The organism is Microbacterium sp. B35-30 (assembly GCF_010634855.1).
GTDB lineage: Bacteria > Actinomycetota > Actinomycetes > Actinomycetales > Microbacteriaceae > Microbacterium.
Genome location: NZ_MWLQ01000018.1, coordinates 57,089 through 282,797, shown reverse-complemented (window position 1 = coordinate 282,797; position 225,709 = coordinate 57,089). Strand labels below are relative to the sequence as shown.

Genomic DNA, 225,709 nt, shown 5'->3' with positions numbered 1-225,709 from the left:
CGTCACAACGTCGGAAGCCGGCGTCACGTACGACGACGCCTGGGCCTGCGGGGCGGGCGGGGCCGCGGCATCCGTCCGCTTCGCATCGACCGAGCGACCCCAGACCACCGCGGGACGCTCGGGAGTCGCACTCGCCGCCTGCCGCCGCACAGTGGCACGGCCGGTCCCCGGGGTCTCTGGCATCGCCTGCACAGGCGTCGGAGAGGTGCGGCTGGATCTGCGCGTGGGCGCAGGCTCAGCCATGGGGGAGTCGAAAGGCAAAGCGGAGTCGGGCTCTCGGGTCGTGCCGCGAGGGGGGGTGCACGCAGCAAGGCGGTCGTTCGGGCTAGGACCACCTCCGCCGTTCGGGCGGCGAAGGTAACGATCGGGTAAACACTACCCCGGGCGTGCTGGGAATGCCATGTGCGACTTGGATTTCATGACGCGCGTTTCGTGAAAGTTCGATGAGAGGCGCCCGCCTCAGACCAGTCCGGCCGCCTCGGCGAGGCGGTCGAAGATGGCCGGAGTCGCGGCGACGACCAGCGGCCCGCGCGGGCCGCCGTCAGGCTGGGCGCGACCGAATCGCCCGCCCGCCTCGGTCACGATCAACGAGCCCGCGGCGAGATCCCACGGTGCCAGTCCGCGCTCGAAGTATCCGTCCAGACGACCGGCGGCGACGTACGACAGGTCCAGCGACGCGGCTCCACCGCGGCGCAGGTCGCGGGCCAGCGACGGCATCACTCGCGCGATCAGCTCGAGGTCGCCCGGTCGGGTCGCCGGATCGTATCCGAACCCCGTCGCGAGGAGCGCGCCCGCGGGTCCGACCTCGGGGTTGACGGCGATCCGACTCACCCCCAGCCACGCACCCTCGCCGCGCGCCGCGTGGAAGATCTCGCCGCTGACCGGTGCGTAGACGACACCCGCCAGCGCGGTCCATTCCCGAGGGTCCGGTTCCCCCTGGACGGCCGCGATGCTGACGGCGTAGGCCGGGATGCCGTACGCGTAGTTGACGGTTCCGTCGATGGGATCGACGACCCACGTCACGTCGCCGGCGCCGCGCTCGGCCCCGGTCTCCTCGCCGAGGAAGCCGTCGTCGGGTCGTGCGGCCTTCAGCCGTGCGCGGATGAGCGCCTCGACCTCGCGATCGGCCTCCGTGACGATGTCGGCGAGCGCCGACTTGGTCGCGGCGATGGCGACGCCGGCCTCGCGCCGCACCCGGGCGAGCTCACCGGCTTCGCGGGCGATCTCCATGGCAAGGGATTCGAGGTCGTGCTCGAGGCTCATGCCTCCACGGTAACCGGGTGCAGCTCCGCCCACGCTCGCCTCCGGGTGAAGCGCTGCCCCACAGGTCAACCGCGGCTCCACAGGAGGTTGGAACGACTCAACCTCCTGGAGAAGCGCGGTTGACCTGTTGAGGCGAGGAGGAGAGACCCGCGTTCGGCAGCGCCTCGGTCCGCTGACGAACGGCGGGCGACACTCGCGCGAGAGCGGGCGGCCTCGGTAGCGTGACCCCATGGCCGCTGCCGTCCGCTCCCCCGTGTACGACGCCGCCATCGTCGGAGGCGGCCACAACGCCCTCGTCGCCGCGGCGTACCTGGCGCGCGCGGGACGAACGGTCGTCGTGCTCGAGCGGCTCGACCATCTCGGCGGCGCCGCGGTGTCGGAGCAGCCGTGGCCGGGCGTCGCCGCACGCCTGTCGCGCTACTCCTACCTCGTGAGCCTGCTCCCCCGCAGCATCATCGACGACCTCGGGCTCGACATCCGGCTGCGACGCCGTCGCTACTCCTCCTACACGCCCGATCCGCACGACCCCTCGCGGGGCATCCTGATCGACACGGCGGATGCCGCGGCCACCGCCGACGCGTTCGCCCGGGTGACCGGCGGCACCGGTGAGGCAGTGCGGTTCGCGCAGTTCTCCGAGCGGCTCGAACCCGTCGCCCGGCTGCTCTTCCCGTCGATGACCGAGCCGCTGCGCCGGGCCGGGGAGGTGCGTGCGGCACTAGAGGACGACGGGCTCTGGGAGGCGCTGTTCGAGCGCCCGCTGGGCGAGCTGCTGCGATCGTCGCTCGACACCGACATCGCCCGCGGCATCGCGCTCACCGACGGCCTGATCGGCACCTTCGCATCGGCCGACGACGAGAGCCTTCGACAGAACCGCTGCTTTCTCTACCACGTGATCGGCGGTGGCACCGGCGACTGGGATGTGCCGGTCGGCGGCATGGGCAGCGTGTCAGCGGAGCTCTCGCGCGCCGCGAGAGATGCAGGCGCCGAACTGCGCACCGGTGTCGAGGTGGTGGCGGTCTCGCCCGACGGCGCGATCACGCTCGACGACGATTCGACGGTGCACGCGCGGCTGGTGCTGAGCGGCGTCGGCCCGGCCGTGCTGGCGCGGCTGCTCGCCTCCGGCAGCGCCGGCGGTGCCCCCGTGCCCGCGCCCGAGGGCGCGCAGCTGAAGGTCAACATGCTGCTGCAGCGCCTCCCCCGCCTCCGCGACGACCGGGTGGCGCCCGAGGCCGCGTTCGCCGGCACGTTCCACGTCAACGAGACGATGTCGCAGCTCGACACGGCGCACGCGACGGCGCAGGGCGGCGGCATCCCGGATCCACTGCCGGCCGAGATCTACTGTCACTCGCTGACCGATTCGTCGATCCTCGGCCCCGGGCTGCGAGCGTCGGGGGCGCACACCTTGACGCTCTTCGGCCTGCAGGTTCCGCATCGACTGCTCGAGGGACGGGATCCGGATGCCGCGCGCGCGACGCTCCTCGACGCGGCTCAGCGCTCACTCGACACGGTGCTGGCCGAGCCCATCGCCGACTGCCTGTACGAGGCGTCCGACGGGTCGCTCTGCGTCGAGGCGCGGACCACGGCCGACCTCGAAAGCGCGCTCGGGATGCTGGGGGGCGACATCTTCCACGGTGAGCTGTCGTGGCCGTGGGCCGGCGACGGCGATCCACTGGTCACGCCCGCCGAGCGCTGGGGCGTCGCCACCGAGCACCCGACCGTGCTGGTGTGCGGCTCGGGTGCGCGCCGCGGCGGCGCGGTGAGCGGGCTGGGCGGCCACAACGCGGCGATGGCCGCGCTCGAGCTTCTGGCGCGCTGACCCCGCCCGGCACCCTGCTACGCGCGCGGCGGCAGCGGCGGCAGTGGCGGAGGCGGCGGGTACCCCTCGTACCCGGCAGCCCGGGTGGGCTGGACCGGAGCGACGTCCTGCGCCGGGGCCGGCGCCGACTGCGGCTCGACATGCGCCGCGGGCTCGATCGCCGTGAACACGTGCGCGCCCGGCGACGGGTAGCCGGTGTAGTACGCGTTCCAGTCGGGCGAGCCGTCGGGAAGCATCGGCAGTGGAGTGACCGCGTCGACGTATGTCGGCCACGGCAGAAGCTCCTGAGCCGCCGGTGCGGCGGACGCGCCCAGGGCCGGACCGGCGGGCGCGGCGAGCGGCGCGTACGCGAACGGCGCGCGCGGCTTCTTCGGCGCGAACAGGACGTTGACGAGCGGCACGAGCGCCGTGCCGAGCGCCGCGAGGATCGCGATGGCCACCACGATGCGCCAGTAGACGCCGGCGAGCGCGAGCCACTCCCCGAACGCCAGCGGGATGATCAGCAGCACCGCCAAGGCGATGACGAGCGTGATGGTGATGATCGTGACCGTGCGGGTGAAGGGCGTGTCGTAGCGCTGGAACGCCTTGAGGTAGAAACGCACGTGCAAGAGGACGAGCTGCAGGATGAGCACGATCAGCAGGAATTGGATGAACCGCGAGAATCCGAGCCAGGGATAGCGCTCCGGCATCCAGATCATGATCGCGCCGAGCAGGAGGGCGATGATCCACGACGCCATGCTCGCCAGTGCGAACCACGCGGGGCGACTCGGCGCGAGGTGCGCATCGAGGATCGCGACGCCGGCGAAGCCCGCCAGCAGCAGGATCGTCAGAAAGGCGCGGCCGACGATGTCGTTCGCGTCCCGCGTGCCCAGCAGCACCCACAGCACGCAGACGATCGCGGCCGCGATGAGTGCGCCGATCGCCACCCAGATGGCAGCGCGCAGCAGCGACGAGCGGGAGCTGTCCGCATGTGCGGCCTGGTCCGTCGTCGGGACGGGCGTCGCATACGGGTCGGGCGCGGTCATGGCGTTCCTCTCGTGATGCGGGCAGAGTGCCTGCACGCCCATCCTGACATGCCGGACCGCACCGTGTGGATGCCGAACCGGGTGGGGACGCGTAGCGCTGGGCCAGTCGTGGAAGCGGCAGCGGATGCCTCTGCCCACGGCGCCTCCGAGCCGTTCATGACACTTCGATGAGAAGCCTCAGCAAGCGCTTCCCTTGCGCAGCGTGATGCGCTGGCATGTGAGGACAACGCGATACAGAACTGGAGATACCGTGCAGAGAAGCAGAAGACTCACCCTCGCCGCGCTCACGAGCGCCGTCCTGGTGGGCACGGCGGGCATCGTCGCCGCGCCCGCCGCGCAGGCAATCCCCGTCAACTCCCACTGCGGAACGGAGTCGGCCGGCAACCGGTCCGCGTTCGTGACCCACGACCAGCTGACGAGGGAGCTGGAGCGGATCGAGGCCACGAGCGGAGGCGTCGTCGACGTCTCGGTCGCCGGCTACAGCAACGAAGGCCGCGAGATCTATCAGGCGCGAGTCGGCACCGGAGACACGGTCGTCCTGGTGCAGTCGCAGATCCACGGGAACGAGAACCACGGCACCGAAGCCCTGCTCTCGCTGCTCAAGGAGTTCGGCGGCAACACGGCGGCTGCGGAGGAGATCCGGGAGAACGTGACGATCGTCGCGATCCCCCGCCTCAACGTCGACGGCGGCGAGCGCGACACCCGGCAGAACCAGATGAGCTGGGACGAGGTCGTCGAGGACTTCCCGCAGCTCGCCGGGGTGGACCCGGCGTGGAACTACCAGCCGGCCGTTCCCGGCTTCGACGTCAACCGGGACTTCAACCCCGACCTGGACTACGTCCCGCTGCCCGAGGACTTCCCCGGCAACAGCGCCGACACCGGCTGGTACATCACGCCCGAGGCCCAGACCGTGCGAGATGTGTACGCGGGCCTCGAGGCCGAGTTCGGCATCGTCGACTACTTCGTCGACCTCCACAACCAGTGGCCGTGCTACGCGCAGGAGGGCACCGGTGACATGTCGCCGCTGTCGATCTCGGCGCGGTTCATCGCCGACCCGGCAGAGTTCGGCGACTGGCCGAACTTCGACTACGACGCATCCCGGCGCGCGAATGTCGCGGTCTACGACGCCTTGCAGGCCCACGGCGAGTCGGCGTTCGGTGACCTCACGCTCTACCCGCAGGACACCAACCTGCCCGGCACTGCGCTGGGCTCGTTCGCTCTGCGGGGCAGCGCCACCATCCTGTTCGAGACCTCGAGCAACACCCAGTCCGACGGGCAGAAGCGCAACGGATTCCTCGCGAAGCAGGTGGAGATCGGAGTCAGGGGCCTGATCACGGCGGTGGCCGACGGCTCGATCGAGTCACTCGACCCCGAAGCGTACGAGCAGATCCCGGAGCGGATCTTCCTCCCCGCCGACTGAGATACAGAAACGTCGAGGGCCGTCCGGCTCGCCCCGGGCGGCCCTCGCCGCAACCGGCCGGAAACGCCGAACGCGCCCCGCTTGCGGGGCGCGTTCCGGTGTTGTGGCGAGTGAGGGATTCGAACCCCCGAATGCTGAGCAGTCTGATTTACAGTCAGATCCCTTTGGCCGCTTGGGTAACTCGCCAGGCGCACCCGTCCGACTTTTCCAGACGACCGGAGGCGCGATCCACAATGTTACTCGTAGATGCGCGAGGTCAGAAATCCGCCCGATCGATAGGCCCGCGGCGTCCCGGGATCGCGGTCCTCTAGGTGCCGATGTGTTCCAGATCGATGCCGCCGAGTGCGCTCGGAGTGCGCAGCAGCGCTCCCTCGAAGCGGCACGTGGCGGCCGCGGCATCCATTGCGGAGTGCAGCACCGCCTCCCACTCGCCGGCGTCCACCGGCGTGCCGTGGACGAGCGCTGCGACGGTCGCGGCGAAAGCGGCGTCGCCGGCGCCCATCGTGTCGACGATGCGTCCCGGAAGGTTCGAGATCGGCCGTGTGACGACCGCCTCGCCCGCCTCGATCGTGGCGCCGGCCGCCCCTTCCGTCGCGAGCACAGCCCCGGCGCCGAGGTCGATGAGGCGGGCGCGCAGCACGTCGAGGCGGTCGCCATACAGCAGGGCAGCGTCGTCCTCGCCGACCTTGACGAGCGCGGCCTCGGCCGCCAGCCGTTCGAAGCCGCGCACGAACTCGGCTTTGTCGTGCAGCATCCCGGTCCGCGGATTCGGGTCGACGGCGACCGGCACTCCGCCCTGTCCCTCGCTCCGCGCGAGCGCCCGGGCCTGCGCGATCGCGTCGGCCAGCTCGGCCGCCTGCTCGGCGTCGTCGAACGCGAAGCAGCTCACGACCACGAGATCGGCATCCGCGAACGCCCGCCGCTCGTCATCGCCGAACCGGATGCGTCGCCGCTGCGCCGCCTCGTTGAACTCATACACGGGCTCGCCGCCGCCGGAACGCGTGCTCACCGCACGCGCCGTGCCGAGGAGCGACGGCGTCGCGATGAGCTCGACGCCGAAGTCGGCGAGGTAGCGCCGCACGCGGGACGCGGGCTCGTCGTCACCGAGCATGGCGACGAGGATGGCGGGCACGCCCAGCCGCGCGAGCCCGACGGCGACGTTGAGCGCCGCTCCGCCGACGAACTCCCGCACGCCGTGATCATCGCGCAGCTCGTCGATGAGCGCGTCGCCCACCACGACGACGGTCATCGCGCCACGCCCGCCGTCTCGAGCACGCGGCCGACGAAGGCCTCGGTGCGCCGGCGGGTGCCGTCGATCTTGCGGTCGACGCTCGCCCGCACCTCGTTCGGCGCGAGCGGGGCGGCGAGCCGCACGTTCTCGTGACACGACAGGTCAGCGCAGATGTACGTGCCGACGCTGTCACCGTGCGCGCCTGCCTCTCCCGCCTTGCGCGCCGTGTACATCACGACCTGGTCGGCCGGCTGCATGGTGTGGCACAGGTTGCAGAGCGCGGCGCGTGCGTGCGACGCCCCTTCGGCGCCGCGCAGCACGATGGCGACGGCCTCGCCGTCCACCTCGGCGACCAGATAGCCGCGGCCCCGGGTCCGTGGATCACGCCACGCCAGGAAATCGAGGTGATCCCAGTCGGTGAGCAGGAAATCGGCCGGCAGCGTGACGAGCCGCAGTTCGTCGGACGTGGCGTTCACGAACGACGAACGCACTTCTTCTTCGGTCAGTGGGCGCATGGCACCTCCTCGCCCGCCCAGTCTACGAATGACGGTCCCCATGCCCACCCCCCTCGCCGCCGGAGCGGTGAGCGACGCCGCCCGGCGCGAGGCCCGGCCTCCGCCACCCCGTGTGTGCGCGCAGGGGTGGCGGAGGCATCCGTCCGTCTTGCGGTCAGGCGGATGCGGCCGGGGCTGCGGTGTCGTCGACCGGGTCGGACGCGGTGTCGTCGGCTGCCCCGGAGCGGCCGCGGATGAGGAACCCGAACCCGAACGCGATGAAGAACATCAGCACGCCGTACACCGCTGCCGGCAGCGACAGCTCGACCGAGCCGAGCACCGTCTGCGCGATGACGATCGCGAGGGTGGCATTGTGGATGCCGATCTCGAACGACGATGCGATCGACTGCCGCTTGCCCACCCTCACCAGCCGCGGGGCGAAGTAGCCGACCGTGAGGCTGATGAGGCAGAAGACGATGGTGATCAGCGACAGCCGCCCGAAGTTCTCGAGCAGCAGCGCCCAGTTCTGCGCGACGGCACCGACGATCACGACGACGAGGATGATGACCGAGGCGATCCGCACCGGCTTGTCCATGGCCTTGGCGAAGCGCGGCCAGAAGCGGCGCACGATCATGCCGAGTGCGACCGGCAGCAGCACGATCGCGAAGACCTCGACGGTCTTCGCCCATTGCAGCCCCAGCTGATCGTCGAACGGGTTGAAGTAGAGGATCGCGAGGTTGGTGATGAGCGGGAGCGTGAACACGGCGATCACCGAGTTCACCGCGGTGAGCGAGATGTTCAGGGCCACGTCGCCGCGGAACAGGTGGCTGTAGAGGTTGGCGGTGGTGCCGCCGGGCGACGCCGCGAGCATCATCATGCCTACCGCGAGGATCGGCGGCAGCTGGAACGCCAGCACGAGCCCGAAGCAGATCAGGGGCAGCAGGATCAGCTGGCACAGCAGCGCGACGATCACCGCCTTCGGCTGCTTGAGGACGCGGGCGAAATCGCCGGGGGTGAGGCTCAGGCCGAGGCCGAGCATGATGATGCCGAGGGCTACGGGCAGCCCGATGGTGGTCAACGCTGACATGGGACTCAGTGTGCAGGATCCTGCGACTCCGTGTCACCGGCTGTCCACAGCCCGGGCGCGGCGGGCCTCGTGCACGCAGGCGCTTCAGAACGGCAGAGCGGATGCCGCGGCATCCGCTCTGCCGGATCGTGGCCGACTCAGCCCTTCGTGGCGCCGGCGGTCAGTCCGCCCACGATGTACTTCTGCAGGAGCAGGAACACCACGACCACCGGGATGGCAGCCATGACGGCACCCGCCGAGAACGCCGACCAGTCGGCGTAGCGGGGGTTGGAGACGAGCTTCGTCAGCCCGACGACCAGGGTCTGCTTCTCAGGGTCGATCAGCATGACGCTCGCGATGACGTACTCGTTGACGATGCCGATGAACGACAGCAGACCCACCACCGCGAGGATCGGCGCCACCAGTCGGAGGATGATCGTGAAGAAGATGCGCGCATGGCCGGCGCCGTCGATCTTCGCCGCCTCGTCGAGCTCCTTGGGGATCGTGTTGAAGAACCCGTACATGAGGTATGTGTTGACGCCCAGCGCCCCGCCGAGATAGATGAGGATCAGGCCGCTGATCGTGTTCAGGCCGATCGCCGGGAACCAGTCGCCGATGGCGCTCATCATGAGGAAGATCGCCACCACGGCGAGCAGCTGCGGGAACATCTGCACCACCACGATCGTGATGAGACCCACGCGGCGGCCCGCGAAGCGCATGCGCGAGAACGCGTACGCGGCGAGCGCCCCGATGAACACCATCACGAAGCCGGTGACCGTGGCCACGACGATCGTGTTGAGGAACCACATCGGGTACGGGATCTGCGGATCGGTGAGGATGCGCACGTAGCTGTCGATGCCGATGGCGGAGAACAGCTGGTTCGAGCCCGTCAGGGTGCCCTGCGGGTTCAGCGACGCCGACAGCACGTACAGCAGCGGGAAGATGGCGAAGATCGAGACCACGATCGCGACCACATGGCGCCACCCCGTATCGGCGAACCATCTGCCGAACGAACGGCGGCGCTTGGGCGGCTCGTACTCCGTCGCCGCCGCAGTCGTGCTCTGCGCGACGGTCTGGTCATTGTGTGACAGTCGGACCTCGGTCATGTCAGTTCAACTCCTCGAGGGCCTTGGTCTTGCGGAAGCTGACGATCGAGATCAGGGCGACCACGATGAAGATGAGGATCGTGAAGGCGGATGCGAGGCCGTAGTCGCGGTTCTCGCCGGTGAACGCCACCTTGTAGACCATCGAGATCAGGATGTCGGTGTGCCCGACGCGGATCGCGGTGTCCTCCATGCGCGGACCGCCCCCGGTCAGCATGTAGATCAGGTTGAAGTTGTTGAAGTTGAACGCGAACGACGCGATCAGGAGCGGCGTCACCGTCACGAGCAGCAGCGGAAGCTTGATGCGGCGGAAGATCTGCCACGGGTTCGCGCCGTCCATCACGCCGGCCTCGTTGACCTCCTCCGGAATGCCCTGCAGCGCGCCCATGCACACCAGGAACATGTAGGGGAAGCCGAGCCACAGATTCACCAGGAGCACCGAGACCTTGGCGAGCCACGGGTCGGTGAGCCACGGGATCTCGGCCCCGCCCAGGAGCACCTGGTTGATGAACCCGAAGCTCTCGTTCATCATGCCCGCCCAGACGAGCGCCCCCAGGAACGCGGGGAACGCATACGGCAGGATCAGCATGATCCGGTAGGTGTTCTTGAAGCGCATGCCCTTGTGGTTGAACACCAGCGCGAGCAGAAGTCCGAGGAAGAAGGTGGAGGCCACCGACACCGCGGCGAAGACGAAGGTCCACGCGGTCACGGAAAGGAGCGGGCCGCGGATCGAGGCATCCGTCACCGCTTTGACGAAGTTCTCGAAGCCGACGAAGACCTGCCAGCCCGGAAGCAGCTCCTCCCCCTCGTCCGAGACGAACGCGCCCTCACCGTCGTCGGTGTAGACGGTGCCCGTGGTGGTGTCGGTCATCGTGCCGGCCGCGGCGTCGTACTCGAGGGTCGAGACGTACAGGTAGCCCTTCTGGCCGTCCTGCGTGCGGATCGCGCCGTCGTTCGGGTCGTCGCTGTACGGCACGGCGAGCGCCTCGATGTCGTTGCTGCGCGAGAGCACGTCGGCGAACATGAGCGTCGTCCAGCCGTCGACGGCGACGGCCTTGCCGCCCTCCATCGTGGCGTCGTCGACCGGTTCCAGCGGCTGCAGGTTGGTGCCCAGCGAGACGTCGCCGTCGGTCGGGTCTGTCACGAGCAGCCCCAGTTCGCCGACACGCTCGACCACGGTGACGTCGAACGTCGGCGAGTCCTCGACGCGCACGAGCGAGGACCGCATGAGCGAGGCGACGGCCTGGTCCTTGCTGCCGTTGTGGCCCGTGCCGTAGTTGGTGAAGCCGATGTAGCCCGTGTAGACGAGCGTGAAGATCTGGAAGACGATGAGCAGGAGGATGCCCGGCGTCAGGTACTTGGCGGGGATCTGCTTGCGCGAGAAGTAGATCCAGTTCATGAGGATCGTCACGGCGGCGACGAGGGCGAGAACGAGCCACTCGTTGTGCAGGAACAGCACGAACACCGCGAACACGGCCACGGCGTCGACGATCGCGAGCAGCGCGATCTTGAAGATCAGCCAGCGCAGGCGACCGCCGGCGGCATCGGCCATGCGGGCGGCGCTGCGCTGCCGTGGGCTCGGAGGCGCCGTCTCTTCGGACGCCGTCGTGAGGGTGTCGGTCATGCTTCGTCCTCGTCGTGGGTGGAGCCATGACCAGGGCGGGTGCGCGAGCACCCACCCCGGTCACCGTTGCGGTCCGTGGGACCGCGAGGGAGTGCTTACTGGATGGCGGTGGTCACGTCATCGACGAGCTTCTGCCACGTCGCGGTGGGGTCCGAGCCGTTGATGATCGCAGCCTCGGCCACGCCCCAGAACTCCCAGACCGCGCCCATCTGCGGGATGGCCGGCATCGGGACGGCCTCGGCGCCGACGGCCTGGAAGCCGGCGATGATCGGGTCGGAGGCGGCCGCGTCGGCAGCCGCGGTGAGGGCGGGCAGCACGTTGCCGGCCTCGAACAGCGACAGCTGGACGTCCTCGGTGCCGATGTAGTTGACGAGGAAGTCGTTCGCGGCGACCTTGTTGTCGGACTCCGAGCTCACGAAGAAGCCCTTGACACCGGCGAACGGCTGCGCCGGGGCGTCGGTCGGGCTGGGGATGACGTCGATCGCGACGTTGATGCCGCCGTCGACCGCCGCGCCGACGTTCCACGGGCCGGTCAGCCAGAAGGCCGCCTCACCGGCGAGGAACTTGTCCTTCGCGATCTGTCCGTCGATGTCGGTGTTGAACGCACCGGCGGCACCCTGTGCGCCGAGCCACGTGGCGAACTCGAAGCCGCCCTCGTTGCCCATCTGCAGGTCGGTCGGGTCGTAGTTGCCCTCGGCGTCGGTGCCGAACACCGGAGCGCCGAACGCCGTCTGGTACGGGTACAGGTGGTACGGGTTGCCCTCGACGCCCTGCTCCACGACGAACGGCGTGGCCAGGCCCGCCGCGGTGCCCTTGGCGATCATGTCGTCGAAGCTCGCCGCTGCCTCGGGGATGAGGTCGGCGTTGCGGAGCACCGCGATGTTCTCGACCGCGTACGGGAGCATGTACGTCGTGCCCTCGTAGGTCGACGCCTGCAGTGCGACGGGAGCGTAGTCGGCAGCGGTGTCGCCGAGCTCGATCGGGGCGACGACGCCGTTCGACGAGAGCTCGCCGAGCCAGTCGTGTGCGCCCATGACGACGTCGGGTCCACGGCCGGTGGGTGCCTGCTGGATGAAGTCGTTCTTGATGTTGTCGACGTCCTTGCCGACGAGGTCGACCTCGACACCGGTCTTCTCGGTGTAGGCCTCTGCGGCGTCCTTCAGCGCGTCGACGCGCTCGGTGTCGACCCAGACCGTCAGTTCGGTCGACGCGTCGCCGCCCTCATCGCTGTCGGCGGGGGTTCCGCTGCCGGCGCAGCCGGCGAGGACGATGGATGCGACGGCCAGGCCGCCGAGAGCGAGCCAGCTCTTCTTGTTCACCTTCATCGGTGCAGTGCCTCTCTGGAGTACTGAGTGAGTTCGGCCGCATTGCCGATCGCGACAGTGCGGCTGTGACTCGTGCTGCGAAATGCAAGCGCTTACATTCTTACCTGGCGTTGCGAAATCTGGCAACACGGGCTCCGTATCGATATCCCGCCGTGATAAAGCGCGCGGATTTGGAATCGCTTGCAGGCGCTTTCCCATGTCACGCCGGCTCTGGCTCGCCGGGGGCACCGCCACGACACCGGGGGCGCGACATCCGCTCGGCCACTAAACTTCCCGCATGGCAGATTCCTCGTTCGACATCGTCAGCAAGGTCGACCACCAGGAGGCGGAGAACGCCCTCAACCAGGCGCGCAAAGAGATCGAGCAGCGCTACGACTTCAAGGGCACCGGCGCCTCGGTCGAGTGGAGCGGCGAGTCCGTGCTCATCAAGGCGAGCACGGAGGAGCGCGCGAAGGCCGTGCTCGACGTGTTCCAGTCGAAGCTCATCAAGCGCGGCATCTCGCTGAAGAGCCTTGAGTCCGGCGAGCCCTTCGCCAGCGGCAAGGAGTACCGGATCGTCTCGACGATCAAGGACGGCATCTCGTCGGAGAACGCGAAGAAGATCTCGAAGATCATCCGCGATGAGGGCCCCAAGGGCGTCAAGTCGCAGATCCAGGGCGACGAGCTGCGCGTGCAGTCCAAGTCCCGCGACGACCTGCAGGAGGTGCAGCGCCTGCTGAAGGCCGCCGATCTCGAGGTCGACCTGCAGTTCATCAACTACCGGTAGCGCGTGCCGAAACGGGCGGTGGAAACTCCGTGAGGGTGAGCCGTCCTCGCGCCGTATCGGAGTCTGGGCGTATCGAGCGTGCACTCGCGACCACACCTCCCACGCGGCTGCAGCTTGCCTGGCGGGTCGTGCCGGACGGCGCTGCACGACGCGACGTGGCATGGGATCTTCTGCGCGAGATGCTCGCGCCCGGCGCCGAGTTGTCGAATCCCTGCGCGCGCTGCGGCGGACCCCATGGTCCGGTTCGGACGACGGATGCCTCGGCTCGACCCGCCGTCGCCTACGCGAGCGGCGTGGCCGTCGCGGTGGTCGCCTTTCGGGGTACTGGCACGTTCGCGATCGACGTCGAAGCCGAGACCGACCCGGTGCGCGACGCCGCAGGTCTGAACGGAGTCCTCGGCGCTCGATCAGGCGTGCGATTGCGGGATTGGGTGCGGGTGGAGGCGGCGCTCAAGGCCGACGGGCGGGGCCTTCGTGTCGACCCGGGCACGGTCGCAATCGCACCAGTGGGCGGCCGCGCCTGGCAGGCGGTCGTACCGGATGGCCCCGTGATCACGGGATGGGACATCGACGGCCCGCCGGGCCTCGTCATCAGTGTCGCGCTCAGCGAGGCATCGGAGGCAGCTCGGGTCGATCCAGCCAGGCCGTGAGCAGCGCGTCGATGTCCGCCCCTGCGAGCCGGACGGCCAGAGTACGGAAGTCCGCGGTCGTCACCGACCTGCCGGCGCCCGCGCTCGCCCACTCGCGCACAAGTGCGGCGAACCCGCTCTCCCCCATGCGACGTCGCAGCGCATAGAGGGTCAGCGCGCCGCGCTTGTACACGCGATCGTCGAACATCAGCCCGGGACCGGGATCCGAGAGCACCAGATCCTGATCGAGCGCGGCAAGCCGGGCGTGATGCCTTGCCGCCTTCTCGTGGACGGTCTGGCGGCCCGATGCCTCGGACCACATCCACTCGGCGTAACAGGCGAACCCCTCGTTGAGCCAGATGTCCTGCCAGCGCGCGACACCCACGCTGTTGCCGAACCACTGGTGCGCCAATTCGTGCGCGACAAGGCGCTCCGATGCCGCGTCGAGATGGTTGGCGCCGAAGACCGCCATCCCCTGTGCCTCGAGCGGTATCTCGAGCTCGTCGGGAGTGACCACAATGGTGCAGGCGTCTTGCGGGTAGTGACCGAACGCGGACTCGAACAGCTCGATCATGCGAGTGACCGGAGCGAACGCCGTCGCCACCTCGCTGCCCAGGGCGGGCGGGTGGACGACCGTCACCGGGAACCCGGCAGAACCGGCAGAACCGGGCAGAGTGGTGGAGACGTAGCGTCCGATGTGCAGCGCTACGAGATACGTGGCCGTCGGCACGTCGGAACGGAAGGTGCGGGCTTCGAACTGACCGCGTCGCGCCGACCCGATGAGGGCCCCGGTGGCGACCGCGGTGTAGCCGGCATCCGTCGCAACAGTGACCGAGTAGCGGGCGCGATCGTCGGGGCGGTCGTTGCAAGGGAACCACGTCGGTGCGCCGGTGGGCTGAGCGGCCACGAGGGCACCGTCCTCGAGCTCCTCGAAGCCGATGGTGCCCCAGCGTGTCCGCCGTGGAGCAGGGGCGCCGGCGTAGGTCACCTCGATGGAGAACCGCTCCCCCGGCTCCATCCGCCGGGGAAGCACCACCCGCACCTTCCGCGGCCCTTGAGCGTAGGCCGTGCGCCGGTCGCCATCCACGCGCACCCGCGACGCGCGGAGTCCGATGAGATCCAACGCGACCGACGACGTCGGAACGGCAGCGACCGCGTTGACGACAACGCGACCCTCGAGGCGGTTGGTGCGCACACGATAGGAGAGGTCGAGGTCGTAGGACTCGACGTCGAAGGTGGGATCGCCGCTCTGCGGTGCGTACGAGTCGTGAGCCCTCACGATGTCGACTGGTAGGCGCGGACCTTGACCGCGCGCCACGGGCCGATCGGGTTGCCGCTCCAGCGCGAGCCGACGGGCACGGTCTCGCCGCGCATCACCAGCGACGCGGGGCCGACCGTCGCGTGGGCGCCGAGCGTAGCCCCCGGCAGGATGACACTGTGCGGACCGAGCGTCGCACCAGCCTCCAGTTCCACCGTGTCCATGCTCATGATTCGATCATGGAACAGGTGGGTCTGCACAACGCAGCCGCGATTGACGGCCGCGCCGTCCCCCAGAGTGACAAGGTCGGGCTCGGGAAGCCAATAGCTCTCGCACCACACGCCACGGCCTATCCGCGATCCGAGTGACCGCAGCCACACGGCCAGCGCCGGCGTTCCCGCAGCCGCGCGCGCGAACCAGGGGGCGGCGACCATCTCGGTGAAGGTGTCCGATACCTCGGTGCGCCAGACGAAGCTCGACCACAGCGGCTGCTCGCCCGCGCGGATCGTGCCCACGATGAGCCACTTCGCCGCAGTCGACAGTCCTGCGGCCACCGCACCGGCGGCCAGCATCACGATGCCGGAGACGAGGAGCGTCCACACCGGGCCCACGGTCTCCCACAGAGCGGCGAGGCCGAACAGGACACCGAGGCCGATGGCGCACGTGACGACGACAGGCACGAAGCGGCCGAGTTCCCAGAGCGTGCGCGCGATCCGGAGACCGACGGTCGGTCGGTACGTGCGGCTCTCGTCGCCCTCGGCCGACAGCCGACGCAGCCGCACGGCCGGCGATCCGAGCCAGGACGAACCCGGTTTCGCCTTCAGCGGCGCGGACGACAGGACGGCGACGAGCCCGTCGCGGGGCACGCGGTGGCCAGGCGCCGCCATCCCGGAGTTTCCGAGGAACGCGCGCTTGCCGATGCGGACCGGTCCGAGCCGCATCCAGCCCCCGCGCAGCTCGTACGAGCCGACCATCGTGTCATCGGCGAGGAACGCGCCGTCGTCGATGCGCGTCATCGACGGGATGAGCAGGACGGTGGATGCCTCGACCTCGCGACCGACCCGCGCACCGAGAAGCCGCAGCCAAACCGGGGTGAAGAGGCTCGAGTACAGCGGGAAGAGCACCGTGCGCGACGAGTCGAGCAGTCGTTCGATGCTCCACGCCTGCCATCCGATCCGGCTGCGCACGGGGTGGGTGCCCTCCTGCAGCCCGATCGACAGCACGCGCACCGCGAGCACGACGGATACCGCGAAGACGATGCCCACTGCAAGGACGGCGGGCACGAGCCACGCCAGGGCCCCGAGAAATGCGGCGCCGAGGGTGTCGGCATCCCGGATCCCCTGCGCGATGACCAGCCCGCCGACGGCGAACGACGCGATCGGCAGCAGGGCCAAAGCGACGGACGAGACCGCGTACGCCCAGAGCCAGCGGGTCGGCGCCGGAGCCCGCTCCGCGGGCCACCCGGACTCGACGCCGCCGACGCGCTCTGCGGGAGATCCGGCCCATGACTGGTCTGCACGCACCCGGCCGAACACGGCCGAACCGGGCGCGATGTCGGCGCGCTGGCCAACCCTGGTGCCCGGAGCCAGCGTGCTGCGGGCCCCGATCGTCGCGTCGGCGCCGATGCGCACTTCTCCTACGCGGAGGACGTCCCCGTCGATCCACGTGCCGGTGAGATCGACCTCAGGCTCGACCGCGGCGCCGTCGCCCAGTTCGAGCATTCCCGTGATGGGAGGCAGCGTGTGCATGTCCACGCCGCGCCCGATCTTCGCCCCGAGTGCCCGCGCGTAGTAGGTGACCCACGGTGCGCCGGCGAGGCCGACCGCATCGATCTGGTCCGCGATCTGCTCGGCCAGCCAGAGGCGCATGTGCACACTGCCGCCACGGGGGTAGTCGCCGGGGCGCAGCCCTGCCAGGAGCAGTCGAGCCGCAACGACAGCGATGCCCATGCGACCGAAGGGTGTCGCGAACACGGCCAGCCCGATCAGCAGCACCCACCAGGGAGTGCTCGGCAGCGCTTCGAAGCCTGGTGCGAGCTGCAGCAGCGCACTGGCCGTGAGCAGGTAGAGCAACCAGCGGATGCCGGTGATGATGAACAGCGGCACGCCGAGGAGCGTCTGCACCCACTGTGTGGTGCGCGGCGTCGGCACGGGTCGGTGGAACGTCGCCGGTCCGTCATCCTCCAGCGGCCCGAGCGCCTTGGCCATCGAGCTCAGGCGCGGCACGTCGTAGATGTCGGCGACGGAGAATTCAGGCACGCGCACGCGGATCCGTGAGACGAGCTGGGCGGCTGCCAGTGAGCCGCCACCGAGGTCGAAGAAGTCGGCCGACCGGCCGGGCACCGGCACGCCGAGCACGGTCTGCCATTGCTCCGCCAGCCAGGCCTCGGCGGGAGACAGTCCCGCCGGCGGCGCCTCGACGCCGGGCAGCGGCCATGGGAGCGCCGCCCGGTCGACCTTGCCGGATGTCCGAACCGGCAGCTCGTCGACGACCGCCAGCAGCGGCACGATCGCCGCCGGCAGGCGCTCGGCCAGCAGAGCACGTGCGTGCGCCCGATCGAAGTCCTCTGTCTCGTCCGCGACGAGATAGCCGACGAGCACGGGAACTCCGGCATCGGTCGATCGCACGGCAGCGGCTGCCGCCGTGACCCCGGGGAGGTCCTGCAGCGCGGATTCGACCTCGCCCAGCTCGATGCGGCGCCCGCCGACCTTCACCTGATCGTCGGCCCGACCCATGAAGACGAGCCCCGCGGGCTCGTAACGGACCAAGTCGCCTGAGCGGTAGGCGCGCTCCCAGCCGAGGGTCGGCATCGGCGCGTACTTCTCGGCATCCTTCGCGGGATCGAGGTAGCGGGCCAAACCGACGCCGCCGATGATCAGCTCGCCGATGTCGCCCTCGGCGACACGCCGTCCCTCCGCGTCGACGACCGCGAGCGCCCAGCCGTCCAGCGGAAGCCCGATGCGGACGGGTCCGGAGTCGAGCGGCGCCGCGCAGGCGACCACGGTCGCCTCGGTGGGACCATACGTGTTCCACACCTCGCGGCCGTCGGCGGCCAGACGGGCGGCGAGTTCCGGAGGGCAGGCCTCACCGCCGAAGATCAGCAGCCTCACGTTCTCGATGGAGTCCTCCGGCCACATCGCCGCCAGAGTCGGAACCGTCGAGACCACCGTGATGCCCTGCCGGATGAGCCAGGGCGCGAGGTCCTCGCCGGAGCGGACGAGTGCGCGAGGTGCCGGCACCAGGCACGCGCCGTGTCGCCAGGCGAGCCACATCTCTTCACACGACGCGTCGAACGCGACCGAAAGTCCGGCAAGCACGCGGTCGCGGGGCCCGAGTGGTGCGCCTTGCAGGAACAGTCGCGCCTCGGCGTCGACGAAGGCGGCCGCCGAGCGGTGGGTGACGGCCACTCCCTTCGGCACACCAGTGGAGCCGGACGTGAAGATGATCCACGCGTCGTCCGTCACATCCGGCGGTGGAACCGTGACGACCCCATGGGTGCTGGGATGCGGTGCATCACCCGTGAAAAGCCGAGCGGATGCCGCCAGCTCGGCTTCGTCCTCGGCCTGCGCGTCGGCAGAGGTGTAGCCGTCGTCGGTGATGACTCCGCGGACCCCGGCCTCGCCGAAGACGAGGCGCGCGCGCTCGTCCGGATCGTCCACGTCCACCGGAACGTACGCCGCACCCGCGGCGAGCACGGCGAGGATGGCGATGTACAGCTCCTTCGAGCCGGACGGGACGCGGACGCCGACTCGGTCGCCCCGCCGTAGGCCGGCTTCGTGGAGTTGCGCGGCGGTGCGCCCGACACGGGCCATCAGATCCCGGTAGCTCAGCGACCCTGACCCGTCGTCGAGGGCGGATGCTTCGGGATACCGGGCCGTCGTCTCGCGCAGGATGTCGAGAAGTGTCCGGCTCGGGGTCGCCACCCCTGACCTGTCGAGTTCGAGCTGCTCCGGCCGCTCCCCCACCGACTGCACCTCAGGACAGGAGCGCGACGAGCTGCGCCTTGCTCAGGCGTGAGTATCCCGTCTTGCCGGCCGACCGGGCGCGGTCCCGCAGCGCGGCGACCGTGAGAGATGAGAGGTCAGATGCGCTGTTTTCACCCGCGGTGGAAGCGGCGCGCGACGACTTCGCACGCGGTGCGGCGGGAGCGCTGTCGGGGGTTGATGACGCGGTGGGGGCCTTCCGGCGGGACGCGGATCGTGCGGGTGCATTGGTCGCGGGCGTCTTGCCCACGGGCGTCTTGCGGGCAGGCGCCTTGCGCGCGGGCGTCTTGGTCGTCGTCTCAGCCGTGGGCGGTGCCGGTTCGGTCGCGGCGGGCGCCGCCGCGCCGGATGCCGGACTCGACTCCGCCGCGTCCGTCTCGGCTGGACCTGCGAGCTCGCTCTCGAGAGCCAGCTCCGCCGCCGCGGCTTCACGGTCCGCGCGGTCAGCCGCCTTCGCAGCCTTCGCGGCCTCCTTCTTGGCTGCCTTCGCTTGCGCCGTGCGCTGCTGCGCCTCGGCGGTCACCCGCTCGGCTTCGGCCGCGGCGCGCTCGGCTTCGGCCCGCAGACGGGCCTTCTTCTCGGCCTTGGTGACAGCCTGGGCCGTCGCCTTGACGAGCTTGTCGGCCGCTCGCGTGGCGCGCTTGGCAACCTTGCCGGGCGACTTCCGAAGCGCCTTCTTCGAGACATCAGCGGCGTCCCTGGCGTCCTCGGATAGCTCGCGGAGCTTCTTGGCGGTCTTGCTCGGCAGAGCCTTGGCCGCCTTCTTCGCCTGCTTCGCCGCCGCGGCGGCGTCTTCCATCGCGTCCAGCGCCTGGCGTTGTGCCTTCGTCGTCTTGGCCATAGCCGCACCTTAGCGCGGGCGGGTTACGGATGCCTCGGCCACCGCCGCGTTCCGGTCTACCCGATCCCGAGCAGCCGCTGCACGAACCACACCAGCCCCATCAGCGTCACACCGGCGGCGATGACGACTCCGACGACCAGACCCGTTCTCGGGGCCGCCTTGCGGATCGCCAGCAGGATCGGGAAGGTCACCACGATGATCGCCACCTGCACAGCCTCGATCCCCAGATTGAAGACGAGCAGCGCGCCGAGCAGCGACCACGACGACGGCTCGTGGATGCCGAGGGCGCCGGCGAAGCCGACCCCGTGGAGCAGCCCGAACCCGAAGACCACGGCGAATCGTGCCAGCTGAGTGCGGTCGAACGCGGCGTCGGTCGCAGGTGCGTGGAGCTGAGCCGGCTCCCGGCGCTGACGCCACACCCGCCACAGGTACCAGCAGCCGACCACCGCGATCGACAGCGCGATGAGCGGCTCCACGAGCGCGGCAGGCAACGACACGACTCCCAGCGCGGCGAGGATGAATGTCACCGAGTGCGCGACGGTGAAGGCGGTCGCCGCCAGGACGATGTCACGCAGCCGGCGGGAGCCGACGATGAGGGCGAGGAGGAAGAGGATGTGGTCGATGCCGAACAGCAGGTGCTCGGATCCGAGCACGAAGAACCGCCCGAGTCGTTCGAGCAGTGTCTGCTCCGTGCTGAACGCCGGCTCCTGGCGCGTCAGTGTCGCGCTGCCCGAAGTGTGATCCACCACGTAGTCGACGATCGTGACCGTCCCCCGGACGAACCCCTCCTCGTCGGGGAAGAGCGCGCTGCGAAGTTCATGCGCGGCAGCCGGCTCGCACCTGTAGTCGAGCGTGAGCACGGCGTACGGCACGTCGTGCCGCTCGGTGACACTGAGCGCGCCGGCGCGCTCGGGCACGCACGGCACGTCGTCTGCCGTGAGCTCGAGACGTTCGGTCACGTAGTCGACGATCGCCCCGGCATGCGCGTTGAGCGCGTCAGCCTCCTCGCCGGTGCCGAAGACGTCCATGCCGTCCTCGAAGAACTCGGGCGCGTCCTCGGTGTCGGCCACCGACAGCACCAGGAGGTCGTATTCCAGCCCGATCTCCGCGCGGACAACCCCCGGCTCCGGTGCTGTCGCGTCCACGTACACGGTCGTGGTGAAGCCGTGGCCATGCGCAGCGGCAGGGGCGAGGAGGACGGATGCCGCGGCGACGGCGACCGCGATCGCAATGGGGACCGAGGCGAGCCGATGGCGGTGTAGCAGCGCGGTCAAGCGGACTCCTTCACAGACAGGGCGATGCTCGTTCATGCAGATGAACGGCGTGGGATCGCCGGAAGAACAGCCTCGGAACCCCCCACGGGTGGCGCGGAGGAGGGCCCGTCCCCCGCGGTGCAGCGGGGAACGGGCCCTCTCGAGGTCCTCCGACTAGTCGGACGAGGGAGGCGTCTGCTCCACCGTCGGCGAGGGCTCCGCGGCGGGAGTCGTCGCCGGGCTGGGCGTCGGCGGCGTCGGCGTCGGAACCGGTGTCGGCGTCGCGTACGGGGCCAGCTCAGGCGTGACCTGCCTCTCAGCCGTCGCCTTGTCCCCGGTCACGAACACGCTCGGCAGCGACGGCGTCTCGCCGCCGCCGGCCGACCTGGCCACGACGAACCACGCGTAGGCGGTGTTCTTCTTCAGGCCCGTCCACTTCACCGAAGCCACCTCACCCGAGGCGGCGGTCGTCTCGCCGATGACCGCGATCGGGTTGTACAGCGCGAGCGAGTCCGTGCGGAAGCTCGTCGTACGCGAGGTGAGATCGACCGGCAGCACCATGTTGTCGGCCTCCGGCAGGTACCGCAGCGCCGGGTCGTACTCGTCGGCGCCGAACTCCCCGAGGAACGGCGAGTACGTGTCGACGAGCATCTCGGACCGGTCCACGTCGAACTGCAGCAGACGCAGGAAGCTGGCGCCGAACCGCAGCTTGTCGGTGGGCGCGTACCCGCCGATTCCGGTCAGGCCCAGCTGCTCGGCCGAGACGGTGAACGCCTGGTAGTCCGCGAGCAGCTCGACGACCCCGTGGCCGACCTGGCCGACCTCGGGCTTGACGTTCGTGCCCAGGCCGTGGATGTGCCCCGCGAGGATGAGGAACACGTTGGGGTTGGGCTCGACGATCTTCTTGTACAGCAGGGCGCCGTCGGGAGCCGCGTAGCCGGAGTTGCGTCCGTCGGTCTGAGCGCTCGCAGCGAGGTAGTCGTGCGACAGCAGGATGCCGTTGCGATCCGGGTAGCGGGCGAAGATCTCCGACGCCCACGCGGTCTCCTCGTTGGTGACGCCGTAGGAGAGGCCGACCGCGACGAAGTCGAGGCCGCCGGCCGAGAACAGGGTGTAGTTGTTCTGGTTGTCGCCCTCGCGCCACGGCTCGCCGTACTCGGCGTCCATCCATGCGTCGTCCGCCGCCTCGTAACGGTCGGGGCCGAAGTACTGGTTGTACATGGCCTCAGGCCCGTTCTCGGTGCCGGAACGGTTGTCGTGGTTCCCCGCGATCACCTGATTGGTGACCCCGGCGTCGTCGAGGATCGCCTGCTGGCGCGATGACACCTCGAACTCGCCGATCACCTGCTGCATCATCGCCTCGTCCGCGGGTGTGCGGATGTTGTTCTCGATGATGTCGCCGGTGTGTGCGACGTACTCGATCTTGCGGGTCTCGGCGTTGTCGGCGATCCAGCGGGTGGTGTCGCCGTACGCCTTCTCCCAGATCGCGCGCTCGGCCGCAGTCTCCTGCTCGACGGCCCCCTCCGACAGATACTGCGTGTCGGTGAAGTGGGCGATCGAGAAGTCGTACGACGCCGGGTCGGCGAAGCCCTCGTCGCCGGGGTCGATCTCATCGGCGAAGGGATCCTCGCCGGTGATCATGACGTGCACCTGCTGGCCGTCGAGGTAGCGGTCGTCGACGAGCGAGGTGAGCACCGTGTTGCCCTCGAGGGCGCCCCGCGAGCTCGCGAGGACGTCCCACGCCGCCGCCTGGAGGTTCCAGGCGCGCAGCGCCACGACGCGGGTCGGGTCGATGACCCCCTCCCAGCGCAGCACCGGATCGGCGACCTGTCCCTTGAGCTGCACGTCGAACCGCTGGTAGGTCACGTCGCGGCCTACGGGCGAGTCCAGTGTGAGGCCGTCACCGGGAGCAAGCGACTTCGTCGAGCCGATGTTCGACTCGCCGGCAACCGCGAGGGTGGTCGGCACGTCCGTCGACGTGCCCTGCCATCCCTGGTTGGGCGTGAGGATCTCGGCCTGCGAGAACGTCGCCGTGACGTCGCCGCCGTCGGGCTCGCCGACGGTCGCACCGAGTGTCACCGACCCCGAGACTCCGCCCGTGCCGGTCGTCGGCGTGAGGTCCGTCGGCACGTCGGGGATGCCCGCCGACGAGAACGCGACCTCGCGCTGCGCCGAGTTGCCGAGCGAGTCGGTCGCCCTCACGGCGATCGTGTGCTCACCGGCCGAAAGGCCCGGTCCGACGAGGTCGCCGAGGGCGACGGGGGCGCCGTCGAGTGTGAGCTCAGGCGTTCCCATGAGACCGGACGCGTCCTCGAGCTCCACGTCGAGCGCCACCGACGAGGTGATCGTCGTTCCGACGGCGGGAGTGCTCGACGAGATCACCGGAGCGGTGTTGTCGGTCAGCAGCTGGCGCGTCGCGCTCTCACCCGTCGTCGATGTGGCGGCGATCGTATGGGCACCGTCCGTGAGGGCGGCGGTGTCGATCTCTGCGCGCAGGCCTTGAGGCGAGGCATCCGTCACCAGGAAGTGGACGTCGATCTCGGCGAACGAGTTGACGTTCGAACCGCAGGTGCCGTCTCCCATCGCGTACGACGGCTTCAGGCGCTGACCCGTCGCGGTGCCGGCGGCGGGGGTGAGCGCGAGGTTGGAGATCGTGAAGTCATCGCGGTTGCAGCCGGTCCCGATGGTGCCGGTCACGACGTCGATCGTGTTCCAACCGGGCAGCAGCCAGTCGTTCGGGATGACGATGTCGACCCGTTCGCCCACGTAGACGCCGCCGAGCAGCTGAGGGATGCCGTTGACGTAGAGCATGTTGGCGAACACGTCGTCGATCGAGTTGGTCCCGACGTCGAAGCTGAACGTCGCCTCGCCGGAACCGAGGGTCGGCAGGGTCGAGACGGCGGGAGCGTCGACCGTCCAGGTCGTGTCTGCCCGGGCGAGGGCGGTCGTCGAGGAGCCGCAGCTGCCGTCGCCCATCGAATACGACGCAGCGACATCCTGACCGGTCGCCGTGCCCCCGCTGACCTGCAGTGCGAGCTCGGTGATGGTGAAGTCGTCGAGGTTCGCGCCGCAGCTCGAGCTCACGTCGCCGGCGACGATGGCGACCGCGTTCTCACCGGGAACGAGGTAGCGGTTGGGAACCGGCACCTCGACCCGCTGACTGACCCAGTCGCCGAGGATGTCGACCTTGTGCCCGTTGACGAGCAGGTGGTTCTGGTAGCGGTGCTCGATCGAGTTCGAGCCCACCGTGAACGCGAAGATCGACGAACCCGCCCCGAGCGAGACCGTCGCAGGAGCCGGGGCGCCGTCGACCGTGAGGGCGCTCACGCCGCCGTCGCCGCTGGCTGGGAGCGATGCCGACACCGTCTGGACGCCGCGGGTCAGGGTGCCGTCTTCCGGCGAGACCTGCGGCGCGCCGACCGGCGCGTTGTTGACCGAGACGGCGTGCGCGACGGTGCCGCCGGCGGCGCTCGTCGCGACGATCTCGTGCTGTCCATTGGCCAGCGCGGTCGTGTCGACCTCGGCCGTCAGGCCGGTCGAGGCGAGTGGGTCACCGAGCACGAAGAAGGACAGCTCCGCGTGGGTGATGTCGCCTGTCTGCGTGCCGCAGTCCCCGTCGCCGAAGTTGAGAGTGAACGGGTTGTCCTCACCGTCGGCGACCTCGCCGAGCAGTTCGAGGCTGACGTCCGTGACGACGAAGTCGTCGTAGTTCACGCCGCACGCCGCATCGGCGGTGCCGGCGAAGATCTCGATGGTGTTCTCGCCTGTGACGAGCCAGTCGTTCGGGACCGGGATGTCGACCCTCTCGGACACCCACGTGCGGTCCTGGTCGATGCGGTGCCCGTTCACGACGAGATAGTTGGCGTACGACAGAGCGGCCGAGTTGCTGCCGACGTCGAACAGCAGGTGCGACTGGCCAGGCGTCGACGTCGCAGTCAGCTCCTGGCCGTCGATCGTGAGGGACGTCACGGGATCGCCTGCGGTGGTGGGGTCGGAGGCGACGGTCACCGTTCCCTCGAGCCAGGCGCCGTCCGCCGGCGTCAGCGTCGGTGCGACGGGCGGCGCCTCAGGGGCCGGCTTCGCCGGGGCGAGCGGCGCGGCGGATGCCGCGGGTGCCGCCAGTGCGGTGACGAGCAGCGCGGCCGCGATGCCCGCAGCCGTCACCCCCGCCTTGGTCCAGTGCGTGCGTTGCGCCCCGCTGGGGTCGGGGCGTCTCGAACTCGGCCGCATGCGCGCGCCGTCCTTTCCTCTGGAGTGGAGGGCGCGCGACTGCCGGTGGGGATTCGGGGTGCACGCCCGCTGGACACGCTGGCCCTGCCGGGTGAACACCGGGCAAGCGGGAAGCGACGAAGAGGCGGCGGAAATGAGGCTTGTCAACGGCTGCCGGGCCCGCGCACGCACGCCGTAGCATGACCGGATGGCGTCGGCTGAGCACGAGTGGCACGCGGTCCCCGCGGAGCGAGACGCCCATGCCTGACCGGGTGCAACCGGCCGAGCGCCGGGTAGATGTCGGTGACCTCGTGTTCCGGGTGCTGTCGTCCGTTGCACCGGAGAGCGGTGAGCCCGCGATCGTGCTCGTGCACGGCATCGGCGTGTCTCACCGCTACCTCTCACGGCTGCACGACGAGCTGGCAGCGCGTCGCACCGTGTTCTCGATCGATCTCCCGGGTTTCGGCGGACTGCCGAAGCCCCGCCGCGACCTGGACGTGCCTGAAATGGCACACGCGCTCGGGCGCGTCGTGGCAGGACTCGACGTCGGACCGGTCGTGCTCCTCGGCCACTCGATGGGAAGCCAATGGGTCGTCGAGGCGGCCCTCCAGCGTCCCGACCTCGTCAGGACGGTGGTGGCGATGGGTCCGGTCGCCGACGAGCGCTATCGGACCATGATCGGCCAGACGCGCGCGCTCGCGGTCGACACCCTGGGCGAGCCTCCGTCGGTGAACGTGATCGTGTTCACCGACTACCTGCGCTGCGGGATCCCCTGGTATCTGGCGCAGCTGCGGCAGATGCTCGCCTACCGGCTGGAAGATCGCGTCCCCGACCTCGCCGTGCCCCTCCTCATCATCCGGGGCGGCGCAGACCCGATCGCCGGGCTCGAATGGTGCCGGCGACTGCGCCGGAGTGCCTCGGCGGCCAAGCTCGTACTCATCCCGCGACACCACCATGTCGCACAGCACTCCTCACCGAAGGCCGTCGCCTCGGCGATCCTCACGCTCGCCTCGTGATGGCGGGAGAACGTCTCGGCCCCGCCGCCCTACACTCGGGCCATGCGCTTTCTCCGGGCCGTGCTGTCAGCCGTCGTCGCGACGGTTCCCGTGCTGGTCATCCTGCTCGTCCCGACGTTCGTGCGCGGCGACATCGACGACACCGCATTCACCGGGGTCGGCGGCACCCTTCTCAACGGCCTCTTCATCGCGGCGATCATCCTGATCCCCACGGTGAACGGGTGGCTCGACCCGGAGGTGCCTGCGTGGACGGCCGCGACGGCGATGGCCGCGACCGCCCGCGTGTGGCGCAGCCGGATCTGGTTCGCGCTCCTCGCGGTGCTCGCCCTGCTGGCGATCTTCGCCGCGGGCCAGACCGCGGCCTACCTCCTCAGCCAGAGCTCGCCGGCGGTCGTCGACGGCGAGCTCGACTACAGCCGGTTCCTGGCGCAGGAGCTCGTCGTCTACCTCGCCGGCTACGTGCTCTCGCTCACGACGTACGTGCTGCTCATCCGCGTGCTCGCGCGCGGCACCGAGATGCCGAAGACCTCGAAGCGGCGGTAGTCGAAGAGACGGTAAAAGGCCCCGGATGCTGGGGACACCCGGGGCCTGACGTCGCCTGCTCTCGCTACCAACCCCCCGGTCAGCGGCGCTGGACGACGGTTCGGGAAGGATTCTTGGGGAGGGCCTTCCCTGAGATGCTGGGGACATCTCCCTTAAAGGGTAACCCGGCCGGCAAGTATGTGCTGTCCCCTCTTCGGGGGACATTTCGCGTCCGTCAGTCCGGTACGGCGTAGCCCGTCACCCAGCGGTCGAGAGCATCGTACGCCCGCTCGCGCGCTTCGTCACGCGACAGGAAGACGTCGTGGATCGCCCCGGGGATGCGCGAGATCGTCACGAGCTCGCCGAGCTTCGTCGCCGCGCGGGCGATGTCGTCGACGACCAGCACGGAGTCCGTCGACGTCATCGACTCGCGCCACGAGAGCGGCGCCGTCGAGGCCTTCGAGAGCAGCACCATGGTGGGACAGCCGACGTCGACGCCCGCCGCGACGCGGCGGTGCCCTGCCATCACGGCGGACAGCCAGCCGGGTGCCGTCGGAAAACCCCGGTCAGGCCGCCACAGCGCGCGATGATCGCCATGCGGGAGCGTGCCGATCTCATCCTGCGCACGCGTGTAGAAGCCGAAGTCGACGGCCGGCTGCGTTCCCCGCGGATCGATCCGGGCCCGCATGTCGACCAGCGGTGCGAGCGCCTGGCGGCCCAGCGGACCGAGCTGCAGCTCGAGCCACGGGCTGTTGAGCACGAGGGCGTCGGCGAGACCTGGATGACGGTCGGCCCAGAGGGTGAGCGTGAGGCCGCCGGTCGAATGTCCCATGAGCACGAGCCGGCGGCCGCGGCGCCGCTCGGGCCTGTCCGGTTCGCGCGACTGCACGTGCGTGCGCTGCGCCACCGCGGTCTCCGCGGCGGGCACATGGTGTCCCATCGCCCGCAGTGCGGCGCCGATGTCGGCGTCGTAGTCGTCGAGCGAGTCGATGTAGCCGGGAGACTGGCCGTCGCGGAGGCTCCGACCGTAGCGGCGCAGGTCGAGCGCATAGAACCGTGCGCCGCGTCGCGTCCAGAAATCTGCCAGTTCGCGCTGGAAGAAGTAGTCCGACCAGCCGTGCACATACAGCACGTCGACGTCCCGCAGCGGCGCGAACGCGGTCGCCAGCGGATTCGGGATGCTGCGCACCAGCGTGGCCACGAGCGCCCCGTGCTCCCCGGTCACGCCGAGCGGCAGCGTCAGCTGCTCGAACGGCTTCCCGAGGATGTCGGGGACCCACGCCGCAGTCGTCCCGGCCATGGCCTCAGCCTAGGGGGCGACGCGCTTCGAGGGTCTCCCGCAGCTCCGTCCGGCTGGCAGCGTGCGGAAATCTACCCTTGCGCGATTCCAGACTCGGGCGGGCTCGCTCACTCGCCGCGCGAGATCGTCACCATCTCGTGGCGCGGGACGACCTTGACGCGCGCACGCTCGTGCGGCGCGCCGAGCGCGACCTCGTGCTCGTCGAGGCGGTGCCAGCCCTCCAGGTCGGTCCACGCCACACCGCGCGAGGCGAGCAACTCAGGGATGGACGCCTCCGAGGGGTCGGCCGGCTGCCACCACGTGCCCTGATCGTTGATCAGATGGCGGATGGTCTCCATCGCGTCGGACTTGGTGTGGCCGATGAGGCCCACGGGTCCGCGCTTGATCCAGCCGGTGGCGTACACGCCATTGACGCGCTGGTTCGAGTCCTTGCTCAGCACCTGGCCCTCGCGGTTCGGGATGACCCCGTGCCGCTTGTCGAACGGCACGCCGGGCAGCGGCGAGCCGAAGTAGCCGACGGCCCGGTACAGCGCCTGGATCTGCACCTCGCGCATCTCACCGGTGCCGACGACGCCGCCCTCGCCGTCGGGGCGCGTGCGCTCGTAGACGAGGGCGCACACGCGGCCCTCAGCATCCTTCTTCACCTCCACGGGCTTGGCGTAGAAGTGCAGGTGCAGGCGGCGAGACGCCGTGCCGCCGGCGTTGTTGACCGAGTCGCGCTTGCGCCACGACTGCAGCACACGATCGATCACCATGACCTGCTTGTTGCTCGCGATGGCGGCGTGCGCCGCGTCGTCGTAGTCGAAGTCCTCGTCGTAGACGACCATGTCGACGTCGCGCAGCTCGCCGAGTTCGCGGAGCTCCAGCGGCGTGAACTTCACGTTCGCGGGCCCGCGGCGACCGAAGACGTGCACGTCCGTGACGTTCGACGCTGCGAGCCCCTCGTAGACGTTGTCGGGGATCTCGGTGGGCAGCAGGTCCTCGGCGTGCTTGGCCAGCATGCGCGACACGTCGAGGGCGACGTTGCCGTTGCCCAGGACCGCGACGGATGCCGCATCCAGCGGCCAGTCGCGCGGCACATCGGGGTGCCCGTCGAACCAGCTCACGAAGTCGGCGGCGCCGTACGAGCCGGCGGCATCGATGCCGGGGATGTCGAGGTCGGTGTCGCGGATGGCGCCGGTGGCGAAGATCACCGCGTGGTAGTGGTGCTTGAGGTCGTCGAGGGTGATGTCCTCACCGAAGCGCACGTTGCCGAAGATGCGGATGTCCCCGCGGTCGAGCACCTCGCGCAGGGCCGTGATGATGCCCTTGATGCGCGGGTGGTCGGGGGCGACGCCGTAGCGGACGAGGCCGTATGGGGCGGGCAGCTGCTCGAACAGGTCGATCGACACGTCGAACCTGCGCTCGGCCTTCAGCAGGATGTCGGCGGCGTAGATGCCTGCCGGTCCTGCACCGACGATCGCCAGCCGAAGCTTGGTCATGATGGTCCTTTCGGGAACTCGGCTCGTCGCACTCCCCGGTCGTTGAGCGAGCGAAGCGAGACGAAACGCGGGAACGTCTAACTGGAGCGGTCGGCGACGGCCTGAGCGAATCGGGTCAGGGCTTCGCGCACGGCGCCGTTCGGGAGGGGTGCGAGCGCCTCGATCGCCTGGCTCGACCACGCGTGGGCGAGGTCGAGGGTGGCCTCGGTCGCCTCGTGATCGCGCAGCCGCGCGAGCGGCTCGTCGAGGATCGAGGGATCGGCGCCGTCGGCGATGCGGGCGACGCCGTCGTCGATCCGGGCGCGCAGCTCGACGGATGCCGCATCCTTCCGCTCTCCGAGCACGAGGTAGGGCATGGTCGGCACGCCGGCACGCAGATCGGTGCCGGGCACCTTGCCGGTCTCGTCGGGGTCGGCGGACAGGTCGATCACGTCGTCGAGCAGCTGGAATGCCACCCCGGCCTTCTCGCCGAAGGTCACCATCGGCGCCTCGAACTCTTCCGGCCCGTTCGAGAAGATCACGCCCGACTGCGCCGCGGCGGCGATCAGCGAGCCGGTCTTGTCGGAGAGCACCTGCAGGTAGAACTCGACGCGGTCGTCGGTCTCGGACGGACCGACCGTCTCGTGCATCTGCCCGAGCACCAGACGCTCGAACGTGTCGGCCTGCAGCCGGATGGCACGGTCGCCGTGTCGGGCCATGATCTGGCTCGCGCGGGAGAACAGCAGATCGCCGGTGAGGATGGCGACGTTGTTGCCCCACACCGCATGGGCACTGGGCACTCCGCGACGCTTGTCGGCGGCATCCATCACGTCGTCGTGGTACAGGGAGCCGAGGTGGGTCATCTCGAGAGCCGTGGCGGCCTGGATGACCTCGTCGGTCGCACCGTCGCCGAGCTGGGCGGTCAGCAGCGCCAGCATCGGACGAACGCGCTTGCCGCCTGCGTCGTACAGGTAGCGGCTGGTGGCGTCGGCGAGGGTGTCTGCCACCCGCAGCTCGCGCTCGAGCGCGCTGTCGACGCGCTTCAGGCCTGCCTCGACGGTCTTGAGCAGAGTGCGCGATCGCGCTCCGGCGAAGATGCGGTCGGTCAGGCCCAGCTTGCCCGCGATATGGGAGCCCGGCGCTGTCGGTGTCACACGCCCAGCCTACCTGGGGGCGCGTTTCGTCCCGGTCCTCGCATGTTCCCCGGTCGCCGAGCGAGCGAGGAACGCGGTCGTTGAGCGAGCTTGCGAGTCGAACGCAGAGACGAAACGCTCTCAGCCGACCGAAGACGTTTCGTCGCGCTTCGCTCGCTCAACGACCGGTGGGCTTCTTGGCCCCGTCCGCGGGCTTCGTGCCCCGGTGCAGGGCGACGATGCCCATCGAGAGATTGCGGTGCGCGACGTCAGTCCAGCCCGCTTCGCGGATCCACGCCGCCAGCGTTCGCTGGTCGGGCCAGTCGCGGATCGACTCATTGAGGTAGTCGTACGCCTCGGCGTTGGAGCTCACCGTCTTCGCGACGACCGGCAGCACGCGGTCGTTGTAGAAGCGGTAGAGACCGTTGAACGTCTTGGACGGCGGCTGCGAGAACTCGCAGATCACGAGCCGCCCACCGGGCTTGGTCACGCGCAGCAGCTCCCGCAGCGCCTTCTTCGGCTCGTTGACGTTGCGGAGGCCGAACGACATCGTGACGGTGTCGAACTCGTCGTCGCCGAACGGCAGCGCGGTCGCGTCGGCCTGCACGAACGAGAGATTGCGGATGCCGCCGCCTGACGCCTTCGGACCATGGCGGCGCTCGCCCTCCGCGATCATGCCGGGCGAGAAGTCGGCGGCGACCACCTCTGCCCCGCTGCCGGCGAGGGCGACGCTCGACGCTCCGGTGCCGGCCGCGAGGTCCAGGATGCGCTGCCCGCGCTGCGGGTGGATGGCGCGGGTCGTCGCGGCGCGCCAGAACCGGTCGTTGCCCATGCTCAGCACCGTGTTCGTGCGGTCGTAGCCGGCGGCGACCTGGTCGAACATGCCGCTCACGCGCGACGGATCCTTATGCAGGTCGGCGCGGTTCGGCTCATGGTCGGAGGGGTGGGATGCCACGTGTTCGAGTCTAGGCCGCGCTGCCGGGCGGGGCAGGGTCGTGGCCGGCGGCTGCGGCTTGGGCGGGTTCGTCGGCGTCGGCGAAGTCCGCGGGCGCGGGCTGCGCCACCGGCGGCAGCGCGGCCAGGCGGGCGAGCCAGCGCAGGGCGGTCGTGTCGTCGAAAGGAGGAGCGCCCTCGCGCACGCGCCCCTCGAGCTCGACCGCGACGGACTCGAGCCGCTCGACCAGCTCGAGCGGGTAGCCGTAGGCGGCGCGGTGCTCATCCCACTCGTCGCGGTCCTCGATATAGACGTCGCCGGGGCTGCGCAGCACGCCGTCGCGGTCGAGGTACGGTTCGGCCGGCTCACGCCGGACGACGTCGAGGTCCATGTCGATCCCGGTCGGAAGGCCGGCATCCCATCGCACATCCCATGCGATGTCGATGTACACGCGGGTCGGGTGCGGGGCGGCGTTGTGCGTGTAGGCGAAGTCGCCGCTCGGCGGCACCAGCGTGACGCTGTCGTGCTCGGCGGCGAATGCGCGGCCTGGTCGCGTGTTGCGCCACCCGGCGGGCTGGCCGAGCCAATCGCCCCAGCGATCGCTGCCGAGGTAGATCTCGTCGTTGACCCAGTGGGCGCCGCCGTCCCATTTGCGCCAGCGGAACTGCAGCGCGGTCCCGACCGCGGGTCGGTCCAGATGGTTCTGATGAGGCTGCTCGTCGGCGTCCGCGGTCACCTCGCGAGTCTAGGCTGGAGGGGTGACATCTGCGCTCCGCCCGCCCCAGCTGGTGGTCGAGACTCGCGAGATCGAGCACGTCGACGACCTGCTCACGTACGCGTCTGCCGACGAACCCCTCGCGTGGCTGCGCAGAGGTGACGGGATCGTCGGCATCGGCGTCGTCGGCGGCTATGAGCGGGGTCCGCACAGCGCGTCCGCCCCCGACGCGGCGGCGCTGCCCACCCCGGCCGACGCCTGGCGGCAGATCGCCGCATCGGCCGAGATCGACGATCCGCTCGGCCTCCCCGGTACGGGCCTCGTCGCGTTCGGCACGCTCGTCTTCGATGAGCGCTCCACGGGCACGAGTCGCCTCATCGTTCCGCAGGCCGTGGTCGGCCGTCATCACGGCCGGTCGTGGGTGACGCGGATCCGTTTCACGTCCGCCGAGCTGCAGGAGCGTCCCGTCGAGCCGACGCCGTACGGGCCCTACTGGTCGGCGACGCTCGGCCCCGGCACCCTGAACCCCGCCGGCTACCAGGCCGCCGTGCGGCAGGCCGTCGACGCGATCGTGCGCGGCGAGCTCGAGAAGGTCGTGCTCGCGCGCGACCTCGTCGGCACGATCCCCGCGGGCGCAGACCTGCGGCGCCTCGTCCGCGCCCTCGCCGACGACTACCCCGACACGTGGACCTTCGCCGTCGACGGACTCATCGGAGCGAGCCCCGAGACCCTGGTGACGGCCTCGCGCGGCGTGGTGACGGCGCGGGTGCTCGCCGGCACGATCCCGCGTGGCACCGACGCGCACGACGACACCGCGGCATCCACCTCCCTCGCGCACAGCGGGAAGGACCTCGACGAGCACCGCTACGCCGTGCAGAGCGTGCTCGAGACGCTCCGCCCGCACGTCCGCCACCTGCGCGCCGACCCCGAGCCGTTCACGCTGAAGCTGCCGAACCTGTGGCATCTCGCAACGGACGTCGCGGGAGACCTCGCCGACCACGCATCGGCGCTCGACCTCGTGGCTGCCCTGCACCCGACCGCGGCGGTGGCGGGCACCCCGAGGAACACCGCGCTCGATCTGATCCGTACGCTCGAGCCGTTCGACCGCCGGCGGTACGCCGGCCCGGTCGGCTGGGTGGACGGCGACGGCAACGGCGAGTGGGCGATCGCACTGCGGTGCGCGCAGATCGGCGCGGAGCCGGCGCGGAGGCACGCGACCTACAGCGACACCATTCCCGTCGTCGCCCACGCCGGCGCCGGGATCGTCGCGCAGAGCAATCCCGAGACGGAGCTGCTCGAGACCCGGGTGAAGTTCCGGCCGATCGTCGACGCGCTCGCCTGAGCGCGCCCCCTCACGGGTGGGTGGTCGGGCGCCCCGCTCCGGGAGTCACGCGGGGATGGTGCCGCTGCGAGCCAGCTGCCCGTACCAGAGCCCGCTGTCCTTGACGGTGCGCTCGAGTGTGTCGAAGTCGACGCGCACGATGCCGAAGCGCTTGGCGTACCCGTAGCCCCACTCGAAGTTGTCGAGCAGCGACCACACGAAGTACCCCCGCAGATCGACCCCGCGCTGCATCGCCCGGTGCGCAGCCGTGAAGTGGCGCCGCAGGTAGTCCAGCCGCTGCGGGTCCGGCACCGAGCCGTCGTCGTCCACCTCGTCGTCGAACGCGGCGCCGTTCTCGGTCACCATCAGCGGCTGATTCGGGAACTGCTCCGACAGCGACACCAGCAGCTCCTCGAGCCCCTCGGGTGCGATGTTCCAGCCCATGGCGGTGTACGGCCCCGGCTGCTCGACGAACTCCACGGCCTGGTCGCTGCCCGGCCACGCGGTACCGCCCGCGGCGCCCTTGTGCCCGTCGTTCATCTGCTTCGCCGACACGCCGTCCCACAGCCGCACGGTCGCCGTCGAGTAGTAGTTGACGCCGAGCACGTCAATCGGCTGGTGGATGGCGGCGAGGTCGCCGTCCTGCACGAACGACCAGTCGGTGACGGATGCCGTGTCCTCGAGCAGATCCGCCGGGTACTCGCCCCGCAGCATCGGGTGCGTGAACGCCCGGTTGGCCAGCGCGTCGATCCGCCGCATGGCCTCGGTCGCCCCGTCGCCCTGGCCGCGCAGCACGTGGAAGTTGAGGGTGACCGAGTACTGCGGGTCACCGGCCGAGGTGGCCCGGAGCGCCTGCACGGCACGGCCGTGGGCGAGGTTCAGGTGGTGCACCGCGGCGAGCGCCGCAGCGGGCTCATGGCGCCCCGGGGCGTGCCCGCCCTGGCCGTAGCCGAGGTACGCCGAGCACCAGGGCTCGTTGAGCGTCGTCCAGGTGTGCACGCGATCGCCGAGCGCCGTCCCCATGATCTCGGCGTAGCGCTCGAAGGCGTCGGCCGTCGCACGCGACGCCCAGCCGCCGGTATCCTCGAGCGTCTGCGGCAGGTCCCAGTGGTACAGCGTCGCGACGGGACGGATGCCGCGCTCGAGCAGCCCGTCGACGAGCCGCGAGTAGAAGTCGATGCCGGCCTGGTTCACGGCGCCGGTGCCGGTCGGCTGGATGCGCGGCCACGCGATCGAGAAGCGATAGGCGCCGAGGCCGAGCTCGGCCATGAGGTCGAGATCGCTCTCCCAGCGGTGGTAGTGGTCGCAGGCGACATCGCCCGTGTCGCCGTTCCACACCTTGCCGGGCGTCTTCGAGAACGTGTCCCAGATCGACGGGCCGCGGCCGTCCTCGGCGAACGCGCCCTCCACCTGATACGAGGCCGTCGCCGAGCCGAACGTGAACCCGGGAGGGAACACGAGGCCGGTGTCGCGATAGTCGGGGGTTGCCTGCGTCTGGATCGAAGTCACGCCGTTCACTCTGTCATCTCGGGCCGGCCCGTCGCGAACGCTTGCGCGGGAGAGGCGCGCTCAGCTCGCGGCGAGCCGCTTCTTCTCGGCCGCGACGTCGAAGGTCGCCGCCGGCCAGTGCGGGTCGATCTCTTCGAGCGCCTCCAGCAGCAGGTGCTGCACCGCGAGGCGCGCGTACCACTTGCGGTCGGCGGGCACCACGTGCCACGGCGCGTGATCGGTCGACGTGCGCTCGAAGACGGTCTGGTACGCCGCCATGTACGACGGCCACAGCTCACGCTCGTCGACGTCGCCCGGGTTGTACTTCCAGTGCTTGTCGGGGCGGTCGAGCCGCTGCATGAGCCGCGACTTCTGCTCTTCGGGAGAGATGTGCAGCATCACCTTCACGATCCGCGTGCCGGTGTCGGTCAGGCGCTTCTCGAAGTCGTTGATCGCACCGTAGCGGCGCTCGATCTCGTCGGCCGGCGCAAGCTCGCGCACCCGGCCGATGAGCACGTCTTCGTAGTGCGAGCGGTCGAAGACGCCGATGAGGCCCGACACCGGCACTCGCTGCTCCACCCGCCAGAGGAAGTCGTGCTCGAGCTCCTCTGGAGTCGGCTTCTTGAACGCCGAGAGCACGACGCCCTGCGGATCGACCGAGCCGACCACATGCCGGATGATGCCGCCCTTGCCCGCGGAGTCCATGGCCTGCAGCACGAGCAGCACGGCGGCATCCGTCGCATCGACGCGGCTGCGCGCGAACAGCCGCTCCTGGTATTCGTCCAGCTCGTCAGCCCCGGTCTTGAGGTCTTCGGCGGCGTGCAGTTTGTCTTTCGCATATCCCGGCGTCGAACGGGTGTCGACGTCGGCGAGGACGAAGCCCTCGCCGACCCTGAGGAGATCGGCGACGTCGCCGATCCAGTGCTTCTGACTCGAGGCGATCATGGAGCCATCATGGCGTGCGGCAGCGCGCGGAGACCAGGATTGACGGCGAGGCCGCGCCGAATACGCCGTGGACGCGTCGGCTGACCGGCCGGCTCAGCGCTCGAGCGGAACCTCGATGAGCTGGCGTCCCTCGACCGGTGAGGTGAGCGCCTGGTCGAGGGCGGACCGCGTCGTGACGCGGCGATACTCCCAGCCGTAGGCGAGCGCGAGCTGCTCGAGGTGCACCTCGTGCGGCGTGTAGAGCACACGGTCCATGACGTGGGAGCCTGCGACGGCGGCCACCTCTAGTCCGTCGAAGATCGTGCCGCCGCCGTCGTTGCCGACCACCAGCTGCAGGCGCGGCTCCTCCTCGTCCGGGGGCAGGAGCAGCGCTCCGACGTCGTGCAGCACAGCGAGATCGCCGAGCAGCACGCGAGTGACGCCCGGACTACCGGCGGACTGGCTGGCCAGCGCTATGCCGGTCGCCGTGGCGATGGTGCCGTCGATGCCGGCGAGCCCGCGATTGGCGTGCACCGGGACCTTCTTGCCGGGCAGCACCTGATCGGCCACCCGCACCAGACGGGACGAGCCGAAGACCAGCCGATCGTGGGGCCAGGTGGCCCGCCACACAGCGTCGGCCAGCGCCGCGCGATCGAGCGGCGCGCGGATGACCTCGAGCTCGGCGGCGATGGCGCCCAGCCGCTCCTCCGGTACCGCGGACGACAGGCCGTCGGCGTCGGGAGCGGGCGGCGTGAGATCGACGGATGCCGCGCGCGACGCCTGCAGCCACTCCCCGAGCCAGGCGCCGTCGGGGTCGCCGGTCGCGACGGCGATGCGGTCGGCGGCGAACGTCGCGCCGTTGAGGTTGAGCGGCTCGCCGGGCCCGCGCACGGCCACGATCTCGACAGCCGGATCCGACAGCAGTGCCGCGGACTCGCGACTGAGGGTCGGATGCCCCAGCACGACCACGCGCTCGATGCGCCCGCCGAGCTCGGAGTCTCTCAGCAGCTCGCGGTATCCGTGCACGAGGTGGCGCCCGAAGCGCGCACCGCTCACGATCTCGGCGATGAGCGGCCATCCGCCCACGTGCGCGAGCTGCTCCGCGTCGGGGCCGGCGTCGGCCCCGGCCAGGACGATCGTGCGTGGTCCTCGTTCGAGGACGAGCGGCGCATCCTCGGGCTCGGTCGGCACGTCGGCCTCGCCGATGCCCCCACCGCCCTGGTAGAGCGCTCCGGATGCCTCGTCCTCGGCCTCCGGCTCCACCGGCGGCCCGTCGGGGTCGTCGTCGGCCGTCGTCTCGAGCTCGGTCGCGGGCACGCCCATCCACGCGGGCAGCACCCCCGCCAAGGGCTCGCGGTACGGGAGGTTCAGGTGCACCGGTCCCGGCGCGCGCGTGCCCGCGCCGAGCGCGGCGGCGACGGCCTCCTCGGCGAGCGCCCGCAGCATCGCGCTCTGCTCGTGCGCGCCGTCCGGGTCGATGGTCTCGGGCACGGGGACGTCGGCCTCGAGCCGCACCGTGGGCGCGAACATGCCGGGCTGGCGCGTGGTCTGGTTGGCGCCCACGCCGCGCAGCTCGGGCGGCCGGTCGGCGGTGAGCAGCAGCAGCGGCACGCCGGCGTGATGCGCCTCGAGCGCGGCCGGCAGCAGGTTCGCGACCGCTGTGCCCGACGTGCAGACCACGGCCGCCGGCATCCGTGTCTCCCGTCCGATGCCGAGAGCCGTGAAGCCGGCGACGCGCTCGTCGACGCGCACGTGCAGGCGGACCGCGCCGCGCTGCTCCAGTTCGGCGGCGACGAGCGCGAGCGCCTGCGACCTCGAGCCGGGGCTCAGCACGATGTGGCGCACGCCCAGTTCGACGAGCCGGCACAGCAGAGCCGCGGCGGCGTCGGTCGCGGGCGCGGAGTCGAGCGCGCCCTCGGCGCGGGGCGTGCCGGTCACGTCAGCCGATGGCCCCGCGCTGACCGCGGGCGTCGTCATCGCCCTCGGCGGGCCGGGTCGGCGGCTTCGACGGCGGGGTTCCCGGCGCGGGAGCACCGCCGGCGGCGGCCGTTCCCGGCGGGGTGCCGCCCGGGGCGGTGGTGTCATCGGATGCCGCGGGTCCGCCCGGCGGGTTCCACCGCGGGTCGGCGCTCTCGGAGTCGAGCTGCGCCAACTCCTCCTCGAGACGGCGGATGCGCTCGTCCTGATCGCTGATGCTGCCGATGCGACCGAGGAACTCGGGGTCGTCGTCCGGCGCGCGGCGAGCGGCGACGGTCGAAGCGCGCATGCGCCCCACGATGAGCCAGAGGATGCCGCCGAGGACCGGAAGCAGAACCACGATGAGAAGCCACACGGGCTTACTCACCCCGCGGTGGCGGTTCGGGGGCTGGACCGCGCAATCGACGATGGTGAAGACCCAGAACGCGGTCGCCACCAGGGCCAGAATCAACAGCACCCGAGGCATCTTCCCATCCTAGGCGGGCGGGGCCCGCCGTGGGCGCTTCGCTGTGGGTCCGTGACGCAACCGTCGCCGAACCCGCCGGCGGGGCGAACGTAGGATGGACGGGTGAAAGCGCGCTCGGCCATCGTCTACTCGGTGCTGCGGCTGCTGGCGTTCCTCGTGCCGTTCGGCATCCTGATGCTGTTCCCGATCATGCAGGAGTACTACTGGCTCGCCGCCATCTTCGCCGCACTCATCGGCCTGAGCCTCTCGGTGCTCTTCCTGCGCAAGCCGCTGGAGGACGCGACCGCAGGCCTCGCCGAGCGCCGCGACCGTTCGCGCACCACGGCGACGGACGAGCAGGCGGAGGATGCCGCGGCCGACGCGGCCGCCGACCCCCCCGCTCCCGACGCACCCGAGACCCCCAAGTCCTGACCCCGGTCGCCCGCCGCGGTGCCGACGTCGACCGGGTGAGCAGGCGCCTTCGCTCTCCCGATGCGTCGCGCTCGCGATCTCAACAGGTCAACCGCGCTTCCACAGGAGGTTGGAACGGTTCAACGTCCTGTTGAAGCGCGTTTCTCCTGTGGAGCGACCGCGGCCTTGATCGGACCCTCAGCCGTGGCTCGACCCGACACCCCGGCCGGAGGCGAAAGGGATGCCGGAGGCCGTGGCATCCGCCTCAGCCGATGAAGGCCCACATCAGGAAGGCGCCGTAGGCGACCGACGTGAGCGAGGTGAGGCCGAGGGCGACCACGAGCTCGCGCGGATCGCGGTAGGTCCACACGATGAGGATCGCGGGGAGCCCCGCGAGCAGGGCGAGCAGCGTGAGCCAGGCGATCGGGTAGCCGATGAACGCGAGGAACGCCGCGATGAGGAACGCCGCCAGCACGAACACGGTGAACAGCCAGCGTGTGGCGGTACGGCCGATGAGCACGGTGAGAGTCTTCTTGCCCGCGACGCGGTCCTGGTCGATGTCGCGGAGGTTGTTCGCCAGGAGCACCGCGCACGCGAGGAGTCCGACTCCGACGGCGCCGAACCAGGCCTCCTGCGGCAGCGCGAGCGCCTGCACCCACGTGGTGCCGAGCGTCGCCACGAGGCCGAAGAAGACGAAGACGAAGAGCTCACCGAGGCCGTAGTAGCCGTACGGGCGCTTGCCGCCGGTGTAGAACCACGCGGCGATGATGCAGACGGCGCCGACCGCGAGCAGCCACCACTGCTGCGTGCGGATCGTGATCGCGAGGCCTGCCACCGCCGCGATCGCGAAGAAGGCCAGCGCCACCAGCAGCACGCTGCGCGGCCTGACCTTGCGCGACGCGGTGAGGCGCGCGGGCCCCACGCGGAAGTCATCGGTGCCGCGGATGCCGTCGCTGTAGTCGTTGGCGTAGTTGACGCCGATCTGCAGCGACACCGAGACGATGAGGCAGAAGAGCGCGATCACCCAGTGGAAGACGTCGGTGACGAGGATCGCGGCACCGGTGCCGACGAGGATCGGCGTGACCGCCAGCGGCAGGGTGCGGAGGCGCGCGGCTCCGATCCAGTCGCCGACCGTGGGTTTCGCGATGTGCGCGGGGTCACGCGATACGCGCGCCTTCTGCGGGTTTCCCCGCGGCTGCTGCTTCTTCGCGCCCGCGGCGCCACGCTTCTTACTGGAGGTTGCTGCCACGAATGCACATCATAGGGCTCGCACCCATGCCAGCGTGACTCGGTCGACCCCCTGTGGATGTCGGACGCTGCCACCATCATGGGGCCATGTTGAGCATCGGATCCGTGGTCCTGACGGTGGAAGACATCGGCCGTGCCGGAGAATTCTGGCGCGCCGCCCTCGGATATGCGAACCGCAGCGAGCCCAGCGACGACTGGGTCATCCTCGACCCGCCCGGAAAGGCCCACTGGGCCGCACCGGGTGCGAGCCTCGCGCTGTCGGTCACCGGATACCCGCAGCACTACCCGCCGCGCATCCACCTGGACCTGTACGCCGAGGATCAGGCCGCCGAGATCCAACGATTGCTGGGGCTCGGCGCGCGCGAGGTGGACTGGGAGGGCTACCCCGAAGACGCCGACTGGGTCGTGCTCGAAGACACCGAGGGGAACCGCTTCTGCGTCGTGCAGACCGGACCGTACCCCGACTCCGAGGATTGAGCGCGCCGCGCCAGCGACCGAGACCTCGAGCTCCGGTCGTAGAGCGAGGCAGCGCCAGCGACCGAGACCTCGAGCTCCGGTCGTAGAGCGAGGCAGCGCCAGCGACCGAGACCTCGAGCTCCGGTCGTAGAGCGCGGCAGCGCCAGCGACCGAGACCTCGAGCTCCGGTCGTTGAGCGAGGGAGCGCCAGCGACCGAGACGAAACGCCTCGAACCTCGCGCGTGCGCCGGGTTGCGAGCGTTTCGTCTCGCTCGTACCCCGCTCGCTCGACGACCGGGGAGGATGACGGCAGGTCGGGAGCGGTGTCTGCGCCGCCGACGCAGCGACGGCCGGTCAGTGCAGGGCGATCACGGCGCGACGGATCGCCTCGCGGTCGGGCTTGCCCGAGGGCAGCGTGGCCAGTTCGTCGACGAGCACGAGCCGCGACGGGCGCGCGTGCGCGCCGATCTCGGCCTGCACGGCGGCACGCGCCTCCTGCAGCTGGACGGCTTCGCTGCGGCGCAGCGCCTCGCCGCGGGAGGCGACGACGACGGATGCCTCGCCCCAGCGTTCGTCCGGAATCCCGACGACGACGGCGGTGTCGAGTCCGGGTATCCCCCGCACGATCCGCTCGACGCGGTCGAGCGAGACGTTGACGCCGCCCGACACGATGACGTTGTCGATACGGCCCCGCACCCGCAGGACGCCGTCGTCGAAGATACCTGCGTCGCCGGTGCGGTACCACCGCGTGCCGTCGCGCCCGCGGAGGAAGGCGGCATCCGTCCGCTCCTGGTCGCCCAGGTACCCCTCAGCCAGAGTGGGTCCCGACACCTGAACCTCGCCGTGCTCGATCCGCAGCCGCACGTTCGCGAGCGGCACGCCGTCGTAGACGCAGCCGCCGCTGGTCTCGGTCGAGCCGTAGGTGCGGACGATGCGCGCCCCCGCCATCTCGGCACGTTCGAGCGTCGCTGCGGGCAGCGCCTGGCCGCCGACGAGGATCGTCTCGAACGACCGCAGCGCCGAGAGCACCGCACCGTCGTGCTCGGCCGCGTCGAGCAGCTTGGACAGCTGCGCCGGCACGAGCGACGTGAAGGTCGGAACGCGCTCGCCTCGGTCGGTCGACACCATCAGCAGCGCCGCGGCCGCGAACGCCTGCGGCGTGAACGCCCCCGCGAGGATCGCCGGCTCGCGGTCGGCGACGAGAGAGCGCACGAGCACCTGCAGTCCCGCGACGTAGCTCGCCGGGAGGGCCAGCAGCCACGCGCCGTCGCCGATGCGGTCGGCGGTCGCCAGTGCGCTCGCGGTGAGGGCGTCGCGACTGAGCACGACGCTCTTCGGGATGCCGGTGGACCCTGAGGTCGTCACGACCACCGCAGTGCCGGGTCGAACCTCGGCGGGCAGTCCTTCCACGAGCCCGAGGCTGAGCGCCGGACCCGCGCCGTGCAGCGCCCCGCGCAGAGCTCGGAGGATCTCGCGCGGATCGTCGCCGACGACGGGCTCGAGTTTCATCGGTCTGCACAACTCCACGGATCAGGGTTCGCCTGGGCCCACGTGGGGCCGAGCGGGGCGCGGTGCAATGAGATGCGTGGAGTTCTGCAGATCGCGATCAGCATCAGAAGTGCCAGGGGTAGGGCGACCAATCGGGGGCGCGCTTCTCGAGGAAGGCGTCGCGGCCCTCGACGGCCTCGTCGGTGCCGTAGGCCAGGCGGGTGGCCTCGCCGGCGAACACCTGCTGGCCGACCATCCCGTCGTCGACCGCGTTGAACGCGAACTTCAGCATGCGGACGGCAGTCGGCGACTTGGTGAGGATGGTCCGCGCCATGGCGAGAGCCTCGCGCTCGAGCTCGGCGTGCGGCACGACGCGGTTGACGGCGCCCATCTCGTACGCGCGCTGCGCCGAGTACTCCTCGGCGAGGAAGAACACCTCGCGCGCGAACTTCTGCCCGATCTGACGCGCGAAGTACGCCGAGCCGTAGCCGGCGTCGAACGAGCCGACATCGGCGTCGGTCTGCTTGAACCGGCCGTGCTCGGCCGACGCGATCGACAGGTCGCACACGACGTGCAGCGAGTGGCCGCCGCCCGCCGCCCAGCCCGGAATGACCGCGATGACGACCTTCGGCATGAAGCGGATCAGCCGCTGGACCTCGAGGATGTGCAGGCGACCTGCTCGAGCGGATGCCTCGGCGGGAACGGATGCCTCGTCATCGGAGTACTTGTAGCCGTCGCGCCCGCGGATGCGCTGGTCGCCGCCCGAGCAGAACGCCCAGCCGCCGTCCTTCGCGCTCGGCCCGTTGCCGGTCAGCAGCACCACACCGATGCGCGGGTCCTGCCGCGCGATGTCGAGCGCGCGGTACAGCTCGTCGACGGTGTGCGGGCGGAAGGCGTTGCGCACCTCGGGACGGTGGAAGGCGATGCGGGCGATGCGCCCGTCCTTCGAGACATGGGAGGTGATGTCGGTGTAGCCGCCCGCCTGCCCGTCGCTTTCGCCCTGGCCCGGTGCCGGCGACCACTCGTCCTCGTCGAACAGTTCCGAAACGCTCACCCGGCCAGCCTAGAGCCGCCCGTCCGCGAGCGTCATCGGGCAACCGGACGACTCCGCCCGCAACTACCCTGGATCGGTGACCCCGACTCTCCGCACCGTCGCCGCTGCCGCGGCATCCGCTGCCCTGCTGTTCGCCCTCGTCGCCTGCACCGGCAGCCCGGACGCGACCCCCACGCCCACGCAGACGAAGACCGTCGCGATCCTCGACAGCGCGTGCGCCGACGACGCGGGGATCACCGTCGCGGTCGACGCGTCGGCTCTCGAAGACGGCGACAGCGAGGAATGGTGCATCGGCACCGACGAGGCCCTGGCCGCCGCCGACGCCCTCACGCTCGTGAACGTGTCGACCGAGGGCACCGACGAGTACGGCGACGAGGTCGTGTGCCGCGTGAACGGCGTGCCCGCCGAAGACGTCGCGATCCCCGCCCCAGACGGCTCGGAGCACTTCGAGACCTGCGAGTCGATGGCGCCCGCCTTCGCCTACTGGGGGCTCTGGCTGAAGCCCGCGGGTGGCGAGTGGGACTACGCCCAGGAGGGCATCCTGACCCTCGAACTCCAGCCGGGCGAGTCGCTCGCGCTGGTCTACACGCTGAACGGCGAGCCGGCCGCGCCGACATCCTGACATGACCTTCCGACCCGGTCCTCTGCGTGCCGCGGCGATCCTCGCCGCAGGGTTCGTGGTGGCCCGGGTCGTATACCGCGTCCTCTTCCACGGCGCCGACGGCGACGGCGTGGTCCTGCTGGACCTGCCGGCCGTGCGGCTGCCGGCGCCGTTCGCGCACGTCGTGCTGCTCGGTCCGGTCACGGTCGACGGATTATCGGATGCCGCAGCCAGTGCACTCCCCATCGCCCTGTGCATCCTCGCGTTCGGGGCGCTGAACGCCGTCGTCGACCTCAACCGCGTGTTCGCGCGGGCGTCGCGCCGTGGTCCGCTCCGGGGCATCGCCCGCGCCCTCGCCATCGCCGGGGCGACGCTCCCTTCCCTCGCCGACGGCGCCCGCGCGGTGCGGTTCGCGCAGCGGCTGCGCGGCGAGCGCGGCGGACCACGGATGCTGCTCCCCCTGCTCGAGCGCACGCTCGAGCGCGCCGGGGGCGTCGCTGCGGCGCTCGAGCTGCGCGGGTTCGCGGGACGCGTGCTCGACGGCGACTGCCTCGCACCCGTCGAGGCGCACGACGTCGCGATCGGAATCGGGCCGATGGCCCGCGGCATCCGTCTCCCCTCGGAGCTCGTGCTCGATGCCGGCACGCTGACCCTGGTGTCGGGCGCGACCGGGTCGGGGAAGTCCACGCTGCTGCGCGCGATCGCGGGCCTGCACACCCACACCGACGGCGGCCGGATCGCCGGCTCGCTGCGGGTCGTCGGACACGAGCGCGACCGGGTGCCCCCTCGCGACCTCGCGCAGCGCCTGGGCGTCGTGCTGCAGCATCCGCGTGAGGCGTTCGCGACCGAGCGCGTGCGCGACGAGATCGGGCTCGCGCTCGAACTCCGCGGCGTCGCGCCGGTGATCGTGGGTGCCCGAGTGGCCGAGGTGGCGGCGCGAGTCGGCGTGACAGGGCTCCTCGACCGGCCCACGCGCGGGCTGTCGGCCGGTGAGGCGACACTCGTCGCGATCGCCGCCGCGATCGTCGAGCACCCGATCCTGCTGCTGGTCGACGAGCCGCTCGCCGACCTCGACACCGACGCGCGGGCGCGGATCGCGGATCTGCTCGACGCCCTGGCGCACGAGGCGGGCATGTGCGTCATCGTCGCCGAGCACCGGGTGGCGACGCTGTCGGGGATCGCCGACACGGTGCTGCGCATCGACGACGGTGTGGTGCAGACGGTGGGAGCGGCCGGCGGAAGGTCGAGGACGCTCACGGAGCGGAATGCTTCCGGTTCGGAGCGCAGCGCCGGCGTTCGCGACTCGTCGTTCGCGCCGCGGACGCCCGCCCGGCCCTTCGAATCCCGAGATGCCGCGTGGACGGCGCAGTCCATGTCGACGGCGCAGTCCCGGCGCTCCGCAGAGCCGGTGCTCAGCGCCCGCGGCATCACGGTCAGCCACCGCGGGACGGTGGCCGTGTCGTCGGCCGACCTCGATCTGCGTGCGGGCGAGATCGTCGCGCTCGTCGGACCCAACGGCGCGGGCAAGTCGAGCCTGCTCGCGGCGCTGGCCCTGCCCGATCGCGGGATGCGGGTCACGTCGTCCGGGCGCGTGGCGCTGGTGCCGGATGCCTCCGACGACCTGTTCGTCTTCGACAGCGTCGCGGCCGAGTGCCGCCGCGCCGACACGCGAGCGGCTCGCCGTGCCCGGCGCACCGACCGCGGCGTCGGCCCCGACTCCGAGGGCTCCCCCGCCGGCCGAACCGCGCGCGCGGCGAGACGACGCCTTCCGGCCGGCGAGCATGCCACCGCCGCCCGGTTCGCCGGCTTTCTCGGCCTCGACCCGGATAGCGGTGAGTTCGCGGCGCGGCTGGCGGGGCATCCGCGTGATCTCTCCGTCGGCGAGCGGCGCTGCCTCGCCATCGCCATCCAGCTCGCGGACGCACCCGCCGTGCTGCTGGTCGACGAGCCGACGCGGGGCCTCGACCCTGCGGCGCGCGAGATGGTGTGGGCGGCGCTGGTGACCCGCGCCGACGCGGGCACTGCCGTGCTCGTGGCCTCGCATGAGCCCGACATCGCCGGCAGCGCCGACCGGGTGCTTCTGATGCGCGCGGGTGCGCTGAACACACCGGCGGCCTCCGCGCCGGCCGGTATGCCGCGCGCAGCCTACGGCGCGGCGACCCACGGCCCGGACTCCGTGCCGCCTCGAACGTCGGCCGACCGCGGCATGGCGGAGCCACCCCTCAGCGCTGCACCCCGCACACCCGACGGCCGGCCGGCGGGTGTGCTCGCGACCACCGCTCGACGCGAACACCTCTCGCCCCCGCGGACCTCTCGGCGTGCGCTGCTCCCCCTGCTCGTCGCCAATCTCGTCGCGCTCGCGGCGTTCTGCTGGCCGCTCGTCGCGACGGCCGTGCCCGAGCAGGCCTACGCCGCGGTGCCGATCGCGGCCTTGGCGCTGGCGCCGCTCGCCGCGCTCGTCGTGATCGCGACGCTCGACGGCAGGGTGCGGTCGGCGCACATGCTCGCCCTCCTCGGCACGCTCGCCGCGATCGGCGCCGCGGTGCGCATCGCCGGCACCGGCGTCGGCGGCGTCGAGGCGGTCTTCATCCTGCTGATCCTCGCCGGGCGCGCGTACGGCGCCCGCTTCGGCATGCTGCTCGGCATGGCGACCATCGCGCTGTCCACCCTCATCACCGGCACATTCGGACCGTGGACGCCGTTCCAGATGTTCGCCTGCGCCTGGGTGGGCGCGGTGGCAGGACTGCTCCCGGGACGATCGACACGCCCCCTTCAGGTGCCGCTGAAGCGTCGCCCGGAGCCCGCGGGCGCGTGGGCTCGGTCGCGCATCACCGAGATCGCCATGCTCTGCCTCTACGGTGTCATCGCGTCGTACAGCTTCGGCCTGCTCATGAACCTGTGGTTCTGGCCCTTCGCCGTGGGGTCCGGCACCGGCATCTCGTACGACGGCGGCGCGCCGCTGGATGTCAACCTCTCGAGCTTCCTGCTGTACTCGCTCGTCACGTCGACGCTCAGCTGGGACACCCTCCGCGCCATCACGACCGTCGTCGGCCTGATCGTGGTGGGCCGGCCGATCCTCGCCGCCCTGCGACGTGCGAAGCCGCTGAGCTCTGCGGGTCCTGCCGCGCCGGTGGCGCACCGGCGGGTCGAGGCTCTACGGTGACGGAAGAGTTGAAGTGGAAGGGCCCCATGACATCGACGACCGCTGTGAGCCGTCCTCCCGCCGCCATGCCGCTGGTCGGGCACTACGTTCCCGAGATCCTGTCCCTGGCGCGGCGGGGCCTGGTGTGGGCCGTGCTGTACGGGACGTTCGCCCGGGCCTCGCGCGGCGGCTGCGTGCCGCTGAATGACTCGGTCGAGCCCGTCTGCTACAACGCGACCCTCGACCCGTCGCCGTTCACCTGGTTCGTGATGGCTCTGCTCTTCGTCATCGCCCTCGGGTCCGCCGCGAAGGCCACCCGCACCGCGGTGATCAACCGCACCCTTCGCATCGCGGCGACGGCCCTGTGGGCCGTGCCGCTCCTGGCCGCAGTGCTCGCGCTGACGTCGTTCCTCACGGCTTCCCCGGAGGCCCTGTGGAACGGACTCCCACCCGCGAACGTGACGGTCCAGCTCACCTCGGACTGACGACCGAGCGATGACGGATGCCGCAGGCCGCGGCATCCCTCAGACCGAGAAGTACTTCGCCTCGGGGTGGTGGAAGACGAAGGCATCGGTCGACTGCTCAGGGTGCAGCTGCAGCTCTTCGCTGAGCTCGACGCCCATGCGCTCGGGCCGGAGGAGCTCGACGACCTTGCGGCGATCCTCCATGTCGGGGCATGCCGGGTAGCCGAGTGAGAAGCGGGCGCCGCGGTACTCCAGCTTGAACAGCCCCGCGGTCTCGGCGGGGTCCTCCCCCGAGAAGCCCAGCTCGGAGCGGATGCGGGCGTGCCAGAACTCGGCGAGCGCCTCGGTCAGCTGCATCACGAGCCCATTGAGCTCGTAGTAGTCGCGGTACTTGTCTTCGGCGAACAGCTTCGCGGTGACGGAGTCGATGTGCGCGCCGGCCGTGACGAGCTGCACCGGGAGCACGTCGACGGTGCCCGATTCGCGCGCCCGGACGAAGTCGGCGAGGCACAGGTGGCGGTCGCGGCGCTGGCGCGGGAAGTGGAACCGCAGGCGCTCGGTGCCGAGCTCCCCGCCACGCCCGGAGCCTGCGGAGGGCCCATCGATGCTGCCGCCGTCCGGTGCGAGCAGGCCGGCGGTGCCGAGCACGCCGGCGGGGTCGTCGCCGTGGTGCAGCACGATGACGTCGTTGCCCTCCGACACGACCGGGAAGTAGCCGTACGCGACCGACGCGTCGAGCATGCCCTCGCCGAGGATGCGGTCGAGCCAGTAGCGCAGCCGCGGACGCCCCTCGGTGTCGACGAGCTGCTCGTACGACGCGCCGTCCTCGCCGCGGCCGGGCTTCAGACCCCACTGGCCCATGAAGGTCGCGCGCTCATCGAGGAACGCGGCGTAATCGTGCAGCGCGATGCCGCGGACGATGCGCGTGCCCCAGAACGGCGGCGCGGGCACGGGGTTGTCGGATGCCACGTCCGATCGCCCAGGCATCGCCTCGGGTTCGGTGAGTGTGAGCTTCGACCCGGCCGCATGGCGCCGCTTCTTCAGCGCGGGGAGCCCGACCGACGCCGGGTCGGCGCCGCGCGCGATCTTCACGAGCGGCTCCATGAGGGCCAAGCCCTCGAAGGCGTCGCGGGCGTAGCGCACCTCGCCGTCGAAGAGGCTCGCCAGGTCGTCCTCGACGTACGCGCGCGTGAGCGCCGCACCGCCGAGGATCACCGGCCACTTGGTGCCGAGGCCACGGGAGCGGAGCTCCTCGAGGTTCTCCTTCATGACGACCGTCGACTTCACGAGCAGACCCGACATGCCGATGACGTCGGCGTTGTGCTCCTCGGCTGCGGCGATGATGTCGCCGATCGGCTGCTTGATGCCGAGGTTGACGACGTCGTACCCGTTGTTGGTGAGGATGATGTCGACGAGGTTCTTGCCGATGTCGTGCACGTCGCCGCGGACCGTCGCGAGCACGATGCGGCCCTTGCCCGAGGCATCCGACTTCTCCATGTGCGGTTCGAGGAGAGCCACCGCGGTCTTCATCACCTCGGCGGACTGCAGCACGAACGGCAGCTGCATCTCGCCCGCGCCGAACCGCTCGCCGACGATCTTCATGCCCTCGAGCAGATGGTCGTTGATGATCTGCAGCGGGGCGAGGCCGCCCTCGCGTGCGAGGTCGAGATCGGCTTCGAGGCCCTTGCCCTCGCCGTCGATGATGCGGCGCTCGAGCCGCTCGCCCACCGGCAGCGCGGCCAGCTCGGCGGCGCGCTGGTTGCGCAGCGCCGCGGTGTCGACGCCGGCGAAGAGGTCGAGCATCCGTGCCAGCGGGTCGTACGTGACGTTGCCGTCGGCGTCGTACTCCCGGCGATCCCACACGAGGTCGAGGGCCACTTTGCGCTGCTCGTCGGAGATCGAGGCGAGCGGAACGATCTTCGCCGCGTCGATGATGCCCGAAGTGAGCCCGGCCTCGGCCGCCTCGTGCAGGAACGCCGAGTTCAGCACGCTCCGCGCGGCGGGGTTCAGGCCGAACGACACGTTCGAGACGCCCAGGGTCGTGTTGATGCCCGGGTACTTCGCGGTGATCTGCCGGATCGCCTCGATCGTCTCGATGGCGTCACGGCGGGTCTCCTCCTGGCCGGTCGCGATCGGGAACGTCAGACAGTCGACGATGATGTCGCTGACGCGCAGCCCCCACTCGCCGACGAGCTCATCGATGAGCCGCGTGGCGATCTGCACCTTGCCCTCGGTGGTGCGGGCCTGGCCGTGCTCATCGATCGTCAGCGCCACGACGGCGGTGCCGTGCTCCTTCACGAGCGGCATGATGCGGCCGAAGCGCGAGGTCGGGCCGTCGCCGTCCTCGTAGTTCACGGAGTTGACGACCGGGCGTCCGCCGATCAGCTCGAGCCCCGCTGCGATGACCGCCGGCTCGGTCGAGTCGATGACGAGCGGCAGCGTCGAGGCGCTCGCGAGGCGCGATACGACCTCGCGCATGTCGGCGGCACCGTCGCGCCCGACGTAGTCGGTGCAGACGTCCAGCAGGTGGGCGCCGACGCGGATCTGGTCGCGGGCGATCTCGACGCAGTCGTCCCACCGCTCCTCGAGCATTGCCTCGCGGAACGCCTTCGAGCCGTTCGCGTTGGTCCGCTCGCCGATCGCGAGGTACGAGGCATCCTGCTGGAACGACACATGCTGATACAGCGACGCGACGCCGGGGTCGTCGGTCGTTGAGCGAGCGAGGAACGAGCGAGACGAAACGCCCCGGGCGTCCGCGAGAGCTTCGGCGCGTTTCGCCTCTGCGTTTCGACTCGCAAGCTCGCTCAACGACCGCGTGCCTCGCTCGGTCAACGACCGGGAGGCGTCGCGGAAGGGGCTGAGCCGCTCGACGACCGCGGCGAGGTGCTCGGGCGTCGTGCCGCAGCATCCGCCGACGAGGCCCAGGCCGAACTCGCGCACGAACTGCTCGTGCGCCGTCGCGAGCTCGGCGGGCGACAGCGGGTAGTGCGCGCCGTTCGCCCCGAGCACGGGAAGCCCGGCGTTCGGCATGCACGCGACGGGCACGGTGGCGTACTTCGACAGGTGCCGCAGGTGCTCGCTCATCTCGGTCGGGCCCGTGGCGCAGTTGAGGCCGATGGCGTCGACGCCGAGCGGCTCGATCGCGGTCAGCGCCGCGCCGATCTCGGACCCCATGAGCATGGTGCCGGTCGTCTCGACGGTCACCTCGACGAAGATCGGCAGACGGATGCCGCGGCTCACGATCGCCTGTCGGCAGCCGTTGATGGCGGCCTTCGTCTGCAGCAGATCCTGCGAGGTCTCGACGAGGAACGCGTCGGCGCCGCCGTCGATGAGTCCCTCGGCCTGCAGCGCGAACGTCTGCTTCAGGTTGTCGTACGTCGTGTGGCCGAGGCTCGGGAGCTTCGTGCCGGGGCCCATGGAGCCGAGCACCCAGCGCACGCGCCCGTCGACGGACTCGGCCGCCTCGACCCGCTCACGCGCGATGCGCGCCCCTGCGGCGGCCAGCTCGGCGATGCGGTCGTCGATGCCGTAGTCGCCGAGGTTCGACCAGTTCGCACCGAACGTGTTGGTCTCGACCGCGTCGACGCCGACCTCGAGGTACGCGTCGTGGATCGCCGCGACGACATCCGGGCGCGAGACGTTGAGGATCTCGTTGCAGCCCTCGAGGCCCTGGAAATCGCCCTCGATCGAGAGGTCGTAGCGCTGCAGCATCGTGCCCATCGCCCCGTCGGCGATCACGACCCGCTCGCGTACGCCCTCGAGCAGCTGCTGCGAGCGCTCCGGACGCGGCACGCCGTCGATGTCGAGGGCGAAGCGGGGAGCGGTCGAGGCAGCGGTCACCCGCGCGAGTTTAGTCGCGGCATCCGTCCCCGCCGCCGTCCGTGACGGCTATCGACGACCTGCCGGGCCCATGCGCGGCCCCTGCCCCCGTCGGCATGTCCCGATCGATGGCCCTCATGTCCCGAAACCGGTCACAAGGAGCGGCAGGATCAGCAGAAATCGGGACATGCTCCGCGGAGACGGAGACGGAGACGGAGACGGAGTCCGCCGAAGCGCGAAAGGGTGGATTGCCGCACAGGCCCCAGCCGGAGGCGTGCGGGAATCTACCCTTTCGCGGATCCGGGCAGGTCAGGCGTTCTTCGAGTCGCGCCAGCGCAGCCACGACCGGATGAGGTCGTAGTCCCAGTCGGGGCCCTGGAAGCCGAGCGTGAAGAGGCGCACACCGGCGTCGTACAGCTCGTCGGCGAACCCCTCGCCGCGCTGGTGCAGCTCGTTGGAGATGACGAGGCCCGAGGTGTCGCGCTGCTCGCGCTCGGCCCAGCGCTCGATGACGTCGAGCTTGCGGGGCAGCTCGTCGGGGCGCACGAAGCTGTGCCAGATGTCGGCGTGCCGGGCGACGAGGCGCAGCGTCTTCTGCTCGCCCTTGCCGCCGATCATGACGGGGATCTCGCGGGTGGGCGCCGGGTTGAGCTTCTGCCAGCGGGCCTCGATCCGCTCGAGCCCGGCGGCGAGGTCGTCGAGCCGGGAACCGGCGGTGCCGAACTCGTACCCGTACTCCTCGTAGTCGCGGGCGAACCAGCCGGAGCCTGTCGCGAAGATGAAGCGGCCCACGCCGTCCTTCGCCGAGATGTGGTCGACGGTGCGGGCCATGTCGGCCTGCAGATCGGGGTTGCGGTAGCTGTTGCAGTTCACCAGCGCCCCGAACTCGACCCGCTCGGTCTGCTCCGCCCAGGCGGCGAGCATGGTCCACGACTCGAAGTGCAGGCCGTCGGGGTCGCCCGACAGCGGGAAGAAGTGGTCCCAGTTGAAGAGGACGTCGACGCCCATCTCCTCGAGACGCAGGACGGCGTCGCGGAACGCGGAGTACGGAGCGTGCTGGGGCTGCAGCTGCACGCCGAGCCGTACGGGTGTGTCGAGAAGAGGCATGGGCATCAGCCTAGAAGGAGGGGAGGGGTGCGAGGCGCACTCCTCCCCTCCTTCCTCTGTCGGTCACCGACGGGCGACGCCACCCCGCCGTGCCTTGATCGCGACGTCGATGATGTCCCACGCCGCGATGCCCGCGATCACGAAGCCGGTGACGACGGTCATGATCGCACCGACCTCGCCGCCCGGGATGATCGTGGCGAACCACTCGGGATTCAGCAGCTGGCCCCGTGCGAGAAGCACCAGAGCGGGCACCGCGACCGCCAGCGCCAGCACCGCGTTGACCACCGCGAGCGGAACCGTCCACCGTCCTCGGAAGTACACCGCGACGCTCAGCGCGGCCTCGAGCGCCATGAGCACGAACAGCGCCGCGTAGACCCACGGCCAGAGGTCCGGGTTGAAGAAGGACAGCCCGGGCTCGGTGGGGACGAAACCGATGAACCGGTCCCACAGGAGTGCCCCCGCCGCGACGACGAGGAAGACCAGGCTGGCCACCATGTCGCCGAATCCCGCACCGCTCTGTCGCGGCTCGGGCAGCATCTCGGGCTTCCAGAATCCGCCGTAGGGCTTGCGCATGCGGGCGCCGCTGCGCTCGAGGATCACGACGATCAGGATCGTCCAGAAGAAGACGTGCATCGCGACGTTGAGCATGGTGACGACGGTCGTGCCGATCACCTCGCCGATGTCGGCCCCCGACAGCGTCTGGGCGATCGCGATGCCGAGCCCTGCGAAGGGGATCACGATCCACAGCAGCAGCTTCGTCAGCCGCCACCAGTCGAGGTAGTACCGCGGCCCGATCAGGTACAGCTGCCGGTCGGTGTACTTCGCGGCGAGGATGTCAGGATCGCCGAGTTCGACGAGGACGGCGCGCTCGGCCTGCTCGCGCTGCTCGCCCTCGGCCACGCGCGCATCGACCTGGTCGTCGATCGAGGCGCGCAGCTCTGCGGCGAGGTCGTCGCGCTGGTCCTCGGGAACGGTGCGCATCGCCGCGTCGACGTAGCGGTCGGTGAGGGTGATGGTGCTGGTCATGTCAGTCCTCCTGGGGAAGGGCGTCGATCGCGGCGGCGATCGCGCGGAAATCGTCGGTGAGTGCGGTCGCGAGGCGCTTGCCCGCGGCGCTGGTGCGGTAGAACTTGCGAGGCCTCGCCTCATCGGTGTTCCACTCGCTCGTGAGGTGGCCCTGCTTCTCGAGACGCCGGAGGAGCGGATAAAGCGTGTTCGCGTCGGTGGGAAAGCCGTGCGCCCCCAGCTGTTCGAGCAGGCCGTACCCGTACCCCGGCGATTCGAGCAGCCGCAGACAGGCCAGCACGATGGTGCCGCGACGCAGCTCCTGCAGGTGCGTCTCGAGGATGTCGGATTCGCTCATGCGTCACACTGTACTGTGTGTCACACACTATCGTCAAGCGCACATTGTTATTGCGTATCGTCAGCCAAAAGCATGGCCCGGCGCGTGACACGCCGCGCCGCAGCATCCGTCACCGGCGCGTCGCCGTCGCCGACCCGACTTTTCGCAGGAGTCGTAGGCCAGGCGGCTGGTGCGGGCGTGAGCACCGACCCGCTTTCGCAGGAGTCGATGCCGGGGCGGCATGATGGGGACGTGAGCAACGACGCGAACCGGCCTACCCTGCACGAGCTCCTCGACACGGCGCGCGTGGTGTCGCTGCCGCTCGCGACCAGGTTCCGCGGCATCGACGTGCGCGAAGCGCTCCTCTTCGAAGGCCCCGAGGGCTGGGCGGAGTTCTCGCCGTTCCCCGAGTACGACGACGCGGAGGCATCGACGTGGCTCGCCGCGGCCATCGAAGACTCACGGATGCCGCGGCCCGCCGCCCGCCGTGAGCTCATCGCCGTCAACGCCACGGTGCCGGCGGTCGCCGCCGCAGACGTCCCCGCGGTGCTCGCACGCTTCGACGGCTGCCGTACGGCGAAGGTCAAGGTCGCCGAGGCCGGTCAGCTGCTCGCGGACGACGTCGCCCGCGTCCGCGCGGTGCGCGAGGCGATGGGTCCGGAGGGCCGCGTGCGCATCGACGCGAACGGCGCCTGGAACGTCGACGAGGCGGAGCGCGCGCTCCACGCGCTCGCCGAGTTCGACCTCGAGTACGCCGAGCAGCCGTGCGCGACCGTCGACGAGCTCGCCGAGCTGCGACGGCGCGTCAAGTACATGGACATCCCGATCGCCGCCGACGAGAGCGTGCGCAAGGCCGCCGACCCGCTGGCGGTGGCGCGCGCGGGCGCGGCCGACCTGCTGGTGATCAAGGCGCAGCCGCTCGGGGGCGTGCGGCGCGCACTCGAGATCGTGGCGGAGGCGGGGCTTCCCGCCGTCGTCTCCAGCGCCCTGGACACCTCGGTGGGGCTGTCGATGGGCGTGGCGCTTGCCGCAGCGCTCCCCCAGCTCGACTACGACTGCGGCCTGGGGACCGCGTCACTCTTCACCGCCGACGTCGCAGACCCGCCGCTGATCCCGCGCCACGGCTCACTGACGGTGGGCCGGGTCACGCCGGACGCCGCGCTGCTCGACGCGCATGCGGCATCCGCCGACCGCCGCCAGTGGTGGCTCGACCGCCTCGCGCGCTGCTACGAGGTGCTCGGCTCCGGGCGCTGACCAGGCGGTGGAGTGTCCGGTCGCGGCTCGCGGCGTTTCGTCTCGCTTCGCTCGCTCAACGACCGGGAGAAGTGTTCCGGTCGTTGCGCGAGGGAGCGCCAGCGACCGGGAGAAGTGTTCCGGTCGTTGAGCGAGGGAGCGCCAGCGACCGAGACGAAACGCGCTGAGCCGACGGGCCGCGCCTCGCTCGCCAGCGACCGGGAGAAGTGTTCCGGTCATTGAGCGCGGGAGCGCCAGCGACCGAGACGAAACGCGCTGAGCCGACGGGCCGCGCCTCGCTCGCTCAACGACCGCGCGGGCCCGCGTCAGAGCGGGTCGACCAGGGCCGTGGCGAGCCGCGCGGTGCGCTCGTTGACGAGCTGCTGCAGGTCGGCTGCACCGAGGCCGGTCATGATCCCGAACGCCGACGTGTCTTCCCAGGTCTGCAGGATGATGCCGGCGAACTCCGAGGCGGGCAGCCGCAGCCGGAACCCGTAAGTGCCGGCGAGCTCGTCGATGAACGAGCCGATACGATCCACCATCCCCCCCTGCCACGCGATGTACGTCTCGGCCAGGCGCTGGTCGCGCATAGCGCGGGTGCGGATCTCGCTCGTCAGCAGGATGCCCTGCTTCTTGTCGAACGCGACATCGAGCAGCTGACGCACCAGCGCGCCGGGCTCGAGGTCCTCACCGCGCTCCTGCAGCAACGCGACGCGCTCGGCGACCTCGTCGATCTTCTCGCCGGCGACGCGCTCCGTCAGCGCGAGCATCAGCTCGTCCTTGGTCTCGAAGTTCGAGTAGAACGCGCCGCGCGTGAACCCCGCGCGTTCGCAGATCGCCTCGACGGATGCCGCGTCCAGGCCGACCTCGGCGAACACGAGGGCGGCGGCATCCAGCAGCTTCTGCCGGGTCGCCTCACGGCGCCGTGACGTTCCGGCCACCTCCACCAGGGGGGTGTCGCTCATTGGGGCCTCCTACTAGGCCAGTCTCACACGCACTACACAGGTTCGGGCGGGCAACCCGCCTTACGATACACTCATGTATCCGATACAGCGCTGTATCGACACTTCCCGAACCCCTCATCCGTGAACCGGAGGCGCTGTGTCGACCCTTCTCTATGCGCTCGGCCGCTGGACGTACCGCCACCCGTGGCGCGTGCTCGTCTCGTGGGTGCTGCTGCTCGCGCTGGCCGGCGGCGGCGCGCTGGTGTTCATGAAGGGCACCGACAACTCGTTCTCGATCCCGGGCACCGAGGCTCAGGAGGGCATCGCGCTCCTGGACCGCAGCTTTCCCCAGGCGAGCGGCACGAGCGCGCAGCTCGTCATCGTCGCTGCGGACGGCGAGCAGGTCGATGAGGAGCCGTATGCCACGGCGATCGACGACACCGTCGCCCACCTCGAGGACCTCGACGGCGTGATCGCCGTCACCGACCCCTTCAACGAGATGGTCACGGGGATGGTGTCGGAGGACGAGTCGGCCGCGATCATCCGGCTGCAGTTCGACGGTCAGGCCACCGACGTGTCGGACGAGACGAAGGAGGGCCTGGAGGACGTCGCGGACGATCTGCGGGAGACCCTTCCCGAGGGTTCGCAGGTCGCCATGGGCGGCGACCTGTTCTCGACCTCGGTGCCCGCTCTCTCGCTCATCGAGGCCGTGGGCGTGCTCATCGCGCTGTTCGTGCTGATCGTGACGTTCCGCTCGTTCGCGGTGGCGTGGTTCCCGCTCGTGTCGGCGCTCATCGGCGTCGGCCTGGCGATCGCGCTCATCTACGTCTCGACCGCGTTCGCCTCGATCTCGTCGACCACGCCGATGCTCGCGATCATGCTGGGGCTCGCCGTGGGCATCGACTACGCCCTCTTCATCGTCGCCCGGCATCAGGACCAGGTGCGCGCGGGTGTGGAACCCGAGGAGTCCGCCGCGCGGGCCACCGGCACCGCCGGCTCGGCCGTCGTCTTCGCCGGCGTCACGGTGCTCATCGCGCTCATCGGGCTCGGCTTCGCCGGCATCCCGTTCCTCACGACCATGGGCATCGCGGCCGCCGTCGCCGTCGCGATCGCCGTGATCGTCGCCATCACCCTGACGCCCGCCCTGCTCGGCTTCGCGAAGGACCGCGTCGCCGGCTGGGGTCACGGCAGGAAGCGCCGTGGGATGCCGCTCCCCCGCCGTCGCGCGCATCACGACGCAACCGGGTCCGAGGGCGTTTCGACTCGCAAGCTCGCTCAACGACCGGAGGGCGATGACGCGGAGACCTCGGACGCGCTGAGCGGACCTTCTTCGGAGCAGGCTCAGGGGCGCGCGCGAGCGGACGCCGAGGTTGCGGAGACGCGCGAACAGCACACGAGCGCACCAGCCCCCGCAATGGTGGTGACCGACGCGACCCACGCGCCCGTGAAGAAGACGAACCGATGGGTGCTGCTGATCACCAACCACCCCATCATCACCACCATCGCGGTGGTGCTGACGCTCGGGGTCATGGCGATCCCCGCCGCGAGCCTCGGCCTCGCCCTGCCCAACGCCGGGCAGCAGCCCGAGTCGAGCCAGGCGCGTCAGGCCTACGACCTCACGGCCGAGCACTTCGGTCCGGGTGCGAACGGCCCGCTCATCATGACGGGCACGATCGTCACCTCGACCGACCCGCTCGGCCTCATGGCTGACTTGGCCGACGAGGTCGAGAAGGTTCCCGGGGTCAAGGAGGTCGCGCTCGCGACCCCGAACGAGACCGCCGACACCGGCCTCATCCAGATCGTGCCCGAAACCGCCCCCGACGACCCGGCGACCGCCGAGCTCGTGCGCGCGCTCCGCGATCTGGCCCCGGAGCTCGAGGACGAATACGGCGTCGACCTGAAGGTGACCGGCTTCACCGCGGTCGGCATCGACATCTCCGACCGCCTGGGCGCCGCCCTCCTGCCGTTCGGCGTCTTCGTCGTGGGGCTGTCGCTGGTGCTGCTCATGATCGTGTTCCGCTCGATCTGGGTGCCGATCAAGGCCGCCGCCGGCTACCTGCTCTCGGTGCTCGCCGCCTTCGGCGTCGTCGCGGCCGTGTTCGAGTGGGGCTGGGGCGCCGAGCTGCTCCACGTCGATCGCACCGGGCCGGTCATCAGCTTCATGCCGATCATCCTGATGGGCGTGCTGTTCGGGCTCGCGATGGACTACCAGGTGTTCCTGGTCAGCCGCATGCGCGAGGACTACGTGCACGCCCGCCGCGCCGCCGCCGGTCACTCGACGCGCGGCCGCAGGGACATCGCGCTCGGTGCCGTGCGATCGGGCTTCACCGCCTCGGCGCGCGTCGTCACCGCGGCGGCCGTCATCATGTTCGCCGTGTTCGCGGCGTTCGTGCCCGAGGGTGATGCGTCGATCAAGCCGATCGCGCTGGGCCTCGCCGTCGGCATCGCCGTGGACGCGTTCCTCGTGCGCATGACGCTCGTGCCCGCCGTCATGGCGCTGCTCGGCGACAAGGCGTGGTGGATCCCCCGGTGGCTGGACCGGATCCTCCCCCACTTCGACATCGAAGGCGAAGCGGTCGAGCGCGAGCTCTCGCTCGAGGCCTGGCCCGAGCCGAACACGACCGCCGCGGCCGTCGGCGAGGGCGTCGGCGTCCGTGCAGACGCGGGCGGCTCGGCCGGCGAGGTCGTGCTGTTCGAGGATGCCGCCTTCCGCGTCGAGCCCGGCGGCACCCTGATCGCCACCGGCGACCCGCGCGCGGCACGGGCCTTCGCGCTCACCCTGGCCGGACGGCTCGCGCCGAGCGACGGCCGGCTGCGCGTGGCAGGTCACCTGCTCCCCGAGCGGGCGGCCTGGGTGCGTGCCCACGTCGGCCTCGCATTGCTCGGTGACGCCGAGGACCGGCTGCCGGCGCTCCGGCGCGCTCTCGCCGGAAAGGCGACGGTCGTCGTCGTCGAGGGCGTCGACGCCCTCGACGCGGCCGAGCGCGACCAGGCGGGTGCGCTGCTGCGGGATGCCGCCGACGCGCTGCGCCGCGGAGCCGATGGCGCGCTCACGCTCATCGTGACCTCGCGCACCGAGAGCGCCGCGCTCGCGCTCCTCGCCGACGCGCACCGCCCCGAGGTGGCGTCGCTGACGCTGCACCCGGGCACCCCCCTGACCACCCCCACCGCAGAGGTGAACGCATGACCCCGAACTGGATCACCACGGCCGTCGAGCGCGCGCGCTCGCGCCGGCCCGTCACGTGGCTGACGCTCGTCGGCGTGCTGCTGCTGCCCGTCGTCATCGGCGGCATCCTGGTCGCGGCGCTGTACAACCCGGTCGAGCGACTGGACAGCCTCACCGCCGCGATCGTGAACGAAGACGAGCCCGTCACGATCGACGGGCAGACCGTGCCGCTCGGCCGGCAGCTCACCGCGGGCCTGGTCGAAGGATCGGACGAGCTCGACAGCAACCTCACCTGGACGATCTCGAACGAAGAGGATGCCGCGGCCGGCCTCGCCGACGGCACCTACGCCGCGGTCATCACGATCCCCGAGAACTTCTCGGCCGCCGCGACGTCGACGGCTCCGGGCTCGACGCCCGAGCAGGCCACCATCGAGGTCACGACACCGCCCGACAGCCTCATCGTCGACGACGCCATCACCGCGCAGGTCGCCACGGCCGCCGCATCGACCATGGGCACGCAGCTGTCGAGCGTGTACCTCGAGAACGTGTTCCTCGGCTTCACGACGCTGGGCGACCAGCTCGGCACGGCAGCCGACGGCGCCACGCAGCTCGCCGACGGCGCGACCCAGGCCGCCGACGGCGCCGCGCAGCTGCCCGACGGCATCTCGCAGCTCGCCGACGGCAACACCCAGCTGGCGGACGGCGCGTCACAGCTCGCGGATGGCGCCGGGCAGGTCGCCGGTGGAGCGACGTCGCTGCAGTCCGGTCTGACGACGATCGCGGGCAAGACCCGCGAGGCCGCGGCCGGCGCTCAGCAGCTCGCCGACAGCGTGAACGGCGGGGCGGCGCAGCTCGAATCCACCGGACTTGTGCCCCAGGAAGTCTCAGGCGTCGCCGGCCTGTCGGCGACGGCAGCCGCCGGTGTGCTGACGGTAGCGGAGAACTGCGTCGCCAGCGGCGCGCCGGAGGCGTACTGCGACACGTTGCTCGAAGCGGCGACGGGCGCGGATGCGGCCGCTTCGGGGACCGTTCTTGCACTCGACACCTTCGATGCGCAGGGCACCGCCACGTTCGCCGCCCAGTTCCGGCAGATCGGCACCGGTGTCTCGACTCTCGGCGGTGGCCTCACTCAGCTCGCCGGCGGCATCGACCAGTCCGCCGCGGGGGCGGGCCAGCTGGCGACCGGCGTCAGCGGCATCCAGGACGGCGCATCCGGCCTGGCCGACGGCGCCTCGCAGCTCGCCGACGGTGCGACGCAGGCGGCCGACGGTGCGACGAGCCTCGCCGACGGCGTCTCGCAGCTCGCGACCGGCACCTCGGAGCTCGCGAGCGGCCTGACGACGGCCTCCGAATCCCTCCCCTCGTACACCGACCAGGAGGCGACCGACCTCGCGTCCGTCGTCGCCGACCCGGTCGAGGCCGACGGCGTGGGGACCTCGCTGTTCGGCGCGTCGGCGGTCCCGCTGCTCGCGACGCTCGCGCTGTGGTTCGGCGGGCTCGGCACGTTCATCGCCCTGCAGGCCGTGTCGCGCCGCGCCCTCACGTCGCGCCAGCCGTCGGCGTTGCTCACGCTGCGGTCGTTCGCTCCGGCGGCGGGCCTCGGTGCGCTGCAGGGCGCGCTCGTCGCGGGCGTCGTCCAGCTCGCCGCGTCGTATGGCTGGGCCGAATGGTGGGCGCTCTTCGGTGTGTCGGTCGTCGCGGGCATCGCGTTCGCCGCCGTGAACCAGGCGCTCGTCGCAGTGTTCGGCGGCGCCGGGCGCTGGATCTCGGCGCTCATCGGCGTGCTCACCGTCGCGACCGGCGTGGTCTCGACCGTGCCGGGTGTGCTCTCGAGCGTCGCCGGCCTGATGCCGACCGCGCCCGCCTACAACGGCATGCTCGCCGCGCTCACCTCGACCGCGGGCCTCGGCGCCGCGCTCGCCGGCCTGGTGATCTGGACGCTGCTGGCGCTCGTCGCGACCATGATCGTCGTCGCTCGCCGGCGCAGCACCTCGGCGCGCGCGCTGCTGAACGCGACGCCCGCCACCGCCTAGGTCTTCGGCAGGAGAGTTCGCGCTCCACAGGACGGATCCCCCCGGACGGCCTGCGGAAGCGGAGTTCTCCTGCGGTAGGGCGCGCCCGGCGCACCGAGACGGCCAGAGCCTCGAGCGGAGAAGATCGGCCGATCGGCCGATCTGTCTTCACGCAGACGCCGTCATGATCGACGTGTGAGCACCGAATCGCCTCAGACCCCGGCATCCTCGTCCGCGGGGTCCGCGCGCCTTCCCCCGCGCTGGTTCATCCGCACCGCGTGGGTCGTGCACCGCGCCATCTACAACGTCACGGGTGGACGGCTCGGTCTGCGGCCGCCGACCTCGAAGGTCTGGGGCATGATGCGCCTGCACACCATCGGCCGCCGTTCCGGAGCGCCGCGCGTCGCGATCGTCGCCTACATCGAGGACGGCCCCAACGTCGTCACGATGGCCATGAACGGGTGGGGCGATCCGCCGCCGGCGTGGTGGCTGAACCTGCAGGCCCGGCCCGCGGCATCCATCGATCTTCCCGGGGAGCGACGCGATGTGATCGCGCGCGAGGCGCAGGGCGCGGAGCGCGAGCGCCTGTGGGACGTGTTCCGCTCGCTCGAGGGCGGCGACGACCTCGACGCGCACGCGGCGACGCGCAGCCGCGAGACACCCCTCGTGGTGCTGGAGACGGCGCGCGGCGCCGGCTGAGACTGCAGACATTCCGTCGCCGGAAGGTCGCCCCCGATGGGTTCGGGCGTGGTGCCCGGGCGATCAGCTCAGGCCGGAGTAGGCGTGCAGGCCCTTGAAGAACATGTTGACGATGGTGAAGTTGAAGATCACGGCGGTGAAGCCGATGATCGACAGCCACGCCGACCGTGACCCGCGCCACCCGCGTGTCGCGCGCGCGTGGATGTAGCCGGCGTACAGCACCCAGATCACGAAGGTCCAGACTTCCTTCGTGTCGAAGCCCCAGTAGCGACCCCACGCGTCGTTGGCCCAGATCGAGCCCGCGATGAGCGTGAACGTCCAGAAGATGAAGCCCAGGATCGCGAACCGGTATGCCAGCGACTCGAGGGCCTCGGCGCTCGGAAGCGTCTGCAGGAATCGGGGGCCGGTCTTCGCGGTGGACCCGGCAGAGGTGTCGGCGGCGTCCTGAGCGCGCGCTGCCACGGCGATCCTCGCCTCTCGCCGCGCCTGCATGAGCTGCAGCACCGACAGGCCGAACGCGAGGGCGAACAGGGCGGTCGCGAGGGACGCGACGAAGACGTGGATGACGAGCCACACCGACTTCAGCGGATCCATGAGCGGCACGATGTCGGTGTAGAACCAGATGGCCGTGCCGCCGAGCAGCACGACGACGAGCCCGGTGATGAACGTGCCGAGGAACCGCAGGTCATAGCGGAAGAGCACCCCGAGGTACACCGCCACGATCAGCAGCGTCCCGGTGAGTGCGAACTCGTACATGTTCGACCACGGCACCCGGCCGGCGGCGATGCCGCGGGTCACGTCGCCACCGAGGTGGAAGAGGAAGCCGAGCACCGTCAGCGACGTGCCGATGCGCGCCCAGACCAGCCGCGAGCGACGGCCGACGGGGGCGTTCAGCGCGTCCTCCGACGCGGCCTCCTGCGCGCGCATCTGCTCGATGATCCCGGTGCGCGCCGACCCGCCGCCGGCGGCGACGAGCTCCCGGTCGCGCGCCGTCCGGGCCGCGGCATCCTTCGCCTCCACAGCGACGGCACCCCGCCGCGCCAGGTCGACCGCGTACGCGATGAACGCCAGGGCGTAGATCGCGATGGCCGTCCAGACCAGCAGCACCGAGACGGAGTCGAGGGTGAGGGGGGAGGCGTCGGGCATGGTCCTCAGTCTACGTCGGGGGTGGTTTCGGGCCGGGCGGGACGGGCGCCGGCCGGCTCACGGTCTGCCAGCGAGGCGAGATGCCGCTGGGCGAACTGATCGACGGCGCCGTCGAGCGCCGGATCCTCCCCGCGAGCGAGACCTGCGTACTCGAGCTGCACGGTGTGGCCCTGCGGCGTCGCGCGCACCCACATGCGCCGACGCGGGATGAACAGCGCGGCGAGCAGGCCGGCAGTGGCGAGCACCGCGAACACCAGCACCCACGTGGCCGCTGCGTCACGGTGGATCGACAGCGACACGTAGCGCTTGACCGAGTCCTGGAACCCGGCCGCGCCCTCGGGCGCCTCGTTGTCGAAGGTGACGGTCCCGAGCCCGTCGGGCAGGTCGACGGTCTCACCGGGCTTCAGCTCGAGCGACTCGGCGCCCGAGTCGCCGCCGGCGAGCTGCGTCATCTCGGCGGGATCGAGGGTGTACACCGACTTCGGCACGCCGCCGTCTATGCCGAGGTCGCCGGCGTAGACCCAGAACGTGAGCATCGGATACTCGAGGTCGCCGTACACCGATGTGAGGGCGCCGTTGGTGAGCTCCTGCGCCGTCGGATAGAAGAAGCCGACCATGCCGACCTGCTCACGCAGCCCGTCGGGGACCTTCACGACGCCCTGCGAGGTCATGTTGTTGTCCTGCGGCAGGAAGGGCACCGGCTCGGAGAAGACCACGTCGCCGTCGCCGTTGCGGACCGTGATGGTCGGGGCGTAGCCGTTGCCCATGAGGTAGACCTTGTCGCCTGCGATCTGCAGCGGGTGATTCACGCGCACCTCGCCGGTGCCGGCGTCGGCGTCCGGGAACTGGGTGGACAGGTGCGCGACGAAGTCGCCCGCCTGTCCGGCACCCTGCTGGCCCGGTGCCACGTACGACAGCGAGAAGTCGTCGAGGGTGAGGGCGTACGGCGTGAGCGCGTCCTCGTCGACGAACCGGCCCGGATTGAACGACGTGTAGTCGAGCATCGTGTTGACCCAGGTGCGGCCCTCGATGATGACTGTCTGCCCGGTGTAGGTGAAGCCGCCGCCGATGCCGACGGCCAGCAGCACGCCCACCAGCGAGGCATGGAAGACGAGGTTGCCGGTCTCGCGGAGGTAGCCGCGCTCGGCCGAGACCGAGAACGCCCTGCCGCCGTCGTACCTCGCGACGCGGTAGCCGGCCTTGCGCAGCTGCTGCTGCGCCGCGTCGACCGCGGCCGCCGCGGCGGCTGCGGCATCCTGGTCGTCCTGACACTCGAGGATCTCGGAGTGGTGGACGTCGAGCCGCGACAGGCGGGCGGGCGTGCGCGGCGGCTGCGCGCGCATCGCCTTGTAGTGGTGCTTGGTGCGCGGGATGACGCAGCCGACGAGCGAGACGAACAGCAGGATGTAGATCGCCGAGAACCACGGCGACGTGTACACGTCGAACAGGCTCAGATTGTCGAGCACCGGCGCGAGGTCGGGGTTGTCGACGAAGTACTGGCGCACGCCGTTGGGGTCGGCGCTGCGCTGCGGCACGAGCGACCCGGGCACCGCCGCGATGGCGAGCAGCAGCAGGAGCACGAGCGCGGTGCGCATGGAGGTGAGCTGGCGCCACCCCCACCGCAGCCACCCGACGACGCCGAGCGCCGGCTGGGTGATGCCGTCGGAGCCGGATACCGGATCGACCGCGTCCGCGTGATCGGCCGGACGCAGCGGGTCGGCCGCCGCCGACCCGGCCGCTGAGCCCGTCGAAGCGGCTGAGCCGGTCGAGGCGTCAGAGCCGGTCGAAGCGTCAGAGCGGGGCCGGGACACTGGCGAACACCCCCTGGAGCTGGGCCATCACGGCGGTCCACACGCCGGTCACCATCAGGAGGCCCAGCACGATCAGCAGCACCCCGCCGATGACGTTGACGGCGCGGATGTGTCGGCGCACGAACGAGACCGAGCGCGTCGCCCAGCCGAAGCCGAGGGTGAGCAGGAGGAACGGGATGCCGAGCCCCAGCGAGTAGGCCACGCCGAGGAGCGCCGCGCGCGCCGCCGACCCGGAGTCGAACGCCATCGTGAGGATGACGGCAAGGGTAGGTCCGATGCACGGCGCCCAGCCGATGCCGAGCGCGATCCCCAGCAGCGGCGCGCCGATCAGCCCGAGATTGCCGCGCACCTGCGGCCGCGTGATGCGCTGCGCCATGCCGAACCAGCCGATGAAGACGAGGCCCATCGCGATGATGACGACACCGAGGATCCGGGTGATGAGGTCGGCGTACTCGAACAGGAAGCGTCCGAGGGTGCCGCCGAGCATCGCCATGCTGACGAAGACCACGGTGAACCCGGCGATGAACAGCAGCACACCGAGCACGAGGCGCCCGCGCCCGGGTTCGGCATCCCTCGCCGGCTCGGGGCGTCTCGTCCCGGTCGCCGGCGCTCCCTCGCTCAACGATCGAGGGCTCTCGGCCGCCGGAGCGACGTCGGTCGCGGTCGTTGAGCGAGCTCGCGAGTCGAAACGCAGAGACGAAACGCCTCGGACCTTCGAGGAGCCTTCCGCCGCGGCATCCGTCCCCACCCGCGCCGGTCGGGGGCTCACCGCGCCGCCGATGAAGCCGAGGTACCCCGGAACCAGCGGAAGCACGCAGGGAGAGAGGAATGAGAGCGCGCCGGCGAGGACCGCGATCGGGATCGCGATGAGCAGCGACCCGTCGGCGACCAGCGCGCCGAGGTTCACGACTCCTCCAGTGTCTCGCGCACGATGGTCTCGAGGATCGACGCGTCTTCGATCTGCCCCACCAGGCGCGCGGCGACCCGGCCGTCCTTGTCGAGCACGAGCGTCACCGGGACCGCGTTCAGCGGCGTCTCACCCGCGAACGCGAGTTTGATCGACCCGTCCTCGGTCGCGAGGGCGCTCGGGTAGGCGACGCCGTACGTCTCGGCGAAGGCGCGGGAGGCCTCGGCACCGTCGTAGAGGTTCACGCCGAGGAACGCGACGTCCTGCCCCTCGAAGGCCGCGTCGGCGGCGGCGAGCTCGGGCGCCTCGACCCGGCACGGCGCGCAGCCGGCGTACCAGAAGTTCACGACGAGCACGTCGCCCGCGTAGTCGGCGCTCGAGGCCGTGCCGCCGGTGTCGAGGACAGCCTCGAACTCGACCGGCTCGGTGCGCTCGTCCGTCGAGATCTCGTCGACCGCGAAGCCGTCGGCCGCGACGAAGCCCTTGTTGTCGCCGGAGCGGTACTGCTCGGCGAGGGGATCGCTCGTGCACGCGGCAAGACCCGCGATCAGACCGACGACGAGAACACCGGATGCCGCGGCCATCCCCCTGCGCCTCGTCCCGCTTCGCCCACTCAGCGACCGCCGCCCGGTCATACCGCCCCCACATCCACGGCGCCGGCCGTCGACGCCGGCTCGGCGTAGGCGATCTCGGTCCACTTCTTGTCGACCATCTCGAAGCTCGTCACGCTCGACAGCGCGCAGCGGCGCTCGCGCGGGTCGTGCCGCAGCGGCAGTGCCGCGACCGCGAGATGCGTGATCCAGATCGGCAGCTGATGCGACACGATGACGACGTCGCCGGCGTCCGCGGCATCCCATGCGTGCGTCATGGCCGAGTTCATACGGCCCACGACGTCCGCGTACGGCTCACCCCAGCTCGGCAGCGCCGGCTTGCGCAGGTGGCGCCAGTTCCACGGATTGACGAGGGCGATCGCCATGCGCTTGCCCTCGAAGACGTTGGTCGGCTCGATGACGCGCTCGTCGATGACGGGCTCCAGGCCGAACATCTCGGCGAACGGCTCTGCGGATTCCTGGGCGCGCTGCAGCGGCGAGCAGATCAGCGTCGAGACCGGGCGCTCGAGCGAGGCGACGTACTCGGCAGCCTGGCGGGCCATGCGGCGGCCGTCCGCGCTGAGGCCGTAGCCCGGCAGTCGCCCGTAGAGCACGCGGGCGGGGTTGTGAACCTCCCCGTGGCGCACGAGATGAAGGCGAGCTGCGGGCACCGCCCCAGTCTACGTGGGGCTCGTCTATGGGCCGGCTGAGCGTGCTCCCAGGTTCCGGCACCGCGCACGGCGCCCATGGAACCGCGAAAGGGTAGATCTCCGCACGCGGAGCGCTGCGGAAACATACCCTTTCGCGGTTCCCGGCTGGGGCTCGAGCGCACTCGGACTCAGTCCAGCTCGGGCTCGCCGCGTCGATCGCGGGAGTCTCGCGTGGCGAGCGTCTCGCGCACGCGCGCCCACACGAACCAGACGACGGCCGCCACCGCGACCGCGATCACGACGTACTGCAGGATGTCGGCGTAGCGCTCGACGATGTGCCAGGACTCGCCGAGGAAGTACCCCGACAGCACGAAGATCGAGTTCCAGAGCAGGCTTCCCGCCGCCGTCAGCAGAGCGAACCGCCACACCGGCATGCGGGTGATGCCGGCGGGGATGGAGATCAGGCTCCGGAAGATCGGGATCATGCGGCCGAAGAACACGGCCTTGCCGCCGTGCCGTTCGAACCACGCGACTGTGCGGTCGATGTCTTCCGGCTTCAGCAGCGGCACCTTCGCCGCGATCGCCCGCAGCCGCCCCACGCCGAGCCAGGCGCCCAGGCCGTACAGCAGCAGCGCCCCGATGACGGAACCCGCGGTGGTCCACACGAGAGCCTCGACGACGGTGAACGAGCCGCGGCTCGCGGCCAGTCCCGCCATCGGCAGGATCACCTCGCTCGGCAGGGGTGGGAACAGGTTCTCCATCGCGATCGCGATGCCCGCGCCGGCGGGCCCGATCACATCCATGAGCGAGACCGCCCAGTCCGCGAGGGTGCTCAGCCAGGATCCATCGGTCGTCTTCACGGTCGTCATTCCGGGTTCCAGATCTGTGGGCGGGCTCGAGGATGGCGGCGGCCGTGCCCTGAGGGCGACGACTCCTCCACGCTAGGCGGGGCGGGTGAATCGTTCCTGGGTGCCAGCCCCCCAATCCCCCCGGGGGTCGCCCGGGGCCCCTGGGCTTCCGGGCCCAGGCCGCGACGTAGACTTGTCGCTCGTGACCGAACGCGTTCTCGTCAACCAGCTCAAGGGCCTCTCCGACGGCCCCGTCTCCGTCTCCGGATGGGTCGAGACCGTCCGCGATCAGAAGAAGGTGCAGTTCGTCATCCTTCGCGACGAGACCGGGGCGGTGCAGCTGGTCAACCCGGCGACGCGGCCGGCCGAGGACGGGTCGGAACAGGATGCCGCGGCCCTGGCCCTCACCGACCTCATCTCGAATCTCGCCACCGGCACGTTCCTGACGGTCGCGGGTGAGCTGAAGCACGACGAGCGCGTGAAGCTCGGCGGCGTCGAGATCAAGATCCGCGCACTCGACATCGCGGCCGCCGCTCTGCCCGAGACGCCCATCGCCGCCGACAGCGGCATGGACAAGCGCATGGACTGGCGCTTCCTCGACCTCCGCCAGCGCCGCAACAACCTCATCTTCCGCGTGCAGACGACCCTCGAGCACGCCTTCCGCTCGTACTGGATCGACCGCGACTACATCGAGGTGCACTCGCCGAAGCTCATGGCCTCGGCATCCGAGTCCAACGCCGAACTGTTCTCGCTCGAGTACTTCGGCGACCAGACGGCGTACCTCGCACAGTCGCCGCAGTTCTTCAAGCAGATGGCGCAGGTCGCCGGCTTCGGCAAGATCTTCGAGATCGCCCCGGCCTTCCGCGCGGACCCCTCGTTCACCTCGCGCCACGCCACCGAGTTCACCTCCGTCGACGCGGAGATCAGCTGGATCGACTCGCACGAGGACGTCGCCGCGATGCAGGAGGAGCTGCTGCAGACCGCGTTCCAGGCGGTGAAAGACAAGCACGGCGCCGAGATCGAGGAGCTGTTCGGCCTCGAGGTGCAGGTGCCCGCGATTCCGTTCCCGCGCATCCCGCTCGCCGAGGCGCGCGAGATCGTGAAGAGCCGCGGCTACGAAATCCCCCGCACCGACGGCGACCTCGACCCCGAGGGTGAGCGTCAGATCTCGGCCCACGTCGAGGAGACGTACGGACACCAGTTCGTGTTCATCACCGACTACCACCCGGAGATCCGCGCGTTTTACCACATGCGCGACGAGGAGACCGGGCTGACGAAGTCGTACGACCTGCTGTTCAGGGGTGTGGAGATCACCACGGGCGCGCAGCGCGAGCACCGCGTCGACGTGCTCATCGAGCAGGCGAAGGAGAAGGGTCTCGGTGCCGAGCACCTCGACTTCTACTTCGACTTCTTCCGCTACGGCGCCCCGCCCCACGGCGGCTTCGGCATGGGCCTCGCGCGCGTGCTCATGCTGCTGCTCGGCGAGTCGTCGATCCGCGAGGTCACCTACCTCTTCCGCGGCCCGACGCGCCTCGCCCCCTGATCAGGCGAGCGCCGACCCGGACGGCATTCACGAGACCAGCGCGTACACGCGGGTGTGGTAATCCTCGAGAGTGACGATCACTCTCGACGGACTCCAGAACTTCCGTGACCTCGGCGGTCTCCCCCTCGCAACGGGCGGCAGCGTCCGCTCCGGCGTGCTCTACCGCTCCGAGGGGCTCATCGGCCTGACCGACGCCGGCGTCGCGGGTCTTTCGGCCAGCCCGATCGGCGTCATCGTGGACTTCCGCACGCCGATGGAGCAGGCGGCCGCGCCTGACCGTCTGCCGGCCGACCGCGCCCTCAAGGTGGTCGAGCTCTCCGTCCTCGAAGGCGCGCTCACCGGCGCTGCCGGCGCCGCAGCGCGGGCCGACGGCCCCATCGACACCGGCGTGGCGAAGCAGATCCTCGCGACACTCCCCCGCCTCGGCGAGCTGTACGTCCAGATGCTCGAGCACGGCGCGACCTCGTTCGCCGAGGCGGCCCGCCGCATCGCGGCACCCGGACTGGGCGAGGCGCAGCAAGACACGGGAGGGTCCCCGCCCCCCGAGGCTCCGCGCAGCGAGCCGGCGATGGGTGGAGAGGGAGCGGGGACTGTCGACGGCAACGGGTCTGCGGTCCTCATTCACTGCACCGCCGGCAAGGACCGCACCGGCGTGGCTGTGGCTCTCGTCCTCGACGCCGTCGGCGTCGACCGGGACGCGGTGATCGCCGACTACGCCGTCTCGGAGCGGAACCTCGCCGGCCCGTGGGCGGACCGCATGCTCGCCGGCATCGAGCAGATGGGCGCGCCGCTCACTCCGGAGATCCGCGAGTTGGTCACCGGCACCCCTCCCGCGGCCATCGCACAGGCGCTGTCGTGGCTCGACGAGCGCGGCGGCTCGGCGGCGTACCTGCAGTCGGGCGGCCTGACCGACGCCGAGCTCGACGCCCTCCGCACCCGCGTGGCCGGCTGAGCCGCGGCATCCGTCCCGAACCGTCTTCGCCCGCTGTTCCTCATCAGAGGAACGCGATCGGATCGGCCCCGCGGTGCCACGATCCTCATTCGAGGAACGGAGCCGGAATGCGGGCGACTTCCGGCGCGTCGTCCCTCAAATCGGCTCAGGTCCTCAGATGAGGAACACGGACGCCGCGGCTCACGCGCCACGCACGCTGAACGGCACCGAATCGGTCAGGGCGAAGAGCGCGGCGGGCGGTGCGGTCGCCGAGATCGAGGAGCGGGTCAGCGGGCGGCGGTGAGCGCCGCGCGCAGACGGTCGGGCGACACACGCCAGTGACCGTGCAGCTCGCCGTCGATGAGCACGACGGGGATCTTCTCCCACCACTGCGCGTAGAGCGCGGGATCGTCGGCGATCGAGAGCTCGTCGATGTCGACGGCGTCCTCCGGGAGTTCGGCCACAACCGTCTCGACGACCTCGCGGGCGACGTCGCACAGGTGGCAGTCCGGCTTGCCGATGAGGGTGATGGTCGTCACCGCGGCACCGCCGTCGCGCGCACCGCCGTCACGCCGGCCGCCGTCACGCCTCGACCGGGTAGCCGGCGGCGATCCACTCGTTCGTGCCGCCGTCGACGTTGGTCGCGTCGTAGCCGCGCGCCTCGAGAGCCGCGACCACGCGGCCCGAACGGCCCCCGATCGCGCAGATGACGTCGAACGCGCCGTCGGGCAGTTCGTCGAGCCGGCTGCCGATCGCGGACATCGGGATGTTGACCGCCCTGGGCACGTGCCCTGCAGCGAACTCGTCGACCTCGCGCACGTCGATGAGCGGAGTGTCGACGCGCTCACGCAGCTGCTGAACGGTGATGGACTTCATGTCGGCCTCTCGGGTCGCGGCTCCGCCCGGCGGAGCAGGGGCATACACGAAGCGCCCGTCCGGAGACAGGCGCTTGGTGCGGATGCCGCTTACTTCTTGTTGCGGCGCTGGTGGCGAGTCTTGCGAAGCAGCTTGCGGTGCTTCTTCTTCGCCATGCGCTTGCGGCGCTTCTTGATGACAGAACCCACGGAAAACCTCACTATGTCGGGGTCTGGGCGCGGCGTGTGCGGCGCCCGGGAACGAGCAATTACGAAAAATGCCTCGGATCAGTCTAGCCGACGTCGGCGATCGGCCGTTGCAGGGCTTCTGTGACGGCCGACTCGGGCACCCGGTAGCTGCGGCCGAAGCGGACGGCGGGCAGTTCTCCGGAGTGCACCAGGCGGTAGACCGTCATCTTCGACACGCGCATGAGCTCCGCGACCTCGGCGACCGTGAGGAAGCGCACATCAGACAGCTCGGCCATGTCGATTCCTTCCCCAGGAGTGCTGCAGACACTCTAGAACGCGCGGGACCCCTGTGTAAACAAGGTGCTGCTGTGAACTGTGTGGCAGCTGGTGCCGATGGGATCCGCGTCACGCCTCCGGCCGCTGGCGGGCCTTGCGGTCGTGGGCCTCGCGCGCAGCCAGGCGCTCGAGCTTGCGCGCGTCGCGCAGCGCCTTCTCGGCCTGCCGCACCGCCTTCTGCGCCTCGCGGAACTTCTTGTCGTCGGCGATGTCGCCATCGTCGAGCGTGACCCACTGCTTGCGCTCACCCCGGCGACCCTCGGCTGCGGCGGCGATGTAGGCGGCGACGCCGTCGAGGCCTCGTTCCAGCGCGAAGGCGAACGGGTCCGACTCGTCCAGGAAGGCGCCCGCCTCGATCGCGGCGCGCAGCGACGGATACGCCTCGGCCGTGATGAGCGCCCGGAACATCGCGTCCTCGTTGCGGGCGATCGTGTCGCTGCCGACGCCCTGCTCGCGTTCCACGCGCGCGTAGCCGGCGAGCACCGTTCCCGCCCAGTGCGCCGTGCCCGTGACCAGCAGCATGACGGCCAGTCGCTCCTCGTAGGTCAGCGGGGTGTCGTCGAGCGCGCTGATGCCGGCATCCATCCACGCGGCGCTGTTCGGAGTGGCCGGAACGCCCGAGATCGGGATGTCGAGCACCCAGGGGTGTCGCAGGTAATGCTGCAGCTGCTCGCCGAACAGCGCCTCGAGGCGCTCACGCCAGCCGCCGGCCTGCCGGGCGGCCTCCGACGGTGATCCCGTGGCCTCCTCCTGCATCAGCAGCACGAGGTCTTCCTTCGCGGTGACGTACCGGTACAGCGACATGGGCGTGAAGCCGAGTTTCGCCGCGACCGCCGCCATGGAGACGGCGCCCAGGCCCTCGGCATCCGCGATCTCCATCGCCGCCTCGACGATGCGCTCGACGCTCATCTCGCGCTTGGGACCACGCTGCGGACTGGCGGCGACGCCCCACGCCAGGGCGATGCCCCGCGGGAGCTCGGGCTCGACGGCGTCGGTCATCTCGTCAGTCTAGGACTGTTTATCTCGTAAACAGTGTGTTACCGTCATAAACAGTTACTGGCATACACAGTTTCGTCCATACACAGATCCATGAGAGGAAGTCTCATGCCCGACCGCACCGCTCCGCCGGTCATCGTCGTCGAGGGCCTGCGAAAGACGTTCGGCCGCCAACTCGTGCTCGACGGTCTCGACCTCCACGTGGCCCGTGGCGAGGTCTTCGCGCTCCTAGGCCCGAACGGCGCCGGCAAGACCACGACCATCAACATCCTCACGACGCTCGTCCACCCCGACGCCGGCACCGCCACTGTCGCGGGCATCGACGTGGCGCGCGATCCAGAACAGGTCAAGCGCCGCATCAGCCTGACCGGCCAGGCCGCCGCCGTGGACGACGTCCTCACCGGCACCGAGAACGTCGTCATGATGGGCCGCCTGTCGGGGCTCTCCCGCCGCTCCGCCCGCAGACGCGCCGCGGAGATGCTCGAGCGCTTCGGGCTGACGGATGCCGCATCCCGCCGCGTCGGCACCTACTCGGGGGGCATGCGCCGCCGCCTCGACCTGGCGCTCAGCTTCGTCGTCGCGCCCGAGGTGCTGTTCCTCGACGAGCCGACGACGGGACTCGACACCCGCAGCCGCCGTGGGCTGTGGGACGTCATCCGGTCACTCGCCGACGCGGGCACCACGGTCTTCCTCACCACGCAGTACCTCGAAGAGGCCGACCAGCTCGCCGATCGCATCGCCGTGCTCGACGGCGGCCGCGTGGTCGCCACGGGAACAGCCGCCCAGCTCAAGTCCCGCATCGGCGGCGACACGGTCGAGTTACACGACGCCCACGGCGACCTCGTGCGCGAGGTCGCCACCGACGGCTCGGTGACCGGGCTGCGCCGGGCGCTCGACGTGCTCGACGAGTCGGGCGCCGAGGGCGTCGTGACGCTGCGGCGACCGAGCCTCGACGACGTGTTCCTCGCGCTCACCACCCCCGACGGCCGCGGCGAGCGCGCCGACGCCCGCCGGGCCGACACCCTCAAGGAGATCGTATGACCACCGTGACCGCCTCGCCGACCGTCCCCGCGCTGCGGCCGCGGGTGGCCGGCCTCACCGCCGAGGGCGTGTTCGTCGGGCGGAGCCTGCTGCACTCGCTGCGCGACGGCGAATCGCTGCTGATGGCGATCCTGCTGCCGGTGATGCTCATGCTGATGTTCACGTGGGTGTTCGGCGGGGCGATCGACCCCACCGGCGACTACGTCAACTACGTCGTGCCGGGCGTGATCATCACGTGCGCCGGCTTCGGCGCCGCCTCGACCGCCGTGTACGTCGCCGGCGACATGAAGGCCGGCATCATCGACCGGTTCCGCACGATGCCCGTGCGCGCGAGCGCCGTGCTGACCGGGCACGTCGTCGCGAGCCTGCTGCGCAACCTGTTCGCGACCGCGATCGTGATCGGTGTCGCACTGCTCGTGGGGTTCCGCCCGACGGCGGGCTTCTGGGGCTGGGTCGGCGCCGTCGGGGTGATCGCACTCTGGATCCTCGCGATCACGTACCTGTTCGCGGCGATCGGGCTCGCCTCCGGCAGCCCCGAGGGAGCCAACGGCTACGGCTTCATTATCCTGTTCCTGCCGTATCTCTCGAGCGCGTACGTGCCGGTCGAGACGATGCCCGAGTGGCTCCAGGGCGTTGCGCAGTACCAGCCGGTCACGCCGATCATCGAGACGATCCGCGGGCTCCTCATGGGAACGCCCGTCGACGACACGGTCGGCTGGGCGATCGCCTGGTGCCTCGGGATCCTCGTCGTGTCGTTCGTGTGGGGGGCCTGGCTCTTCCGCCGCAAGGCGGGGCGCCGATAGGTCTGGGTACCGCTGCGCGGGGTCATCCTCCGGCGCGCGTACCCGGCGGCGTCGACTACGTCGGCGGCGCCCCGCCAGTCCCGAGCCCGCGCGCTCTCCGGATGACCCCGCTCCGCTACGTCGAACGGCGCGGCGCGGGTTGCTCTGCGGACAGAGGAACGCGGTGACGGATGCCTCGAGTCGAGGCATCCGTCACCGCCGTCGTCGTCCTAGCGGCCGGGCAGGCGCTTGAAGGCGTTCTCGAAAGCGTGCTTGGCGGATGCCGCGGCCCGGCCGACCACCTCGGCCGCGTGGGCGGCGGAGTCGGGCAGCCCCGCAGCGGCCTCTTCGCCGGCGCTGCCATCGCCGTCGAGGAACGGCACGAGCCAGTCGTCGACCTCGTCCAGGGGCTCGGCGGAGAGGCTGTAGTAGCGGTGCTGCCCCTCTTCGCGCACCGAGACCAGGTGCGCGTCACGCAGCACCTTGAGATGCTTCGACACCGTCGGCTGGCTGGCGCCGAGCTCCGTGACGATGTGCGACACGCTGGTGCCGCGCTCTCCGGCGGATGATCGATCGAGCAGCAGTCGCAGGATGTCGCGACGCGTTCCGTCTGCGATCACGTCGAAGATGTCCGCCATGTGCTCAGATTAGTCGGGAGCCCTGCGGAGTACCATGATCACGACCGCCGGCGGTTCACACGAATGCCGTTTCGCATCAGGAGGATTCCCGTATGACGGATGGCAGGCGAGCCGCCCCCGTCTCGGGCATGGGCCGCCTGCGCGTGCTGGGCCACGCGTTCATGGAATTCTTCCGCGACCTGACGCAGCGCTCCCCCGCACGATTCGCGATCCTCATCTTCCTGTCGCTGATCCTGCTCTTCACGGGACTGTTCTCGCTGCCGGTCGCCGCGGCGAGCGGGCAGGTCACCCCGTTCGCCGATGCCTTCTTCACGGCCGTGTCGACCATCTGCGTCACGGGACTCGCGACCGTCGACATGGCCACGCACTGGTCCGCGTTCGGGCATGTGCTGGTGTTCGTCGGCGTCCAGATCGGTGCACTCGGCGTGCTGACGCTCGCCTCCATCCTGGGTCTCGTGATCTCGCGCCGCCTGGGACTGCGAGCCAAACTCATCGCCGCGAGCGACTCGAACCCCCTCCGCACCCACGGCGGACCCGTCAACGAGGGTCAGACCGTGCAGCTCGGCCAGATCGGCAGCCTGCTCGCGACGGTGGCGCTTTCGACCCTCGTCATCGAAGTGATCATCGCGATCCTCCTCTATCCGGGGCTGCTGCTCGCGGGCGTCCCGTGGGACGTCGCGCTGTGGGAGGCCCCGTTCTACGCCGCGATGTCGTTCACGAACACGGGGTTCACACCGAACGCCGAGGGCCTCGAACCCTTCCGTCACGACTACTTCTTCCTGACGGTGCTCATGGCCGGCGTGTTCCTCGGTTCCATCGGCTTCCCCGTCATCTACACCCTCCTGCGGCAGCGCTGGAGGGTGCGGCGGTGGTCGCTGCACGCGAAGCTCACCATCATCACCACGGTGGCGCTGTTCTTCCTCGGCGGCGCGGTGTTCCTCCTGCTCGAGTACGACAACCTGCTCACCCTGGGCACGAACGACGCGTGGGACACCACCTTCCAGGCGTTCTTCCTTTCGGCGATGACGAGATCGGGCGGCTTCGCGATCCTCGACATCGGCGAGCTGAATCAATCCAGCCTGCTGGTGGCGTGCATGCTCATGTTCGTCGGCGGTGGCTCCGCGTCGACCGCCGGCGGCATCAAGGTCACCACGCTCGCGGTGATCGCACTGGCCGTCGTGTCGGAGGCGAAGGGGCGCGCGTCGAATCAGGTGTTCGGCCGGCGCATCCCCAGCGATGTGCTTCGCGTGGCCCTCTCGGTGGTCGCCTGGGGGGCGACCATCGTCGCGATCTCGACGATCATCATCACGCAGATCACGAAGGCGGATCTCGGCGACGTGCTGTTCGACGTCATCTCGGGGTTCGCCACGGTCGGCCTGTCGACCGGGCTCACCGCCCAGCTGCCCGATCCGGCCGTCTACGTGCTGGCGATCACGATCGTCATGGGTCGCGTTGGTACAGTGACTCTCGCCGCGGCCGTGGCCGCGTCATCCCGTTCGCAGCTCTACTCGCTGCCCGTGGAAAGGCCGATCGTTGGTTGAGCGAATCAGGGGCGATGCGCCCGTTCTCGTGATCGGACTCGGGCGCTTCGGTGCCGCCTGCGCGGGCGAGCTCGATCGGCTCGATCGCGAGGTGCTCGCGATCGACGACAGCCTCGACCTCGTGCAGAAGTGGTCGGAGCGCGTCACCCACACGGTGCAGGCCGACGCCCGCAACATCGACGCGCTCAAGCAGATCGGCGCGCAGGACTTCTCGGTCGCCGTCGTCGCGGTCGGCTCGTCGATCGAGGCATCCGTCCTCATCACGGCCAACCTCGTCGACTTGAAGGTGCCGCAGATCTGGGCGAAGGCGGTGTCGCAGTCGCACGGCAAGATCCTCGCCCGCGTCGGCGCCAACCACGTCATCTATCCCGAGCGCGAGGCCGGCGAGCGCGTCGCCCACCTGGTCAGCGGGCGGATGCTCGACTTCATCCGCTTCGACGACGACTTCGCCCTCGCGAAGCTGTATCCGCCGAAGTTCATCCGCGGCGTCGGCCTCAACGAGTCCGGAGTGCGCACCAAGTACAACGTCACCGTCGTCGGCGTGAAGAGCCCGGGCAAGCCGTTCCGGTACGCCGAGGCGAACACCGTGGTGACCAACCACGACCTCATCATCGTGTCGGGCACGAACTCCGACATCGAGCGGTTCGCGTCGCTCGAGCGCTGAGGCCCCCCTGTCGGATGTCCCCGCTGCGCGGCATACTCGCGGCATGACAGAGCGCAACACGACGGATGCCGCTGCCAGGCGCTGGGTCGAAGCGTACGAGAAGGCATGGAAGACAAACGAGCCCGACGACATCCGGGCCCTCTTCACCGACGATGCCGTGTACTTCACCCAGCCCTGGGGTGAGCCGTGGGCCGGGGCCGACGCCATCGTCGCCGGCTGGCTCGAGGCGCGCGACGAACCCGGCACATACGAGTTCGAGTGGGAGATCGCCGGCGTCGACGGTGACCGCGTCTTCGTGGATGCGCGAACGGACTACGCCCCGAACGACGAGCTGCCTGACGGGCGCATCTACCGCAACCTGTGGGTGGTCGACCTCGACGAGGACGGACGGGCGCGCTCGTTCACCGAGTGGTACATGACGCAGCCCCGCGACTGATCCGCCGCCGAGGGCTCACCCGCCCTGCGCGAGTTCCCTCGCACGGGCGAGCGCCGCGTCGGTCGCCGCCACGAAGACGTCGTCGAGACGCGCCTCCTGGAACACGGCGATCGCCCGCTCCGTGGTGCCCTTCGGACTCGTCACCCGTCGACGCAGCTCCGCAGGGTCTTCACCGGATGCCTCGAGCAGCGCCGCGGCACCGATGAAGGTCTGCTCGGCCATGAGCCGCGACTCCGCCTCGGAGAACCCCTTGCCGAGCGCGGCCTTCGTGAACTCCTCCACGAGGAGGAAGAAGTAGGCCGGACCGGAGCCCGAGATCGTCGAGAGCGCGTCGATCTGCGCCTCCGGCACCTCGATGACGGTCCCCACGGTCTCGAACAGCCGGCGGGCGGTGGCGACGGCCGCCTGGTCGGCGAGGGATCCGGCTGCGAGCCCTGTGACCGCGCGCCCGACGAGCGCGGGCGTGTTGGGCATCGAGCGCAGCACCGCGACGCCCTCGCCGAGGATCCGCTCGAACGTCGCGATCGTGACGCCGGCGGCCAGGCTCACGACGATGGCGCCGGGGCTCAGTGCCGGGGCGATCTCCGTGAGGAGGTCGGGGACCATCGCCGGCTTGACCCCCACCAGCACGACGTCCGCGGCGGCCGCGGCATCCGTGTTCCCGGTCGGGTGCTCTTCGAGGGCGATGCTCGACACGCCGACGAGACCATCGAGTTCGGCGGCCTTCGCGCGCGAGCGGTTGGTGGTCGTCACTCCCCCGGCAGCGAGTCCGGAGCGCGACAGGCCGCGAGCGATCGCCCCGCCCATCGAGCCGGCGCCGAGGATCGCGATGGGCGGGAGCGCGGGGGTGTCCGTCATCCCGCCATCCTAGGAGGCCCCTCGTCGTGTCAGGCGCTGCGCGCGGGGGCGTCCAGGATGATCGACAACGACGGCTCCCGGCCCTTCTCGATGTGGGAGAACGCCAGGCTCTCGGCCAGCCGATCGTTGCCGGCGGCGATGGCGGCCAGCAGCTCGTCGTGCTCGTGGGACTGCACCGCCGGATCGCGCCCCGCGCCGGTGAGGTAGAACAGCCACGTCATGCGCCCGAGCACCGCGCGCATGAGCGCCGACAGCAGGCTGCTGTCGGCGACGTCGACGATGCTGTCGTGAAACCGCGCGTGCGCCTCGGCGATCGCGAGGCGGTCCCCGTCGGCCACGGCGCCGTGGGCGAAATCGAGCGAGGCGTCGAGCCGCGTCGCATCGGCCCCATGCAGGACGTTCTGCGCCGCCCGGCGCGCAGCCAGCGTCTCGAGGCTCAGGCGCACATCGAACAGCTCGTTGATCGAGCGATCGGTCCAGCCCTCCACGCGCGCACTGCGCCGTGGGGCCGTGCGGACGAAACCGTCGTTGTCGAGCCGTGCGATCGCCGCACGGATCGGGATGCGCGAGACCTGGAGCTCGACGGCGAGCCGGTGCTCCTTGAGGGCCGAGCCCTCCTCGAACCGCCCTACGATGATGCCGCGGCGCAGCGTCTGGTACGCCTGCGCCGCCAGCGATTCATCGGTCGCCACGAGCGTGTCGGTCATCGCGCCCTCGATTCGGTCATTCGCGGATCGTGACCATCGTGCCAGCACCCGCGGCGGCGGCGCGCCGCAGGATGTGATCGGCGGCGGCCAGATCCTGCAGACCGATCCCCACCGAGTTGAAGATCGTGGTGTCCTCCGGGGAGGTGCGTCCGGGCACGAGTCCCTCCAGCACCTCGCCGATCTCGACGATGTCCGCCTCGGCGACGGCACCCGAAGTCACGGCGTTGCGCACGTTGCCGGAGTCCGCCCAGGCGACCTGCCGGCTGTCGACGGCGACGACAGCCGCCCGCGCGAAGACGCTCGACTCGAGCTCGCTGTAGGCACGTCGCGGCGGAGAGCCGACGGCATTCACATGCACCCCCGGCGCGAGCATGCCCGCGCTGAGGATCGGCGCGAGCGAAGGGGTCAGCGTGCAGACGATGTCGGCCTCCCGCACAGCGTCCGCTGCGGACGCGGCGGCGACGGCGGGGATCCCGAGGGCGCGTAATCCGTCACTCGCGCTTCCGGCCCGGTCGGCCGATCGGGACCACACCCGGATCTCGTCGAGCTCGAATGCCCGGCCGAGCGCCGCGGCGTGCTCCATCGCGAGCGCGCCCGAGCCGAGCAGCGCGAGCGTCCGAGAGTCGGGGCGCGCGAGTGCCCGCGTGGCCATGGTCGTCGCCGCCGCGGTGCGGATCCTCGTGAGCGCCCGGCCGTCGACGATGGCGAGGCATTCGCCGGTGTCGGCGGCATACAGGCTGACCGTTGAACGCTGCGCCGGGCGCCCCAGTTCGCGGTTGCGCGGTGCGTCGGCGAGCACCTTCACGGCGAACAGCCCCAGGTCGGGAGCGAACGACAGCATCGGGACCACGGCCGGCGAATCTGCGGCCTCCGCCGACGGGTCCCGCAGCGGCACGGGGGCCGGCTGAACGGCTCGACCGGTCGCGAGCTCACGATGGACACGCTCGAGGGCGGCGAGCAGCCCCTCCCACTCGACGAGGCGTTCGACGTCGGTGGACGTCAGCGTGCGTGTGCCCATCGAATTCCTTTCTGTATCCCAAATGGAGTCTGTGCGAACAGGTTAGGGGATGACGCGCGATGACATGAAGTGGGCCATCCTCACCGGCTGAGTGGGTGCAGGCAATCGCCACTCCAGTTATTTCAAGGCCAAGCGTGGCCCGGGCGGTCGATTGCGAGCTCGCAGAGTTTCACCTGCCAGTAACTCCACGTCACGCCGATGAAACATCCATCCTCGATTCTGTATACCAAATCATCCAATTGATGGAAGGCAGCGGAATGGGAAAGGTGCTCGGGCGTCGCGCGGTGCAGTCGCTGGTCACGATCTTCATCGTCGTGACCATCGCGTTCCTGCTGGGGCGCTTGAGCGGCAGTCCAGCGGCGCTGCTGCTGGGCGACACCGCGACGACGGAGCAGATCGACGCGCTGGACAGCCAGCTGGGCTTCGATCTGCCGCTGTGGCAGCAGTACGTCGACTACCTCGCGGGGGTCCTGACCGGCGACTTCGGCGACTCCTACAGGCAGCCCGGGGTGTCCTCCATGGAGCTGGTGCTCGAGCGTCTTCCCGCATCGCTCCAGCTGGGCGCCGTGGGCCTCGTGCTCGGGGTGATCCTCGCCGGGTCCGCGGCGGTGCTGATCCAGCTCACCGCGAGCCGGACGCTGCGCACCACGCTGCTGGGGCTCGGCTCCGCTCGGCAGGCGATCCCGGATTTCTTCTTCGGGCTGCTGCTGGTGCTTGTCTTCTCGGTCGCCCTCGGCTGGCTTCCCTCGCTGGGCAACCGCGACCCGCTGGCGATCGTGATGCCGGCCGTCACGATCGCGACCGCGCAGTTCGTCGTCTACCTGCGTCTGCTCGACAACTCCCTCGGCGAGCAGTTTCAGCTCGACTACGCACGAACCGCTCTCGCCCGCGGCGAGCGTCGCTCGCATGTCGTCCTCGCCGAGCTGCTCCCCAACGCGGCGCTGCCGGTGCTCACGATCGCCGGCATCAGCCTCGGCGCCTTCCTCGGCGGGCTCGTGATCGTCGAGAACGTCTTCGCGTGGCCGGGCATGGGCCAGCTCATGCTGAGCGCGGTGTACTCGCGCGACTTCCCCGTCGTGCAGTCGGGTCTCATCGTCGTCGCCCTTCTGTTCATCCTCTGCAACGCGCTGGTCGACGTGGTCGGCGCGCTGCTCGACCCGAGAGTGAGGCGGGCCGCATGAGCACCACGGAGTCCGATCGCATCGCCGCCGCGCCGGCACCTGATACCGCCGCACGCTTCCGCTTCCCCAGGTTCACCGGACTCGAGCGTCTGGGGTTCGGACTGCTCGGGCTGGTCGCCGTCTATCTCTTCGTCGTCCCGTTGCTGCCCGGCTACGACCCGTACACCCAGGACCTCACCGCGACGCTCGTGCCGCCGTTCACGGATGCCCAGCACGTGCTCGGCACCGACATGCTCGGCCGCGACCTCGCGAGCCGCCTCGCGCTCGGCGGGCAGGTGTCGCTCGGGATCGTGATCGTCGTCGTGGTCTTCAACGCGCTGATCGGCATGGCGACCGGCATGATCGCCGGCTACGCGGGCGGCCGGGTGGACAACGCCCTCATGGCGTGGGCCGATGTGCAGCTCGCGATGCCCGTCATCCTGGTGCTCATCGCGATGTCGGCTGCGCTCGGGCCGAGCGTGTGGCTCATGGTCGTGACGCTGGCCGCGACCTTCTGGGTGGGCTACGCGCGTGTCGCCCGCAGCACCGCGATGTCGCTGCGGGAGCGGGACTTCGTCGTGGCTCCTCGCATCCAGGGCGCGACACCCGTCTGGACCGTCACCACCCACATCGCACCCCACGTCAGCGTGCAGATGCTGATCCTGGCCTCCGCAGACATCGGCGGGGTGCTGCTGCTCACATCCTCCTTCGACTATCTGGGCCTCGGCGTCCAGCCGCCCACCCCCTCGTGGGGTCTGCTCATCAGCGAGGGCCAGAAGTACGTGCGTGATGCGCCGTACCTCGCGATCATCCCGGGCATCGCGATCTTCCTCGTCGTGATCGGGACGAACCTCGTGAGCCAGCGCTTCACGGCCGAACGAGAATTGCACACCCTCCGCCGCCGCAAGAGAAGGGCCGCTCGATGACCACTCGAGAACTGCTGCGCGTCGACGATCTCGTCGTCGGGACCCGCGGCCGCGACGGCGAAGTCCGCATCGTCGACGGCGTGTCCTTCAGCGTCGGCGAGGGTGAGGTGCTGTGCCTGGTCGGAGAGTCCGGCTCGGGCAAGAGCCTGACCATGGCCGCCGTACTCGGCCTGCTGCCGGCTGGGGTGGAGGTGCTGGGAGGTTCGGTCTCGTACCGCGGCCGGGACCTGCTCGGAATGCCCGAGCGCGAACTGCGCGCGCTGCGGGGCGATGAGCTCGCGATGGTCTTCCAAGACCCGATGACCGCACTGAACCCGGTGAAGCGCGTCGGAGCGCAGATCGCACGCGCCGTGCGGCTGCACGGAGAGCGGCGGTCGGCGGACCAGCTCGACGAGCGCGTCGAGGAACTTCTGCGCTCGGTGGGCGTCTCCGATCCGGCCGAGCGTGCGCGGGCATACCCGCACCAGTGGTCCGGCGGGATGCGCCAGCGTGCGGTGATCGCCATGGCGATCGCCCATGATCCGCGGCTGCTGGTTGCCGATGAGCCGACGACCGCACTGGACGTCACGATCCAGGCGCAGATCATGGAGCTCCTCGCCGATGCACGTCGGCGCAGCGGCGCAGCGATGGTCCTCATCACGCACGACCTCGGTCTGGTCGCGCAGACCGCGGACGAGATCTGCATCATGTACTCCGGCCGGATCGTCGAACGCGGTTCCGTGTGGGACATCTTCGACAGGCCGCGGCATCCTTACACCGCAGGACTGCTCGCGAGCCTCCTCGCGGTGGATCGCCGATCGGGCCGGGCGTACGCGATCCCCGGCTCGCCCCCAGCACCCGCCGGTCGCCCGCAGGGCTGCGCGTTCGCACCGCGGTGCGAGCTGGCGGCGAAGTCCGAGGAGTGCATCCGCACGCAGCCGGGTCTGGTCCCCCTCGCCGGTGGACACGCCGCCGCCTGTCACCACGTCGACAGCGTGGGCGAGTTCGCGCGGGCGGTCGCCTCGTGAACGTGCTGCGCTCGGTGGATGCCCCGGTCCTCGAGATCGACGACCTGCACGTGCATTTCACGCGCCGAACGGGCCTGTCCCGCCGGCACGTCGTGAAGGCGGTCGACGGAGTCTCGCTCACCCTCGCCCGTGGCGAGACCCTCGGGCTCGTCGGCGAGTCCGGCTGCGGCAAGTCCACCCTCGTGCGGACGGTCTTCGGCTTGAACACCCCGGTGTCGGGAACCATCCGCGTGCTGGGCGAGAAGCTCGACGAGCTGCCGCCGACGCGACGCCGCGCCGTGCAGAACCGTGTTCAGCTCGTCTTCCAGGACCCGTACTCGTCGCTCGACCCGCGTCTGAGCGTCCACGACATCGTGGCCGAGCCGCTGCAGATCGTCGGTGCCTACTCCAAGGACCGCGTCGTCGAGCTGCTGGCCGACGTCGGAATCGGGGCCGACACACTGCGGCGCACGCCGGCGCAGTTCTCGGGCGGCCAGCGTCAGCGCATCGGGATCGCCCGCGCGCTCGCACTGCGGCCCGAGGTCCTCGTGCTCGATGAGCCCGTGTCGGCGCTCGACGTCTCGGTGCAGGCGCAGGTGATCAACCTCTTGACCGATCTCCAGGAGAAGCACGGTCTGTCGTACCTGTTCATCGCCCACGATCTCTCCGTGGTCCGCTATCTGTCCGACCGCGTCGCCGTGATGCGCGAGGGACGGATCGTCGAGCAGGGCGACACCGACCGCGTCTTCGAGACGCCGCGGCACGAGTACACGCGGACGCTGCTGTCCGCCATCCCGATCCCCGACCCGCACCTCAGGTCGGACGCTCCACCCGCACCGCACCGCATCGCCGAGAACAGCTGAAAGAGGATCACATGTCACGCACACCTACGACCCGGCTGCACCGCGCAGCGCCAGGCGCCGCGATCGTCGTGGCCGGCGCCCTGGCCTTGGCGGGATGCGCCGCGACCGGGAGTACCGGCGCCGCACCGGGCAACGAACTCACGATCGGCGTCGTGACGGAGCCCGAGAATTCGCCCGACCCCATCGTGGACGGCTCCCTCGCGGGCTACAACATCTACTACAACCTGTTCGACCAGCTCACGAAGCTGGACGAGGACGGCGCCATCCAGCCCTCGCTCGCCACCGAGTGGTCGTCGAACGACGACTTCACACAGTGGTCCTTCACGATCCGCGACGACGTCGAGTTCCACGACGGCACGCCGCTGACCGCGGAGGACGTGGTCTTCACGTACGAGACGGTGCTCGCCACTCCCGACTCGGACAACCTCGGCTACATGGGGATGCTCGAGTCCGTCGCTGCGACGGATGCCACGACCGTCGTGTTCACGCTCAACTCGCCGTTCTCACCGTGGCCGTCGATCACGACGGCCCAGTCAATTGTGCCGCAGGAGGTGTACACGGAGCTGGGCTCTGAGGAGTTCGCCAAGGCACCCGTCGGAAGCGGTCCCTTCTCGTTCGTCAGCTGGACGCGGGGGGTCGACTACGTCCTCGAGGCGAACGAGGAGTACTGGGGCGGCGCGCCCGAGGTCGAGACGCTCACCTTCCAGACCGTCGCCGACGAGGAGGCCCGCCTCAACGGCGTCATCTCCGGCAGCCTCGACATCGCCCTCATCTCGCCCAACCAGGTGTCGGCGATCGAGGGCAGCGGCGTCGACGTCGCCTCCCGCCCGTCCAACGGCGCGACGTTCCTCGGCATCAACTCCACCACCGGGCCGCTCGCCGACGCCCGCATCCGGCAGGCCGTCTGGCACGCGATCGACGGCGAGGAACTCGTGAGCGCCGTGCTCGCCGACCGCGCGGTGGCGAACGACCAGATCGTGGCTCCCAACGTCACCGGCTACGTCGAAGACGCCGAGGGTCCCGCGTTCGATCCGCAGCTCGCCCAGTCGCTCCTCGCGGAGGCAGGGTACGACGGCACCCCGATCGCCCTGGAGTACGCGACGGACGGACGGATTCCGATGAGCGCCGAGATCGCCCAGGCGGTGGGCGGCTACCTCGAGGCGGTCGGCATCACCGTGGAGCTCGTCGGCATGGATCAGGCGAGCCTGTCCAACCGCATCTACGGCACCGTCGACATGGCGGGGCTCTACCTCAACACGTGGGCGCCTTCGACGATGGACGGCGACATGCCGATCACCAACATGTTCGCCGGCGGGCAGAACGACTATGCCAAGAGCCCCGAGACTGCGGCGCTGGTGGCGGAGCAGCGCACCGTCGCCGGTGCGGATCGGATCGCCGTGTTCGACCGCCTTGCGCAGGCGAACTTCGCGTCGGCCTATCTCATCCCGCTGTTCACCCCCGTCGCCGACTACGCGGTGGCCCCCGGCATCGACTGGACGCCGCGCGTGGACGGGGAGTACTCCCTCTCGGACGTGACCTTCGCCGACTGACCCGCCCACAGAGCCGGCCGGCCGCACCCGGCCGGCCGGCTCTGCCGTACCACCACCCCGACCCCTGATCCGAGAGCGAGCACCCATGCCGATCACCGTCCTCCGCAATGTCCGGCCCTGGGGCGGCGTGCCTGCCGACGTCGTCCTCGACGACAGCGGGATCATCGACATCGCGCCGGTCTCGTCCGAGACCCCGCCGGAGTCCGTCGAGACCGTCGACGGCCGCGGCGGCATCCTGCTTCCGTCTTTCAGCGACGTGCACGTGCACTTGGACTCGACCCGGCTGGGACTGCCCTTCCGCCCGAACACCGCGGGCGAAACGCGATGGTCCCACATCATGAACGACCGTGCGAACTGGCGCACCGCCGAACTGCCGGTCGCGGAGCGCGCCACGTACACGCTCGGGCGCATGGTCGCCCAGGGCGTCACCCGCGTCCGCAGCCACGCGCAGGTCGACGCCGACTCGGGGCTCGAGAAGTTCGAGGGTGTGCTGGCGGCGCGAGAGGCCCACCAGGACCGCGCGGACGTCGAGATCGTGGCGTTCCCCCAGGTCGGCATCCATCTCGAAGAAGGCGTGCCCGATCTCCTCGACGAGGCGCTCCGCAACGGCGCCGATCTGATCGGCGGCATCGACCCGTGCGAGATCGACCGCGACCCCGTTCGTCATCTCGACACCGTCTTCGACCTCGCGGAGCGGCACGGCGTCGGCATCGACATCCATCTGCATGAGGGCGGCTCGATGGGCCTGTTCTCGCTCGATCTCATCGTGGAGCGCACCCGCGCCCTCGACCTGCGCGGGCGCGTGACGGTCTCCCACGCCTTCTCGCTCGCCTCCGGCACGCCCGCGGTCTCTGCCGCGATCGACGCCCTCGCCGAGCTCGACATCGCGCTGACCACGATCGCACCGAAGGGCTCGCTGGCCGTGCCGCTGGACCTGCCGCTGCAGCAGCTCATCTCCGCGGACGTGCGCGTGGGCCTCGGCATGGACGGGCAGCGGGACTACTGGTCGCCCTGGGGCAACGGCGACATGCTCGAGCGCACGTGGCTGCTGGCGTACACGCAGGGGTACTCGCGCGACGACCTCATCGAGTCCGCGCTCGCGGTCGGCACGTGGGGCGGCGCCGGAGTGATCGACACCTCCCTGCGGCGCATCGGTGCCGACGCCCGGCCCGGAGTGGACATCGGCGACCCGGCCGAGCTGGTGGTGCTGCGCGGTGAGACACCCGCCGCCGCGGTGATGGACCGGTTCGCGGAGCGCACGGTGATCCACCGCGGGCGTGTGGTGGCAGCTGACGGCGAACTGCGATGAGCACAGCCGCCACCATCCTCGTGGTGAACTGCAACACCGACGAGGCGATGACCTCCGCGATCGCCGCGATCGCCCGCGATGCGGCCCGCGACGGCACCCGCATCGTCGGGATCGGGCCGTCCTGGGGCCCGCGGTCGGCCGAGGGATACCTCGAGAGCTTCGCCACGGCGGTGGCCACGATCGACGCGGTGCTGGCGTACGCGCACCCGTTCGATGCGGTGGTGATGGCCGGCTACGGAGAGCACGGGCGCGAGGGCATGCGCCAGGCGGTGCGCCAGCCCGTCGTGGACATCACCGAGGCCTCGGCGTATGTCGCGTGCCTCGTCGGACACAGGTTCGGGGTCGTCACGACGGTGTCGAGCGCCATCGCCGGCATCGAGGACAGTCTGAGGAATGCGGGCGTGCACGACCGATGCGCCGGGATCGTCGCCAGCGACGTCGCGGTCTCCCACATCACCGACGAGCCCGAGAGCACGAGGTCCGCGCTGCTGCAGGCCGCGCGCGCCGTCGTCGCGCGTGGCGCGGACGTGGTGGTGCTGGGCTGTGCGGGATTCGCCGGGCTCGACGACGAGCTCGAGAAGGCGCTGGGGCTCCCCGTCATCGATGGGGTGGCCAGCGCCGTCGCGCTGGCCGAGTCGCTCGTGGCGCTCGGCAAGCGCACGAGCAAGGCGGGGCCCTACGCGCCGTCCGACGGGACGAAGCCGTGGCTCGGTGCGCGCCCGGGCAGGTTGGGCGAGCTCCTCCCCCGCACGGCCCCGTGACCCGATCTTCGAACTGATTCTCCATAGCCCTTGACTTATATAAGTCATGGAGCAAGTATGGATGCCATGCACGCACTCGACATCCTCGGTGATCCGGTTCGCCGGCGCATCCTCGAACTCCTGGCGGAGGGCGAGCGCAGCGCGGGCGAGATCGGCGAGGACGTGCAGCGCGAGTTCGGCATCTCCCAGCCCGCCGTCTCGCAGCACCTGCGCGTGCTGCGGGAGTCGGGCTTCGCGACCGTGCGCCCCGAAGGCGTCCGCCGGCTCTACACGATCGCGCCCGAACCTCTCGAGAACGCGGCGGCGTGGTTCGACCCGTTCCGGCGCTTCTGGCAGCCCCACCTCGACGCACTCGGCACCGAGCTCGCACGGGGGCGCCGCCAACGGCGGCTCGCGGCCGAGGAGGAGCAGCAGACGGATGCCGAGCCCGATGAATCCGACACGACCGACCCTCAGGAGGAATGACATGGTCGACGTACAGCACCAGCTCGACGCGGTGACCCGCGAGATCGCGAGCGAAGAGATCAACGGCTACCCGGCGCGCGTGCAGACGCTCGCACAGACGTATCCGTCCCCCATCGACGACGTGTGGGACGCCGTCACCACCACGGAGCGCATCGCGCGCTGGTTCCAGCCGATCACGGGCGATCTCGTCCTCGGCGGCCGGTACCAGATCGAGGGCAACGCGGGCGGGGAGATCCAGGAATGCGCACCCCCGGCGAACGGCTCGGCGCACTTCAAGGCCACGTGGGAGTACGGCGGCGGCGTGACCTGGCTCACGGTGCGGCTGACGGCCGAGGGCGAGGACGCGACACGGTTCGAACTCGAGCACATCGCGCGCACCGACGACGTCCCCGCCGAGTTCTGGGACCTGTACGGCCCCGGGGCCACCGGTGTCGGGTGGGACGGCGGCCTCCTGGGCCTCGCCCTCCACCTCACCGGCGGCGACGGCCCGTCTCCGAAAGAGGCTGAGGCGTGGGCGTTCACCGACGAGGGCAGGTCCTTCTACCGGGGTGCCGCCGACGCCTGGGGCACCGCCCACGCCGCGGACGGCACCGACCGCGCGGCAGCTGCCCGCGCGGCCGACAACACCTACGCGTTCTACACCGGAGAGCCCGCGCCCGCCACAGCCGAGGAGTGAGGCGAGCGTAGGCCCAGACGGGTCGGGCGGCGCCTCCGGCCGCGTGGGCCCAGCCGCGGCCCGCGGCATCCGTCATCGATCAGCCCGTTCGCCACAACGGCGACCGGTCTATCCTCGGAGTGCGGGGACGCAGGTGCTCCCGCAGGACGTGGGAGGCTTCCGACATGACCCTCTTCGACGGCATCGAGGCGCGCAGCGTGGAGACGCCGGGACTGGCCGTCAATGTGCTCGAGCGCGCGGGCGACGACCCCGCGACCCCGCCGGAGCGGACCGTGGTGCTGATCCACGGCAACCTGTCGTCGGCGCTCTTCTGGCAGGAGCTGATGCTCGATCTGCCCACCGACTTGCGGGTCATCGCAATCGACCTGCGCGGGTACGGCGGCACCGAGCACGCACCCATCGACGCCACGCGCGGCGTGCGCGACTTCAGCGACGACGTCGCCGCCACGCTGCAGGCGCTCGACATCCCGACCGCGCATCTCGTCGGCTGGTCGATGGGCGCGGGCGTCGCGATGCAGTATGCGCTCGAGCACCCCGTGCTGAGCCTCACCCTCGAATCCCCTGTCTCGCCGTACGGCCTCGGCGGAACCCGTCGCGATGGGACGCGCCTCACCGACGACGACGCGGGCTGCGGCGGCGGGACGGTGAACCCCGATTTCGTGCAGCGCCTGATCGACCACGACACGACGGCCGACGCGCCGACCTCGCCGCGGAGCGTCTTCCGGTCGGGGTATGTGGCTCAGGGGTATCAGAGCGAGCATGAGGACGTGTGGGTCGAGTCGATGCTGACGACGTCGACCGCCACCGGCAACTATCCGGGCGATGCGGTGGCCAGCGAGAACTGGCCCGGCTTCGCCGCGGGGCGCATCGGAGTGGTGAACACCATGACCCCGGGGCACTTCGACGTGTCGGCGATCGTCGACCTCCGGGAGAAGCCGCCGATCCTCTGGATGCACGGCACCCTCGACCCGATCATCTCGGACGCGTCGCTCTCCGACTACAACAACCTCGGCAAGCTCGGCATCGTGCCGGACTGGCCCGGTGACGAGGTAGCTCCACCGCAGCCGATGGTGTCGCAGACGCGGGACGTGCTCGCACGCTATGCGGATGCCGGCGGCGAGGTGACTGAGCGGAGCCTCGAGGGCGTCGGCCACACCCCGCACCTCGAGCGGCCCGCCGAGTTCCGCCACGCACTGCTGGAGGTCATCGGCTACGTGGGTCGCCGCCACGACCCCGCGCCCCCGACCGAGGCGATCATCCTCCGCTCGTCCGACTGATACGCGCGGGGGTGAGACGCGGGGTCAGCGGACGCGGCGCACGAGCGACGCCCCGGCATCCGTAGACTCGTCGGCATGAGTGCTTCCGGTGGCAGCAAGGCGATCCTTGCGGCGTTTCTGGCGAACATGGGCATCGCCGTGGCGAAGTTCATCGCCTGGTTCCTCTCGGGCTCGGCCTCGATGCTCGCGGAGGCAATCCACTCGGTCGCCGACTCGGGCAACCAGCTGCTCCTGATGCTCGGAGGCCGCAAGGCCAAGAAGATGGCCGACAGCGAGCACCCCTTCGGCTACGGCCGCGAGCGATACGTCTACGCGTTCGTCGTCTCGATCATCCTGTTCTCGGTCGGCGGCCTGTTCGCCATCTACGAGGGCGTCGAGAAGCTCACCCACCCGCACGCGCTCGATGAGAGATGGTGGTGGCTGCCGATCGTCGTGCTCGTCGTCGCCATCGGCCTCGAGTCGTTCTCGCTGCGCACCGCCGTGCGCGAGAGCAATCATGTGCGCGCCCGCGGCCAGTCGTGGGTGTCGTTCGTCCGTCACGCGAAGGCGCCCGAGCTTCCCGTCGTCCTTCTGGAGGACATCGGCGCGCTCATCGGCTTGGTGTTCGCGCTCTTCGGCGTCGGCCTCACCGTGATCACCGGCAACCCGCTCTTCGACGCGCTCGGCACGCTGATGATCGGCACGCTGCTGATCCTCATCGCCATCGTCCTCGGCATCGAGACGAAGAGCCTCCTCGTGGGCGAGGGCGCGACGGATGCCGATCACCAGCGCATCGTGGCCGCCATCACCAGCGGGCCTGAGGTCCAGAACCTCATCCACATCAAGACGCTCTACCTCGGCCCGGACGAGCTCCTCGTCGCGGCGAAGCTCGGCTTCGCCGCCGACGCCACCCTCGAGCGCATCGCCGCCGACATCAACAAGGTCGAGGCGCGGGTGCGAGAGGCGGTGCCCGCGGCCCGGGTGATCTACCTCGAGCCCGACATCTACCGGCCGGGCTCCGACCCCGAGCCGCCGACGTCGCAGTTCGTCATCAGTTCGGCCGACTGACCCTTCCGCCCCTCGAGGGGTTCCGCCGCCGCGAGGATCGCGAACCGACCTGGCGACCGCGACCCTTCGCACCGCCCGCGAGACAGCACAGGGATCGATCATCGAGTACTGCATCTTCACCGAGCCTCAGCTGGGGTCCACCTACGCCGACGAACTCGCCTACGCCCAGACCGCGGAGCGGCTCGGCTTCACCGGGTACTTCCGCTCGGACCACTACCTGAGCGGGATGGGCGACGGCCTACCCGGACCGACGGACGCCTGGACGACGCTTGCGGGCCTCGCCCGCGAGACCTCGCGGATCCGGATCGGCACGCTCGTCTCGCCCGTCACCTTCCGGCACCCCGGCTCGCTCGCGATCCAGGTCGCCCAGGTCGACGCGATGTCGGGCGGACGCGTCGAGCTCGGGCTCGGAGCCGGCTGGTTCGAGCGCGAGCACCAGGCCTACGGCATCCCGTTCCCCGCCAAGAGATTCGACCTGCTAGAGGAGCAGCTCGAGATCGTGACCGGCCTCTGGGCGACGCCCGTCGGCGGTGCGTACAGCTTCAGCGGCGCGAACTACCGCTTGACCGAGGCACCGGCCCTGCCGAAGCCGGTGCAGCAGCCGGTGCCCGTGATCATCGGCGGCGGCGGCCCCCGGCGCACCCCCGACCTCGTCGCGCGCTTCGCCCGCGAGTACAACATCGGCTTCCCCGAAGACCACCAGATCGCCGAGCGCATCGACAATCTGCGCGCCGCTTGCGAGCGCATCGGCCGCGACCCGGCCACGGTGCGGCTGTCGGTCGCGATGTCGACCTTCGCCGGGCGCGACGACGCCGAGATCACCGGGCGCGCCGGAAGGATCGGCAAGACGATCGCCGACGTACGGGACGGCACGAACATCGTGGGCGACGCCGCGGAGATCGGCGAGCGCATCGCGCTCTACCGGTCGTTCGGCATCGAGCGGGTCTACTTCCAGCTGCTCGACCTGCAGGACGTCGCGCACGTCGAGTACCTCGGCACCGAGGTGCTCCCGCACCTCCCCCGCTGATCCGTCCTGCGGGGTTCGGAATCGCGAAAGGGTATGTTTCCGCAGGGTCGCGCGTGCGGAAACATACCCTTTCGCGAGTCCAGATCGGTGAACGTCGCCGCGCCGCGCGGCCTCAGACGGGCAGGCGGTACGACGGCAGCCCGCGGCGGCGGATGAGCCACTCCGCGAACACCAGGTTCGGCAGCCAGCACAGGAACGGCACCGCGGCGTAGGCGTTCGCGAAGGAGCCGTCGTGCAGCGGCTGCCCCAGAGCCACCGGAGCGAAGAGCAGGAACGGCAGCCAGATGCGCAGCATCACGCCGGAGTAGGTCAGTGCGTAGTTACGGATCATCCACGCCCGGTGACTCGGTACGTCGCCCCGGCGGATCGCGCGATACGCCCGCCAGCCGGTGACGAGCCACAGCACTGCGAGCGTCCCGAACCCGAAGAACCCGACGTAGCCCGCCGGGCTCGAGGGAGCGATGACGAGGCCGCCGGCCGCGCCGATCGCGACTGCCACGAGGTAGACGCGCCCGGTCCAGCGGTGAACACGCGGGGCTCGCGTGCGCAGGCCACGCCAGAACTGCAGCGGTCCGGTCACGAGCGCGACCGCCCCGCCCACGATGTGGACGTACAGGGCGCCCTGCACGAACGGGTGCACCGTCGCGTACGTCGGCGCGAGCCCGACCTCCTGCCCGGCGAGGTCGGCCAGCGAGGCGGTGAAGTACGGCAGGGCGGAGTACGCGACGATCGCGAGCGCCGTCAGCAGGACGAACGTCCAGCCGATGCGGGAGCGGATGCCGCCGGGCCGCGCGACGGCGGGGGCGGTGCGGACGGGTTCGATGAGGCGGGTCACGTGCGTCACGCTAGGCCCGCGCGGCACAGCCGCAGCAGGGTGCAGGCCCCCTGATCACCCCGGCGGTTCGCCCCCGCCCCGCGTCCCCGCGTCCCCGCGTTGACTTGGCGTATATGTACGCGACACGCCGGCGTGTCGCGTACATATACGCCAAGTCAAGGGAGACGGGGCGCGGGTCAGCGGCGGGCGTCGAAGAACGCGCGCAGGAGAGCGGATGCCTCGGCCTCGCGCACGCCCGCGACGACCTCGGCGCGATAGGGCAGGCGCCGGTCGCGCACGACGTCGTACACCGACCCCGCCGCGCCCGCCTTCTCGTCCCAGGCGCCGAAGACGAGCCGCGAGACGCGCGACTGCAGCACGGCGCCCGCGCACATGACGCACGGCTCCAGCGTGACCACGAGCGTGCACCCCTCGAGGTTCCAGGCACCGCGCGCCGCGGCCGCGGCCCGCAGCGCCACCACCTCGGCGTGCGCCGTCGGGTCGTGCTCGAGCTCGCGGAGGTTGCGCCCCTCGGCGATCACCGCTCCCGCGGCATCCGTCACCACCGCACCGACCGGTACATCCCCTGTCTCGCCCGCCGCTGCGGCGAGCGCCAGCGCGCGGTCCATGGCGGCGAGATCGGCGGGATCCAGGTTCACAGCACGAGGCTATCTCGACCGATCCCCGCCTAGGTTTACGTGCGAAAACACGGGCCGGTGACGTGACGCGCCGGGCTGCCGGCATCCATCACCCGCGTGTCGCCGTGACCCGCCAGTCTTTTCGCGCGGGCGGGAGTACGAGGCGGCACTACCCTGTCTCTATGCGCCTGCACGTCGCGGACCACCCGCTCATCACCCACAAGCTCACGGTGCTGCGCGACCAGCGCACGTCATCACCCGTGTTCCGTCAGCTCACCGAGGAGCTCGTCACGCTCCTCGCGTACGAGGCGACACGCAATGTCCGCGTGGCGCCGATCGAGATCCAGACGCCGGTCACCACCACGACCGGCGTGAAGATCAGCGAGCCCCGCCCGCTCGTCGTGCCCATCCTGCGCGCCGGCCTCGGCATGCTCGAAGGCATGGTCAAGCTCATCCCTACCGCCGAGGTGGGCTTTCTCGGCATGGTCCGCGATCACGAGACGCTCGAGCCGTCGACCTACGCCGAGCGCCTGCCCGACGACCTGAGCGACCGCCAGTGCTTCGTGCTCGATCCCATGCTCGCGACCGGCGGCTCGCTCGGCGCCGCGATCGAGTTCCTGTTCCAGCGCGGCGCCCAGGACGTGACGGCGATCTGCATCCTCGGTGCGCCCGAGGGCGTCGCCGCGATCGAGAAGCAGGTCGCGGGCCGCGACGTCACCCTCGTGCTCGGCGCGATGGACGAGCGACTCAACGAGCACGGCTACATCGTGCCCGGCCTCGGCGACGCCGGCGACCGGCTGTACGGGACAGTCTGAGCCGAGGCTCGGCCCGCGTGCGTGGGTCCTGCGCCCGCGCCTTCGTCCACCGGGTCAGACGATCGGCACGCGGCGGACGTCCGAACCCGCGACGGCGTCAACGGTCGTCCGAGCGGCAGCCGCACCCCGCCCGACCACGGCCACCGGAGTGAAGGGGCGACCGTTGAACCGTGTCGCCGTGACCGTGGTGTAGGCGCCCATCGTGGGGCTCACGAGTAGGTCGCCGACGTGCAGCTCGGGCAGCAGGACCTCCCGCGCGATCACGTCCGACGAGTCGCAGGTCGGTCCGGCGAGCGTCGCCCAGCGGTGGTCGCCGGCGTGTGCGCCGGCGGAGAGCCGGCCCGTCCAGGGATCGGTGCTGGTCAGGTCGCGCGCCGCGAACACCAGCGGATGCACGTCTTCGGTGAGCACGTTCGAGTACGAGCCGTAGAGGCCGTCATCCAGGTAGTACCACCGTCCGTCGCCCCGCTCGGCGATGCCCACCACGCTCGTCACGAGCGTCATCGCGTCGGCCACCATCACCCGGCCGGGCTCGGCGATGATGTCGAGCCGGCGCGCGTGCGGGGCGAGCACCGGCCGCAGCACCGCGGCGATGTCGTCGACGGCGGCTGACTCTGCGTCGTACGAAGCGGGGAATCCTCCGCCGATGTCGAGCGTGTCGAACTGCACGTTGCAGCGCCGCTCCAGGATTCCCATGAGCTCCAGCGTGTCGGCAGCAGCGGATGCGAACCGGCCCGGATCGTCGAGCTGGCTGCCGACGTGATAGCTGAATCCGGCCACGGCCACGCCGGCGGCGAGCGCGTTCTCGACCAGGCGGGCGGCCTCGAAGGGTCCGACGCCGAACTTCGTCGAGAGGTCGCTCTTCGCGTGCGGACTGCGGTACGCCAGCCGCACCAGCAGCCGCGTGTCAGCCGGCGCGCCACGGAACTTGTCGATCTCGACGGCGTTGTCGACCACGAACGTGCGCACTCCGGCGGCGAGCGCCTCAGCGATCTCAGCGGGCTTCTTGATCGGATGCGTGTGGATGATCCGCGACGTGTCGACGCCGCGGCGGGTCAGCATCGCGAGCTCCTCGCCGGTGGCGACGTCGAACCCGCATCCGGCGTCGTCGAGCACGTCGAGCACGGCGTCGTGCGCGAGCGCCTTCACCGCGTAGTGGAACCCGACGAACGGAAGAGCCTCGCGCAGCCGCCGATACTGGCGGCGGACCCGATCCGGCTCGAGCAGCAGAAGAGGCGTGCCGTGCCGGGCGACCGCGGCGCGGGCGGCCACCGACGACAGGAGAGCGGATGCCTCGGCCCGCCGTCGATCGCCGAAGGCGGGCGTCGTACGCGGCTCACGCCGCACCGCGGAAAGGTTCATGTCAGCACCCCTGCGGCCCGGCCAGTGCGACGTCCGTCGCGCAGCCCGGTGCGTGCGGTGACCGTGAACGCCCCGGCCGCCACGGCATAGAACACGATGTCGGCGGCGACCTTGCCGAGCAGCATCCCCCAGACCGGATCGGGAACGAGCCAGATGCCGAGCATGAGCGCCGCCGGTCGAACCAGGACCGTGTCCAGGAGCTCGGCTGCGCCGAACTCGGCGACCAGCAGCACGCCGGTTCGCCCGAGAGCGCGGCGACGGGTGGCGGTGACCGGCACCTGCTCGAGGTAGATGGTGACGGCCAGGACGGCGTAGAAGCCGACGATCTCGCCGACGAGCGCCGCGAGGGCGATGAGCGGGGTCGCGGTGGTCCACACCGACGCGAGCAGGCCGCCGAACACCATCGCAGCGGTGCCCGCCACCTCGGCCGGAAGGTACCGGGCGATCCAGAACACCAGCGTCCGGCGCCGCGGCCGGCCGTCCGCTTCCGGAGGCGTCGCGGTGCGTTCGGAGTCGGTCGCAGTCGTCGTGTGCGACTGATCGATCGTTGCCATGGCTTCCCCCTCCGTCTGACAGAGGAGGAAGGGTCTGCGATGATACGGCGCGCGGTGCACCGCCGGCGCGCAATACGGCGCGACATCCGCCCCTCGCCGAACGGATGCCGCGCCTCTGCGCCCTCTGGCGCGTGGCAAGGTTACGTGGGCCGGATCCGCACCCCAAAGGGGTTGACATGCCGGGGGCAGCGGACTACCCCGCGAGGGAACGAAGCTGCGGAGGGCTCAGTCGCCCAGCGGCGGCTCCTGCGGATTGCGGCGGCCCGTCTCGCGTTCCCAGAACTCGAGCTGCTGGGTGAGCGCCTTGGCGAGCTCGAATACCTGGTCGGGCGGGATCCGGATGCGGCTGACCACACGGGCCGGCACCACGGTGTGACGCTGGCCGGTCTCGGCGTCGACCTGCTCCCGCGGCGGCTGCGCGAGGGTCAGGAAGTCCATCACGAACACCGTCGGCGTGTGCCAGACGTTCGCGAAGTCGGCATAGGCGCCGCCGATGAGCTCGGGCGGGAGGTCGATCTCGAACTGCTGCGCTGAGTCGTCGGCCATGCGGGCTCCTGTTCGGGCGGCGTCTCTCGCGGTGGCCCGCGGGAGAGGCTCGGGCTGTCGTGTGCGACGTGTGCGCGAGTCTACGCGGCGCTCAGCCGCGACCGACGAGCCGCGCGAACCCGCTGAGCCGGGCCACCCCCTCCGGGGTGTACGGCAGGTCGTCGAGGAGCCCCGGCGAGTAGACCAGGAACGCGGTGTGCATGGCGCGCGAGATCGCGACGTTCAGGCGGTTGCGCAGCAGCAGGAACTCGAGCCCCCGCGGTGCGTCGCGGCCGCTCGATGCTGCCAGCGACACGATCGCGACAGCCGCCTCCTTGCCCTGGAACTTGTCGACGGTGCCGACGGGGACGTCGGGGAACCCTGCGGCGGCGAGAGCCGCCTCGACCGCCACCTGCTGGGCGTTGTAGGGAGTGACGACGATGAGGTCGCACTGCTCCAGCGGCCGCGGCGGCAGCGCGACGGAGGCGCCGTCGCTGTCGTTCGTTGCGGCATCCGTCCATTCGCGGCCGATCAGATCGGTCACCAGCCGCGCGACCTCGGCCGCTTCTTCGAGCGACTGGGTCGCGTTGCCGTGATGGCGCAGCGCGATCGGGACGAGCCCGGGACGGATGCCGTCGAGCCGGCGCAGCGCCGTCGACGGGTGTGCGGCGAGCTCGCCGCGGTACGAGAGCGTCGACACCGGCGCGGCGACCTCGGGTCGCATCCGCCGGGTCTCTGCGAGGAAGTATCCGTACTCGGGCGGGATGACGTCGGCGCCGTCCATGACCCAGCCGAGCGCCGAGGTGTCGACGGGGGCGGGGTGGGTGCCCTGGCTCACCTGCGGCAGCTGCTGGGGGTCGCCGAGCAGCAGCAGACGCGGTGCGGCGAGCGACACGGCGATGGTCGAGGCGAGCGAGAACTGCCCGGCCTCGTCGACGACGAGCAGGTCGAGGCTGCCACGCGGGACGCGGCCCTCATGGCTGAAGTCCCACGCGGTGCCGCCGATGACGAATCCGGATGCCTCGTGCTCGGCCGTGAACGCCGCGACGCCGTTCTTGGGCAGCACCGTGAACGCGTGGGCGGCCGACGGGTCCTTCGGGGCCTTGCCCACCTGCGACGCGGGAACCCCCGCGGCGATCACGCGCTCGAGGAGGTGCTCGATCGTCGCGTGGCCCTGCGCGACGACGCCGACCTTGTAACCGTGATCCCGCACGAGCCGGGCGATCACGTGGGAGCCGACATAGGTCTTGCCCGTGCCCGGAGGGCCCTGCACGGCCAGGTAGCTGCGGTCGAGCGCCCGCACCGCGCGGGCGATGGCCTCGACGGCGTCGTCCCCGGCCACGGGCAGCGTGCTGCCCGCCGATCCCGCTGCTCCCGCCGCCGGAAGGGCGGGATGGAGCAGGCGGGGAGGGCGGCGGCACAGGATGTCGGTGGCCGGGTCGGCCGGAAGCTCCGGCGCCGCGTCGATGACGGCATCCGCCCACGCGTCGATGGCCGCCTGCTGGTTGCCCGCCGCGGGCGGCGCCTGCGGCGTGAGCGCCAGAGGCAGCCGCTCCCAGGTTTCACCGTTGACCGCTGTCTCTTCGATCACGGCGCCGTCGTCGAGCACCTCGAGCACGGTGACCGAACGGTAGGAGTGAATCCATCGGGGCGACGCATCGAATTCGTAGGGCGCCGGCAGCTCGTACAGCGCGAACGGGTTCGTCCCTTCGCTGAGGCGGGTGCCGGGTGCGAGGTCACCGCGCAGTTCGACGACGCGGCGCTCACCGCCTCTGCCGCTCTCGAGGAAGTGCCAGTCCTCGCGGACGCGGCTGCGCGCCGGATCGATCGTCACCACGTCGCGTGTCTCGTCCCAGAGCGAGACCGGCTCGCGCAGACGCAGGAAGTGGGTCGCCCAGAACGACTTCGCCTCTCGCGGGTAGTAGTCGATCGCGGCCGCACCCAGCCGCAACGTTCGCGCGGGCACCGAGTCTTCCGGGTGCTGCAGTGCCAGGGCGTCGAGGACGGTCGCGCGGGCCGACGGTTCGTAGGCGCGCTCGTCGGGCTCGGGGTTCGGCGAGGGCACGAGGGCGGCTTCGCGGGCACGATCGACGAGCCAGTCGCGCAGGCGCCGCGTCGACACGCAGTCATAGCGGTTGTAGTCGGCGAGGTCGTCGAGCACGAGCGCCGCCTCGGCCGTGGCACCGTCGGCCTCGAGGGCCCGGGCCTCGACGTAGCGCACGATCGAGTCGTCGCCCTTCTGCACGTCGCTCGTGCGCACCTCGTCGCCCATGTAGAGCGGCTCGAGCTTCTTGATCGAGTACGAGCGCGATCCGACGCGCAGCGCGCGGCGCACGATCGGGTACAGGTCGACGAACACGCCGTCGCGCAGCAGCCGGTCGACGTCGGCCTCGCGCACCCCGTGCCGTGCCGCCATCGCGAGCAGATGCGAGGGCTCGTATGGCGCGTAGTGGTAGATGTGCATCCCCGGAAACTGCTGCCGTCGCAGGTTCACGATGTCCAGGAACGTCTCGAGCGCGCGCTTCTCGTCGCCGAAGGAGTGCGCCCACAGCGCCGTGTACTGCTCGCGCGTGTCGACCCAGCCGAAGAGGTAGTCGATGCCCCACTGCGTCGGCTCGCCCGGCACCGGCGGCTCGGTGTGCAGCGGGTCGCCCTCGAAGTCGAAGAACATATCGCCGTGATCGGGTCGGGGCAGTGCACCCAGCGCCTGCGGCGCCACGACCTCGAACACGGGAATCGGCGGCGCCTCGATCGGCGGCGACGCCTCGGCGAGGAGCACCGCGAGACTGCCGTCGGCGACGGCAGTGTGCGCACCGACGCCCTCGACCACCGCGGTGCCGTCGGGCGCGATCGCCGCGTCGACGGTCACCGCGTGCCGGGCGGCGGGGGGCTTCGCGGCCACGAGCGGCGGTGTGCCCGCCGGGCTCTCGAGCTGCAGGCGGGCCTGCGTGCGCAGCGAGGTGAAGACATCGGGGTTCATCCCCACGGGTCCCGCAGGCGCCTGTGCGAGCTGCTCGATCGTGTCGATGCCGGCGGCTCGCAGCCGCTCGCGCTGCACCGGTCGCATGCCGGCCACGAGGAGCAGATCACGGGATGCCACGACCTCCGCATCGCACGTCGCACAGCGCCCGCACGCGACGACGCCGAGCTCGCCGCGCGGGTCGCCCCATGCGATCGGCTCGCCCGCGGCGCCCGACTCGAGGCGCCGGTCGGCGATCAGCGCGGCCAGCCGCTCGCGCCGCAGCCGGAAGACCGGAAGGAGATCGTCGACCTCGTGCTCGCTGACGCTGCCGTCACCGAGGAGCAGCTGCACACGGTGAGAGCGGGGCACACCCAGCCGGTCGAGCTGGTCGACGTAGGCCGCGAGCTGCATGAGTGCGGTGACGCGGGCGTGGCGTGCGAGCTTCGTGTCCTGCACGATCCACGGTCTGCCGGCATCCGCAGACCCCGCGGACCCCGGCGCTGCGGTCCCTGAGCCTGTCGAAGGGTCGCGGACGAGGAAGTCCGCGAAGCCCACGAACGAGTCGGTCGAGAACGCCGCCTGGTAGACGACCTCTGCGTCCGAGGCGAGTGCCGCGTTCGTTCGCGCGACCGCATCGGCCAGGGCGGCGGCATCCGACGATCTCACCTCGGGGATCTGTGCCACCCGGTCGCCGTACCGCGCGACGTAGTCGGCGAGCACGTTGCGCTCATGCACGGTGCCGAGGCGCCCCGCGCGCTCGAGGGTGAGGTCTTCGGGCTCTTCGACCGCCGCGACGCGCCCCAGTCGCGCGTCGATCGCACGCAGCCAGGCGAATTCGCATTCTGCGGCCGCCTTGAGATCGCTGGCGCTCCAGACGATCCGGCCTTCGTCCTCGATGTATCGCATGCACTCCCCTTCCTTGACGACCCTAGCCGCGGCATCCGACAGCCCTCGAACCGGTGTGGAATCGGTCACCCCGCGGGGATTCACGGCCCGGAGCAGCACAGTGCGAGAGGCGGAACCCCGGCGGTCTCAGCGCGCCACCTGCCAGACTGGAGCGCATGAGCCTGCCCTTCGAGAGCGCATATCGGCACGGGTTCGCCCGCGTCGCGGCCTGCACGATCCCGGTCTCGATCGCCGACCCCGCGGCCAACGCCGAGGCGGTGCTCGCCGCGGCGCGGGAGTGCGATGCGGATGCCGTGGCCGTGGCGGTCTTCCCGGAGCTGTGCCTCACCGGCTACGCCATCGACGACCTGGTGATGCAGGACCCCGTGCTCGACGCGGTGGTCTCCGCGGTCGAGCGGCTGGTCGAGGCATCCGCGGATCTTCTGCCGGTGCTCGTCGTCGGCGCGCCGCTGCGCCACCGCAACCGCCTCTACAACTGCGCGCTCGTGATCCACCGCGGCGAGCTGCTGGGCGTCGCGCCGAAGTCGTACCTGCCCACGTACCGCGAGTTCTATGAGCGGCGCTGGTACGCGGCGGGCGACGACCAGGGCGACCAGGACATCCGCGTCGGCGCTCTGGAGGCTCCCTTCGGCCCCGACCTGCTGTTCGAGGCGCTCGACATCCCCGGCCTCGTCGTGCACGCGGAGGTGTGCGAAGACGTCTGGGTGCCCATCCCGCCGTCGTCGAGCGCCGCCCTGGCCGGGGCGACCGTGCTGCTCAACCTCAGCGGCAGCCCGATCACGATCGCCCGCGCCGAGGACCGCAAAGACCTGTGCAAGTCGCAGTCTCTGCGGTGCCTCGCCGCGTACGCCTACGCGGCCGCGGGCGGCGGGGAGTCCACGAACGACGTCTCGTGGGACGGCCAGACCATGATCTACGAGGGCGGCAACCTGCTCGTCGAGACCGAGCGCTTCCCCGATGGGCCGCGCCGCTCGGTCGCCGACGTCGACCTCGACCGCCTGCGCCAGGACCGCCTGCGCCAGGGCACGTTCGACGACAACCGACGGACGACGAACGCGGATGCCGCCTTCCGCACCGTGCACTTCCGCCTCGACCCGCCGGCGACCGACGTGGGCCTCCGCCGCAGCCTCGACCGCTTCCCGTTCGTGCCCGACGACCCCGAGCGCCTGGCGCTGGACTGCTACGAGGCGTTCAACATCCAGGTGTCGGGTCTCGTGCAGCGCATGCGCGCCATCGGCGGTCCGAAGCCGGTGATCGGCGTGAGCGGCGGGCTCGACTCGACCCATGCGCTGCTCGTGGTGGCACGCGCCATGGACCTCATGGGTCGCCCGCGCAGCGACATCCTCGCCTACACGATGCCCGGGTTCGCGACGAGCGAGCACACCAAATCCAATGCCATCGCCCTCGCCGAAGCGGTCGGGGCGTCGATCGAGACGATCGACATCCGCCCGCTCGCCATCGAGATGCTCGAGCGCCTCGACCACCCGTTCGCCGACGGCGAGCCGGTGCACGACATCACCTTCGAGAACGTGCAGGCGGGCCTGCGCACCGACTACCTCTTCCGCCTCGCGAACCACCACGGCGGCATGGTGATCGGCACCTCGGACCTCTCGGAGCTGGCGCTCGGCTGGGCCACCTACGGCGTCGGCGATCACATGAGCCACTACGCCGTCAACACCGGCGTACCCAAGACGCTGATCCAGCACGTCATCCGCTGGGTGATCTCGCACCGTGCGGACGAGGGCGGTTCCACCGAACTCAGCGACCGCGCCCGCGAGGTCCTGCAGTCCGTGCTCGACACCGAGATCTCGCCCGAGCTCGTTCCCGCCGGCCAGGACGGCAAGATCCAGTCGACCGAGGACCGCATCGGCCCCTACGCCCTGCACGACTTCACGCTGTACCACGTGCTGCGGTTCGGGTTCCGCCCGTCGAAGATCGCGTACCTCGCCGCGCACGCCTGGGGCGATGCCGAGGTCGGCGCGTGGCCCCCCGGGTTCCCCGACGAGGACCGGTACGCCTACGACCTGCCCACGGTCGCCAAGTGGCTGCAGGTGTTCCTCCAGCGCTACTTCGCGTTCGCGCAGTTCAAGCGCTCGGCGATCCCGAACGGCCCGAAGGTGTCGCCGGCGGGCTCGCTGTCGCCACGGGGCGACTGGCGTGCGCCGTCCGACGGGAACGCCCGCGTGTGGCTCGCCGAGCTCGAGGGCGCCCTCCCCGAGCTCGTCGAGGGCTGACCGCGAGAGCGGCGTCGCCCTTGCCGAGATCAGGTGATCTGGCGCAGACAGGAGAATCCAGCCGGAATCGTCCTGCGTACGCCAGATCACCTGTTCTGGGCACGACGCACGAGCCCCACGAACCTCGGGAACGACAGCAGGCCGAGGGTCAGGCGGGCGCGTGGGTGTACGCGAGCGTGATCACCCAGCTGTCGCGCGAGAGATCGGCCAGCTGGTAGAACACCTTCCGGTCGGGGATCCAGCCCTTGGTGAGCGGGGTGTCGAGCCGCACATGGTCGGCGGCGACCCGCGCTCCGCGACCGTCGGCGTCGCGCACCGCCTGCACCCGCGTCCAGTGGGCGATGAGCTTGCCGAGGTCGCTCTCGTCGAACAGGTGCGAGTGGCGCTTCATCAGGTGCAGCTCGGCGTCGTCGGGATGCACGTCGCGCAGGTCGAGCCCGAGCATCACGTCGGGGTCGGTGACGGCGACGACGGTGGCGGCGCGGAAGTTGACGTTGCGGATCTTCAGCGGCAGCTCGGTGCCGCCCACCTCGGCGATGAGCTGGGTGTGGAAGCCGAACGTCCGGGGCGCCTCGCGCTCGACGCGGACGGCCTTCGGTTCGATCCCCAGCTTCGCGGAGACGATCTCCTTGGCGAGGAGGCGCTTTCGGTCGTGGTCCGGGAGCTTCGGGTCCCAGCCCAGCCGCGCCGTGATCCCCGCCGGAGTGTCGAGAAGCACCGATTGCATGATCCACCTCATTCTCCGCGGCCCGTCCGCAGCTCCATCCTGTCGCGCAGCCGCTCGGGCAGGAAGATCGCCACGCACGTGAGGCCGACCCTCGCCTACGAAAAGCCTGCTCCGTCACGGCAACACGCCCTGAACGGATGCCGTCGCCCGGAGTGTTCCGTCACCGACCCTGCTTTTCGCTCTCGATTCGGGCACGGGCGACCGCACGCGAAGGCCGCAGGTGCGGCCTTCGGGGATGGCGCTCGGGGCCGGCGGCGGCCGGTCAAGCCCCTGTCGGACGTCCGCGGGCGGTGGGAAGGATGGGACCGTGAACGGTTTCGCCGCCGTCGATTTCGAGTTCGCGCGCCAGGTGCTCCAGCGGGGCATCGCGGCCCTCTTCGTCGTCGCGTTCATCTCGACGCTGAACCAGTTCCGGCCCCTCCTCGGCGAGCACGGGCTGCTTCCCGCGACCGAGCTGCTCGCCTGGGCGCACTCCTCGAAACGCGGGCGGCGGCTGCTTCATCCCACGCTGTTCCGTCACGTGCGGTACACCGACCGGCGGCTCGTCGCGCTGTGCGCGGCCGGCATCGTGGTCGCGACGGCGCTGGTGATCGGCATCCCTCAGCTCGGTCCGCCTTGGGTGCCCATGCTGTGCTTCCTCGCACTGTGGCTCGGCTACATGTCGATCACGAGCCTCGGCCAGACCTTCTACGGCTTCGGGTGGGAGATGCTGCTGCTCGAGGCCGGATTCCTCGCCGCGTTCCTCGGCTCGCACGCGCAGCCGCCGCCCACCGTCGTGATCGTGCTCTTCTGGTGGCTCGTGTTCCGCCTCGAGTTCGGCGCGGGCATGATCAAGATCCGCGGCGGCCGCGAGTGGCGCGACCTCACGGCCCTGATGTACCACCACGAGACCCAGCCGATGCCGGGCCCGCTCAGCCGCCAGGCTCACCTGCTTCCGGCCTGGTTCCACCGCGGCGAGGTCGTGGGCAACCACTTCGCGCAGCTCGTCGTGCCGTGGTTCCTGTTCGCTCCGCTGCTCGGCCTGTGGGTGCCCGGCCCCGTGCCCGCGATCGTCGGCGCGGTCGCGGCGGCCATCGTGATCGCGACGCAGCTGTGGCTCATTATCACCGGCAACTTCGCCTGGCTCAACTGGATCACGGTCGTCCTGGCGTCCTCGGCGATCGGCGTGCCCGGGATCGGTGCAGCGCCCGGGCCTCCGGCATCCGATCCCCCATGGATCATCGACGGGATGCCGCTTTACTGGGTCGTCGTGACCGGCGCCGTGGGCGTGCTCTACCTGGTGCTGAGCTGGCAGCCGCTGCACAACCTGTTCGCGCGCCGCCAGCTCATGAACGCGTCGTTCAACCGCTGGCAGCTCGCGAACGCGTACGGCGCGTTCGGCACGGTGACCAAGCAGCGGATCGAGATCGTCGTCGAGGGCACGATGGACGAGGATCCGACGGGGGCGACCTGGCACGAGTACGGCTTCAAGGGGAAACCGGGTGATCTGCGCCGGATCCCCCGGCAGTACGCGCCGTACCACCTGCGGCTCGACTGGCTCATGTGGTTCCTGCCCCTCGGGCGCTCGCTCGACGACTGGTTCACGACGTTCCTGGTGAGGCTGCTGGAGGCGGATGCCCCGACCCTGCGCCTGCTCGCCCACGATCCGTTCGACGGCCGGCGCCCGCGATGGGTGCGAGCGGTGTCGTACCGCTACCGGTTCACCACGCATGCAGAGTTCCGCGAAACGCGCACCCGGTGGGCGCGCGACCGGCGACGCCCGGTCATGGGACCGGTGTCCCTGCGCCGCTGAGCGCGCCCATCCCGCGAGTTCGTGCTCGGGGTCACCGCACGCGGCATCGAGCGCGACGTCACCGCCCGTCGTGACATCTGAAGCGACCCAACGACCGCGGGCTCAGCGCTCGGGGTCACGACACGCGGCATCGGGCGCGACGTCACCGTGCGTCGTGACAGCTGAAGCGACGGTCAGGGCACCGGGGAGTCGGTGGCCGACGCGCGCTCCCCGACCTTGCGGCGCGCCGTCAGGTCGACGATCGACACGACGAACGCGAGGGCGAGGAAGAGCGCGACCGACAGCATCCCGAACGCGTACGCGTCGTGGTACACGACCAGCTCGTCGTGCGTGCCGGACTCGCGATAGATGGCCGAGTAGAACAGCGACAGTGCGACCGCGGTGCCCACGGCCGCGCCGATGCGCTGGCCGAGCTGGCCGACGGAGCCTGCGACGCCGCCCCGCTTGACCGGGATCTCGGCGAGTGTGAGGGTCTGGTTCGGGGCGATCACCAGGCCGCCGCCGGCGCCGCCGACGGTCATGATCGCCGCCATGAGGTAGGGGGTCCACGCGGGCGGGGCATACAGCGCCGCGAGCATGAGGCCGCCGACGCAGGCGAGCATGCCGACGAGCCCCCACACCACCACGACACGGCCGTGGCTGCTCACCAGGTTGCCGCCGACCCACGACGTCACGGCGCTCGCGAGGGCGAAGCCGATGGAGACCATCCCCGCGTACACGGGTTCGAGGCCCAGGCCGATCTGCAGGAACAGGGTCGTCACGAGGAACAGCGCGGGCGCCGCGGTGAAGTACGCCGTCTGCAGGAGCGTGCCGTTGCGATACGACGCGATGCGGAACAGCTTGAGCGGGATGAGCGGACTGCGCCCGCGCGCCGCATAGTGACGTTCCCAAGCGACGAACGCGGAGACGAACAGGGCGAACGCGACGAGCAGCCACCACCGCGCGGGGTTGTCGGTCGGTGCGCCCGTCGTGAACAGGAACGGCCACATCAGCGAGACGACGCTGGCGCCGAACAGCAGCACCCCGACGGGGTCGAGCTGCACGCGGCGCTGCGACCTCGTGCGTGTATCGGGCAGCAACCAGAGCGCGAGGCCGATGGCGGCGAGACAGAGGGGCACGTTCATCCAGAAGATGAGCCGCCACCCGTCCGTCGGGCCGCCGAGGGCGATGAGGAGGCCGCCCAGGGTCGGGCCGAAGGCGGTCGCGACGCCGATCGTCGCGCCGAACAGACCGAAGGCGCGGGCGCGCTCCCTGCCCTGGAACAGCTCCTGCGCCATGCCGAGCACCTGCGGCATCTGGATGCCGGCGGCCACGCCCTGCAGCAGCCTGCCGACGAGCAGCACGGTCGCCGTGGGCGCGAGGGCGCAGATCACGCTGGTGATCGTGTACAGCGACAGTCCGACGATGAACAGGGTGCGGCGCGAGCGCTGGTCGCCGAGGCGTCCCATGGGCACGAGCACGAGTCCGAAGGTGAGCACGAACCCCGACACGATCAGCTGGAGCTGCGTCGAGCTCGCCCCGAGCACCTCGCCGATCGACGGCAGGGCGACGTTCACCTTCGTCATGTCGAGGATCGTGATCGCCGCCACCGAGACGCAGACCCAGAACGCCCGCCAGCGCGCGGCCGGCGAGATGGGGATGACGGCGGTGGTGGCCGGCACGGCGCGGGCCGTGCTCGTGGTCTTCGATGATCGCGACGGGGACTCAGGCATCTCGTTCAGGCTAGCCCTGATCCCCCGCGCGGCGCGGGGGCGGCGGGCGGCGGCCGTGTCCGGGTATGTCGGCCGCGGCATCCGCGTCCCGGTGGCTCGGCCGCGGCATCCGTGTCCCCGTGGCTCGGCCGCGGCATCCGTGTCCCCGTGGCTCGGCCGCGGCATCCGTGTCCCGATTTCGCTCGCCGGCGGCGCCCTCAGCACTCCTTTCCGGGACATGCTCCCAAGAAAGCGGGACATGATGGGACGGTGAGACTCCTCGTCGCCGCCCTCGCCTCCGAACTCGTGGCCTTTCCCGATGACCTGCCCGGTTTCGACCGGCTCGTCACCGGCCCCGGCAAGCTGCAGGCCACCTACGCATTGACGCGGGCGCTCGATGCCACCGCGTACGACGAGATCGTGGTGGTCGGCACCGCCGGCGCGATCGACGCCCGGCTCGACGCCGACGTGTACGAGATCGCTGCGGCGCTGCAGCACGACGTCACCGACATCGACGGCATCGTCGGCCAGCATGTCTCACTGCCGCCCCTCGTCGAGCTCGGCGCGGAGGGCGTGACGATCGCGACCGGCGATCACTTCGTCGACGATGCCGAGGCCGTCGCGGTGATCCGGCCCCTCGGCGCGGGCCTGGTCGACATGGAGACGTACGCCTACATCTGGGTCGCACAGCGGTTCGAGGTGCCGATCCGTGTGCTGAAGGCGGTGTCGGATCGCGCGCAGGACGGTGCGATCACCGACTGGCACGCCACGGTGACGGCGTGCAGCCACCAGCTGCGCGACCGCGTCCGCGCGGATTACGGCGTCTGATCCGACTGGTCCGGCCCGCCGCGGCGGAGCGGAGCGAGGTCACACGCGGGCGACGTCGTCCTGGGTGATGACGCTCGGGCCCTGGGGTGTGGCTTCGACGGCGAGCTGCGCGGGCAGCTGCTCCTTCATCGCGGCGACATGGCTGATGACGCCGACCATGCGTCCTCCCTGGCGAAGCTCATCGAGCGTGCGCATGGCCAGGTCGAGCGTCTCCTCGTCGAGGGAGCCGAATCCTTCGTCGACGAACAGCGTGTCGAGACGGATGCCGCCGGCCCGGGCCGTGACCACCTCGGCGAGTCCGAGCGCCAGGGCGAGCGAGGCCAGGAAGGTCTCGCCGCCCGACAGCGACTGGGCGGGACGCGCCTGGCCGGTGAAGGCGTCCATGATCTCGAGGCCGAGTCCCGACGCCGCCCCGCGCGCGGCGCGCGCATCGGTGTGCTGCAGCAGGTAGCGTCCCGACGACATCTCGCTCAGGCGAAGGTTGGCCGCCGCGACGATCTCTTCGAGCTCGGCGGCGAGCACGAAGGTCTCGAGGTCCATCTTCATCGTGTTGGGCGCTCGGCCCGCGACGGTGTCTGCGAGCCGCGTGATGGCTGCGGCGTCGGCGGCCCGTGCCGCCACACCGGCGTAGGCCTCGTCGATCTGCAGGCCCAGGTCGCGCAGGCGCTCGACGACGCTGTGCGCGTCGCGCTCGGCGCGGAGCGCCGCTGTGCGCGCAGCGTCGGCGGCGTCGAGCGCACCCCGCGATGCGACGGTGTCGACCGGTTCGTCCGGCGCACCCGCCAGTTCGAGCTCGAGCTCGAGCACCCGCGCCCGCGTCGCCGCGAGCCGGGTGTCGTGGGCCGCGATCTTCTCCGCCAGCGCCTCCGTCTCAGCGGGTCCCAAGAGGGCGACCATCGCCGCTGCGGCGTCATCGAAGACGGATGCCACGATCCGCTCGTCCGCGTCGGCCCGCGCTTGTGCGGCTCGTGTCGCAGCCCGCTCGGCGTCGGCGCGCGCGTCGGCTGCGACTCGGGCGGCGTCGCGAACGGCCGTCGCCTGCGCCACCCGCTCGGCCACGCTCGCGTGGTCGCCGCGAGCGGCGTCCACCGCCCGGCGCGCGCCGTCGACGCTCGCGGTCAGCGCGGCGATCCGCGTACGCGCGGCGGCGAGGAGGTCCACGAGGTCCGCGCGCGACGCCTCCGCCTCGGCGTCGAGCGCGGCGAGCTCGGCGTGACGGGCCGCGAGCGCGTCGCGGCGACCCACCGCGCGCTCTGCGGCGGCGAGCTCGTCGGCCGCGGTGGCCAGCTGCGCGCGCAGCGCCTCGACCGGCTGTCCGCCGGCGCGAGCGGCCGCGTCGGCATGCCGCTCCCGCGCCGCCTTCGCCACGTCGGCGGCGGTGCGCTCGCGGGCGGCCGTCGTGTCGCGCTCCGCCTCGGCGGCGGCGAGCATGTCGTCGGTCACCGGATCGTCGGCAGGCTCCGCAGGCGCGGGGTGTTCGGTCGCGCCGCAGACGGCGCAGGGCTCGCCGTCGACGAGCGTCGTCGCGAGCTCGCCCGCATACCCGTCCAGACGGCGCTGCAGCAACCGGGCGACGGCCACCGCCGCCGCAGCGGCGGTTGCGGATGCATCGCGATGGGCGATCTCGGCGTCGCGCTGCGCGGCTTTCAGCCGCTCGGCCTCGACGGCGGCCGCCAGCCGGTTCGACGTCTCGTCGTGCCGCACGCGCGCCGGGTCACGACGGGCGGCGGCTTCCCGCTCGGCCTCGAGCTCCGCGTCGAGGCGCGCGAGCTCTGCCGGCACCTCGGCACGGTGGGCGTCGAGCGCGACGATGTCGGTCTCGAGCCGCACGGCCTCGGCGCAGGCATCCCTGACCCGCTCCTCGCCTTCCACGAGCGCCGTCTCGTGCGCGAGCGCAGCGGTCCACACGGCGAGCTCCCCGGTGAGACGTTCGACCACCTGGGACAGGTCGGCGGTGAGCTCGTCGTCGCTGCCGGCCGCCAGCCGCTTCCACGCGGCATCCGCATCAGCGGCCGCGGATGCGCTGGACGCCGCCAGGTGGTCCGCGTTCAGCGCCGCCTCCAAAGGAGCCCGCAGCACCTCCGCCGACCGTGCATGCTGCAGCCGCCGCCGATCGTCAGCGATCTCGGCGGTGGCCGCCTCGAGGGTCGTGAGGCGCTCGCGTGCCCGGCCGAGCTCGGCCTGCGCCTTCGCCAGGGCCACCCGGTCGGCGTGTGCGGCTTCGGCCGCTGCCCGCGCGTCGTCTGCGGCGGCCCGCTCACGCGCGAGCGTGTCGAGGCGGTACGCGGCGCGCTGCGCGCCCAGGTCCACCGCGGCACGGCGTGCCGCCAGGTCCAAAGTCGGCGCCGCGTCATCCCCATCGTCGACCGGCGGCTCATGGGTCGCGATGAGGCGCTCCGCCTGCTCCAGCAGCGTGCGCGCCCGCTCGCCCAGCGCGTCGAGTTCGTGCTGCGCGGCCTTGCTGCGCTCGCCCAGCTCCCGCGCGTACTCCTCGTAGCGCCGCGTTCCGAAGAGCGCCCGCAGCAGCGACTGGCGTTCGGTGCCCGAGGCGAGCAGGAAGCGCGAGAACCGGTTCTGGGCGAGCAGGATCACCTGCTGGAACTGCTGGGCGTTGAGGCCGAGCACGTCGTCCAGCAACAGGCCGACGTCGCGAGGCTTGCCCGCGCGCCCGACCCAGGCGCCGTCGACGAGCTCCTCGAGCTCGGCCCGGGTCGGCTCGGTGGTGAGTCCCGCGCCCCGGAGGGACGGCCGCAGGTACTCCGGTGCACGGGTGACCCGCCAGCGCCGGTCGCCGACCGTGAACTCCAGGCGCACCTCGGTCGGGTCTCCGGGCTCGCAATGGTCGCTGCGGAGCCTCTTGTCGCCCGACTCGTAGCGGGGCACGCTGCCGTACAGCGCGAAACAGACGCCGTCGAGGATGCTCGACTTGCCGGCACCGGTGCGTCCGGAGATGAGGAAGATGCCGTCGCCCTCGAACGCCTCGAAGTCGACGCTCTGGCGCTCGCGGAAGGGCCCGAACCCGGTGAGCTCGAGGCGGTGCAGCCTCACGCCTTCGCCTCCACCCGGATGCGCTCGTCCAGCAGTTCGCCGACGATCTCGGCCTCCCGGGCCGATGCCCCCTCGCCCTCACGGACATGCGTGAGGAACGCGTCGACCAGCTCGGCCTCGTTGCGAGCAGTGCGCACGCGCTGCGCATAGGTGCGTGCGTCGTCCGCACGCGGCGTCGTCGGCGCGTGGCGGACTTCGGCGCAGTGAGGGAACCGCGCGAGCAGCCGGCGCATCGGATCCCGCTGCGGCAGCGGGTCGGTGTATTCGGCGCGCACCCAGTCGCCGGCGTGGCCGGCGAAGCGCTCGTCGGCGAGCAGCTCGTCGAGCGTCGCCGTGAGCGTCACGAGCCTCCGGGGCACCGGCAACGGCAGCCACTCCGCGGTGCCCTCCACAGCGCCTTCCGCAGGGTTCCCCGGCGTGCCGAGGACGGCGCCCTCGCTCCCCTGGCCCTCCTGCACGAGCCCGTCTGCACCGAGTTCGACGAGCCACGACCCGCGCGGCTTGTGCCCCTCGTCGAAGCTGTAGTGCAGCGGTGCTCCGGCGTATCGCACGCGCGGTGAGAGCCGCTGGCGCCCATGGATGTGACCGAGCGCGACGTAGTCGACGCCGTCGAATGTCGACAGCGGCACGACGTCGAGCCCGCCCTGCTGGATGTCGCGCTCGAGGTGGGGCGTCGGCTCGACCCCCGCCGCGAAGCAGTGCGCGACAGCGATGGACCGGCCCCCGCGGGCAACGGCATCCGTGCGGATCAACTGCATCGCGCGGGCCAGCACATCGGCCTGCGTGCGCACTCCGGGCCAGGTGCTGCGCAGCAGCACCGGCTCGAGATACGGGATGCCGTACACGTGGACCGGACCGTGCTCGTCGTGGACCGTGATCGGCGTGCCGATGGTGGCCGGATCGGTGACCACGTGCACGCCGTCGCGCAGGAGCGCCGACTGGAAGCCGAGTCGTGCGGCCGAGTCATGGTTGCCGCTCGTGACGACGACCGTCGCGCCGGCGTCGGCGAGACCGCGCAGCGTCTCGGAGAGGAGCGTGTAGGCCCCGGCGGCAGGCGTCGCCGAGTCGAACACGTCGCCCGCGACGATCACGAGCTCGACGCGATGCTCTCGCACCTGCGCGACGAGGGCTTCGAGCACGCCGCGCAGCGCATCGAGCGTGGCGTGGCCGTGGAACGACCGCCCGATGTGCCAGTCCGAGGTGTGCAGGATCCGCATGCTCACACGGTACGTTCCGCCCCGGACATCCCCGCCGAGGCAGGCCGCAGACGGCCCACCCCGAAGCGACCCCGGCGAGGCGCCCACCCGCGGCGGCGGCTCCGGACGTATCGTGGAACATGGCGCACAACGCAGACACCGCTCCCCGATCGACCGTGGTGGCCCTCGTGGGAGCAGGCAGCGAAGAACTGCTGACCGGCCTCGCCGACGTTCCGGCACTCGTCGCACTGTCGCTGCGCGAGGCCCAGCCCGCCGTCGCCGCGCACCTGGTGTCTTCCGTGTCGACGCCTTACGTGGTGCACGACGCCGATCCGCTCGAGCACGTCGCCGCAGCGTGGGTGGAGCTGTACGAGGAGCGCTGCACCCTCGGCTCGCTCGAGACCGAGGTCGACGCTCTGCTGTCGCTGTTCGAGACCGGCGAGGCGGTCATGCCGGACTACTACGTCGTGGCGGGGCCCGAGGCGATCGAGGGCACCTGGCGGCACTGGTGGCTGGGCGCCCTGGCGCACCACGCCCCGTCTCGCGTGCTGCCGGTGGAGGCGTCCGGCTCGGCGCTGCGGGCGCGGCTGCGCGCCCTTCCCGCGTCGCGGCCGTGGCCGGAGCCTTCGGCGTGGCTCCCCCGCGTGCATTTCGACATCCCCGATCGGGTGGGTCTGCGCGATCAGCCGGGCGCCGCCTGACCGATGCCGGAGGTGGAGGAGTTCGCGCACGCCGGCGCGACGATGATCGCCGAGCGCCGAGGGTCCGGGCGCTGCGTGTACGTGCTCGTGCACGGCATCGGAATGGGCCGCACCGTCTTCGCCGATCTCACCCGCCACCTGGGCGACGGCGAGGTCATCGCCCTCGACCTTCCCGGCTACGGCGAGGCGCCCGAGCCCGCCCGGGTGCTCACGATCGAGCGGATGGCCGATCTCGTGGCCGCCTATCTACGGGAGCGGGTCGGCGTTCCCGCCGTCGTGGTCGGGCATTCGATGGGAGCGCAGATCGCGCTCGAGATCGGGGTGCGGCATCCGTCCGTCGTCGACCGCATCGTCCTCGTCGGGCCGACCGTCGATCCCGCCGCCCGCACGGCCCCGCGGCAGCTGTGGCGGCTGCTCCGCGACATCGCCGTCGAGAGTCCCCGTGTGATCGCTGCGGGTGCGCGGGAGTACGTCCATGCGGGTCCCCGGATCCGCGCGAAGTTCCGCGCCATGCTCGCACACCGCCCCGAGGACGTCCTCGCCCAGGCCCGCGTGCCGGCGCTGGTGCTGCGGGGCGAGGACGACCTGGTGGCTCCGCGGGAATGGTGCCTCCGCATCGCCGAGACCATGCCCGACGGACGGCTGGCGGAGGTGCCGGGGCACGGCCACGAGACGATGATCCGGGATGCCGCGCCCGCCGCCCGCCTCATCCGCACGTTCGCCGGAGCGGGCTGACACCCGGCGCGAGACCGCCGCTCTGCGACGGATTCCTGCCATCCGGACGTGACCCGGCAATGTCGGACCCCCCGCGTAGGTTCTCTCTGTCGGAACCAACGGAGGAAACCATGTTCGCTGTATACGCCGCCGAACAGCAGTACCGCCACGACACCTGGACGCGGGAGCGCGAGCACGCACTCCTCACGGCCATTCGGGAGCGGAAGATCGCCGCTTCGGAGCGGATGCCGACAGTCCGTGCCCCGCGCCCCGCACAGGTCGCCTGGCCGCGGCCGATCGGCCTGCACACGGCCGACGAGCGCACCACGGTGTGCGCGGTCGCTTAGGGTCCTAGCCGACGCGCGGGTCCGGGTCCACGGATCCGCGCGCGGCGGGCGCCTGCCGCCCGGCCTCGCGATCGCGAGCCACGGCGTCGCCGATCATCTGACCGCCGCTGCGCAGCAGCGCGCGACGCCACGGGAGCGTGCCCTCGATCTCGATCTGGATCGAGATCGACAGGACGGTGCGGATCAGGACGATCAGTCCGAGGATCGCGGCGTCTTCGAGCGAGGGCTTGGAGGTGATGGTGCGAATCAGGTCGGCGGCGACCAGCACCTCGAGCCCGAGCAGGATCGCCGCGCCGAGCGTCGTGCGCAGGACGGTGAAGGCCGCCTGCCCGCCCTCATGACGTGCGAGCGAGCGGGCACCGAGAACGAGCGCGATCAGGAATCCCGCGATCATCGCCGCGGCGCCGACCGCCTCGAATCCGACGGCGACGGCGGTGAACAGCTCCTCCATGCGCACGCGCCCAGCCTAGGGCCGGGCGCGTGCGCGACAGTGCGGGAATCGCGGTGTCAGGCCGACGGCCCGCGTCCGGAGTCGGCAGGTCCGTCCGCGTCACCGGTCGAGACCTGGCGCGCCAGCTCTTCGATGTCGTGCTCGGGAAGCTCGACGCCCGCCTGGGTGAGGCGCTGGCGCAGCACCTCGGCGATGCGTTCCAGTGGCTCGCCGCCGACGTCGGAGCGCGTCTGCACGACGATGCCCGCGACCTTGTCGACCTCGGACGCGTTGTTCTGTGCCATCGCCGGCAGCCGCTGCTCCTGCTCGGTTCCGAGCGCGCCCGGCGTACGCTGAGCCTCGCTCACGGTGAGGGTGTCGCGGCCGGCGTCACTGCCGTGGTGATCTGCGTCGTCGACGACCCCGATCCCGACGGCCTCGTGGCTCGGCTCGCCGCTCAGCGCTCCTTCGGAGGGTCCGGCGGCCGCTGCTCCTCCAGCCTGCCCGGCCGCCGACTGCTCCTGGCCCGCCGCGTTCGAAGCGGCGCCCGTGCCCGATGCGGTCGGCGTCTGTCCGGCGGTCTCCTGCCCTGACGACTCGGTCCACGCCCGAGCCGGCTGGGCGTCGGGCCCCGGCTCGCCCATCGCCGGAGCGGTGTCGGTCTGCTGGTCGCGAACGGCGTCGTCGTCGCCCGGCGTCTCGGTCGCGCCGCCGGCGTCCTCCCGATCCGGGTAGTTCACTCCCGGCTGCTCGTACTCGTTACCTGTCGTGCTCATCTCAGGGTTCCTCTCCTCGTCCGCCGTCGGTCGCAAGGTCGGGGTCGGCGCCCTGCCGGGCCGCCTCCCCCTCCACCGGGTCGTCCGGCTGCAGCGCGGCATCCGTCAGCAGCTCGGCATCCGTCATCGCGGCGCTGCGCTCGCGGGACTCCTGATCGTCGACGCCCTCCCAGCCACCGGCTGGAGCGGCATTGATGACGCCTTCGGGAAGTTCCTGGTCGTTCGACCGATCGCGATCCATCGCGGACTCCTCTCGTCTTCCCCCAGCTTCGCCGGGCGGGGTGCCCGGCGGCATGGGCTTGACAAGGGATGGACGATGCCCGAAGGGCGATCGGCCGGGAGCGGCCGATCGCGTCAGGAGCGGGCGCGCAGGATGCCGCGGTGGCGGGGGTTCTCCTCGAACCAGTCCGCGACGTACCAGCACACCGGCACGACCTCGCGATCGCCGGTCTGCTCGATCTCTTGGACGGCACGGCCGACGAGCTCGCCGGCATAGCCGTGCCCGCGGAACGTGGGCACGGTGTAGGCGCGTGTCATGGCCACGGTGCGTCCGTCGTCGCGGTAGTCGAGCACACTCACGAGGTCATCGCCCCGGTGCAGCGTGTAGCGCGACGCGTCCGTCTCTTTGGTGAAGCGCAGCTCGGTCACCCGCACAGGCTACGCCCGCCCTCCGCCATCGGGATCAGCCGCTCGCCATGTCGCGGAAAACGCTCAGGCGGCGCCCTGCTGGCCCTCAGGCGGAGGCCTGTCGACCCCCACGTGCCACGCGTCGACCGCGCGATCGGCCCGGGGGCTGAGACCTCCGCGCCGCGGAGTGAGCAATCTGTCACATTCCGAAACGATCGGGGCTCTGCATCCGTGCGATTTGACGTTTTCCGACAAAGTCCGTCATAATCGGCCACATGACTGACAACGCGCTGTATCTGTCCGCCCGGGAGGCGAACAGGACTGCCGGCATGATGATGGCCGGTCGCGTTGCCATGTGTTGTCGAATGTGCCACTAGCACGGTGACCCCCGTCGGACTCCTCCTCCGCTTCTGAAAACGGATCGCACGGAGTCCCCCGAAGCACCGGTTTCGTGCGTCGATCACGCGCACCCGGATCCGCTTCGCACATCGCCCACCGTCGGGCACAGGCCTTCATCGGCCGACGGCCTCATCGCCTCCGACGATCCGGGCCGCAGCACATCCAACCCGGCTCAGCTCTCCGGGTTCCTCCCGCAAGGACCATCATCATGTCGACCACCGCTCTCCTCGACCGTCCCACCACCGCCGTCCGCCACCTCCGCGCCGTGAACCACCCGGCCGTCGCCGAGGCATCCGACGCCCCGGCCGCCGCGCCGGCCGCCGAGGCCCCGCAGGCCGCCTCTCGTGCTCTCCCCGCCGGCACCGCGCCGCGCGGCTTCGCCCTCTACGTCGGCCTCGACGAGGCGAAGGCGGCCGCGTCCGGTGTGAGCCTCGGTGTGCTCGTCGACGCGCTGCGCCGCACGATCGCCGAGCTCGCACCCTCCGCCGAGACGTACGCCACCGTCGCCCTCGCGCCGGTCGGCGCCGGCGGACGCGATGTCGACGTCGTGCGCCTCGCCCTCCACGAGCCTTCTGCGGTCGCCCGCACCAAGCAGGAGGAGCCGGAGGACGAAGACCCGTCGGCCGGCGGCGTGGTCGTCGACATCTCGCGCAAGCGCGTGCTCATCGACGGCGAGTCGGCGGCGTTCACCTTCAAGGAGTTCGAGCTGCTGCAGTACCTCGTGCTCCGCGAGGGCCGCACGATCGAGCGCACCGAGCTCGTCACCTCCCTCTGGCAGGGCACCACCGACGACGACGCCCCGGGCGAGCGCACCATCGACGTGCACGTGCGGCGTCTGCGCGCCAAGCTCGGCCGCTACGAAGACATCGTGCGCACGGTGCGCGGCGTCGGCTACCGCTTCGACCGCCACGCCGACGTCGTGATCCGCTACGGCCACGGCACCCCGTCGCCCGACCGCTTCTGAGCGCCGCCGGTCCGGCAGGGATGTCGGAGGCCGAGGCGTAGGGTGGGCCGCATGACCACGTCGCTCTCGCGCATTCCCCGCACCGGGGATGCCGAGGCGCCTGCGTCGCACCGACAGCACCGCCCCCGCGACCCCCGCCCCGATCCGGGTCGGCCCCTCGAGACGGAGTACCGGCCGCGGCACCCGCTCGACCTGCGCCGCACGGTGCTGTACCAGCGCCGCGGCGCTGGCGACCCCACGATGGCCGTCTCGGGCGCCGTGATCTGGCGGGTGAGCCGGACGCCGGCGGGCGTCGCCACGCTAGCGATCCGCGAGACGCACCCGGGCGTCATCCGCGCCGCAGCCTGGGGACCGGGACGCGAGTGGGCGCTCGCGCAGCTGCCCGCACTGTGCGGCGCGGAGGACGACGCCGAAGGGTTCGATGCGACACGGCATCCCCTCATCGCCGACGCCCACCACCGCAATCCCGGACTGCGCCTGTCGCGCACCGGACTCGTCTTCGACGCGCTGGTGAGCGCGATCTTCGAGCAGAAGGTCACCGGCGTGCAGGCGTTCGCCGCGTGGCGGCGCGTCGTCACCTGGTGCGGCGAGCGTGCCCCCGGGCCGACGCCGGCGCCCATGTTCGCGCCGCCGACCATCGACGGATGGCAGCACGTGCCGTCCTGGGTCTGGCACCGCGCCGGGCTGGAGCCGCCGCAGTCGAAGACCATCGTGCGCGCGGCCCGCCGCGGCGACGCGATCGTACGCACCGTCCTCGCCGCCGAAGATGGCGAGGCCGTCGATCGCGTGCTCGTGAGCCAGCACGGCATCGGCCCCTGGACCTCTGCCGAGACCCGCATCCGGGCGCTGGGCGACCCCGACGCCGTGAGCGTCGGCGACTATCACGTCGCCCATGAGGTCGGCTACGCGCTCACCGGCCACCGCGTCGACGACGATGGGATGCTGCGGCTCCTGGCAGATTGGCCGGGCCAGCGGCAGCGGGTGATCAGGCTGATCGGAGCGAGCGGCGTGCGAGAGCCCCGCCGTGGACCGCGCCTGCACCCCGAGGATCACCGCGACCGCTGAGTCGCCGGATCCGGAGGCCGCAGAGGCGCCTCCGGATGTTCGACGCCGCGTCATCCGGCGTCCCTTGCGGATGTCGGAGGCCCGGACGACACTGGGACCCGCCACGCGGCCGGGCGCGGCATCCATCGACCAGATCCAGGAGTTCGACATGCCCAGCCTCAACCCGTACCTGTCTTTCAAGAACGAAGCCCGCGAGGCGATGACGTTCTACCAGTCCGTGTTCGGCGGCGATCTCACGATCGACACCTTCGGCCAGTACGAGGGCATGGTGCAGGATCCAGCCGAGAACGACCTCGTGATGCACGCCCAGCTGGAGACCCCGGACGGGTTCACGCTCATGGGGGCCGACACCCCGACGGGCATGCCGTACGAGAAGCCGGCGGGCATCTCGGTGTCGGTGAGCGGCGACGACGAGGCGGCACTGCAGGGGTTCTGGGACAAGCTGGCCGACGGCGGCACCGTCACGATGCCGTTCGACACTCCCCCGTGGGGCGGCCGGTTCGGCATGCTCACCGACCGTTACGGCATCGACTGGATGGTCGCGGTCAACGCGACGCAGCCCTGAGATCCCGTCGGTCAGGCGTATTCGCTGTCATCGATGGTCGTCGGCGCCGGGCCGAGGGCTTCGAGCTCCGTCCAGAGGTCGTCAGGAATCGGCGTCGCGGCGAGCTGTTCGAGCTGCGCGAGGCGCGGCGCCGACGACAGTCCTACCACCGTCGAGTCGACGAGCGGCGATCGCAGCGAGAACTTCAGTGCGACGGCCGGCAGCGTCACGCCGAACGACGCGCAGACGCGTTCCAGCCGCGAGACCCACTCCTGCAGCTCAGGCGTCGCGGGGCGATAGCCGTACATCGCACCCTCGCGTGGACCGGTGGCGAGGATGCCGGCGCCGAACGGTGCCGCGTTGAACACCGTCATCCCGCGCTCACGGGCGTCGGCGAACACCGGCGCGGCGGAGCTGTCGACGACCGTGAAGCGGTTGTGCACCAGCACGGCGTCGAAGAGGCCCGTTCCGACGTAGCGGGCCATGAGCCCGACCGGTCCCGCCGCGACGCCGATGGCATCGACCCTGCCCGACTCGCGCAGCTCGATGAGCCCCTCGACGGCGCCGCCACGGCCGATCGCCTCGTCGAAGGTCACCGTGTAGGGATCGTGGAGGTGCAGCAGCGGCAGGCGATCGACGCCGAGGCGCGTCACGGTCTCGTCGAACGAGCGCAGCACGCGGTCGCGGTCGAACGCGCCCGTGTCGGGATCGGCGTCGACCTTCGAGATGACGCGGGTCGCGGCATCCGTCCCGATGCGTGCGATCGCGAGTCCCAGCACCGCCTCCGAGCGACCGCCCGCATAGTTGTTCGAGGTGTCGAGGAAGGCGTGCGTGGTGGCGAAGAGCTGCTCCGCGAAGGCGACGGCGGCGTCCTCTTCGGGGGAGCCCGGGACCGTGTTACGGCCGAGGCCGGAGGTGCCGAGGGTGATCGGGCTGACGTTCAGGGTCATGGCTTCCGTTCCGTGTGCGGGATCGTCGACCTCCAACCTATCCAGAGCCGGGAGCGCAGATGCGCCCCCGGCCACGATCGCGCCCCTAGGCTTTCGGCATGACCACCACGCGGAAGGGCTGGACCCGCGGCCACTCGGGCTGGGCGCTCGGAACGGCCCTGATGTTCACACTGGGGATCGTGTTCGGGCTGATCTGGGGCAATGTGCTGCTGGGCGTCGTGCTCGCCGCCGCGGTATCGATCGGCTGGCTCATGGCCTACGAGTCGTGGCGAGGGCGCAGCGTGGGCCTGGAGAACCGCGACGACGACGGCGCCCAGCTCTAGCCCCGCCGAAGCAGCGCTAGCCACCGAAGGCGCGCACCCAGCACCGCCGAAGGCGCGCTGCTCTCGCCGGAGGCACGATACGCCGCGCCTCCGCGACCGGTCCGATCCGCTTCACGGACTCCCTACCCATCGCGGCCCGAGCGTCGTATCGTGTGCGCCAGGAGGTGGTCCGCATGCAGGCGAATGTCGGCGACCGCGTGGTCATCCACGGCCGCATCGTAGGAGCGGCAGAGCGTTCGGGCGAGGTGATCGAGGTGCGCGGCAGCGGGGAGAATCCGCTGCTCGTGGTGCGCTACGACGACGGGCACGAGGCGATCCTGTCCCCCGGAAGCGACTGCGAAGTCCGGCACGCGTCCTGACGGACGGCCGAGGACGACGCGTGTCCCGAGTTTCCGGGTGCCGGCGTCGCGGATGCGGACTCTATCAAAATCAGACGATCTCCTGCTTAGGATAGCCTTACCTACATGCACAAGAGATCGCGCCTGCTTCTGCCCGCCGCCGCTCTGAGCGTCACCGCTCTCGCCCTCACCGCCTGTTCGTCGCCTTCCGCGACCGAAGAACCCGCCGCGGCTGCGGAGTCGGCGACCGTCGTCGTCGAGAACGCCAAGCCCACCCTGGTGCTGGTCGAGCGGGACGGCGAGTCGTCGTACCAGGAGGACACCGAGGTCGACCGCGAGGCCGTCGAGGTCGAGGCGAACCCCGCCTCGGTCGTCACCTTCGACATCGCCACGCTCGACACGCTCGACGCGATCGGCGCCGGCGAGGCCGTAGTCGGCATCCCCGACGCGGTGCTCCCCGACTACCTCTCGGAGTACGCCGATCTGCCGAAGGTCGGCACGCTCTTCGAGCCCGACTTCGAGGCCGTCGCCGAGCTCGAGCCCGAACTCATCGTGACCGCCGCGCGCAGCACGGGCCAGTACGACGAGCTGTCCGAGATCGCCACGACGATCGACCTGACGGGCGCGTACGCCGGTACCTTCGACCCGAGCGCCGGCCTCGAGCGGGCCGCGCAGCTGGGCGAGATCTTCGGCAAGGAGGACGAGGTCGCCGAGCTCACCGCCGGCATCGAGGAGCTCGTCTCCACCATCGAGTCCGACGCCGAGGGCACCGCCCTCGTCCTGTCCGTCTCGGGCGGCGAGGTCGGCGCGTTCGGCGAGGGCTCGCGCTTCGGCTACTTCTTCGACGAGCTCGGCTGGACCCCGGCGGTCGTCGCCGCGGAGCTTCCGGGCGCCGAGGGCTCGCCCCACGGCGACACCGTGACGAACGAGTTCATCCTCACCGCGAACCCCGACTGGATCTTCGCGTTCGACCGTGGCGCCGCCACCGGCGAGGGCTCCAGCGCCGAAGAGACCCTCGACAACGAGCTCGTGGCACAGACGACCGCCGCGCAGGACGATCACCTCGTCTACCTGCCCGCCAGCGAGCTCTACATCGTCATCAACGGCCTGACCGCCATCGAGAACGTGCTCACCTCGGTGCACGAGGCCATCGCCGGCTGAGCCGTCGTGCCGCACGAAGTCCGAGTGGGGAGCGCGGAGTCTTGACCCGCATCTCCCCCACGCTCTGGATCGTCGCGGGGGTGGCCACGGTGGCCGCCCTCGCGACGATCTCGCTGTTCATCGGCGTCGCCGAACTCGACGGATTCATCCTCTTCGCCAGCCGCATCCCGCGCACCGTCGCTCTCGTGCTCGCCGGCGCCGCCTTCGCCATCACCGGCCTCATCATGCAGCTGCTGGTGCGCAACCGGTTCGTCGAGCCCGGGACGACAGGGGCGACGGATGCCGCGAGCCTGGCGCTGTTGGCCGTGCTCATGTCGGTTCCCGGTCTCCCGATCTGGGGCAAGGCGATCTTCGCCACCATCGGCGCGCTGGTCGGCGTGTTCGGCTTCCTGGCTCTGGCCCGCCGCATCCCGTCGCGCTCGAGCGTGCTCGTGCCCATCGTCGGCATCCTCTACGGCGGCGTGATCGGAGCCGTCACCACGTTCGTGGCCTATCGCTCGAACATGCTGCAGGAGCTGCTCAGCTGGGGCATCGGCGACTTCTCGAGCATCCTCCGGGGCCGGTACGAGATCCTCTACCTCGCGGCGGCCGCAGCGCTGGTGGCTTGGATCGCCGCGGACCGCTTCACGGTGGCCGGACTCGGCGACGACGCCGCGCGCGGCCTCGGCCTGGACACCCGTGCGGTGATGGGCGTCGGGGTCACGATCATCGCGCTGGTCACCGGCATCCTGATGGTCGTCACCGGCGCCCTGCCGTTCCTGGGGTTGATCGCGCCGAACATCGTCAGCCGCCTCATCGGCGACAACATGCGGCGCGCGGTCCCGCTGGTCGCGCTGCTGGGCGCGGCGATCGTCCTGCTCTGCGACATCATCGGGCGCGTCGTGCGCTTTCCGTTCGAGCTCCCGATCTCGATCGTGATGGGAGTGCTGGGCGGCGTCGTCTTCCTCTGGCTGCTGCTGGGGACGGCGAAGCCGGTGGATGCCGCGGCTCAACGCCGCCCGCGCACCCCGGCGCGTCAGGAGGCGACGCGATGACCGCCACCTTCCTCGACGGCGCCCGCCGCGCGACCCGGAGCATGCGGCATCCGACCGGCGCGCTGTGGGCGCTCACGGCGCTCGCGGCCGCGATCGTGCTCGTGTTCCTCTTCACCGACCTGCCGGGCAAGTGGGAGTACGCGCTGGGCCTGCGCACCCGCACCATCGCGGGCATGGTGATCGCCGCGGCGGCGGTGGGGGCATCCACCGTCCTCTTCCAGACGATCACGGCCAACCGGATCCTGACGCCCGGCATCATGGGCTTCGACGCCGTGTTCCTCGCGATCCAGACCCTCGTCGCGTTCGCGATCGGGCCGGCGCTGCTGGTGTCGGCGCCACCGCTCGCGTCGTGGCTGGTCGAGCTCGTGCTGATGGGGGGCTCGATCGTGCTGCTGTACTGGTGGCTGTTCCTGCGACGCCGCCTCGACCTGCACGTGATCGTGCTCGCCGGGCTGGTGCTCGGCGTGCTGTTCCGCTCGGTCACCGGGTTCCTGCAGCGCCTGCTCGACCCAGACACGTTCGCGATCCTGCAGGATCTGACGTTCGCGAGCTTCACGTCGGTGGATCGGGAGCTGCTGCTGCCCACCGGCGTCCTCGTGATCGTGGCGCTGGCCTCGCTCTGGCCGATCCGTCGCGAGCTGGACGTGCTGTCGCTCGGCGAGAGCACCGCGATCTCGCTCGGCGTCCCGCACCGCCGCGTGGTGATGCACGTGATCGTGGCGATCGCGGCGATGGTGGCGGCATCCACCGCACTGGTCGGCCCGGTGACCTTCTTCGGTCTGATCGTCGCGAACCTGGCGTACGGCGCGGTCGGCCACCGTCACCTGCGCAGCGTGCCCGCCGCCATCGCCATCGGCGTGATCGCAGTGGTCGGCGGCCAGCTGATCCTGTCCCGTCTGCTCGGCTTCGGCACCGAACTCCCGGTTGTGATCGAGTTCGTCGGCGGGCTGTTCTTCATCGTCCTCGTTCTCACCGGAAGGGCCCGCTGATGATCCGCACCGACTCGGTGGTCAAACGCCACGGCGCGCTGGTCGCCGTCGACGACGTGTCGATCGACATCCGACCCGGCGTCACCGCCATCATCGGCCCGAACGGCGCCGGCAAGTCGACGCTGCTCGCCGCCGTCGGGCGCCTCGTCGGCACCGACGGCGGCGTCATCACGGTGGACGGCCTGGACGTGACCGCCACGAAGTCGCGCGACCTCGCGCGGCGCCTGGCGATCCTGCGTCAGGACAATCACCTCGCGATCCGGCTCAGCGTCGAGGACCTCGTCGCGTACGGACGCTTTCCGCACGGCGGCTCGGGGCGCACCCCCGACGACCGTGCCCACGTCGACGACGCGATCGAGCTGCTCGACCTCGACGAGGTGCGGGGGCGCTTCCTCGACGAGCTGTCGGGCGGTCAGCGCCAGCGCGCGTTCGTCGCCATGGCGCTCGCGCAGGACACCGACCATCTGCTCCTCGACGAGCCGCTCAACAACCTCGACCCACGCCACGGCGTGGCGCTCATGAAGCTCGTGCGCCGCCTCGCCGATGAGCGCGGGATGACCGTGGTCGTCGTACTGCACGACATCAACGTCGCCGCGCAGTACTCCGACGACATCGTCGCGATGCGGGCCGGCCGCGTCGTGCACCACGGAACCGTGGCCGAGGTCGTCACCGAGGAGCGCCTCGCCGCGCTGTACGACACTCCGGCACGCGTGGTCGACATCGCCGGCCGCCCCATCGTGCTCTGGGAATGACCCGAGCGCCCATACCCACTGCCACCGAAAGAGAGAACCCATGACCTCCGCCTTCTCGCTCGAGCCCACCGGCCTCGAGCTGCGCTTCCGCCGTGTGACCCTCGCCGCGCGGGAGTGGCTCACCCCCTCGTACGTGCGCGTGCGCCTGCAGGGCGATGAGCTCGCCGGATTCGCCTCGCTCGGCGCCGACGACCACCTCCGGATCTTCTTCCCCGACGGCGACCCGCAGTCCGTCGAAGAGCTGCGCGCAGCTCCGAGCCGCGAATACACACCGCTGGCATGGGGCGAGGGCTGGCTCGAGCTCGAGTTCGCCATCCACGGCGATCCTGCGGCGGGCACGGCGGGGGTCGCGGCGGCCTGGGCGGCGACCGCGCCGCTCGGCGCGCTCGCCGGGGTGGGCGGTCCGCGGGGTTCGAAGGTGCTCACGGGCCGCCCCGACGCGTGGTTCCTCGCCGGCGACGAGACGGCCGTGCCGGCGATGCGCCGCTTCGCCGGCGCGATGGATGCCGACGCCGTCGGGCGCATCCTGGTGGAGGTGACGGATGCCGCGCACGAGCTCGCGATCGACGCTCCGGCGGGCGTCGTGGTCGAGCAGGTGCACCGCGACGATGCTCCGGCCGGTGCAGCGCTCGCGGCGCGGCTGGACGCCCTCGGCTCCGACGACCGCCCGGCCGGCGCGGTGTTCGGGTTCGTCGCGGCCGAGCAGTCGATCGTGAAGCCCGGTCGTGCGCTGCTGCTGGACCGGTGGGGCCTCAGCGCCGAGCACGTGATCGTGAAGGGCTATTGGAAGCGCGGCGAGACCGAGTATCACGCCCCGCACTGAGCCGGCGCGCCTCTTCCCCTGCAGACCCGGCCCACTCCCCGTTGCGAAAAGACGGGTCGGTCACCCGACACGCCGCGCGGCGGCATCCGTCACCGGCCCGTCTTTTCGCACCGGAAACTCCGGCTCGGGCGGGGACGAAGCACGTCAGCCCAGGAGCTCGGGCCGCTCGAACTCCTCGCCGCGCACATGCTCGGCGAGGAACGCGAACACCGTCTCGTACCAGATGACGGCGTGCTGAGGCTTGAGCACCCAATGGTTCTCGTCGGGGAAGTACAGGAAGCGGTGCGGCATGCGCCCCCCTTCGTCGGCGTGGTGTTCGGCGAGCTCCGACCACAGTCGCAGCCCCTCCCCGATCGGCACGCGGTAGTCCTTGTCGCCGTGCACGACGAGGAGCGGGGTGCGGATGTCGCGCACGAACCGGTGCGGCGAGTGCTCGATCATCGCCTCGGGCGTGAAGATCCGCTGCCAGTACTCGGAGCTGTCGGTGGTGCCGGCGAACTGGTCGAGGGCCCACAGGCTCGCGTGCGTCACGATCGCCCGGAAGCGGTCGGTGTGCCCCGCGACCCAGTTGGCCATGTAGCCGCCGAACGAGCCGCCCATCGCCGCCGTGCGGGTCTGGTCGATGTCGTCGCGGGCCTCGACGGCGTCGGTGATCGCGAGCAGGTCCGTGTAGGGCTTGTCGCCCCAGCTGTTCCAGCCGCGCGCGATGAAGTCCAGGCCGTAGCCGGTGGAGAGCCCCGGATCCGGCAGCAGGACGGCGTAGCCTCGGGCGACGGCGAGCAGCGGCGCCCAGCGCCAGCTCCAGGCGTTCCAGCTGTTGAGCGGACCGCCGTGGATCCAGAGCAGCAGCGGTGCCGGCGCATCGGCCGACGCTCCGTCGGGCAGCAGCAGCCAGCCGCGCACGCGGGCGCCGTCCTCGGCGGTCGCCTCGACCTCGGTGATCGAGCCGGGTGCGGTGGGGCTCGCCGCGGGCGTCGCGAGCGGAGTCGTGGTGCCGTCCAGGGAGATGCGGACAGGATGCGGCGGCACGACCCACGACGAGCGCAGCGCGACGAGGTCGCCCGTCGTGCGGTCGACTGCGACGCCGGAGTACGCGAAATCGTCGTCCGTGAGCCGCACGGCTGTGCCGCCGTCCAGCGGGAGCCGGAACACGGGTCCGCGGCCGTCGTCGTCGGCGGTGGCGATGAGTGCCGAGTCGTCGGCGGCGAACGCCAGCGACGACGCCCAGCGATCCCAATCGGCGACGATGCGCCGGGCGCCGCCACCGTCGATGTCGGCCACCCACACCTCGTAATCGGTGGGGGCGGCGGGAGTGCTCTTGACCGTGCGCAGGTACGCGAGGCGCGTACCGTCGTGGCTCACAGCCGGCATCTCGTAGTCGACGTCGACCTCGTCGAACAGGATCGTGCGCTCGCCGGTGGCGGTGTCGATCGCCACGATGACGCGGCGGCCCGCGCGCTGCTCGCGCTGCTCGATGGATGCGATCAGCGTCGCGCCGTCGGGGGTGAGCGCCGCTTCGGCGTGGTCGGCTGAGCGACCCGGCCTCGGAGTGAGGTCGCGCGGACGGGGCAGCGTGGCCGGGTACGGCTTGTCTTCGGTGGCGGATGCCGCAGCGTCGACGTCCGCGCCGGGTGCGGCATCCTGCGCGGCCTCTTCCTGCGCAGCCGCGACTTCGGCGGCTGCTTCGTCGACCAGGGCGGCGATGGTGTCCTCGAGGGCGTCGACGTCGATCGACAGCAGGTGCGGCTCGGCCGGTCCGAGGTCGTGGTCCCAGAAGCGCACCGGGTAGGTGTCGTGCAGGATGGCCGACACCTTCTTCTCCTTGCGCTTCGCGCGCAGCGCCGCCTCGCTCTCGAGCGTGTCGCCACAGGGAAGGAGGGAGGCCGAGATCACGACGCGGTCCGAGGCCTCGGCGGTCGCCGCGATGGCGTCGACGCCGCCTGCCAGTCGCGTCACCGGGCGGGCTTCGCCGCCGGCCGCCGGAAGCAGCCACAGCTGGCCGGACTCGTCGTCGGCTTCACCCTCGGAGTCGGGCCGCGCCGACACGAACAGGATGTCGCCACTCGCGGTGAACGCGGCACCCGCCTCGCCCTTGGCCGACCGCGTCAGCCGGCGCGGCGTCCCCCCGCCGGTCGCGGGCACCGCCCACAGTGCCCGCTCGTAGCCGGTGCCGTCCTTCTTGAGCGCCGCCACCGTGAGCACGGCGGTGCGCCCGTCGGGAGAGAGGGCGAGCGCCTCCACACGGGGAAGCGCGATGTAGTCGGTCAGCGAGTCGAAGGGCGTGGAGTCGGTGGGCGTCGCCATGGATCCACGCTAATCGACCCGCGGGGTCGGTACGGCGGGACCTCAGGTCCACTGGGTGAGCTTGTCCGGGTTGCGCATGATGTAGACGGCGGTGATGCGGTCGCCGCCCACGTCGAGCGAGAACACCGCGCTGGGCAGGTCGTGGAGCGTCGCGAGGAAGCCGAGGCCGTCGGGCATCTCGACGCCGTCCATCACCGCGTCGGGCTCGAGGCGCGGCAGCCCGAGGAGGAAACGCGACACGCGGTCGGCGCCGCGCACCGGACGCAGCGCCGCCGACGCCCGCCCGCCGCCGTCGGAGCGCAGCACCACGTCAGGATCGAGCACCGCCACGAGCGCCTCCAGATCGCCCGTCATCGTCGCGGCGGCGAAGGCGCGGGCGACGGCGTCGTGCTGCTCGCGCGAGGCCGTGCCCGCGCGCTGCTCCCTCACCTGGCGCCGGGCCTGCGATGCCAGCTGCCGCACCGCGTCGGGACTGCGGCCCACCGTGTCGGAGATCTCGCCGAACGGCACGCCGAAGACGTCGTGCATCACGAAGGCGACGCGCTGCGCGGGGCTGAGCGACTCGAGCAGCACCAGCAGCGCCATCGAAACGGACTCGTCGCGCGTGACGTGCTCGATCGGATCCACGGACACGGATGCCGCGAGCGGAGAGCCGTCGGGCACCGGTTCGGGCAGCCACTCGCCGACGTACCGTTCGCGGCGGGCGCGTGCCGATCCGAGCATGTCGAGGCACACGCGCCCGGCGACCCGCGTGAGCCAGGCCCCGGGAGCGCGGATCGCGGTCCGCTCCTCGTCGGAGAGGCGCAACCAGCGGACGTAGGTCTCCTGCACGGCATCCTCGGCGTCGGCGACCGTACCGAGCAGGCGGTAGCACAGGCCGAGCAGCGACCGCCGCTCGCTCTCGATCTCGTCGGTGAGGGGCATCCGCTCGCTTTCGGGTGTGGGAAAAGGCTTCGCGCAGCCGGCGGTCCGGCGTGCTCACATTCTGGCGCCTCGCGTCGTCGGAATGTCGGGAGCTTCCGCACGTCGCGGGGCGAGAGGAGTGAGGTCATGAGGGTCGTTGTCGCCGGAGGCACGGGTGTCGTCGGAAGCCGGGTCGTGGAGGCACTGCGCGCGGACGGGCATGACGCCGTCCCGCTGAGCCGCCGCACCGGGGTCGACCTCACCACCGGAGAGGGACTCGATGCCGCGCTCGGCGGGGTCGACGCCGTGGTGGACGTCGCCAACGTCACCACGCTGTCGGCGGAAGCGGCGATCCGATTCTTCGAGACGGCGACGGGCAACCTCGTGGCGGCGGCCGCACGTGCGGGTGTGTCCCACCTCGTGCTGCTGTCGATCGTCGGGATCGACCGGATGCCGCACGACTACTACGCCGGCAAGCTCGCGCAAGAGCGCGTGGTCGAGGCCGCGGACGTTCCGTGGACGATCCTGCGGGCGACGCAGTTCCATGAGTTCGCCGGGCAGCTCTTCGACCGCGCGAAGCTGGGCCCCCTGCACGTCGCCCCGCGGGGTCGCGTGCAGCCGATCGCCGCGCGCGATGTCGGCGCGCACCTCGCGACGCTCGCTGCCGGTGCGCCGCAGGGCCGGGCGGCCGATCTCGCCGGGCCGCGGGAGGAGGCGCTCGACGAGATGGTGAAGGCGTACGCGCGCCGCACCGGCCGCGGCGGGTGGATCCCCTCGGTGAGCCTGCCGGGTGCGCAGATGAAGGCGATGCGCGCGGGCCTCGCCCTGCCGGGCAGCGCCGCGGTGCTCGCGACGCAGACGTTCGCCGACTGGCTGCGCGAGCTCGGCTGACGCACGCGTATCCAGTTGAGGGGCGGCGCCCTCTCCCGGTCGGGGACGGTGCGCTCGTCGCACCGACCGCGTGGGCGGCTCGTGCCCGTACTCTCCCCCGAGCGGGCACGAGCCGCTCGTACCTCGCGGGCCTGATCAGCCTTCTCCGGTGCGGATACGCTGGGCGTGACTCGCCCCCCGGAGTCAGGGCCGAGACCCCGAGCCCGTCGATACGCGCAGGAGGATCCGTGAGACTCGCCATCGCCGGCGGCACAGGGATGACCGGCGCGCAGGTCGCCGCGGTCGGGCGCGAGCGCGGCCACGAGGTCACGGTGCTGTCGCGGCGGACCGGCGTGGAGCTCTTGAGCGGCGCCGGCCTTGCGGGCGCGCTCGATGGGGTCGACGCGGTGATCGACGTCACGAACGTCGTGACGGCGAAGCCCGACGTCTCGGTGATGTTCTTCGCCGGAGCGACCAAGAACCTCCTCGCGGCCGAGCGCGCAGCGGGCGTGCCGCACCATCTCGCGCTGACGATCGTCGGGGCCGAGACCGCCCCCGACGGCTACTACGCGGGCAAGCTCGTGCAGGAGCGGCTGGTGGCCGGCGGCGACATCCCTTGGACGATCCTGCGGACGACGCAGTTCCACGAGTACGCGGCGATGATGTTCCACCGCAGCCACGCGGGCGCGCACGTCGCACCGTCGGGACGCGTGCAGCCCGTCGCGGTGCGCGAGGTGGCCGCGCACCTCGTCGACCTCGCGGAGCGTGGCCCGGGCGGCCGGACCACCGACCTCGGCGGTCCGCGGGAGGAGAGCCTCGCCGACATGGTGCGCAGGTACGCCCACGCGATCGGCTACCGCGCGCCGCTGCCGGTCGTGAACACGCCGGGCACCCTCGGTCGCGCGTTCCGCTCCGGCGCCCTGCTGCCCGGCGCCGGCGCACTGCGGGGCACGCAGACCTTCACGGAGTGGCTCGGCGCCCTTCCCGACGCGTGACGCCCGCGCGGCTCACAGCTGGAATCGCGAAAGGGTGTGTTTCCGCGGCGTCCGCGTGCGGAAACATACCCTTTCGCGATTCCCGAGGGGCGAGCGGATGCCGCGCTCACATCTCTTCGTGGGTGAGGGGATCGCCGTCCCAGAGCCGCCCGCGCTCGAGCGCGGACACCGCGGCCACCTCGTCGTCGGTGAGCGTGAAGCCGAACACGTCGGCGTTCTCACGCTGGCGGTCGGGATCGGCGGACTTCGGGATCGGGGTGCTGCCGAGCTGCGTGTGCCAGCGCAGCACGACCTGCGTCGGAGTGACGTCGTGGATGGTGGCGAGCTCGTGGATGACCTGCTCGGTCAGCAGCTCACTGCGGCGGGCGAGCGGGCTCCAGCTCTCGGTGCGGATGCCGTGCGTCTTGTGGAAGGTGCGCAGCGCTTCCTGCGGGAAGTACGGGTGCAGTTCCACCTGGTTCACGGCGGGCACGACGCCGGTCTCTTCGATGAGCTCGGTGAGGTGGTCCTCGGTGAAGTTCGAGACGCCGATCGACCGGACGAGACCCTGGTCGCGTGCCTCGATCATGCCGCGCCACGTGTCGACGTACCGGCCGACGCTGGGGTTGGGCCAATGGATCAGCTGGAGATCGATGCGCTCCAGGCCCATCACGTCGAGCGATCCCTTGATGCTGTCGACGGCCTGCTGCCGGCCGTGGTGCCGACCCGGGATCTTGGAGGTGACGAGAAGCTTGTCACGGTCGACTCCGCTGCGGCGGACGGCCTCTCCGACCTCGCGCTCGTTCTCGTAGTTGACGGCGGTGTCGATCAGGCGGTAGCCGTCCTCGATGGCGGCGACGATGGCATCGATCCCCTCCTCGCCACGCAGGTTGTACGTGCCGAGCCCGAGTTCCGGAAACCAGGCGCCGTCGTTGAGGATCACGGTGGGGATGGCGTTCATGACTCCATCCTGGCCCTGTGTTCCACCCTCGGGCTATCGCGGCGTGCCGGCACGCGACCGGCGCGCGGCGTCACGGGCGATCGTCGACGTCGAGGGTGCCCTCGGTCGCCGCCCGCTCATCGGCAGCGGCGCTGTCGAGCTGGTCGTCGTCGAGGTCGGGATCGAGCGGTCGATCGTCGTCGTCGAGGACCGGGTCGAGGATGCCGTCACCGTCGTCGCGGGCGCTGTCATCGCGCACCGTGTCGTCGTCGTCGCCGATCGGGCCGAGGTACGGGGTGGGGTTGCTCATGGTCTGCTCCCTTCGCTGCCCCGAAAGTACGGCGGTTCGAGGTCGGGCGGAGGGGGCTTGCGGCGGGAAGCGGGAGGCGGTATCGCTACACGGCCGTGCCGCCGCGCGTGCCGGCATCGATGAAGCGGATGCGCTCACGAGAGCCCGGGATGCCGCGCGCCACGCGCGTCCACGAACCGTCGTCGGCCCGCACATCGTAGGCGGCGAACGCACACGGGACGCCCCTCGCATTCATGAGGTCGGCCGAGTCCATGAGCTGGAAGTGCAGGTGCGGTGAGGTCGAGTTGCCGGTGTGACCCACGTTGCCGAGCAGGTCGCCCGCCGCGACCCTTTCGCCCACTCGCACCCGCACGCTCCCCGGCCTGAGATGCGCGAAGCCCGCGTACACGTCGCCGGCACGCAGGATCACGTGGTTGCCGAGGATGGCCGGAATCCTGCCGGGACGGAAGGTCATGCCGTTCCACACCATGCGCGCGACCTCGCGGAACGGGTTGATCCAACGCCGCTCGTGGACGCCGTCGGAGGCCGCGACCACCTCGGCGTCGAACGGCGCGTGAATCCGCGCGTTCCACGCGTAGCACTCGTCGGTGCGCCCACCCACAGTGGAGGCGGTGAAGGTCGAGGCGGGGTGCACGTGCACGCCCGGGCGGTCGTCGACCTTGACGAAGTCGAACGCGTACCGCTGCCCGAGGATGTCGACCCCGTGGCTCGGAATGCGGGCGGCCGGCGTCGTGACGGCCATCCACCCGTCCCCGCGCAGTGGGAACTCCACCACCATCGGATCATCGAGCTCGCCCACGGGTCTCAACCCTCCCAGCGTTCGCGCACCCAGTCCAGCGTCACGACCGCCTGATCGCGCTGGAACCCCCGCAGCGTCGGCATGCTGGGCGGATCGGGCCGCAGCGACGAGCCGAGGAACAGCCCGGCAAACCCGGCGAGCACCCGCGTCGCGGCATCCGCGGCCATACCGTGGAAGACCGGATGCCGCGAGACGATGCCCTCGATGTCGGCGTGCGGGTCGTAGAACCGGACGTTGATGAGCAGCGACAGCGCGTCGAACCACGGCACGCCCCGCGCACCCCACGGCCAGTCCACGAACACCACGGAGCCGTCCTCGCGCAGCAGGATGTTGTCGGCGCGCGTGTCGAAGTGCACGAGCCGGTCGCCCCGGACGTCCGCGACGGCGCGGGCCGCGGCATCCGTCAGCTCCTCATGGCGTGACCGGACGAAGTCGTCGAGGCCGCGCGGCAGCGGCGGCAGCGTCGAGGTGTCGATGCCTCGCCAAAGCTCGGCGTCGCCCGCGATCGCGTCGGGCAGCTCGGACACGGCGGTCTCGGGAGGCAGCGGCGTGGATCCCATGACGTGAAGGGCGTCCAGGACGGCCTCCAGTTCCCGGGGCTGCCAGGGGGTGGACGGATGCCGCGCCTCGACGTCTTCGAGCACCAGCGCGACCCAGTCCTCGTGCTCGACGAAGCCGAGGAGCGCGGGGGCGGGGATCGCCGCCGGAAGCGATGCGGTGACGGCGGCCTCGGCGCGGTGGATGCCGGGCGTATCGGGGTTGACCGAGAGTCCGGCGCTCTTGACGAAGGCGCGACGGCCGGACGCGGTGACGACGCGGTCGGCCGACCCCGGCGAGTATCCGCCGGACTGCGAGTGCGCCGCCACGATCGGCTCACCGAGCACGCCTTCGATCGCCGCGCGGAGCGGAGGAGGGATCTCGTGCCACTGGACGCGGCTCATGCGCCGACCGGCACCGATCCGGGGCGCGCCCCCACGAGCGCCTCGGCGGCACGAGCGGTGCGCACAGCGAAGCGCGTCGTGTCGGCGCCGCGCGCCAGCGACTGGGCGTTGAGCCCGTCGATCATGCCGATGAGCTCCCACGCCACCTCGCCGGGCTCGGTCGTCGAGAAAGCGCCGGTGCGGCATCCGTCCGTCACGATGCCCTCGACCAGCGACTGCCAGCGCTGCATCTGCGCGCGCACGGCGAGAGCCAGGGGCTCGTTGCGGCGGGCCATCGCCCAACCCTCGACCCAGACGACGGTCAGCTCGTCGCGCGTGCCGTCCATCAGTGTGTCGATGACGGCGCCGAGCCGCTCGGCCGGGTCGGCGAGAGCGTCGACGACCTGCTCGACCTCGCGCACCTCCTCCTCGACGAGGTCGGCGTACACGCGGGCGATGAGGTCGTCCATGGACGGCTGGTAGTGCGCGACCAGGCCCGAAGCGACCCCCGCCCGCTCCGCGACGGCGCGGAGGGTGAGCGCGCTGAGGCCGTGTTCGCGCGCGATCGCGGTCGCGGCGCCGACGATCTCGGCGGCGCGCTCGGCGGGGGCCTTGCGGGTGCGCGGCCGCGACGATGTGCTTGACATGGTCTCGCCAGCATAGATATCTTCTCTATTGATCGATAGATCAATTACGAACATCGCGACGCCGGACTCCGCGTGAGCCGTGCAGAGATGAGGGCGACGATGGCCTGGAGGATGCCGCACGAGGGCGATCCGCACGAGCGCACGTGGATGGCGTTCCCGAACGACGGGACGACGCTCGGCGACGACCCGGCCGAGCAGGAGCGCTTCTACGCCGCGTGGAGCGCCGTCGCGACCGCCGTCGCGGACTTCGAGCCGGTCACGATGCTCGTCGATCCGTCGAAGTCGGAACGCGCGCGGCGCATGCTCGCCGAGGGCATCGAGATCGTCGAGACGCCGGTGGACGAGTTCTGGTTCCGCGACCACGGCCCGACGTTCGTGGTCGACGACGACCGTCCCGGCATGCTCGGCGCCGTCGACTGGGTCTTCAACGGCTGGGGCGCCCCGGAGTGGGCGTCGTGGACCGAGGCCGCCGAGCACGCGCGCTTCACGGCCGGACTCGTCGGCGCGGAGCTCGTGAGCTCGCTGCTCGTCAACGAGGGCGGCGGCATCCACGTCGACGGCGAGGGCACCGTGCTCGTCACCGAGACCGTGCAGCTCGACCCGCGCCGCAACCGCTACGCCGACAAAGCCCGCGTAGAGGCGGAGCTTCACCGCACGATCGGCGCGACGAAGGTCATCTGGCTGCCGCGGGGCCTCACCCGCGACTACGACGAGCTCGGCACCAACGGCCACGTCGATATCGTCGCCACCATCCCGACCCCGGGACGCCTCCTGCTGCACGCCCAGCAGAACCCCGAGCACCCCGACTTCGAGGTGTCGCGCACGCTGCGCGCGTTCCTCTCGGAGCAGACGGATGCCGCCGGCCGCACGTTCGAGATCATCGACCTGCCCGCCCCCGAGACGCTCCGCGACCACGAGGGCTTCGTCGACTACAGCTACGTCAACCACCTCGTCGTGAACGGCGGCGTCATCGCGTGCGGCTTCGGCGAAGAGCGCGCGGATGCGCGGGCGCGCGAGAGCCTCGAGGCCGCGTACCCCGGCCGCCGGGCGGTGACGATCGACGCCCGCCAGATCTTCGCGGGCGGCGGCGGCATCCACTGCATCACCCAGCAGCAGCCGGCGGTCGCGCGATGACCCGCCGCTGCCCCGTCGTCGAGGCGACGATCGCCGAGCTCCGCGCAGCCCTCGAGTCCGGCGCGGTCACCGCCGTCGAGCTGCTCGATGCCTACCTCGCGCGCATCGAGGCGCACGACGCGCCCGGCACGGACACCGCCCTCAACGCGGTGGTCGTGCGCAATCCGGACGCGCGGGCCGAGGCTGCGGCATCCGATCTCCGTCGCGCCGAAGGCCGCCCGCTCGGGCCGCTCGACGGCATCCCGTACACGGCCAAGGACTCGTTCCTGGCCAAGGGCCTCACCGTCGCGGCGGGCTCCCCCGCCTTCGCCGACCTCGTCGCCCAGCGCGACGCGTTCTCGATCGAGCGGCTGCGCCAGGCGGGGTGCGTGCTGATCGGGCTGACCAACATGCCGCCGATGGCCAACGGCGGCATGCAGCGCGGCGTGTACGGCCGCGCCGAGAGCCCGTACAACGCCGACTACCTGACCTCGGCGTTCGGGTCGGGCTCGTCCAACGGCTCGGGCACCGCGACCGCGGCCTCGTTCGCCGCCTTCGGGCTCGGCGAAGAGACGTGGTCGAGCGGCCGCGCGCCGGCGTCGAACAACGCGCTGTGCGCGTACACGCCCTCGCGCGGCGTGATCTCCGTGCGCGGCAACTGGCCGCTCGTGCCCACCATGGACGTCGTCGTGCCCCACACCCGCACGATGGCCGACATGCTCGAGATCCTCGACGTGCTCGTCGCCCGCGACCCCGAGACGCGCGGCGACTTCTGGCGCGCACAGCCGTGGATCCGGATCCCGGATGCCGCGGCCACTCGTCCCCGCTCGTACCCGACGCTCGGCTCGGCGGACGCCGCCGGCGCCCGCGCGACGCTCGCCGGCCGGCGGTTCGGCGTGCCGCGGATGTACATCAACGCCGACCCGGATGCCGGCACCAACCCCGACGGCGGCATCGGCGGACCCACGGGCACCCGTGTCGAGACCCGCGCCTCGGTCATCGCCCTCTGGGAGACGGCGCGCCGCGACCTCGAGTCCGCGGGCGCCGAGGTCGTGGAGGTCGAATTCCCCGTCGTCACGAACTACGAGGGCGACCGTCCCGGCGCGCCCACCATCCTGACGCGCGGGCTCGTGACCCCAGAGTTCCTGCACCGCGAGATCGTCGACCTGTCGGCGTGGGCGTGGGACGACTTCCTGCGGGCCAACGGCGATCCGGCGCTCGATCGGCTCGACGACGTCGATCCCGCCATGATCTTCCCCCACCCGCCCGGCGCCCTCCCCGACCGCTACACCGGGTTCGACGACGACATCGCGACCTATCCGGCGCAGGTGCGGGAGCATCCGTACGCCTCGTTCACCGACATCCCGGAGATCGAAGGCGGGGCGCGCGGCCTCGAGGAGACCCGTCGCCGGGATCTCGAGGAGTGGATGTCGGACCTCGGCCTGGACGCCGTGCTCTTTCCCGCGGTCGCCGACGTCGGCCCCGCCGACATGGACGTGAACGCGGCCTCGGCCGATCTCGGCTGGCGCAACGGCGTCTGGGTCGCCAACGGCAACCTCGCGATCCGCCACCTCGGCGTGCCCACGGTCACGGTCCCGATGGGGACGATGGCCGACATCGGGATGCCGGTGGGCATGACGATCGCCGGGCGCGCGTACAGCGATCCCGACCTCCTCGCCTGGGCCGCCGCGTTCGAGGCGCTGCGCCAGCGGCGGACCGCTCCCCCGCGCACCCCCGAGCTGTGAGCACAGCTTTCAGCTTGCTGCCGCTGCGCCAGCGAACCACGACGAATCCCCCGGAAGCACGCGCGCAACGTTTCGCCTCGATCGTTCCTCGTGCGCTCGACGACCGGAAGAATCGCTAGGAACCCATGGAACTTCGCACCTTCACCTCCACCACCACCGATCCGGCTGCCCGTGGCCGCGAGCTGGGAACGGCGTTCGCGCCGCAGTTCGAGCGGACGGCGGCGCTCTACCTGGACCACTTCGAGGAACTGGGCGTCGGCGCCGACGAGGTGCGCGGCATCGCCGAGCGCAGCCGCGCCGCCCTCGCCGCATGGGCGCCCGGCCTCGCGGCCGAGGCCGACGCGATCGCCGACGCCGCGCAGGTCGAGCGATGGCGCGTGGCGGCCGTAGGGGCTCGCACCGAGATCCTGGCCGCGGCGCCGCCCCGGGCGATCAGCGAGTGCTCGACGGCCGTCCATGTCGGGCCCGGCGAGGCGGCCGAGTCCATCCAGACCTGGGATTGGCACGACTTCCTGGTGCCGGAGGGTCTGCTGTGGGCGTTCCCGTCAGAGGCGGGCCTCGACGTGAAGCTGTTCACGGAGTTCGGCACGGCCGCGAAGATCGGCGTCAACAGCGCCGGGCTGGGCCTGCACTTCAACATCCTCTCCCACGCGTCGGACTCGGATGCCGGCGGCGTACCGGTGCATGCGATCGCGCGGCGGGTTCTCGAAGAGGCGAGATCGATCGCCGACGCGCGTCGGATCGCGGCGAGCGCGACGGTGAGTGCCTCGACAGTGCTGACAGTCTTCGAGACCGGCCCCGCCGGCTCTCGCGCCGCGTCGCTCGAGCTCTCCCCTGCCGGCCTCGGCGTCGTCGATCCCGCGGCGGACGACTGGCTGCTCCACACGAACCACTTCCTCGATCCGGAGCTGTTCCGCGGCGACACCATGCCCGCCGACTCCACCACGCGCGAGCGCTTCGCGCACCTGGACGCGGTGCGCAGCGGGCTCGCCGGCCTGGGCCCCGCCGCACGCGCCCTCGCCGCCTGCGGCGGGCAGGGCGCCGACGCCGACATCTGCATGGCCCCTGACCCCGCGCTGCCGCGCATCGATCAGTGGGCGACCCTGCTCACGGTCGCCGTCGACACCGAGGCGTTCGCCCTCGACGTCTTCCCCGGCCGCCCCGACGAGGCCGCCGCCGCAGGGTTCACGCGTTTCTGACCTACGCCGCGCAGGCGGGGCGTCAGCGCAGGCCGGAGCGCAAGTCGTCTCCGGCGCGGCCCACCGCGGGAACCGCGTCGGGCTCGTCGGAGGCGGCGGGTGCGGCATCCGTGCCCTCGTCATCATCGGTGTGCAGTGACGGGGGCGCCGCGGCGTACGCGTCGGAGAGCTCGCGGTAGGGCTTCGACACGAACGCGAGCAGCACGACGAGCAGCAGCACCAGGCTCGCGCCGACGAAGGCGAGCGCCATGCCGCGAGCCTCGCCGTCGCCGAGCAGCCAGCCGAACGTCTCCTGACCCTCTGGCGACTCCATGTACGGGATGAGCCAGAACTGGGCGATCGGCCCGATCAGGAATGCCGAGACCGGCGCGGCGGCGGACTCCACGCTCGCGGCGAAGCCGAAGACGCGTCCCTGCTTCTCATACGGCACGACGCGCTGCACGATCGTCTGCTCCGACGCCTCGGCGATCGGCATGAGCGCCATGAAGATCAGGATGCCGAGGGCGTACAGCCACCACCACTCCCGGATGGCGAAGGTCATGCCGAGCAGCGCGATGCCGATGTTGACCAGCAGCAAGGTGCGCACCGGGTTCTTGCCGAGTCCGAACTTGGCCACGAGCGCCCCGCCGATGATGAAGCCGAAGCTGGTCACACCGAGGACGATGCCCCACACCTCGACCGAGAACAGCGTCAGCCCGTACGGGTCCATGAGGGCCATGAAGACGCCGCCGACGAGGTTGTTGAACGTCGCGAAAAGGATGAGCGCGAGCAGCCCCGGCACCGCCATCACCGCGGGGATCACGCCGCGGAAGCTGAAGCCCGCAGGCGCCACACCCTCCACGTGGACGACGCCCCGCTCGGGGATGGGCACGAACAGCAGGTGCACCAGCGCGACACCGGTGGCGGCGATGGCGATGGCGACCGTCCAGCCCATGCCGAGGAGACCGATCGAAAGCCCGGAGAAGACGCTCGTCACCATGAACGCGATGCCCTGCACCGCGCCCACCAGGCCATTCGCGCGATCGCGGCGCTCTGCGGGAACGAGCAGGGTGACCGTCGTCGACAGCGCGATGTTGCGGAGGTTCTCGACGACTCCGCCCACGAGGATGACGCCGGCGAACGCCCAGAACCAGGGTCCGGTCCAGTCGAGCAGCGCGCTCTCGGGGATCGTCAGGAAGATCGCGCCCGCGAGCAGGTAGGCGACCGCCGTCACGATGCTCGAGAGCAGCATGACCGCCTTCTTCTTCATGCGGTCGACGATCACGCCGAACACCACGCCGAACACCGCCACGAGCAGCATGTACGAGCCGCCGATGATGGCCGTGGCGAGCACCGACTGCGTTTCGAGGTACACCCAGAACGTCAGGGCGAACCACAGGAAACTGCTGGTGACATTCGCGAGGGCCGTGTTGACGAGCACCTGGTAGAACGCGCGCAACGTCCGCGTGTCAGGCTGCGGCTGGAGCGGATCTGCGGATGCCGCGGGCCCGGTGGGGCTCGAATCACTCATGTCGATTCCTTGGCGTGTTCTCGGTCGGGGAGGGCGAAGCGAGCGGCTAAGCTCAATGTGTACACCGTTCACATTGAATGTTCACACGGTACACACCCGAGCGGGAGGGCGCAATGACTTCACCACTGCGCACATATCATCACGGCGACCTCCGACATGCGCTGATCGCCGAAGGGCTGCAGCTCGCGCGCACCGGCGGGCCGGCCGCGGTGACGCTGCGCGAAGCCACCCGCGCCGCCGGCGTCTCGCCCAACGCCGCGTACCGGCACTTCACCGACCGCGACGCCCTGGTGCGGGCGGTCGCCCGCGAAGCTCAGCTCGCCCTGGCCGGCGCGATCACCGCGCGGGTCGAGGCGACCCCGGCCACGCTCGCGCCGGCAGCCGCTGCGATCGAGCGCCTCCGCCGCGTCGGCACCGCGTACATCGACTTCGCGCGTGCCGAGCGGGGGTTGTTCGAGACCGCTTTCTTCACGCAGGACACGCACGCAAACGACGCCATCGTCACCCTCGACGACCAGATCGTCGCGCCCTTCCGCCTCCTCATGGACACGCTCGACGCGATGGTGGATGCCGGAGCCCTCGCGCCCGAGCGCCGGCCCTACGCCGAATGGGCCTGCTGGTCGGCGGTCCACGGCTTCGCCGACATCGCCGCGCACGGCCCGCTGCGATGGCAGCCGGCATCCGTCGTCGATGCCCTCGCAGCCACCGTCGTGGAGGCCGCGATCACCGGTGTACGAGGCACGCCCGTCGCACCCTCGTAGACTGCCCGCATGGCCGACCATGCGGCGCCCCGCGCAGCCCCGCGCTCCTCACTGGTGCGGCAGGCACTGTGGTGGGCGGCCGACTATCTCTACGCCGGACGACGGCAGCTCGCCGTCCTCTCGCTGCCGTGGTCGGTCGGCCGTCCCCGCCCGACCCCCGCTGCCTGGCGGCAGGGCGATCCGGAGCTTCCCGAGGTGTACCTCGTTCCCGGGGTGTACGAGCACTGGACGTTCCTGCGCCCCCTCGGAGACGCGCTGGCAGCGGCCGGCCACGGGGTGCGCGTGGTGCACGGCCTGGGCGTGAACCGCCGCAGCATTCCCGACACCGCCGACCGCCTCGAACGCATGCTCGCCGGCGCACCGGTGCCGAGCGCCGGGATCGTGCTCGTCGCGCACAGCAAGGGCGGCCTCATCGGCAAGCACGTGCTGGTCACCTCCGGTGCGGCGATCGAGGCGGCGAAGGCCGCGGATGCGGGAGAGGACCCGACGGATGCCGCAGCCGCCGCGACGCCGCGCACCAGCACCCGCCCACTCGGGCTGCTGGGGATGGTGGCGGTGGCCACGCCGTTCGCCGGCGCACGGCGGGCGCGGATCTTCGTCGATCCGAGCATCCGTGCGTTCCTGCCCGAGGACGAGACGATCGTCATGCTCGGTCGCGAGACCTCGATCAACGGGCGCATCGTCTCGATCTACGGCCCGTTCGATCCGCACATCCCCGAGGGCAGCGCTCTGGACGGGGCGACCAACATCGCCGTGCCCGCCGCCGGGCACTTCCGGGTGCTCGCCGCTCCGTCGACCCACCGCGCGGTGCTCGAAGGCATCGCGCTGCTCGCGCAGCGCGACGGGGCCTGAGCAGTGACAGGGCCTGAGCAGCGACAGGGCCTGAGCAGCGACAGGGCCTGAGCAGCGACAGGGCCTGAGCAGCGACAGGGCCTGAGACCGGCCTCCGACGTCAGCCCACCGGGCGGTGCGGCCACCATTCCGGCAGCAGCGCCAGATAGACACGCAGGAAGTCCTCGACGCGGGGGCGCGGATGCCGCAGCCATCCGTCGATGACCCCCACCGTGCCGTCGGCGAGGAAGCGGGCGGCAGCGTCCGCGACGGCCGAGTCCGCGACGCCGGCGGCGGTCAGCGGGAGTCGGATGCGCCCGCGTTCCAGCAGGATCTCGGTGGTGCCGCGGAAGTGCCGGCTCAGCATCGCGTGCAGCGTTCCTCCCCCGTCCGCCAGCTCGCGGCGGTAGATGTCGACGTGGCGCAGGATGTGGCGGAGCACACCCTCGGTCACCGTGGCGACGGCGGTGGCGGCATCCGATCGGTCCTTCATCAGATCGTCACGCAGGACGTCGAGCTCTGCGGTCAGCGCGGCTTCGACGAGACCTGCAGGAGACTCGGCGTGCTCGTAGAACGTCGACCGGTGCACATCCGCCGCTTCGGCGAGCTGTGTCACGGTCAGGCTCGAGATCGGTCGGTCGGTGGCGAGCGCGAGCGCGGCGGCGTGCAGGCGGTCGCGACTGCGCTGCTTGCGGGGATCCATTCCACCTCCGGGAATCTTTTCGACAGGTGTAGGTTAACTCATGAGTAACCGACATCTGTCGGAGAAACAATTCGGCGCCACGCGCTGACGCCGCCAACGGAGGTACATCATGGCTACGTACGATGTCGCGGAGCGTTCCGCCATCGTCACGGGCGCCGGATCCGGCATCGGCCGGGCGGTAGCCCTCACTCTCGCCGCGAACGGTGCGGCGGTGGTCGTCGCGGACGTGCGGCAGGACCCCGCGGATGCGGTCGTCGCCGAGATCACGGCGGCCGGCGGCACCGCGGTCGCGTTCGTCGGCGACGTCTCCGACCCCGCGGTCGGACAGGCGGCCGTCGACGCCGCCGAGGCGCTCGCTCCCCTGCGCATCGCGGTGAACAACGCCGGCATCGGCGGCGCAGCCGCGCCGATGGGCGAGTACCCGATCGATTCGTGGCAGAAGGTCATCGAGATCAACCTGAACGCGGTGTTCTACGGCACGCGCGCGCAGGCGCCTGCGATCGCCCGCAACGGCGGCGGCTCCATCGTCAACATCTCGTCGGTGCTGGGCTCGGTCGGCATCCCGATGTCGTCGGCGTACGTCACGGCGAAGCACGGCGTCGTCGGCCTCACCAAGAACGCCGCGCTCGAGTACGGCGCGCAGGGCGTCCGCGTCAACGCCGTCGGCCCCGGCTTCATCCGGACCCCGCTGGTCGACGCCAACCTCGACGCCGACGCGCAGGCCGCCCTGGCCGCCAAGCACGCCCTCGGCCGCCTGGGCGACTCGCAGGAGGTCGCGAATCTCGTCGCGTTCCTCGCATCGGATGCCGCGACCTTCGTCAGCGGCAGCTACCACCTCGTCGACGGCGGCTACGCGGCCCAGTAGCATCCGGTCCCCGAACCAGCGGCCCGCGCGAACCCGAATCGCGCGGGCCGCTTCCCATTCCTGCAGGCGATTACGGCGGCGCCGGGGTCCACACCAGCGTGTGGCCGGTGGCGGCGAAGGCCTCGTTGCCTGCGAGCTTGCCGCTGGTGGTCGCGGTGCGCACGAAGCCGAGCGACTCGTAGAACTCACGGGCGGCGTTGCCGTCGAGCACCTCGAGCTCGACCGGCCCACCCGCGCGCGCGAGGAAGTGCTCGACGAGCGCGCGGCCGATCCCCTGGCGATAGAACGCGGGGTCGACGTAGATCCAGGTGATCTCGCCGCCCTCGTCGCCCACACTGCCGGCGATGAACCCGACGACGCGGCCCCCGGACTCGGCGACCCACACCTTGTCGTCGAACAGGCCTTCGTTCTCGTACGTGTCGGCCAGGCTGAGGTACGCCTCGAGAAGGCCCGCTCCGCGCAGCTCGTCGAGGCGGGCGGCGTCGTGGATGCGGGAGATGTCGTCCCAGTCCTGCGACTCGTACGGACGGATGCCGACGCTCACAGCGCCTGCGCCTGCTGCTCGTCGCCCGCGCGCGCCTCCGCCACCCCGCGCCAGGCGCGGAGCACCTCGACGTGCCGCAGCAGGAAGGCGCGCTCGTCGAGACGCTTGCGGCGCAGCCACCCGGTGACCTCGTCGTTGCTCTTGCTCGCGTTGCACGAACGGCATGCAGGGACGACGTTCTCGAACGTGTATCTGCCGCCGCGCGAGATGGGCAGCACGCAGTCCTTCTGGAACGGGCCGGCCTCGGTGCCGCAGTAGGCGCACGATGCCCACGCCTCGAGCAGCGCCTCCCACTCGTCGAGGGTGAGGTCGTTGTCGGCGGCAGCCACGCGACGCGCCCGGCGCCGGGCTGCGCGCGCTCGCCTGGTCTGACTCACCGCCATGCAGGCCACGCTACCGAGCGCCACGGTCGACGCGGGCCGACGCGGCCGGACGCGTGCCGGATGAATGCGGCGCCCGCGCCGACGGCTCTCGCCGAGACCACATGTCATCGGCGCATGCGTCGTGTGATCTCGGCGAGAGCCCGGACGTGTCTGGACAGACGACTTGTCCCGGAGGACGCGCCGCCTCAGGCGACGGCGTCCGGCACGCCGTCGAGGAGCTTCTGGATCGTGGTGATGACGCCGTGGTCGAGGTTCGAGGGGGCGCAGAAGCGCGCCCGGGCCGCGATATCCGGGTGCGCGTTGGCCATCGCGAACGACAGGGCGGCAGCATCCATCATCTCGAGGTCGTTGAGGTAGTCGCCGAACGCGGCGGTCTGCTCGTGCGTGATCCCGGTCGCCGCCTGCAGCCGGCGCAGGGCCACGCCCTTGTTGACGCCGATGTTCATCACGTCGATCCAGTGGTGTCCCGAGACGACCACCTGGTGCGTCGCGCGCAGGTCGTCGAGCGCGGGGGCCGTGGTCGCAGCCTCCACGAAATCGAAGATCGCCACCTTGAGGATCTGGTCGTCGACCTCGAGCAGGTCGTCGACGACCTGCAGGCGCGCGTAGTACTTCTGCGCCTCCGCGAGGAACGGCGCATCCGCGCGCTCGATGTAGGCGGACCGCTTGCCGCACACGACGACGCCGAGGTCACTGCCCGCCGCGGTGAGCGCGCGCAGGCGGGCCACGAGGGATGCCGTGAAGGCGGCGTCCATCGCGTCCGAGCTGATCTCGGCATCGCCTTCGACGACGTACGCGCCGTTCTCGGCGATGAACACCATGTGGTCGAGGTGCTGTGCGAACGCGCGCTGAAGGGTGGCGAGCTGGCGCCCACTCGCCGGGGCGAAGCGGATGCCGCGGGCGTGCAGGCGGTCGAGCAGCGGCCACAGGGCGTCGGGGATGCGGCCGTCGCCGTCGAGCAGCGTGCCGTCCATATCGACGGCGATCAGGCGCAGGTCAGGCGAGGGATAGGGCATGGCACCTCCCTCTCAAGGGTAGGCGCGCTCACAACGAACACCGACCGCCGGTGAGTAACGCGTAACCAACGCGCGCATCGGCGCGGGTACTTTAGGGGGCGTGACCGCTCCCGTCGATGCCACCACCACGTCCGCGTGGACCGAGCTCAGCTCGATCCGCGACTCGTTCACCCCCGATCTGCGCGATTGGTTCGCGATCGACCCGCGTCGTGCCGAGCGGCTGAGCTTCGAGCTCGCCGACCTGCACGTCGACCTGTCGAAGAACCTCGTGACCGACGCGATCCTCGCCGCCCTCGTGCGTCTCGCCGAACAGACCGGCGTCGCCGAACGCTACGCCGCCATGATCGCGGGCGAGCACATCAACACCACCGAGGATCGTGCCGTGCTCCACACCGCGCTGCGCCGCCCGCCGGGCGCGGAACCCGCCCTCGTCGTCGACGGGCAGGACATCGACACCGACGTGCAGTCGGTGCTGACCGCGATGACGGAGTTCGCGACCCGCGTGCGCAACGGCGAGTGGACGGGCGTGACAGGCAAGAAGGTCACGCACATCGTCAACATCGGCATCGGCGGCTCCGACCTCGGCCCCGTCATGATCTCGGCGGCCCTCGAGCCCTACGCGACCGCCGGCATCGAGGCTCGGTTCGTCTCGAACATCGACCCGACCGACCTCGCGCAGAAGACGAAGGGCCTCGACCCCGAGACGACGCTGTTCATCGTCGCGTCGAAGACGTTCACGACCCTCGAGACCCTCACCAACGCGCGACTCGCCCGCGACTGGCTGTGGTCCGGTCTCGAGGCATCGGGTGCGATCGACGGCGCTGCGACGGGGCTCAGTGACGAGCAGAAGACGGATGCCGTCGCCCACCACTTCGTCGCCGTCTCGACCGCGCTCGACAAGGTCGCCGCCTTCGGCATCGACCCCGTGAACGCCTTCGGGTTCTGGGACTGGGTCGGCGGCCGCTACTCCGTCGATTCTGCCATCGGGCTGTCGCTCATGATCGAGCTCGGCCCCGATGTCTTCCGAGAGCTGCTCGCCGGCTTCCACGCCGTCGACGAGCACGTCCGCACGACCCCGCTCGAACGGAACGTGCCGGTGCTGATGGGCCTGCTGAACGTCTGGTACTCGAACTTCCTCGGAGCGCAGTCGCACGCGGTGCTGCCGTACGCGCAGCAGCTGAGCCGCTTCGCCGCCTACCTGCAGCAGCTCACGATGGAGTCCAACGGCAAGTCGGTGCGCTGGGACGGCTCCCCGGTCACCACCGACACCGGCGAGGTGTTCTGGGGCGAGCCGGGCACCAACGGCCAGCACGCGTTCTACCAGCTGATCCACCAGGGCACGCGCCTCATCCCCGCCGACTTCATCGCGTTCGCGAACCCGGCTTATCCGCTGGCCGACGACGGCCGCGACGTGCACGGGCTGTTCCTGTCGAACTTCCTCGCGCAGACCAAGGCGCTGGCGTTCGGCAAGACCGCCGAAGAGGTCGAGAGCGAGGGCACCACGGGCGCGCTCGTCGCCGCCCGCACCTTCGCCGGCAACAAGCCGACGACGTCGATCTTCGCGCCCGCGCTGACCCCGTCGGTGCTCGGCCAGCTGGTGGCTCTCTACGAGCACATCACCTTCACACAGGGCGTGATCTGGGGCGTGAACTCGTTCGATCAGTGGGGTGTCGAGCTCGGCAAGCAGCTCGCGCTGCAGATCGCTCCGGCCATCGAGGGCGACGAGTCGGCGATCGCCGCGCAGGACGCCTCGACCCGCGCGCTCCTCGCCTATTACGCCGCGCACCGCACGGTGTAGCGCCTCGGCCTGGAAGGGGGAGGATGCCGGATTCCCGGCATCCTCCCCCTTCGTCGTGACGGCGGCAGCGGCCTTCCCGTGCCTCGGATCAGGCCTTTCGGGGAAAACCGCTCCCACGATTCGTCCAGGAAAACACCGGGAGTCGCTCAGACGGCATGAGGCAGACTCGGGGGCTTGTGCGTCCGACCCGACGGCGCACGGCGCCGATTCCCGCGGCGCGCAACCCGAAGGATCGTACGTTCGTCATGCATTCAGATACGTCACACACGACTGCCCGCCGCCGCCGCTTCCTCATTCCCACGGTCGCCGCCGGCGCCGCCCTCGGCGTCGTCGTCACCGCAGGCCTCACCCTGGCCTCCCCGACTCTGGCGGCCGCCGCACCGCTGGCCGCGTCGGCCATCGCCTCGGCCGCGGCTCCCGAAGCCACCGCCGAGACCCTCCGCGACATCCGTGTCGACGCGCAGGGCACGCTGCTCACCGCCCGTGTCACACTCACCGAGGCGGCCGCGCTGACCTCCGACATCGCCACGTCCGGTCTCGATCTCGGCGTGGCCGACACGTCGGTCGACACCGCCCCGCTCGAGGAGGCGACCGAGCGACTGTCGAAGCTCGACGTCGTGCCCATGCTCCTGGTGCCCGGCCTCGCGGCCGACGCGGCCGGCGTGACCGACAAGATCTCGGTGCGCGTCGCCGAACTGCGCGAGCACCTCGCCGCTGCCAAGGCGCAGAAGGCCGCCGAAGAAGCGGCAGCCGCCGCTGCCGCGGCCGCCGCAGCCGAGGCGCAGCGCCAGGCCGAGGCCGCCGCAGCGGCCGCCGCCGCGCTCGCTGCCGCGAACACCGTCGACGGCGCCAAGGCGACCGCGCGCCAGATGGCCGCCTCGCAGTACGGCTGGGGCGACGGCCAGTTCTCGTGCCTCGACTCACTGTGGGACAAGGAGTCGGACTGGAACTACCAGGCCTACAACTCCGGCAGCGGCGCGACCGGCATTCCCCAGTCGCTGCCCGGCAACAAGATGGCCACCTTCGGCGCCGACTGGCAGAGCAACGCGACCACGCAGATCGCGTGGGGCCTCGACTACATCGAGCGCGTCTACGGCGCCCCGTGCGCGGCGTGGGGTCACTCGCAGGCCACCGACTGGTACTGATCCGCGCCGCTCGGTCATCGAGCGAGCGTGTGAATCGAGACGCGGATGCCGCACCCGGCCGGGTGCGGCATCCGCGTTTTGTCATTCCGAGGGGAACGGGTTCGGGTCGAGCGCCCACGCGGTGATCGCGACCGTCGAGCCCTCCACGATGTCGAGCTCGATCGGCCACGAGCCGCGGGTCATGCCGGCGGTGGGCGCGGCGTGGACCGTCTTCGTCACCAGCGCGCCATGCGGCGAGGCGGCGTCCCACCCGAGGAGGGTCACGGCGTACCCGCCTGCGGGCACCTCGATGCGCTGCGGGCCGGGGTCCTGCGTCATGAAGGACCCGCCCTGCTCGAGGGTGACCGCGAGCAGGTGGCGGTTCTGGTCCTCGAACGCGACGTCGGGGTAGCCCTCGATCACGCACGGCTCCTCGGAGAAGTTCACGAGCCGGATCGGCATGCCCCGATGCCCGGTGGCCGCATCGGGCTCGCCCTTGAGCAGGGTCGCCTTGTCGGGCGTGCACCACTGCGGGTCGAGATCGCCGGATGCCGGAGCCGCCGTGGGCACCGGGGCCCCCGGTGCGTTCGGGTCGGGCAGCGCGCCGAAGGTGTTCTGCGCTTCGATCTCGCGTTGGGCGTCGACCTCGGCCTGGATCGCGGCCGTGCGCGCCTGGTCGGCCAAGACCCCGCCCGCGACCACCGCCACGACTGCGACGGCCGCCGCCGGCAGGAGCCAGACGGGACGCCGGGCCTGCGGCGCCGCACCGGATTCTGCGGGTGCCGGGGCGGGCACGCGGGCGACGAGGCCCGGCATCCATCCCACGACCAGACCCCAGAGGGCGCCCGCCGCTGCCGACGCGCCGAACTCGCCCACCAGGAGTCCGCGGGGTCCGGACATCGCGACGGAGCTCCACGCGGAGGCGACGTCGACGGCGAGTCCGACGAGCGCGCCTGCGGCGACGGCCGCGAACCACGCGCCGACGAGGAGCGCTCCGTGGCGTGCCGCGAGCGCGGTGAACAGCGCATGGCAGAGCGCGACGGCGAGCGCGCCGCCCAGTACGATCACGATCAGCCATCCGCCGACCGGACCCCACAGGAGCGACGGCGAAACGAGGTCGGGCACGAGGTTGCCGACCTGGGCGGCCCCGCCGGGGAGCTGCGAGAACACCCATCGGGCGCCGACGACGAGGATCCAGAGTGCCGCGGCGAGCGCGCTCGATGCGAGCAGGCGGCCAGTGGTGAGAGTGCGCATCGCCTCTCATACTGGCGAGCCCCGCCCCCATCCGCGAAACGCCGGCGCGTCGCTCGGACGTCCCGGCACCGCGCCCGGACGTCCCTGCCCGTGCGGGAGGCGCTTCACCCGGCCGCGCTCGCCGGGCGCGGCATCCGTCGCTCTCAGTCCTGAGCCGGACCGGGCCCGTACAGCTCGCCGATCTTCTGCGACGTGAACCAGCCGTCGTAGGCCGCGGACTTCGGCCATCCCTCGGGCGAGTCCTGCCAGTCCTCCTGACGGCCGTACGGCAGCAGGTCGATCAGGGGGAACGTGTGGCTCAGCTGTTCGGTGCCACGGCCGTTCGTGTGCCACGTGCGGTACACGGTGTCGCCGTCGCGGAGGAAGACGTTCACTGCGAAGCCGCCGCCCGCTGGCGCGTCCATGTCGGCGCCGAACGGGCTGTCGGCCGTCGAGTACCACTCCATGCGGTTGCCGGTCTTCTCCTTGTACGCCAGCGCCTCGTCGATCGGCCCCTGCGTCACGATCACGAAGCGGGCGTCGTACGCCTCGAGGAAGTCGAGACGCGTGTACTGCGAAGTGAACCCGGTGCAGCCGGGGCAGTGCCATTCCTTGCCCTCGAACCACATGTGGTTGTAGACGATGAGCTGCGACTTGCCCTCGAAGACGTCGGCCAGGCGCACAGGCCCGTCCTTGCCCACGAGCGTGTACGCCGGCAGCTCCACCATCGGCAGCCGCCGCCGCTGCGCGGCGATCGCATCGAGCTCGCGCGTGGCGGCCTTCTCGCGGACGCGCAATTCGGCGAGTTCGCGGCGCCACGTCTCGGCGTCGACGACGGGCGGAAGGGCTAGCTGGGTCGTGCTCTGCATCGGAACCTCCGAGTGTGCGAGTGCGTATGTTCACACTGTACACATCTGGATGCCGGCGTCAAGGGGTCACGCGTCGACAGGCGGTGCCCGTCGCGCCTCACGAGCCGGAAGCGAAGAACTTGCTCGGGATCCTCGACTGTTCGAAGCGCTTCGATATCGTCGCGAACGGTCGAAGAAGACCATCACCGAACACGACAGGAGTGTTTCATCGTGAGATTCAGACGTTCAGCCGTCGGACTCGTCGTCGCGACCGGCGTCGTCGTCCCGCTGGCGATCGCCGCCCCCGCCACCGCGACGCAGGAGCCGACGCCGCCTGCGAGCGCGCCCGCGACCGATTACGAATGGTCGAACGCGGCCATCTCGGGCGGCGGATACGTGCCGGGCATCGTCTACAACCAGACGGAGCCGGGCCTGGTCTACGCGCGCACCGACATCGGCGGCGCTTACCGGCTCGACCGCGACACCGACGAGTGGGTGCCCCTGCTCGACCACGTCGGCTGGGACGACTGGAACCGGCTGGGCGTGCTCAGCCTCGCCACCGACCCGGTCGACACCAGCCGCGTCTACGTGGCGACGGGCATGTACACGAACGAGTGGGACCCGAACAACGGCGCCATCCTCCGCTCGTACGACTACGGTGCCACCTGGGACGCCGCGCCCCTCCCCTTCAAGGTCGGCGGCAACATGCCCGGACGCGGCATCGGCGAGCGGCTGCAGGTCGACCCCAGCGACAACGATGTGCTCTACTACGGCGCCGAACAGGGCCAGGGTCTCTGGCGGTCGACGGACGCGGGCGTGACGTTCTCCCGCGTCGACTCCTTCCCCAACGCGGGCGACTTCGTGCCCGACGCCGGCTCGGGCAACTCGTACCTGATGCAGAATCTCGGCGTGCTGTGGACGGCGTTCGACACGTCATCGACGGATGCCGGATCCCCGACGCAGACGGTCTTCACGGCGGTGGCCGATACCGACGACATCCTCTACCGCTCCGACGACGCGGGCGCCACGTGGGCTCCAGTGGCGGGTGCTCCGACGGGGTTCCTGCCGCATCACGGCGTGATCGATGAGGCCGGCCGCTTCCTCTATCTCACGACGAGCAACACGTCGGGACCCTACGACGGCTCCGACGGCGAGGTGTGGCGCTACGGCCTCGACGACGGCTCGTGGACGAACATCACACCGACCTACCGGCCGGTGGGCGTCGACTTCGGGTTCGGCGGACTCACGGTCGACAAGAGCGACCCCGACACGATCATGGTCGCGTCGCAGATCCAGTGGTGGCCCGACATCCTGATCTTCCGTTCGACCGACCGCGGCCAGACCTGGAGCCCGATCTGGGAGTACGCCTACGGCGCGGACGGCAGCACCACCCTCAACCCGCGCTATTCGCAGTCCGTCGATGAGGTGCCCTGGCTGACGTTCGGCAAGGAGCCCGGCAGCCCGGTGCCCTGGTCCGAGCCCGCACCGAAGCTCGGCTGGATGGTGTCGGCGCTCGAGATCGACCCGTTCGACTCCGACGAGCTGATGTACGGCACAGGCGCGACCATCTACCGCAGCGATGACCTGACCGCCTGGGACGAGCCCGGTAGCGTCATCCACCTGGCTCCCGAGGCGTTCGGCATTGAGGAGACGGCCATCCAGGATCTCGTGGCACCGGCCGGCGACGTCGACCTCGTGTCGGCGATGCTCGATCTCGGCGGCTTCGTCCACGACGACCTCGGCACCGTTCCGCAGAGCTTCCGTGCGCCGTACTTCGGCGGAGGCACGAGCGTGGATGCCGCAGGCCTCGCGCCCAACGTCATCGTGCGCGCCGGCACCGACGGCGGCGGCGCGCGCGTGGTCGCGGCATCCGTCGACTCGGGCGTCTCGTGGGTCACCTCGCCCGTGGCGGAGGGAGCGAGCGGATCGGGCACCGTCACCGTGACCGCCGACGGATCGGGCATCGTGTGGGCGCCCGATGGCGCGGCCGTACGGCACTCGGCCGATGGCGGCGTGACCTTCGCAGACGTCGCGGGGCTGCCCGCGGGCGCACGCGTCGAGAGCGACCGCGTCGACGCGTCGCGGGTGTACGCCTTCGCGGGCGGCGTGTTCTACCGGTCCGGCGACGGCGGAGCGAGCTTCGCCGCCGTGAGCAGCGGTGCGCTGCCGACCGAGGGTCCGGTGCGCTTCGGCGCGACGCCGGGCGCCATCGGCGACGTGTGGCTCGCCGGCGGGTCCGACGAGGGCGGCGCCTACGGCCTCTGGCACTCGAGGGACGGCGGCTCGACCTGGGCCGCGATCGCCGGATTCGACGAGGCCGACACCGTCGGCTTCGGCAAGGCGGCACCCGGTGCGACGAGCCCCGCGATCTACACCGCCGCCTCTCGCGACGGAGTGCGCGGCGTTTACCGGTCCACCGACGACGGTGCGACGTGGGCGCGCATCAACGACGACGAGCACGAGTGGGGCTGGATCGGCGCCGACATCGAGGGCGACCCCGATGTCTTCGGGCGCGTCTACATCGCGACGAACGGCCGCGGCATCGTGGTCGGCGACGACACCGCTGCGACCGCGCCCCCGACGTGGTCGTCGACCGCGGTATACGACGAGGGCGACGTCGTGACGTTCGACGGCGCCGTGTGGGCGGCGTCCTGGTGGACGAAGGGCGAGGCGCCGGGGTCGAAGAAGAACGGGGCGTGGCAGGAGGTCACCGCGACTCCGACCGGGGTCGCCGTCTGGACGGCGTCGCGCATCTTCGACAACGGAGACGTCGTCTGGAGGGATGACGGCATTTGGCGCGCGAAGTGGTCGACGCGCGGCGACGAACCGGGAGCCAAGAAGAACGGCCCCTGGGAGCGGATCGGCTGAGAGAAGCGGGGCGGTCGCCGGCGGGAGTGCCGGCGACCGCACTCGACGGCCCGAGGGAACTCGGCGAGCGCCGCCACGTGCTCCGTCCGAACCCGCTGCAGCTCCACGCGAAAAGCAACCACGCACGTCGGATGGCGCGCATTCGCGAGCAGCAGGACCGTCCGGGGTGTGCCCGGTTCCAGCAGTGCATGTTTATGCGGGGTAGCGAGAATAGTCACTTCGTTCATAGGCTGGACAGGAAAGCAATCCACCTCGAAAAGTCATCTGGAGGATGATCGATGGAGATCACACGACGAACGGTCCTGACGGGCGCCGCGATCCTGGGAGCCGCCGCAGCGATCGGCGGCGCCGGTCCCGCAACGGCGGCGACCATGCCGGTGACGCAGGGCGACACGTCGGCGAACCCCAAGACGGTTGAGCGCTGGGGAATGCACGAGATCGTGCTGCGCGGTCCCGACAAGGGGAACCCATACGTCGACGTCACGCTGGCCGCCGTGTACCAAGGCGCGGGGCAGACGATCACTGTGCCCGGGTTCTACGACGGCGACGGGACGTTCCGCGTGCGCTTCTCGCCTCCGCAGACGGGCGAATGGACGTGGACGGTCGACAGCAACCTGCCGGCGCTGCGGAACTCCGGACGCCTCACCGTCGTGGAACCGTCCGCGGGCAACCACGGTCCGGTGCAGGTCGTGCCAGGCGGGTACCACTTCGTCTACGCCGACGGGTCGCCCTTCCGCCAGATCGGCACGACGTCCTACTCGTGGGCGCTCCAATCGGATGAGAAGTGCGAGCTGACCCTGAACACCCTCAGCACGTCGCCGTTCAACAAGATCCGCATGCTCGTGTTCCCCAACGTGCCCGCGGTCGCGACCGATCCCTTCGTGCGCACGGGCACCGGGCCCAGGGACTGGGACCCGACGCGCATCGATCCCGCCTACTTCCGTCGGTATGAGACCCGCATCCAGCGGCTGCTCGAACTCGGGATCCAGGCCGACGTGGTCCTGTTCCAGCCATACGACCCCGCTCGCGGCTACTCCGACATGAAGCGCGCCGACGACGAACGGTACGTGCGCTACGTCGCCGCCCGTTTCGGCGCGTACCGCAACGTGTGGTGGTCGATGGCGAATGAGTACGACGACAACGAGACCAAGACGCTCGAGGACTGGGACCACCTGCTCCAGGTCCTCCAGGCAGCGGATCCGCACAGCAGACTGCGCTCGATCCACAACAAGAACATCTACTACGACGCACGCAAGGCGTGGATCACGCACGCGAGCATCCAGAGCTCGGGCGCCGCACTGGACGGCCTGCGCGCGCATTTCCACCGCCAGTTCGCCCTGAAGCCCGTGATCTTCGACGAGGTCGCCTACGAGGGCAACATCAGCGAGCGCTGGGGTCAGCTCTCCGGCGAGCAGATGACGCACCGGTTCTGGAACACCTTCGTCGGCGGCACCTACTGCGGGCATGGCGAGACCCTCAACCCCGAGCAGAAGCCCAGCATCTCCTGGCTCGGACAGGGCGGCACGCTGAACGGCACGAGCGCCCCGCGACTGGCCTTCCTCAAGCAGATCATGGAGGACGGCCCGGCTCCCGGCATCGACGCGCTGCAGCCCGACTGGGACTACGACATCGCCGGAGTCGACAGCCAGTACTACATGCGCTATTTCGGCGAGAGCGCGCCGACCGAGTGGGATGCCGTGCTGCCGAGCGGTGCCGGGCGGTCGTACAACGTCGACATCATCGACACCTGGAATATGACGATCACGCCCGCCGGCGTGTTCAACATGGCGAAGGTCCCCCGGGGCGCTCAGGATCCGGCTCGTCCCGCGATCTCTCTGCCGGGCAAGCAGTGGATCGCGGTCAGATTCACCCGGGTGTGAGGAGACATCCCGGACACTGCGGGAACGCGCGAACAGACGTCGCCTATCCGTAGCTGGGCGGGGGGTCGGTCGGCGGCGGGTGCCGTCGATCGCCCCTCACCCCGGTCAGACGTTCGGGCGCACTCAGGGTCCGGACGTGCCGTCGGCCGCGGCGAGCTCCTCAGCGCGTCGATCGAGGACCTGCGCGACGCCCTCCTCGCGCGACGGGGTGCCCGGCGCTCATCGCTCGACCGACGGAGGGGCGACGTGGGCCCACAGCAACGACGACGAGTACGAGTGGGCCTGGATCGGAGCCGAGAGGGCGGCTTCGCGGCATCCATCTCGGCCGGTTCGGTGACGCGCGCGGACTAGCATTTCGCCATGGCCAGTCACGCCGAGAAGCCGGAGCTGCACGTCGACACGGTGGCGGAGTGGGAGCGCTGGCTGGAATCCGCCCCTGACCCCGCCGGGGTTCGGCTGCGGCTGCGCAAGACGGCGACCGCCAAGCCAGGGATCACGTACGCCGAAGCGCTCGACGTCGCACTGTGCTTCGGATGGATCGACGGGCAGAAGCAATCGCTCGACGCCCACTACTTCCTGCAGTCGTTCACTCCGCGACGCCCGCGCAGCATCTGGTCGAAGGTCAACATCGGGCACGTGACGCGACTGATCGAGGAAGGCCGGATGCGGCCCGCGGGCCAGCACGAGATCGATCGGGCGAAAGCGGACGGACGCTGGGATGCCGCCTACCGCCAGCGCGACGGCGACCTCCCCGCCGAGTTGCAGGAGGCCTTCGATGCCGACCCCCAGGTCGCCGCTGCGTTCGCCGCGCAGTCCGCGCAGAACCGGTTCGCGATGGCCTTCCGCGTGGGGAACCTCAAGCGCTCCGAGTCACGTGCTGCCCGCGTCACCCAATACGTCGAGATGCTCAAGCGGGGCGAGTCGATCCACTGACGCGACCTTCGGTGGTCTCACCAATCACCGCCGCACAGGCTTCCGGCGGGGGTAGGCAGACTCACAGGAAATGAATCACAAAAAGATAACGACAGACCCTTCCCTTCGTTACCTCGCCGTTATAGAGTTCATGCACGGTAGTTGTTTTGCTGTGGCAGCTACCGGCATGTGATTGCAGGACACTCTTGGTGCAAGGGACAAGGGCCGGTCGGTAGCCTCTCCGACCGGCCCTTACTCTTGCCCTCGATCAACGCCTCTCCTCCACAGCCAGGGCGAACCACACGCTCCCCGGCAGTTATCCACAGAAACCCGGCTTGACCAGCCTTTTGACCCGCACGGCCGCACGAGCAAGGGCCGGTCGGGGAACCCGACCGGCCCTCGCATCCGCGGGGACTTCTAGTGGTTGACCGCCTTCTCTGCACCGATGCCGGTGAGCGAGCGCACCTCCATCTCGGACTGCTTCGCCGCGTCCTCGGGGGTCTTGTCGAGCACGCTCACGATCCAGCCCAGCAGGAAGGCGAGCGGGATCGAGATGATGCCCGGGTTCGACAGCGGGAACCAGGCGAAGTTGATCGCCTCGGTCTTCAGCATCGACGTCTCAGAGCCCGACACGACCGGCGAGAACACGATGAGCAGGATCGCCGAGGTGAGACCGCCGTACATGCTCCACAGGGCGCCCTTCGTCGTGAAGCGCTTCCAGAAGAGCGAGTACACGATGGTGGGCAGGTTGGCCGACGCCGCGACGGCGAAGGCGAGTGCGACGAGGAACGCGACGTTCTGGCCGTTCGCACCGATGCCGCCGACGATCGCGACGATGCCGATGATGACCACGGTGCGGCGCGCGACCTTGACCTCGGCTCCCGGCTCGGGCTTGCCCTTCTTCACGACCGACGCATAGATGTCGTGCGCGAACGAAGCGGCCGCCGTGATGGTGAGACCGGCGACCACCGCGAGGATCGTCGCGAACGCGATCGCCGAGATGAGGCCGAGCAGCAGCGGTCCGCCGAGCGAGAACGCGAGCAGCGGTGCCGCCGAGTTCGGGCCGCCGGGAGCGGCGGCGATGACCGCCGGGCCGACGAGGGCGGCCGCGCCATAGCCGAGCACCAGCGTGAACACGTAGAAGATGCCGATCAGCCAGATGGCCCAGACCACCGACTTGCGCGCCTCCTTGGCCGTGGGCACGGTGTAGAACCGCATGAGCACGTGGGGCAGTGCGGCCGTGCCCAGCACGAGGGCGAGGCCGAGCGAGAGGAAGTCGATCTTCGCGACCTCCGACACGCCGTACTTCAGACCCGGGTCGAGGATCGCGGGGTTCTCGGCGACCGCGACGGCCTTGTCGAGAAGCGCGGAGAAGTCGAACCCGTTGAGCGCCAGCACCCACACGGTCATCACACCGGCGCCCGCGATGAGCAGCACCGCCTTGATGATCTGCACCCACGTGGTGCCCTTCATGCCGCCGATGAGCACGTAGAGGATCATGAGTGCGCCCACCACCGTGATGACGAGAGCCTGACCGAGCTGGTCGCCGATGCCGAGCAGCAGCGACACCAGGCCACCGGCACCCGCCATCTGCGCGAGCAGATAGAAGAAGCAGACGACGAGCGTCGTGGTCGCCGCGGCGATGCGAACCGGACGCTGCTTGAGGCGGAACGACAGCACATCGGCCATCGTGAACTTGCCCGTGTTGCGCAGGAGCTCCGCGACGAGGAGGAGCGCCACCAGCCAGGCGACCAGGAACCCGATCGAGTAGAGGAAGCCGTCGTACCCCGTCATGGCGATCGCGCCGACGATGCCCAGGAACGACGCCGCAGACAGGTAGTCGCCGGCGATGGCCGCGCCGTTCTGGCCGCCCGTGAACGACCGTCCTGCGGCGTAGTAATCGGCGGCTGTCTTGTTGTTCCGGCTGGCGCGGAACACGATGACCATCGTCACGGCGACGAACGCGCCGAAGATGGCGATGTTGAGCCAGGGCTCACCGGGCGAGGTGCTCGCCGCTTCGAAGCGCAGCATCAGCGGGCCTCCTCGTTCTTGAGAGCGTCTGACTCGAAGGTGCCGGTCTCGATCTCGTCGCGGATCTCCTCCGCGAGCGGGTCGAGGTTGCGGTTGGCGTAGTGCACGTACCAGGTCGTCACGGCGAAGGTGGTGACCACCTGGGCCATGCCGAGCACCATCGCGATGTTGACACTCCCGAACACTCGGGTGGACATGAAGTCGTGCGCATAGGTGGCGAGCAGCACGTAGGCGAAGTACCAGGCGAGACAAGCGCCCAGAACGGGGAAGACGAAGCTCCGGTGGGTGCGCCGAAGCCGTTGGAACTCAGATGATGATTGGACCGCGCCGTAGTCGACCTCTGCGAGGTCTATGGCGGCGCGTGGGGCTTCGTTGCCCATGACGTCTCTCCTTCGAGGGGGGGGTCGGCGGGCCGTGGCCGCGCCGCTGCGTTGACAGTGCGACCATGGTCGCGCGCGGCCGGGCGGGCCGGGGGTGGCCGCCGTTCGTCGTCGGTGAACGGGGTTCATGGTGCGACGAACGGCGGATCGACGACGACGAACGACGGCGAGGAACGACGGCGGCTACGCTGGCGTGCATGCCCGAGTCGATGCTGCTCGCCGCTGCCGCCGGCGCCGTCGCCGGGGCGCTCGCGGTCGGCGTGGTCATCCTGCTCCGGCGGATCGTGGTCACCTCGAAGGATCTCGGCACCGACGTCGAGCAGGCGACCTACCAGACGCTTCACCTCGCGAGCCGGGCGGCCAAGCACCTCCGGGGCGGCATCGCCGAAGGCGACGCCACACGTGCCGGGCGGCACCTGCGAGCGCTTCTCGGGTGCGAGACCCTCGCTCTCGTCGACCCGGCGGGCCATGTCACGATCGAGGGCGACGACGCCGTCCGTGAGGTCGCGGGACGCCTCGCCGCCGAGGCACGCGCCTCGAACCGTCCGCAGCTGCAGCGGCGCATCCGGATCGGCGACCGGGAGACGGATGTCGTCGCCGCGCCGATCCTCGCGGGCGGCGCGCCCGCCGGCGCCATCGTCGCCTTCGCCCCGCGCGTGCGGGCCGGTCTCGTGCGCGCGACCGGCGAGGTGGCGGACTGGGTCGCGGCGCAGGTCGAGCTCGGCGAGCTCGACGCTTCGAGAGCGGCGCTCGCCGAGGCCGAGGTGCGCGCGCTGCGCGCGCAGATCAGCCCGCACTTCATCTACAACTCGCTGAACGCGATCGCCTCGTTCATCAACACCGACCCGGCCAAGGCGCGGGACCTCGTGCTCGAGTTCGCCGACTTCACGCGCTACTCGTTCCGCCGGCACGGCGACTTCACCACGGTCGCCGAGGAGCTCCGTTCGATCGACAGCTATCTGAAGCTCGAGCGCGCACGGTTCGGCGATCGGCTGAAGGTGACGCTGCAGATCGCCCCGGAGGTCCTCTCGACGGTCGTGCCGTTCCTGTCGATCCAGCCACTCGTCGAGAACGCCGTGAGGCACGGGCTCGAGGGCAAGGAGGGTGGCGGGCGCATCACGATCGAGGCATCCGATCTGGGCGCCTTCGCCGAGATCAGCGTCGAGGACGACGGTGTCGGCATCGATCCCGACGCACTCGAACGCGCTCTCGCCGGCGCCGCGACCGGCCAGCACGTGGGACTGCGCAACGTGGACGCCCGCCTGCGACAGGTGTACGGCAACGAGCACGGGCTGGTCGTCGAGACGAATGTGGGCGCCGGCACCCTGGTGCGGATGCGCGTGCCGAAGTCTCAGCCGGGCCGCGTCGCGGCAGCCTCCACCGCTCCCGGCCGCACACCGGCATCCCCCGCTCCTGCCGGCACCGAAGGGAGGCGGGAACGGTGATCTCCGTGCTCATCGCCGACGACGAACAGCCCGCGATCGACGAGCTCGCATTCCTGCTCGGGCAGGACGCGCGCATCGGGGTCATCCACCAGGCGGCGTCGGGCGCCGAGGCGATCCGGCTCCTCACGCGCGAGCCCGTCGACGCCGCGTTCCTCGACATCCACATGCCCGGCCTCAACGGCTTCGATCTCGCCCGCGCACTGCAGCGCTTCGAACGCCGGCCGGCGCTCGTCTTCGTGACCGCCGACGAAGAGAGCGCCCTCGAGGCCTTCGACCTCGCCGCGGTCGACTATCTGCTGAAGCCGGTCCGCACCGAGCGGCTGCACCGCTCGGTCACTCGCATCGTCGAGGCCATCAAGGCGCAGGCTGCGCCGACGACGGATGCCGCGGCATCCGCGCAGCCGGAGATGATCGCCGTCACGCTGGGCGGCACGACGCGCATGATCCGACGCGACGAGGTGCGGTACGTGCAGGCGCAGGGCGACTATGCCCGGCTGCACACCGAGGAGGCGAGCTACCTCGTGCGGGTGCCGATGTCGGACCTCGAACGGCAGTGGGCCGACACGTTCGTGCGCATCCACCGCTCGTACCTCGTCGCGATCCCTCACCTCGCGCGTCTGCGGCTCGGCGGCGACCACCCGAGCGTCGTGGTCGGCGGCGCCGAACTGCCGGTGAGCCGGCGCCTCCTGCCGGCTCTGCGTGATCGACTCGAGTCGACGACGATCCGGCCGCGGACATGACCTCCCGCGCATCGCACGGCAGCGCCGGCGAAGAGTCCGACTCCCGCGCCGGCGGCCCGCTGTCTCGAGACGCACCCGGCTCGCACGCCGACGCCGCCGCGGACGACGCTCCCACCGACCGCGCGGTGCCATCCGCTGCGGCAGCACCGCCCGAGCGCGTGCGCGTGACCGCGCCGCGCGCCGGCTCGCCCGCCGCCTCGACCCGGCCGGTGTCGCGCAACGCCGCCGATGCGCCGACGAGCGACATCGCCGGAGTGTACGTGCGCTCGCTGATCCGCTCGCAGCTGCGACTCGGAGTCGTGTTCGCGGTCGGATTCGCGGCGGCGACGGCACTGTTCGTGCTGGCGATCGCCTTCGTGCCCGCGTTCGACACCACGTTCGTTCTCGGCGTGCCGGTGTCGTGGCTGCTGCTCGGCGTGGGCGTCTACCCGCTGGCCATCACGGTCGCCGCACTCTATCTGCGTGCGGCTTCGCGCAACGAGGCACGCTACCGGTCGCTGACGGAGGACGAGTGAACCCCGCCATCGGCTACACCGCGATCGCCGCCGTCGCGATCGTGTCGGCGCTCATCGGGTTCTACGGCCTGCGGGTCTCCCGCACGACGAGTGACTTCTACGTGGCGAGCCGCACGGTGCGGCCGTGGTGGAACGCCTCGGCCATCGGCGGTGAGTACCTGTCGGCGGCGTCGTTCCTCGGCATCGCGGGCCTCATCCTGCTCACGGGATCGGCGGCGCTCTGGTTCCCGATCGGCTACACGGCCGGGTATCTCATGCTGCTGCTGTTCGTCGCCGCCCCGCTGCGCCGCTCGGGCGCCTACACGATCCCCGACTTCACCGAGGCGCGGCTCGACTCGGTCTGGGCGCGCCGCGTGACGAGCACGCTCGTCATCGTCATCGGCTGGTTCTACATCGTGCCGCAGCTGCAGGGCGCGGCGCTGACCGTGCGGATCACCACCGGCCTCCCCGCCTGGGTCGGCTCGCTCGCCGTCGCGGTGATCGTCGCCGTCGTCGTCGCGGCCGGCGGCATGCGGTCGATCACGTTCGTGCAGGCGTTCCAGTTCTGGCTGAAGCTCACGGCGCTCGCGATCCCGGTGGTGGCGATCCTGCTCCTCGTCGGCGACGTGCCGCCCGCCCTGCCGCCCGTCGAGGCGTTCCCGGCGAGTGCCGGTCCAGGCGATCTCGAGGTGTACCGGACGATCTCGCTCATGGTCGCGCTGCTGCTCGGCACATTGGGGCTCCCCCACGTGCTGGTGCGCTTCTACACCAACCCCGACGGGGTGGCAGCGCGACGCACGACCGTGATCGTGCTCGTGATGCTCTCGGTCTTCTACCTGTTCCCCACGGCGTTCGGACTGCTGGGCCGGGCGTTCGCCCCCGACCTCGCCGCCTCGGGCGACGCCGACGCGCTCGTCCTGCTCCTGCCGAGCCGACTGGTCGCCGGGCCGCTGGGCGACCTGCTCACGGCCCTCGTCATCGCCGGCGCGTTCGCGGCGTTCCTCTCCACGTCGTCGGGTCTCGTCGTCTCCCTCGCCGGCGTGATCAGTCAGGACCTTCTCGGCGGCAGCGTCCGGGGGTTCCGCATCGCGGCCGTGCTCTCGTCGTTCGTCCCGCTCGTCGTGGCCCTGGCCACGGAGTCGGCCGGGCTGGCCGGCAGCGTGGGACTCGTGTTCGCCTTCACCGCGTCGACGCTGTGTCCCGTCCTCCTGCTGGGCATATGGTGGCGCGGCCTCACGGCGCGAGGCGCCATCGCCGGCATGCTCACCGGCGCGGTGCTGTCGGGCGTCGCGATCCTCGGGGGTGGGATCGTGTCGGCGTGGCTCCCCGCGCTGCGCCCGTTCCTCGAGCAGCCGGCGGCGTGGACCGTGCCGATCGCGGTGCTCGCGATCGTGATCGTCTCGCGCGGCGACCGCCGCGGGATCCCGCGCGGCACCGACCTGTTCCTCGCCCGACTGCACGCACCGGAGGGTTCACGGCGCCTCGGACTCGACGGCTGAGCGCGCCCCTCGACGACCTCAGGAACCGGCAGGCGTCACACGCCGCCGCCGCCTCCGCCGCCACCACCACCGCCGGCGGAGCCGCCGCCCGACGAACCGCCCGACGACGAGGACGCCGAGGCCGACGACGACAGCGTCGAGATGCCGGCCGAGAACGCCGCGGCGTTGAACCCCGTCGAGCCCGCGTACCAGCCGGGTGAGTTGCCTTCGCCGTAGAGCACGGCGAGCTCGTCGGCCCACTTCTTCTCCTGGCCGAACACGACCGCGTACGGCAGGAGCTTCTCGTACAGCTTCAGCTTCACCCGCGGGTCGGAGATGTCGACCGGCACCCGCTCGGCGCCCTGCGGCGACTGCAGCATGCGGATGCGGTCAGCCTCCGCCCATTCGATGAACTGCTTCAGGCCGTGCAGGTGGTCGCGCACTTCGGCGCCGGCGGCGGTAAGCGGCTTGCGCGACACCATTCCGCCCACGACCACGACCACGACGAAGGCACCCACGATCAGCAGGATGGGCACGAGCGGCGTCACCCAGGCCACCATCGCCGCGATGCCGAACAGCAGCACCAGCACCGCCGAGACGATCGCGATCGCCACCGGCCACGCTCTCGCACTCGCCGGGACGGTCCGGCGGAGTCCGCGCGTCGACAGTTCCGATGTCGCCGCCTTGAGCACCGTCTGCGCCGTCGACGAGAACCGGGTGTCGGTGCGCCCGAACTCGAACTCCTCGCCCGCTACGCCGTTCGGGAAGAGGCCGGGAAGCAGCATCCGTCCATCTCCGTCTGCCAGCGACGGGTCGACGAGCACGGCCTTCAGACGGGTGCCGCCGAACATCTTCGCCGGGCCCTCTTCGATGCGGATGCTGCCCACCACGGCCTGCTCGAGCACCTCGGCGGGGATCGCCTTCGTCGTGTGACCGAGGAGCACCGCGCTCTCGAGCGCGTCGATGCCGCGCGGCGGGGTGAACTCGGCGATGATCACGGGCCGGCCGGGTTCGTCCGGGAGGTGCCGCGCGCGCGTGCGGGCCGCGAGGATCACCGCGGTGCCGAGGCCCAGCAACGCCACCAGTCCCTGCAGCCAGCCCCACGGCGAGGCGAGGTACGACGTGTCGAATTCGGTGAAGGTCTCGGGCTCGAACCCGATCGCAATGGTCATCGTCTGGTACGGCTGCACGTCCGAGACGGATGCCGCGACCGCACCGTCGACCTCCGAGACGTCGCACCTGCGGGTGTCGTCCTGGTAGCCCGCGTAGCAGGCCAGACCACCGGTGCGCGCGGCATCCAGCTCGTCGGACATCGTGACGCGGGCGGTGACGCGCCCGAACGGCTGCGGCCACGCCGTGCCGTTCACATCCCAGTAGAACTCGTCCGACCCGGTGTCGGCGAAGTACCGCGTGACGTTCTCGAGCGTGTAGGTGAACACGTAGGTCTGGCGGCCGTGGACGAAGTCGCCGGCACGCGAGGTCATCAGGAAGAGTCCGTCCTCCGTCTCGGTCTCGGCCTCGCGCGGTGCACCGTTCTCGTCGGTGAGAGAGACCAGCTGCGGGTCGAGCGGCGCACCCTGGTAGCTGTCGGGGATGGCGCGGCGCATGCCGCGGTTCTGGTCGAACTCGGGGAAGATCGCGACGAATGTCTCCACGACGGTGAGCGTGCTCGTGCCGTCCTCCGCGCGGCCCAGCTGGTACTCGACATCGAGGCTCTCGAACGAGAAGTCCTCGACATCCGCACGGGCGGGAGGAGCGACGACGACCGTGAGCAGCAGGCCCGCGAAAAGAGCGAGCAGCAGGCCCACGACGCCGAGACGACGCGAGCGCCACGACGCGATGGAGGATGACGACATGCCGCCAGCCTAGGGTCCGCAGCCTGCCCTACTCTTGACGGTATGACCGACCGCCGTCTCGCCATCGACGCCTGGGAGAGCCTCTTCCGTGCCCAGCACGAGGTGTTCGGCGACATCAACGGCGACTTCGACGACGAGATGCTGAGCCAGGCCGAGTACGACGTCCTCCTCACCGTCACGCGCTCCGACGATCTCACCGCGCGCCTCCGCGACGTGACCGCCAACATGCTCATCAGCCAGCCCAGTGTGTCGCGTCTCGTCGACCGCATGGTGGCGCGTGGGCTGCTCACCAAATGCGCGGACCCCGACGACGGTCGCGGGGCGCTCGTGCACGCGACGGATGCCGGGGCGTCGCTGTTCCGCCGCATCGCCAGTGCGCACGGCCGGGCCATCGCCGAGCGGATGTCGCTGCTGTCCGACGAGGAGCTCGCTCAGCTGCGCGAGCTCACTGCCAAGCTCCGCAAGCCGCAGCCCGACTGCTGACTCCCAGCTCGGTCGTTGAGCGAGCGCGGCGAGACGAAACGCCCCAGCCGGCGTCGCACGTCGGCTCGCTGCGTTTCGTCTCGCTCGTCCTCGCCCGCTCAACGACCGGTGGCTCCGGCCTCCTCACGGAGTGCGCCGCCGGAGCGTGAGCGACGCGAGGATCAGCGCTCCCGCGGCGAAGGCGACCACCACGAGGAGCGGTCCGAAGACATCCCACCCCTCGTCGCCCGCGGTCACCGCGTTGATCGTGTCGATGGCATAGCTCAGGGGCAGCACCTTCGAGATCTGGTACAGCGCCTCGGGCATGTCTTCGCGCGGCATGAACAGGCCGCCGAGGATGATCTGCGGGAACACGATCAGCGGCATGAACTGCACGGCCTGGAACTCGGTCCGCGCGAAGGCGCTGGCGAGGAGTCCCAGCGCGCTGCCGAGGATCGCATCGACGACGGCCACCAGGCCCAGCTGCCACAGCGGTCCGTCGACATCGAGCCCGCACACCCACACCGCGAAGGTGACGGTGATGACGGCCTGCAGCGTCGCCATCAGGGCGAACGCGAGACCGTAGCCGAGGATGAAGTCGGCCTTGGCGATCGGGGTCGTCATGAGCCGCTCGAGGGTGCCCGACCGGCGCTCGCGGAGCGTCGTGATGGAGGTGATGAGGAACATCACGATGAAGGGGAAGAGCGCGAGGATCGGACCGCCGAACTGGTCGAACACGCCCTCCTGTTCGCTGAACAGCCACGCGAACAGCCCGACGAGGATGCTCGGCGCGACAAGCATCAGGGCGATCGAACGCGGGTCGTGGCTGAGCTGGCGGAGCACCCGCCCGGCGGTCGCGAAGGTGAGCATGCCGTTCACGAGCCGCTCCCCTGATCCGTGGGGGGCTCCTGCGCAGGCACGTGAGGATGCTGCGCCTGCTCCCGCGCCTCGCGGCGGGTGAGCGGGTGCGGTTCCTGAGCCCCGTCCGGTCCCTGAGCCCCGTCCGGTCCCTGAGCTTGTCGAAGGGCGTCGCGTTCGATGAGCGCGAGGAACGCGGCATCCGGATCCGTCGTCCCGGTGTCTGCGAGCAGGCCCGCCGGCGTCGTGTCGGCGACGACACGACCCACCCGCATGAGCACGAGGCGGTCGCAGCGCAGCGCCTCGTCCATGACGTGGCTCGAGACGACGAGCGTCGCGCCCGCGTCCGCGAGAGCGCGGAAGACCTCCCACAGCTCGGCGCGCAGCACCGGGTCGAGCCCCACCGTCGGCTCGTCGAGGACGAGCAGTTCGGGGGCACCGAGCATCGCGACCGCGAGCGAGACGCGGCTCTCCTGCCCGCCGCTCAGGGAGTCGATGGTCTGATCGCGCTGGTCGGCGAGCCCCACCTGCTCGATGACCCGGTCGACGTCGCTGCGCGGCGCGCCGACGAGGCGCGCGAAGTACCGCAGGTTCTGCTCGATCGTGAGGTCGCCGTACACCGACGCCGCCTGCGTGTCGTACGCCACCCGCCGCCGCAGCACGCTCGACCCGCCCGGCTCGCCGAGCACTGTCACGGTGCCGCCCGCGATCTTCTGCACGCCCACGATCGCGCGCATCAGCGTCGTCTTGCCGCACCCGGACGGCCCCATCAGCCCGGTGATCTGCCCGCGCGGGATGTCGAGGTCGAGCGCCGTGAAGACCTCGGTCTTCCCGCGCCGCACATGGAGATCACGCACGCTGACGGCATCCATGCGCTCAGGTTAGACCCGCGTCACCAGCGGTTGTGGACCTCCTCTGCCCAGCCCAGGATGCCGTCGAACCTCACGACGTCGCCGCCGGGCACGGCGAAGGTGCCCGCCCAATGACCGAAGCACTGGTCGGTGCGCGAGGCGACCACGCCGAGATTCGTGCGGGTCACCTTGTCGTAGAAGGGCGTGAAGGATGCTGCGAGCCCGCCGCCGGTGAGGCGCCACGGTCTGCGCCACTCGGCGATGTCGTAGTCCCACTCCAGCTCGTCGTGGATCTTGTGCAGCCGCCCGTCGACCAGCACGGCGTTCTCGGTGGAGCCCGTGCCCTCTGTCCAGCGGCCGCCCACCTGGATGCCGATGGCGCGCCCGCCCGAGGTCCCGGAGCCCGCGCCCCAGTTCCAGCGGATGTCGTAGGGCCAGCGCCCCCGACCGTGGTCCAGCACCGCCCACGAATCCCCTGCCGGCACGTCGTGCGTGATGCCGTCCACGGTCACTGATCCCGAGGCAGGACGCGCGACGTCCTTGACGGTGTACTGGAAGCGCGTTGCGCTCCACGGCACCACGACGGCCAGGCGCTCGTGGTCGGCAGGCAGCGAGGCGAAGACGTCGAACGAGGCATCCGGAATCCGGGCGCGCAGCCGTGTGCCGCCCTCCTCGGCAAGGACCTCGATCTCGAGGTCCTTCGCGCGTGCGCGGGCGGGACCGCTCTCGACGCCGGTGGGCAGCTCGAAGTCCCGCGCCGGGATGACGGTCGCCCCCTTGCCCCACGTGCGCTCGGTCGCCCGGTCGAACACCCACACCTCGTGCACGGCGGCGTAGTCGATCGACGACACCGTGAGCGCGAGGATGTGCGTCGGCGTGGTGACGTTCCAGTACTCCCACCGCTTGTTGCGCCCGCGGCCGCGCCCGATGCCCGACGTGTCGACGAGGGGCTGGCGCGCCCAGCCGATCGCGTCCGGGTTGACGCGACCGTTCGGCCGGGTCAGCGCCACGGGGGCGGTCAGCTCGCGCTCGGTCATCGCGGCTCCTTCCAGGGTCGTTCGATCCTAGGCGGACGTAGTCTGGGCGCCATGCACACGCGCACCCAGGCGAGGCTGCAGGTCGTCGCCGGTCCCATGTTCGCGGGCAAGTCCGAAGAGCTGCTGCGTCGCGTCCGTCGCGCGCGCATCGCCGGCCTGTCGGTCGACGTCGTCAGTCATGCGCTGGACCATCGCCGCGGCGAGGGACAGGTGAGCTCCCACTCCGGACTCAGCGTGCCGTCGCGGTCGGTGCCCGACGTCGAGACGCTGGTCGCTGCGGTTCAGGGCCGCGAACTCGACCTCGTCGCGATCGACGAGGCGCAGTTCTTCGGGCCGGGCCTCGTCGCCGCCGTGGGTGCTCTGGTCGCCGAGGGGGTGGATGTCGTGGTCTCGGGCCTCTGCGTCACGTTCGACGGTCGACCCTTCGAGCCGCTGCCGGCGCTCATGGCGATCGCCGAGGACGTGCTCAAGCTCACGGCCGTGTGCGCGGTGTGCGGAGAGGATGCCGCGTTCCATCAGCGGCTCACGTCCAGCGGTGCCGGCGACCCGCTCACGCCGACGACCGAGCAGATCGGTGGGATCGAGTCGTATCAGGCGCGCTGCCGCCGCCACTTCACGGGCGCCACGAAGTCCTGACCTCGCAGAACGACGGATGCCTCGTCCCGGCCGGGACGAGGCATCCGTCGTTCTCTGCGGAACTGCTCTCTGCGGAGCTGTTCTCGGCGGAGCTGCTCTCTTCGGAACCGCGCGCGACTACTGCTCGATCGGCTGCGGAGCGTCGTCGGACTCGTGCGCCTGGATCGTCGGCGCACCGCCCTCGGACATCACCTCGATCTTGCGCGGCTTGGCCTTCTCGCTCACCGGGATCGTCACACTCAGCACGCCGTTGTTGTAGTTGGCCGAGATGCGCTCGGTGTCGATGCCCTGGCCGAGGTTGAGCTGGCGCAGGAAGCTGGCAGCCTCGCGCTCGCGGGTGATCCACTTGACGTCATCGCCGCTGTGCAGCGTGCGCTCGGCGCGGATCGTCAGCAGCTGGCCGTCGACGTCGATGTCGACCGAGCCCGGGTCGATGCCGGGCAGGTCGGCGGTCAGCACGTAGTGGTCGCCGTCGCGGTACAGGTCCATCGGCATCCGCCGTGGGCCGCGCCGCTGCTCGAAGAGACTCGACGCCAGGCGGTCGAGGTCGCGGAACGGGTCATAGGTGGCCATGGGAATCTCCTCTCTGTCTTGGAGTTGAGCCCACCCGGCTCAACTACATACAGATTAGCACTCGGCATAGGAGAGTGCTAGGAGTCGGAGCGTTCGCTCAGAACGAACACGGCCCGGTTTCGTCTCTGCGTAAGCTCGCTCAACGACCACGTTCCTCGCTCGCTCAACGACCGGTCGTCGAGCGAGCGAAGCGAGACGAAACGCCCAAACGGTTGTCAGCACTCGATGACGTTGACCGCGAGACCGCCCTCGCTCGTCTCCTTGTACTTGTGCGACATGTCGATGCCGGTCTGCCGCATGGTCTCGACCACCGCGTCCAGCGAGACGTAGTGCGACCCGTCGCCGCGCAGCGCCAGCCGGGCGGCCGTCACCGCTGTCGATGCCGCGATCGCGTTTCGCTCGATGCACGGGATCTGCACGAGGCCGCCGACCGGGTCGCATGTCAGCCCGAGGTGGTGCTCCATCGCGATCTCGGCCGCGTTCTCGATCTGCCGGTTCGTTCCGCCCATGACCGCGGTCAGTCCCCCGGCCGCCATCGCGCAGGCCGAGCCGACCTCGGCCTGGCATCCGCCCTCGGCTCCCGAGATCGACGCGTTGGCCTTGAACAGCGAACCCAGCGCGGTCGCCGTGAGGAGGAAGCGACGGATGCCGCGGCGACGGTTCGCCTCAGCCCTCTGCTCGTCGTTCCACTGGGCCGGCTCGGCAGCATCCGAGCCGCGGCCGGGGTACCCGAGCAGCGCACTGCCCACGAGCTCGCCGTACGGGGTGACCGCGTTGCCCGCACCGAGCCCGGAGTCGGCGAGGAAACGCCACCAGTACATGGCCACCGCGGGCACGATGCCGGCAGCGCCGTTGGTGGGTGCGGTGACGACCCGGCCGCCCGCGGCGTTCTCTTCGTTGACGGCGAGCGCGAAAGCACCCAGCCACTCCCCCGGCAGCTCACGACGGCCGTCGGCCTCCGCAGCCTCGAGCTGCGCGCGGATCGAGGCCGCACGGCGCTTGACGCCGAGCATCCCGGGAAGCACGCCACCCGAGTCGAGGCCCGCCTCGACGCACGCCGCCATCGCATCCCAGATGGCGTCCAGGCCTGCGGCGATCTGCTCGTCGGGTCGTCGGGCCTCCTCGTTGAGGCGTGCCGCCTCGGCGATGGTGATGCCGCGCTCATCGCACAGCGCCAGCAGCTCCTCGGCGCTCGAGAAATCGAGGGGAAACGCGCCCGCGCCCGCGCCGGCGCCCGTCGACGGGTCGCCCTCACGGCGGATGAATCCGCCGCCGACGGAGTAGTAGGTCTCGCGGGCGAGGAGTCCGGCATCCGTAGCAGGGGCGACAGCCGTCACCGACGACGATCCGGTCACGCGCACGCCTGCCGCCGTCACCGCGCGATCCGGCCCATCGGCGGGCGAGGCCCACGCTTCGAGCGTCATGGCGTTCGGGTGGCCGGGGAGCCGCGTGCGCGGTGCGAAGACGACGTCGCCGCGTTCGAAGCGCACGGCCTGGACGCCGGCGAGCTCGAGCGACTGCCCGTCGGGCCAGGCGCTCCACGCCGAGCGCACGGCATCCGGGTCCACCGTCTCGGGCTCGAGCCCTCGCAGTCCGGCGACGACCGCATCCGGCGTGCCGTGGCCGATGCCGGTGGCGCCGAGCGAGCCGTAAAGGGTGCAGGTCACCCGTCCGACGTGGGGCAGCACGCCGGTCTCGCGCAGGCGGACGACGAAGTCGTGGGCGGCCCGCATGGGTCCGACCGTGTGGGAGCTCGAGGGTCCTACGCCGATGGAGAACAGCTCGAACGCCGAGACGTAGGCGTTCATCGCCACCAGGCTAACGCCGTGGCCGGTGCGATCTGCATCCCGTTACCGAGTCGTGAGCGGCAGGATGCCTCGACCCGCGCGAATCTGCGGTGCAATGTGACGCGCGCGCTGCGCCGGCGGATCGATCGCTGCCCCTGGCGCGTCCGGCGATGGTGCGATAGGCAGTTAACAGCCCCGCGCGGACGCGACGGAGGCGGCACGAGAGAGGGTGCGCGATGCTCTTCGTTCTTTACCTCATCCTGCTCCTGGGCGGCATGTACCTGGTGGGCTCGGCCTTCGCGGCCCCCTTCCTGCCCGCCCTGGTGTTCGTCGCCGGAGTGCTGTGCATCTCACTGGCGGTGGCCCTTCCCATCGCGGCGCAGCGGATCGACAGCGACCGCCGGGAGTAGCCCACCGCGGTGCGGACAGCGGGGCGATCGTCGCCCGCGGGAGACTCCGGTCCGGTTCCGTAGGCCCTGGGCGTCGTTTGTCAACCCCGATAGCGCCTGGCTCGTCCTCGGTGAGAATCGACTCGCTGCATCAGCGTGGAGGCACCGAAATGAGAACAGCGATATCCGCATCGCCGTGGTCGGCCACCGGACTAGAGAGGTGAGCGAACGATGGTGATGCTCGAACCCCAGGCTCGTCCGACAGGACGACGGTACGACCTGCAGCGCGTGGATCAGTCGACGTGGATCATCCGCGACGCGCATCTCCCCACGACCGACGCCAGAAGCCTCGTCGCCTGCGTCAGCCAGGCCCCACTGGAAGGCGTCGACGTGCTCTGGCTGCACCCGGTCGGTCTGCCCACCCGCTACGGCACCGCCGACGCGGTGCTGCGCGACCTGATCCGCCACGGTCGCCGCAGCTCGGGCACCACCCGGCCGATACCGATCCCGCATCGTCCGCCGATGAAGCCCGAGCGCCGCTGATGCGGCCGCCGCGATGAGGCGTCCGCTCGCCGACGAGTCGCTCTCCGTCCTCGTCCACGGCTACGACTTCGGCGAGCGCGTCTGGCGGCGCGTCCGCGACGGCGCGAGATCCGCCCCCCTGCGATTGCTGGGCCGGGACGCCCTCCTCGTGCGAGGCACGGCGGCGGTGGAGCTGTTCTACGACGAGACGCGGATCGCCCGCCACGGTGCGATGCCCGCGATCGTGCAGGAGACGCTGTTCGGACACGGTGCGGTGCACAGTCTCGACGGCGACGAGCACCGCCACCGGAAGGCGACGTTCGTGGACGTCGCCTACGAGGATGCCGAGGTCGAACGCCTGCAGCCGCTGCTCGAGCGGGAGTGGCGTCACGAACTCGACGCATGGCTGGACGACGGCGACCGCACGGCCTACGACGCGGCCGTCGGCGCGCTGGGTCGGGCGATCATGACGTGGGCCGGACTGCCGGGCACGCCCGCGGCGAAGACCCGCTGGTCGGCGCGCCTGGCGCAGATCGTCGACGGCTTCGGTGCGCCCTACTCACCCGCCTACCTCGCGGCGGTCGGCAATCGAATCTGGTCGGACCGGCATGCGCGGCGCCTCATCGACGCGGTGCGCGCCGGTGATCTCGCCGCCCGGGAGGGCACGGCCCTTCATTCCTGGGCCTGGCACCGCGATCCCGCCGGCGAACTGCTGCCCGCGCAGGTCGCCGGAGTCGAGCTTCAGAACACGATCCGCCCGACGATCGCCGTCGCACGCTTCGTCGCCTTCGCCGCGAAGGAGCTGCACGACCGGCCCGAATGGCGGGAGCGCATCTCCGCCGAGACGTCGGAGCGGAAGACCCTGGTGGGAGGTCCGCTCGCGATCACGTTCGCCCAGGAGATCCGGCGCACCGCACCCTTCGTGCCGATGCTCCCCGGATGGGCGACCCAGGATGTCGAACTCGACGGGCAGCACCTCTCCGCCGGCGGGCGCGTGATGCTCGACATCCTCGGCACCGACACAGACGCGCGTTCATGGGAGAACGCGGCCACTTTCGACCCCGAGCGCTTTCGCGGCGTCGAAGACTATGAGGCGCTGACAGCCTTCATCCCGCACGGCGGCGGCGACGTGGCGACCGGCCACCGCTGCCCGGGCGAGAAGATCGCGATCTCCGGCCTCGCGACGGCGATCGCCGTGCTGAGCGACCCGGGGCTGACCGTTCTGGACTCCGGCCTCACCGTGAACCGCCGCCGGCTTCCCACGATGCCGAAGTCGGGAGCGCGCGTGCGGGCGAGCGGAACGCCGTCACGCTGCCCGGTCCACTGACGGCGGGTGAGGCATCCGCCCCGGCGTGATCACCGACCCGACCGACGACTGACGCACCGCGCGGCGTCCGGGCGGCGCCCCGCGGGGGTATTCAGGTGATCGGGAAGTGATGATCTTCAGCGCGGCGGACGTCGGCCAGCGTCGCCTTCCAGGTGGTTCGCCGCGGGCGCCGGCGGTCGAAGAGCTTCCTCAGGGTGGCTCCGATGGAGCGGAGAGCGGATTCGAATGTGATCATGGCTGCTCACCTCAAGCAGTGGCGGTTTGTCTCTGGAACAGGGATATCCGCTGCGCCCGCGACCGTCTTGGGGCTTGACCTGCCCCACGAGTTGTGGTGTCGCCGGTTGGTGCGATGATCCGCACGACGGACGATCGGCGGGGAGGGCGGGATGCGGGGCGAGGCGACCGTGCTGCACGCCGATCTGGACGCCTTCTACGCCTCGGTCGAGCAGCGTGACGCGCCCGCGCTGCGCGGCCGGCCGGTCATCGTGGGCGGCGGCGTGGTGCTGGCGGCGAGCTACGAGGCGAAGGCCCGCGGCGTGCGCACCGCGATGGGCGGCCGGCAGGCACGCGAGCTCTGCCCGGATGCCGTGATCGTCCCGCCGCGAATGGACGCCTACTCTGCGGCCAGTCGCGACGTGTTCGCGATCTTCCGGGACACGACCCCGCTCGTCGAAGGTCTCTCCATCGACGAGGCGTTTCTCGAGGTCGGCGGGCTCCGGCGCATCGCGGGCTCGCCCGAGCAGATCGCGGTGGGACTGCGTGCGCGGGTGCGCGCCGAGGTCGGACTCGCGATCTCGGTCGGGGTGGCCCGCACCAAGTTCCTCGCCAAGGTCGCCAGCGCGGTGAGCAAGCCCGACGGGCTGTTGGTGGTCGAGCCGGAGCGGGAGCAGGCGTTCCTGCTTCCGCTGCCCGTCGAACGGCTGTGGGGAGTCGGCGCGGTGACCGCCGAGAAGCTGCACCGGCTCGGCATCCATACCGTCGGCGAGTTGGCCGAGCTCGAAGCGGCGACCGCCGAGAGGCTGCTCGGGAGGGCGGCCGGCGCGCACCTGCATGCGCTGGCCCGCCTGCGGGACCCGCGCCCGGTCGACACGACGCGCCGCCGGGGGTCGATCGGCTCTCAACGCGCCCTGGGCAACCACCCTCGCTCGGCCGAAGAGCTCGACCTCTTCCTCACGCAGATCGTCGACCGGCTTGCGCGCCGCCTGCGCGAGCGCGACCGGGTCTGCCGCACGGTCGTGCTGCGCCTCCGGTACGGCGACTACGCGAAGGCCACTCGCTCGCGCACGGTGCGCTTCCCGACGGACCGCACCTCGGTGCTGCTCGGCGTCGCACGCTCGCTGCTCGCGTCCGCGCAGCCGGAGATCGCCGAACGCGGCATCACTTTGATCGGCATCTCGCTGTCGCAGCTGGGGCGCGCCGACAGCATCCCGCCCGAGCTGCCCATCGACTGGGAGGACGGCGAGCGCCTCGACACCGTGCTTGATGCCGTGCGCGATCGCTTCGGTGCGACGTCGGTCTCACGAGCCGCGCAGCTCGGTCGCGATCCAGGCTGGTCGACGCCGCTGCTGCCGGAGCACGAGTGATGTCGCCGGCCGCGAATACCCTGCTGGCATGGCGGAGCGTGTCGAATTGTGGTGGGCCCGCCGCCAGTTCTCCAAGGGCGCGGCGGTTCCGTACCCGGTCGGGAGCTACCGGGACGCGTGGGCGCCGTTTTCCGCGCTCATCCGCCAGTATCACCCCGAGCTCAACGCCGGCATCGTCCTGAGCCAGGTCCCCCCAGCCGCCGACGTGCTGCTGCTGTGGCAATGCGAAGCGGGCCACAAGTTCGCGGCCACCCCCGACGAACAGCGCAACCGCCCCGGCCGCGAGCGCCGCCGCTCCGCCTGGTGTCCGGACTGCGCGGACCTCGCCCGGCCCGCCCGGGCTCTCCCGATGCGGGAGGTGGTCACGGCACCCGGCGCCCCGGTGCCCGCCGCGATCGCGAACCCGGTCGACCGTGCCGTTCTCCGGCAGAGGATGCCGAAGCGGAAGCAGCGCGTGTGCGCGAAGACGCCCGACCTGCCCGTCGGCGAGCCGTTCCACTCGGAGTGTGCGCCGAAGCCTGCGTCGGCGATCGAAGCCCAGCTGCGCGCCGACCTGTTCGCACGCCTTTCGGTGACGCCGGGGTTCAACGCGGTACGGGTCGCGCGACCGTTCTTCGATCACGTGGAGGTGTGGCCCGACATCCTGCTTCCCGAACTGCGCGTCGCCATCGAGTACGACAGCACCGGCCGGCACGGCCTCGAGCACGTCGGCAAGCGCGAGGACGCCGACCGTCGCAAGGACCGCGCGCTGCGCGCGGCGAAGTGGGAGGTCGTCCGGATCCGCACCGGCAAGCTCGAACCACTCGGCCGCCACGACCTGCAGCTGGCGACCTGGAACCGGAAGGGGCTCGACCGCCTCGTCGACACGCTGCGGGACATCCGCGGTCCGCTGCTCGTCGACCCGTACCTCGCCTGGTGACACCCGCCGCGTGCGCTCTATCGGTTGTTCACATCCATGAAGCTGCGGCGTGAACACCCGGCTGCGGGCGTCTGTCGGAGAATCCACGTGGGCGCGCGCTCCGACGAGCGGATGATCCGGCTGCGGATTCGTCATAGGGTGGGCGCGTGTCGATCTTGACGGTCGTTCGGAGCGGAGTCGGTGCCGCGTTGCTGGTCAACGCCGTTCCGCACGGCGTGAGCGGTGTTCAGGGTCGGCCGTTCCCCAGCCCGTTCGGCGATCCTCCGGGTGTGGGGATGTCATCTCCACCGGTCAATGTCGGCTGGAGCGCGGCGAACGCGATCGCAGGCGTGCTGCTCCTGCGTCGCGGTGTTCGCTCACCGGCCGAAGCCGTCGGAGCAGCCGTCGGTGCCGTCGCCATGGCGATCGCGGTCTCGTATCACTTCGGCGATGTGCTGGCTGGAGGCAGGGGTCTCCGGGGTCTGCGGGCGGGGCGTGCGGGGAAGGGCGGTTCCGGCCCGCCGCGGAGTCTCGTGAAGGCGACCGAACCGATCGCGAAAGCCTTGGCCGGGCGACGCGCGTTCCCGCTGTTCGCGGTCGTCCACCACCGTGGACGCAAAAGCGGGACAGACTATGCGACCCCGGTCGCAGTGGTGCCGACGTTGGATCCGAACGTTGTCCTGATCGGTCTGCCGTGGGGACCGAGGACGAACTGGGCAGCAAACGTCGTCGCCGCGGGGAGCGCAGACCTCACCTGGAAGGGCGCCGTGCACTCGACGACTTCGCCTCGCATCATCGAACCCGCCGAGGCCGAAGCCCTGGCCGAGCGATTGTTCCGCCCCGTCGTGAAGCAGATGCCGGCCGCGATCCTCCTCCGGCGTTCGCACAACTGACCCGCCCCACCCGTCGTTGGTGCGCTCAAGGAGAGCGTTCAGCGCTTTCCCCTTCTCATGGCCGTCCGTTATGGCGCGAGACTGTCAGATGGGGCGGCAACCCTCCACTCCCGCAGTTCGAGGTCTTCCACCGGCTCTCCTCACTCGCGATCGGCCTACGAGATTGCGAGGCTAGGCCCGGAGTGCGAGAACGTCGGCGCGAACGGCGTCACGCCGATACATGGCTGCGTGGGCGGCGAAGTCCGGGTTCTTCGTCTCCTGTATTCGGCCGTCGGTGTAAGTCGCCAGGTCCAAGAGGCGCGCCGCGACCGTACGCAGCACCTCGGCGCGCGGGAACGGCATTCCGTACGCATCGATCAGACGATCCATACGAGCCAGGCGCTCGTCGTCGGAGGTGTCTATACCTGCGTCCTCGCCCAGCGGTGCCAGTCGGTATGCGAGGTAGGCCAGATCCCAGATCCGGGGTCCGGGTGAGGCCATGTCGAAGTCGAACAGGCCGGCAACCCGGCCACTGATGAACGTCATGTTGTAGGGGGCGACGTCGTTGTGACAGATGACCTCGATGGGCTCGTGGGACGGCAGCCTCCACACGAGGTCTTGGTCGATGAGCGGAGCGCTGGCGTCATGCACCCGGCGCAGCAGTCTGCCGGCGCCCTCCAGAATCGCCGGCGCCCAGAGCCAGTCGGGAAGTGGGTAGTTCCCGACCTCGCCGGGAAGGAAGAAGAGGACCTCGCGGCCCTTTTCGTCGAAGCCCAACGGCTCAGGCACTTCGTGCACGCCTGCCGCTCGTAGCGCACGCAGCAGCGAATGAACGGCCGGAGTCCAGGGCCCAGCAGGCCGACGCACCGTTTCTCCAACCCGCACTACAGCGTTGGAATTGCCCCCGGTGAGAACCTGCTCGTCCATCACCCCACCGTAGGGCGGGCCCGACAGCATGCTCTCGCTGTGAGCGTCGCTATGCGACTGCGACAGGACGTTCGACAGTAGGTAACCGTGCAAAGCCCTTCGGCGTGAAGTCCCCTGGCGAGCGCACGGCTCGGCCACTAGGTGAGATCCAGCTCTCGCCGTGCATTCTCCAGTGCTACCAGGTACGCGTCCCTTTCCTCTCTGCCGCCCGGTCGCTCACGCCTGATGATGTAGCCCCCCTCGGCGACCACGTCGTGCGTCTCGGCGTCGGCACGGCGCTCGAGCGCCGCGTCCAACATCGCATCGAACTGCCCCGCCTGCCCGAGTGCCTCGATTGCTTCCAAGGTCGAGCCGACGGCGCCTCTCGTCTGCGCGTCGGCAGCCAGAGCCTTGTTCGACTTCCGGTAGCTCAGCACCGCAACGATCAATGCGCCTACACCTGTCAGCGCACCCACCAGCGAGCCGATACTCGAGATCCAGTCCGTTACCGATGGCATGGCGCAACGATATCCACCCGCTTCTCGAACGGGCAGCGTGGGGCGCGATCTGGGGCGCCCGCCGCGTGCGACGGCCTACTCGAGACCGCGGGCAGTCGCCTCGTTCTCGGACTCCAGCATCCGTGCGAGCGCCGCGAGGTCGGCGTCCAGGCTGCGCTGGACGTCGTCGCGCATCTGGTCGGCGTACTCAGCCGCACGTGCACCAGTGAGCCACGCGCGCAGCACGAGCGCCGACCCGGACTCGGATGGCACGGCGGAGTGGTGCACGGTGAGCTCGGCACCGTCGAGGATCGTGGTATCGGCGTACAGACGACCGTCGACGTACTCCGCCACGACGAAGGGCGCCTCGTGCCCACCGCGTACCTTCAGCACACCCCTTGCCCCCACAGCGAACGGCTCATCGAGTCTCAGGTACTCCATTCCGGCGGCCCACTCCGGATGCGTCGCAAGGTCCCGCCAGCGCGCGACGAATCGCTCCGGGGAAACGGTGGAGGACAGCTCGGCTCGCGCGATCTCGATCACACGAGGACCCTACCGACGACCCCCGACGCCCCGACGCCTTCGCCGCCCGCCGGTGGCCGGAACTCGGCTCCGCTCGGCCCACTTCTCACCCTTCGCGACGGCAGCTGAGTCGGAGCAACGAACGGGCGGCCGCCCGACCCATGTGGTCTGGCGGCCGCTGTGTCTCATGCGGTGCTCAGTCGTCGGTCTCGACCCCAGCGGCAACCACCGCGAACTCGGCGTCCAGGTCGATCTCGACGAACTCTCCGGCCTCGGTCAGCACCGTGACGTCCCACGGCGAAGTGCTGTCGTCGTCGGCCTCGATCTCGACGATGCGCCCGTCGGCTTCGGCGAGCGCCGCATCCACGATCGCCGCGATCGCGTCGGCGTCGAGGACGTTCTGAGGCGCGGTGTCGTCGGACTCCGCGGACTCGGTGGACGTGACGGATGCCTCGCCCGAGGCGTCGACGCGCACCTCGATCTCGGCGCCATCCTCAGCCTCGAGCGTCACCTCGGCGCCGCCGTCCCGCTTCAGATCGATCGACACCGGCTCGCCCTCACCGGCGGCGGATGCGGCGTCGATCATCGCGACGAGGTCGTCGGCGGAGTCGGTGCCGAGATCAGACAGGTCGCCGCTGGTGCCGTCATCGCTGGTGCCGTCATCGCTCGAGTCGTCGTCGCCCGAGTCCTCATCGCTCGAGTCGTCGTCGTCGCGGGAGTCTACGTCCCGGTCGCCCGACACCGACGACGTGGTGTCGTCATCGTCGACCTCGTCGGCGATCGCGGCGCCGACGGCGACGCCCCCACCGCCGAGGACGGCCGCCGCGAGCACTGCGCCGCCGACGATCAGCAGGCCGCGGTTGCGGCGCCGCTTCGGGGCGGGAGCCGCCGTGTGCACGCCCGCAACCGCGTCGGCCTGCTCGCCCGGGGCAGGCGCCGGAGTCGCGGCGACCACCTCGATCTGCTCGGCGTCGGCGGGGCGGGCGGGGGAAGTCTCGGGGGTGCTGTTCTTGTCATCCATGCTCCGATGGTGCCGACCGGTCGCTGAAGCAGGCCTGAAGCATGCTGAAGCCGCGTTCAGGATGCCGCGGGAAGCACGACCGAGAACCGCGCGCCGCCGAGCGGCGAGTCCTCGACGCTCACGCTGCCGCCCTCGGCCTCCGCGATCGCACGGACGATCGCAAGGCCCAGCCCGCTGCCTCCGGCGTCGCGTGCACGCGCCTCGTCGAGCCGCACGAAGCGCTCGAAGATGCGCTCGCGCTCTGCCGCCGGAACGCCCGGGCCGTCGTCATCCACGGTCAGCAGCACCTGCCCGTCACGCTCGAGCACCCCGATCGCGACAGCCGACCGCGCGTGACGCGCCGCGTTGTCGGCGAGATTACGCACGAGACGGCCCAGCAGGCGGACGTCACCGCGCACCCGCGCGGCATGGATGCCGGACCCATCGCCCTCCACACCCCTGGCGCGGAGCCGCGTGATCTCCGCGAAGGCGAGGTCGTCGAGGTCGACGGCCTCCTGGTGGATCACCGGACTCTCGTCGAGCCGGGTCAGCAGCAGCAGCGCGTCGACGAGCTCCTGCATCCGCAGTCCTTCGTCGTGGACCACCCCGGCAAGATCGTCGATGGATGTCGCGTCCGGGTGCAGTTGCGCCAGCTCGGCGTGCTGGCGGATCGTCGCGAGCGGGGATCGCAGCTCGTGCGAGGCATCCGATACGAATCGGCGCTGCGCAGCCGCGGCGGCATCCAACCGGCCCAGCATTCGATTCATCGTGCCGGCGAGCGCGGCGATCTCGTCGCCCGAAGCCGGTACGGCGACGCGCCGGTCGAGGCGATCGGCGGAGATGTCGTCGACCTCTGCACGGATGCGCTCCACCGGGCGGAGAGCACGTCCGACCACCCACCACGTGATGGCGGCGACGAGTGCGACGACGGCGATGACGGCGACGGCGAGCAGCACCGCGACGGTTGCGAGGGTGCTCTGGTCGTCCTCGACCGACACTGCCAGGAGCAGCGCGCCGCCGTCGTCCAGGTCTTCGCGCACGACGACCATCGGTTCGTCGTCGTACGCGATCACGGGCGTGCCGTCGCTGTCGGGCAGGTCGCCGCTGTCGGCTTCCTCGGACGTGGCGACGACACGCCCGCCCTCGTCGAGCACCTGCGCGATGTCGTCGTCGAGCTCGGTCACCACCGCCGGTCCTTCGGCGTCGATCCGGGCCGCGAGCTGCTCGGCGCGCGTCTCGGCAGCACGCACGCTGGCCTCATGGATGCTGACGGACAGGATGCCGTAGAACGCCAGCGCCCCCACCACCAGCGCGGCGGCGACGACCAGCGTCGAGGCCGCGGTGATGCGGGTCCGCAGCGAACGACGATGCGGCTCAGCCACCGTCGGCCGCCAGACGGTAGCCCGCACCGCGGATCGTCTCGATCGCCGCTCGGCCGAAGGGCCGGTCGACCTTGCGCCGCAGGTGACCGACGTAGACCTCGACGATGTTCGGGTCCCCCTCGAAGTCGTCGTTCCAGACGCCGGCGATGAGGTCGCGCTTGGAGATCACCTGCCCGCGGTGGCGCATGAGGTGCTCGAGCACGGAGAACTCCCGTGACGTGAGGTCGACATCGGTATCGCCGCGCCGCACAGTGCGGGCACCGGGGTCGAGCCGCAGGTCGCCCGCCTCGAGCACCGTCGGCCGCTCGACACCGCCCCGGCGGATCAGCGCACGCAGACGGGCGACGAGCACGGCGAATGAGAAGGGCTTCGTCACGTAGTCGTCAGCGCCGGTCTCGAGCGCCTCGATCTGGTCCCACTCGCCGTCCTTCGCCGTGAGCATGAGCACCGGCGTCCAGTTCTCCTCCGCCCTCAGCGCCTCGCAGACCTTCCACCCGCTCATACCAGGCATCATCAGGTCGAGCACGATGGCGTCGTACGCGGTCTCCCGGGCACGCCACAGCCCGTCCACACCGTTGTGGGCGACGTCCACCCCGAAGCCCTCCGCCTCGAGTCCGCGACGGATGCCGTCGGCGAGGCGCACCTCATCATCCACCACGAGAATTCGCATCGGCCCCAGTCTGGCCCGCGCCGGCTGAATCCCGCCTGAAGCGCGGCGCTCTTCGACGCTCACCCAGCAGGGTCAGCGGGCGGACAGCTGACTGTCACCGCGGCAGACACGCGCGGGAGTGATCGGAACTGGCGCCCGGATACAGAAAGAGCCCCTCACGGGAAATCCATCCGGCCGGGGGCATTGCGCCGGGTGCATAATCGGTTCCGGGGAGACTACGTCGCGTTCTTCCGCGACGCAGCTTGCCCTCGGGGCGATACCCGGAACACCGGTCCGCGGTGTCGGCCAAGCGCGTGTCGCGCTCACCGGAAGGCCAGCCGTATGCGCCGATGGTCGGAGGCAACTGTGCGGACAAGCAAGAAGAGCGGTTCCGGAGGCTTTCTTCCGATCCTGCACTGGTTGCCGCGCTATCAGCCGCGGTGGCTGCGCGCCGACATCATCGCGGGAGTAGCCGTCGTCGCGATGATCGTGCCGAAGAACCTGGGCTATGCCGAGATCGCCGGCGTGCCGGTTCAGAACGGCCTCTACGCAGCGGCGGCCGGCGCGATCATCTATGCGCTCTTCTGCACGTCACGTCAGATCTCCACCGGTCCGAGCTCCGCGTTGGCGACGGTCGCGGGCGGTGCGGTGATCGTGACCGGTGTCACCGGCGGCGATGCGGCACAGCTCGTCGCGGCGATCACGCTGGTGACCGGCATCCTGTTGCTGCTTCTGGCGCTGTTTCGAATGGGGTGGATTGCGCAGTTCCTTTCGAGGGCCGTGGTCACCGGGTTCCTGGCCGGGGCCGCGGTCGACGTGGTCGTCGGCGAGCTGCCCAAGTTGACGGGCACCTCGGGCGAGGGCGACAACGTCTGGCGGGAGTTCGCGTCGTGGATCGTCGGCCTGGGTGCCATCCACCTTCCGACTTTGATTGTGGGTACGGCGGCCCTGGCGGTGATCTTGGCTCTGCGGTTCTGGGCGCCGAAGGCACCCGGTGCGCTGGTGCTGGTTGTCGGCGGCCTGCTGGCATCGTCCCTGCTCGATCTCGGCGCGCGAGGCGTGGCGCTGGTCGGCGCCGTGCCGAGCGGGCTGCCGGTCCCGCAACTGCCGAGCCTCGACATCGTGCTGCAGAACGTACCTGAGATCGTGATCGCGGCGTTGGCGCTGCTGCTGATCGGGTTCTCGCAGACGGCAGGCGACGCCCGTTCCTTCGCGACCCGGCACCATTACCGCGTCGATGCGAACCAGGAGGCGGTCGCTCAGGGGATGGCCAACGTCGGCGCCGGTCTCGTCCAGGGGATGCCGGTCTCGACGAGTCTGTCGGCCAGCTCACTCAATGACTCCGCCGGTGCGCGCACCCCCGTGGCGTCGCTGACCACGGGAGGGCTGGTGATCCTGACACTGCTTTTCCTCGCTCCTCTCTTCTCGGAGCTGCCCAAGGCGGTGCTGGGAGCCATCATCATCGACGCAGTCGTGTTCGGGATGATCGACCTCAAGGAGTTCGCCCGGTTGCGGCGTGTGTCCAGGTTCGATTTCTGGATTGCTGTGGCGGCCCTCGTGGGTGTGCTCTCGGCGGGCGTTCTCTTCGGGATCATCATCGGCATCGCATTGTCGCTCGGGTGGCTGATCTACGTATCGACACGGCCGGCCATGCCTCTGCTCGGCCGCGAGCCCGGCACCCAGGTCTTCCGCGACATCGACCTCAACCCTGCCGATGAGATCTTCCCCGGTATCGCAGTGATCCGTCTGGACGGCGGACTGTTCTTCGCCACCGCCGAGGCGTTCGACGAGCGCATCCGCGAAACGATCTCCGCGGACCCGCCCCTCGCGGCGCTGGTGATCGATCTGGAAGGCGTCGCCTTCGTCGACTCGCAGGGCGCAGCGAAACTCACCGAGCTCGTCGACCTAGCCGAAGCGGAGGGCGTGACGCTGCGGCTGGCGCGAATCAAACCACAAGTCATCCCCGTGCTAGAAGCCCAGGGCATCCTCGATCGCATCGGCGCCGACCACCTCCACGGCAATGTCCACCGCGCGGTCGAGGCGCAACGGTCCCAGAGCGCAGACGACCAGTCGAGAGAGAGCGGACTCTGACGCGTGACAGCGCGTCGTCGTCAATCTCTCGGGCACCCATACCCGCCCTGGGAGTGCTCCCGATGGACGCGACGGTGGCGAGCGCTATGTGGTCCTCGCTAGTAGCACTGTTGATCCTGACCTTGAGGGTCTTGATGAAGCGGGACGCCGTTCGGCAGCCGATGGTGAACGAGCGATTCTGGGTCAGAGTTCTTTGCGAAGTGTCCAGACATGCTCCTGGGGGAACTCTCGTGCCCACTCTGCGGTGACGCCTGATCGCAACCCCGTGGCATCGGCAGGAGCCTGGATCTCGGTCAGATCGATGATCTCGAACCCGGTGGCACGGAACAGCTTGATCCATTCCGAGAAGGTCAGGGTGAATTCGATGCCGCCGGGGTCATCTGCTGCTTCTCGCCAGTCCAGGCGATGGCTGCCGAAGTAGGGCCGCTCGAGCCGGCGGGTGATCGGGTACGACCCGTCGACGGGCGAGCACAGGCCCACGAACACGTGATTGCCGAGGAACACCAGCGTCCCTCCCGGCCGCAGCAGGCGGTGCGCTTCCGGTATCCACCTGTACGGGTCGGCCCAGATTGCCGCGCCGTATTCGCTGATCGCGAAGTCGAAGGAGTCGTCGGGTTTGGCGACCTCCTCCGCGTTGCCGTGGATGAGTTCGAGAACGACGGAGTGTTGCTGTGAGAGTCGCCGGGCAGTGCGTAGCTGCTCGGCCGAATTGTCGATCCCTGTGACCGACGCGCCCCTGCGCGCCATCCAGGCAGACACGTAGGCCGTGCCACAGCCCAGTTCGATCGCCTGCAACCCGGTCATGTCGTCGGGAAGCAGCCGGAGCCTGTTCTCCGGGATGCCCCATTCGCCCCACGTGGGTTCTGCCTGTGCCCAGGATCGTTCACCCGCCGCGACCCACTCATGAGCCATGCTGTCCCAGTACTCACGGTTGACCGCGACGTGTTCCGGGAGTTCGCCCATGGCGGCACACTATCGCTTGACTCCCGGGCGGGCCATCAGCCGCCGCCCGACCTCGCGTCCATGAATCACAGTCCTCCGTAGGCTCCGCGAACCCGCCACGCATGATGCTCAACGATCGCCCGCACTTCTACGGCAGCAACGAGTGCGAGCCCACCAGGCTTGCCGGCAAAGACCAGCGCAATCGACTCACCAAACGACGACCTACTGGGGGCCGTCGCTGACGCCTCTTACGACTCGGACGAACGAGTTGTGCGAGTCGGCAGGACGCACGTTATCCATCCCCCAGCGGGCACGTGCACAATGAGTGGCGCCCTTCGCGCTTCACTGTGTTGTGTGTGCCAGAGCCGAAAACGATAAGGGAGCGCCCGGAGGCGCCCCCTTGTGTCGCGACCTTGGTTGGGTCACGTCGTTGGTTAGATGATCAGAGGTGAGGGTAGGCCTCGACCTTGCTGTCCAGCGGCACCTTCCAGAACTCGACGTTCCACGCCGCCGTGCCGCCGGAGGGCACGCGGTCGGTGAAGGTGTAGTCGACGCCGACGATCTTCCCGCCGCCGTCGCGGGCGATCAGATCGATGCGAACCATGTCCTGGTCCTCGGAGAAGTTACTGGTGACGGTGCCGTTGACGGTCATGTAGTCGTACTCGGAGCCGGTGTTCACCTCGCCGAGGGTGAAAGATCCCGTCTCGGCGGCAGGAGAGTGAGTCGCCGCGTCCGCGGTAGGCCCGCGCACCTCAATGTGGTCGATCTGCGCCGAGCCGATGTCGAAGAAGTCCCCGACATACCACGAGGTGCCCGACAGGATGGTGCCGTACGTGCTGTCGGTGTCAATCAGCACGCCGTTCGCGTCGTAGGCCTCCACGTCGATGCCGGCGCCGGCGAAGATGTAGTCCGCGTTCGGGTTGGTGACCTCCACGGCGTACCAGCCCATGCCGCTCTCGGTGTCCACGCCGAACGCGGTTTCCCCCAGCACCAGATCCTCGGCGTCGGCGACCGCCGGTTCCTCTTCGACCGCCGGTCCCTCGTCGGCCGACGTCTCCTCGTCGACGACGTCGGAGGTGCCGACCTCCTCGGTGACGGTGTCGTCGATGGCGTCGCTGACGGCGCCGGCAGCCAGCGACATGAACACGATCACGCCGACGATCGTGCCGACCACGGAGACGATGATTGCGGTCAGGCCCTGCCACTTGGGCTTGTCCTTTTGGAACAGGGCGATGATGCCAAGGATGAAGCTGATCGGCAGGAGAATCCACCCGACAATCAGAGCGCCGGGAATGCAGGCGAAGATGAATCCGACGACGGCCACCGCGAGGGCGACGATTCCGAGGATGTTGCGAGGTTTCTTCTCGGGTGCGGGGGCGGTCGGCGGGGCGGGAACGGCGCCAGTCGCGGTGGCGATGCCCCCGACAGGACGAACCTGGTCGGTCCACGACGTGCCGTCCCAGTAGCGCTCCTGGCCTTCAACGCCTGCAGGGAACCATCCTGCGGGTGCGGATGTAGGGGTCGAATCGGTCAAGGTGTTCCTTCCACGAAAGGGCACGTTCGACGCCGTGACCCCAGTACACGAGTGCTCGCCGGGCAAAGGCGAGCTAGCGGGAGTTTATGAGAAGGTCCTCATCAAACCCGCGACTTTCGCTCAGGTTTCAGCCAGATCCGCGGCGAGTGAGTTGAGGGATCGCCTACGTCGTCCGCGGTCAGGTCTAGAGTCCTGGCACCGGTAATTGGCTGTCACCACACGCGGGCATCTCATCGAGGAGCGCCGCGTCAGGCCATCGATCTCGCGGCGCGGGAGACTTCCGGCGACATAGGCGCGACGAGGGCGGAGGAGATGGATTCCCCGGGGAATGCTTCATGTCAGTGGACGCGAGTTGCGGGATTGCCGATGCTCGTGGACATCGGCTGCGCCTCCACCGCGGGATGCCCGACATGTCGACCGTGTGGATACAGTGTGGCCATGAAGCGCGCCGCACTCGTTGTCGCCCTGGCCTTGGCCCTCACCGGGTGTGCGTCCTCGCCCGCCGCCGAGGAGGAAGGGCCGACGACGACGCCGGCCGCCGAGGAAGAGAAGCCCACGCCCACGCCGACCGCGGAGGCTGACGCGCTCGTGCTGTGCGAGCTGATGTCGCAGAAGCTCTTCGAGTACCCCGACTACGTCCTGGCTATCGCCAACGGCGAGTTCGATCAGGCCACCCACGACGACTACTACGCGTGGGCGGAGGAGATGAAGGCAGTCGCGCCCGCGGACGCGAACGTGCCGCTGGCGAAGTTCACCGACCCCATCTACCAGGTGCAGGAGGTTGTCGAAGTCGGTGGCGGGTCGCTGACGTTCAGCACCGACGACTACAAGGCGGGCAACCTCGAGATCATGGAGTACTGCGTGGACGCGGGCTTCAAGGTCGACAACTGAGCCCGATGCGTCCGACGCTGACCGGCCTGCTGACCGGCAAGACTCACCTGTCCCGGTACATGGCGGCGACGTACCCGAACACCCTTCCGTTGCGCCGCAGCATCCGTGACGCGTGTGCCCCATCCGCTTCACACCGGGCACCAGCAGGGACGGCGGTCCGGAGGGGTCCGCGTTCGACATGCTGGTCACCCTGACCGTCCAACCGGACCGTGTGCCGCTCGACCCGGCGCCGTCGATGCTGTGGCGTCGCGAACAGGCCGAGCTTGCCGCTGTCGTCATCGAGCGTGCCGCGGCCGGTGTGAAGTCCGGGGACCGCAGCGACGACATCCTCCGCGCGCTGTGGATCCTCGGGCTGCTCGTGAATTCCATCCGGTCCGTTCAGTCGTATCTGTACAGCCCGGTGGCCGCGGCCGTCCAGGACTCGTCCGGCGTCGAGGAGACGCTCGCGCGTCTGCACGAGGTCATCCCGCAGGCAGGACTCGACGAGGTCCGGCAGCTCGACTCCATCGCAGCCGTCGAGCTGTACCCGTGGCTGGGTCAGACCGTGCACTTGAACCCCTGGCTCAGCAACGACACCCTCATGGCCGAAGCGGACTTCATCACGGACGGGCTGCTCCTGGACCTCAAGTCGTCCCGAGCCAAGGCGAACTCCGCTGGCGTCTTCGCTCTGTTGCCCACCGCCCGCGACATCTACCAGATCGTCCTCTATTGGCTCCTCAGCCGAGGCGAGCCGGAGGAGCGGTACGGCCGCGTCGCCGACGTCGGAATCTACGCCGCGAGGTACGGGAGGCTCGTCGCCTGGCCGCTGGAGCAGCTGATGCTCATTCTCGCCGGCAAGACACTCGACCCCGACGCGGAGCTGCAGCACATCCTCGCGCTTGCGGACCAGGAGGACTACGACCCGTTCACATAACCCAACGATCCTCGTGCGGGCGCCGGGTGGAAGAGGGGCCGCCTGCGGGCATTCGGCTCGAATGCGTTCCCAACCCGCTCACTTGCCGGACGGCATCGCTGGCGGGGTGATCGTCAGAAGACAGCCCGTCTGTCCCTGGCGCGATGTCGTGGGTTAGCGCGATGATCTCGTAAAGGAGGATCCATGACTGATGCCCTGTCGGCGGCCGGCTCGATCTCCGGAGCGATCATCGCTGGCCGGATGACGGAAAGCCAGACTCGCTGGGCCCATCGGCGTGCGAGCGCGGGTCTGCTGCAAACCGCTCTCCTACCCCTGCGGCGCCTCATGGCACAACTGAGCAACAGCAGTGATGTCTCCGAGTGGAAGTCCACTTTCACGGTCGCCATCCACGCGCTCCAGACCGAGCGGTCTCGTACGCCGTCGGGTTGGGGCCATCTCGAACAAAGCGTTCGTGAGGCCGTCGCATGTGCGGTGGGGTTGGGTCTCGCGGACCGTGAGCCTGAACAGGACTGTGAGTCACACTTCCATCAGGACAAGACCTGGCTCATGTTTGCAGCGGACTATCTGGACTATGTGATTCCGGTCATAGGCCGATGGGGAGAAGAGTCGAGCACTCGGCGCGCACAGAACACGGAGCTGGCCGACTTCGGAAAGTGGCTTGCCCGCACGGGTCGCCATGAGCCCGGGAAAGGCCTCTGGCCGATCACGTAAGCGCGTCCCGTGGACCTCGAGTTGCCCCGGCGGAGCGATTGGTGAGAAACGCGAGGGCACCGTCGCGATCCCTATCGTGCAATGCCCCGAAGAGGTAGGTAGAGGGCGGGCGCGCGCCTACACCGCCTTGATCTGCCACCGAGCAACATCGGTTGTGTTGGGGGACTACGTTCGCCCGAACCGTCGTCGCCGAGGAGGGGCAGCTTCGACTACAGCCAACCACAACGACGCATGGCGCTTACGGTCAGTGTGGTCGACAGACTGCGATGGTGCCAATCCGCGCGAGCATGACGGTGAAGCCCGCAGCAAGTCCTATCGACGTCCACAGCGCCCACACGCCAAATGGTTCGGCCAGTGCAGCGAGCAAGATCGCAACAACCGCGAGCCAGGCAGTTAGGAGCGACCAAGCTGATGTCAAGTCCGCAGCTGAGTGCCACCGGAGTCCGTTCACGACCGCCTGAAAGTCAGCTGGCCGCGTCTCTCTCGCAGACATCAGGTCGGAGACGGTCGCCGGCGTGGGCCATCGGCTGATGTTGGGCCACAGGTCGAGGGCTTCTGCTGGTAGCGAGTCAGGCGGCGTGGCCCACGAGGGGGCGTCGTTGTCAGCGCGGACCATACGAGTCGATGGCCACGTAGTTGTTACGCCCGGCAGTCATCGGCGCTGCTTCCGCTTCAGATCGTCGATCTGCGCCTGCAGGTCATCGACGAGTGTGATCAGCTGCCCGAGTGCGTTCATGGCGTGGCCGAGACCGACAGCGAGCATCCGCTCCGGATTCGAGTCGCTCTCGATGTTGCCGATCTGTTGCATCGCCCAGCTACTGCCGTTCAGTGCGGCCTGAATTCCGCCAGCCTGCGTCTCTGCTTCTTGAATGCTGGCCACTGGGCCCCCTTCGTTTGCGCGCACAGTCGGTGCCTCTGGGTGCACGCTATCGGCGACCGCCGACATCGCCAACGGTAGTCGCACTGCGCCGTTGCGAGCCCGCATCCGTACCGTCTGGGCGCGCCTCAACCGGTGATCGGCCGATACCTTCCGGCACGGCGAACAGATCGGCGTCCGCGCGCCGGCGGCGCCCAATTTTCCCGGACAGCTCGTCGGCGCTCGGCCCCACGCGATTGACGCAGCTCGAGTGCGGCGGGCCCCAGCTGCGGCTACCTACTAGTTGACAACGCGGTCCCAGCGGGTTCGTGGAATGATCTGGAAGCTAGCTGGCTCGCGCGAGCGGCGGCCCTTCCCAACCCTCGGCTGCCTTGTTCGGATCTGCGAAGTAGTGGAAATGCTCCACGAGTGCTTCGCAGAATTCCTGCAGTGCCTTCGTTTCTTCGGCCGGTGGCGGCTCGTCCTTGGGGCTCGGGTAAGGAGTGATGATGTCCGCATGCCCGGGGAAGATGTGAGGGGTGTCGAGAACAGCACGAGCGCCGGAGTCCATGATCGCTCCCACGAGCCCTGAGGCGAGGCCGTGATACTGACTGACGGGCACTTTTGCTACGGCCATCTTCTTGCAGTAATCATCGCCATCGAAGTCCTGCTGAACGACCGAAATCTCATCGCTACCTGCAGGAGGGCGGAACGCCGCGGGACGAAGCCTTGTGCCCCTGCCGTTCAAGTGGTGCGGAGTCTTGACAAACCGAACCACGGTGCGGTCGCGAGAAACCGAGGGTGGGCCATCATCTCCTGCCGTCCGTGTTTCCGGATCGGCTTCATCTGGCAAGGAACTAACGACGGGCAGGGGTTCAGTGGGCACTCGCGCTCGCGTACCGGATCGACGTCATCGACTGTGCATAGGATGCTTCGTCGCCAACCGAGTCAGCGAGAGCGTTCGCCAGAGCATCACGCGCATCTGTGCTGACATTCTTTGCTGAGCCGTTGTAGTAACGCGTCGAACCGTCAACGCCGGTGAGATACATCGAGTACCGGGTGCGGCCAATCTCGAAGTGCCCACGCACGCCATTCGCCTGCCAGTCGAAGGCGATCGTCCCGTTTGGAAGCGGGGTGATCTCGGGAATCGCACCTCCCGACTCGAAATGACGGAAGGCCTCCCACGCGTTCAGCCTGACTACCTTCGAGATAGCCGAAGCACCGTACCCATCCCAGTCGTCCTGCAGGTCTGCGAGTTGCTCCAGCGCCTGCTTCGCCAATTCGGTTTCAACTCTCAGCGCGGGGTTGAGACGTCGACGCGTATACGTGGCTGCGTGCGTGCGCGCAAGAAATGCGACAGCGGCCGCCGGATCTGGCGCCGCCTGGATCTGTCCGACGCTGTAGTAGCGAGTCACTTCGCTTCCCCCCGAAGAATGTGCCCGACGCCCCTTGTCAGCTGCACGAACGTGTCATGAATGACTTCGTGACCCGAATCTAGCAGAGCGAGTACATCGGCAGTGTCTAGCGCCGCGCCGTCGCCGTGCGAGACGGTCGTGTCCATCACAACGGCGTCCTCGTTCTCCACAGTCGCGTGCCCCGCGCGAACGGCTACCCGTCCTCCGTTGCGCAATCCGGACGAGAACTGCAAGAACAGGTTTGGGTCGGTGCCATCCAGGTGCGCTTCGAAGGCCGACGGCAACGACAGCTTGAATCCGAGGACTTCCGACACAAAGTGCGTTCTGGACTTTCCCTCGAGGTATTCGTCGCCGAACGAATCGATGTAGCGGATGGTTACCTTGGAGAACCGGTCAGGTCGGTTGGCATCCGTCCAACTGGCGATGAGAGCGTCCAGACCCTGCCTTACTTTCGGACGGAAGTGATTCCAAGTTCTATATGGCTGGATCGCGTTGACCGTTAAGACGCCAGCACCGATCTGGAAGACCGCACTCTCCCCGCTGTCGCCGGTGCTGGAGTAACGGTATACGGCCATGCCGGCGGGCGCCGGATAGCCCGGTGGGGTGAGGCGCTCCGACCGGAGGTAGCCCTCGGCCGCCATTCGGTCACCGAACGCTTGGAAGAGCACGTCGCTATGAACGTCGAGATCCATGTCCGCGACGACATCTCCCGTCTCGTCGAGAACGGGAGACGCAGCTTCCCAACGAATTTCCGCGATCAGCTCGACGAGGGGGGCGTTTGGGAAGTTCTCACTCAACGCGTGTACTCCATATCGCAAACGTACACTCATCCACTCCCACGCTTCTCACCAGGTCATCGATGGCCAACCGGCCCCGCCCGCATCCCGGTCCTCGCACGGGCTGACACCGGCTGGCTTGCGGGAGCGCCCACGTTCGATCGACCCGATGTCCGTTTACCCCGCGCGGTGAAATGCCCGCGAGCGGCGCCACATACGGTCGACGACATCGTGTCATCCGCTGACTCGGCGTGTGGCCGCGAGCGGCGCCACATACGGTCGAAGACATCGTGACGTCCGCAGACTCGGCGTGTGGCCGCGAGCGGTCCGACCTCCGCGTGGGCTCCGCTCCAAGGTCGGAACTGGTGCACACATCCGATGGCGGTAGAAACCCGCTGATCCGGAGTCAGATGGTCACCCTGAGCAATCAACGGGGATCTCGCCTCGCCAGAAACACGAAAACCCGCGGAGATCCGCGGGTTCTCAATGCTTACTGTCTCAACACAGTGTGCGCCCGAAGAGACTCGAACTCCCAACCTTCTGATCCGTAGTCAGATGCTCTATCCATTGAGCTACGGGCGCATGTTGTTCGCAGCAGCGCACAACGTCGTCAAGAATACCCCACGCTCCCCCGCGGCGCGAATCGGGGGAAGGATGCCGGATTCCCGGGCGTGTTCGCCGCGTGCGGGCGCGATCACTCAGGCGTCACGCGCATCGAGCGCGCGCAGCTGACGCTGCAGGGCGACGAGCCGGTACGACGTGTCGAGGAGTTCGCCGAGGAGCTCCCAATCACCGGCCTCCGGCTCGATACGGAGAGCGAGCCAGCCGTACGCGCCCTCGTACGGCGGCACGAAGACGTCGTCGCTCTCGAGGAGCACAGGCCGCTCGAGGTCGTCGGGAACGAACAGCACCGCCGGTTCGGCGGCGACTCCGACGATCGCGAACTGGCGCTTGCCGGCGCGAAACGTGCAGCGTCCATGCGAGATGGCCTCCACCGCTTCGGGGTAGGGCATGCACAGCCCGCGCACGCGCACCACGAGGGGGTGATCGGGCAGGAACCACATCGGGTGGGTCGAAGCCGCGTCGCCGTTCACAGGCCGAGCGTAGCGTCGGGGCGATCCGGTGTCAGGAGTCGAGCTCGGTGACGTCGACGCCGGAGATGCGCGGCGACGCTGCGGCCGGCTCGGCGGCGGGCTCGGCATCCGTGTCCGCCTCCTCGCGGTGACGCTTGTGCGCGGCCAGGCGCGGGATGTCGACGAGGCGGATCGACTGCATGCGGGCCGCACGCATCCGCTCGTAATCGGGGTCGAGGTCGGGACGCATGCCCTCGACGCGCAGGCGGCGCTGCAGGTTGGCCTCGACATCGCCCCACGCGGCATCGCGGGACTGCTCGATGAGAGAGCGCACGACGTGCGGATCGTCCGCCATGCGCCGGAGCGCCTGCGCGACGCCGGAGTACTGCCGGCCGCGCCTGCGGAGGTTGCGGGTGTCGCGATCGCGATAGTCGTGCGTGCCGTCGGAGTCGGTGAACTTGCCCCACGCCTTCTTGCGCTGGCGCCTGACCAGCGCGGCGGCCTCGTCCTGCTCGTCGGCGAGGGCGGTGAGCGTCTCTCGGGCGAACGGTGTGAAGGCGACGACATCGAACTGCTCGTCGTGCGCGATCGTCTCGACGAGGATGCGGTTGCGTATCGCCAGGCGCGCTGCGGCGGACGCGATGGACACCCCTTCGGCGATCGCCTCTGCGGTCTTGCCCATCGAACCTCCCCTGGAAAGGCTAGCGTCCGAAGAGGCCTCCTGAGTCAGCGAGAATCGTAGACACGGCTCGTCGACGGCGACGGCCCGAGCGAGAGGCAGGCCGTGGCCCGAACAACTCACCGAGCGCCGACGCGACGACTGGACGTGCGGGGACGCACCACCGTCATCACCGGCGCCGCCGCCGGCATGGGCGCGGAGGTCGCTCGGCAGCTCGCCGCTCGCGGCGCGCACATCGCGCTGCTCGACCGGAATGCAGACGGGCTCGCCACGGCGTCCGCGAGCCTGGACGGCACCGGGCACACCTCGCACGTCGTCGATCTCACCGACGACGAGGCTGTGGCGGCCGCAGTCGCCGAGGTGGAGGCATCCCATTCCCATGTGCAGTCCCTGGTGACGTGCGCCGGATCGTCGATGCTGGGTGCCATCGACCAGCTGACGATGGCCGAGATGCGCTGGCTCATGGACGTCAACCTCTGGGGCACGGTCAACGTCACGAAGGCGCTGCTGCCGGCACTGCGTCGCGAGCCTGCCGCCCACATCACGCACCTCGTCTCGATCTACGGTCTCGCCGCGCCGGCGGGGCGCATCCCGTACGCGATGAGCAAGTTCGCCGTGCGTGGGTTCACCGAGGCGCTGCGGCACGAGCTGGAGCGCTCGACCGTCACCGTCGGGGCGGTCTATCCGGCCGGGGTGAAGACCGGCATCATCCTGCGCGGCCGGTACGCGGCCGCGATCGATCCCGCGGTCGCCGATCGCGCCGCCTCGGCGCAGGCCGCGATGTACCACACCGAACCCGCGGATGCCGCGGCACGCATCGTCGAGGCGACCATTCGCCGTCGTCCGCGCACCATGGTCGGGCGCGAGGCGCGGCTGGTCGACGTGCTCACGCGCGTGACGCCCACTCACTACTGGGCGCCGATGCGTCGACCGCTGCGCGACGCCATCGACACCACGACGCCGATCCGCTGACGGGCCGCGGGCGCCGTCGGACGGGCGGCGCCAAGCCGGTGTCGGCGCACCAGCGCCGCCAAGCCGGTGTCGGCGCACCAGCGCCGTCGGGCCGGTGTCGGCGCACCAGCGTGGTCGGACCCGTGTCGTCCGACCGGCAGCGTCGAACCAGCGCCGTCGGGCCGGCTGCGTCGTGGTGTCGGCATCCACCGCTCCGCGTAGCAAGCGGTTCGCCGTTATGCAACCCCCAACTCCCGGCCGATGCCCCGGCGTAGCGTCGATGTCATCCGCTCATGAGAGGAGCGATCGATGGGATTCATGGACGACGCGAAGGAGACGGCCGAGGCCGTCGGCGAGAAGCTCAAGGACGCGTGGGAAGACACCACCGATCGAGTCGGCGACAAGGTCGACGAGATGAAGGCTGACGCCGACGTCAAGAAGGCCGAAGCGGAGCGCGACTCGGTGAAGACGCGCAACGACATCAAGGAAGACCTGCGGGACAGCACCTGACCCGCTCTCGATGAAGGCGGAGCCGACCGGGGGGCCGGCTCCGCCTTTGTCGTGAGTGCTGGGGGAATCACCCCAGACGCGCGACGGCCGGGCACGGCGACGAGGCTGCCCGGCCGATCGCGTGGATCAATCGATCGCGCCGATCCGCCAGGCGGCGGTGACGGATGCCGCGGGCTCGATCACGATGAGCCCCGCGTCATAGTCGTACGACCCGGCGTTGAAAGCGTCGGGTGCGCAGGTCATCGGCTCGACGGCGAGGCCCAGCCGGCTCTGCGCGGCGTCGGGCTTGTCGGCGGTGTGGACCTGCACCCACGGGCAGGCGGCATCCCATGACATCTCGACGCCGGAGCCCGACGGGGCGGTCACGCGCACCGTGGCGTTGCCGTCCGCATCGAGCACCAGGCCGGTGTAGGCGTGGTCGATCTCGACGGTGCCGATCTGACGCGACGAACGGAAGTCGAAACGCTCCGGGTCCTCGGCGTCGACCGCGACGAGGTCCGTCGGAATGAGGCGGTCGGGCGTGACCGCGAGCACCTGCGTGGCGGGGAGCTCGAGCGTCCAGCCGTCGACGCGGCCGTCGCCGGCGACGAGGTACGGATGCGGTCCGGTGCCCCACGGCGCCGGCTCGTCGCTCTCGTTGTGCGCCGTGACGGACTGCGTGAGCCCCGTGGGGCCCAGCGAGAAGGTCGTCGTGACGACGACGCGCCACGGGTAGAACGTCTGCGGCTGGATGACGGCGGCCAGGGTCACGTGGTCGGGTCCCTTGTCGATCACCTCGAAGTCGAGCCACGTCGCCAGGCCGTGCAGGGCGTGCGAGCGCGCCGGCTCGGTGAGGGGCAGCTGGAAGTCGCGGCCGCCGAACGAGTACTTGCCCTCGACCACGCGGTTCGGCCACGGGGCGAGGGTCGCGCCGCGATGCGCAGGCCGCACTTCATCGGCCTCGAACGGCACGACGAGGTCGCGGCCGCGATACGTAAGGGAACGGAGGGTCGCACCGACGCTGGCGACGACGGCTTCGTAATCGCCGGCGCGGAGCGCGTGCTGGGTTCCGGATTTGGGGGGACGTGCCATGAGGGCTCCTAGGAGATCGGGGATGCCGCCAACCAGAGTAGCGGCGAGGTTCGCGCGCCTCGAACCCGGGGATGTGCGCCGAGACAGAGGGCGACGCCCCCTGCCTCGCGCGGAATCCCCGGTCTCAGCGAGCCCAGGCACTCCGCGACGGGCTCACAGCCCCTGCGCGAGACGGTAGTACGCCTGGTTCCAGCGGAGCTCCCGCTGGAAGCCGCGCACGGTGGTGTCCTCATCGATCACGACCAGCTCGGTGCCGGCGATGTCGGCGAAGTCGCGGAACACCTCGATGTCCACGGCCGTGGTCATGACGGTGTGATGGGCGGCACCCGCCGCGAGCCAGCAGCCCGCGCTGGTCGCGAAGTCGGGCGCGGGCTTCCAGACGGCGCGGCCCACCGGCAGCTTCGGCAGGTCGGGGGCGTCGACGTTCTCCACGACGTTCGCGACCAGGCGGAACCGGTCGCGCATGTCGCTCATGGCCACGACCAGGGCGGGGCCCGGGTCGGCGGTGAACACGAGCCGCACCGGGTCGTCCTTGCCGCCGATGCCGAGCGGGTGAACCTCCAGGCGCGGCTTCGCGGTGGTCAGCGACGGCGAGACCTCGAGCATGTGCGCGCCGAGGATCTTCTCGTCGCCGGCGACGAGGTCGTACGTGTAGTCCTCCATGAGGCTCGCGCCGCCGGGGAGGCCCGCGCCCATCACGTTCGCGACGCGCACCAGGATGGCGGTCTTCCAGTCGCCCTCGGCGCCGAAGCCATAGCCCTCGGCCATGAGGCGCTGCACGGCGAGACCGGGCAGCTGCTTCAGGCCGCCGAGGTCCTCGAACGAGGTGGTGAAGGCGCCGAAGCCGCCCTCCTCGAGGAACGAGCGCAGCCCGACCTCGATCGCCGCGCCGTCGCGCAGCGACTGGTGGCGGTCGCCGTCCGGTCGCAGCTCAGGCGCGACGTCGTAGGACTCGAGGTACTCGGCGACCAGGGCGTCGACGTCGGCGTCGGTGGCGGCATCCACCCTCTCCACCAGCTCGTTGACGCCCCACGTGTTCACCTGCACGCCGAACCGCAGCTCGGCTTCGGTCTTGTCGCCCTCGGTGACCGCGACGTAGCGCATGTTGTCGCCGAAGCGGGCGAGCTTGAGCGAACGGGATGCCGCCCACCCGGCGGCCGCGCGCTGCCAGTCCTCGACCTGCTGCCGCACGGCGGGGTTCGACACGTGTCCGACGACCGTCTTGCGCGCGACGCCGAGGCGCGTCTGGATGTATCCGAACTCGCGGTCGCCGTGCGCGGCCTGGTTGAGGTTCATGAAGTCGAAGTCGATGTCGGCCCACGGCAGCTCGACGTTCGCCTGCGTGTGCAGGTGCAGCAGCGGCTTCTGCAGCGCGTCGAGTCCGGCGATCCACATCTTCGCGGGGCTGAACGTGTGCATCCACGCCATGACGCCGATGACGTCGTCGCGCGCGTTGACGTCGAGGGCAAGCCGGCGGATGGAGTCGGAGTCTTTGAGGACAGGCTTCCACACGATCTTGACGGGGAGGCCGGCGAGGCCCTCGGCGACAGCCTGGGACTGCTCGGCGACCTGGCGGAGGGTCTCTTCGCCGTAGAGGTTCTGGCTGCCGGTGACGAACCAGACCTCGTAGCCGTCGAGCGAGGTGGAGAGGGGGGTGCGGGTCATCGTGGTTCCTTCGGTTCGTTCAGGTCCGAGGCATCCGTGTCCCACTTTCGGTCGATAGAGCGGCCTCTACCGGCGAGAAGTGGGACACGAAGGCGGGAAATCGGGACACGGTGGGTCAGGTCAGAGAGCGGTGACGGCGGCGGCCTCGACGGCGAGGCCGACGCGGTAGCGGTCGAGGTAGGCGGCGAAGCCGGCGACATCGGCGGCGTCGGGGTCGGCGGTCGCGATCGCCGCGTTCGCGAAGACCCGATGCTCGAGGTAGGCGGCGAGGCTCAGGTCGCCGGTGTGCGGGAGGTAGGCGGCGAGCACGGCGATGCCCCACGCGCCGCCCTCCGATGCGGTGTCGCCGACCGACACCGGAGCGCCGAGCGCGCCGGCGAGGAAGCGCTGCGCCACCCCGGCGGTGCGGAACATGCCGCCGTGGGCGAACATCCGGTCGAGCCGGACCCCCTCGTCGTCGAGCACGCGCATGCCGAGGGCGAGCGTGCCGAAGACCCCGTAGAGCTGCGCGCGCATCGCGTTGGCGAGCGTGAAGCGGCTGTCGGGCGTGCGCACGAACAGCGGGCGGCCCTCGGTGAGACCGGCGATCGGCTCGCCGGCGAGATGGTTGTAGGCCAGCAGCCCACCGGCATCCGCCTCGCCCCCGAGCGCCTCGCGGAACAGGGTCTCGTACACGGCGTCGTCGGTGAGCGGCGTCCCCGACGCGGCGGCGAAGCGCGCGAACATGCCCGCCCAGGCTGCCAGCTCGCTGGCGCCGTTGTTGCAGTGGACCATGGCCACCGCGTCGCCGGACGGGGTCGTGACGAGGTCGAGCTCGTGGTGCACGCGTTCGAGCGGCCGCTCGAGCACGACCATCGCGAAGATGCTGGTGCCCGCACTGACGTTGCCGGTGCGCGGCGCGACGGCGTTGGTCGCGACCATGCCGGTGCCGGCGTCGCCTTCGGGAGCGCAGAACGGGATGCCGGGGCGCAGGGTTCCCGACGGGTCGAGCAGTGCGGCACCCTCGGCCGTCAGCGCGCCGGCGGGAGTCCCGGCGACGAGCACTCGGGGCAGCAGCTCGGCGACGCTCGCGACGGGCAGCGTTCCGGCAGCCGGTCCCTGAGCCTGTCGAAGGGCGTCGTAGCGCGCGAGCATCGCGGCGTCGTAGTCGCTCGTGGCGGAGTCGATCGGGAACATGCCCGACGCGTCGCCGACGCCGAGCACCCGCTCCCCCGTCAGGCGCTGGTGGACGTAGCCGGCGAGCGTCGTGACGAAGCGGATGTCGGGAACGTGAGGCTCGGCATCCACCACCGCCTGATGCAGGTGCGCGATCGACCAGCGCAGCGGGATGTTCACGCCGAACGCGTCGGTGAGCTCCGCCGCCGCCGGGCCGGTGTTCGTGTTGCGCCAGGTGCGGAACGGCACGAGCAGCGTGCCCGCCTCGTCGAAGGCGAGGTACCCGTGCATCATCGCCGAGACGCCGATCGCGGCGAAGGTCTCGGGCGCGGCGCCATGGCGCTGCTGCGCGTCGGAGACGAGGTCCGCGTACGCGGCCTGCAGGCCCGACCACACGTCCTCGAGCGAGTAGGTCCAGAGGCCGGACTCGTACCGGTTCTCCCAGGCGTGCGAGCCCACTGCGAGCACGTTCGCCGGGTCGTCGGCATCCACGAGGCACGCCTTGATGCGGGTCGAGCCCAGCTCGATGCCGAGCGTCGTGCGCCCGGTGCGGATCGCCTCGGCGCTCATCGGCCGCCCTCTTCCGTGCGCTCGTCGGACGCGTCACGGCGCTCGTCGGACGCGTCACGGCGCTCGTCGGACGACTGGCCGTAGACGTTCTGGTAGCGGTCGAAGAGGCGGTCGATCGCGTCCTGCGGGATCGGGATCAGCGGGCCGGCCTCCCGCGCGTAGTGCACGGTGCGGGCGACGTCCTCGACCATCACCGCGGCCTTGACCGCGTCCTTCGCCGACGTGCCGATCGTGAACGGACCATGGTTCTGCATCAGCACCGCGCGGCTGCGGTGCCCGGTGAGAGTCTCGACGATGCCGCGGCCGATCGAGTCGTCGCCGATGATGCCGAACGGGCCGACGGGGATCGGTCCGCCGAACTCATCGGCCATGGCTGTGATGACGCAGGGGATCTCCTCGCCGCGTGCCGCCCACGCCACCGCGAAGGTCGAGTGCGTGTGCACGACGCCGCCGACCTCGGGCATGTTCCGGTACACGTAGGCGTGCGCCGCCGTGTCGCTCGAGGGGCTCCGCTCGCTGCCGGGTGCGCCGGGCACGACGTTGCCGTCGAGGTCGCACAGGATCATGTTCTCGGGGGCGAGGTCGTCGTACGAGACCCCGGACGGCTTGATGACGAAGAGGTCGGCGCCGGGGACGCGCCCCGAGACGTTGCCGCCCGTCCAGACCACGAGGCCGTAGCGCACGAGCTCGCCGTGGAGCTTCGCGACATCGGCCCGGACGGCGGCGATGGATGCCTCGACCTCGGGTGTGAACGCGGGCGGCGGCGTCGCCGGATCGGGGCTGGTCACGGGGTCCTCCATCGGGTCTCGTGCTGGGGCGGCTCATCGCCGACAGTGAAGGCCGATGTTACCGGTAACAACCCCCCGGAGCCAACCCTCCGTAGCGCAGCCGCGTCAACGATTCAGGAACATCGGCGGGTGTTCGATGACGCGCCCCGGAATGTCGCGACTCTGAGCCTGGGGGCATTCAGCTTTCCTGATTTCTCGACGCGGCCACCGCGGAGGGGTCGAGAGTGGTCAGCGCAGCGCCGCCGCTGACGCGCGGACGACGAGACGCGGCGCGGCGACGGCGGGTGCCGTGGCACCGAGCACGGCGGCGACAGCCCGGCGTGCCTCGCCCGCCAGGTCGAGCCCCACCGTGGTGAGCGCCGGACGGTAGTACGCGGCATCCGGGTTGTCGTCGAAACCGACGATGCTCACGTCGCCCGGCACGTCGACGCCCGCCTCGCGGAGCCCCGCGATGAGCCCCAGCGCCATCTGGTCGTTGGCGACAGCCACCGCGGTCGCCTCGCCGGCGCGCACGGCGGCGGCGATCCGCTCGGCGAGCGCGGCGCCGGCCGCAGCGGTCCAGTCGCCGCTCCAGTGCGACTCAATCCCCAGCCCCGCGCCCTCGAGCGCGCGTCGCATGCCCGCTTCCCGCGAGCGCGCCTCGAGCCACTCCTCGGGTCCGGCGACCCGGCCGATGCGGCGATGACCGAGCTCGACGAGGTGCGAGATGGCGAGGGCTGCGCCCGCCTCCTGCTCCTCGGCGCCCGGTCCGGTGTGCAGCGCGGCGATCGCGACCCCCGGGTGCGCGCCCGTCAGCGCCGTCAGCGTGGCCGCGTGCGGTGCGAGGACGATGAGCCCGTCCACGCCCTGTCCGAGGAGTCGATCGGCCGCATCGCGGACGGATGCCTCGTCCGAGGCGTCCGCGTAGGCCGTCGCGATCCACCGGCCGGCGTCGCGCGCCGCCGCCTCGAGCGCGGCGATCCCGACGGCCGGCCCGTAGAGCGTCGCGTCGGAGGCGATGACCCCGAGCGTGCGGGTGGTGCGGGTGCCGAGCGTGCGGGCGGCGTTGTTCACGCGGTAGCCGAGGTCGGCGATCGCCTGCAGCACCCGGTCGCGTGTCTCGGGCCGGATGTTCGGGTGCTCATTGAGCACGCGCGACACCGTCTGCGTCGACACGCCTGCGGCGCGCGCCACCTCCCGCACGCCCACGCGCACGGGATCGGCGGGAAGCGGCCGCGTGTCGTCCATGGCGCACACCCTATCCGCCACTCGGCGCCCCGGATCGCCAGAGGTGGCACGCTGGAGGCATGGGTGCAGACGCTCCGAAGACGCGACGACCGACGCTCCGCGCCCGGCTGCTGACCGCTCTCGCCGGCGATCCCGACGGCACGCCGCCGTGGGTCAGGGCCCTCGCCGACGGCGACGACGCCGGGTACTTCGCGGACGGCGGCGCCGTGTGGACGGTGCATGCGGGCACGGGAACCTTCGTCGCCGGCATCCGTGCCCTGCTCATCCAGGCCCTGCATCCGGGTGCGATGGCGGGCGTGCATGACTTCTCGCGCTACCGCGACGACCCGATCGGGCGCCTCACCGGCACCGTGCGCTGGATCATCTGCGTCACCTACGGGTCGACCGCGCAGGCGGCGCAGGAGACGCAGCGCATCGCGCGGCTGCACGAGCGGGTCCAGGGTTCTTACGAGTCCGTCGCGGGCCCGCGGGACTACTCGGCGGGCGACGCGGACCTCGTCGAGTGGGTGCACCTCGCCTTCACCGAGGCCTTCCTCGGGGCGCACCAGCGGTGGGGCGGACCCATCCCCGGCGGCAGCGACGCGTACGTGCGTGAGTGGGCGCAGGCCGGCCGCCTCATGCGCCTCACCGATCCGCCGCTGAGCGAGAGGGAGCTGCACGCCCGCATCGACGGGTTCCTCGCACGCGGCGAGCTCCGCCGCGACGCGCGCGTGGACGACGTGGTGCGGTTCCTCCGCGCGGCGCCGTTCACCGGCATCATGCGCATCGCCTACCGCGTGCTCTTCGCCGCTGCCGTTGCGAGTCTGCCGCGCCGGTATCGGCAGCTGCTCGGCCTGCGCCGGTCGCCGCTGCCCGTCGTGACCATCACCCGCATCGTGCTGGCGGTGTCGGCGAAAGCGCTCGAGGAGGGTCCGCGCGCGCAGGATTTCGCCCGGCAGCGGCTCCGGCGACTCAGCCGTACAGCCCCGGCGACCCCCGGCGCTGCGCCCGCGCACTGATCTCCCCGAAATCCAGCGCCGCCTTGCGAAAAGTCGGGCCCGTCACACGACACGCCGTGCCGCGGTATCCATCACCGGCGCGTCGTGGTCACCGACCCGACTTTTCGCAGGGGAACACGTCCCTGCCCCCGGCGCAGTGGCAGGCTGGAATCATGCGCATCGCCCTCACCGGCTCGTCCGGAAAGCTCGGCACCGTCGTCGCCCGCGAACTGCGTGCGGCCGGCCACGACGTCATCGGCCTCGACGTGGTGGGAGCCCGCGGCCCCGACTTCGTCCAGGTCGACCTCACCGACTACGGCCAGGTCATCGACGCCCTCACCGCGGTGAACGATCGCCACGACGGGTTCGACGGGGTCGTGCACCTCGGGGCCATCCCCGCCCCCGGCATCCGTTCCGATGTCGCGACCTTCCACAACAACATGACCGCGACGTTCAATGTGTTCTGGGCGGCCGTGAGACTCGGCATCCGTCGCCTCGTCTACGCCTCGAGCGAGACCGTGCTGGGTCTGCCGTTCGACGTGGCGCCGCCGTACATCCCGGTCGACGAGGAGTACCCGCCGCGCCCGGAGTCGGTGTACTCGCTCGTGAAGACGCTCGAGGAGCGGATGGCGGTCGAGCTGGTGCGGTGGCACCCCGAGCTGTCGATCACCGGCCTGCGGTTCTCGAACGTGATGGTTCCCGAGGACTACGCCGCGTTCCCGTCGTACGACGCCGACGCGATGACGCGCAAGTGGAACCTGTGGGGCTACATCGACGCCCGCGACGGCGCGCAGGCCGTGCAGCGCGCGCTCGAGGTCGCCCCGCCCGGGTTCGAGACCTACATCATCGCCGCTGCCGACACCGTGATGTCGCGCCCCAACGCCGAACTCGTCGCCGAGGTCTTCCCCGGCGTCGAGACCCGCGAGCTCGGCGAGCACGACACCCTGCTCTCCATCGACAAGGCCCGGCGCGTGCTCGGGTACGCCCCGCAGCATTCGTGGCGGGATCACGTCACGGGGTCATGACCGAGGGGCCGCGCGAAGCCGCCGAACGCTACCGCTTCGAGAAGTGGCAGCGCGAGCAGGGCTTGTCATCGGACGAAGTGGATGCCGCACACGCGGCCGCGCCGCCGGCACGGGGCTTCTCGGCAGCCGAGCGGGCGGCGGTCGTCGAGAACGCGATCCAGCAGGCGATCCGCCGGGGCGAGTTCGATGATCTGCCCGGCGCGGGCAAGCCCATCCCCGGCCTCGGCGAGAGCCACGATCCGGACTGGTGGATCCGCCGCAAGATCGAGAGCGAGCAGCTCACGGGCCTGGGCCCGCCGGCGCTCCGGCTCCGGGTCGAGAGCGCCGAGCTCGACGAGCGCCTCGATGCCCTCGCCGGCGAGGCCGACGTGCGGGACGCGCTCGAGGACTTCAACCGCCGCATCGTGGAGGCACGTCGGCAGCTGCTCGGCGGCCCGCCCGTCGTGACCCCGACGCGTGACGTCGACGCGGAGGTCGCGGCATGGCGCGAACGTCGCGCCGCGCGCATCGCAGCGCAGGCGCAGGCGGAGACGGATGCCGCAGCCCGCCGCCGTCACCCCTGGTGGCGTCGCCGCGGGCGCGACGTGACCTAGCGGGCTGCCGCGTCAGCGCCGCGGGATCGTCGAACCGCGGATGATGAGGCGCACCGGCAGGTGGTGGGTGCCCTCACCGATGTCGACGCCGTCGATCGCGTCGAACACCCGCTGGGCCGCCTGACGCCCCAGCTGCTGGAGATTGGCGTCGATGCTCGTCAGCTCGGGCCGCGAGTTGGTCGAGAGCACCTCCCAGTTGTCGTACCCGATGACGGCGAGATCCTCCGGCACGCGGCGCCCGAGATCGCGCGCGGTGTCCAGGGCGCCGCGGGCGAGCTGGTCGGATCCGCAGAAGATCGCGTCGACGTCAGGATGCCGCTGCAGCAGCATCGCGGCGGCATCCCGACCCCAGTGCTCGGTCCATTCCGAGAACATCGGGTCGCCCACGAGCTCGAGGCCGGCCGCGTCGAGCGCCGCCCGCGCTCCCGCGATGCGATCCTGGGCGGCGGCGTAGGCGGGGTCGCCGGTGATGTGGGCGATGCGGGTGCGGCCACAGGCGATGAGGTGCTCGACGGCCAGCCGTCCGCCGGCGTAGTTGTCGGGCGTGAGCGAGAGGTCGCGCGGGTCGTCGGAGGGCGCATAGGCGTACACGACCGGGACGGGGATCTCCTGACCGAGCGACGGGCGTGGGTCGGTCTGCCGGCCGACGACGATGATGCCGTCGACACGCCGGCTCAGCAGTGCCTTGAGGTGGTGCTGCTCGCGGATCGCGTCGCCGCGTGCGTCGCAGAGGAACACGTTGATCTGCCCGGCGCCGAAGGCGTCCTCGGCACCCATCAGGATCGGGATCATGAAGCGGCCCTCGAGGTCACTCGTGAGCAGGCCCACGGTGCCGGTGCGTCCCGCGAGGAGGCCACGCGCCATGGCGTTGGGGGTGAACGACAGGTCTTCGGCGGCATCCATCACCCGCCGCCGGGTCGCCGGCGCGACGTCCTCCCGGCCGTTGAGGGCCTTCGACGCTGTCGCGATCGACACTCCCGCCCGCTTCGCGACATCACTCAGCGTCGCACTGCGTCCCCCGGACTCGTTGGCGGCCATCACCCCTCCTCGTTGCGGAAACGTTATCGAAGCAACGTCTTGACCGCTTGTGATCTCTCACGATACCGTGCCGAAAGCGATTTCGATGTTTTCGAGATCCATCACGGCAGCGGCGCGGCGATCCTGCACGCGCACGCTCGAAGACGAGCCAAGGAGACTGCAATGACCAACACCCGACGTCGCGCCGCCGGCTGGCGCGCGGCGACCGCACTCCTCCTCTCAGGCGCCCTCGTGGCCCTCGCCGGCTGCGCCGGCGGTGGCGCGGCGACGCCTGCGGAGGACATCCCGGCCGAGGGGACGGACGACGGAACGACCCTCACGCTCTGGACCCGCGCACCCCTCGAGAAGCAGGCGAACCTGCTGGTCGACGCCTACAACGCCTCGCACGAGAACCAGGTCGAGCTCACCGTCGTGCCCAACGACGACTACGTCGCCAAGGTCGGCGCCGCTGCCGGCTCGGGCGGACTGCCCGACCTGTTCGCCGCCGACATCGTCTACGTGCCCAACTGGGTCGAGCAAGGCCTGTTCCAGGACCTCAGCGCCCAGGTCGACGGCCTCGACTACAAGGACCAGATCAACCAGGGCCACCTCTCGGCCGGGACGGATGCCGACGGCAAGGAGCACGTCCTGCCCTTCGTGCTCGACCTGTCGATGCTGTTCTGGAACAAGGAGCTCTTCGAAGAGGCCGGACTCGACCCGGAGAAGGCACCCGCCACCATGGCGGAGTACGCCGACGCGGCCAAGAAGATCCAGGCGCTCGGCAAGGACGGCGTGTACGGCACGGCGACCGGCCTGAACTGCGGCGGATGCCTCGTCTTCACGTGGTTCCCGAGCATCTGGGCGTCCGGTGAAGAAGTGCTGAGCGATGACGGCCACGAGTCGCTGCTCGCGAACGACGCCGCCAAGGAGGTCTACGACACGTGGCGCGATCTGTGGGAGTCGGGCGCCGTGCTGCCCAGCTCGCAGGATGAGGCGGGCCCGACCTGGACCGCCGGCTTCACCGAGGGCAACGTCGGCCTGATGTTCTACCCCGCGACGCTGCTGTCCTCGACCCCGTTCGACACCGGCGTCGCAGGCATCCCCGGCGTCGACGGCGGCGCCTCGACCTTCGTCGGCGGCGACGGCATCGGCATCTCGAAGGACTCCAAGAAGGCCGCGCAGGCCTGGAACTTCCTCACCTGGCTGATGTCTGAGGAGGCCCAGGTGGACGTCCTCGCGAAGAACAACGACGTCGTCTCACGCGCGGACTTCGCCGACAACGAGTACGCCGCGAAGGATCCGCGGCTCGTGACCATCAACGAAGTGGCCTCCCAGGGTGACACCCCTGTGGCGCTGAACTTCCAGCAGGCGTTCAACGCACCCGGCAGCCCGTGGCTGACGCTCGTGCGCAACGCCGTGCTCGAAGGCACCGACACGGTCGACACCGACAACGACGCCATCACCGAGATCCTCGCGCAGTGAGCCGCGGCGGTGGCCCGGGCGACCGGGCCACCGCCCCCATCCCCGGAGAACGAACGCCAATGTCCGCCGAGACGCTGAGTCCGCCGACGAGTCCGCCGACCACGCCCGCCCCCTCGCCCCACCGCTCTTCGCGCGCCCGGCGCGAGGCGCTGCGCGGGTGGCTCTACGCATCGCCGACCACCCTGTTCGTGGTGTTCGTCTTCCTGCTGCCACTGCTGCTCGTGCTGCAGATGTCGGCATCCGACTGGCCGCTGCTCTCGGGCAACCAGGGCTGGAACCTCCCCGAGAACTACGTCGACGCCGTCGACCACCGCCTGTTCTGGGACGCCATCTGGTTCACCCTGAAGTACACGGCGATCACGACGATCCTCCTCATCGGCCTGGGCCTCGGGCTCGCGATGCTGGTGCAGGAGTCGACCCGGTGGAAGTCGCTGCTGCGAACGTCCTTCCTCGTGCCGAGCGCACTCGGTCTCGCCTCGGCATCCCTCCTCTTCTACGTGCTCTACTCGCCGTACGCCGGTCCGTTCGCCGACCTCATGCAGTCGTGGGGCTTCACGTTCCTCGGCACCCCCGAGGGCGCGCTGTGGTCGACGGTGTTCCTCATCGTGTGGCGGTACGCCGGCTTCTACATGCTGCTCATGCTGGTGGGCCTGCAGTCCATCCCCGACGACGTCTACGAGGCCGCGCGCATCGACGGCGCCTCGGCGTGGCAGACGTTCCGCGACATCACGCTTCCGCTGCTGCGGCCGACGTTCGCACTCACCATCGTGCTATGCGTCACCGGCTCACTCCTGGCATTCGAGCAGTTCTACATCCTCACCAAGGGCGGACCGGACAACAGCACCATGACGATCGTGCAGCTGATCTACAACGTCGCCTTCCAGGGCCAGAACGACCTCGGCATCGCCGCGGCGCTGTCAGTGATCGTGCTGCTGGCGCTCATCGTCATCAACGTGTTCCAGCTGCGGGCGTTCCGCCGCACGGACGAGGACTGAGGATCCCGCCATGTCTGCACAGACCCTTCCCTCCTCCACCCATCTCATCCAGGTGCAGCCCGCGCGCGGCCGCGCGCGCCGCTCCCCCGCGGCGCGCATCGTGTTCGGCATCCCGTACGCCGTGCTGACCACGGCACTCGCGATCATGTTCCTCTACCCGCTCATCTGGACCGCCGTGTCGTCGGTGGCCCCGCGAGCCGGCACCAGCCAGCCGGAAGGCTGGGGATTCGGCAACTACACGGCACTCGCCAACTACCAGGCGGGCATCTGGGTGTACCTCGGCAACTCGACGTTCGTCGCGCTGCTGACGGTGCTGCTGACCCTGGTCGTCTCCACCCTCGGCGGGTACGCCTTCGCGCGGTTCTCCTTCCCGGGGAAGAACCTGCTGTTCCTCACCGTGCTCGCAATTCTGATGGTGCCGTACACGACACTGCTGATCCCGCTCTACGTGATCCTCAACGCCGTAGGGCTCAGCAACTCCCTGGTCGGCGTCGCGATCGTGCTCACGATGTTCCAGCTGCCGTTCTCGATGTTCATGATGCGGATCTCGTTCGAGTCTGTCCCACGCGAGCTCGACGAGGCGGCCCTGGTGGACGGCGCGACGACCTTCGGAGCGCTCCGGCTCGTGCTGCTGCCGGCGGTCAAACCCGGGCTGATCACCGTCGGCATGTTCGCCTTCCTGGCGGCCTGGAACGACTTCATGGCGCCGCTGATCCTCATCACCGACACGAACCGGATGACGCTGCCGCTGGCGGTCTCGAACCTCCGCGTGCAGGTGCAGGGCGTCATCGACTACGGGGCGACGGAGGCGGGGGTGGTCGTGCTGGCCCTCCCCTGCATCGTTCTGTTCCTCGTGCTCCAGCGCCACTACGTCCGAGGATTCATGTCGGGAGCTTTCAAGGGATGACCATGCAGACCACCACCGCACCCCAGGCGCCCGTCGCCCCGACGCGCGGCCGCCTCCGCCCCCTCGGCCAGCAGGAGGTCCGCATCACCGGCGGCTTCTGGGGCGACCGGCAGACGGTCAACGGCCGCAACACGCTCGCGCACATCGAGAGCCGCCTGGAATCCGAGGGCTGGCTGGCCAACTTCGACCGCGCCGCGGCCGGCACGCTGCCGGAAGGGCGCCGCGGACGCGAGTTCTCGGATTCCGAGGGGTACAAGTACCTCGAGGCGCTCGCCTGGGAGATCGGCCGCACCGACGACGCCGACCTCGAAGCGCGGCTGCGCGCCGTCGTCGGTCGTGTCGCGGCGGCCCAGGAGGCGGACGGATACCTCAACACGCAGTTCGGGCGCGCGGGGCAGGGCGCGCGGTGGTCCGATCTGGAGTGGGGACACGAGCTGTACTGCCTCGGCCACCTCTTCCAGGCGGCGGTGGCCCGGGAACGCACCCGCCCGGGTGCGGACGACGGGTTGCTCCGCATCGCGGTGCGTGCCGCCGACCTGGTGTGCGCGGAATTCGGGCCCGGCGGACGCGACGGGATCTGCGGCCACGCCGAGGTCGAGGTCGGGCTCGCCGAACTCTCCCGGGCGACCCGCGAGCCGCGCTACCTCGAGCAGGCGCGCCTGTTCGTCGAGCGCCACGGACGCGGCACGCTTCATGACATCGAATGGGGCCGCAAGTACTTCCAGGACGACGTGCCGGTGCGCGACGCGACGGCCCTGCGCGGTCACGCGGTTCGCGCGAACTACCTGGCGGCGGGCGCCGCGGACGTCGCCGTCGACACCGGCGACGATGAGCTGCTCGGAGCGCTCCGCGGGCAGTGGGACCGTACGGTCGCCCGGCGGACCTACATCACAGGCGGCCAGGGTTCGCACCATCAGGACGAGGCGTTCGGAGAGGACTGGGAGCTGCCGGCCGACCGCGCCTACTCGGAGACGTGCGCGGGCGTCGGCTCGATCATGTTCTCGTGGCGCCTGCTGCTGGCGGACGGCGATGCGCGCCACGCCGATCTCATCGAGCGGACCCTGTTCAACGTCGTGGCGACGTCGCCCGCGCCCGACGGCCGTTCGTTCTTCTACGCGAACACGCTGCACCAGCGCGTGCCCGGCATCCCGGCCGAGCCCGACGCCACCTCTCCCCGCGCGTCGTCGTCGCTGCGTGCGCCGTGGTTCGAGGTGTCGTGCTGCCCGCCGAACGTGGCGCGCACCCTCGCGAGCCTCGACGCCTACGTCGCGACCGCGGACGACGACGGCGTCCAGCTGCATCAGTACGCGCCGTCGACGGTGCGCACGACGCTCGCCGACGGCCGCGTCGTCGCGCTCGACGTCGAGACGGACTACCCGGTGTCGGGACGGATCCGTGTGATCTCGCGAGCGGATGCCGCACCCGACGCCCCGTGGACGCTCACCCTCCGCGTTCCGGCGTGGGCCGCGGGGGCGCGCCTGCGGCTCCTGCCGACCGACGGCGGTGCCACCGAGGAGCGCGATCTCCCTCCTGGGGCCGCCGAGGTGCGCCGGGCGTTCCGCGAGGGGGACGTCGTGGAGCTCGACCTGCCCATGGCGCCGCGCGTGACGGCCCCCGACGAGCGCATCGACGCCGTGCGCGGGTGCCTCGTGATCGAGCGCGGTCCCGAGGTGTTCGCGCTCGAGTCGGTGGACCTCGGCCCCGGCGACGTCGACGACGTCGCGCAGGTCGCGTTGGCTGCCAGCGCCGAGCCGGTCGAGCGCGACGGACGCGTGTGGGTGAAGGTGGTCGCGCGCGGAGCGGACGACGGCGGCTGGCCGTACGGCGAACCCGGTGGCGGACCGCCCGCGCACGCATCCGTGGAGGTCCCGCTCGTGGCGTACCACGATTGGGCCGAGCGGGGACCCTCCACGATGCGCGTGTGGATCCCCGCCGGCTGACGTGCCGCTCGTCACACGGGCATGCTCACGAGCTCGGCCACGCGCGGCAGCACGTCGAGCGCGGTCGTGGCGTGGACCGAGAACCGGAGCCGGTCCGGGCCGTGCGCCGTGACCGCGACGCCGTGCTCGGCGAGCCGGGCGCGGCGCGCGGCGGCGGCCCCGTCGGCCCACCGCGCCACGACGATCCCGGCGCGGTCGGCGGGTCGGCGAGGCGAGACGATCACGACTCCCGCCGCATCGAGCGCCGCGATCAGCGCGTCGACACGGGCCGAGATCCGCTCCTCGACCGCGCGGACCCCGACCGTGTCGATCAGCTCCAGAGCGCGCGCGAGCATGCGAGCGGAGGCGGGCGATCCGTTCGTGAGGCCCAGGTGCTTCGCACCGGGGAGAGACAGATGCCGCAGCCCGTCGTATCCGCCCGAACGCTCGACGCCCGTCCATCCGCTCAGCCGCGGCACCATCGCGGCCAGGGCGCGAGGCGACGCTGCGACGAATCCGGTGCCCCAGCCCGCACGCAGCCACTTCTGGCCGCCCGCGATCACGACGTCGGCGTGCGCGAACGGAAGATCTACGGCGCCCGCCGCCTGGATCGCATCCACGATCAGCAGGCGGTCGCCGATGACCTCCCGGATGCCGGCGAGGTCGGCGCGCCACCCCGTGCGGAAGTCCACCGCGCTCACGGCCACCGCCGTCGTCGCCGTCCCCAGCGCCTGGGCGACCCTCTCGGGGGTGACCGGGGCTTCGAGATGGTCGGCGGGCATGTCGCACACGCGCAGGATCCCGAGCTCCTCGGCCCGCCACCATGGGTACAGGTTCGCGGGGAACTCGCCCCGCGACACGAGCACCTCGGCGCCGCGCAGCGCGAAGGCGACATGGAAGAGGCCGAGGGACGTGCTCGGAACCAGCGCGACGTCGGCCCCCGGCATGCCAAGCAGCCGTTCGACCTGTTCACGTGCGCGGTCGTCTTCGCCCGCCTCGTCCACGTCGCCGGCCGCAGCGGCTCCCCAGACGTCCGCGGCGGCCTCGCACACGAGACGTGAGGGCGGACCGAACCGTGCGAAGTCCAGGTGGCCGGGGACTGCGGCGAACGCCGCGAGGTAGTGATCCATCGGGGCAACGCCTGCCGCGTGTTTCACGGGTGTAAACATCCGAACTCCAGGATGACGATTCGGTCACAGCCATCGCAGGACGAGTGTCCGGCGAGATAAAACGATCTGAGTAGAAGGTGCAGTTGTACATTGCACCTTCATGTTGTTTCATTGTTGAGTCACTCGACGCAACGGAGCAAGAGGAAGGAATGGTCGACAGATGACCGCCAAGAAGAGAGCCGCCGGACTACTCGTCGCCGGCCTGAGCACAGCCCTGCTGCTGGCCGGATGCTCGGGAGGAACGACATCCTCCGCGCCGACCGAGGGCGCGACCGACGGCCCGCAGAAGGGCGGAACCGTGCACATGCTGCAGAACGCCGACTTCTCGTATCTCGACCCTGCCCGCGGCTGGGACGGCGGGGTGAACGCGTTCTACCGCCTGCTGTATCGCGGCCTCACCATGCAGGCGGCCGGTGACGCCGACGACCCGAATGCGATCGTCCCCGACCTCGCCGAGTCCCTCGGCACGGCGTCCGCCGACGGACTGAAGTGGACCTACACGCTCAAGGACGACCTGGCATTCGACGACGGCGACCCGATCACGTCGGCCGAGGTCAAGTTCGGCATCTCGCGAGCGTGGGACCCGCAGATCGGCATCGGCTCGCCCTACCTGAAGAACGTCATCGACGCTCCGGCCGACTACCAGGGCCCGTACGTGTCGGGCGAGATCCCCACCATCGAGACGCCCGACGAGAAGACGATCGTCTTCCACCTCAAGGCGCCCTTCCCCGAGTTCGACAACGTGCTGGCGCAGTCGAACGCGGTGCCCTTCCCCGTCGGCAGCGGCGGCGGCGACGAGTTCATCAACGACGTCATCGCGTCCGGACCGTACACGGTCGACAGCTACACGCCCGGCAGCACCATCAAGCTGGTGCGCAACGAGCACTGGAACGCCGAGACGGACGAGGTCCGCAAGGCCTACCCGGACGCGTGGCAGTTCGACATGGGGATCGATGCGGCGACGATCGAGGAGCGCATGATCGCCGGCCAGGGCGACGATGTCAACGCGATCGCCGGCAAGATCAGCGGCGCCGCACTCCCGCGCATCCAGACTCCGGAGCTGCAGGAGCGTGCCATCAAGGCACCGGCGTTCTGCACGACGTACATGTCGATGAACACGACCAAGGAGCCGTTCGACGACGTCCGTGTTCGTCAGGCGGTCAACTGGGCGCTCGACCGCACCACGGTGCAGAACGCCTCGGGCGGCAACCAGCTGGCCGACGTCGCGACCACGATCATCCCGCCGGCGGTGAACGGCCACCGTGACTTCGACCTCTACCCGGCGAACGAGGACGGCGGCAACGCCGAAGAGGCCCAGGCGCTCCTGGCCGAGGCCGGCCTTGCCGACGGCTTCGAGTTCACGCTCGACATCCGTTCGCAGCCCGCCATGCAGGCCCAGGCAGAAGCGGTGCAGGAGTCGCTCGAGAAGGTGGGGATCACGGTCAACCTGAACGTGATCGACACCGCGATCTACTACGAGACGATCGCCACCCCCGCCAAGCAGAACGACGCCGCCATCACGGGATGGTGCCCTGACTGGGCGTCGAGCGCGAGTACGTTCATCCCGCCGCTGTTCGACGGCGCGATGATCACCGAGAAGGGCAACCAGAACCTCGCCCAGCTCGACGACCCCGCCGTCAACGAGCGGATCGCGGAGGTGCGTGCCATGACCGACGTCGAGGCGGCCAACGCCGCGTGGGGCGACCTCGACGAGCAGATCATGGAGCTCGCTCCGATCGCACCGTTGGTGTTCGAGAACGGGATCTTCCTGCCGGGAACGAACATCGCCGGCTACTACCCGAGCACCAACATGACCGATCTCACCATCGTCGGTCTGAAGGACCCCTCGAAGGGCTGAGCATGACCATCCCCTCGACCGTCATCGAGGTCGAGGCCACGCCGGGCGGCGACCCAGTACTCGAAGAGTCACTGGAGTCCCGCCCGGCCTCTGGCCGGAAGCTTCTGCGCGGATTCCTCACCGATGTGCCGGCGATGCTCTCGCTCGGCTACATCGTCCTGATCCTGCTCATGGCGATCTTCGCGCCGCTCATCGTCCTGGTGAGCGGCTGGGGACCCTACGAGTTCGACCAGACCGCGATCGACCCGAACATGGGCGCCATCCCCCTCGGACCGTTCGGCGGCATCAGCGCCGAGCACTGGTTCGGCGTGGAGCCCGGCAGCGGCCGCGACATCTTCGCGCGCATCGCATACGGCGCACGCGTGTCGATGACGGTCGCGCTGTCGGCCACGTTCCTCACCACCATTCTCGGGGTGGTCTTCGGACTGCTCGCCGGCTACTTCGGCGGCTGGATCGACACCGCCATCTCCCGCGTCATGGAGTTCCTCATGGCGTTCCCCGCCCTCATCTTCATGATCGCCATCCTCTCGGCGCTGCCGTCCGACAACCGCATCGTCCTGCTCGTGCTCGTGATCTCCCTGTTCGGGTGGCCGTACCTCGCCCGCATCGTGCGCTCGCAGACGCTCTCCCTGAAGGAGCGCGAGTTCGTCGAGTCGGCGCGGGCCTCCGGCGCGTCCGGAGCCCACATCATCTTCCGCGAGATCCTCCCGAACCTGCTGTCGACGATCGTCGTGATGGCTACGCTCGCGGTGCCCGGCTACATCGGCACCGAGGCCGGCCTGTCATTCCTCGGTGTCGGCGTCGTGCCGCCGACCCCCAGCTGGGGCCAGATGATCGCCGCGGCCGCCCCGTGGTACGCGGTGGATCCCATGTACTTCCTCATCCCCGGCATGTTCCTCTTCCTGCTCGTGCTGTCGTTCACCACCCTGGGCGACCGCATCCGGGCCCTCATCGGCAGCGCGGAGGTGCGCGCATGATCCGCGTCGTCGGCTCCCGCATCCTGGGCATGATCGCGGTGCTGTTCCTGGTGACGCTGTTCACCTACGTGATCTTCTTCGTGCTCTCTCCGGACCCGGCGGTGCAGATCTGCGGCAAGAACTGCACGCCCGAGCGCATCGAGCAGATCCGCATGAACCTCGGCCTCGACCAGCCTTTCTGGCAGCAGTTCTGGGAGTACCTCTCCGGCCTGTTCACGGGACGCGAGTACGTCGTGGCGGGCGCCGTCGTGACGTGCCCGGCCCCGTGCCTCGGCTACTCGTTCCAGACCGGCCAGCTCGTGAGCGAGATGATCGTCCAGCGGCTGCCGATCTCGGCGACGATCGCGATCGGCGCCGCCATCCTGTGGCTCGTCGGCGGACTCGTCGGCGGCGTGCTGAGCGCGGTGCACGAGGGCAGGTTCACCGACAAGTTCTTCGCTGGGCTCACCCTCGGCGCGATGTCGATCCCGAACTACGTGCTCGCCCTCGTCCTCCAGTTCGTCCTCGTGGTCGCGCTGGGCTGGCTCCCCTTCCCGCAGGCGGTGCCGTTCTCGGAGGACCCGGGCCAGTGGTTCCTGAACTTCCTCATGCCGTGGATCGTGCTGGCGGTCGGCTACGCCGCGGTGTACACGCGGCTCACGCGCGCCAATGTCATCGAGACGCTGCAGGAGAACTTCGTCCGCACCGCGAACGCGAAGGGACTGAGCTCGTCCCTGGTCTGGCGGCGCCATGCGCTGCGCCCGGCTCTCACGCCGATCGTCACGATCTTCGGCATGGACCTCGCGGGACTCCTCGGCGGGGCCGTGATCACCGAGACCGTCTTCGGCCTGAACGGCGTGGGCAAGCTCACCGCCGACTCCATCTCGTCCAACGATCAGCCGGTGATCATGGCCGTGACGCTCCTGTCGGCGTTCTTCGTCATCGTCGGCAACCTCGTCGTCGACCTCCTCTACACGGCGATCGACCCCCGCGTGCGGACGGCGGCGCGCGCATGACCGGAGAGAACGTGAACGACACGACCGGCGACATGCTCCGCGTCGAAGACCTCAGCGTCGAGTTCCGCACCGCGAACGGCGTCACGCGCGTCGTCGACTCCATCGACTTCGCCGTGCCGCGCGGCGGCGCCCTCGGCATCGTGGGCGAGTCCGGCTCGGGCAAGTCGATGACGAGCCTGGCGATCATGGGGCTTCTCCCCAAGGGCGGCACAGCGACCGGCTCGATTCGATTCGACGGGAAGGACCTGCTGTCGGAGCGCGAGAGCGCGATGCGCCGCATCCGGGGCGATCGGATCGCGATGATCTTCCAGGACCCGCTTTCGTCGCTGAACCCCTACTACACCGTCGGGGTCCAGATAGCCGAGGCCTACCGCTCGCACCGCTCCGGAGTGTCGGCCCGTGCGGCGAAGAAGGTCGCTGTCGAGGCGATGGATCGCGTCCACATCCACGACGCGGCCCGTCGGGCGGACCACTACCCGCACCAGTTCTCGGGTGGCATGCGCCAGCGCATCATGATCGCCATGGCACTCAGCATGGAGCCCGACCTCATCATCGCCGACGAGCCGACGACGGCGCTGGACGTCACAGTGCAGGCCCAGATCCTGGCGCTGCTCGCCGAGATCCGACGCGACACCGGTGCGGGACTGATCCTCATCACCCACGACCTCGCGGTGGTGAGCGAGGTCGCCGACCGCATCGTGGTCATGCGCGGCGGGCACCTCGTCGAGAAGGGATCCGTCGAGGACGTCTTCAGCGACCCGCAGCACGAGTACACGCGGCGACTGCTCGACGCCGTGCCCCGCATCGACGACGAGATCGGCGAGCTCCGCACGACGGCGATCCCCGTCGTTGCAGAGGAGGAGAAGCGATGACGGATGCCACAGCGCTGTGCCGGGCGACGGGTCTGGTGAAGGAGTTCACCAGCCACGGACCGATGCTGAGCCGCCCCACGACCTTCCGCGCCGTCGACGACGTCTCGTTCGAGGTGTTCCGCGGCGAGACCCTGGCACTCGTCGGCGAGTCCGGTTCCGGCAAGTCGACCACGGCCCGCCTCGTGGCGCGCTTGATGGAGCCCACCGCCGGAACGGTGGAGTTCGAAGGCCAGGATGTCACGAGCCTGAAGGGCCGCGCGCTGCATTCCTTCCGCAGCGACGTCCAGGTCATCTTCCAGGACCCGTACTCGTCGCTGAACCCCCGGCACACCGTCGAAGGTCTCGTGACCGCCCCGCTGCGTTATCAGAAACGCAAGATCCCCGGGGGGGCCCGCGCGTTCACGCGCAGCCTGATGGAGCGAGTCGGCCTCAATCCCGACCACTCGGGCCGGTATCCGGCGCAGTTCTCGGGCGGGCAGGCGCAGCGCATCGGCATCGCCCGGGCGCTCGCGGTCGGCCCGAAGCTCGTGATCTGCGACGAGGCCGTCTCGGCGCTCGACGTCTCGGTGCAGGCCCAGGTGATCAATCTGCTCCGCTCGCTCCAGCGCGACGAGGGGTTCGGCTACCTGTTCATCGCGCACGATCTCGCCGTCGTGCGCCAGATCGCGACCCGCGTGGCGGTCATGAGCCGTGGCCGGATCGTCGAGCAGGGCGAACGGGATCGCATCTTCGCAGACCCCCAGGACGAATACACCCGCACGCTGCTCGCGGCGGTCCCGCGCATCGATCCCGAGTGGGACGCGCGCCGGCGCGAGGCGGAGCGACGCCGTGCGGCCATGGCATCGGAGGCCTCATGACGACGACGTACCACCTGCCCGGCATCCACGTCACGGAGGCCTACATCGACGTCCCGCTGGACTGGGACGCCCCGGCGGGCCGGTCGATCGAGGTGTTCGTGCGCGAACTCGTCGATCCCGCGCGCGTGGGCGACGATCTGCCGCTCCTCACCTATCTGCAGGGCGGTCCGGGAGGCGCCAACCCCCGCCCCCTGCGGCGCGATGGGTGGCTCGACGAAGCGCTGGCGGACTACCGCGTCGTGCTCGTCGACCAGCGCGGAACGGGCCGCAGCCACCCGCTCGAGGCCGCCGACGTCGAGCCGCTCGCCGCTGAGGCCGGCGCTGACCTGCTGGCCCTGTTCCGGGCCGACTCGATCGTCCGCGACCTCGAGCACGTGCGGAACACGAGGTACGAAGGCCGACGGTGGGCCACGCTCGCGCAGAGCTACGGCGGCTTCCTCACCCTGACCTACCTCTCGATCGCCCCCGACGCCCTCGCCGCCTGCTACATCTGCGGCGGGATCCCGGGAACGCCCCCGCGGGCGGACGAGGTGTACGCGCGCACGTTCGACCGCGTCGCACAGAAGACGGCCGAGCTGTACCGGCGGTTCCCCGCTGACGCCGAGGCGGTCGCCCGCATCGCGGACGTGCTCGCGCACGAGGACGTCCTGCTCCCGGACGGCGATCGGCTGACAGTGCACCGGTTCCAGTCGCTCGGCATCGACCTCGGCATGAAGCCGGGGCACGAGCGCCTGCACTGGCTCTTCGAGAAGGCGTTCACACGAGCGGGCCGGCTGTCGACCGCGTTCCTCCAGGACACGATGACCCTCACCTCCAGTGCCGGCAATCCGCTGTTCTGGACGCTCCAGGAGTCGATCTACGGCGACCCCGGCAGCGGACCGACGGCCTGGGCTGCGCAGACGGCCCGCGACGGGCGGCCGGCGTTCGACCCGGAGCGGCGGCCGCTGCTGTTCACGGGCGAGATGGCGTTCCCGTGGATGTTCGACGAGGTGCGGCTGCTGCGCGGCTTCCGCGATGCCGTGCACGCCCTCGCCGAGCGGACCGCGTGGACGCCGCTGTACGACGCCGGCCGGCTCGCGGCATCCGAGGTGCCGCTCGCCGCGGCGGTGTACTTCGACGACATGTTCGTCGACGCCGGGCTGCAGCTCGACACGCTCTCGCGCATCGGGAACTCGCAGTACTGGGTCACCAACGAATTCGAGCACGACGGAATCGGGTCGGGCCGGACGTTCACCGCGCTGCGGGAACTCGTGCGCGACCGAGGAGGAGAGACACGATGACGCATCACCACACCCCCGTCAGGCCGCCCTACGCGGGCACGCGTTACCCGCGCCTGGCAGAGATCCCCGCCTTCACGGAGTTCATCGCGTCCCGCTGGGACGACGTGGCCGTGCATCCGACGCTTCCCTCCGGCACGGCGGCGGCCGCGGCATCCCACCGATCGCGACTGAGCGCCGCGCTGCCGGGCCTGACGCTCGTCGCCGCGGCGGGCAGCGCCCCCGTCCGCAACGACGACGCCGCCTACGGGTTCCGCGCCGACAGCAGCTTCGTGTGGCTGACCGGCTGCCAGATCGAGGATGCGGTGCTCGTCATGTGGCCGGTCGCCGGCGGTCACGACGCCGTGCTCTACCTCCCGCGCCCGTTCCGGCCCGGCGACGACGGCTTCTTCTCGGATGCCGCGCACGGGGAGCTGTGGGTCGGCCCGTCGGCCGGGCTGCCGGAGTGGAGCGACGCCCTGCAGGTGACCGTCGAGCCTCTCGAGTCGCTCGAGGCCCGGCACGCAGACCTGCGCGGTGCCCACGCCGCACGCTCGGCCGCCCCGCTGACCGCGGCCGCGGGTGCGAACGTCTCGCCGGAGCTCGAGCGCACCCTGTCCCGGCTGCGCATGGTTAAGGACGAGTGGGAGATCACGCAGCTGCGCGCCGCCGTGGACGCGACGGTCGGCGGGTTCGAGGCCGTCGTCGCCGAGGTGCCGCGCGCCATCGCGGACGGGCTCGGGGAGCGGTGGCTGCAGGGGACGTTCGACCGGCACGCGCGCACGTTCGGAAACGGCCCCGGCTATTCCACCATCGTCGGCTCGGGTGCGCACGCACCCATCCTCCACTGGGTCCGATGCGACGGCCCGATCCTGCCCGACGCCGCGCTCCTGCTCGACATGGGCGTCGAGGCGCATTCGCTCTACACCGCCGACGTCACCCGCACGGTTCCGGCGAGGGGCACCTTCACCACTTCCCAGCGGGCGGTGCACGACCTCGTCGAGAAGGCGCATCGCGCGGGCCTCGAGCAGATCCACCCCGGCACGCCCTACCTCGACTTCCACTTCGCCGCCATGGAGGTGATCGCCCAGGGGCTGCACGACTGGGGTCTGCTTCCGGTCTCGGTGGACGAGGCGCTCTCCCCCGAGGGGCAGCAGCACCGGCGATACCTGGCGTGCGGCATCGGCCACCACCTGGGCCTGGATGTGCACGACTGCAGCCAGGCGCACTACGAGGACTACATGGGCGCCGACCTCGAACCAGGCGTCGTCATGACCGTCGAGCCCGGGCTCTACTTCCACGCCCACGACCTCACGCTGCCTCCCGAGTTGCGCGGCATCGGAGTGCGCCTGGAGGACGACGTCCTGGTCACGGAGTCCGGCTCCGAGGTCCTCTCGTCCGCCCTCCCCATCGACGCGGACGGCGTCGAGCAGTGGACGCGCACGCACCTCGGGTCGGGAGCGTGAGCGCCGCGACGGCCACTCGCCTGGCGCTGGACTTCCCGCTCGCGGACGTCCGGCTGGGCGAGACGAGCGTGTTCCAGCGCGCTCGCGACGAGATGCTCCACCTGGCCCACGTGTATCCCATCGACCGGCTCCTCGCCGTATTCCGAGCCAATTCCGGGCTCGACACCCGCGGCGCCGTGCCGCCGGGCTCGTGGGAGGACTTCGGGCACCCCGCCGAAGACGCGTGGAGCGAGCACGACTACCCCGGCCGCGAGGCCGCCCAGACGGCCAACCTGCTTCGCGGCCACTACGCCGGGCATTTCCTGTCGATGCTCGCGATGGCCGCCGCAGGCGAAGGCGACCCGGTGCTCCACGCCAAGACCGAGGAGTTCGTCGCGGGTCTCGCCGAGGTGCAGTCGGTCCTCGCGGCGACGGGCCGCTACTCCCACCCGGGGTTCCTCGCCGCCTACGGCGAGTGGCAGTTCTCCCGGCTCGAGGACGGCGCCCCTTACGGCGAGATCTGGGCACCGTACTACACCTGCCACAAGATCATGGCCGGCCTCCTCGACGCGCACGAGCTGGTCGGCAGCGAGCAGGCGCTCGCCGTGGCGAGGGCGATGGGGCGCTGGGTCCACGGCCGTCTCTCGCGGCTGGACGACGCCCGGCGCCAACACATGTGGTCCCTCTACATCGCCGGTGAGTTCGGCGGCATGAACGAGACGATGACGCGGCTCGCGGCTGTCGCCGACGAGCCGCTCTTCCTCGAGACCGCGAGGATGTTCGATCAGCACGAGCTCGTCGCCGCAGGAGCGTCACGCCGCGACATCCTCGACGGCATGCACGCCAATCAGCACCTGCCACAGCTCATCGGCTACGTTCACGAGTACGAGGCCACCGGCGAGCGCGCGTATCTCGACGCCGCCGCCGGGCTGTGGGACCAGGTGGTGCCGGGGCGCATGTACGCGCACGGCGGCACCGGGGAGAGCGAGCTGTGGGGGCCGGCCGGCCGAGTCGCCGGCGACATCGGGCACCGCAACGCCGAGACATGCGCGACCTACAACCTGCTGAAGCTCTCGCGACTGCTGTTCCAGCACACGCTCGACGCGAAGTACATGGAGTACTACGAGCGCGGCGCGCTCAACCACATCCTCGGTTCCCGGCGGGACGTCCGCTCCGAGACGAGCCCCGAGGTCACCTACATGTTCCCGGTGCACCCGGGCGCCCTCCCCGAGTTCGACAACGTCGGAACGTGCTGCGGCGGGACCGGCCTCGAGAACCACGTCAAGTACCAGGACTCCGTGTTCTTCCGCGGGGTCGGCACCGACGCCGAGCTGTGGATCAATCCGCACACGCCCGCCGAACTCACGTGGCGCGAACGAGGGTTACGCATCGTCCTCGAATCCGAGCTTCCGCTCGGCTCGCAGGTGCGCATACGGGTGGAGCGGACCGACGGATGCCCCGACCCGGTGCCGCTGACTCTGCACGTGCGCGTCCCCGGATGGGTCGGCGCGCCGGCGTCCGCCCGGATCGGCGCCGAGCCTGTGGCGCTGGACGTGCGGCCAGGGCAGTATGCGGACGTGCACCGCGACTGGACGCCCGGCGAAGAGCTGGTCCTCGAACTGCCGATGAGCCTGCGAGCCCACGCGACGCCCGACGATCCGCAGGTGCGTCACGTCGCCTTCGGCCCGAGCGTCCTGGCGGCCCGGTCCGACAGCACGACGTGGCTCGAGATCGCCCTCGATCGTCGGCGGCTGCTCGACGGCACCCTCATCGGCGACGACGCGGATCCGCGGACGACGCTGCTCTCGGAAGGCGCCGTGCGCGTCGACGGCCTGCCCTTCGCGCCCGTGTGGACGGGGACCGACCACCGGTACCACCTGTACGTGCGATCGGCGGACGCCACGATCGGCTTCGCGGGCGTCGACACCGGCGTCGCCGCGCGCCGACGTGAGGACGGCGCCACGATCCTTGACGATCTCTGGACCGACCCCCTCCCCTGCACGCGAAGCGCATTCGTCGCCCGCGTGCTGGGTGCGGTGCAGCTCGGGCACGCCGACTCCCTGCTGAGCCTCGGCGAGGCGCGCACGGTGCTCCGTCGCGCACTGGAGCTCGATGCGGCGAGCCTCCGGGGAGCGTGGGAAGACGCACCCGACGTCGGGCCGGCCGAGGAGTGGCTCGAGCAGACCGCGGACGTCGAGTACGCGGCATCCGTCCCCCTCGTCGAGATCCTCGCACCCGAGCCGGCCGCGTCCGGCTGGCATACGACACCGCCGCAGATCCGCGTGCGTGCGACGTGCGGGGAGCACGAGGTCGAGTCCGTCGAAGTGCGCGTCGGAGAGGACGACTGGCAGGTGTACACCGACGTGCTGCGGGTCGGGATCGAGGGCTCGGTGCGCATCGAGGCGCGGGCCACCGCTTCGGGACTCACCGGATTCGCAGCACGCACGCTCCACATCGACACGACTCCTCCGGTGACCGAGGCACGCGTGAAGCCCTTGGGCGCCGGCGTCGAGATCACCTTCGTCGCGCGCGACGACGTCTCAGGTGCCGAACGCATCCAGTGGCAGGGGCCGGGGACCTTCTGGGCGACCTTCCAGGAGGCGTTCGTGCGCGCACTCACCGACGACGAGCAGATCATCGAGTACGCAGCGACCGACCGCGCCGGCAACGAGGAGCCGCGTCGCAGGCTCGTCCTGCCCGGGCGGCCGCGGACCTAGACGGAACCCGTCCGCCCCATTACCATTGCAATTGCACCTTTCGACACTGGAGACACGATGACCGACCGCAAGCCCTGGCACGGTGTGAACCTCGCCACGACCCTCCCCATCAATCCCGACTTCTCGGTGAACTACGACGCGTACGCCGAGCACGTGCGCTTCACGACATCGAACGGCGTCACGGGGATCATCCCCAACGGGTCGCTCGGCGAGTACCAGACGCTCACCGAGGATGAGCGCCGACAGGTCTACCTCACCGCCCTGGACGCTGCTCCTACGGGAACCGCCGTCATCCCCGGCGTCGGCGCCTACGGCGCGCTCGAGAGCGTGCGCCTGACCGAGCACGCGGCCGAGCACGGCGCCCCCGCCGTCATGCTGCTTCCACCCAACGCGTACCGTGCGAGCGACGACGAGGTCGTCGACCACTTCCGCCGCGTCGCCGCCGTGGGCCTGCCGGTGCTGGCCTACAACAACCCCATCGACACCAAGGTCGACCTGCGACCGGATCTGCTGGCGCGCCTGTACCAGGAAGGCCTGATCGTCTCCGTGAAGGAGTTCTCGGGCGACGTGCGCCACGCGTTCGAGATCCGCGAGCTCGCTCCGGGCCTCGACATCTCGATCGGCTCCGACGACGTCGTACTCGAACTCGGTATCAACGGAGCCGTCGGCTGGGTCGCCGGCTACCCGAACGCGATTCCCGCGTCGACTGTGGAGCTGTACAACCTGTCGACCTCCGACGACCCGACCGACTGGGTCAAGGCTCGCGACATCTACCGCGACCTCCACGCGCTGCTGCGCTGGGACTCGAAGACCTGGTTCGTCCAGGCGATCAAGCTCTCGCAGGAGGTCGCCGGTGTCGCCCCAGCAGGCATCACCACGCGCCCGCCGCGCCTGCCGCTCCCCGACGACGTGCGCGCGCGTATCATCTCCGACACCGAGGCCGTCCTGGCCAAGGGCTACCGCTGATCCGAGGACCCGAATGCGATCGCAGCGCGTTTTCCACGCCGTCGACTCCCACACCGAGGGCATGCCCACCCGCGTCATCGTGGGCGGGATGGGTGTGCTCCCGGGAGCGACGATGGAGGAGCGTCGCCAGTGGTTCATGGCGAACAGCGACGACGTGCGTACTCTCCTGATGAACGAGCCTCGCGGGCACAGCGCGATGAGCGGCGCGATCCTGCAGCCGCCTACGCGTCCTGACGCGGACTTCGGCGTGCTGTACATCGAGGTGTCGGGCTGCCTCCCCATGTGCGGGCACGGCACCATCGGCGTCGCGACCGTGCTGGTCGAGACCGGGATGGTGCCGGTCGTCGAGCCGGTGACGACGATCCGCCTCGACACGCCGGCAGGCCTCGTGATCGCCGACGTCGCCGTCGCCGAGGGGCATGCCGAGAGCGTCACGATCCGCAACGTGCCCTCGTTCGTGGTCGGGCTCGATCGGTCGGTCGACGTCCCCGGCTACGGCGCGGTGTCGTACGACCTCGCATTCGGCGGCAACTTCTACGCCATCGTGTCGCTCGACAGCCTCGGCCTGCCCTTCGAGCGTTCGCGCAAGGACGACCTCCTCGCGGCGGGACTGGCCATCATGGCCGCGATCGACGAGGTGGATGAGCCGAGGCACCCGGTCGATCCCACGATCCACGGCTGCCACCACGTGTACCTCGAGGCGCCGGGCTCCACCGCCCGCCACTCGCGCCACGCCATGGCGATCCACCCGGGGTGGTTCGACCGCTCCCCCTGCGGGACCGGGACGAGTGCGCGCATGGCCCAGCTGCACGCACGGGGCCTGCTGCCGCTCGGCACCGACTTCGTGAACGAGTCCTACATCGGCACCGCCTTCACCGGCCGACTCGTCGAAGAGACCTGGGTCGCCGGCACCCCGGCCGTGATCCCGACGATCACAGGCCGCGCCTGGGTCACGGGTACGGCGCAATACATGCTCGATCCGTCCGATCCGTTCCCGCGGGGGTTCGTGCTGTGAGCCTCTCCTCCACTGTCGGCATCCCGGTCGTGAGCGCGACCGACATCGACGCTGCCCTCTCACGCAGGGACGCGGTCGAGGCGATCACGGCCACGCTGCGGGCCGGGTGGGATGTCGAGAACGCCCACGACCGCCTGTTCGCCCCGCTCGCGGGCGGCGAGTTCCTGCTGATGCCGGCGGAGTCCGCGTCTTCCGCGGGAATCAAGGTGGCCACGATCGCCCCGGGCAACACGCGGCTCGGCCTGCCGAAGATCCACGCGTGGTACCTCCTGTTCGACCGGGAGACGCTCGAGCCCCGCGCGGTCCTCGACGGCGCGCGCCTGACGACGCTGCGCACGCCCGCGGTGACGGCTGTGGCGGTCTGCGGGCTGCTGACCGCCGATCCCGCCGGCCCCCGGACCTCGATCGACCACCTCGCCGTCGTAGGGTCTGGGCCTCAGGCGGTCGAGCACATCCTGACCCTCGCCGACCTACTGCCGGCCGGGCGGGTGAGCGTGATCGGGCGGACGCCCGGCCGCGTCGACTCCGCCGTCGCCGCACTGCGCGCCGCCGGCATCGCGGCGGACGCCGGCTCGCGCGACGACGTGGCTGCGGCGGACGTCGTGGTTACCGCCACCTCGTCGCCGAGACCCCTGCTCGACCTCGACGACGTACGCCCGGACGCCGTGGTCGCGGCGATCGGGTCGCACGGGCGCGATCACCGCGAACTCGGCGAGCGACTGGTGCGGGCGGCCGACCTCGTGGTCGAGGCGCGCGCGTCGGCGTTGCGTGAGAACGGCAATCTCGCCGCCGCGCGCACGGACGAGGAATGGGCGGGCGGCACCCAGCCGATCGCGAACCTCGCCGAGCTGATCCGCGGTGAGTTCGTCCGCCGTCCCGGCGCGCCGGCAGTGTACACCGGGGTCGGCATGGCGTGGGAAGACCTGGCCGTCGTGGAGAGGATCATGGAGTCCACGCGAACGGACGAGCCGTCCGCGTCCGAGGAGGCCCACAGATGACCGGTCCCGAGCTGCGCAGCGTCGTGCGCCTGAGCAAGCAGCCGAGCATCCGCGACACCGTCACGCGGGCGCTGCGCTCGGCGATCATCAGCGGTGAGATGCAGCCCGGTCGTGTGTACTCGGCCCCGAGCCTCGGTGAGCAGTTCGGCGTGTCGGCGACGCCGATCCGCGAGGCGATGCTCGACCTCGTCCGCGAAGGGCTGGTCATCGCGCTGCCCAACCGCGGATTCCAGGTGACCGAGGTGTCGCCGCAGGACCTCCTCGAGGTGACCGAGCTGCGTCTTCTGCTCGAGCCGCCCGCGATCGAGCGCGCGACCCCGCATGTCCCCGCCGAAGCGCTCCCCGGTCTCCGGCGGCAGGCCGCGGCGATCATCGAGGGCGCCGAGACCGGCGACCTCATCGGGTATCTCACCGCGGACAGCGACTTCCACCTGGCCCTGCTGCAGTACGCAGGCAACTCGCGCCTGACCGAGCTCGTGGCCTCGCTGCGCTCGCAGACCAGGTTGTTCGGCCTCTCGGCGCTCGCCGAGCAAGGCCGGCTGACCTCGTCCGCGCGCGAGCACGATCTCATGCTCGACGCGATCGAGGCCGGCGACGCGGCACTCGCGCGCGAGCTGGTCCATGCCCACATCGAGCACGTCCTGACCGACTGGTCCGATTACTCCGCCGCCGGGTCCCCTCCCGCGGGCATCCCCCGCCCCGCATGAGCGCGGCCGCAGCACCCCGCTCGGACGTCGTGATCATCGGAGCGGGGATCCTCGGCGCGGCCGTCGCGTACTTCGCCTCGTCGGCGGGCCTGTCGGTAACGGTCGTCGAGCGCGGCTCGATCGCGTCCGGCACCACCAGCAGGTGCGAGGGGAACCTCCTCGTCTCCGACAAGGAGGTCGGGCCCGAGCTCGAGCTGTCGCTCTACTCGCAGACGCTCTGGCGCGGCGAGCTGGCCGAGCACGCCGCGGACTGGGAGTTCGAGGCGAAGGGCGGACTGGTCGTGTCGGCGACGGACCGCGGCAAGCGCGCCCTGGGCGCGCTCGTGGCGCACCAGCGCGGACTCGGCATCCGTGTCGACGACGTCGGCGATGCGGGGGCACTGCGCGAGATCGAGCCGTACCTGAACCCCGCGATGGCGGGCGGCGCGTTCTACCCCGACGACGCCCAGGTGCAGCCCGTGCTCGCGGCGCACCACCTGCTGCGCCTCGCCCGCGACCGCGGGGCCCGGCTGCTGACCCGCACCGCTGTCCACGCGATCCACGTGACGAGCGGCCGCGCCACCGGAGTCGACACCACCGCCGGACGCATCGACGCGGGCGCCGTGATCGTCTGCGCCGGCCCGTGGAGCGGCGAGGTCGCCGCCCTCGCGGGCGTCACACTCCCCGTGCTCCCCCGCCGC

208 protein-coding genes and 2 tRNA genes (2 of these 210 cut by a window edge) are annotated in these 225,709 nt (G+C 70.5%); 103 read left to right on the top strand and 107 right to left on the bottom strand.

Annotated features, from left to right (window positions below):
* Positions 1 to 183 carry the 5' end (the start) of a M23 family metallopeptidase gene (locus tag B2K11_RS11305; RefSeq protein ID WP_163618370.1) on the bottom strand. It extends 1,833 nt beyond the left edge of the window, so 183 of the gene's 2,016 nt are visible here — the first part of the coding sequence; the start codon lies at positions 181 to 183; the stop codon falls past the left edge of the window.
* A 276-nt stretch (positions 184 to 459) separates the two neighbouring features.
* A complete protein-coding gene (locus B2K11_RS11300) occupies positions 460 to 1,263 on the bottom strand; it encodes an inositol monophosphatase family protein (RefSeq protein ID WP_163618369.1) in 804 nt (267 codons plus the stop codon).
* Positions 1,264 to 1,492: 229 nt separating this feature from the next.
* Here B2K11_RS11300 and B2K11_RS11295 point away from each other — a divergent pair, with 229 nt between their 5' ends.
* A complete protein-coding gene (locus B2K11_RS11295) occupies positions 1,493 to 3,079 on the top strand; it encodes an NAD(P)/FAD-dependent oxidoreductase (RefSeq protein WP_163618368.1) in 1,587 nt (528 codons plus the stop codon).
* Between the two features lie 17 nt (positions 3,080 to 3,096).
* Here the strand turns inward: B2K11_RS11295 and B2K11_RS11290 are convergent, their stop codons facing one another.
* A complete protein-coding gene (locus B2K11_RS11290; protein WP_163618367.1) occupies positions 3,097 to 4,104 on the bottom strand; it encodes a hypothetical protein in 1,008 nt (335 codons plus the stop codon).
* 250 nt (positions 4,105 to 4,354) lie between these two features.
* Between B2K11_RS11290 and B2K11_RS11285 the strand changes: the two genes are divergently transcribed.
* Positions 4,355 to 5,524, top strand: coding sequence for a M14 family zinc carboxypeptidase (locus B2K11_RS11285; RefSeq protein ID WP_239525950.1), 1,170 nt, complete (start codon positions 4,355 to 4,357; stop codon positions 5,522 to 5,524).
* A 104-nt stretch (positions 5,525 to 5,628) separates the two neighbouring features.
* Here the strand turns inward: B2K11_RS11285 and B2K11_RS11280 are convergent.
* The 7 genes from B2K11_RS11280 to B2K11_RS11250 form a co-directional block, all read right to left on the bottom strand.
* A tRNA-Tyr gene (locus tag B2K11_RS11280) sits at positions 5,629 to 5,710 on the bottom strand.
* A gap of 121 nt (positions 5,711 to 5,831) precedes the next feature.
* A complete protein-coding gene (locus tag B2K11_RS11275) occupies positions 5,832 to 6,773 on the bottom strand; it encodes a PfkB family carbohydrate kinase (protein ID WP_163618366.1) in 942 nt (313 codons plus the stop codon).
* Entirely contained in the window at positions 6,770 to 7,270 is a 501-nt protein-coding gene (locus B2K11_RS11270) for an FBP domain-containing protein (protein WP_163618365.1), read from the bottom strand. The genes B2K11_RS11275 and B2K11_RS11270 overlap by 4 nt, the downstream gene beginning before the upstream one ends.
* A gap of 154 nt (positions 7,271 to 7,424) precedes the next feature.
* The gene (locus tag B2K11_RS11265; protein WP_163618364.1) at positions 7,425 to 8,336 is read right to left on the bottom strand and encodes a bile acid:sodium symporter family protein; all 912 of its coding nucleotides are present in this window, start codon (positions 8,334 to 8,336) and stop codon (positions 7,425 to 7,427) included.
* A 137-nt stretch (positions 8,337 to 8,473) separates the two neighbouring features.
* Positions 8,474 to 9,421, bottom strand: coding sequence for a sugar ABC transporter permease (locus B2K11_RS11260; protein ID WP_163618363.1), 948 nt, complete (start codon positions 9,419 to 9,421; stop codon positions 8,474 to 8,476).
* Between the two features lies 1 nt (position 9,422).
* A complete protein-coding gene (locus B2K11_RS11255) occupies positions 9,423 to 11,042 on the bottom strand; it encodes an ABC transporter permease subunit (RefSeq protein ID WP_163618362.1) in 1,620 nt (539 codons plus the stop codon).
* A gap of 95 nt (positions 11,043 to 11,137) precedes the next feature.
* Positions 11,138 to 12,367 carry an extracellular solute-binding protein gene (locus B2K11_RS11250; RefSeq protein WP_163618361.1) on the bottom strand — a complete coding sequence of 410 codons (1,230 nt, stop codon included), beginning with the start codon at positions 12,365 to 12,367 and terminating at the stop codon, positions 11,138 to 11,140.
* A gap of 277 nt (positions 12,368 to 12,644) precedes the next feature.
* Here B2K11_RS11250 and B2K11_RS11245 point away from each other — a divergent pair, with 277 nt between their 5' ends.
* Positions 12,645 to 13,133 carry a YajQ family cyclic di-GMP-binding protein gene (locus tag B2K11_RS11245; protein ID WP_163618360.1) on the top strand — a complete coding sequence of 163 codons (489 nt, stop codon included), beginning with the start codon at positions 12,645 to 12,647 and terminating at the stop codon, positions 13,131 to 13,133.
* Between the two features lie 155 nt (positions 13,134 to 13,288).
* Entirely contained in the window at positions 13,289 to 13,783 is a 495-nt protein-coding gene (locus B2K11_RS11240) for a chemotaxis protein CheY (protein ID WP_239525949.1), read from the top strand.
* On the opposite strand, the gene B2K11_RS11235 is transcribed toward B2K11_RS11240, so the two are convergent.
* The 5 genes from B2K11_RS11235 to B2K11_RS11215 all read right to left on the bottom strand — a co-directional run bounded on the left by B2K11_RS11235 (position 13,737) and on the right by B2K11_RS11215 (position 25,261).
* Positions 13,737 to 15,041, bottom strand: a complete 1,305-nt coding sequence (locus B2K11_RS11235) for a M1 family metallopeptidase (protein WP_163618359.1) — start codon at positions 15,039 to 15,041, stop codon at positions 13,737 to 13,739. The two genes, B2K11_RS11240 and B2K11_RS11235, sit on opposite strands and share 47 nt — an antisense overlap.
* Positions 15,038 to 18,985 carry a Pls/PosA family non-ribosomal peptide synthetase gene (locus B2K11_RS11230; protein WP_163618358.1) on the bottom strand — a complete coding sequence of 1,316 codons (3,948 nt, stop codon included), beginning with the start codon at positions 18,983 to 18,985 and terminating at the stop codon, positions 15,038 to 15,040. The genes B2K11_RS11235 and B2K11_RS11230 overlap by 4 nt, the downstream gene beginning before the upstream one ends.
* 10 nt (positions 18,986 to 18,995) lie before the next feature.
* A complete protein-coding gene (locus tag B2K11_RS11225) occupies positions 18,996 to 19,844 on the bottom strand; it encodes a hypothetical protein (RefSeq protein ID WP_163618357.1) in 849 nt (282 codons plus the stop codon).
* A 56-nt stretch (positions 19,845 to 19,900) separates the two neighbouring features.
* The gene (locus B2K11_RS11220) at positions 19,901 to 21,118 is read right to left on the bottom strand and encodes a HupE/UreJ family protein (RefSeq protein ID WP_239525948.1); all 1,218 of its coding nucleotides are present in this window, start codon (positions 21,116 to 21,118) and stop codon (positions 19,901 to 19,903) included.
* Between the two features lie 153 nt (positions 21,119 to 21,271).
* Positions 21,272 to 25,261 (bottom strand): metallophosphoesterase, encoded by a 3,990-nt coding sequence (locus B2K11_RS11215; RefSeq protein WP_163618355.1) that lies wholly within the window; start codon positions 25,259 to 25,261, stop codon positions 21,272 to 21,274.
* 305 nt (positions 25,262 to 25,566) lie between these two features.
* On the opposite strand from B2K11_RS11215, the gene B2K11_RS11210 reads away from it, so the two are divergent.
* Both B2K11_RS11210 and B2K11_RS11205 read left to right on the top strand, forming a co-directional pair.
* Positions 25,567 to 26,322, top strand: coding sequence for an alpha/beta hydrolase (locus B2K11_RS11210; protein ID WP_163618354.1), 756 nt, complete (start codon positions 25,567 to 25,569; stop codon positions 26,320 to 26,322).
* A 42-nt stretch (positions 26,323 to 26,364) separates the two neighbouring features.
* Positions 26,365 to 26,865, top strand: coding sequence for a hypothetical protein (locus B2K11_RS11205; RefSeq protein WP_163618353.1), 501 nt, complete (start codon positions 26,365 to 26,367; stop codon positions 26,863 to 26,865).
* 214 nt (positions 26,866 to 27,079) lie between these two features.
* Here B2K11_RS11205 and B2K11_RS11200 read toward each other — a convergent pair whose 3' ends face one another.
* From B2K11_RS11200 to B2K11_RS11180, 5 genes are all read right to left on the bottom strand, one after another.
* The gene (locus B2K11_RS11200) at positions 27,080 to 28,144 is read right to left on the bottom strand and encodes an alpha/beta hydrolase (protein WP_163618352.1); all 1,065 of its coding nucleotides are present in this window, start codon (positions 28,142 to 28,144) and stop codon (positions 27,080 to 27,082) included.
* 107 nt (positions 28,145 to 28,251) lie between these two features.
* Complete coding sequence (locus B2K11_RS11195; protein WP_163618351.1) at positions 28,252 to 29,625, bottom strand: FAD-dependent oxidoreductase; 1,374 nt, start codon at positions 29,623 to 29,625, stop codon at positions 28,252 to 28,254.
* Between the two features lie 77 nt (positions 29,626 to 29,702).
* Positions 29,703 to 30,758: a polyprenyl synthetase family protein gene (locus B2K11_RS11190; RefSeq protein WP_163618350.1), complete on the bottom strand. Its 1,056-nt coding sequence runs from the start codon at positions 30,756 to 30,758 to the stop codon at positions 29,703 to 29,705.
* Between the two features lie 157 nt (positions 30,759 to 30,915).
* A complete protein-coding gene (ubiE, locus tag B2K11_RS11185; protein ID WP_163618349.1) occupies positions 30,916 to 31,692 on the bottom strand; it encodes a bifunctional demethylmenaquinone methyltransferase/2-methoxy-6-polyprenyl-1,4-benzoquinol methylase UbiE in 777 nt (258 codons plus the stop codon).
* A 10-nt stretch (positions 31,693 to 31,702) separates the two neighbouring features.
* On the bottom strand, positions 31,703 to 32,407 hold the full coding sequence (locus tag B2K11_RS11180) for a DUF402 domain-containing protein (protein ID WP_239525947.1): 705 nt from the start codon (positions 32,405 to 32,407) through the stop codon (positions 31,703 to 31,705).
* Positions 32,408 to 32,429: 22 nt separating this feature from the next.
* On the opposite strand from B2K11_RS11180, the gene B2K11_RS11175 reads away from it, so the two are divergent.
* Entirely contained in the window at positions 32,430 to 33,728 is a 1,299-nt protein-coding gene (locus B2K11_RS11175; protein ID WP_163618348.1) for a chorismate-binding protein, read from the top strand.
* A 45-nt stretch (positions 33,729 to 33,773) separates the two neighbouring features.
* Here the strand turns inward: B2K11_RS11175 and B2K11_RS11170 are convergent, their stop codons facing one another.
* The 4 genes from B2K11_RS11170 to B2K11_RS11155 all read right to left on the bottom strand — a co-directional run bounded on the left by B2K11_RS11170 (position 33,774) and on the right by B2K11_RS11155 (position 38,562).
* The gene (locus tag B2K11_RS11170; protein ID WP_163618394.1) at positions 33,774 to 35,207 is read right to left on the bottom strand and encodes a family 1 glycosylhydrolase; all 1,434 of its coding nucleotides are present in this window, start codon (positions 35,205 to 35,207) and stop codon (positions 33,774 to 33,776) included.
* Between the two features lie 69 nt (positions 35,208 to 35,276).
* Positions 35,277 to 36,140: a polyphosphate kinase 2 family protein gene (locus B2K11_RS11165; protein ID WP_163618347.1), complete on the bottom strand. Its 864-nt coding sequence runs from the start codon at positions 36,138 to 36,140 to the stop codon at positions 35,277 to 35,279.
* Positions 36,141 to 36,233: 93 nt separating this feature from the next.
* On the bottom strand, positions 36,234 to 38,057 hold the full coding sequence (gene menD / locus B2K11_RS11160; RefSeq protein WP_239525946.1) for a 2-succinyl-5-enolpyruvyl-6-hydroxy-3-cyclohexene-1-carboxylic-acid synthase: 1,824 nt from the start codon (positions 38,055 to 38,057) through the stop codon (positions 36,234 to 36,236).
* A 1-nt stretch (position 38,058) separates the two neighbouring features.
* A complete protein-coding gene (locus B2K11_RS11155; RefSeq protein WP_163618345.1) occupies positions 38,059 to 38,562 on the bottom strand; it encodes a PLDc N-terminal domain-containing protein in 504 nt (167 codons plus the stop codon).
* 102 nt (positions 38,563 to 38,664) lie between these two features.
* On the opposite strand from B2K11_RS11155, the gene B2K11_RS11150 reads away from it, so the two are divergent.
* On the top strand, positions 38,665 to 38,973 hold the full coding sequence (locus tag B2K11_RS11150; RefSeq protein ID WP_163618344.1) for a DUF4229 domain-containing protein: 309 nt from the start codon (positions 38,665 to 38,667) through the stop codon (positions 38,971 to 38,973).
* A 244-nt stretch (positions 38,974 to 39,217) separates the two neighbouring features.
* Here B2K11_RS11150 and B2K11_RS11145 read toward each other — a convergent pair whose 3' ends face one another.
* On the bottom strand, positions 39,218 to 40,201 hold the full coding sequence (locus B2K11_RS11145; protein WP_163618343.1) for a 1,4-dihydroxy-2-naphthoate polyprenyltransferase: 984 nt from the start codon (positions 40,199 to 40,201) through the stop codon (positions 39,218 to 39,220).
* An 86-nt stretch (positions 40,202 to 40,287) separates the two neighbouring features.
* On the opposite strand from B2K11_RS11145, the gene B2K11_RS11140 reads away from it, so the two are divergent.
* Positions 40,288 to 40,677: a VOC family protein gene (locus B2K11_RS11140; protein WP_163618342.1), complete on the top strand. Its 390-nt coding sequence runs from the start codon at positions 40,288 to 40,290 to the stop codon at positions 40,675 to 40,677.
* 333 nt (positions 40,678 to 41,010) lie between these two features.
* On the opposite strand, the gene B2K11_RS11135 is transcribed toward B2K11_RS11140, so the two are convergent.
* Entirely contained in the window at positions 41,011 to 42,165 is a 1,155-nt protein-coding gene (locus B2K11_RS11135) for an AMP-binding protein (protein ID WP_163618341.1), read from the bottom strand.
* Between the two features lie 103 nt (positions 42,166 to 42,268).
* Complete coding sequence (locus B2K11_RS11130; protein WP_163618340.1) at positions 42,269 to 43,198, bottom strand: 1,4-dihydroxy-2-naphthoyl-CoA synthase; 930 nt, start codon at positions 43,196 to 43,198, stop codon at positions 42,269 to 42,271.
* 76 nt (positions 43,199 to 43,274) lie between these two features.
* Between B2K11_RS11130 and B2K11_RS11125 the strand changes: the two genes are divergently transcribed.
* The 3 genes from B2K11_RS11125 to B2K11_RS11115 are packed head-to-tail and all read left to right on the top strand — an operon-like array spanning position 43,275 to position 47,426.
* Complete coding sequence (locus B2K11_RS11125) at positions 43,275 to 43,820, top strand: hypothetical protein (protein WP_163618339.1); 546 nt, start codon at positions 43,275 to 43,277, stop codon at positions 43,818 to 43,820.
* Position 43,821: 1 nt separating this feature from the next.
* Entirely contained in the window at positions 43,822 to 46,962 is a 3,141-nt protein-coding gene (locus tag B2K11_RS11120; protein ID WP_163618338.1) for an ATP-binding cassette domain-containing protein, read from the top strand.
* Positions 46,963 to 46,988: 26 nt separating this feature from the next.
* Positions 46,989 to 47,426, top strand: a complete 438-nt coding sequence (locus tag B2K11_RS11115) for a hypothetical protein (RefSeq protein WP_163618337.1) — start codon at positions 46,989 to 46,991, stop codon at positions 47,424 to 47,426.
* 39 nt (positions 47,427 to 47,465) lie between these two features.
* On the opposite strand, the gene B2K11_RS11110 is transcribed toward B2K11_RS11115, so the two are convergent.
* The 4 genes from B2K11_RS11110 to B2K11_RS11095 form a co-directional block, all read right to left on the bottom strand.
* Complete coding sequence (locus B2K11_RS11110; RefSeq protein ID WP_163618336.1) at positions 47,466 to 51,245, bottom strand: homocysteine S-methyltransferase family protein; 3,780 nt, start codon at positions 51,243 to 51,245, stop codon at positions 47,466 to 47,468.
* Between the two features lie 288 nt (positions 51,246 to 51,533).
* On the bottom strand, positions 51,534 to 52,331 hold the full coding sequence (locus tag B2K11_RS11105; protein ID WP_163618335.1) for an LLM class F420-dependent oxidoreductase: 798 nt from the start codon (positions 52,329 to 52,331) through the stop codon (positions 51,534 to 51,536).
* Positions 52,332 to 52,394: 63 nt separating this feature from the next.
* Complete coding sequence (locus B2K11_RS11100) at positions 52,395 to 53,357, bottom strand: permease prefix domain 1-containing protein (protein ID WP_163618334.1); 963 nt, start codon at positions 53,355 to 53,357, stop codon at positions 52,395 to 52,397.
* 1 nt (position 53,358) lies between these two features.
* Positions 53,359 to 53,694, bottom strand: coding sequence for a PadR family transcriptional regulator (locus B2K11_RS11095; RefSeq protein ID WP_163618333.1), 336 nt, complete (start codon positions 53,692 to 53,694; stop codon positions 53,359 to 53,361).
* Between the two features lie 231 nt (positions 53,695 to 53,925).
* Between B2K11_RS11095 and B2K11_RS11090 the strand changes: the two genes are divergently transcribed.
* The gene (locus B2K11_RS11090; protein ID WP_239525945.1) at positions 53,926 to 54,927 is read left to right on the top strand and encodes an o-succinylbenzoate synthase; all 1,002 of its coding nucleotides are present in this window, start codon (positions 53,926 to 53,928) and stop codon (positions 54,925 to 54,927) included.
* Between the two features lie 305 nt (positions 54,928 to 55,232).
* Here B2K11_RS11090 and B2K11_RS11085 read toward each other — a convergent pair whose 3' ends face one another.
* A complete protein-coding gene (locus B2K11_RS11085; protein ID WP_163618332.1) occupies positions 55,233 to 55,871 on the bottom strand; it encodes a TetR/AcrR family transcriptional regulator in 639 nt (212 codons plus the stop codon).
* Between the two features lie 136 nt (positions 55,872 to 56,007).
* Here B2K11_RS11085 and B2K11_RS11080 point away from each other — a divergent pair, with 136 nt between their 5' ends.
* The 3 genes from B2K11_RS11080 to B2K11_RS11070 all read left to right on the top strand — a co-directional run bounded on the left by B2K11_RS11080 (position 56,008) and on the right by B2K11_RS11070 (position 61,727).
* Positions 56,008 to 59,037, top strand: a complete 3,030-nt coding sequence (locus tag B2K11_RS11080) for an MMPL family transporter (RefSeq protein WP_163618331.1) — start codon at positions 56,008 to 56,010, stop codon at positions 59,035 to 59,037.
* Complete coding sequence (locus tag B2K11_RS11075; protein ID WP_239525944.1) at positions 59,034 to 61,049, top strand: YhgE/Pip domain-containing protein; 2,016 nt, start codon at positions 59,034 to 59,036, stop codon at positions 61,047 to 61,049. The genes B2K11_RS11080 and B2K11_RS11075 overlap by 4 nt, the downstream gene beginning before the upstream one ends.
* Positions 61,050 to 61,223: 174 nt before the next feature.
* On the top strand, positions 61,224 to 61,727 hold the full coding sequence (locus tag B2K11_RS11070) for a nitroreductase/quinone reductase family protein (protein ID WP_163618330.1): 504 nt from the start codon (positions 61,224 to 61,226) through the stop codon (positions 61,725 to 61,727).
* Between the two features lie 63 nt (positions 61,728 to 61,790).
* On the opposite strand, the gene ccsB is transcribed toward B2K11_RS11070, so the two are convergent.
* The 6 genes from ccsB to B2K11_RS11040 all read right to left on the bottom strand — a co-directional run bounded on the left by ccsB (position 61,791) and on the right by B2K11_RS11040 (position 67,700).
* Positions 61,791 to 62,873: a c-type cytochrome biogenesis protein CcsB gene (ccsB, locus tag B2K11_RS11065; RefSeq protein WP_163618329.1), complete on the bottom strand. Its 1,083-nt coding sequence runs from the start codon at positions 62,871 to 62,873 to the stop codon at positions 61,791 to 61,793.
* A gap of 5 nt (positions 62,874 to 62,878) precedes the next feature.
* The gene (locus B2K11_RS11060; RefSeq protein ID WP_239525952.1) at positions 62,879 to 64,585 is read right to left on the bottom strand and encodes a cytochrome c biogenesis protein ResB; all 1,707 of its coding nucleotides are present in this window, start codon (positions 64,583 to 64,585) and stop codon (positions 62,879 to 62,881) included.
* 79 nt (positions 64,586 to 64,664) lie between these two features.
* Entirely contained in the window at positions 64,665 to 65,591 is a 927-nt protein-coding gene (locus tag B2K11_RS11055; RefSeq protein WP_163618327.1) for a cytochrome c biogenesis protein CcdA, read from the bottom strand.
* A complete protein-coding gene (locus tag B2K11_RS11050; protein WP_163618326.1) occupies positions 65,588 to 66,175 on the bottom strand; it encodes a TlpA disulfide reductase family protein in 588 nt (195 codons plus the stop codon). Before B2K11_RS11050 ends, B2K11_RS11055 begins: the two co-directional genes overlap by 4 nt.
* Positions 66,176 to 66,222: 47 nt before the next feature.
* Positions 66,223 to 66,852, bottom strand: a complete 630-nt coding sequence (locus tag B2K11_RS11045; RefSeq protein WP_163618325.1) for a histidine phosphatase family protein — start codon at positions 66,850 to 66,852, stop codon at positions 66,223 to 66,225.
* 167 nt (positions 66,853 to 67,019) lie between these two features.
* A complete protein-coding gene (locus B2K11_RS11040) occupies positions 67,020 to 67,700 on the bottom strand; it encodes a DedA family protein (RefSeq protein ID WP_163618324.1) in 681 nt (226 codons plus the stop codon).
* A 181-nt stretch (positions 67,701 to 67,881) separates the two neighbouring features.
* On the opposite strand from B2K11_RS11040, the gene aspS reads away from it, so the two are divergent.
* Entirely contained in the window at positions 67,882 to 69,222 is a 1,341-nt protein-coding gene (gene aspS / locus B2K11_RS11035) for an aspartate--tRNA(Asn) ligase (protein ID WP_163618323.1), read from the top strand.
* Positions 69,223 to 69,292: 70 nt separating this feature from the next.
* A complete protein-coding gene (locus tag B2K11_RS11030; protein ID WP_163618322.1) occupies positions 69,293 to 70,174 on the top strand; it encodes a tyrosine-protein phosphatase in 882 nt (293 codons plus the stop codon).
* Positions 70,175 to 70,440: 266 nt separating this feature from the next.
* On the opposite strand, the gene B2K11_RS11025 is transcribed toward B2K11_RS11030, so the two are convergent.
* The 5 genes from B2K11_RS11025 to B2K11_RS11005 form a co-directional block, all read right to left on the bottom strand.
* Positions 70,441 to 70,692: a glutaredoxin family protein gene (locus B2K11_RS11025; RefSeq protein WP_163618321.1), complete on the bottom strand. Its 252-nt coding sequence runs from the start codon at positions 70,690 to 70,692 to the stop codon at positions 70,441 to 70,443.
* Between the two features lie 43 nt (positions 70,693 to 70,735).
* Complete coding sequence (locus B2K11_RS11020) at positions 70,736 to 71,029, bottom strand: rhodanese-like domain-containing protein (RefSeq protein ID WP_163618320.1); 294 nt, start codon at positions 71,027 to 71,029, stop codon at positions 70,736 to 70,738.
* An 89-nt stretch (positions 71,030 to 71,118) separates the two neighbouring features.
* Positions 71,119 to 71,217 (bottom strand): AURKAIP1/COX24 domain-containing protein, encoded by a 99-nt coding sequence (locus tag B2K11_RS11015; RefSeq protein ID WP_003792170.1) that lies wholly within the window; start codon positions 71,215 to 71,217, stop codon positions 71,119 to 71,121.
* Positions 71,218 to 71,300: 83 nt separating this feature from the next.
* Positions 71,301 to 71,492, bottom strand: a complete 192-nt coding sequence (locus B2K11_RS11010; protein ID WP_163618319.1) for a helix-turn-helix domain-containing protein — start codon at positions 71,490 to 71,492, stop codon at positions 71,301 to 71,303.
* A gap of 109 nt (positions 71,493 to 71,601) precedes the next feature.
* Positions 71,602 to 72,531 (bottom strand): TetR/AcrR family transcriptional regulator, encoded by a 930-nt coding sequence (locus tag B2K11_RS11005; RefSeq protein ID WP_163618318.1) that lies wholly within the window; start codon positions 72,529 to 72,531, stop codon positions 71,602 to 71,604.
* A gap of 105 nt (positions 72,532 to 72,636) precedes the next feature.
* Here B2K11_RS11005 and B2K11_RS11000 point away from each other — a divergent pair, with 105 nt between their 5' ends.
* Both B2K11_RS11000 and B2K11_RS10995 read left to right on the top strand, forming a co-directional pair.
* Positions 72,637 to 73,569 carry an ATP-binding cassette domain-containing protein gene (locus tag B2K11_RS11000; protein WP_163618317.1) on the top strand — a complete coding sequence of 311 codons (933 nt, stop codon included), beginning with the start codon at positions 72,637 to 72,639 and terminating at the stop codon, positions 73,567 to 73,569.
* Positions 73,566 to 74,372, top strand: coding sequence for an ABC transporter permease (locus B2K11_RS10995; RefSeq protein ID WP_163618316.1), 807 nt, complete (start codon positions 73,566 to 73,568; stop codon positions 74,370 to 74,372). The genes B2K11_RS11000 and B2K11_RS10995 overlap by 4 nt, the downstream gene beginning before the upstream one ends.
* A gap of 209 nt (positions 74,373 to 74,581) precedes the next feature.
* Here the strand turns inward: B2K11_RS10995 and B2K11_RS10990 are convergent, their stop codons facing one another.
* Positions 74,582 to 74,989, bottom strand: a complete 408-nt coding sequence (locus B2K11_RS10990; RefSeq protein WP_163618315.1) for a metalloregulator ArsR/SmtB family transcription factor — start codon at positions 74,987 to 74,989, stop codon at positions 74,582 to 74,584.
* A 128-nt stretch (positions 74,990 to 75,117) separates the two neighbouring features.
* Between B2K11_RS10990 and B2K11_RS10985 the strand changes: the two genes are divergently transcribed.
* Genes B2K11_RS10985 through B2K11_RS10975 form a run of 3 tightly spaced genes read left to right on the top strand, consistent with a single transcriptional unit; the run spans position 75,118 to position 77,630 of the window.
* Entirely contained in the window at positions 75,118 to 76,530 is a 1,413-nt protein-coding gene (locus tag B2K11_RS10985) for a potassium transporter TrkG (protein ID WP_163618391.1), read from the top strand.
* On the top strand, positions 76,523 to 77,194 hold the full coding sequence (locus tag B2K11_RS10980) for a TrkA family potassium uptake protein (protein WP_163618314.1): 672 nt from the start codon (positions 76,523 to 76,525) through the stop codon (positions 77,192 to 77,194). The genes B2K11_RS10985 and B2K11_RS10980 overlap by 8 nt, the downstream gene beginning before the upstream one ends.
* A 43-nt stretch (positions 77,195 to 77,237) precedes the next feature.
* The gene (locus B2K11_RS10975) at positions 77,238 to 77,630 is read left to right on the top strand and encodes a nuclear transport factor 2 family protein (RefSeq protein WP_163618313.1); all 393 of its coding nucleotides are present in this window, start codon (positions 77,238 to 77,240) and stop codon (positions 77,628 to 77,630) included.
* Between the two features lie 15 nt (positions 77,631 to 77,645).
* Here the strand turns inward: B2K11_RS10975 and proC are convergent, their stop codons facing one another.
* Genes proC through B2K11_RS10960 form a run of 3 tightly spaced genes read right to left on the bottom strand, consistent with a single transcriptional unit; the run spans position 77,646 to position 80,213 of the window.
* On the bottom strand, positions 77,646 to 78,488 hold the full coding sequence (gene proC, locus B2K11_RS10970) for a pyrroline-5-carboxylate reductase (RefSeq protein WP_163618312.1): 843 nt from the start codon (positions 78,486 to 78,488) through the stop codon (positions 77,646 to 77,648).
* A 29-nt stretch (positions 78,489 to 78,517) separates the two neighbouring features.
* Entirely contained in the window at positions 78,518 to 79,195 is a 678-nt protein-coding gene (locus B2K11_RS10965) for a GntR family transcriptional regulator (protein ID WP_163618311.1), read from the bottom strand.
* A gap of 16 nt (positions 79,196 to 79,211) precedes the next feature.
* On the bottom strand, positions 79,212 to 80,213 hold the full coding sequence (locus B2K11_RS10960; protein WP_163618310.1) for an ornithine cyclodeaminase family protein: 1,002 nt from the start codon (positions 80,211 to 80,213) through the stop codon (positions 79,212 to 79,214).
* Between the two features lie 257 nt (positions 80,214 to 80,470).
* Between B2K11_RS10960 and B2K11_RS10955 the strand changes: the two genes are divergently transcribed.
* The 12 genes from B2K11_RS10955 (at position 80,471) to B2K11_RS10905 (ending at position 92,260) form a co-directional block, all read left to right on the top strand.
* Entirely contained in the window at positions 80,471 to 81,394 is a 924-nt protein-coding gene (locus tag B2K11_RS10955; RefSeq protein ID WP_163618309.1) for an ABC transporter permease, read from the top strand.
* A complete protein-coding gene (locus B2K11_RS10950) occupies positions 81,391 to 82,299 on the top strand; it encodes an ABC transporter permease (RefSeq protein WP_163618308.1) in 909 nt (302 codons plus the stop codon). Before B2K11_RS10955 ends, B2K11_RS10950 begins: the two co-directional genes overlap by 4 nt.
* Positions 82,296 to 83,306 carry an ABC transporter ATP-binding protein gene (locus B2K11_RS20470; RefSeq protein WP_204260086.1) on the top strand — a complete coding sequence of 337 codons (1,011 nt, stop codon included), beginning with the start codon at positions 82,296 to 82,298 and terminating at the stop codon, positions 83,304 to 83,306. The genes B2K11_RS10950 and B2K11_RS20470 overlap by 4 nt, the downstream gene beginning before the upstream one ends.
* 2 nt (positions 83,307 to 83,308) lie before the next feature.
* Positions 83,309 to 84,148 (top strand): ATP-binding cassette domain-containing protein, encoded by an 840-nt coding sequence (locus tag B2K11_RS20465; RefSeq protein ID WP_204260085.1) that lies wholly within the window; start codon positions 83,309 to 83,311, stop codon positions 84,146 to 84,148.
* Positions 84,149 to 84,159: 11 nt separating this feature from the next.
* The gene (locus tag B2K11_RS10940) at positions 84,160 to 85,698 is read left to right on the top strand and encodes an ABC transporter substrate-binding protein (protein WP_163618307.1); all 1,539 of its coding nucleotides are present in this window, start codon (positions 84,160 to 84,162) and stop codon (positions 85,696 to 85,698) included.
* Positions 85,699 to 85,783: 85 nt separating this feature from the next.
* Positions 85,784 to 87,007, top strand: a complete 1,224-nt coding sequence (locus tag B2K11_RS10935; protein WP_163618306.1) for an amidohydrolase family protein — start codon at positions 85,784 to 85,786, stop codon at positions 87,005 to 87,007.
* Positions 87,004 to 87,768: an aspartate/glutamate racemase family protein gene (locus tag B2K11_RS10930; RefSeq protein WP_163618305.1), complete on the top strand. Its 765-nt coding sequence runs from the start codon at positions 87,004 to 87,006 to the stop codon at positions 87,766 to 87,768. The genes B2K11_RS10935 and B2K11_RS10930 overlap by 4 nt, the downstream gene beginning before the upstream one ends.
* 66 nt (positions 87,769 to 87,834) lie before the next feature.
* Positions 87,835 to 88,233 (top strand): metalloregulator ArsR/SmtB family transcription factor, encoded by a 399-nt coding sequence (locus B2K11_RS10925; RefSeq protein WP_163618390.1) that lies wholly within the window; start codon positions 87,835 to 87,837, stop codon positions 88,231 to 88,233.
* 1 nt (position 88,234) lies between these two features.
* The gene (locus B2K11_RS10920) at positions 88,235 to 88,909 is read left to right on the top strand and encodes an SRPBCC domain-containing protein (protein WP_163618304.1); all 675 of its coding nucleotides are present in this window, start codon (positions 88,235 to 88,237) and stop codon (positions 88,907 to 88,909) included.
* Between the two features lie 164 nt (positions 88,910 to 89,073).
* Complete coding sequence (locus tag B2K11_RS10915; protein ID WP_163618303.1) at positions 89,074 to 90,186, top strand: alpha/beta hydrolase; 1,113 nt, start codon at positions 89,074 to 89,076, stop codon at positions 90,184 to 90,186.
* Between the two features lie 75 nt (positions 90,187 to 90,261).
* A complete protein-coding gene (locus tag B2K11_RS10910) occupies positions 90,262 to 91,233 on the top strand; it encodes a cation diffusion facilitator family transporter (RefSeq protein ID WP_163618302.1) in 972 nt (323 codons plus the stop codon).
* Positions 91,234 to 91,333: 100 nt separating this feature from the next.
* Complete coding sequence (locus B2K11_RS10905; protein ID WP_163618389.1) at positions 91,334 to 92,260, top strand: LLM class F420-dependent oxidoreductase; 927 nt, start codon at positions 91,334 to 91,336, stop codon at positions 92,258 to 92,260.
* A 112-nt stretch (positions 92,261 to 92,372) separates the two neighbouring features.
* Here B2K11_RS10905 and B2K11_RS10900 read toward each other — a convergent pair whose 3' ends face one another.
* Positions 92,373 to 93,095, bottom strand: coding sequence for a DUF2306 domain-containing protein (locus B2K11_RS10900; RefSeq protein ID WP_163618301.1), 723 nt, complete (start codon positions 93,093 to 93,095; stop codon positions 92,373 to 92,375).
* A 176-nt stretch (positions 93,096 to 93,271) separates the two neighbouring features.
* Entirely contained in the window at positions 93,272 to 93,703 is a 432-nt protein-coding gene (locus tag B2K11_RS10895) for a nucleoside deaminase (RefSeq protein ID WP_163618388.1), read from the bottom strand.
* Between the two features lie 191 nt (positions 93,704 to 93,894).
* On the opposite strand from B2K11_RS10895, the gene upp reads away from it, so the two are divergent.
* Positions 93,895 to 94,527, top strand: coding sequence for a uracil phosphoribosyltransferase (upp, locus tag B2K11_RS10890; protein ID WP_163618300.1), 633 nt, complete (start codon positions 93,895 to 93,897; stop codon positions 94,525 to 94,527).
* Positions 94,528 to 94,581: 54 nt separating this feature from the next.
* Here the strand turns inward: upp and B2K11_RS10885 are convergent, their stop codons facing one another.
* The 4 genes from B2K11_RS10885 to B2K11_RS10870 form a co-directional block, all read right to left on the bottom strand.
* A complete protein-coding gene (locus B2K11_RS10885; RefSeq protein ID WP_163618299.1) occupies positions 94,582 to 95,889 on the bottom strand; it encodes a type III PLP-dependent enzyme in 1,308 nt (435 codons plus the stop codon).
* Positions 95,886 to 96,443, bottom strand: coding sequence for a hypothetical protein (locus B2K11_RS10880; RefSeq protein WP_163618298.1), 558 nt, complete (start codon positions 96,441 to 96,443; stop codon positions 95,886 to 95,888). Before B2K11_RS10880 ends, B2K11_RS10885 begins: the two co-directional genes overlap by 4 nt.
* A gap of 225 nt (positions 96,444 to 96,668) precedes the next feature.
* Entirely contained in the window at positions 96,669 to 96,989 is a 321-nt protein-coding gene (locus B2K11_RS10875) for a DUF3467 domain-containing protein (RefSeq protein ID WP_163618297.1), read from the bottom strand.
* A 91-nt stretch (positions 96,990 to 97,080) separates the two neighbouring features.
* The gene (locus B2K11_RS10870) at positions 97,081 to 100,836 is read right to left on the bottom strand and encodes a bifunctional RecB family nuclease/DEAD/DEAH box helicase (RefSeq protein WP_163618296.1); all 3,756 of its coding nucleotides are present in this window, start codon (positions 100,834 to 100,836) and stop codon (positions 97,081 to 97,083) included.
* A gap of 155 nt (positions 100,837 to 100,991) precedes the next feature.
* On the opposite strand from B2K11_RS10870, the gene B2K11_RS10865 reads away from it, so the two are divergent.
* Complete coding sequence (locus B2K11_RS10865; RefSeq protein ID WP_163618295.1) at positions 100,992 to 103,070, top strand: NAD(+) synthase; 2,079 nt, start codon at positions 100,992 to 100,994, stop codon at positions 103,068 to 103,070.
* 148 nt (positions 103,071 to 103,218) lie between these two features.
* Here the strand turns inward: B2K11_RS10865 and B2K11_RS10860 are convergent, their stop codons facing one another.
* Positions 103,219 to 103,797 carry a hypothetical protein gene (locus B2K11_RS10860; protein WP_163618294.1) on the bottom strand — a complete coding sequence of 193 codons (579 nt, stop codon included), beginning with the start codon at positions 103,795 to 103,797 and terminating at the stop codon, positions 103,219 to 103,221.
* 307 nt (positions 103,798 to 104,104) lie between these two features.
* Here B2K11_RS10860 and B2K11_RS10855 point away from each other — a divergent pair, with 307 nt between their 5' ends.
* The gene (locus tag B2K11_RS10855; protein ID WP_163618293.1) at positions 104,105 to 105,589 is read left to right on the top strand and encodes a lipase maturation factor family protein; all 1,485 of its coding nucleotides are present in this window, start codon (positions 104,105 to 104,107) and stop codon (positions 105,587 to 105,589) included.
* A 173-nt stretch (positions 105,590 to 105,762) separates the two neighbouring features.
* On the opposite strand, the gene B2K11_RS10850 is transcribed toward B2K11_RS10855, so the two are convergent.
* Positions 105,763 to 107,301, bottom strand: coding sequence for an MFS transporter (locus tag B2K11_RS10850; RefSeq protein ID WP_163618292.1), 1,539 nt, complete (start codon positions 107,299 to 107,301; stop codon positions 105,763 to 105,765).
* A gap of 249 nt (positions 107,302 to 107,550) precedes the next feature.
* Between B2K11_RS10850 and B2K11_RS10845 the strand changes: the two genes are divergently transcribed.
* A complete protein-coding gene (locus B2K11_RS10845; RefSeq protein WP_163618291.1) occupies positions 107,551 to 108,108 on the top strand; it encodes a nucleoside phosphorylase in 558 nt (185 codons plus the stop codon).
* A 39-nt stretch (positions 108,109 to 108,147) separates the two neighbouring features.
* Here B2K11_RS10845 and B2K11_RS10840 read toward each other — a convergent pair whose 3' ends face one another.
* Together B2K11_RS10840 and B2K11_RS10835 are read right to left on the bottom strand one after the other, a co-directional pair.
* The gene (locus B2K11_RS10840; protein WP_163618290.1) at positions 108,148 to 111,156 is read right to left on the bottom strand and encodes an SMC family ATPase; all 3,009 of its coding nucleotides are present in this window, start codon (positions 111,154 to 111,156) and stop codon (positions 108,148 to 108,150) included.
* Complete coding sequence (locus tag B2K11_RS10835) at positions 111,153 to 112,373, bottom strand: exonuclease SbcCD subunit D (protein WP_163618289.1); 1,221 nt, start codon at positions 112,371 to 112,373, stop codon at positions 111,153 to 111,155. Before B2K11_RS10835 ends, B2K11_RS10840 begins: the two co-directional genes overlap by 4 nt.
* Before the next feature lie 119 nt (positions 112,374 to 112,492).
* On the opposite strand from B2K11_RS10835, the gene B2K11_RS10830 reads away from it, so the two are divergent.
* The 3 genes from B2K11_RS10830 to B2K11_RS10820 all read left to right on the top strand — a co-directional run bounded on the left by B2K11_RS10830 (position 112,493) and on the right by B2K11_RS10820 (position 114,114).
* Positions 112,493 to 113,053 carry a hypothetical protein gene (locus tag B2K11_RS10830; protein ID WP_163618288.1) on the top strand — a complete coding sequence of 187 codons (561 nt, stop codon included), beginning with the start codon at positions 112,493 to 112,495 and terminating at the stop codon, positions 113,051 to 113,053.
* Positions 113,054 to 113,056: 3 nt separating this feature from the next.
* The gene (locus B2K11_RS10825; protein WP_163618287.1) at positions 113,057 to 113,788 is read left to right on the top strand and encodes an alpha/beta hydrolase; all 732 of its coding nucleotides are present in this window, start codon (positions 113,057 to 113,059) and stop codon (positions 113,786 to 113,788) included.
* A gap of 110 nt (positions 113,789 to 113,898) precedes the next feature.
* Positions 113,899 to 114,114 (top strand): hypothetical protein, encoded by a 216-nt coding sequence (locus tag B2K11_RS10820; protein WP_163618286.1) that lies wholly within the window; start codon positions 113,899 to 113,901, stop codon positions 114,112 to 114,114.
* Positions 114,115 to 114,118: 4 nt separating this feature from the next.
* On the opposite strand, the gene B2K11_RS10815 is transcribed toward B2K11_RS10820, so the two are convergent.
* The 4 genes from B2K11_RS10815 to B2K11_RS10800 all read right to left on the bottom strand — a co-directional run bounded on the left by B2K11_RS10815 (position 114,119) and on the right by B2K11_RS10800 (position 115,968).
* Positions 114,119 to 114,565 carry a DUF1622 domain-containing protein gene (locus B2K11_RS10815; RefSeq protein ID WP_204260091.1) on the bottom strand — a complete coding sequence of 149 codons (447 nt, stop codon included), beginning with the start codon at positions 114,563 to 114,565 and terminating at the stop codon, positions 114,119 to 114,121.
* A 56-nt stretch (positions 114,566 to 114,621) separates the two neighbouring features.
* Positions 114,622 to 115,320 carry a hypothetical protein gene (locus B2K11_RS10810; protein ID WP_163618284.1) on the bottom strand — a complete coding sequence of 233 codons (699 nt, stop codon included), beginning with the start codon at positions 115,318 to 115,320 and terminating at the stop codon, positions 114,622 to 114,624.
* 1 nt (position 115,321) lies between these two features.
* Positions 115,322 to 115,561: a hypothetical protein gene (locus B2K11_RS10805; RefSeq protein WP_163618283.1), complete on the bottom strand. Its 240-nt coding sequence runs from the start codon at positions 115,559 to 115,561 to the stop codon at positions 115,322 to 115,324.
* Between the two features lie 113 nt (positions 115,562 to 115,674).
* Entirely contained in the window at positions 115,675 to 115,968 is a 294-nt protein-coding gene (locus B2K11_RS10800) for a GNAT family N-acetyltransferase (RefSeq protein ID WP_163618282.1), read from the bottom strand.
* A gap of 586 nt (positions 115,969 to 116,554) precedes the next feature.
* On the opposite strand from B2K11_RS10800, the gene B2K11_RS10795 reads away from it, so the two are divergent.
* The 3 genes from B2K11_RS10795 (at position 116,555) to B2K11_RS10785 (ending at position 118,940) form a co-directional block, all read left to right on the top strand.
* Positions 116,555 to 117,310, top strand: a complete 756-nt coding sequence (locus tag B2K11_RS10795; RefSeq protein WP_163618281.1) for a winged helix-turn-helix domain-containing protein — start codon at positions 116,555 to 116,557, stop codon at positions 117,308 to 117,310.
* A 51-nt stretch (positions 117,311 to 117,361) separates the two neighbouring features.
* Complete coding sequence (locus B2K11_RS10790) at positions 117,362 to 118,375, top strand: DNA-3-methyladenine glycosylase 2 family protein (protein WP_204260084.1); 1,014 nt, start codon at positions 117,362 to 117,364, stop codon at positions 118,373 to 118,375.
* Between the two features lie 148 nt (positions 118,376 to 118,523).
* A complete protein-coding gene (locus tag B2K11_RS10785; protein WP_163618280.1) occupies positions 118,524 to 118,940 on the top strand; it encodes a VOC family protein in 417 nt (138 codons plus the stop codon).
* Positions 118,941 to 118,951: 11 nt separating this feature from the next.
* Here B2K11_RS10785 and B2K11_RS10780 read toward each other — a convergent pair whose 3' ends face one another.
* Positions 118,952 to 119,869 (bottom strand): aldo/keto reductase, encoded by a 918-nt coding sequence (locus tag B2K11_RS10780; RefSeq protein WP_163618279.1) that lies wholly within the window; start codon positions 119,867 to 119,869, stop codon positions 118,952 to 118,954.
* Between the two features lie 98 nt (positions 119,870 to 119,967).
* On the opposite strand from B2K11_RS10780, the gene B2K11_RS10775 reads away from it, so the two are divergent.
* The 7 genes from B2K11_RS10775 to B2K11_RS10745 all read left to right on the top strand — a co-directional run bounded on the left by B2K11_RS10775 (position 119,968) and on the right by B2K11_RS10745 (position 125,289).
* Complete coding sequence (locus B2K11_RS10775) at positions 119,968 to 120,192, top strand: hypothetical protein (protein WP_159842119.1); 225 nt, start codon at positions 119,968 to 119,970, stop codon at positions 120,190 to 120,192.
* Positions 120,193 to 120,365: 173 nt separating this feature from the next.
* Positions 120,366 to 120,551 (top strand): DUF1918 domain-containing protein, encoded by a 186-nt coding sequence (locus B2K11_RS10770; protein WP_163618278.1) that lies wholly within the window; start codon positions 120,366 to 120,368, stop codon positions 120,549 to 120,551.
* Positions 120,552 to 120,656: 105 nt separating this feature from the next.
* Positions 120,657 to 121,691: an ABC transporter substrate-binding protein gene (locus tag B2K11_RS10765; protein WP_163618277.1), complete on the top strand. Its 1,035-nt coding sequence runs from the start codon at positions 120,657 to 120,659 to the stop codon at positions 121,689 to 121,691.
* 41 nt (positions 121,692 to 121,732) lie between these two features.
* The gene (locus B2K11_RS10760) at positions 121,733 to 122,725 is read left to right on the top strand and encodes an iron chelate uptake ABC transporter family permease subunit (protein WP_239525943.1); all 993 of its coding nucleotides are present in this window, start codon (positions 121,733 to 121,735) and stop codon (positions 122,723 to 122,725) included.
* Positions 122,722 to 123,714 carry an iron chelate uptake ABC transporter family permease subunit gene (locus B2K11_RS10755; RefSeq protein ID WP_163618276.1) on the top strand — a complete coding sequence of 331 codons (993 nt, stop codon included), beginning with the start codon at positions 122,722 to 122,724 and terminating at the stop codon, positions 123,712 to 123,714. Before B2K11_RS10760 ends, B2K11_RS10755 begins: the two co-directional genes overlap by 4 nt.
* Positions 123,714 to 124,466, top strand: a complete 753-nt coding sequence (locus B2K11_RS10750) for an ATP-binding cassette domain-containing protein (protein WP_163618275.1) — start codon at positions 123,714 to 123,716, stop codon at positions 124,464 to 124,466. Before B2K11_RS10755 ends, B2K11_RS10750 begins: the two co-directional genes overlap by 1 nt.
* A gap of 40 nt (positions 124,467 to 124,506) precedes the next feature.
* Complete coding sequence (locus B2K11_RS10745) at positions 124,507 to 125,289, top strand: siderophore-interacting protein (RefSeq protein ID WP_163618274.1); 783 nt, start codon at positions 124,507 to 124,509, stop codon at positions 125,287 to 125,289.
* A gap of 144 nt (positions 125,290 to 125,433) precedes the next feature.
* Here the strand turns inward: B2K11_RS10745 and B2K11_RS10740 are convergent, their stop codons facing one another.
* Together B2K11_RS10740 and sigJ are read right to left on the bottom strand one after the other, a co-directional pair.
* The gene (locus B2K11_RS10740; RefSeq protein ID WP_163618273.1) at positions 125,434 to 127,593 is read right to left on the bottom strand and encodes an alpha/beta fold hydrolase; all 2,160 of its coding nucleotides are present in this window, start codon (positions 127,591 to 127,593) and stop codon (positions 125,434 to 125,436) included.
* Positions 127,594 to 127,635: 42 nt separating this feature from the next.
* On the bottom strand, positions 127,636 to 128,517 hold the full coding sequence (gene sigJ / locus B2K11_RS10735; protein WP_163618272.1) for an RNA polymerase sigma factor SigJ: 882 nt from the start codon (positions 128,515 to 128,517) through the stop codon (positions 127,636 to 127,638).
* Positions 128,518 to 128,643: 126 nt separating this feature from the next.
* On the opposite strand from sigJ, the gene B2K11_RS10730 reads away from it, so the two are divergent.
* Both B2K11_RS10730 and B2K11_RS10725 read left to right on the top strand, forming a co-directional pair.
* Positions 128,644 to 129,387: an SDR family oxidoreductase gene (locus tag B2K11_RS10730; protein WP_163618271.1), complete on the top strand. Its 744-nt coding sequence runs from the start codon at positions 128,644 to 128,646 to the stop codon at positions 129,385 to 129,387.
* A 227-nt stretch (positions 129,388 to 129,614) separates the two neighbouring features.
* On the top strand, positions 129,615 to 130,361 hold the full coding sequence (locus tag B2K11_RS10725) for an SDR family oxidoreductase (RefSeq protein ID WP_163618270.1): 747 nt from the start codon (positions 129,615 to 129,617) through the stop codon (positions 130,359 to 130,361).
* 106 nt (positions 130,362 to 130,467) lie between these two features.
* On the opposite strand, the gene B2K11_RS10720 is transcribed toward B2K11_RS10725, so the two are convergent.
* The 5 genes from B2K11_RS10720 to B2K11_RS10700 all read right to left on the bottom strand — a co-directional run bounded on the left by B2K11_RS10720 (position 130,468) and on the right by B2K11_RS10700 (position 133,956).
* Complete coding sequence (locus B2K11_RS10720; RefSeq protein WP_163618269.1) at positions 130,468 to 131,301, bottom strand: aldo/keto reductase; 834 nt, start codon at positions 131,299 to 131,301, stop codon at positions 130,468 to 130,470.
* Between the two features lie 70 nt (positions 131,302 to 131,371).
* Entirely contained in the window at positions 131,372 to 131,590 is a 219-nt protein-coding gene (locus B2K11_RS10715) for a hypothetical protein (RefSeq protein WP_163618268.1), read from the bottom strand.
* Between the two features lie 85 nt (positions 131,591 to 131,675).
* The gene (locus B2K11_RS10710; RefSeq protein WP_163618267.1) at positions 131,676 to 132,389 is read right to left on the bottom strand and encodes a M23 family metallopeptidase; all 714 of its coding nucleotides are present in this window, start codon (positions 132,387 to 132,389) and stop codon (positions 131,676 to 131,678) included.
* Positions 132,390 to 132,394: 5 nt separating this feature from the next.
* Entirely contained in the window at positions 132,395 to 133,330 is a 936-nt protein-coding gene (locus B2K11_RS10705) for a phosphotransferase (protein ID WP_163618266.1), read from the bottom strand.
* Entirely contained in the window at positions 133,327 to 133,956 is a 630-nt protein-coding gene (locus B2K11_RS10700; protein ID WP_163618265.1) for a TetR family transcriptional regulator C-terminal domain-containing protein, read from the bottom strand. Before B2K11_RS10700 ends, B2K11_RS10705 begins: the two co-directional genes overlap by 4 nt.
* A 99-nt stretch (positions 133,957 to 134,055) precedes the next feature.
* Between B2K11_RS10700 and B2K11_RS10695 the strand changes: the two genes are divergently transcribed.
* The 3 genes from B2K11_RS10695 to B2K11_RS10685 all read left to right on the top strand — a co-directional run bounded on the left by B2K11_RS10695 (position 134,056) and on the right by B2K11_RS10685 (position 138,013).
* Positions 134,056 to 135,090, top strand: a complete 1,035-nt coding sequence (locus B2K11_RS10695; RefSeq protein WP_163618264.1) for an agmatine deiminase family protein — start codon at positions 134,056 to 134,058, stop codon at positions 135,088 to 135,090.
* Positions 135,087 to 136,814 (top strand): amidase, encoded by a 1,728-nt coding sequence (locus B2K11_RS10690; protein ID WP_163618263.1) that lies wholly within the window; start codon positions 135,087 to 135,089, stop codon positions 136,812 to 136,814. The genes B2K11_RS10695 and B2K11_RS10690 overlap by 4 nt, the downstream gene beginning before the upstream one ends.
* Positions 136,815 to 136,939: 125 nt before the next feature.
* Complete coding sequence (locus B2K11_RS10685; protein WP_163618262.1) at positions 136,940 to 138,013, top strand: C45 family peptidase; 1,074 nt, start codon at positions 136,940 to 136,942, stop codon at positions 138,011 to 138,013.
* Between the two features lie 22 nt (positions 138,014 to 138,035).
* Here B2K11_RS10685 and B2K11_RS10680 read toward each other — a convergent pair whose 3' ends face one another.
* A complete protein-coding gene (locus tag B2K11_RS10680) occupies positions 138,036 to 139,523 on the bottom strand; it encodes an MFS transporter (RefSeq protein ID WP_163618261.1) in 1,488 nt (495 codons plus the stop codon).
* Between the two features lie 113 nt (positions 139,524 to 139,636).
* Here B2K11_RS10680 and B2K11_RS10675 point away from each other — a divergent pair, with 113 nt between their 5' ends.
* Both B2K11_RS10675 and B2K11_RS10670 read left to right on the top strand, forming a co-directional pair.
* Positions 139,637 to 140,284, top strand: coding sequence for a TetR/AcrR family transcriptional regulator (locus B2K11_RS10675; RefSeq protein ID WP_163618260.1), 648 nt, complete (start codon positions 139,637 to 139,639; stop codon positions 140,282 to 140,284).
* A 9-nt stretch (positions 140,285 to 140,293) separates the two neighbouring features.
* On the top strand, positions 140,294 to 141,136 hold the full coding sequence (locus B2K11_RS10670; protein WP_163618259.1) for a hypothetical protein: 843 nt from the start codon (positions 140,294 to 140,296) through the stop codon (positions 141,134 to 141,136).
* A 100-nt stretch (positions 141,137 to 141,236) separates the two neighbouring features.
* On the opposite strand, the gene B2K11_RS10665 is transcribed toward B2K11_RS10670, so the two are convergent.
* Complete coding sequence (locus B2K11_RS10665; RefSeq protein WP_163618258.1) at positions 141,237 to 141,818, bottom strand: TetR family transcriptional regulator; 582 nt, start codon at positions 141,816 to 141,818, stop codon at positions 141,237 to 141,239.
* A gap of 109 nt (positions 141,819 to 141,927) precedes the next feature.
* Here B2K11_RS10665 and B2K11_RS10660 point away from each other — a divergent pair, with 109 nt between their 5' ends.
* Complete coding sequence (locus B2K11_RS10660) at positions 141,928 to 142,683, top strand: SDR family NAD(P)-dependent oxidoreductase (RefSeq protein ID WP_163618257.1); 756 nt, start codon at positions 141,928 to 141,930, stop codon at positions 142,681 to 142,683.
* Between the two features lie 70 nt (positions 142,684 to 142,753).
* Here the strand turns inward: B2K11_RS10660 and B2K11_RS10655 are convergent, their stop codons facing one another.
* The 3 genes from B2K11_RS10655 to B2K11_RS10645 form a co-directional block, all read right to left on the bottom strand.
* Positions 142,754 to 143,227 (bottom strand): GNAT family N-acetyltransferase, encoded by a 474-nt coding sequence (locus tag B2K11_RS10655; RefSeq protein ID WP_163618256.1) that lies wholly within the window; start codon positions 143,225 to 143,227, stop codon positions 142,754 to 142,756.
* Positions 143,224 to 143,610, bottom strand: coding sequence for an HNH endonuclease (locus B2K11_RS10650; protein ID WP_163618255.1), 387 nt, complete (start codon positions 143,608 to 143,610; stop codon positions 143,224 to 143,226). The genes B2K11_RS10655 and B2K11_RS10650 overlap by 4 nt, the downstream gene beginning before the upstream one ends.
* Positions 143,611 to 143,795: 185 nt before the next feature.
* Entirely contained in the window at positions 143,796 to 144,626 is an 831-nt protein-coding gene (locus B2K11_RS10645) for a Cof-type HAD-IIB family hydrolase (protein ID WP_163618254.1), read from the bottom strand.
* Positions 144,627 to 144,726: 100 nt separating this feature from the next.
* Between B2K11_RS10645 and pgi the strand changes: the two genes are divergently transcribed.
* Positions 144,727 to 146,424, top strand: a complete 1,698-nt coding sequence (gene pgi / locus B2K11_RS10640; protein ID WP_163618253.1) for a glucose-6-phosphate isomerase — start codon at positions 144,727 to 144,729, stop codon at positions 146,422 to 146,424.
* 245 nt (positions 146,425 to 146,669) lie between these two features.
* Positions 146,670 to 147,569, top strand: coding sequence for a phospholipase (locus B2K11_RS10635; RefSeq protein ID WP_163618252.1), 900 nt, complete (start codon positions 146,670 to 146,672; stop codon positions 147,567 to 147,569).
* 81 nt (positions 147,570 to 147,650) lie between these two features.
* Here B2K11_RS10635 and B2K11_RS10630 read toward each other — a convergent pair whose 3' ends face one another.
* Positions 147,651 to 148,802, bottom strand: coding sequence for a DUF4232 domain-containing protein (locus B2K11_RS10630; RefSeq protein WP_163618251.1), 1,152 nt, complete (start codon positions 148,800 to 148,802; stop codon positions 147,651 to 147,653).
* A 143-nt stretch (positions 148,803 to 148,945) separates the two neighbouring features.
* Entirely contained in the window at positions 148,946 to 149,650 is a 705-nt protein-coding gene (locus B2K11_RS10625) for a DUF899 family protein (protein ID WP_163618250.1), read from the bottom strand.
* A 210-nt stretch (positions 149,651 to 149,860) separates the two neighbouring features.
* On the opposite strand from B2K11_RS10625, the gene B2K11_RS10620 reads away from it, so the two are divergent.
* From B2K11_RS10620 to B2K11_RS10610, 3 genes are all read left to right on the top strand, one after another.
* Positions 149,861 to 152,497: a carbohydrate-binding protein gene (locus B2K11_RS10620; RefSeq protein WP_163618249.1), complete on the top strand. Its 2,637-nt coding sequence runs from the start codon at positions 149,861 to 149,863 to the stop codon at positions 152,495 to 152,497.
* A gap of 278 nt (positions 152,498 to 152,775) precedes the next feature.
* Complete coding sequence (locus B2K11_RS10615; RefSeq protein ID WP_163618248.1) at positions 152,776 to 154,377, top strand: DUF5060 domain-containing protein; 1,602 nt, start codon at positions 152,776 to 152,778, stop codon at positions 154,375 to 154,377.
* Between the two features lie 360 nt (positions 154,378 to 154,737).
* Positions 154,738 to 155,310 carry a YdeI/OmpD-associated family protein gene (locus tag B2K11_RS10610; RefSeq protein ID WP_163618247.1) on the top strand — a complete coding sequence of 191 codons (573 nt, stop codon included), beginning with the start codon at positions 154,738 to 154,740 and terminating at the stop codon, positions 155,308 to 155,310.
* 396 nt (positions 155,311 to 155,706) lie between these two features.
* On the opposite strand, the gene B2K11_RS10605 is transcribed toward B2K11_RS10610, so the two are convergent.
* Together B2K11_RS10605 and B2K11_RS10600 are read right to left on the bottom strand one after the other, a co-directional pair.
* A complete protein-coding gene (locus B2K11_RS10605) occupies positions 155,707 to 157,320 on the bottom strand; it encodes a sodium/solute symporter (RefSeq protein WP_163618246.1) in 1,614 nt (537 codons plus the stop codon).
* Complete coding sequence (locus tag B2K11_RS10600; protein ID WP_163618245.1) at positions 157,320 to 157,700, bottom strand: DUF485 domain-containing protein; 381 nt, start codon at positions 157,698 to 157,700, stop codon at positions 157,320 to 157,322. Before B2K11_RS10600 ends, B2K11_RS10605 begins: the two co-directional genes overlap by 1 nt.
* 197 nt (positions 157,701 to 157,897) lie before the next feature.
* Between B2K11_RS10600 and B2K11_RS10595 the strand changes: the two genes are divergently transcribed.
* From B2K11_RS10595 to B2K11_RS10580, 4 genes are read left to right on the top strand one after another with little or no spacing between them, the layout of a single operon-like run.
* The gene (locus tag B2K11_RS10595; protein WP_163618244.1) at positions 157,898 to 159,145 is read left to right on the top strand and encodes a histidine kinase; all 1,248 of its coding nucleotides are present in this window, start codon (positions 157,898 to 157,900) and stop codon (positions 159,143 to 159,145) included.
* Positions 159,142 to 159,885, top strand: coding sequence for a LytTR family DNA-binding domain-containing protein (locus B2K11_RS10590; RefSeq protein ID WP_163618243.1), 744 nt, complete (start codon positions 159,142 to 159,144; stop codon positions 159,883 to 159,885). The genes B2K11_RS10595 and B2K11_RS10590 overlap by 4 nt, the downstream gene beginning before the upstream one ends.
* A complete protein-coding gene (locus B2K11_RS10585; protein ID WP_239525942.1) occupies positions 159,882 to 160,400 on the top strand; it encodes a DUF485 domain-containing protein in 519 nt (172 codons plus the stop codon). Before B2K11_RS10590 ends, B2K11_RS10585 begins: the two co-directional genes overlap by 4 nt.
* Complete coding sequence (locus tag B2K11_RS10580; protein ID WP_163618242.1) at positions 160,397 to 161,878, top strand: cation acetate symporter; 1,482 nt, start codon at positions 160,397 to 160,399, stop codon at positions 161,876 to 161,878. The genes B2K11_RS10585 and B2K11_RS10580 overlap by 4 nt, the downstream gene beginning before the upstream one ends.
* 35 nt (positions 161,879 to 161,913) lie before the next feature.
* Here the strand turns inward: B2K11_RS10580 and B2K11_RS10575 are convergent, their stop codons facing one another.
* Positions 161,914 to 163,713, bottom strand: coding sequence for a DUF2207 domain-containing protein (locus B2K11_RS10575; protein WP_163618241.1), 1,800 nt, complete (start codon positions 163,711 to 163,713; stop codon positions 161,914 to 161,916).
* A 42-nt stretch (positions 163,714 to 163,755) separates the two neighbouring features.
* Here B2K11_RS10575 and B2K11_RS10570 point away from each other — a divergent pair, with 42 nt between their 5' ends.
* Complete coding sequence (locus B2K11_RS10570) at positions 163,756 to 164,196, top strand: MarR family transcriptional regulator (RefSeq protein ID WP_163618240.1); 441 nt, start codon at positions 163,756 to 163,758, stop codon at positions 164,194 to 164,196.
* 123 nt (positions 164,197 to 164,319) lie between these two features.
* On the opposite strand, the gene B2K11_RS10565 is transcribed toward B2K11_RS10570, so the two are convergent.
* The 3 genes from B2K11_RS10565 to B2K11_RS10555 are packed head-to-tail and all read right to left on the bottom strand — an operon-like array spanning position 164,320 to position 166,921.
* A complete protein-coding gene (locus B2K11_RS10565) occupies positions 164,320 to 165,054 on the bottom strand; it encodes an ABC transporter permease (protein WP_163618239.1) in 735 nt (244 codons plus the stop codon).
* Positions 165,051 to 165,905, bottom strand: a complete 855-nt coding sequence (locus B2K11_RS10560; RefSeq protein WP_163618238.1) for an ABC transporter ATP-binding protein — start codon at positions 165,903 to 165,905, stop codon at positions 165,051 to 165,053. Before B2K11_RS10560 ends, B2K11_RS10565 begins: the two co-directional genes overlap by 4 nt.
* A 20-nt stretch (positions 165,906 to 165,925) precedes the next feature.
* Positions 165,926 to 166,921: a DUF2804 domain-containing protein gene (locus B2K11_RS10555; protein ID WP_163618237.1), complete on the bottom strand. Its 996-nt coding sequence runs from the start codon at positions 166,919 to 166,921 to the stop codon at positions 165,926 to 165,928.
* Between the two features lie 51 nt (positions 166,922 to 166,972).
* Here B2K11_RS10555 and B2K11_RS10550 point away from each other — a divergent pair, with 51 nt between their 5' ends.
* A complete protein-coding gene (locus B2K11_RS10550; RefSeq protein WP_163618236.1) occupies positions 166,973 to 167,557 on the top strand; it encodes a thymidine kinase in 585 nt (194 codons plus the stop codon).
* A gap of 117 nt (positions 167,558 to 167,674) precedes the next feature.
* Here B2K11_RS10550 and B2K11_RS10545 read toward each other — a convergent pair whose 3' ends face one another.
* Together B2K11_RS10545 and B2K11_RS10540 are read right to left on the bottom strand one after the other, a co-directional pair.
* On the bottom strand, positions 167,675 to 168,130 hold the full coding sequence (locus B2K11_RS10545) for an Hsp20/alpha crystallin family protein (protein ID WP_163618235.1): 456 nt from the start codon (positions 168,128 to 168,130) through the stop codon (positions 167,675 to 167,677).
* Between the two features lie 215 nt (positions 168,131 to 168,345).
* Positions 168,346 to 169,938: an L-serine ammonia-lyase, iron-sulfur-dependent, subunit alpha gene (locus B2K11_RS10540; RefSeq protein ID WP_163618234.1), complete on the bottom strand. Its 1,593-nt coding sequence runs from the start codon at positions 169,936 to 169,938 to the stop codon at positions 168,346 to 168,348.
* Positions 169,939 to 170,153: 215 nt separating this feature from the next.
* Between B2K11_RS10540 and B2K11_RS20460 the strand changes: the two genes are divergently transcribed.
* The 3 genes from B2K11_RS20460 (at position 170,154) to B2K11_RS10530 (ending at position 172,155) form a co-directional block, all read left to right on the top strand.
* On the top strand, positions 170,154 to 170,327 hold the full coding sequence (locus B2K11_RS20460; RefSeq protein ID WP_204260083.1) for a hypothetical protein: 174 nt from the start codon (positions 170,154 to 170,156) through the stop codon (positions 170,325 to 170,327).
* A gap of 216 nt (positions 170,328 to 170,543) precedes the next feature.
* Positions 170,544 to 170,849, top strand: coding sequence for a hypothetical protein (locus B2K11_RS10535; protein WP_163618233.1), 306 nt, complete (start codon positions 170,544 to 170,546; stop codon positions 170,847 to 170,849).
* A 13-nt stretch (positions 170,850 to 170,862) separates the two neighbouring features.
* Positions 170,863 to 172,155: a cytochrome P450 gene (locus B2K11_RS10530; protein WP_163618232.1), complete on the top strand. Its 1,293-nt coding sequence runs from the start codon at positions 170,863 to 170,865 to the stop codon at positions 172,153 to 172,155.
* Positions 172,156 to 172,246: 91 nt separating this feature from the next.
* Here the strand turns inward: B2K11_RS10530 and B2K11_RS10525 are convergent, their stop codons facing one another.
* The gene (locus B2K11_RS10525) at positions 172,247 to 172,390 is read right to left on the bottom strand and encodes a hypothetical protein (protein ID WP_163618231.1); all 144 of its coding nucleotides are present in this window, start codon (positions 172,388 to 172,390) and stop codon (positions 172,247 to 172,249) included.
* 151 nt (positions 172,391 to 172,541) lie between these two features.
* On the opposite strand from B2K11_RS10525, the gene dinB reads away from it, so the two are divergent.
* The 3 genes from dinB (at position 172,542) to B2K11_RS10510 (ending at position 175,529) form a co-directional block, all read left to right on the top strand.
* Positions 172,542 to 173,738: a DNA polymerase IV gene (dinB, locus tag B2K11_RS10520; protein WP_163618230.1), complete on the top strand. Its 1,197-nt coding sequence runs from the start codon at positions 172,542 to 172,544 to the stop codon at positions 173,736 to 173,738.
* A 28-nt stretch (positions 173,739 to 173,766) separates the two neighbouring features.
* Complete coding sequence (locus B2K11_RS10515) at positions 173,767 to 174,657, top strand: zinc-ribbon domain-containing protein (protein WP_163618229.1); 891 nt, start codon at positions 173,767 to 173,769, stop codon at positions 174,655 to 174,657.
* A gap of 512 nt (positions 174,658 to 175,169) precedes the next feature.
* On the top strand, positions 175,170 to 175,529 hold the full coding sequence (locus tag B2K11_RS10510; protein WP_163618228.1) for a nitroreductase family deazaflavin-dependent oxidoreductase: 360 nt from the start codon (positions 175,170 to 175,172) through the stop codon (positions 175,527 to 175,529).
* A 171-nt stretch (positions 175,530 to 175,700) separates the two neighbouring features.
* Here B2K11_RS10510 and B2K11_RS10505 read toward each other — a convergent pair whose 3' ends face one another.
* The 6 genes from B2K11_RS10505 to B2K11_RS10480 all read right to left on the bottom strand — a co-directional run bounded on the left by B2K11_RS10505 (position 175,701) and on the right by B2K11_RS10480 (position 180,485).
* The gene (locus B2K11_RS10505) at positions 175,701 to 176,435 is read right to left on the bottom strand and encodes an aminoglycoside phosphotransferase family protein (RefSeq protein ID WP_163618227.1); all 735 of its coding nucleotides are present in this window, start codon (positions 176,433 to 176,435) and stop codon (positions 175,701 to 175,703) included.
* A gap of 137 nt (positions 176,436 to 176,572) precedes the next feature.
* On the bottom strand, positions 176,573 to 176,932 hold the full coding sequence (locus tag B2K11_RS10500; protein WP_163618226.1) for a hypothetical protein: 360 nt from the start codon (positions 176,930 to 176,932) through the stop codon (positions 176,573 to 176,575).
* A gap of 75 nt (positions 176,933 to 177,007) precedes the next feature.
* Positions 177,008 to 177,454, bottom strand: coding sequence for a hypothetical protein (locus B2K11_RS10495; RefSeq protein WP_163618225.1), 447 nt, complete (start codon positions 177,452 to 177,454; stop codon positions 177,008 to 177,010).
* Between the two features lie 175 nt (positions 177,455 to 177,629).
* Entirely contained in the window at positions 177,630 to 178,454 is an 825-nt protein-coding gene (locus tag B2K11_RS10490; RefSeq protein ID WP_163618224.1) for a hypothetical protein, read from the bottom strand.
* Positions 178,455 to 178,510: 56 nt separating this feature from the next.
* A complete protein-coding gene (locus B2K11_RS10485) occupies positions 178,511 to 179,815 on the bottom strand; it encodes a HAMP domain-containing sensor histidine kinase (RefSeq protein WP_163618223.1) in 1,305 nt (434 codons plus the stop codon).
* Entirely contained in the window at positions 179,808 to 180,485 is a 678-nt protein-coding gene (locus tag B2K11_RS10480; protein WP_163618222.1) for a response regulator transcription factor, read from the bottom strand. The genes B2K11_RS10485 and B2K11_RS10480 overlap by 8 nt, the downstream gene beginning before the upstream one ends.
* Positions 180,486 to 180,677: 192 nt before the next feature.
* Between B2K11_RS10480 and sulP the strand changes: the two genes are divergently transcribed.
* On the top strand, positions 180,678 to 182,555 hold the full coding sequence (gene sulP, locus B2K11_RS10475; protein WP_239525951.1) for a sulfate permease: 1,878 nt from the start codon (positions 180,678 to 180,680) through the stop codon (positions 182,553 to 182,555).
* A gap of 183 nt (positions 182,556 to 182,738) precedes the next feature.
* Here sulP and B2K11_RS10470 read toward each other — a convergent pair whose 3' ends face one another.
* Positions 182,739 to 183,518: a class I SAM-dependent methyltransferase gene (locus B2K11_RS10470; protein ID WP_163618221.1), complete on the bottom strand. Its 780-nt coding sequence runs from the start codon at positions 183,516 to 183,518 to the stop codon at positions 182,739 to 182,741.
* A 421-nt stretch (positions 183,519 to 183,939) separates the two neighbouring features.
* Positions 183,940 to 185,031, bottom strand: a complete 1,092-nt coding sequence (locus B2K11_RS20640; RefSeq protein WP_239525940.1) for a DUF2510 domain-containing protein — start codon at positions 185,029 to 185,031, stop codon at positions 183,940 to 183,942.
* A gap of 438 nt (positions 185,032 to 185,469) precedes the next feature.
* On the opposite strand from B2K11_RS20640, the gene B2K11_RS10455 reads away from it, so the two are divergent.
* The 3 genes from B2K11_RS10455 (at position 185,470) to B2K11_RS10445 (ending at position 187,546) form a co-directional block, all read left to right on the top strand.
* The gene (locus B2K11_RS10455; protein ID WP_163618220.1) at positions 185,470 to 185,922 is read left to right on the top strand and encodes a hypothetical protein; all 453 of its coding nucleotides are present in this window, start codon (positions 185,470 to 185,472) and stop codon (positions 185,920 to 185,922) included.
* Between the two features lie 112 nt (positions 185,923 to 186,034).
* The gene (locus tag B2K11_RS10450) at positions 186,035 to 186,835 is read left to right on the top strand and encodes a hypothetical protein (RefSeq protein ID WP_163618219.1); all 801 of its coding nucleotides are present in this window, start codon (positions 186,035 to 186,037) and stop codon (positions 186,833 to 186,835) included.
* Positions 186,836 to 187,018: 183 nt separating this feature from the next.
* Positions 187,019 to 187,546, top strand: coding sequence for a hypothetical protein (locus B2K11_RS10445; protein WP_163618218.1), 528 nt, complete (start codon positions 187,019 to 187,021; stop codon positions 187,544 to 187,546).
* A 652-nt stretch (positions 187,547 to 188,198) separates the two neighbouring features.
* Here the strand turns inward: B2K11_RS10445 and B2K11_RS10440 are convergent.
* The 7 genes from B2K11_RS10440 to B2K11_RS10410 form a co-directional block, all read right to left on the bottom strand.
* On the bottom strand, positions 188,199 to 188,426 hold the full coding sequence (locus B2K11_RS10440) for a hypothetical protein (RefSeq protein WP_163618217.1): 228 nt from the start codon (positions 188,424 to 188,426) through the stop codon (positions 188,199 to 188,201).
* Between the two features lie 322 nt (positions 188,427 to 188,748).
* Complete coding sequence (locus tag B2K11_RS10435) at positions 188,749 to 189,288, bottom strand: hypothetical protein (protein ID WP_163618216.1); 540 nt, start codon at positions 189,286 to 189,288, stop codon at positions 188,749 to 188,751.
* Positions 189,278 to 189,817, bottom strand: a complete 540-nt coding sequence (locus B2K11_RS10430; RefSeq protein WP_163618215.1) for a hypothetical protein — start codon at positions 189,815 to 189,817, stop codon at positions 189,278 to 189,280. The genes B2K11_RS10435 and B2K11_RS10430 overlap by 11 nt, the downstream gene beginning before the upstream one ends.
* Positions 189,814 to 190,614, bottom strand: a complete 801-nt coding sequence (locus B2K11_RS10425; RefSeq protein WP_163618214.1) for a TIGR04255 family protein — start codon at positions 190,612 to 190,614, stop codon at positions 189,814 to 189,816. The genes B2K11_RS10430 and B2K11_RS10425 overlap by 4 nt, the downstream gene beginning before the upstream one ends.
* 488 nt (positions 190,615 to 191,102) lie before the next feature.
* A tRNA-Arg gene (locus B2K11_RS10420) sits at positions 191,103 to 191,175 on the bottom strand.
* Between the two features lie 116 nt (positions 191,176 to 191,291).
* A complete protein-coding gene (locus B2K11_RS10415) occupies positions 191,292 to 191,687 on the bottom strand; it encodes an MmcQ/YjbR family DNA-binding protein (RefSeq protein ID WP_204260082.1) in 396 nt (131 codons plus the stop codon).
* A 31-nt stretch (positions 191,688 to 191,718) separates the two neighbouring features.
* A complete protein-coding gene (locus B2K11_RS10410; RefSeq protein WP_163618213.1) occupies positions 191,719 to 192,348 on the bottom strand; it encodes an asparagine synthase in 630 nt (209 codons plus the stop codon).
* Positions 192,349 to 192,450: 102 nt separating this feature from the next.
* Here B2K11_RS10410 and B2K11_RS10405 point away from each other — a divergent pair, with 102 nt between their 5' ends.
* A complete protein-coding gene (locus tag B2K11_RS10405) occupies positions 192,451 to 193,317 on the top strand; it encodes an SDR family NAD(P)-dependent oxidoreductase (RefSeq protein WP_239525939.1) in 867 nt (288 codons plus the stop codon).
* A 288-nt stretch (positions 193,318 to 193,605) separates the two neighbouring features.
* On the top strand, positions 193,606 to 193,806 hold the full coding sequence (locus B2K11_RS10400) for a hypothetical protein (RefSeq protein ID WP_163618212.1): 201 nt from the start codon (positions 193,606 to 193,608) through the stop codon (positions 193,804 to 193,806).
* Between the two features lie 126 nt (positions 193,807 to 193,932).
* On the opposite strand, the gene B2K11_RS10395 is transcribed toward B2K11_RS10400, so the two are convergent.
* From B2K11_RS10395 to B2K11_RS10375, 5 genes are all read right to left on the bottom strand, one after another.
* The gene (locus tag B2K11_RS10395; RefSeq protein ID WP_163618211.1) at positions 193,933 to 194,877 is read right to left on the bottom strand and encodes an aldose 1-epimerase family protein; all 945 of its coding nucleotides are present in this window, start codon (positions 194,875 to 194,877) and stop codon (positions 193,933 to 193,935) included.
* A 153-nt stretch (positions 194,878 to 195,030) separates the two neighbouring features.
* Positions 195,031 to 196,542, bottom strand: coding sequence for an L-arabinose isomerase (gene araA, locus B2K11_RS10390; protein WP_163618210.1), 1,512 nt, complete (start codon positions 196,540 to 196,542; stop codon positions 195,031 to 195,033).
* Positions 196,543 to 196,662: 120 nt separating this feature from the next.
* A complete protein-coding gene (locus B2K11_RS10385; protein ID WP_163618209.1) occupies positions 196,663 to 198,267 on the bottom strand; it encodes an FGGY-family carbohydrate kinase in 1,605 nt (534 codons plus the stop codon).
* On the bottom strand, positions 198,264 to 199,067 hold the full coding sequence (locus tag B2K11_RS10380; RefSeq protein ID WP_163618208.1) for an L-ribulose-5-phosphate 4-epimerase: 804 nt from the start codon (positions 199,065 to 199,067) through the stop codon (positions 198,264 to 198,266). The genes B2K11_RS10385 and B2K11_RS10380 overlap by 4 nt, the downstream gene beginning before the upstream one ends.
* 216 nt (positions 199,068 to 199,283) lie before the next feature.
* On the bottom strand, positions 199,284 to 200,282 hold the full coding sequence (locus B2K11_RS10375; protein ID WP_163618207.1) for a substrate-binding domain-containing protein: 999 nt from the start codon (positions 200,280 to 200,282) through the stop codon (positions 199,284 to 199,286).
* Positions 200,283 to 200,341: 59 nt separating this feature from the next.
* Between B2K11_RS10375 and B2K11_RS10370 the strand changes: the two genes are divergently transcribed.
* The 3 genes from B2K11_RS10370 to B2K11_RS10360 all read left to right on the top strand — a co-directional run bounded on the left by B2K11_RS10370 (position 200,342) and on the right by B2K11_RS10360 (position 202,877).
* Positions 200,342 to 201,280, top strand: a complete 939-nt coding sequence (locus B2K11_RS10370; RefSeq protein ID WP_163618206.1) for an oxygenase MpaB family protein — start codon at positions 200,342 to 200,344, stop codon at positions 201,278 to 201,280.
* 152 nt (positions 201,281 to 201,432) lie between these two features.
* Positions 201,433 to 202,284: an NAD(P)-dependent oxidoreductase gene (locus B2K11_RS10365; RefSeq protein WP_163618205.1), complete on the top strand. Its 852-nt coding sequence runs from the start codon at positions 201,433 to 201,435 to the stop codon at positions 202,282 to 202,284.
* Positions 202,281 to 202,877 (top strand): DUF1992 domain-containing protein, encoded by a 597-nt coding sequence (locus B2K11_RS10360; RefSeq protein WP_163618204.1) that lies wholly within the window; start codon positions 202,281 to 202,283, stop codon positions 202,875 to 202,877. Before B2K11_RS10365 ends, B2K11_RS10360 begins: the two co-directional genes overlap by 4 nt.
* 12 nt (positions 202,878 to 202,889) lie before the next feature.
* Here B2K11_RS10360 and B2K11_RS10355 read toward each other — a convergent pair whose 3' ends face one another.
* Complete coding sequence (locus B2K11_RS10355; protein ID WP_163618203.1) at positions 202,890 to 203,915, bottom strand: LacI family DNA-binding transcriptional regulator; 1,026 nt, start codon at positions 203,913 to 203,915, stop codon at positions 202,890 to 202,892.
* Between the two features lie 162 nt (positions 203,916 to 204,077).
* On the opposite strand from B2K11_RS10355, the gene B2K11_RS10350 reads away from it, so the two are divergent.
* Genes B2K11_RS10350 through B2K11_RS10335 form a run of 4 tightly spaced genes read left to right on the top strand, consistent with a single transcriptional unit; the run spans position 204,078 to position 209,218 of the window.
* Entirely contained in the window at positions 204,078 to 205,376 is a 1,299-nt protein-coding gene (locus B2K11_RS10350) for a sugar ABC transporter substrate-binding protein (RefSeq protein ID WP_163618202.1), read from the top strand.
* A 59-nt stretch (positions 205,377 to 205,435) separates the two neighbouring features.
* Positions 205,436 to 206,371 (top strand): sugar ABC transporter permease, encoded by a 936-nt coding sequence (locus B2K11_RS10345; RefSeq protein WP_163618201.1) that lies wholly within the window; start codon positions 205,436 to 205,438, stop codon positions 206,369 to 206,371.
* A gap of 10 nt (positions 206,372 to 206,381) precedes the next feature.
* A complete protein-coding gene (locus tag B2K11_RS10340) occupies positions 206,382 to 207,278 on the top strand; it encodes a carbohydrate ABC transporter permease (RefSeq protein ID WP_163618200.1) in 897 nt (298 codons plus the stop codon).
* Positions 207,275 to 209,218 (top strand): beta-L-arabinofuranosidase domain-containing protein, encoded by a 1,944-nt coding sequence (locus B2K11_RS10335; RefSeq protein WP_204260081.1) that lies wholly within the window; start codon positions 207,275 to 207,277, stop codon positions 209,216 to 209,218. The genes B2K11_RS10340 and B2K11_RS10335 overlap by 4 nt, the downstream gene beginning before the upstream one ends.
* Before the next feature lie 11 nt (positions 209,219 to 209,229).
* Here the strand turns inward: B2K11_RS10335 and B2K11_RS10330 are convergent, their stop codons facing one another.
* Positions 209,230 to 210,327, bottom strand: coding sequence for an aminotransferase class V-fold PLP-dependent enzyme (locus B2K11_RS10330; protein ID WP_163618199.1), 1,098 nt, complete (start codon positions 210,325 to 210,327; stop codon positions 209,230 to 209,232).
* A 199-nt stretch (positions 210,328 to 210,526) separates the two neighbouring features.
* Between B2K11_RS10330 and B2K11_RS10325 the strand changes: the two genes are divergently transcribed.
* The 13 genes in view from B2K11_RS10325 to B2K11_RS10265 are tightly spaced (at most 57 nt apart) and all read left to right on the top strand, a layout consistent with a single transcriptional unit that may run on beyond the window.
* Positions 210,527 to 212,224 (top strand): ABC transporter substrate-binding protein, encoded by a 1,698-nt coding sequence (locus B2K11_RS10325; RefSeq protein ID WP_163618198.1) that lies wholly within the window; start codon positions 210,527 to 210,529, stop codon positions 212,222 to 212,224.
* Positions 212,225 to 212,226: 2 nt separating this feature from the next.
* Positions 212,227 to 213,201 carry an ABC transporter permease gene (locus B2K11_RS10320; RefSeq protein WP_163618197.1) on the top strand — a complete coding sequence of 325 codons (975 nt, stop codon included), beginning with the start codon at positions 212,227 to 212,229 and terminating at the stop codon, positions 213,199 to 213,201.
* A complete protein-coding gene (locus B2K11_RS10315; RefSeq protein ID WP_163618196.1) occupies positions 213,198 to 214,196 on the top strand; it encodes an ABC transporter permease in 999 nt (332 codons plus the stop codon). Before B2K11_RS10320 ends, B2K11_RS10315 begins: the two co-directional genes overlap by 4 nt.
* Positions 214,193 to 215,068, top strand: coding sequence for an ABC transporter ATP-binding protein (locus B2K11_RS10310; RefSeq protein ID WP_163618195.1), 876 nt, complete (start codon positions 214,193 to 214,195; stop codon positions 215,066 to 215,068). Before B2K11_RS10315 ends, B2K11_RS10310 begins: the two co-directional genes overlap by 4 nt.
* Positions 215,065 to 215,925, top strand: a complete 861-nt coding sequence (locus B2K11_RS10305) for an ATP-binding cassette domain-containing protein (RefSeq protein ID WP_163618194.1) — start codon at positions 215,065 to 215,067, stop codon at positions 215,923 to 215,925. Before B2K11_RS10310 ends, B2K11_RS10305 begins: the two co-directional genes overlap by 4 nt.
* Positions 215,922 to 217,205, top strand: coding sequence for an alpha/beta fold hydrolase (locus tag B2K11_RS10300; RefSeq protein ID WP_204260080.1), 1,284 nt, complete (start codon positions 215,922 to 215,924; stop codon positions 217,203 to 217,205). Before B2K11_RS10305 ends, B2K11_RS10300 begins: the two co-directional genes overlap by 4 nt.
* Positions 217,202 to 218,647: an aminopeptidase P family protein gene (locus B2K11_RS10295; protein WP_163618192.1), complete on the top strand. Its 1,446-nt coding sequence runs from the start codon at positions 217,202 to 217,204 to the stop codon at positions 218,645 to 218,647. Before B2K11_RS10300 ends, B2K11_RS10295 begins: the two co-directional genes overlap by 4 nt.
* A complete protein-coding gene (locus B2K11_RS10290) occupies positions 218,644 to 221,343 on the top strand; it encodes a beta-L-arabinofuranosidase domain-containing protein (RefSeq protein WP_163618191.1) in 2,700 nt (899 codons plus the stop codon). Before B2K11_RS10295 ends, B2K11_RS10290 begins: the two co-directional genes overlap by 4 nt.
* Positions 221,344 to 221,400: 57 nt before the next feature.
* Positions 221,401 to 222,309 (top strand): dihydrodipicolinate synthase family protein, encoded by a 909-nt coding sequence (locus B2K11_RS10285; RefSeq protein WP_163618190.1) that lies wholly within the window; start codon positions 221,401 to 221,403, stop codon positions 222,307 to 222,309.
* Positions 222,310 to 222,322: 13 nt separating this feature from the next.
* Positions 222,323 to 223,324, top strand: a complete 1,002-nt coding sequence (locus tag B2K11_RS10280) for a proline racemase family protein (protein ID WP_163618189.1) — start codon at positions 222,323 to 222,325, stop codon at positions 223,322 to 223,324.
* Positions 223,321 to 224,322, top strand: coding sequence for an ornithine cyclodeaminase family protein (locus tag B2K11_RS10275; protein ID WP_163618188.1), 1,002 nt, complete (start codon positions 223,321 to 223,323; stop codon positions 224,320 to 224,322). Before B2K11_RS10280 ends, B2K11_RS10275 begins: the two co-directional genes overlap by 4 nt.
* Positions 224,319 to 225,029, top strand: a complete 711-nt coding sequence (locus tag B2K11_RS10270; RefSeq protein WP_163618187.1) for a GntR family transcriptional regulator — start codon at positions 224,319 to 224,321, stop codon at positions 225,027 to 225,029. Before B2K11_RS10275 ends, B2K11_RS10270 begins: the two co-directional genes overlap by 4 nt.
* Positions 225,026 to 225,709, top strand: partial view of an FAD-dependent oxidoreductase gene (locus B2K11_RS10265; protein ID WP_163618186.1) — the 5' portion only. Its footprint extends 486 nt past the window's final position; only the first 684 of its 1,170 coding nucleotides appear in the window; the start codon lies at positions 225,026 to 225,028; the stop codon falls past the right edge of the window. Before B2K11_RS10270 ends, B2K11_RS10265 begins: the two co-directional genes overlap by 4 nt.

Excerpts from the sequence above, each read along its gene's own strand:
- B2K11_RS20460 (WP_204260083.1), top strand. The coding sequence starts at position 170,154 with ATGCTCTTCGTTCTTTACCTCATCCTGCTCCTGGGCGGCATGTACCTG.
- B2K11_RS10920 (WP_163618304.1), top strand. The coding sequence starts at position 88,235 with ATGGTCGACGTACAGCACCAGCTCGACGCGGTGACCCGCGAGATCGCG.
- B2K11_RS10300 (WP_204260080.1), top strand. The coding sequence starts at position 215,922 with ATGACGACGACGTACCACCTGCCCGGCATCCACGTCACGGAGGCCTAC.
- B2K11_RS10280 (WP_163618189.1), top strand. The coding sequence starts at position 222,323 with ATGCGATCGCAGCGCGTTTTCCACGCCGTCGACTCCCACACCGAGGGC.
- B2K11_RS11200 (WP_163618352.1), bottom strand. The coding sequence starts at position 28,144 with ATGGCCGGGACGACTGCGGCGTGGGTCCCCGACATCCTCGGGAAGCCG.
- B2K11_RS10940 (WP_163618307.1), top strand. The coding sequence starts at position 84,160 with ATGTCACGCACACCTACGACCCGGCTGCACCGCGCAGCGCCAGGCGCC.
- B2K11_RS10765 (WP_163618277.1), top strand. The coding sequence starts at position 120,657 with ATGCACAAGAGATCGCGCCTGCTTCTGCCCGCCGCCGCTCTGAGCGTC.
- araA (WP_163618210.1), bottom strand. The coding sequence starts at position 196,542 with ATGACCCGCACCCCCCTCTCCACCTCGCTCGACGGCTACGAGGTCTGG.
- proC (WP_163618312.1), bottom strand. The coding sequence starts at position 78,488 with ATGACGGACACCCCCGCGCTCCCGCCCATCGCGATCCTCGGCGCCGGC.
- B2K11_RS10965 (WP_163618311.1), bottom strand. The coding sequence starts at position 79,195 with ATGACCGACACGCTCGTGGCGACCGATGAATCGCTGGCGGCGCAGGCG.
- B2K11_RS10610 (WP_163618247.1), top strand. The coding sequence starts at position 154,738 with ATGGCCAGTCACGCCGAGAAGCCGGAGCTGCACGTCGACACGGTGGCG.
- B2K11_RS10630 (WP_163618251.1), bottom strand. The coding sequence starts at position 148,802 with ATGCGCACTCTCACCACTGGCCGCCTGCTCGCATCGAGCGCGCTCGCC.
- B2K11_RS10960 (WP_163618310.1), bottom strand. The coding sequence starts at position 80,213 with ATGGGCACACGCACGCTGACGTCCACCGACGTCGAACGCCTCGTCGAG.
- B2K11_RS10355 (WP_163618203.1), bottom strand. The coding sequence starts at position 203,915 with ATGGCCGCCAACGAGTCCGGGGGACGCAGTGCGACGCTGAGTGATGTC.
- dinB (WP_163618230.1), top strand. The coding sequence starts at position 172,542 with ATGCGGGGCGAGGCGACCGTGCTGCACGCCGATCTGGACGCCTTCTAC.
- B2K11_RS11270 (WP_163618365.1), bottom strand. The coding sequence starts at position 7,270 with ATGCGCCCACTGACCGAAGAAGAAGTGCGTTCGTCGTTCGTGAACGCC.
- B2K11_RS10480 (WP_163618222.1), bottom strand. The coding sequence starts at position 180,485 with ATGCGAATTCTCGTGGTGGATGATGAGGTGCGCCTCGCCGACGGCATC.
- B2K11_RS10870 (WP_163618296.1), bottom strand. The coding sequence starts at position 100,836 with ATGCGATACATCGAGGACGAAGGCCGGATCGTCTGGAGCGCCAGCGAT.
- B2K11_RS10295 (WP_163618192.1), top strand. The coding sequence starts at position 217,202 with ATGACGCATCACCACACCCCCGTCAGGCCGCCCTACGCGGGCACGCGT.
- B2K11_RS10505 (WP_163618227.1), bottom strand. The coding sequence starts at position 176,435 with ATGGACGAGCAGGTTCTCACCGGGGGCAATTCCAACGCTGTAGTGCGG.
- B2K11_RS10555 (WP_163618237.1), bottom strand. The coding sequence starts at position 166,921 with ATGACCGAGCGCGAGCTGACCGCCCCCGTGGCGCTGACCCGGCCGAAC.
- B2K11_RS10705 (WP_163618266.1), bottom strand. The coding sequence starts at position 133,330 with ATGAGCCGCGTCCAGTGGCACGAGATCCCTCCTCCGCTCCGCGCGGCG.
- B2K11_RS10860 (WP_163618294.1), bottom strand. The coding sequence starts at position 103,797 with ATGCAATCGGTGCTTCTCGACACTCCGGCGGGGATCACGGCGCGGCTG.
- B2K11_RS10540 (WP_163618234.1), bottom strand. The coding sequence starts at position 169,938 with ATGAACGCCTACGTCTCGGCGTTCGAGCTGTTCTCCATCGGCGTAGGA.
- B2K11_RS10530 (WP_163618232.1), top strand. The coding sequence starts at position 170,863 with ATGAGGCGTCCGCTCGCCGACGAGTCGCTCTCCGTCCTCGTCCACGGC.
- B2K11_RS10350 (WP_163618202.1), top strand. The coding sequence starts at position 204,078 with ATGACCAACACCCGACGTCGCGCCGCCGGCTGGCGCGCGGCGACCGCA.
- B2K11_RS11040 (WP_163618324.1), bottom strand. The coding sequence starts at position 67,700 with ATGACGACCGTGAAGACGACCGATGGATCCTGGCTGAGCACCCTCGCG.
- B2K11_RS10635 (WP_163618252.1), top strand. The coding sequence starts at position 146,670 with ATGCATTCAGATACGTCACACACGACTGCCCGCCGCCGCCGCTTCCTC.
- B2K11_RS10315 (WP_163618196.1), top strand. The coding sequence starts at position 213,198 with ATGATCCGCGTCGTCGGCTCCCGCATCCTGGGCATGATCGCGGTGCTG.
- B2K11_RS10995 (WP_163618316.1), top strand. The coding sequence starts at position 73,566 with ATGACCACCGTGACCGCCTCGCCGACCGTCCCCGCGCTGCGGCCGCGG.
- B2K11_RS10925 (WP_163618390.1), top strand. The coding sequence starts at position 87,835 with ATGCACGCACTCGACATCCTCGGTGATCCGGTTCGCCGGCGCATCCTC.
- B2K11_RS10715 (WP_163618268.1), bottom strand. The coding sequence starts at position 131,590 with ATGAGCAACCCCACCCCGTACCTCGGCCCGATCGGCGACGACGACGAC.
- B2K11_RS10935 (WP_163618306.1), top strand. The coding sequence starts at position 85,784 with ATGCCGATCACCGTCCTCCGCAATGTCCGGCCCTGGGGCGGCGTGCCT.
- B2K11_RS10790 (WP_204260084.1), top strand. The coding sequence starts at position 117,362 with ATGACCACGTCGCTCTCGCGCATTCCCCGCACCGGGGATGCCGAGGCG.
- B2K11_RS10865 (WP_163618295.1), top strand. The coding sequence starts at position 100,992 with ATGAGCCTGCCCTTCGAGAGCGCATATCGGCACGGGTTCGCCCGCGTC.
- B2K11_RS10400 (WP_163618212.1), top strand. The coding sequence starts at position 193,606 with ATGGGATTCATGGACGACGCGAAGGAGACGGCCGAGGCCGTCGGCGAG.
- B2K11_RS10695 (WP_163618264.1), top strand. The coding sequence starts at position 134,056 with ATGGCCTGGAGGATGCCGCACGAGGGCGATCCGCACGAGCGCACGTGG.
- B2K11_RS10360 (WP_163618204.1), top strand. The coding sequence starts at position 202,281 with ATGACCGAGGGGCCGCGCGAAGCCGCCGAACGCTACCGCTTCGAGAAG.
- B2K11_RS10895 (WP_163618388.1), bottom strand. The coding sequence starts at position 93,703 with ATGGACCGCGCGCTGGCGCTCGCCGCAGCGGCGGGCGAGACAGGGGAT.
- B2K11_RS10990 (WP_163618315.1), bottom strand. The coding sequence starts at position 74,989 with ATGGCGGACATCTTCGACGTGATCGCAGACGGAACGCGTCGCGACATC.
- B2K11_RS10535 (WP_163618233.1), top strand. The coding sequence starts at position 170,544 with ATGCTCGAACCCCAGGCTCGTCCGACAGGACGACGGTACGACCTGCAG.
- B2K11_RS10835 (WP_163618289.1), bottom strand. The coding sequence starts at position 112,373 with ATGCGGATCCTGCACACCTCGGACTGGCACATCGGGCGGTCGTTCCAC.
- B2K11_RS10375 (WP_163618207.1), bottom strand. The coding sequence starts at position 200,282 with ATGGACGACACGCGGCCGCTTCCCGCCGATCCCGTGCGCGTGGGCGTG.
- B2K11_RS10805 (WP_163618283.1), bottom strand. The coding sequence starts at position 115,561 with ATGGATCGCGATCGGTCGAACGACCAGGAACTTCCCGAAGGCGTCATC.
- B2K11_RS11000 (WP_163618317.1), top strand. The coding sequence starts at position 72,637 with ATGCCCGACCGCACCGCTCCGCCGGTCATCGTCGTCGAGGGCCTGCGA.
- B2K11_RS10500 (WP_163618226.1), bottom strand. The coding sequence starts at position 176,932 with ATGCCATCGGTAACGGACTGGATCTCGAGTATCGGCTCGCTGGTGGGT.
- B2K11_RS10830 (WP_163618288.1), top strand. The coding sequence starts at position 112,493 with ATGGCGCACAACGCAGACACCGCTCCCCGATCGACCGTGGTGGCCCTC.
- B2K11_RS10650 (WP_163618255.1), bottom strand. The coding sequence starts at position 143,610 with ATGGCGGTGAGTCAGACCAGGCGAGCGCGCGCAGCCCGGCGCCGGGCG.
- B2K11_RS10955 (WP_163618309.1), top strand. The coding sequence starts at position 80,471 with ATGGGAAAGGTGCTCGGGCGTCGCGCGGTGCAGTCGCTGGTCACGATC.
- B2K11_RS10665 (WP_163618258.1), bottom strand. The coding sequence starts at position 141,818 with ATGGATCCCCGCAAGCAGCGCAGTCGCGACCGCCTGCACGCCGCCGCG.
- B2K11_RS11020 (WP_163618320.1), bottom strand. The coding sequence starts at position 71,029 with ATGAAGTCCATCACCGTTCAGCAGCTGCGTGAGCGCGTCGACACTCCG.
- B2K11_RS11265 (WP_163618364.1), bottom strand. The coding sequence starts at position 8,336 with ATGTCAGCGTTGACCACCATCGGGCTGCCCGTAGCCCTCGGCATCATC.
- B2K11_RS10730 (WP_163618271.1), top strand. The coding sequence starts at position 128,644 with ATGAGGGTCGTTGTCGCCGGAGGCACGGGTGTCGTCGGAAGCCGGGTC.
- B2K11_RS10915 (WP_163618303.1), top strand. The coding sequence starts at position 89,074 with ATGACCCTCTTCGACGGCATCGAGGCGCGCAGCGTGGAGACGCCGGGA.
- B2K11_RS11255 (WP_163618362.1), bottom strand. The coding sequence starts at position 11,042 with ATGACCGACACCCTCACGACGGCGTCCGAAGAGACGGCGCCTCCGAGC.
- B2K11_RS10605 (WP_163618246.1), bottom strand. The coding sequence starts at position 157,320 with ATGCTGCGCTTCGAAGCGGCGAGCACCTCGCCCGGTGAGCCCTGGCTC.
- B2K11_RS11010 (WP_163618319.1), bottom strand. The coding sequence starts at position 71,492 with ATGGCCGAGCTGTCTGATGTGCGCTTCCTCACGGTCGCCGAGGTCGCG.
- B2K11_RS10930 (WP_163618305.1), top strand. The coding sequence starts at position 87,004 with ATGAGCACAGCCGCCACCATCCTCGTGGTGAACTGCAACACCGACGAG.
- B2K11_RS10720 (WP_163618269.1), bottom strand. The coding sequence starts at position 131,301 with ATGAACGCCATCCCCACCGTGATCCTCAACGACGGCGCCTGGTTTCCG.
- B2K11_RS11120 (WP_163618338.1), top strand. The coding sequence starts at position 43,822 with ATGACCTTCCGACCCGGTCCTCTGCGTGCCGCGGCGATCCTCGCCGCA.
- ccsB (WP_163618329.1), bottom strand. The coding sequence starts at position 62,873 with ATGCCCGACGCCTCCCCCCTCACCCTCGACTCCGTCTCGGTGCTGCTG.
- B2K11_RS10750 (WP_163618275.1), top strand. The coding sequence starts at position 123,714 with ATGATCCGCACCGACTCGGTGGTCAAACGCCACGGCGCGCTGGTCGCC.
- B2K11_RS11155 (WP_163618345.1), bottom strand. The coding sequence starts at position 38,562 with ATGCCTCGGGTGCTGTTGATTCTGGCCCTGGTGGCGACCGCGTTCTGG.
- B2K11_RS11050 (WP_163618326.1), bottom strand. The coding sequence starts at position 66,175 with ATGGCCGCGGCATCCGGTGTTCTCGTCGTCGGTCTGATCGCGGGTCTT.
- B2K11_RS10690 (WP_163618263.1), top strand. The coding sequence starts at position 135,087 with ATGACCCGCCGCTGCCCCGTCGTCGAGGCGACGATCGCCGAGCTCCGC.
- B2K11_RS11275 (WP_163618366.1), bottom strand. The coding sequence starts at position 6,773 with ATGACCGTCGTCGTGGTGGGCGACGCGCTCATCGACGAGCTGCGCGAT.
- B2K11_RS10985 (WP_163618391.1), top strand. The coding sequence starts at position 75,118 with ATGGGCCGCCTGCGCGTGCTGGGCCACGCGTTCATGGAATTCTTCCGC.
- B2K11_RS10910 (WP_163618302.1), top strand. The coding sequence starts at position 90,262 with ATGAGTGCTTCCGGTGGCAGCAAGGCGATCCTTGCGGCGTTTCTGGCG.
- B2K11_RS11290 (WP_163618367.1), bottom strand. The coding sequence starts at position 4,104 with ATGACCGCGCCCGACCCGTATGCGACGCCCGTCCCGACGACGGACCAG.
- B2K11_RS10600 (WP_163618245.1), bottom strand. The coding sequence starts at position 157,700 with ATGGGCAACGAAGCCCCACGCGCCGCCATAGACCTCGCAGAGGTCGAC.
- B2K11_RS11075 (WP_239525944.1), top strand. The coding sequence starts at position 59,034 with ATGACCCCGAACTGGATCACCACGGCCGTCGAGCGCGCGCGCTCGCGC.
- B2K11_RS10550 (WP_163618236.1), top strand. The coding sequence starts at position 166,973 with ATGCACACGCGCACCCAGGCGAGGCTGCAGGTCGTCGCCGGTCCCATG.
- B2K11_RS10815 (WP_204260091.1), bottom strand. The coding sequence starts at position 114,565 with ATGGAGGAGCTGTTCACCGCCGTCGCCGTCGGATTCGAGGCGGTCGGC.
- B2K11_RS10745 (WP_163618274.1), top strand. The coding sequence starts at position 124,507 with ATGACCTCCGCCTTCTCGCTCGAGCCCACCGGCCTCGAGCTGCGCTTC.
- B2K11_RS10875 (WP_163618297.1), bottom strand. The coding sequence starts at position 96,989 with ATGGCCGACGACTCAGCGCAGCAGTTCGAGATCGACCTCCCGCCCGAG.
- B2K11_RS10810 (WP_163618284.1), bottom strand. The coding sequence starts at position 115,320 with ATGAGCACGACAGGTAACGAGTACGAGCAGCCGGGAGTGAACTACCCG.
- B2K11_RS10385 (WP_163618209.1), bottom strand. The coding sequence starts at position 198,267 with ATGAGCGCCGAGGCGATCCGCACCGGGCGCACGACGCTCGGCATCGAG.
- sigJ (WP_163618272.1), bottom strand. The coding sequence starts at position 128,517 with ATGCCCCTCACCGACGAGATCGAGAGCGAGCGGCGGTCGCTGCTCGGC.
- B2K11_RS10795 (WP_163618281.1), top strand. The coding sequence starts at position 116,555 with ATGTCGACCACCGCTCTCCTCGACCGTCCCACCACCGCCGTCCGCCAC.
- B2K11_RS10340 (WP_163618200.1), top strand. The coding sequence starts at position 206,382 with ATGTCTGCACAGACCCTTCCCTCCTCCACCCATCTCATCCAGGTGCAG.
- B2K11_RS10380 (WP_163618208.1), bottom strand. The coding sequence starts at position 199,067 with ATGGAGGACCCCGTGACCAGCCCCGATCCGGCGACGCCGCCGCCCGCG.
- B2K11_RS11225 (WP_163618357.1), bottom strand. The coding sequence starts at position 19,844 with ATGGCCAAGACGACGAAGGCACAACGCCAGGCGCTGGACGCGATGGAA.
- B2K11_RS10575 (WP_163618241.1), bottom strand. The coding sequence starts at position 163,713 with ATGTCGTCATCCTCCATCGCGTCGTGGCGCTCGCGTCGTCTCGGCGTC.
- B2K11_RS10740 (WP_163618273.1), bottom strand. The coding sequence starts at position 127,593 with ATGGCGACGCCCACCGACTCCACGCCCTTCGACTCGCTGACCGACTAC.
- B2K11_RS10560 (WP_163618238.1), bottom strand. The coding sequence starts at position 165,905 with ATGGATGCCGTCAGCGTGCGTGATCTCCATGTGCGGCGCGGGAAGACC.
- B2K11_RS10515 (WP_163618229.1), top strand. The coding sequence starts at position 173,767 with ATGGCGGAGCGTGTCGAATTGTGGTGGGCCCGCCGCCAGTTCTCCAAG.
- B2K11_RS10850 (WP_163618292.1), bottom strand. The coding sequence starts at position 107,301 with ATGCCTGAGTCCCCGTCGCGATCATCGAAGACCACGAGCACGGCCCGC.
- B2K11_RS10770 (WP_163618278.1), top strand. The coding sequence starts at position 120,366 with ATGCAGGCGAATGTCGGCGACCGCGTGGTCATCCACGGCCGCATCGTA.
- B2K11_RS10825 (WP_163618287.1), top strand. The coding sequence starts at position 113,057 with ATGCCGGAGGTGGAGGAGTTCGCGCACGCCGGCGCGACGATGATCGCC.
- B2K11_RS11195 (WP_163618351.1), bottom strand. The coding sequence starts at position 29,625 with ATGACCAAGCTTCGGCTGGCGATCGTCGGTGCAGGACCGGCAGGCATC.
- B2K11_RS10675 (WP_163618260.1), top strand. The coding sequence starts at position 139,637 with ATGACTTCACCACTGCGCACATATCATCACGGCGACCTCCGACATGCG.
- B2K11_RS10685 (WP_163618262.1), top strand. The coding sequence starts at position 136,940 with ATGGAACTTCGCACCTTCACCTCCACCACCACCGATCCGGCTGCCCGT.
- B2K11_RS11205 (WP_163618353.1), top strand. The coding sequence starts at position 26,365 with ATGCGCTTTCTCCGGGCCGTGCTGTCAGCCGTCGTCGCGACGGTTCCC.
- B2K11_RS10885 (WP_163618299.1), bottom strand. The coding sequence starts at position 95,889 with ATGAACCTTTCCGCGGTGCGGCGTGAGCCGCGTACGACGCCCGCCTTC.
- B2K11_RS11210 (WP_163618354.1), top strand. The coding sequence starts at position 25,567 with ATGCCTGACCGGGTGCAACCGGCCGAGCGCCGGGTAGATGTCGGTGAC.
- B2K11_RS11250 (WP_163618361.1), bottom strand. The coding sequence starts at position 12,367 with ATGAAGGTGAACAAGAAGAGCTGGCTCGCTCTCGGCGGCCTGGCCGTC.
- B2K11_RS10820 (WP_163618286.1), top strand. The coding sequence starts at position 113,899 with ATGTTCGCTGTATACGCCGCCGAACAGCAGTACCGCCACGACACCTGG.
- B2K11_RS11140 (WP_163618342.1), top strand. The coding sequence starts at position 40,288 with ATGTTGAGCATCGGATCCGTGGTCCTGACGGTGGAAGACATCGGCCGT.
- B2K11_RS10625 (WP_163618250.1), bottom strand. The coding sequence starts at position 149,650 with ATGCAGAGCACGACCCAGCTAGCCCTTCCGCCCGTCGTCGACGCCGAG.
- B2K11_RS10285 (WP_163618190.1), top strand. The coding sequence starts at position 221,401 with ATGACCGACCGCAAGCCCTGGCACGGTGTGAACCTCGCCACGACCCTC.
- B2K11_RS10490 (WP_163618224.1), bottom strand. The coding sequence starts at position 178,454 with ATGGATGACAAGAACAGCACCCCCGAGACTTCCCCCGCCCGCCCCGCC.
- B2K11_RS11095 (WP_163618333.1), bottom strand. The coding sequence starts at position 53,694 with ATGAGCGAATCCGACATCCTCGAGACGCACCTGCAGGAGCTGCGTCGC.
- B2K11_RS10330 (WP_163618199.1), bottom strand. The coding sequence starts at position 210,327 with ATGGATCACTACCTCGCGGCGTTCGCCGCAGTCCCCGGCCACCTGGAC.
- B2K11_RS10780 (WP_163618279.1), bottom strand. The coding sequence starts at position 119,869 with ATGACCCTGAACGTCAGCCCGATCACCCTCGGCACCTCCGGCCTCGGC.
- B2K11_RS10545 (WP_163618235.1), bottom strand. The coding sequence starts at position 168,130 with ATGGCCACCTATGACCCGTTCCGCGACCTCGACCGCCTGGCGTCGAGT.
- B2K11_RS11100 (WP_163618334.1), bottom strand. The coding sequence starts at position 53,357 with ATGACCAGCACCATCACCCTCACCGACCGCTACGTCGACGCGGCGATG.
- B2K11_RS10525 (WP_163618231.1), bottom strand. The coding sequence starts at position 172,390 with ATGATCACATTCGAATCCGCTCTCCGCTCCATCGGAGCCACCCTGAGG.
- B2K11_RS10365 (WP_163618205.1), top strand. The coding sequence starts at position 201,433 with ATGCGCATCGCCCTCACCGGCTCGTCCGGAAAGCTCGGCACCGTCGTC.
- B2K11_RS10395 (WP_163618211.1), bottom strand. The coding sequence starts at position 194,877 with ATGGCACGTCCCCCCAAATCCGGAACCCAGCACGCGCTCCGCGCCGGC.
- B2K11_RS11115 (WP_163618337.1), top strand. The coding sequence starts at position 46,989 with ATGACATCGACGACCGCTGTGAGCCGTCCTCCCGCCGCCATGCCGCTG.
- B2K11_RS10305 (WP_163618194.1), top strand. The coding sequence starts at position 215,065 with ATGACGGATGCCACAGCGCTGTGCCGGGCGACGGGTCTGGTGAAGGAG.
- B2K11_RS10700 (WP_163618265.1), bottom strand. The coding sequence starts at position 133,956 with ATGTCAAGCACATCGTCGCGGCCGCGCACCCGCAAGGCCCCCGCCGAG.
- B2K11_RS10325 (WP_163618198.1), top strand. The coding sequence starts at position 210,527 with ATGACCGCCAAGAAGAGAGCCGCCGGACTACTCGTCGCCGGCCTGAGC.
- B2K11_RS10950 (WP_163618308.1), top strand. The coding sequence starts at position 81,391 with ATGAGCACCACGGAGTCCGATCGCATCGCCGCCGCGCCGGCACCTGAT.
- B2K11_RS10320 (WP_163618197.1), top strand. The coding sequence starts at position 212,227 with ATGACCATCCCCTCGACCGTCATCGAGGTCGAGGCCACGCCGGGCGGC.
- B2K11_RS10680 (WP_163618261.1), bottom strand. The coding sequence starts at position 139,523 with ATGAGTGATTCGAGCCCCACCGGGCCCGCGGCATCCGCAGATCCGCTC.
- B2K11_RS10670 (WP_163618259.1), top strand. The coding sequence starts at position 140,294 with ATGGCCGACCATGCGGCGCCCCGCGCAGCCCCGCGCTCCTCACTGGTG.
- B2K11_RS11005 (WP_163618318.1), bottom strand. The coding sequence starts at position 72,531 with ATGACCGACGCCGTCGAGCCCGAGCTCCCGCGGGGCATCGCCCTGGCG.
- B2K11_RS10410 (WP_163618213.1), bottom strand. The coding sequence starts at position 192,348 with ATGGGCAAGACCGCAGAGGCGATCGCCGAAGGGGTGTCCATCGCGTCC.
- B2K11_RS10345 (WP_163618201.1), top strand. The coding sequence starts at position 205,436 with ATGTCCGCCGAGACGCTGAGTCCGCCGACGAGTCCGCCGACCACGCCC.
- B2K11_RS10645 (WP_163618254.1), bottom strand. The coding sequence starts at position 144,626 with ATGCCCTATCCCTCGCCTGACCTGCGCCTGATCGCCGTCGATATGGAC.
- B2K11_RS11085 (WP_163618332.1), bottom strand. The coding sequence starts at position 55,871 with ATGAGCGACACCCCCCTGGTGGAGGTGGCCGGAACGTCACGGCGCCGT.
- B2K11_RS10270 (WP_163618187.1), top strand. The coding sequence starts at position 224,319 with ATGACCGGTCCCGAGCTGCGCAGCGTCGTGCGCCTGAGCAAGCAGCCG.
- B2K11_RS11105 (WP_163618335.1), bottom strand. The coding sequence starts at position 52,331 with ATGCCTCTTCTCGACACACCCGTACGGCTCGGCGTGCAGCTGCAGCCC.
- B2K11_RS10775 (WP_159842119.1), top strand. The coding sequence starts at position 119,968 with ATGACCACCACGCGGAAGGGCTGGACCCGCGGCCACTCGGGCTGGGCG.
- B2K11_RS10755 (WP_163618276.1), top strand. The coding sequence starts at position 122,722 with ATGACCGCCACCTTCCTCGACGGCGCCCGCCGCGCGACCCGGAGCATG.
- B2K11_RS10975 (WP_163618313.1), top strand. The coding sequence starts at position 77,238 with ATGACAGAGCGCAACACGACGGATGCCGCTGCCAGGCGCTGGGTCGAA.
- B2K11_RS10585 (WP_239525942.1), top strand. The coding sequence starts at position 159,882 with ATGACCTCCCGCGCATCGCACGGCAGCGCCGGCGAAGAGTCCGACTCC.
- B2K11_RS11260 (WP_163618363.1), bottom strand. The coding sequence starts at position 9,421 with ATGACCGAGGTCCGACTGTCACACAATGACCAGACCGTCGCGCAGAGC.
- B2K11_RS10370 (WP_163618206.1), top strand. The coding sequence starts at position 200,342 with ATGGGTGCAGACGCTCCGAAGACGCGACGACCGACGCTCCGCGCCCGG.
- B2K11_RS10445 (WP_163618218.1), top strand. The coding sequence starts at position 187,019 with ATGACTGATGCCCTGTCGGCGGCCGGCTCGATCTCCGGAGCGATCATC.
- B2K11_RS10570 (WP_163618240.1), top strand. The coding sequence starts at position 163,756 with ATGACCGACCGCCGTCTCGCCATCGACGCCTGGGAGAGCCTCTTCCGT.
- B2K11_RS11300 (WP_163618369.1), bottom strand. The coding sequence starts at position 1,263 with ATGAGCCTCGAGCACGACCTCGAATCCCTTGCCATGGAGATCGCCCGC.
- B2K11_RS10335 (WP_204260081.1), top strand. The coding sequence starts at position 207,275 with ATGACCATGCAGACCACCACCGCACCCCAGGCGCCCGTCGCCCCGACG.
- upp (WP_163618300.1), top strand. The coding sequence starts at position 93,895 with ATGCGCCTGCACGTCGCGGACCACCCGCTCATCACCCACAAGCTCACG.
- B2K11_RS11295 (WP_163618368.1), top strand. The coding sequence starts at position 1,493 with ATGGCCGCTGCCGTCCGCTCCCCCGTGTACGACGCCGCCATCGTCGGA.
- B2K11_RS11135 (WP_163618341.1), bottom strand. The coding sequence starts at position 42,165 with ATGAAACTCGAGCCCGTCGTCGGCGACGATCCGCGCGAGATCCTCCGA.
- B2K11_RS10595 (WP_163618244.1), top strand. The coding sequence starts at position 157,898 with ATGCCCGAGTCGATGCTGCTCGCCGCTGCCGCCGGCGCCGTCGCCGGG.
- B2K11_RS10660 (WP_163618257.1), top strand. The coding sequence starts at position 141,928 with ATGGCTACGTACGATGTCGCGGAGCGTTCCGCCATCGTCACGGGCGCC.
- B2K11_RS10785 (WP_163618280.1), top strand. The coding sequence starts at position 118,524 with ATGCCCAGCCTCAACCCGTACCTGTCTTTCAAGAACGAAGCCCGCGAG.
- B2K11_RS10310 (WP_163618195.1), top strand. The coding sequence starts at position 214,193 with ATGACCGGAGAGAACGTGAACGACACGACCGGCGACATGCTCCGCGTC.
- B2K11_RS10470 (WP_163618221.1), bottom strand. The coding sequence starts at position 183,518 with ATGGGCGAACTCCCGGAACACGTCGCGGTCAACCGTGAGTACTGGGAC.
- B2K11_RS11165 (WP_163618347.1), bottom strand. The coding sequence starts at position 36,140 with ATGATCGCCTCGAGTCAGAAGCACTGGATCGGCGACGTCGCCGATCTC.
- B2K11_RS10615 (WP_163618248.1), top strand. The coding sequence starts at position 152,776 with ATGGAGATCACACGACGAACGGTCCTGACGGGCGCCGCGATCCTGGGA.
- B2K11_RS10455 (WP_163618220.1), top strand. The coding sequence starts at position 185,470 with ATGAAGCGCGCCGCACTCGTTGTCGCCCTGGCCTTGGCCCTCACCGGG.
- B2K11_RS10880 (WP_163618298.1), bottom strand. The coding sequence starts at position 96,443 with ATGGCAACGATCGATCAGTCGCACACGACGACTGCGACCGACTCCGAA.
- B2K11_RS11245 (WP_163618360.1), top strand. The coding sequence starts at position 12,645 with ATGGCAGATTCCTCGTTCGACATCGTCAGCAAGGTCGACCACCAGGAG.
- B2K11_RS20470 (WP_204260086.1), top strand. The coding sequence starts at position 82,296 with ATGACCACTCGAGAACTGCTGCGCGTCGACGATCTCGTCGTCGGGACC.